This is a genomic window from Granulicella aggregans, from assembly GCF_014203275.1.
GTDB lineage: Bacteria > Acidobacteriota > Terriglobia > Terriglobales > Acidobacteriaceae > Edaphobacter.
Map to the genome: position 1 here is coordinate 461,373 of NZ_JACHIP010000005.1, position 230,686 is coordinate 692,058.

A 230,686-nucleotide genomic window follows, 5' to 3' on the forward strand; every position below is an offset into this window, starting at 1 on the left:
CCGAAGCCCTGGCCAAGGCCCGTGACGTTGACGACCGGCACAGTGAACAGGCCGGAGCTGGGTGCGATACCTTCCACACGCATCGCCGCGAACGACGCTTCGTTCAGCGTAGTGGAGTTGAAGGTGTGAGTCTCGTTGACCTGGATCGCGTACTGCGCATACTTGCTGGTCGTACCAAAGGCCCCGCGAGGATTGGTGCCGTTACTGCTCAGCGTGGTGCGGTAGTACGCACCGTAAAGACGCTCAGCCTTGAAGTTCTTATCGAGACGGACGCTGTATTGATTTCCGTTGCGGAATGCAGTGTCCGTGTAGTTGCCGTTATCGAGAATCGCCGTGCCGCAGGGCAGGAAGTTGCTGGCTGCCGTCCCGCAAGGCGTGGCGCTCGTCGTGGGGAAGACGCTGGCGGCGGTTGAAGCCACGGTTACATTGTTGACCTTCGTGACGGGATACGTTGTGAGAAGCAAAGTCCCAAGTGTGTTCGGGAAGTTGGTCTTCGCAAATGCCGTGAAAGCGGGATCTTCGAAGGTGATGTTCGAGCTGACAGCGGTGGAGGAACGTAGCGGCTCAATCGCGAAGAAGAAGAAGCCATCCTTGTGAGGAATAATCGGCCCACCGATGGTCGCCGAGATGTTATTGCTATGGAACGGCGTGTAAGTCTTCGAAAACTCCGTGCCGGCGAAGAAGCCCTGGTAGTTGAAATAGTCGCTGGCGTTGCCGTGATACCGGCTGCCACCGGACTTCGTGGTCATCGTCATCTGGATGGAGCTCGAGCGGCCATAGTCCACGTTGTAGGTGTTGGTCTGGATCGTCGTCTCTTGAATCGAATCGGGATTCGGTGTCATATTCAGCACACCCGGACGAATCGAGCTGCTGACGTCGAGACCGTCGACGATGTACATGTTCCCGACCGCGCCCATGCCGTTCGCACTGGCGTCCACCTGCGTCTCAGTAGAAAAGTTGTCGCGGCCTGATCCGGGGCTGCCATTGCTCGTTACACCGGTTCCGGTTACGCCCGGAGCAAGGGTCACCAGAGAGATCATGTTTCGCCCCGCGAGCGGCAGAGTCGAAAGAGTCTCCGTAGAAAGCGTTTCCTGCTGGCGCGTCTCGCCGATGTCCAGCACAGCGGCCTGCGTGTTCACGTCAACCTGCGTCGTCGATCCGCCAACCGTCAGCGTCACCGGCAGGTTGAGGTTCTGATTGGTTCCCAGAGTCAGGCTGATATGCGAGGGCGTAAATCCGCTAAGCGTGCTCTCCAGTTCATACGCCGAAGGCGCGAGGCTGACGAACTGGTAGACGCCTTCGCTGCTGCTGGTAGCAGTTCGCTTCTCTCCAGTCGACTTGTTGGTCAACACCAGGGAAGCATTCGCAACGACTGCCCCCGTCGGGTCGCTAACGACGCCGGAGATGTTTCCGCTGAATTGCGCTAGCCCCGTCTCCGGAAGCCCAAACAGGAGAAACGCGAATGAGCAAAGGACCAAAGATAGAAGACGTTTCGACATGAACTGACCTCGTAGAAGTTGATGGCTGCAGAGCCCGGAATCGCATACTTCAAGCTCCCGCGAGGCCGTCGCGGTGAGTGCATTTGAGTAAACGATTTCTCAGACCTGAGAACTCTAGGCATCGCCCTCTATCACAGTCAAGACGGATAGTACATCCGTACCATCTCCTATTTTCCAGTCCATCCACACCCGAAACTCTCGCTCTGCGAGTTTCCATATGGATCATCCGGGCAGATTCGTTATCCAATGGGATATGCACTCAACTGCCGATGCCTCGGCCCTTCCCGACACCTCAAGCGACGGTCACAAGTTCGTCTCGATCGACTTCGCGAATACTTACACGAAGCTCCCTGAACGCTTCTACTCGCGGACGACTGCAGCGCCGGTCGCCGCCCCTCGCCTGATCAAGATCAACGATAGGCTGGCGCTGCAACTAGGCCTCGATCCGGTTGCACTGGCAATCCCTGAGGGCATCGCGGTTCTCTCCGGCAATCGCGTGGCAACCGGATCAGAGCCGATCGCTCTCGCCTATGCAGGCCATCAGTTCGGACACTTCGTTCCGCAACTTGGCGACGGCCGTGCACTTCTTCTTGGAGAGGTGGTCGCTCAGGACGGCCAACGCTACGACATCCAGCTCAAAGGTTCCGGGCCGACCGCCTTCTCGCGCCGCGGCGACGGCAGGGCCGCTCTCGGCCCCGTCCTGCGGGAGTACATCCTCAGCGAGGCCATGGCGGCTCTAGGCGTGCCCACCACCCGCGCTCTCGCAGCCGTTACGACCGGCCAGAAGGTAGTTCGCGAGACAGTCCTGCCGGGAGCGATCTTCACGCGGGTTGCCGCAAGCCACTTGCGGGTCGGCACCTTTCAATACTTCGCGGCGCGGTCGGACATCGAAGGCACAAAGCTTCTCGCGGACTATGCGATCGCTCGCCATTACCCTGAAGCGCCCAAGACACCTCATCCCTACCGGGCATTCCTCGACGGCGTCATCTCACGCCAGGCGCAGCTGGTCGCGCAGTGGATGCTGGTGGGATTCATCCACGGCGTGATGAATACTGACAACACCTCGATCTCCGGCGAGACCATCGACTACGGTCCGTGCGCCTTCCTAGAAGCCTACGATCCAGCAAAAGTCTTCAGCTCGAGAGACCAGCAGGGCCGCTATGCGTATGGCAATCAGCCCGCCATGATGTTGTGGAACCTCACGCGGCTGGCGGAGACGCTCCTGCCCCTTCTCGCGACCGAAGCCGGAGGCGATGAAGCGGGGCTGGCTTCAGCCAAAGGATCGTTGGCTGCCTTCGAGGGGATTTTTAACAAGGCACTGCATGCGGGCCTGCGACGCAAGCTGGGCCTCTCCACGCATCGCGAAGGCGACGAAGCGCTCGCGGTCGATCTGCTCTCCCGCATGGCGGCCAATCGCGCCGACTTCGCGCTTACCTTCCGTACACTCTGCGATGCCGCGGCCAGTACAGAGGCGGATACTCGCGTCCGCGCTCTCTTCGCAGATCCAACAGCCTACGACGCATGGGCCTCAGCGTGGCGGCAACGTCTCGAGAGCGAACCTGCATCGGCCCACGAACGAGCAGCGGCGATGCGGACCGCCAACCCTTCCGTCATCCCGCGCAATCACCTCGTGCAGGCCGTGATCGACGCGGCCATTCAGCGCGAGGATTTTCAGCCGTTCGAAGAGATGCTCGACGCCGTCTCGCGCCCCTACGAGGACAGACCGGACCTGGAGCTCTACACCAGACCAGCCCGCCCCGAAGAATCCGTGATCGCTACTTTCTGCGGAACATAAGTCCTAAGTAAATTGCTCTAAGTGACTGGATTTACGCGATAATCGCAAGCAGGAGACCGGCCCCCGAATGACCACTCAATCCTCTTCTGCCTCCGTACTTGATTCGCCAACCGCAACGGTGCGCCCTCGCCGTCTGCTTTCGATCGACCTGCTGCGAGGGCTCACTCTCGCCTTCATGATTCTGGTCAACGACAACGGCGACGGTAACGGAGCTTACTGGGCCCTGAAGCACGCTGACTGGAACGGCTTCACGCCGACCGACCTGGTCTTCCCCACCTTCCTCTTTCTCGTCGGCATCTCAACCGTGCTTTCCACCGCAGGTAGGCTTGCTCGCGGCGAGAGCAAGCAGAGCCTCTTCCTGCATGTCCTGCGCAGATCGGTGATCCTCTTTCTTCTGGGGATGGTGGTCAACAACTTTCCCTTCTTCCACTTCGCGACCATGCGGTTCTATGGCGTTCTGCCCCGCATTGCGCTCTGTTATCTCATCGTTGCGACGTTTTACATCTACTTTCCGGGTTGGCGCAGCAAGGTTGCGGCTCTTGTGGCAGCCCTCATCGGCTACTGGATACTGATGCGCTTCGTGTCCGTGCCCGGCGTTGGCGTCCCCACCCACGGGATCCCTCTGCTCAGCCGCGACTCGAATCTTACGGCGTGGCTGGATCGGCAGATCTTCTCGCCCGGCCACCTGTACGAACACACCCGCGACCCTGAAGGCCTGCTGAGCACCTTGCCGGCACTGGGCACGATCCTTATGGGCCTGCTCACCGGGTTATGGCTGCAGACAAAGCACGAGCTCAGGACGAAGGCAAACTACATCCTGCTGGCGGGCTTCACGGCAGTCTCTCTCGGGCTGATGTGGAACATCGACTTCCCGATCAACAAGAAGCTCTGGACGAGTTCCTACGCGCTCTTCGCAGGCGGTCTCAGTATGATCCTGCTCGCGCTCTTTATCTGGATCTCAGATCTGCGGAAGCCTTCGCAGGAGCCCAGGAACTCCTTCGCCACGACGGCGCTGCTGGTCTTCGGTACCAACGCAATCTTCTCTTACGTCTTGTCAGAGGTACTCGCAACCATCTTCGGGATCATTCACCTTAGCAGCGGCCAGAACCTTCAGCAGACGCTCTACGGACTCTGCCATCGCTTCATCCCGGATGTCGCCTTCGCATCACTCATCTACAGCCTGGGATACGTCGCCCTATGCTGGCTCGTGGTGTATGTACTGCTCTATCGCAGACGCATCTTCCTCAAGATCTGAGCCGATTACTCGTCCTTGCCCGGGCGCGTCATCAGTTCGCGGATGGCGTCCTTGGGGTCCTTGTCGCGATTCAGGATCGCGTCCACCTGCTCGGTGATCGGCATATCAACGCCGTACCGCGCAGCCAGCCCCAAAGCGGCAGTCGTGCTGCGAATTCCTTCAGCCACCTTGCCGTTGAGCTCTCCAAGAATCGCATTGAGCTTGCGGCCCTTGCCTAGCTCGACACCGACGGTACGATTTCGCGAGAGTCCGCCTGTGCAGGTAAGCACTAGGTCACCTACGCCGGAGAGGCCCGCTAGCGTCTGCCTGCGGCCGCCGCAAGCCACGGATAGACGAGTGATCTCTGCGATGCCCCGCGTGATCAATGCAGCGGCGGAGTTGCTGCCCAACTCCAGACCGACGACTACGCCGGCAGCAAGCGCGATCACATTCTTCAACGCGCCGCCAAGTTCCACGCCCGCAACATCATCGTTCGTGTAGACACGCAGAGACGGACTGGCGAACTCGTGCTGGATCAGTTGCGCCAGAACGCCGTCACTGGCTGCCGCCACGATCGCCGTCGGCTGCCCCGTAGCAACCTCCTGCGCAAAGGATGGCCCACTCAACACACCGATGGGGTTGTTGGTCACCGAGGCCATCACCTGTGACATGCGCAGGAAACTCCCGTCCTCAATTCCCTTGCTGGCGCTGATCAGTACCTGATTGCGCGTCAACAAAGGCGCAATATGCGAGACGATGCCGCGCATATGCTGCGAAGGAGGCACGCACAGCAGAATGTCTGCCTCGAAGATCGCACCCGGCAGATCAGCGGTAATCTGCACATCCGCCGGCACCATCGCGTGCGGCAGATAAGTTACGTTCCGGCCGGTCTCGGTCATCGTCTCGGCGAGTGCCTCCGAGTGCGACCAGAGTACAAGTTCATGCCCTCCGCGTCGAGCGAGGGAGATCGTCAGTGCGGTGCCCCAGGCACCTGCCCCAAGAATTGCAATGCGGCTCAATTACCCGCCTTTCTGGAGCCAAATCGGCTCTCAGTTCCTGCCAAAAGACGGCGAATGTTTTGGTGATGCTTGCCAATGATCAGCGCCGTGATCAACAGAAATCCAGCGATCACGATTGCGCTGCGCTCCGGAACGAAGAAGTAAGCAAAGAACGGCAGAGTCGCTGCAGCAATGATCGAGGCAAGAGATACGAAGCGGGTCAGGACTACGACCACAATAAAGACGCTTAGAATGCATAAGGCGCTGGGCCATGTAAGCGCTAAAAAGACACCGAGCGCACTGGCCACTCCCTTGCCTCCGCGAAAGCCGAGCCACACCGGGTAAATGTGGCCAACGACCGCCGCCACGGCCGTCGCGACTGCGAGATCATAGTTTCCCGGGGCAAGCTTCTTCGCAATCAGTACCGCGCAGAACGCCTTGCCAAGGTCGAGCAGCAAAGTTGCGAAACCCAGCCCCTTCGCTCCGGAGCGAATTACATTCGTCGCACCGATATTCCCGCTGCCTGTCTTACGGATGTCCTGGTGATTGAAGGTCCGCACCAGCAGATACCCAAATGGGATGGAGCCCAGTAGATAAGCGACCGACAATGAGATGATCCAGCTATTCATTCCTCGTCTTTGTTACCAGTTTCGAGGTACGTCTAGCAAGCTGCATCGCTGTTTTCAGGGAGATCGCGCCTTCTGCCAACTGAACTTAAGAGCTCACTAGCAAAGGTTCATCAGGTCATCAAAAGACGCCTGAGAGGACTAAACTGCAGGCTCTGGAACTCCGACCGACGCCACGGTACTTCGGCGGCGATCGCTCTTCGCTGCGTAGAGCGCCTTGTCACATGCGCCGATCAGGTCTCCCCAGCTGGTCGTGGCACTGCCAGCCTGCGCACAGCCAAAGCTCGCGGAGATGCGCACCTCTTTCCCTTCAAAGGGAACCACGACCGCACGCAGGGCCTGATCGAGCGACCGCGCCGTCTCCCCCGCCACCTCTACAGAGGTTCGCGGCAGCAGCGCAATGAACTCGTCCCCGCCCATCCTGCCGATAAAGTCGCTATGCCGCAGCCCCAGTTCAAGGCAGCGCGCCACCGCGATCAACGTCGCATCGCCGCATGCGTGGCCGAAGGAGTCGTTGATTTGCTTGAAGTCATTCAAGTCGACCGCGATCGCCGAGGCAGGCGCATCCGGTGTCATAGCGCCGAGAACCTTCTCGGCCGCGCGATCCATTGCCCGCCGGTTCAAAAGCCCCGTGAGTGGATCGGTCAGCGCCTGCACCGCGAGGTTGCCCCGCAGCAGTGACGCCGTCATCCATACGTAAGACACGATCGCTCCACACTGGAGGGCGGTGTTGATCAGTACCATCCAGACCAGGCCGCCATGGACCTTGAGATAATCCTGGGGAACCGTCTGCGTGAGCACGGCGCTGATACGCCAGATATTCATCAGCCCAAGTCCGCCCAACATCAGTGCCATCGAAGCTGCCGCATGCGTGTCGCGGCGTTCCTTGCGTGCCACAAAGAAAGCTACGTGTGCCTGTTGCAGGCAAAGAATCACACTGTAAGCTAAGAGCCGCTTGTCCGTATCGGGATGAATCAACCCGTATTGCACCATCGTGACTATAGCGGCGGCGGCCAAAGCCAACTGAATGCGGATCTCGGTCAGCTTCGCTCCGAAGAACCGTGCCAGACAGATAAAGAGTGCGATGTAACCCGCCACCACAAACAGGTTGCCGCCGACAATCGAGAGCGCGTTGGGGATGTGGCCCCGCAACGCTATGAGCAGGGCACCTACAAACAACAGCGCGTTATAGATCGAAAACCAATGGATGCCCTGGATTCCTTTGTGCATCCGCCCATTCACAACTGTCAGCAGCGTGTAAACCGCCAGCAGAACTGTGTGTTCGACATGTAGGGAGTGAATGTCCATGGGCCTGACCTACTTCGAGTCGATTATATTGACCCGAAATAGGTCATGGCCCGGACAAAAGAGGCTCACGCATCCGCGACGCTACAACTTTGATGTAACAAGCTTGGCCTTCGTCAACCGGCGCGCCAGAGTATCAGAGGAAAAACCGGGATCGAGCTTACGGATTCACCCGAACCATGACCACTCCGTGGCTGGGGACCTGTGCAGTGTAGTTTGCCGCGAACTTGCCCACGTCCTTCTTCGTCCAGAGGTCGCGAACGTTGGCCTTCAGCGCGGAAGGATAGCCGATGTCGCCCCAGTCTGCCGAGATCGATGCCGTCGACGGGCCGCGGTTCAACAGGATCACGGCGCGTCCACCATCTGCCAGTTGCTTCGACCATACCTCAAGATCGCCGCTCTTCTTCACCCGATGCCCTTGAATGCCCAGCGTATCCTGGTCCACCGCAATCACTTCCTTGTTCAGCAGGATCTCTTTCGTGTCGGGAGACATGTTCGCGATATCGTTGCCTGCCAGCAGAGGAGCGGCCAGCAGCGCCCAGAGGCTGAAGTGGGAGCGATCTTCCTCCGAGCTCATCTTTCCATTGCCTACTTCCAGCATGTCGGGATCGTTCCAGTGCCCCGGCCCCGCATAGGAGTAGATCGGGTCAAGCAGGTCGATGATCTGAACCACGCCATTCCCGCCCCAGTCCTTCTTGCAGTCCCAGCAATCCTGGATGTCGCCGGTCGAACGCCACATATTCCCCACCGGGCCAGCCCACAGCCACGGCTTGTTCGATCCCCACTCGCACAGCGAAAATAGAATCGGGTGGCCCGTCTTCTTTGCCGCGTCGGCCAGGGCGTCGCGCATCAGCGTGTAGGAGGACTCGGCGCTCTGCCCCGGCAAGGTGCTGCACCAGTCTTCTTTCAGGTAGTCGACGCCCCACTTCGCATACTGCAGCGCGTCCTGGTACTCATGGCCGATACTACCCGGCCGCTTGGCGCAGGTAAGCGTGCCCGCGTCGCTGTAGAGCCCGAACTTCAGTCCCTTCGAGTGGACATAGTCCGCAAGCGCCTTGATGCCCGAGGGAAAGTGGGCCGAGTCGACGACGATGTTGCCGTCGGCATCGCGCGAGCTCTGCCAGCAGTCATCGAGGTTCACATACTGGTAGCCGGCTTCCTTCATGCCGTTGCTTGCGATCGTGTCCGCCGATTCGCGGACGACCTTTTCGTTCAGACCGTCGCAGGCGAACTTGTTCCAGCTATTCCAGCCCATCGGCGGAGTCTTCGCCAGGCCGTTGTCCAGGGCTCGCGCGGGTGAAGGCATGAAAGCGATTACAAACGCGGCAACAAAAAGAACGACTCGTGCAGCTTTCGATAGCAGGCAGAACACTCGCATGAAGACCCCAGATGAAAGATTGGCAGCTTGTTCTGATCGGAAGAGAGCTTCAATTCGCATCACTCGCAACACGACCAGAGGTCACCATACTAAGTTGTCAGGCACCCATTCGACAATCAGGTGGTTCTACCACTCCTCTTTATCGTTCTTCTGGACCACCTTGGGCTGCTTGCCCTGGCGTCCGCCCAGCAACCAGTCCAGCCGGGTCCGGACATCCTTGTCCCGCGCCTCACCCTCGATCCGGCCGATCACGACTCCATGATCGTCAAGAATCAGCGTAGCGGGTACCAGGACACCCAGGTCAAGCTCCTTCAAGCTGTCAGCAGTCGCGCCCTTCCAGACCGGAATCCTGAACGCTCGCTGGGCCACCACGCCTGGAATCTTCGGCTGGGTTTCCGTGTCGTCCAGCGCGATCGCAATGAAGGTCACGCCCTTGGCGCTGTACTCATCCGCCAGCTTCTGCAGCCGCGGCATCTCCTCGCGACAAGGGCCACACCACGTCGCCCAGAAGTTCACCACGGCAACATGGCCTTCCAATTCAGCAAGGCTGTGCGTCGAACCATCGAGCGCAACATACTTCGACTCCGGGAGCCCGCTTCCCGCGGCTGGCGCGACTCCAGGGACTGCGAGGGACAACACGGACGACAAGACAGCAGCAGCAAAGATTTTCATGGGGCGCGCTCGATCTCTTCCTGATGGATGGCAAAACTCTATCTGTCGCGGAACACCACTGGCATCCACCCAAAGGTGGATACGAATATCCGCCTTCATCCCGATGGCCAGGCTTCCATCGAGTCGCCTACGATCTGGCGATCATGAAAAATAGAGTTCTCCCCCTACTTCGAGGCCTTCCGCGTACCAACACGTTGCTGCTGACAATCCTCTGCGCTGGCGCGTCGACCAGCTTCGCGCACGCACAAGGATGCCTGGCCGCCCATACCAGCCAGCCCGTCATCTCCGCGCTGACGGACGACGGCCACGGCGGTTTCAATCGCAGCGGCCTCCACGGACTTACTGTCGAAGTCGACTGGCGATCCTACAGCTCCTTCCGCCACTTCAGCGGAGAAGTGGAGAATACGCAGCGCGCTGTCCTCAACACCCAGATCAAGAACCATCAGAACATCTACGAGATCAGTGCCTCCTATCAACTGACACCGCGCTGGTCCGTCAACGCCTTCGTTCCTGTCCTGCAGGGAACGCGTAATCAGAAGTATCCGCCGAATGGGATCTACGACATCGCTGGCATCGGCGATATGGTCGTCGGGGCGCAGGCATGGGTCTTCCGTCCCCCTACGGAAAACGGCGGCAACATCGCCTTCAGCGCTGGATTGAAGCTGCCCACCGGCCTCAACAACGGCACAGGAACCGGCGTCCTTAAGGGCGTGACACAGAAGTACACGGCGGACCAATCCCTCCAACCGGGCGATGGCACGTGGGGATTCACTCTCGGGACCCAGGCTTACAAGACGACCTACTTCCGCACCACCGCGTACTTCCAGGGCTCCTGGCTCTTCAATCCGGAAGATACCAACGGTGTTCCTACCTTCCGTTCGCAGCCGGGCGAAAACGTGATGTCCGCAACCGACCAGTACCTCTTCCGTGGAGGCCTCTCTCGCCACGTCCCCAAGGTTCGCGGCCTTGCAGCCAGCTTCGGAGGCCGCATGGAAGGCATCCCCGTCCGCGACGCCTTCGGCAAGAGTGATGGCTTCCGCCGGCCTGGGTACATCATCTCCATCGACCCGGGCATCCAGTATTCCTACCACCGTTCGATTCTCTCGGTGAACGGGCCATGGGCGATTCAACGCAACCGCCGTGCCTCGGTCACCGACCTCGCGCACGGGACACACGGCGATGCCGCCTTCGCCGACTACGCTCTCGTCGTCGGCCTCACGCACTCGTTCTAAAGCAGCCCCGAACGAAACAAAACTCCCCGCAAAGCTTTGACTTTGCGGGGAGTTTTACATAAAGATTACGTTCGAAGTACACACGACTTAATGTTCCACGTGGAACATTCGCCATGTTCCACGGCCTAGTTCACAGGATGGCACTCCACTGGAATTGCTGAAATGCCATTTTCCTGGCCTTTAAGCTCTTTTCGATGAATTAGCCCCGACCGCAAGCAGCTTCTCATAGCAGAAAAAGCGCAATCCTGGCCGAAACTCCAAACCGATCTCGCCGGACAGATCGTAGCCCAACTTCGGCATCAACCGCTGCATCACCTGATTGTGCGTATTCGTGTCTGCGCGAACCCGGTCGATTCCCTTCTCTTCAGCGACAACCTCAGCCTGCTGCATCAGCGCGATAGCTACGCCACGCCCCTGAAACGCCGGATCCACCGCAAGTCGATGCACAACAATCGCTGGAACCTCAATATCCCATCCAGCCTGTACATACTCCGGCGACTGCTCGGTAGTCAGCGCAACCACGCCCGCAAGGCAGCCATCGATCTCCGCGACCCACAGTTGCGACAACGCTATGTCCTGATCAAAAACCGCTGGATTAGGATACACATCGTCCCATTGCAGATTGCCGGAGGCACGCATCGGCGGCACCACTGCACGAACAATCTGCATGATCGCGGGAACGTCGCCGGTCTGGGCAAGCCGTATCCTCATTGCTCGTCCTTCTCACTCGCTTCGAGCGTCATCGTCATAAACACATCGGCGCGCGAGTAGTGCATATCTGGAAGGCTATCAGGCGGCACATGCTTGAATCCTAGCGATTCATAGAGATGAACCGCGTTCTTTAGCCTGCTACTGCTGCCCAGGAAGAGCGATGCCGCTCCCCGCTGGCGCGCCTGCGCAATCGTGTATTCGAGCAGCTTACGGCCGATGCCAAAACCGCGCATCTTCGGCGCAACCGCCATCTTCGATAGCTCATAAACGCCATCGTTCATGGGGATCAGAGCCACGCAGCCAACCACCTCATCATCAGCCCAGACGAAGTAGATCTGGCCGCCCTTCGCAAGGATCATGTTCTCCGGATCGCCCAGCGTGGCGATGTCCTTTTCTTCAAGCGCGAAGAATCGCGTGATCCACTCCTCGTTCAAGGTGCGAAAAGGGGTTGCGTCTTCGCCAGTCTTCAGCGGTCTTATCGTGATCTCCGGCGTTGCCGTCTGCACTGCTTCGAACTCGCTTATCGTCTGCATGGTGCTTACCTCGTAGACAAATCTTCTCCGATCTCAAACCTAACGTCCAATATCTTGTTCAGCACGATTATGATCTTTCAGATATGGATCAGGATATCGAGCTTCGCCACCTTCGCTACTTCGTAGCCGTCGCCGAAGAGCTTCACTTCGGGCGCGCAGCCGAGCGCCTGCATCTCTCGCAGCCGCCGCTCTCGCAACAGATTCGAAACCTCGAAGAGAGCCTTGGCTATCCGCTCTTCAAGCGGACATCACGCTCCGTCGCTCTAACGACAGCGGGCGATGCCTTTCTGCTGCGTGCCCGGAGAACGCTCCGCAATCTACAGCGCGACATCGACGACACCCGCAGCATTGGCCGGGGCGAGGTCGGTGCGCTCAACGTAGGCTTCGTCGGATCGGGCATGCTGGCCATGCTGCCCTCGATCTTCAAGACTTACCGCGAGGCGTACCCGAAGGTCCACCTGCGGTTGCACGAATCGTTCACCTCCCGGGTGGTGGAAGGCCTTGAAAATGGCTCGCTCGATGTAGGGATACTTCGTGACAGCGATGCCACGGAAGGCCTGCAGATCAAGACCATCCTGACCGAGCCTTATGTCGCGGTGCTTCCACGCAATCATCGCTGTGCGGCACAGAAGAGCATCTCGCCAGCGATGCTGCGCGACGAACCCTTCGTCCACTATCCGCGCAGCGCCGGGGCACGGGCCTTCGACAAGCCGCTGAAGATCTTCGAGGAGTATGGCTTTCAGCCGCGCATCGCGCAGGAGGCCTCGCACTGGCTGACGATTCTCCGCCTCATCGGCGCAGGCTTCGGCATCTCCGTCGCTCCGGCGTGCGTCCGCCAGATTGCCTCGCCGGAGGTCGTCTGCCTGCCGCTACGGGGCGTGAAGGAGACGAGTCAGATAGAGCTGGCCTGGCTCGTCGGAGAGTCGCGACCGATTGTTGAAGCCTTCGCCCAGATCGCGGCGGGCCAGACCGGATGATTGTAACCGCTGAGGTTACATAATCCGGAAGCGCTCCAGCATTAGCCGCTGAAAGCGTGGCTTCCAGATCAGCTCATAGGCAAGCTCTTTGCCCGGAAACATGGCGAGGGCTGCCTTCTTGGTGTCGGCGATCATCTGCGAGGCGTCATCGATGGTCAGGGATGCGTCCTGCGCGATGACCTGCATCACCATGCTCATCATCATCTGCATCCGGCGGATGAGCTTCTGTTCTTCCTGCTGCTCCGCTATCTGTTCCGGGGTCGGCAAGACGGCGCTCGCCACGATTGCTGCTTCAGGTGATCTCGATTCGTATGCCATGTCTATGTCTATCCTCCGGTCGTCATTTTGTGATGCCTGCCGTTAGATGGAGCTGTTCGCATTTCGATTCATACTGCCCTGCAAGCGTCCGCGCGCCTTCAAGGCCCTGACTCAATCTCACGAATTCCTCCGTCTCTCGTCAAGAGAAATTGAGTGAGGCCGAACCTATCTGTGCGATAGACGCGAGTGTGCGCCTCGGCCAGGCGTTCGATGACTTCCGGCCTTGGATGGCCAAACGTGTTGCCCTTGCCCACCGAGATCACCGCCATCTGCGGATGTGCGGCGGCAAAGAACTCCGGCGTGGTGGATGTCCTGCTGCCATGATGTCCTACTTTAAGGAGCGTCACGGGATGGACCTCCCCCGCAGTCAGCATCGCCCGCTCGCTCGGGGTTTCGGCGTCGCCCTCCAGAAGAACTGAGGCCTGACCGTAGTCCACACGCAAGACGAGCGAGTCATCGTTCACGGGGGCATGCGGGTTGCGATATGCGGGCGCTGGCGCCAGCACGCTGAACCCTATGCCGCCCAACATTCTTGCATCCCCTGCATGCAGATGAACGATCGCTATGCCCAGGTCACGTGCTTCGTGCAACAGCGCGTCGTACTCTCCCGAATCGGGATCGATGCCAACCCAAAGTTCATGCGGACGGAAGTTTCGCAGCACTGCGGCCATGCCGCCCATGTGGTCGCTGTGTGCATGCGTCAGAGCGACTACATCGAGATGGCGCAACCTCCGCGACCACAGGTAGGGCGAGACGACGTCTTCGCCCACGTCGAACTTGGTGTGGAGTGTGGCGTTTTCTGTGCGCCCGACCGGGCCTCCAGCATCGACCAGCATCGTTCTCCCTACGGGGCTGACGAGCAGCAGCGAGTCGCCCTGTCCGACGTCGATCGCGGTGACCTCGAGATCCTGCGACGTGAAGAGGACAGGCTCGGGCCAGAGCACCATGGCGGCAACCATCGGTAGTAGCACGCCAGCCAGCACCGCGCACCTCGGCGATCGTCGAACCAACCAGCAGAGCGTGAGCCAGCACGCTACAGCCAGAAAGAAGACCCAAGGCGAAGGGCCGGGGATGCGCCAGTCCGCAGCGTGCAAGCGGCTGATGTGGCCGATCACGCTTGTGATGGTGTGCAGCAGCAGAGCGGTGGCCGATGCGGGAATGACCGCGAGCCACGGGCTTACCAGCGAAGCCAAGAACGTCACCACGCCCATCGGCGCAAGGATGGCTACCAGCGGAATACTGAGCACATTCGCGGGAAGCGCGAAGATCGTAGCGCGATGGAAATAGGTTGCCATGGGCAAGACCATCACCATCTCCGCCACCACGCCGATCAATAGCAGTTCGAGCAGCCACAACGAACGCCGCACCAGCACACCAGGCGCACGTAGTCCCCAGTTGCCCAGAAGCGGCTCAAGGTGTTCTCCCCATATGCGCAGCCGGATGCGGAACTCCGCCAATCGCGGATGCATGCCCAGGTCGAGCCATAGGTGATCAAGATTCCGCGCAGCTCGTGCGTAGGGCAGAAAGCTCCACTCGCCCAGTGGAATTGCAATTCCGCCGATGGCGACGATCACGAGAAACGTCATCTGAAAGCTGGCCTCGAAGAGCGCCGACGGCGACAACACCAACACCGCCAAGGCCGCTGCTCCGAGCGAGTTCATCACGTTGCGGTCGCGGTTTAGAAGACGGGCGATAAGGAAGACGGAAGACATCAACAGCGCTCGTTGGACCGGAGCTCCGAAGCCCGTCAGCAGCGCGTAAAGCGCCGTGATCACGATGGTGCAGGCAGTGGCTGCTACACGCGGCAGACGTAACCTTCGGCATAGAAAGAACAGCGCTCCAGCCAGTAGTGCCACATGCATGCCTGAGACGACGAAGAGATGAAAGGAGCCGGTCCGTTCGAAGCCGAGACGCAGCACGTGCCTAAGCCGGTCGCGATCACCGAAGAGCATCGCGTTCAGCATGCCGGCGTCGTCGGCGCTCAGGCGAAGTGCTTTGGGCAACCCCACATTGGCGCCTGAGTCTACATAGGCCATCAGTCTGCTCGAAGCCCATCGCTGCGCGGCGTAGAGTCTGCAGCGCATGGTGCCCGCGCGGTGATCGTCACTGGCCGCCAGCATGCGCACGACTGGCAGCGTCGCGGTCGCGCCAATGCCCTGCGTTGCCAGGTAGTCCACATACTGCCACGCGCCCGGATCGCGATAGCGCTCCGGAGTGCGAAGACGCAGTGTCGCCTCAACGGCATCGCCACAGCGAAGAGATCTCGGCGCGGAATCGCCGGTGAGGGTGACACGGATACCGCCGTTTACGGGCACCATTTGCGAGAGGTCAGGAGTTATGTCTTCCACTTGATCGACTGCAAGATCGATCGCGAACACGGGGCGGTCGTCATGCTCCCCGGCCTCATCGGAAAATTGCGCGGGAAGCTCGCGGACACGGGCGATATGCGCACGCACCATTCGCTGCAGGCCATCGGCGTAGCGCACAAGCTCTGCCTGCGGCGAGGGCGCGGGCTGCATCTCTGCAGACCAGAAGCCGACGGTCAACCAAAGCGCCAAAGCGGGAAGCACCGCGATCCTTGCCCGCGCGCGAACTGCATACAGGGCGATGGCTGCCAGGATCAGCGTCCACGCCAACAACATCATGGCAGGTCGCCACGCTCCAGCAGGATGAGCCATGGCATCGCCGACACAGAACGCCAGAGCGGCGGCAAGCAGCGGCGCTCTACGAAAGCGGAGAGGCTCAATCGCGGGCCCTGAGCCCGGCCAGTGCGAAGGATCAGTCCTACCCTTCAGAAAACTCTTCAGAGAAGCTCCGTAGGAAAGCTGAAGATTTTGCCCGATGGCCCAGTTTGTTATCGCGTACTGGCGATCAATGTAGCAGCTTTTGCCCCGCGCTAGCGGCGGAGGACGGCGACGGTCTCCATGTGAAAGGTCTGCGGGAACATATCGACAAGATTGAGTTCGACCACCTTGTAGCCGTCGCCCGTCAGTTGCTTCAGGTCACGAGCCAGGGTGACGGGATCGCAAGATACGTAGACGATCTCCGGGCAACGCACCCGTGCCAACAGAGCACAGGCCTCGGCACCGACGCCAGCGCGTGGCGGGTCCATCACGATAAGGTCTGGGCGTTCGCGTTGGACCACTGCGGCCTGGAGGAAGTCGAGGGTCGTCATCGCCACCGCGCGATGCTTCTTACCCTTCAGAGCGGCGGCGAGATCGGTGGCTGCTGGCTCGCCTGCCTCGACGGCGACGACTTGCTCAAACGTTGCCGCCAAAGCGCGAGAGAAGAGGCCAACGCCAGCGTACAAATCCCAGACGAGCTTGCCTTTGCGTTCGCCTACAGCGAGGCGCAATAACTCCGCAACCACGTGACGATTCACCTGGAAAAACGCGCCACGGCTTACCCAGTGGCGGTCGTTGCCAACCTTGTAGATGATGCCTGCGGTGCCCCACTGTGGCCCCGGCTTCGCATGTTCCGCCCGGCGGCCTTGCGGTGAAGGGTTCTTCGGTAGCAGGGCCGCGCCCGCTCCCTCAAGTTGCGGAACGGCTTTCTGCAGCGCCCTGCAGAAAGCTCCAAATCCAGCCGCAGGTGGCCTTCGCGTAAACAAGACAAGCTGGAGCGCGGTTTCATCGTCATTGGTGAAGAACTCAAGCTCCACCGCCGCGGCAAGCCATCCCCAGATCGCTGCGTCTGTCTTTGCAAGTGCGACCACGGCTTCTGCAGCCTGCCACAGAAGCGGCGATGCAATGGGGCACATCATAATCGGAAGCATCGCGTCTCCGCCTGTCGCACCCGCGCGGTTATAGCCCACTCGCAGCTCGCCATCCACTTCGCCGACGCGTAGCCGGATGCGATTGCGATAGTGCCAGGGCTCGCCGGAGTGCGTTGCAATCTCCGGAAGCTCTGTTAGTCCCGCCACAGCAAAGGTCTCCAAGAGGATCGTCCGCTTGATCTGCAACTGCGCGGGATAGCTTGCGTGCTGATAGTGGCAGCCGCCGCACTCGCCAAAGTGAACGCATCCCGGCGCGACACGATCCTGCGATGCCTCAATCACCTTCGCAGGCGCGCCTGCTTCGATCTGCACCAGCTCGCCAGGAAGCACGAAGGGCAGCGTCTCGCCATTCTTCGCAACGCCAGCTCCGCCGTAGATCATCTTTTCGATGCGCAGTGTCTTCATCAATCGTGGCTCATATAAAAGAGGCTCAGCCTTGGCAGCTTGTACTGCTCCAATAGCCGCTTCTGCAGGAACTGCTGCTGCACCTGCTTAATCTGCACAGCCTGCATCTTGCCCTTGTAGGGAGCGAGCTCACGGGCGGCCTGCTCGCGCAGCGTCACGAGCTGCTCTTCCGAAGCTGCCGTCATGAGAGCGGCGAACAGTTTTTCTTCCAGCACCGTCAGTGTGCGATCGAGATCTTCCAACGACTGTGACTCTACCAGCGCAGTGCCGATCTCACGCAGTCGCGAGGCCACCTCCTGCCCTGTCTTATCCGCAGGCATGGGAAGCGCGACAGCCTCTATCTTTGCGGCATTCGCATTCAGATACCGCACCACGCGCTCGCCCTCAAAACCACTCTCCTGCGCGTCTTTTTGGATCGTCGTAGACGAGCCAATAGCCGCTTCCTTTGCCTGCTCGACGGCCTCCATCACCGCCTGCGCGCACCATGCCAGTCCGTTGACCTTGCGTGTCCGTGCGCCTGCCCGAGCGAGCTTCGCATTGTGCTTGTCGAAGGCGTTGTCGATCCCGCGCAGCACCGCTTCCAGCGGAACGCCTGCTTCGCGCCACGTCTCAATCAGCGCCCAGTCCAGCGTTGACAACATCAGCAAGGAGCCGCGCCGCTGCTGGAAGCGCTCCTCGATCTCGGTAAAGTAATTGAAGTAGTTCTGCATGAAGGCCCAAGCTACAGTCTACTGGGCCGAGCGAAGTCTACCGCTTCGCCTTCATATTTCGCAGATACACAATCCGAAGTCCTGTCAGCGTCAGCATGTCATCCACCGTCGAAATGTACTTCGAACCGCTTGCGATCAGCTTCGCTAACCCGCCCGTCGCGACCACCTTCGTCTCCGGGCCAAGTTCGGCGATCATGCGTTCCAGGATGCCGTCGACGAGGCCGATGTAGCCGTAGTAGAGGCCAATCTGCATGTTGTCGACTGTGTTCGTGCCGATCACCTTGGCTGGACGCTTGATGTCTACGCGCGGGAGACGTGCGGCACGCGCGAAGAGAGCGTCGGCCGAGATGCGAAGTCCCGGCGCGATGGCTCCGCCTAGAAACTCACCCTTCTTCGAGATCACGTCGAACGTCGTTGCTGTGCCCATGTCGACGACAATCGTTGGGCCGCCGAACTTGTCGAAAGCGGCCACGCAGTTCACGATTCGGTCTGCACCGACCTCTGACGGATTGTCGGTCAGGATGGGCAGGCCGGTCTTGATGCCCGGTTCAATGAAGATCGCCTTGACGTGGAAGTAGAGGTTGCAGACCTCTTTCAGGATCGGGTCGAGCGGAGGCACCACGCTCGAGACCACGATGCCATCGACCACTGACATCTCGAGCTTCGAGAGCGCGAAGAGGTTTGCCAGGATGACGCCGCACTCCGACGCCGTCTGGCTCGCGGGCGTAGTGATGCGCCAGTCCGCGACCAGCTTCGCCGGCTCGGCCGCAAGGTCGTAGAGACCGATCACCGTGTTTGAATTTCCCGCGTCGATTGCAAGCAGCATCGTGGTTCCCTACTCCGGCCGCACGCCGCCAGAGAGCACGGTGTGCCGTATCCCGTCGTCACCCTGCACGAGCAGAAAGCCCTTGCGGTCGAGGCCGACGGTCTCGCCAGTATAGCCGCCGTCTTCATCCACACGGACGCGCATTCCCTGCACCCAGGAGGACGCTGCCGCGAACCGCTCCAGCAGCGGTGTTCCGCGTGGAGTATCGTGCAGTTCCGCTTCAAGAAGCGTGATTTCGGCGTCGAGAGCCAGCAGGAGATTCGCCAACAACGCCTCGCGCGACGCCAGTGCTCGGCTCTCGATTCGCAGCGAAGTCGCCAGCGCAGCGAGCTCGGGCGGAAACGCATCATGATTGACATTGATGCCGATGCCGATGACCGCATAGCGCAGCCGCGCCGGGGTTCCCGGATGCGTGCCGGTCTCGACGAGGATGCCGCCGCATTTCTTCGTTCCGATCAGCAGATCGTTCGGCCAGCGGATATCGGCATGAACTGCGGTCGTCTCGATGATGGCCCGCTGCGCCGCAAGGCCCGTCGCCAGCGAGAGCCATAAGGCCTCCGCAAGCCCCATCTCCGGTCGCACGATCGCACTTACATAAAGCCCGTCCCCGGCGGCGGAGTGCCAGGAGTGGCCGCCTCGTCCTCTTCCCGCCGTCTGCTCGTCGGCGACATAGACGGTGCCGTCCACCGCTCCCGTGTTCGCCGCTTCCACGGCGCGAATGTTCGTCGAATCGATGGTCGCGAAGTGGGTGAGCTTGCCGCTGAAGCGCGTATTTGCAACCGCTCGGGTTACATGATTTAGGTCAAAAGGATTCATGGCTGGGTTGTGATTACAAAGTTAGAGCAGAGGTTCGTTTTCCCACCCATGCGATGAAACCGCATGGATGGGGCACCCGGAAACGCAGATTCCCTTCGGGAATGACAAACAAAAAACGCACAACGACTACGATTTTGCGCTAGAAGGTGGACTGATCGACGGTGATCCGCATGCTCAGGTCGACGGCGACCGCAGAGTGCGTCAGCGCGCCTACGGAGATGAAGTCGACCCCGGCGGCCGCGTACGCGGGCACAGTCTTGAGGTTCATGTTGCCCGAGGCCTCAATCGGGATCGCGGGCAGCGACGCGCGAATCTGCTTGACCGCCTTCTTCACTGCCGCCGGGGTCATGTTGTCCAGCAGGATCGACTCCGCGCCGCCTGCAATCGCTTCATCGAGCTCCTGCTGTGAGCGCACCTCGACCTGCACCATCTGGCCGGTCTTGCGGCCCTTGAGCGCGGCAGCCAGCGCCGTGGGCAGACCGCCGCCCAGCGAGATGTGATTGTTCTTGATCAGGATGCCATCCTGCAAATTCAGCCGATGGTTCACGCCACCGCCGCAGACCACCGCATACTTGTCTAAGATGCGCAGGCCGGGGATGGTCTTACGCGTGTCGAGGATCCGCGTCTTCGCTTTCGTTTTGGCGATCGCCTTCACATACTCGTCGGTGATCGTGGCGATGCCGCTCATGCGCTGCATCAGGTTCAGGATCACGCGCTCACACGAAAGAATAGCGGCCGCATTGTGGCGGATCACCGCCAACTGCTGCCCTTTCTTCACACGCACGCCGTCGAAGATCTCCGGATGCGAGATGACCTCGAACCGGCCCGGAGCGTTTGCTGACATCTTCGCGAAGGTCTCGAGAAAGACCGGAATGCACCCCAATCCGGAGACGATGCACGCCTGCTTCGCGATGATGGTGCCGGTCGCCCGAAGCCGGGGAGGAACCGTCAGTTCTGTGGTTACGTCGTTTGCCGCCTTGTCTTCTGCAAGTGCGCTTTCAATGATTGCGCGAACCCGTTTGCTGTTCCAATCCATACTCACAATCCTAAACCCGCTAGCCGTGTCGGAAGCATCTCACTCTTTGATATGCAATTCCATGAGGCCGAAGCATGACCCTGTCCCATCAGTTCGCCTACCTGATCCTGCTCGCCCTGCCCATCGCCTGCATCTCCTGGACCGTCACCCATGAGGAGGTCTTCCGCGAGCCGCGTGAGTGGTGCAAGGACCGCAGCCAGGCCTGCCGGAAGCTGGTCGAACGCAAGTTTTTCTATCTGTTTACCTGCGAATACTGCTTCAGCCACTACGTAACGGCACTGGTGCTCATCATCACGCGATTTACGCTGCTCTACGACGGCTGGCGCGGGTACGTTCTGGCCGAGTTCGCCCTTGTCTGGCTTGCAAACATTTACATGAGCTTCTTCAACCGGCTGCGGCTTGATATCAAGCACGAGAACGTAACGATTGCGGTCGAGCAGGAGCGAGCGCAGGAGGCCTCGCCCCTTGTCACGTCCGCCAGTGAGCTACTCCGGCGGTAGCGCGTCGAGAGCGGCCTTGGTCTTGTCGTAGAGCATGCGCGTCTCGGCGGACTGCTTGCGCAGGCCTTCCACAATGTGCGCCGGGGCCTTGGCCATGAAGGCATCGTTGGTTAGTTGCCGGTCGGCTGCTGCGATTCCCTTTTCGTACTTCGCCAGATCCTTCGTTAGACGCTCGCGTTCTGCGGGGACGTCGATCTGGCGTTCGTAGACGACGGCCACATCGAAGTTGCCCGTCGAGCGAGTGCCATCGCCGGTGAGCGCGGCTGCGGCAAGTTCAACGCCACTGACACGCGCCAGCTTCGCCAGCATGTCGGCGTTCGATTGCGCAAGAACTCCCACTTCCGCGGTCGCGTGGATGCGGATCGTGGTGGCTTCCTTTTCGGGAACACCCATCTCCTTGCGAAGACCACGCACGGCGACGATCAGCTCCTGAACGATCTCCATGGAGCGAACTGCAGCAGCGTCTTCCGGATAGTTCTCTGCCTGCGGGAAGCTCGTCAAAGCGATGGATTTCGCCGGCGGGGCGTCGTTGTACAGGGCATGCCATATTTCTTCGGTGATGAACGGCATGAACGGCGAAAGCAGACGCAGCGCGGACTCGAAGACGGAGGTGAAGGCTTGCAGCGACGCAAGCGCCTCGCCGTTGTTCGCGCCTGCTTCGAAGTTCAGGCGGAGCTTGATGATCTCGAGATACCAGTCGCAGAGTTCGCCCCAGAAGAACTGGTAGACCGCGCTCGCGGCTTCATCGAAACGATAGTCGGCGAGGGACTTGTTGACCTCTGCGGCGGTGGTGCCAAGGCGCGAGAGTATCCAGCGGGTTTCGAGAGGGAGCACGGGCTGGCCCACTCTAGCCGACGATACCGCCGTCGGATTTGTGGCGAGGTGCGCCAGATCAATTTCGACGCCGGCTTCCTTCGCCCGTTCGATGTTCATGAAGAGGAAGCGCGCTGCGTTCCAGATCTTGTTGGCGAAGGCGCGGTTGCCCTCGGTGCGTGCCTCGGAGAAGGCGATGTCCGTGCCCGGCGAGGCCATGCTTGCCAGCGTGAAACGCACTGCATCTGTGCCGAACTTCGTGATCACCTCGATTGGGTCGACGACATTGCCCTTGGTCTTCGACATCTTCTGGCGGTCGGCGTCGCGAACCAGCGCATGGATATAGACTTCGTGGAACGGCACCGCATCGGCCAGCGTTCTTGGCTGCAACGTACCGTCAGCCGCCAACATCGGCACATCCAGCATGAAGTGGCAGCTCAGCATGATCATCCGGGCTACCCAGAAGAAGAGAATGTCGAAACCAGTGACAAGAAGCTGCGTCGGATAGAACGCCGCCAGTTCAGGCGTCAACGCCGGAGCGCCCTGGTCTGGATCGGGATTCGGCCATCCGAAGACAGTAAACGGCAGCAGGCCTGATGAGAACCAAGTGTCGAGAACGTCGGTCTCCTGCGTGATCTCGCTTGAGCCGCAGTGTTCGCACATGGTCGGCGTGTCGCGGGCTACCGTGATCTTCGCGCAGATCGCGCAGTGCCACGCCGGGATGCGATGTCCCCACCATAGCTGCCGCGAGATGCACCAGTCGTAGATGTTCTTCATCCACTCGTCGTAGGTCTTGCGGTACTGGTCGGGCGTGAACTTGATGTGGCCCTGCTCGACCGCAGCGATGGCCTTTGCGGCGATGCTCTCGCCGCCTGCCGCCGGGGTTTTGTTCACCGCAACGAACCATTGCAGCGAGAGTCGCGGCTCGATCACATCCTTGGTGCGGTCGCAGAGACCGATGGAGTTGTTGTGGTCCTTCACGGCGACCAGTAAACCGAGCTCTTCGAGATCGGCAACGATCTTCTTCCGCGCTTCGTAGCGGTCAAGGCCGTGGTACGGCGAACCCGGCAGGTCGATGTGCGCGGTCGTGTCCAGAATGTTGATGTTCGGCAGCGAGTGCCTCTGCCCAATCGCGAAGTCGTTCGGGTCGTGCGCCGGGGTCACCTTCACCGCTCCGGTGCCGAACTCGGGCTTGGCCCAGTCGTCCGCGAGCACGGGAATCTCACGGCCCACCAGCGGGAGCTTCAGCATCTTACCGATCAAGGCGGTATAGCGCTCGTCGGTTGGGTTGACGGCCACGGCAACGTCGCCCAGCATCGTCTCGGGACGTGTCGTCGCAATGACGATCGAACCGCTACCATCTGCGAGCGGGTAGCGAATTTCGTAGAGCTTGCCTAGCTGCTCTTCATGCACCACTTCGAGGTCCGAGATCGCGGTCTGGCATCCCGGGCACCAGTTCACTATGTAGGCTCCGCGATAAATCAGGCCTTGCTCATAGAGGCGGACGAAGGCCTCCTTCACCGCGACCGAGAGCCGGTCATCCATGGTGAAGTACTCGCGGCTCCAGTCCACGGTCGAGCCGAGGCGCTTCATCTGGTCGAGAATCGCGCCGCCGTAGAGCTGCTTCCACTGCCACACGCGGGCCTCAAAGCCTTCGCGGCCAAGCGCTTGCCGGGTCGTGCCTTCGGCCTTCAACTGACGCTCCACCATCATTTGCGTGGCGATGCCGGCGTGATCGGTTCCTGGAACCCACAGTGCTATGTCGCCCAGCATACGGTGCCAGCGGGTCAGGATGTCCATCTCCGTCTGGTTCAGCATGTGGCCGATGTGCAGGCGTCCGGTGACGTTGGGCGGCGGGAGGAGCTGTGTGAACTTCCGGCCCTGTTCTTCCGTACCTGCTTCAGGCGTGGCTACGTCGAACAGGCGCTCGTTCACCCAGTAGTCGGCCCAGCGCTGTTCGATGACGGACGGGTCGTAGGCTTTTGGCAACGCTTCTTTTACTTCACTCTGCGATGGGGCGGTCTTGTCGGTACTCATGAGCTTTAAGCGTAGCAGGTCAACCGGGACAAATCCGATATCGTCGTTCGCCTGCGAGTTTGTGCAGGTTTTGCGACCGCCACTTTAATCAACGCGATGTAGACTTCTGGCTTAGTGAGGATTTCGGCCATGCACATCTTCTTTCGAACGGCTCTGCTTGGAATGGTCGCAGCGGCTCTCGGCACACAGACCGCCTCCGCCTCCAATGATCGCGTTTCCTTTGCAAAAAACATCACGGTCACCGAGGGCGATCCCGCCAACGATATCGTCTGCATCGCCTGTAGCGTCACGTTGCAGGGAGATGTCCACGGCGATATCGTCACCGTTCTCGGCGGCATCAAGGCTGAAGGCTCGCGGGCGATTTCGGGCGACGTGGTCGCGCTTGGCGGAGACGTCATCCTCCCCGCAAGCTCGACCTTGCAGGGCGATCTTGTGGTCATCGGCGGCGACCTTGACCTCGGTCCCGAGGCCAGCGTTCATGGCGACCGATCGGTATTCCCCGGACGCGCCTGGATCTTTTTGCCCTTTGCTCCATTGCTGATTCTTGTCGGAATCGTGTGGCTGGCCATCTGGCTGGTTCGCCGCAACCGGTATCGCTTTCCGATGTATCCCTACGGCAGAGGTCTCTAAGGAGGGCCCATGAGTAAAACAGAGTCGACGATGGTAAAGCTGGGCACGATTGCGCCGCCATTCGAGTTGCGCGACGTGATCAGTGGACGCGGAATGAGCCGTGACGACATCTTTGCCAGTGCCGGTGACGAAGCTCGTGGCCTGCTGGTCATGTTCATCTGCGTTCACTGCCCTTATGTAAAGCATGTAGAGGCGGAGTTGGCCAAGATCAGCGAGGACTACGAAGGCTTGATCGCTATGGTCGCGATTCAAAGCAACGACATCGTGGCCTATCCTGACGACGGTCCCGCTGGAATGATTGACCAGGCAGCAAGAGTCGGCTTTCGGTTCCCCTACCTGCTGGACGAGATGCAAGAGGTAGCGCGGGAATATGACGCTGCCTGTACTCCGGACTTCTTCCTGTTCGACGCGCGGATGCGCCTTGCTTACCGCGGACAACTGGATGGAAGCCGGCCTCGTCGTGGAGACTCTGGGAACGACGTGCCAGTAACGGGACAGGATCTGCGCGCCGCGATGGACGCCGTGATCGCCGGCAAGGCGCCAAATCCGGAACAACGGACGAGCCTGGGATGCAACATTAAATGGAAGAGCTAGAACTTGCCGGGCCGCAAAGTTTGCGGCCCGGCATCTCGCGCAGAGAACTATAGGGGCTTGTTGATGGCGGCGTCCGAGCCGTGCTGCTTCACCATCTTGTTGTAAAGCCCCAGAATGAGAAACGGCGCCGCCCATTGTCCAATGAACAGGGCCATATCTGTTTTCTTCTGAGCCTTGAACGACACCGAAACCGCCATCGAAGCAAGCGCCGCAGCCAGATATACGCTGGACGGAACCTGTGAGGTGAACTTTTCGATAGCTGCGGTAACTTGATCTTCCTGCGCTTCGCCGGGTGCTACACGATAGTCGGTCATTTATCTAATCTCCTAAGGCGGAAGTGCCGCCTGTAGGAAGAATGATGCCGATTTGACAACCGGTGCGGGCCGCTCCAGATGAATTCCTTGCAACTTTCATCCCGCGAAAGAAACCGCCCCGATACATCACCCTAGTACGTAGTGTGGAGCGCGCGCCCCGCGCCCTTCTCTTCCCGTACCAACTGGCCGTCGCGCATCGTGAGAATACGGTCGGCAATCTGGGCTGCCTCCGGATTGTGAGTAATCATCAAGACGGTCTGGTTGAGCTCCCGGCTCGCATCACGCAACATCTCCAGCACGGCGTCGGAGTTCTTCGTGTCCAGGTTGCCTGTGGGCTCATCGGCCAGCACAATAGACGGGCGTGTCACCAACGCCCGCGCGATCGCGACCCGCTGCTGCTCGCCGCCTGAGAGCTCGTTCGGACGATGGTCGAGGCGACCGGCAATCCCAAGTTTCTCAGAGAGGTGGGCCAGAAGCTCATGATCGAGCGGCTTCTTCGTCTCCGCGCCAAGGTTCGCGATGTCATGTGCGATTTCGATGTTGCCGAGCGCCGAAAGCGTCGGCAACAAGTTGAAGCGCTGGAAGATGAAGCCGATTCGCGCCCGGCGCATCTTCGTCCGTTCTGCGTCGGACAACTTCGCGAAGTCTGTACCCGCGATCGTCACGGAGCCAGACGTGGCATTAGTCAAGCCGCCCAGCACATAGAACAAGGTCGACTTGCCTGAACCAGACGGCCCGACGATGGCGACAAACTCGCCCGGTTCGATGGCGAAGTTGACACCGTGAAGAGCATTTACTTCCAGCTTGCCGGAACGATAGGTTTTGCCGAGGTTCTGAGCGACGATGATAGGAGTCATTAGCACTATCAAGTTTATCTGCTTGGCGGGCTTGGCGCGAATGAGGTTCGATGAAGATTGCAGTGTGGTTGTTTTTTGCCGTGGCCGGCTGGTGCGCCATCGGCCTATTGGGAACCGTGGTTTCGCTTGCGCGGAATCGGCGAGCTGAGGCGGTAAAAAATGTCGCATGGGTGACGACCGTCGCCGGCGTCTACCTCGTGGTGCTGCTCGCGGTCTCCGCATTCCAGAAGCAGCGCGTCGTCGCCATCGAGCAGAACCAGTGTTTCGGCTCCATGTGTTTCCGGGTCATTGGCGTCGATGAAGTCCCGGGCCTGGTCTCTGGCGCGACCGATCGGGTCGTCCGAGTCCGCATAGCCATCGCGAATCGTGGCCGTTCCGCAGCCGAAGAGCCAGCAATCCGTGCCTATCTGCTGGACTCGCGGGGACGCCGCTGGGTTACGTTGCCGGGCCTTACCGGAAACCGCCTGACCAGCCGGATCGCGGGCGAGTCGGAGATCGTCAGCCAACCGATGTTTCGTGTCGGGAGTGACGCCACCGGTCTTGGGCTGGTTCTGACACACGGTAGCTGGCAGTCGCGGAACCTCATCATCGGCGACTCCGACAGCGTGGCCCACAAGCCCACTATCGTCGCGTTGGGTAGATGAGTTTTGCGTGCCTTGGAGTGCTAGTGGGGAGCGAACTCCGATTCGGCTAGAGCCTGGGTGATGGAAGACAGCAATAGCTCAGTCTCCACGGGCTTCTGTAGAAAGAGCGCCGCTCCGGCCTCCTTCGAGCGCTCTTCATGGCTGGCGCGGTCGCGCGCGGACAACACGATTACGGGAATCTGAGCCTCTGAAGGCTCGCCCTGGAGCATATGCAGCACCGTGTAGCCATCGCCGCTCGGCATACCCAGATCCAGCAGGATCAGGTCCGGGCGATGTTTTCGCGCCTCCGCAACGACCGAAAGCCCGTCCCCCGCGCAGCTTACCTCGTAGTTGTTCGCTCGCAGGCGGATGAGCAAGGCCAGCCGCATACCCGGATCGTCATCGCCAATCAGGATTCTCTTCTTCGAGGAGTTCGCCGCTTCCATGCACACCATCCCCAGCCGGCCCGCCCGGTCGGCGCAGGCCGTGATCTTCGACATCTGCCTTCTACTTCGGCGCGAAGTCGGATCTACTGCTGAGGATCGTGAGGAAATGCGGCCCCTAGTAACGTGACGCGATCAGTCGGTCTGTACCGCCGCCAACGACGCCGCTCGCTCGGAGTGGCCGGAGTTCTCGGACGCTCTCGCTTCCGCGTAGGCAGCCGCGCCTAAAAGCGCGCAGGTATCGTCTAGGATGACGCGCACCGGAATCGCCTCCAGGATTGAAGACATGCGTCCCTTGTCGGTAAACGCCTGGATGAAGGCGCCTGCCTTGAGGGTCTTGAGGATCTTCGGCGCGATGCCGCCGCCGAGGTAGATGCCGCCGAGCGCCAGGACCTTCAGGGCAACATTCCCAGCTTCAGCGCCGTACGCCGAGGTGAAGATTCGCAAGGTCTGGAAGCAGATGTCGCTGGTTCCATTCTCCGCGCACTCGCCGATGACGGCGTTGGGATCTTCCGTCGCCAGCCGTTGAGCAAGCCACACCGGCTCTTCCAGCTTCAGGATGTCCTTGCAGAATCCGTAGACGTTCTTAATGCCGAGCCCCGAGACGACACGTTCAAAGCTGACCCTGCCATGCAATGTGCGACGAAGATGGTTCAGCAGAGCGATTTCGGTCTCATTTCGCGCCGCAAAGTCGCAGTGTCCTCCCTCGGACGGAATCGGGATGTGGCTCTTCTTGCCGTCGAAGATCAGCATCGCTTCGCCCAGGCCAGTTCCCGCCGCAATCAGGCCACGATGTCCTACTGCGGTTGGATCGCCCTCGTGGAGGGTGAAGATCTTGTCTGGTGCGAGCTCGGAGATGCCGTAGCCGTTGGCTTCGAGATCGTTGATGAGGAAGATGTGTTCGATCGAGAGCGACTTCGAGAGTTCGCGAACGTCGAGCTCCCACGGCAGGTTGGTCAGCTTCAACCTTCCGTCGCGCACCGGGCCGGGTAGGCCGAAGCAGGCCGCCTTCACCTGGCTCCGGTCTAACTCTGCGCCGTTTTCGCCCGATGACAGGAAGTTGTTCACAATGTCATCCAGGCACGCGAACTCGTGCGCCGAGTACTTTTTATCGCGAAGGGCCTTAAGCCGTCCGCCTTCGAAATCGTAGAGTGCCAGGTGGACCTTGGTGCCGCCTACGTCGCCAGCGAGAATCATCTAGGAAAGCTCCAGTGTGCCGACGAGCATTGAATTTGGACCTGCAACAGTCGGTGCAGGCAGCTTAGACGCTGAAGCTGTATCGAGCAAGAGAGAAAGCTTTCCGGATGCCGGGCGAATCAGCTGCGAGGGTGTGGTCTCGGGCTGGTAGGGTCCGAGCATGACCTGCGCGAGGATATCTGCCTTGGCAGCTCCCTCGATCAGGAAGGCCACCTCGCGACCGTGGTTGATCACCGGCTTAGTCAGCGTGATGCGCCAGGTATCCTTCTGCGGAACGTGGTTTGGGGTGACGATCAGACTGATCTCTTCGAGGGCAGCCGTATGCGGAAAGAGCGAGGCTGTGTGCCCGTCGTCGCCCATGCCCAAGAGGATAAGATCGAAGGTTGGTGTCTCTGCGCCCTCGAGTTTGAAGGTGTTGCGAATCTCTGACTCGTACCTGGCAGACGCCTCGGTCGGATCGAGTTCGCCCTCCATCCGGTGGATACGAGCTTCCGGCAGAGGAACATGGTCCAGCAGCGCCTGTTTGGTCATCAGGAAGTTGGAATCCTTGTCGGTGGGAGGGACGCAGCGCTCATCCACCCAGAAGAGCTCGAGCTTATCCCATGGGGTCTCAGCCGCAAACGGCTTCGCCGGGTCCGCGAGCAGCGTGAACATGCGCTTGGGCGTTGAGCCTCCGGAGATGGCGATCCGCGCTACACCGCGCGCGGCGACTGCAGACTTGGCATGCGCGGTAAACAATGCGGCGGCGGCCTCTGCGACGGCGTCGGCGGTGGGAGAGACGTAGTAGGTTACGGTTGCTGCGGGAGGCATCGCGGAGTCCTTTGAGATCTCTGGTAGTTCTTCGAAACTGCGTGCTTTGAAACCATGCGCCGCCGGAGAACATCCCCCGGCGGCCACAGCGATCATCGATACATCTCTAACTGCAAAACTACAGCTTGCGCCAGCTCCGGCCATCGGCTTCGATCAGCTTGTCCGAAGCTTCCGGGCCCCAGCTACCTGCCGCATAGTTCGGGAAGTCGACGTTGCCGTCCTTCGCCCACGCCTCAAGAATCGGCGTAAACAGAGCCCAGGTTGCTTCGACACCGTCGCGATGCGCGAACAAGGTTCCATCGCCGAGCATCGCGTCGAGAAGAAGACGCTCATAGCCGTTTGCCGAGGACTTGCCGAACGCCTCGGCGTAGCTGAAGTGCATGTCCACCTGCGCTACATTGGTCGTCGGTCCGGGAACCTTAGCTCCGAAGCGCAGCGAGATGCCTTCGTCGGGCTGAATGCGCATCGTGATGACATTCTGCTCGATCTTGTCGTCGCTCGAGTTCGACTTGAAGAGATGGGTTGGCGGCTGCTTGAAGACGATGCTGACCTCGGTCACGCGCTTGCCAAGCCGCTTGCCCGCACGGAGGTAGAACGGAACTCCCGCCCAGCGCCAGTTTTCGATCTCCAGCTTGATCGCTCCGAAGGTCTCGGTGTGCGACTCCGGATTGACGCGCTCTTCCTGGCGATAGCCGATCGCATCCTGTCCATCCACCTTGCCCGGACCATACTGGCCACGGACGGTGTTCTCGACGGGGATGCCCTCGATCGAGCGCCAGACCTTCAGCTTCTCGGTGCGAACGGCGTTTGCCTGGAACGAGTCCGGTGGCTCCATCGCTACGAACGAAAGAACTTCCATCACGTGGTTCTGGAGCACGTCGCGAACGAGGCCAGCCTTCTCATAGAACGGCCCGCGGCCCTCGATACCGATGCTTTCGGCCGCGGTAATCTCGACGTGGTCGATGTAGTTGCGGTTCCAGATGGGCTCGAAGATGCCGTTGCCGAAGCGGAAGACGAGGATGTTCTGCACCGTCTCCTTGCCTAGGTAGTGGTCGATGCGGAAGATCTGGTCTTCGGAGAGGACCGCGTTCACGTCGTCATTCAGCTTGCGCGCCGATTCGAGATCGGTGCCGAACGGCTTCTCGATGATGACGCGCACCCAGTGGGACTCGCCCTCGGCAGGCTTTGCCATGCCGCGCTTGCCGAGACGCTGGATGATGTCTGCGAAGAACTCCGGCGCAACGGCGAGGTAGAACAGGCGATTTCCCTTGGTCTTGAACTTTTCGTCCAGACCGGCGAGATAGGTCTTCAACTTCTCGAAGCCCTCGTCGTCGTCGAAGTTGGTGGCAAAGTACTGGACGCGATCGAGGAACGGCTTCAGCTTGGCCTCGTTCGCATCGACACCGCCGCCCTTCATGATGCCGTCCTGCATGTCGGGCCCAAAGGTTGCGGAGAGATCGCGGCGCGCGACGCCTACGACAGCGAAGTCCTCAGGCAGGAGGCCCGCCTGGTCAAGGTGATAGAGCGCCGGCAGAAGCTTGCGCTTGGTCAGGTCGCCGGAGGCACCGAAGATCACGACGATGCACGGCTCAGGGGTACGTTCGCCCTTCTTGGTGGCATCGAGTTGGGCAGGTGTAGTGGTCATGCTGTTGCTCCCTTGCTCTTTCTACTTTTCGAATGGCGAGCCATTCGTTTGAATCCCATGGATTCGGCTGGGGAGTCGCTCCCCAGCCGCTAAGTCAGATTATGCCTTTTTTACCGCGTGGCCGCCGAACGCATTGCGTTGAATCGAGATCATGCGGTCAGTGAAATTGTTGTCTTCGCGGCTGCGCAGACGGCGGATCAGCGATTCCGTGATCACGGGTGCTGAGACGTTTAGATCAATTGCCTCGAAGACCGTCCAACGGCCCTCGCCGGAGTCAGGAACAAACGCTGTGAGACCATCCAGCGTTGGATTCTTCTCGAGTGCATCTGCCGTCAGGTCAAGCAGCCACGACCGGACGACCGAGCCCTTCTGCCAGATCTTCGAGATCTGCACAAGGTCGAGGTTCAACGGCGTCTTCGCCTTCATGATCGAGAAGCCTTCGGCATACCCCTGCATCATCGCGTATTCAATGCCGTTGTGGACCATCTTGACGAAGTGTCCAGCGCCCGACGGGCCAACGTGGCCCCAGCCCTCCGCCTTGCCCGGTGCCAGCGTCTCGAAGATCGGAAAGAGCGGGTTGACCGCTTCCGGATCGCCGCCGACCATCATGCTGTAGCCTTCCTTCAGTCCCCAGATACCGCCCGAGGTTCCGCAGTCCACGAAGTGGAAGCCCTGCGGCTTCAGGGCCGCGTGCCGGCGCTGCGTGTCCTTGTAGTTCGAGTTGCCGCCATCGATGATGGTGTCGCCCTGCTGCATCAGCGGCAGAAGCCTGGCGATCGTCTGGTCGACCGGGTCGCCCTCGGGAACCATGATCCACACGGCGCGGGGAGCGCTCAGATTTTTTACCAGATCTTCGAGTGTGTCCACGCCCACCGAACCCAGCGACGTCAGCCTGGCGGTCGCTTCCTTGTTGAAGTCGAAGCCGACGACCTTATGGCCGCCCAGGCGGAGACGTTCCGCCATGTTGAATCCCATCTTGCCAAGTCCGATAAGTCCGATTTCCATTCTCTTCAACGTCCTTTCAATTAAACCGTGCTTCCAAAACAAGAAATGCTAGATATTCACTCCCAGCTGCGCCAGCGAAGAGCGAACCTGGGCCGGGGATTCGAACCGGATTCCCCGCATGCCGTGATACTCGGCGGCATCGATGTTTGCCTGCTTGTCGTCGATGAAGACGGCGGTCGAGGCGGGTTGGCCCGAGATGCTGATCGCAGCCCGGAAGATGTCGGGGTGCGGCTTCATCTCGTTTACATAGCCGGAGCAGATGAAGTAGTCGAATTGTTTGCGAAGCCCGAAGGCATCGAGGCGGTACTCGTTCAGTTCCGCGCTCTCGTTGTTCAGCGTTGCAAGTTTGTATTGGCCTGATGACTTCAGCGCAACGAGGATATCAAAGGATTCAGGATACTGGAATGAACTTTGATCGCATACTTTGGGCCAGATATCTGAAAAAGTGAAGTCGTACTTCGGAGACGAACCGTCTTTTGGTTTGAACAAGGTTCGGTCGAAGTACTCCTCTGCGCTGATACGGCCCCGCTCCCATACAAAGCTCTCGTAAGGATGCCGACGTTCAAACGCCGGAAGATCGACCCCCAGGGGAGACAGCACATTGACCCGTTGATACCGGTCCCAGCCGTTCGACAGAATGACGCCGCCGATGTCCCAGAAGATCGTCCGGATATCGTTCATTCCGCCTTCAATACCTTTCGCCGTGGCAAGTCATAGTCTCGGGTTTGGATGCAGGCGGTGGATGCTTCGATCTAAATATGCCGCCCTTGATCTGCCACGTTACAAAGCAAATGGGCGGAGCCGAAGCCCCGCCCATCCCTCTACTTCTTCAACAGCTTCTTGGCCAGTGCGACGATTGCTTCGACTGTAACGCCGTAGTGCTCCATCACGGTGGGTCCGGGAGCGGAGGCGCCGAACTTGTCGACTCCGATGATGCCTCCGTTGTGGCCGACATACTTCCACCAGCCCATCGTCGATCCCGCTTCCACGGCGATCTTCGGTGTGGCCTCGGGCATCAGGGCCGTCTTGTATGCTGCGTCCTGCTCCTCGTAGATCTTGAAGCTCGGCATCGAGATCACGGTTGCGCCGATTCCCTCAGCCTTGAGGACCTCTGCGGCCTTCATCACAAGCTCCACCTCGGAACCAGTGCCGATCAGGATGATGTCCTTGCCGGAGTCATCCAGCGCATACGCTCCGTGCTTCACGCCTTCGTGGATCTTGTACTTCTCGGCATCGAGAACCGGAAGGTCCTGACGTGAGAGCGCCATGAAGCTTGCGCTCTTACGCTCGAGCGCCAACTGCCAGCAGGCTGCCGTCTCGTTCGCATCCGCCGGACGGAAGTCCGTCAGCTGCGGGATGGCGCGCATGCTCATCAGGTGCTCAACCGGCTGGTGGGTCGGACCGTCAGCTCCAAGGCCGATCGAATCGTGAGTGAAGACATACAGCGAGTGGACCGACATGATGCCGCCCATGCGCAGCGCCGAACGGCAGTAGTCCGAGAAGGTGTAGAAGGTCGAGCCGAACGGAATCAGGCCACCGTGCGCCGCCATGCCGTTGACCGCAGCCATCATGCCAAACTCACGCACACCGAAGTAGACGTTCCGGCCAACCGGGTCGACATGGAAGCTGGGCGAATTCGCAAAGATCGTCTTGGTGGAGCTGGTGAGGTCGGCAGCGCCGCCAAACAGTTCCGGCACCACGCCGGCGATCGCGTTCATGACAATCTGGCCAGCGTTGCGGGTCGCGACTGGCTTGCCTACTGGGAATACCGGCAGCTTCGACTCCCAGCCCTTGGCCAGCGTGGCCGAGAAAGCGCGGTCGTACTCAGCAGCCTCGGCGGGATACGCCGTGGCATACGCCTTGAACTTCTCCGTCCACTCGTCGTGCAGCTTTTTGCCTTTGGGGACGATCTCGCCCCATTGCTTGGCCGCCGCTTCCGGAACGTAAAAGTCCTTGTCTTCAGGGAAGCCCAGCGTCCGCTTGGTCGCCTTGGTCGCCTCGGCTCCAAGCGCCTCGCCATGCACGCCCTTCGTGCCGGCCTTCGGGCTACCGTAGCCGATTACCGTGCGAACCTTGATCAGCGTGGGCTTCTTGGTCTCGCGCTGCGCTTCTTCAATTGCCTTCGAGATCGCCTCGAGATCGTTGCCATCCGTGACCGTGATGACCTGCCAGTGATACGCCTCGAAGCGCTTCACCACATCTTCGGTATACGAGAGGCTCGTCGGGCCATCGAGCGAGATCAGGTTGTCGTCATACAGCACGATCAGCTTGCCGAGTTCCAGCGTTCCGGCCAGCGATGCTGATTCGTGCGAGATGCCTTCCATCAGGTCGCCATCGCCGCATAGGACGTATGTGTGGTGATCAACCGGGGTGTGGTTCTCGTGGTTGTAGACCGCGGCAAGGTGCTTCTCCGCGATCGCGAGACCAACGGCCATCGCAAATCCCTGACCGAGGGGACCGGTGGTGACTTCAACGCCGGGCGTCTCGCCGATCTCCGGGTGCCCAGGGGTGTGTGATCCCCACTCGCGGAACTGCTGCAACTGCTCCATGGGCAGGTCGTAGCCTGCGAGATGCAGCATGCCGTACAGCAGCGCCGAAGCGTGGCCGTTCGAAAGAACGAAGCGGTCGCGGTCGCTCCACTTGGGGTCCTTCGGGTCGTGCTTCATGTACTTGTGGTACAGAAGGTACGCGATCGGGGCGCATCCGAGCGGAGCGCCGGGGTGGCCGTTCTTGGCCTTCTCCACGGCGTCGACGGCCAGAAAGCGTAGCGTGTTGATCGAAAGTTGGTCGATGTCTTGTGTCTGCAGGTCGCTCATTCGATTTCCTTTTCCAGTTAAGCGGGGCGGTGGGAACAGCTCCCGGTGGTGGTTTCTAACATCAGCGCTATCAGTGTACAGGTCGATCCTGCGAACGAAAATGGGTGGCCCTTCAATCTACATCTCTCGGGCTCATCGTCCCGTTTCGATCAAGCGGGAATCAGTTCGACCTCGTGGTTGCGTCCCAGCCAGCGGTCTTCTGCCGGCCAATAGAGGGTGAAGATGATCTTGCCGGCGTGCTCAGGAGTTGTCCCAATGTCCGCATACGATCCCGGATAGCCTACCGTCCGCGACTCAACCGTCGCCTGTGTTACCCAGTCGTCGAAGGTGTAGGTCACCCGGAAGCGCTTCGCGTCCATGATGCGCAACATCAGGCCCGAAACCATCTGCGTCACCTGGCGGGTGGTCTGGAAGACTTCGATCAGCGAGGTAAAGCTGCGCTCCTCCGCCGGCTTTGCGTAGCGATCCTCCACGGCGGAGATGGTGTCAAAGACTCGGCCGTCGCTCTTGGACCTGAGCAGCTTCACGTACTCGGAGTGCGCCCACACCAACGGCTGCGCCGCTCCTGCCGATCGGCCCAGAAAGAGGCCTTCGGAGGGCAGATCGGCGTGATCCCAGATCTGCTCCGGCAGCATGCCGCCCACTGAAGAGAACTTCTCGAAGGCGGTGATGAAGCTGTCCACGTCATTGCCTGCGGCGAGTTCATAATGGGCGCGTTCTCCGCCCAGCAGCGGCCACGCGCGGCCCTGACCCCAGTGCTCGAACGGGCCGCCATCTTTCCGCTGTCCGTAGCCGTCGTGGTTATAGCGCCGCCAGGAATCGCCATAAGGCGTCTCGATCTTCAGACAGCGATCGACGACCTTCAACGAGTCAATGATCAATGGGTCATCGGCGCGCCGAATTCCGTAGCGCACCAGCTCCAGGAAGCCGGCGTCGATCACCTCACGCGCCTCGAAGTCGTACTTCTCGTCCGGGGCGCGATTCGCGATGTGAATATAGCCGTCCTGCACCCAGTCGTTGTAGAAAGGCTCGCCTTTCGCCGGTGGACGTACCCGCATGTAGTGATACTTCACGTCCGGGTGGAGAACGCCCTCGGTTGTCGTCGTCCAGCGGTCGAGATTGCCTTCGATCCAGTCCGCATAGGTTTCGAGGAAGCTTGCAAGCTCAGGGGCCTGGTAGGCCCGGGCGATGTCCGCCGCACAGACCAGACCGGCGATCACCGCCGCCAATGTCGATGGCGAATACCCCGGATTTTCCTCCCAGCGCTCCTGCTGCGTCACCGGGGCGAAGCGGACGAGGAACGCTGCGGCATTTTCGACGAAGGGAAATACATCGAAGTTGCCGAGGCCGTTGAGCTTCCAGAGACGCCACGCCAGGATGATCGGGAATGCGACCTCATCGAGCTGGATGCCCGTCCAGTAAGGCGTTCCATCGATCCAGAAGTTCTGCGCGAAGCTGCCATCGGGCCGCTGCGTACAGGCAAGGTAGACAAGGGCCCTGCGCGCGGTGTCTGTACGTCCAATGGCCAGACACGCCGTCGCCGACTGCACCATATCGCGCGTCCACACCAGGTGGTACCCGCCGAGGTCGTCGTCGCTCTTCGACGCCCCCCATGGGATCGAGGCTGAGGCAATGAAGGCTCCGGGGTAGGTCTTGTCCTCATGCGACAGGATCACGTTCTGGCTGATCCTCATGAGTCGGCCGCCGTCGGTCGCCGCAAGCGAGAGTTTCTCGGGAACGCCCGAGCGATGCCATTGCTCGATGAACCGCTTGGCGTGGATGGCGTAAGGAGTCGAGAGCGTCTGCATCATGCCGGCCAAGGCCGCGTGATGACCGTCGCCGAGCGCGATTGCTACCGTGAACTCGCGATGCCGGGCCACGTCGATCTCGCCCATGACGGCGAGATTGCCGTTGAGTGCCTGCCCGAACTCCCAGTCCATCGTCATGTCGGTCGAGAGGTCCTGGAAGCCGTCGCTCGATCCCACATAACCGCACGAAGAGCGGGTAAAGCCGCAGTCCACGCCCAACGCCAGTGATGTTCCGCCCTTCCAGCACAGCAGCGCGCGCTGTCCGGCAACCTCGATCGAGCGCGCCGAGTTCCCTGCTCCGCCGCCGTTCAGGTGCGGGGCCAGAAGCGCATAGCACTTCAGCCGTGAAAGCACGGCCTCGTCGCCGGCAATCTTCACATTCATCAGCACGACGGGGTGATGCGGGTCGGAGATGAACTCTTTGGTGACCGTGTACCGGCCATTCAGATCGCTCGCCGTTACGCGAACGGCCGGGGCGTCGGGGTCGATGTAGCTGAAGTCGTACTCGAAGTCGCGCTTTTCTTCATGGAGAAATGTTGCTCCATCGGTGAAGAGGAGCTCCATGTCACGGGTCTGCGGACGGTCGATCGTCGGGTAGTAGACCTCATTCAGAGTCCCGTGCGATATGGTGAACCACACTCGGCTGGAGGCCGCATAGGCTGTGGCCACGGCATCTTTACGCGAAGAGGTCCAGCGTGGTTCAAGCCCTGGCGCTCCAAAAGCAGCACCATCATCGTCAAGCCAGCGGTACGAAGCAGATAGGTCGCTCATGTGTCTTGCTATTAGACCTCAAAACTGTTGGTTGGGGGCCTGTGGAGATGAATGCGGCGTAAACTTCCCGAAATGAGAGGATATCCATCCTCTTGCGCTATTATGCGAAAGCCGGACTTCAAGCTCGTTTCTCTCAACATGCGCGGGTCTCACTGCATCGTGGCATCCGGAACGTGCATCGAAGACAGCAACAGCCTTCTCTCTGCTCGGCTACCGCGGAGAATATTATCGCAAATGTTGCGGGGCGCAATTTATTTCACGAAAACACGCATTACCAGAGGAGATTGACCGTGGCCTACGAACTTCCACCACTCACCTACGATTACGCGGCGCTTGAACCCTACATCGACGAAGCGACCATGAAGCTCCACCACGACAAGCACCACCAGACCTACGTGACCAATCTGAACGGCGCGATCGAAAAGCACCCAGAGCTCGGCAAGCACACCCCTGAAGAGCTGATTAAGGACCTCGCGGCGATTCCCGAAGATGTTCGTCCTGTCGTTCGCAACAGTGGCGGCGGACACGTCAACCACACCATGTTCTGGGAGATCATGAAGCCGGGCGGCGGCGGAGAGCCCACCGGCGCCATCGCCGACCAGATCAAGGCCGACTTCGGCGACTTCGAGACGCTCAAGAAGACCTTCAACGAGACCACGGCCAAGCAGTTCGGCTCCGGCTGGGGCTTCATCATCTTCGTCGGCGGCAAGCTGCAGATCGTCACCAAGCCGAACCAGGACAACCCGATCTCTGACGGCCACTTCCCGATTCTGGGCAACGACGTCTGGGAGCACGCCTACTACCTGAAGTACCAGAACAAGCGTCCGGACTACCTCGCGGCATGGTGGAACACCGTGAACTGGGACGAGATCAACAAGCGCTTCGAGACGGCGAAGAAGTAGTCAATCTTCGTTTCGACACAAAAACGGCGGCCTCGCGATGCGGGCCGCCGTTTCTACGCTTCTGTTCAATCAATTCCCGAAGATCGCTTCGAAAGCATTCTCAAAATCTGCGATCAGGTCCTTTGGGGACTCCAGCCCGACCGAAAGACGGATCAGGCGGTCGGAGACACCGAGGCGCGCCCGCAGCTCCGGGGTGAGGTCGCAGTGCGAGGCCGTTGCGGGATTTGTGATCAGCGTTTCCACGCTGCCGAGGCTCTCGGCGCAGGTGCAGAGCTTCAACGCCTTCATGAAGAGCAGCGACTCCGCAGTCGTCGCGTTGAGTTCGAACGACAGCATCCCACCGAAGGCGGACTGCTGCTTCACCGCGAGCGCCTTCTGCGGGAAGGAGTCGAGACCGGGATAGTTCACGTGCGCGACGCGAGGGTGCTGCTCGAGCCAGAGGGCGATCTCGCCAGCGTGGGCGCAGTGCATGGCGAGTCGGGCAGGCAAAGTCTTAACGCCCTGGATGGTGAGCCAGGCATCGAACGGCGCTTGAATCGTTCCGATGGACTTGCGGACCAGGCGAAGGCGCTCCACCAGCTTCTCGTCATGCGTCGCCAGTGAGCCGCCGATGGTGGCGTTGTGACCGTCGATGTATTTGGTCGTCGACAGCATGGAGATGTCCGCGCCGAGGGCCAGGCAGTTCTGGATGAGAGGCGTGAGGAAGGTGTTGTCCACCGCGAGCTTCAGGTTCTCGTGGGCGTGCGCAATGTCAGCGAGGCCCTTCACATCGGATAGCCGCAACGTGGGATTGGCTGGGGTCTCGGCAAAGATGAGGCGCGTCTGGGGCCGGATCGCCGCTGCGACGGCGGGGAGATCAGCGGTATCGACGAACGTGTAGTCGATGCCGAAGTTTCCCAGCACCTGCTCGAAGAGCCGCGTCGTGCCGCCGTAGATCACTTCGGAGAGAAGTACATGGTCGCCAGCGCGCAACATGGCGAGGCAGAGGGTGCTGATCGCGGCCATGCCGGAGCGGAAGCAGAGCGCGGAGTTGGAGCCTTCAATGGCGGCGATCGACTGCTCGAGGGCGTTGACGGTGGGGTTGGCCCCGCGCGAGTAGCCGTAGCCCTTGGTCACACCGACACTCTCGTGGATGTAGGTCGCCGTCTGGTGAATGGGGAAAAGGATCGAGTTCGACTGGCTCTCGTAGCTGCGATTGGAGTGAATGACGAGAGTGGATGGCTGAAAATCAGGGCGGTCGGACACAGGGTTCTCCTTGCTTATGGCTGGGCGGAAAAAGACGCACGTCGCAGACGATTTCGGATAGCCCCAGACGGCCGCTCAGAGAAGGAGGCGTTCTGCCTGCCTTACTCCGGCTTGGTGCCGCCCGGGGCGCGCATGGCCATAAGGATTCGGGTGGTGCGGGAAAGATTTGTCATCAACAATCGGACTAGCGCTCCGTACTATAAGACTAATTTTACTACCGTCTTCTGAGGTCTCCGCTGGGCTCTTCCTCGACCTCAAGTATCCGTACAGAAACATTTGCTCTATTGGTCTCGGTATGGAATGATGGTCACGTTTCGAAACGATGAGGATAAGATGTCGACCACAAAAGCAACGCTGAAGTTTCTTGAAGACAAGTGGGACGAAGCGACCGCGGCAACGCTCGACGGCGCGGAACTTCTACGCTACCGCAGCAACCTGCTCGGCTCCGACCTGCGGATTACCAACTTCGGCGGAGGCAACACCAGCTCGAAGCTGGACGAGATCGACCCTGTCACGGGAGAGACGGTCAAGGTGCTTTGGGTGAAGGGTTCGGGTGGTGACCTGGGCAGCATCAAGCGCAGCGGGTTGGCGACGCTGTACCTGGACCGCCTGCTGGCTCTCGAGAAGCAGTACAGGGGCGTCGCGGAAGAAGATGCGATGGTCGCGCTGTATCCGCTGGTCACGTTCAACAACAATCCTACGGCTGCTTCGATCGACACTCCGCTGCATGGCTTTCTGCCCTTTGCGCACGTCGATCACCTTCATCCGGACTGGGGCATCGCGCTTGCGGCCTCCGCCAACGGCAAGCAGAAGATGGAAGAGTTCAACGCGGAGTTCTGCCACAAACTCGCATGGCTGCCGTGGCAGCGCCCGGGCTTCGAGTTGGGCATGATGCTGAGGCAGATTGTCGAGGAGACACCGGGATGCGACGGGGTTGTACTCGGCGGGCACGGACTCTTCACCTGGGGCGATACGCAGCGGGAGAGCTACCTCAGCACCATCACCATCATCGACCAGATCGGCCAGTTCATCGAGCGCCATGCCTTGACCGCAGGCCACAAGCACTTTGGCGGCGCGAAGTTCGAGTCACACAGCGAGCGCGAGAAGGTTGCCGCTGAAGTGATGCCTTACCTGCGTGGTGCTGTTTCGCGTAAGCAGCGCTGGATTGGCAGTTTCACCGACGCACAGAGCGTGCTTGATTTTGTGAACTCGCATAGCGCGGAGCAGCTGGCTCATCTTGGCACAAGCTGCCCGGACCACTTCATCCGCACCAAGATCCGGCCAATGTTTCTGAAGTGGGACCCGGCCACAGATCCGAAGGCGATCCCTGCGATCATCGAGAGCTCGCTTGAGACTTATCGCGCCGAATACTCGGCCTACTACGCGAAGCACGCGCTGCCGGACAGCCCGAAGCTGCGTGATGCGAGTCCCACTGTCGTCCTGTTGCCGGGCGTGGGCATGTTCACCTTCGGCAAGAATAAGACTGAGGCGCGGCTCACAGGGGAGTTCTACATCAATGCGATTGGCGTGATGCAGGGGGCGGGCGCTCTGGGCGCGGGCGTGAACTGCACGGACATTCCGCAGGCTGGCCCTGCAGCATCGGCGGACCAGTTCTCTGTCTATCAAAACTACGTAGCGCTACCGCCAAGCGAGGCATTTCGCATCGAGTACTGGGCGCTCGAAGAAGCGAAGATTCGCCGGCAGCCGCCGGAGAAGCAGCTTAGCCGCCAGGTTGCGCTGATCGTCGGCGGCGGCAGTGGTATCGGCGCACAGGTTGCGTTGATCGCTGCCGAACGCGGAGCCCACGTGATGATCGCCGACCGCGATGTAGAAGGCGCGAAACGTGTAGCCGAAGAGTGCAAGGCCATCGCTGGCAAGGAGGTCATCGGTCATACCTCGATCGACATCCGCGACCGTGTGGCGATCAAAGCCGCGCTTACCGCGACCATCAAGCAGTTCGGCGGTCTAGACATCCTCATCAATACGGCGGCGCTCTTCCCTTCCTCGCCTGATGGAGTGGTCAGCGATGCGCAGTGGGGAGTGACGCTTGAGGTCAACGTGACGGCCAACTACCTGCTGGTTGACGAAGCGAAGAAGTTCTTCGATGCAGAGGGTCTCGATGGCAGCATCGTGCTCACCAGCTCTGCCAATGCGGTCGTCGCGAAACGAGGCTCGGAGGCCTATGACGTATCGAAGGCAGCTTTGAGCCATCTCGTGCGCGAACTCGCCGTGAGCATGAGTCCGAAGGTACGCGTGAACGGTATCAGTCCGGCCACTGTAGTGAAGGAGTCGACGATGTTTCCGCGCGACCGCGTGAAGGCATCGCTCGCGAAGTACAACATCCCCTTCGAGGAATCGGGAACGGACGATGAGCTTCGCAATGCGCTGGCACTCTTCTATGCAAAGCGCACGCTGACGCACACGCCCATCGATCCCAAGGACTGCGCGGAGGCCATTATGTACCTCGCTGGTCCGCTGGCTCGTTGCACCACGGGCCATCTCATCCCGGTCGATGGCGGCCTGATCGAGGCCTATCTGCGATGAGCCCTGCGCCAACAGACAGGCGCGCTCTTGTAGCGGTCGATCTTGGCGCGGAGAGCTGCCGTGTCAGCCTGCTTCGCTGGTCTGATGGCAAAGCAGAGATTCAGCTTGTGCATCGATTCCTGAACGGTCCGATCGAACGCGAGACTGGGCTGCATTGGCCGCTCGCGAAGATCATCGATGGTGTCGAAGAGGGTCTGCGCAAGTGTGCGCCACTCGCGCCAGAGGGAGTGCGTTCCATTGCGATCGATGGCTGGGCGGTCGACTATGTCCGGCTCGATGAGAACGGGCAGGCGCTTGCCGAACCATTCTGCTATCGCGACGAACGTAACGTACGTGCCGAGGTGGAGTTGCACAAGCGCATCTCTGCGCTGCGTATGCGCGAGATCACCGGGATCGAGCAATTGCCGCTCAACACGCTCTACCAACTCTATGCGGACCGGTTGAGCGGTACACCAGAGGCTCGCTGGCTGAACCTGCCCGAGTACTTGCTGGCACGCTGGGGTGCAGAGCCTGTCGCCGAGTTTACGAACGCGACGCACACACAACTGGTTGATATGGATTCGCGCAACTGGAGCCGCGAGATTTTTCGCGAGGCTGGTCTCAACATCGAGCTCGCGGCAAAGATCGTTCCGCCAGGAACCTTGCTCGGCAAGCTACAGGGACCGTTGGCACAGCTACCTGTCTTTGCTGATACGGAACTGATCGCGCCAGCATGCCACGATACGGCATCTGCTATCGCCGGCATCCCCGCGGCCGGGGACGACTGGGCCTACATCAGTTCGGGGACATGGTCGCTCGTAGGCACGGTTACGAGCCTTCCCGTCGATGGCCCCAATGTTCGCGAAGACTCGTTCAGCAATCTTGGCGGAGTGGGCAACATGAACTGCTTCCACAAAAATGTGAACGGCATGTGGCTGATGAAGCAGTGTCAAAATGCGTGGGCGGCGCTAGGTCACGAGCCTTCTATCTCCGACCTGCTTCATGATGCGGAGCACGAGCCAGTGCCGCAGATGCTGCTCGACGTGGACGAGCCTGATCTGCTTCGCGTGGGCGAGATGCCGCAACGGATCAATCGCCAGCTTGTTGCCAAAGGCTCGCAGCCGCTCGATGAAGCACCCACCAACGCGCCTGCCTTCACGGCGCTGATCATGCACAGCCTCGCGCGCCGTTACGCCGAGACGCTCACACGGATCCAGAAACACACCGGCAAAGTGATCAGGCGCATCTACATCGTCGGCGGCGGCTCGCAGAATACGTTTCTCAACCGCCTTACGGCAGAGGCTACTGGCTTCGCCGTTCATCGCGGCTCGCCGGAGAGCTCGACGATTGGAAACTTCGCCGTGCAACTTGCAACGCTCGAGAGCGAGTTACCCGCATCATCGATGGAGTTCGCTCACGCTGTGCGCGAGTGGAGCCTGCATCTCAATCCGCCGTCTTAACCGTCAGCAAATCTGCACCGCATTCATCCCCAGCAAGCTCGCAACTTTCTTGAGCTTCGCTGCTCCATGGCCGGTGCCGATCGCGCAGTGATGCGCTGGACCATGGGAGTTCCACGTCTCCGCAAAACCGCGCGCGCCAAGGCTGAAGCGATATCGGCTGTTGGTGTTGCCGATCTGCAGGATCGGGCCCGGGACGCTCTCACCTTCAGCGATCAGCAGCATGAATCCGCGCTCACGGTCTTCCACGATTGATAACAGAGTGACCGGCCCATGCTTCACAGACATCTCGACCGACAGGCCTGAGCCGACCTTGCCGTGATAGACGCTGAGCGGACGAACCTTGATCTTGTCCTGAGCGATGCCGATATGACCCGGGCCATCGTGTCCCATGAGGACCACATCTTCGTTGAAGTCCATCGCGTAGTACTCCGTGAAGGATCCGCCCATACCGAGCAGGTCCATGATCTTCATCGCGATAACGTTCTTCACCTCATACTCCCCCGCGACAGGAATGCCTTTGCCCGTCAGCATCGAGGTGCCAAGGATGATGGAACTCATGGTCGATTCGTTTTCTGGAACTCCACTGCCCATGTAGTAGTAGGCCAGCAGGCCAAGGTCCTTCTCCGCGACCAGGCGATCGAGAGCGACGGAGGTGCGCGCCGACCGCGCTAACTCCTCGCCACTGCAGTCATCGCCGACGGTGAAGAATTCGCGGAAGGCATTGATCTTCCGTGCGACCGCACTGACGTCCACGTCATTCCGCAGGGCTGTAAGCTCATCCACTTCGATCATCTCTATGTGCAGATCAAAGCGGCCACTGACCTGTGCCAGGTCGGTCGCAATATCAAGCATGCCGCCATAGTAGTGGCCCATCAAGCCGAGGCGGCTGTGGGCGAGCGTATGTACGACCTCTGCTGCGCGCAACCAGTCATCGAGGTCACGCCAACACTGCGGATCGTCGTGCAGCATGCCCGTGACCTGGATAAAGGAGATCTCAAGACGGCGCAGCACGTTCGCAATCTCCGGTACCGGGCAGGAGCTGCAGTAGGCAAGCCAATCGCCGGTCATCGCGGTGCGGTCTTGCATTGCGTTGAAGCGGTCATAGTCGATGGCGGCAGCGGGCTGCAGGTTCAGCAGGACCACGGGAACCTTAGACCGTTTGATAAGAGGCAGTACCGTCGATGACAGAGCGTATGTCGTCACATAGACCAGAAGTATGTCGATGTCTTCGCGACGACATCGGTGTGATGCTTCGAGTGCTTTCTCTGGGCTGTCCACGAGGCCGAGGTTCACGATGATTCGTGATGTAGTGCTGATGAGTTGTTCGACCTCGCCGACGTAGCCGACCAGCCTCTGTTCAAGCCCCGCAAACTGGCTCCAGTAGGCCTCAAGCCCGATCCCAGCGAGGCCCACTCGAAGCTGTCGATACTCAGTGCGCATCCGTGCCTCCTTCTATTGTGTTGCTGAGGGTTCGAGCTCCTGCCGCGTCACATCTCGCGGCGAAGCTTGCTGCGCGAGGGTTTGTCCACGCAGGGCTTGGAAGCGAGCAAGAGCATCCTTCGCTTCCGCTGTATGGCCAAGCGTGCGCTGCACCTGTGAAAGCCGGTACCACGTCGCTTCATCGTCGGGATCATGCTGGCTTGCGCTGGTCAGATAAGGGAGTGCCTCGGCCGGTCGCTGCAGGGTCGCGAGCACGGTGCCCAGGCCAAGCTCCGCCTCTGGAAAATCCGGATACACCTTGAGCGCTGCAGCGAAGAAAGTTCGTGCGGGCTCTGCTTCTCCGGCGATGCGATGAAGTTCACCTAGTTCGTAGAGCGCGCTGGCGTTCTGGCGATCAATCTTCAACTCGGCCTGAAACTCATCCATCGCATGATCGAGATCGCCGGAGCGATGCGAGTCTCGCGCGCTGGCACGATACGCGCGACCGATGCGGTAATGTATGCCAGCGCGGTTCGGATCGATGGCGAGGATGGCGCGGTACTCGGCTATGGCGGCATCGTGCGCGCCCGCTGCCTCCTGGGCCTCGGCCTGGGCCTGGTGTCGCCAGGTAGAGTTGGGGGCGACCTCCACCAGCTTCTGCACGGTGAGGTACGCGAAGCTGCCGAAGATTCTTTCGTTGTGATACAGAATCTCAGGGTCGTTTGGGAACTGTTTCTGCAGCGCAAGCGCGACCTCAACCGCATCTGCTTCACGATGCACGCCCATGTAAGCACGTTCGAGCTCGAGGCCGCTGATGCGCTTGACCTGCGGATTGTCGGCTTCTTTATATGTCGCTTCCAATGCTGGCAACGCCTCTTCGAAGTGGCCAAGCTCCGTGAGGGACATCGCGATAAGGCCATCGAGGCCCGGCAGCGACGGCTTCAGGCGTCGCGCCTCGTTCAACTCCCGAAGAGCTTCGGGAAAGAACTTCTGTTGAAATTCAATCGCACCGAGCGAGGCATGAACCTCTGCAATTGTGGGGGCAAGTTTCGCGAGCTTCTCGTAGTCCGAGCGCGCCTCATCCATGCGACCCGCAAGCATGGCCTTCTGCGCAGTCGCGTAGAGGCGTTCGACCTCTGTTTGAGGCGTTGCCTGTGCGGTTTCGAAACTCGCAGTCAAGAAGGAGACGACGGCCAGAAATATCAAACGACGCGCGATACTCACCTTCACCATTCCTTCCATCAGGAAGCGCCGCCCGGCTCCTTCCGCAGGATCTGCACCGGCCCGATCAATCCCGACGGAACCAGTTTAGAGGAAGCCTTATAGGGATTGTGCGTGGTGAAGGTGTACTTTGTGGCGGCGTCAGGTTGGGCATCGCCGATCAACCGGTTCACCCATAGATTCGCGACACGGACCTCGATGGTGTTCTTACCAGGCTTCAGTGCCTTCGATACCTCGACACGGTATGGAGCCTTCCACAAGATGCCGAGCGACTCACCGTTCACCTTCACCTCGGCTAGACTCGCGACGTCGCCTAGATCGAGCCAAAGCCCTTCGCCGTGTTGGAACCACGTAGTCGGCGCTTCAATAGTCTTGATATAGGTGACGTGGCCGGAGAAGTAACGGATGCCTTTGTCGGAGCTTTCACTCAGCGAAGTCAATTCAGGCAACTCCGCCTGTGCGGGTGCGCCGCGGCCAGTCTCGAACTGTACACTCCACGGGCCGGAAACCGGAGCGAGAACTGCATTGTGCATTGGTGGCAGCTGTACGGATGTTTGATGCGACGGCTTGCGGAAGACGACGAAGGCCGTCTCGTAAGGCTCAAGCTGCAGCGGCACGGATGTGGTGCCGTTCGCAATCGTGTAGGAGGCGGCTTCGGACTTGCCCGTGTCCGCATGCCATATCTCCGCAGCGCGGCCGGTGACACGGAAGTTCGCGGTCACGCTCTGCTTGCGATCTCTGCGGTTGTCGACGTAGTAGATGTCGGTGTCAGCCACCTTGCGGTGAACGAACAAGACTTCGGAATCTGCATCCGGCATGGAGTAGCTGAAGTCCTGCGCGACGGATGCTGCCTTCAAGGCATCGACCACAGGCATGCCGTGAATCACGCGGCCCTTGCCGTAGGTTCCACTCGCGTTCCATATCTCGGACGCGATGGAGTGGAACTGCGCAGCATCGTCCGCGAGGCTCGGTGTACCGACTGGCTGCTCTCCGATAACAACTGCGCCGTCCTTCACCAACTGCTGGATCGAGCGAAGCACGGGCAGGGACATATGGCTGCTATAAGGATCGAGGACGAGCACTTGATAGCTCATGCCACTCTTCGTCGTCAGCGAGCCATCCTTTATTTTTAACTCGTGGATCAGTGCGTCGGCGTTGATGTAGTCGAAGGCATAGCCCTTTGGCACGTCAGGCGACTTCGCTCCGAAGATGGCAGTCAGGTTCGAATCCTCGCCGTAGAAGTAGACGATGTCCGCAACGAAGTGTCCCTGCTGCAACATCCATGAACCACGAGAGAGATAGGTCATCCACGGTTCTGCCTGCTCCGCCCAAATCTCGTTGCGGTTGAACCATTGGCCGAAGGGCCCGAGCGTCAATCCAGGCGCTTTGCCTACGAGCGGTTGATGGGCGGATTCATGAATGACGAAGCGGTTGAGACCGTTCGCGAGCTCCTTATCCGCAGTTGGCTTCAGCGTCGCCGGAGACCATCCCCACGGATTGCTTGCGGCCGTAAGCGATTCAGCGGCGACAAGATTCTGGCCATAGATATGAGCGACGGATGCCGACTCGCGCACATCGGCGTTGTAGCCGTACTGCTCCGCGTTCACGCCCGGCTGCTGCGTCCACGTAGCCGACATGGGAACATCGTCGGCTTTTTTCATCTCCATGCCATCGCCAATCGTGGCGCGACCTTCTTCATGCGACTCGCCATACTGCCCCATGCCGCGTTCATGCAGGATCGAGGCGATGGTACCGTAGTGGTTCTCTGCGAGCAGGTCGGCGATGGTCTTGCGAACGTCCCAGAGGAAGCGGTCGCTCTCCTCCGCGCTGCCGATGATTCGGCCAGCCATGACGGGCAGCCAGGGACGAGGGTCGTAGCCGCGTCGGCGCGTGAACTCTGCGACCATCTGATCGGTCCAGTTCTGCGTGCCTGCCTCCCAACTATCGGTGATGACATACTTCAAGCCGCGCTTGCCCATCATCCCGGCAGTCGCGTCTTTATAGTTGTCGAGATAGTGGTTGAAGTATTCGGTCACATCTTGTTTGCTCAGCTTGTCTACTTCCGGCCCCGTCGCTTCAGGCGGAGCGGGATGATTAGTGATGCCGGTGAGAGAATAGCCCATGCGCAAGACCGTCCAGTGGCCCGCAGGCGGTGTCCAATCGAGGGTTCCGTCGGGCTTCACCTTCGAGGTGAGATCAACGACGTCGGACTTCGCGATCGCGGATGTATCGTCAAGCGAGCTTGTCGCAAAGGCGTAGAGGTCTGGCGTTGCGGCGAAGGCGGCCTTCTCTTCGAATCGGTTGACGCGAGCATCGGTGTGGAGTTCCAGCTCTGCGATCTCATGCGTTGTGGGCGGTGGGGCCATCGCCACTCCCAATTCGCCCATATCAATCGGCAGCGTGGCGACTGCGGGCTTCTCTGTGAATACAAGCCGGAAGTAACGGGCAGACTTTGCAGGGAACGACATCGTATGCTGCACCGCGCCGAACGTCGGAAGGCGGACCACTGGGGTGAAGGTTGTGCCATCATCGCTCGACTCCAGCACCGGGCCATCGTTCGTCTCCGTGCCGAAGAGAGCGAGCGGATCGCGCGGGCCACCCGCTGCATACGTGACCGCTCGAATCGCCGTGAGCTTGCCGAAGTCGAACTGAATCCACGAATTCTGCCCCGGAGCCGCCATGGGAATGCCGGTGGAGTGATTGAGGTCGCCATCCCATAGAAGCTCCGCGTTCGTTACACTTCCCCCATTCCCGGTGACGATCGGCTTCATCTCGCTCATGGAGTGAGCATCAGCGGGCTCACGGAACGCGATCACTGCGACGTCAGAGGAATAGTCCACCGCCTTGGGCGAGTCTGCGCCTCCCATCATGCCCATCAGGTCCTGCTGAGCGAGATTACCGAAAGGGCCGGTCTCGGAAGGCACCGGCGGCAGTACGCCGTGAAATGCCGTGCCGCCTTCAATGTGGGTCTCGCTCCATACCAGCTTCTTCATCGCCTGCGCGGGCTTTACCCACGGGCCGCCGCTCTCACTCCAACCAGGCGAACCCGCGACAGCCATCTCAAAGCCTAGCGAGTCGCCCTTCTTGATCGCGTGGAGGAAGGCCTCCTTCCACTCTGGCGTCATGTAGATGAGGCGCTTGTCTACGACCTTCGGAGTGTTCAATGCAGCGTCGAAGTTCTGAAATCCGGCGATGCCGACGCGGTGCATCCACTCGAGATCGAGGTCGATGCCTTCGTTCGTGATATTGCCGTTCATCCAATGCCACCAGACGCGCGGGCGGGACGAGGCGGGCGGAGTTTGGAAACCCTGCTCGAGCGATGGCGTCGTTGCAGCCTGCTGCCCGAAACTCTTCGTTACTATACCGTTTGCGAGAACGGCTGCAAGTGCAAGCGTCGTTGTAAGCCGATGGATATTGGTCGATGTCGTCATTGTCTCTCGATGTGGTTTCTCGGTCTTCCGTTATTTTGTGGCGGCTGCAGATGTGGATGCTTGCGCGAGCTTCGCCTTGAAGCTGTAGTTTCCCGCGGCGAGTTCATAGACGCCGTCGCCCATCGCGTGAACCTTCGCGGACTGGCCAATCAACTCACCATTGAGCGTGAAGGCAGTCGCGTTCGTGCTGATTACTGGCAGTTGCGCCGTCGTGTTCGGAGGGATCGTGAGCTCCCACGCGACTTGATCTCCAGCGATCTTCCACGAAGACTTCACAGGCCCGTAGGGCGATTGATAGGTGAAGTCAAGATGACCGAGACGAGCGTCGAAGTTGGGATGAAGCGCTATGGTGTGGAAGCCCGCATCGTTGCTCACCGTGTCGATGCCTGCTGCATAGCGATACATCCATTCAGCGACGGCTCCGTAGGCATAGTGGTTGTAGGAGTTCATGCTAGGGTCGTTGCGCATCGTGTCGCCGTTCCAGCGCTCCCACGTTGTGGTTGCGCCATGATCGATGAGATAGCCCCAGGATGGATAATCCTTGTTTAAGAGCAAGCGGTAGGCAACATCGCTGTGGCCGGTGTCGGAGAGCACCTCCAACAGATACGGCGTTCCAAGGAATCCAGTGCCCAGAAGCCAGTGGTTCTCTTCGATCTTTTTGACCAGCTTCGCGGCCGCCGCTGAACGGAGTTCTTCCGGCATTAGACGCATGTGCAGCGCGAGGACATAGCCGGTCTGCGTCTCGATCACGCGATTCTTATCGGTTGAAACATCCGTGCCCGCCATCGTCGGCGGAGGAATGCTCGGATAAGCATCATTCGCGCCGACGAAGCCATCGCTGTGAATGTAGGCCTTCTGAAATGCGGTCTTGATCTTGGCAAACATCGCGGCATATTGCTCAGCCTCTGCGGTCCGCTTGGTCGCGAGGGCCATGTCGCGCATCATCGAGACGTCATAGGCCCAGTACGCTGTGGCTACCAGGTCTTCTGGCGTGGTGATCGTCGGGGTGAGCCAGTCGCCAAAGGCCGCGCCGAATCCGTTGCGCCACAGAAAATCCGGATTTCCCTTTTCGATGGCGGTGAGGTACTTCACCATGCCGTCCCAGTTTTCATCGATGATCTTCGGGTTGCCACTCTGAATCCATCCCGTCCAGGGAACGATCACGCCGGCATCGCTCCAAGCCGCGCCGTAACCGGGATTTGGCGTGCTCGTGCCCGGCGCAAAGATGCCATACATCGGCGAGCTTGCCTGGGTACCCTGGAGGTCAGAGGCATACTTTTGGCTGAAGGTGGTCAGATCCATGTTGAATGCGGCCGTGCGCCAGAAGACCTGTGCGTCAGCGCTCCATCCGAGGCGTTCATCGCGCTGCGGGCAATCTGTGGGTACGCCTACAAAATTTGACCGCTGTCCCCACAGCACATTGCTCCACAGCTTGTTGACCATGGTGTCGCCGGTTGCGAATTCTGTCGTGAACGGCGCGGCGGTATGGAGGACGGCGACTTTCACCGTGTCGAGCGTCGGCATCACATCGACGCCTGTGATCTCGAGATAGCGGAAGCCGTGATAAGTGAACTGCGGTTGCCACGTCTCGGGCTTGCCTGTGCCCGCAAGAATGAAGTGGTCCGTGGCCTTTGCGGTGCGAAGGTTCTCGGTGTACATCGTGCCGTCTTCGTTCAGCACCTCAGCAAAGCGCAGTCGAATATTCTGCCCGCGCTTGCCTGCGATCATGAGCTTCGGAACGGCGCTCATGTTCTGGCCGAAGTCGTAGATGTACACACCGGGCGCAGGATTGGTGATCGCTTTCGCCGTCATCACACTTTCTTCGCGAATGGGCTGAAAGTATTGCGAGACGATCTTCGGCTCATGCGGGTTGACTAGTGTTACCGACTTCCAGGTTGAGTCAGCGAAGCTGGCTGTGTCCCAGCCAGTCTTGAAGAGGCGTGCATCGTAGGTCTCGCCGTCGTAGATCTCGGCAAAGGCGGTCGGCGATGTCTCGGCCTTCCACAACTCATCCGTAGCGATCCATTCGACGGAGCCGTCCGTGTGCTCGACACGCAGTTGCGCCTTGATGGCGGGCTGCGTTGTGCCATAGTTATTGCCCTGCCGGAACCACATCAGCGGCGTGCTGTACCAGCCCGGCGCAAGGTACGCCGCAATCGCGTTCTTGCCTTGCTTTACCTGCTTCGTAACGTCGTAGACCTGGTAGGGAACGTGTTCGCGAAAGTCCATCCATCCCGGAGCGAGCACCTGGTCGCCGACGACTTCGCCGTTCAGATGAAATTTATAGGCCCCCATCGCAGTGGCATAGAGACGTGCCGAGGCGATTGGCTTGCGTTCATCAAATGTGCGACGAAGTGCTGACACCGGCCCTGCGGGCCAGGGGAGTCCTTGCGTTGTTGCACCGAACTGATCTGAATGCGGGGCGTAGGCTTCGGCCGGGGCCCATGTTGCATCGTTGAATTCGGCGGCGTACCAGTTCCCTTTCTGATCCAGGCTCGCCTTCCATCCGGGACTTGCCGATGAGAGTAGCTCCGTCGTTCCGTCTTTGTAGACGAGATAGAGGCACATGCTCATGGGCGTCTGTGTGTCTGCCGCTCCCATCGCCCTCGATGAGACGTTGAAATGTGTCACCTCAACCGCGACGACGTTCTTTCCGTCACTCAGGTCTGTCGTCACGTCCTGCATCTCGTAGGTGCCCCACGGTGTCTGCTTCCACTTGGGCAGCGTGCCCGCCACGCGCACCTGCTTGCCATTCACCCATGCGGCGGTAGCGTCCTCGCCTGTGGTGTAGAGATCGGCGCGAGCCACGGTCTTTGCCGGTGAGAATTGAAAACGGTACTCATGATGTGTGTCCCCGCTTGCGGAGTAGTTCGATACCTTCGCGTTAGTGATCCACGGAGCGCCCGAATTTCGGAGAGCATGAAGCTCATCCGGCTCATGGCCGATCCACATCGCCTTCCAGTTCGAGGCATCCATCAAGCCGGTCTCCCACCAGCTCGCATCGCTAACCGGATAAGGCTTGCCATCTTTATCCCAGACCTGCACGCGCCAGAAATAACGGTGAGAAGGCTGCAGCGCTGGGCCGCCGTAGGGTATACCCGCTGACTGCGATGACGCTATCTTGCCCGAGTCCCACACGTCTGCCTTACCGCTTGCCGACGTCGATACCGTGACTTCATAGGCCGTCTGCATCGCTCCCTGACGGCTATCGATAAGGCGCCACGACAAAACTGGTGCAGATGTATCAATCCCAAGTGGCTCGAGAAGCGAGTCGCAGCGCAGCCCGGCAGGCTTCGCTGCGTTGACTGCTGCCATGGCCGCGCTCGGAATTCCCCATGCGGAAGCGATGCAAATAACAGTCCCTACAAAACGACTTACTCTTACCGCAGATTCCATGTGTTCCTCTTGAACTTGTTGTATTGCTCAATTTCAGCGGTAGGTTACGACAGCGACTTCAAAAGGCTGCAGCTTTAGAGTGTGCCCTGTGACCTTCTCCGTAGACGCAGGCCCGTCGCCGGTTGAAGGTGCCACCAGCGTGACCGAAGCTCCGTCTGCATCGGCAGGCAATGCCGCATCTACCTCGCGATTCTTACGGTTCAAGATGAGCAACTTCTTCCCTGTTGCGGTCGCGAACGCCTGTACAGCATAGTCTCCGCTTGAGCTCGTCGTCTCGACGAGCTTGTCGCCTGGGCCAAAGTTATCCTTTAGCAGTTTCAGAACCCAATAGCGGGCATTCGGCTCACCGGTCTCGTAATTTATCTCGCTCACGCTTGGGAATTGCGAGCGATATCCAACTAGCTGCGACTCGCCAAGGACATCGATGCCCATCAGCGAGGTCTGCATATAGATGTAGGCGTACATGGAGCCCGCGAGATTCCAGTAGCCCGCTGGCTCCGGCTTCGCGACATAGCCCGGCGTGCTGATCTCCTTGCCATCCTCGGACAGAATTACACCAAGCTCGTTGAGGTCAGTCTTCACCGAAGGGTTGTAGCGCTTGCGGATCGTCTCGATATAGCGCGTGGTTGCGAGAAATCCGTTGGCCTGATCGAAGAAGGTGTACTGCCAGTTGTCGATCGTCTGGTCCGGTCCAGGGGTCGCATAAAAGTGATAGGTGATGAAGTCGATCGGGGTGCCGGGCTTATGGTGCGCCGGGTTCAGGAAGTATTCGACCATCTCCGGGCCGGAGCCAACGCTCGGCTGGGCCAGCGCCATGGCCATAAACTTGATGTCGGGATCGACCTTGCGCATGGCGGCCGTCACCGAGTCGTAGAAACGCGTGTACATCTCCGGCGACCAGTGATGCTCGAACTCGATCTCGTTCAGCACCTCCCAGTAGGCGACTTTGTAGTGATGACCGGACTCGTGCCGCTTGCCAAACTCGTCTGTGAATCCGCCCTTTGTGTACCACGCTAACAGTCGCGCAAAGTATTCCGAGACCTCCTTCATCGAAGGATCACGCAGCTCCGTGCCCTGCGTGTAGTTCCAGAAGACCTGGTTCGGATCGTCAGGGTAAGTGACCGGCTTATCGGTCTTCCACATCCATGCGGGAATCGTGCTGAAGTTCAGCACGACGCTATGGCCTTCGGTCGCCTTCATGAAGTCATCGAGGGTCGTATCTATGTGGGAGAAGTCCCAGGATGTCTTGCCGTCTGAAGGCGGGTCGAGTTCAGCGACCGCCTGGCGCGGATAGGGCAGCCACGGAACGTAGCGCACATAGTCCGCGCCGAGATCGTGGAGCGCCTTGAATGCGCCGTCATGAAGCTTTGCGCCACGGAGCAGCATCGGGTTCACGACCACTTGTAGAGTCGGCGTGGACTTCGAAGTGATGAGTGTCTGATTCCAGTCCACCTTCACTTCCTCGGAAGGTGCCTGCGCTCTCATCGTCCCCACACCCAACACCACAATTGCCGCGACGCTCGCGGCAAGAAGCTGCACTTTCGTTTGGATCATCTTGTACCTTCGCTCCTCTTCACAAGAAGAATCAGGGGGAGCCAGTATCACTCTCCCCCTGAGGTGGGAAACTGCTCGTTATTAGAACGTAAGCTTTGCGCCCAATTGCAGCACCCTTCCGGGTCTAGCTGAGACTACCTGCCCGAAGTTTGCGTTGGTAGCACTGCCCACATCGTTCACGTTTCGGTCGACTGCGCCGGTGCCTGGTCCTGATGCCGCAGCTGTAGGCGAACTTGGGTCGACACCGTATTGCGCATGGTTGAAGGTGTTGAACGTCTCCGCCCGGAGTTGGAAATTAATCCGGTCGTGCACGGCGAAGTTCTTGAGAAGGCCGATATCGAAGTTGTTGATGCCGGGGTCACGCAGAATGTTTCTACCGCTCGACCCGAAGACTCCAGCCAGCGGCTGCGAGAACGAACCGGTGTTGAACCACTTGTTCAGGCTCTTCGTGAATCCGCTGTTGGCTGGACCGTTGATGTTTGCCCGCTGATTATAGGCCGACAAAAGCCCATAGGTATCGTTGCCGAGCACGGAGAACGGAAAGCCCTTCTGGAAGGTTGCAATACTCGTCAGCTCCCAGCCGCCGATTGCTGCATCGGCAGCGCGATTGATCTTGTTCGCGTAGCGCTTGCCTTGTCCGAATGGCAGGTTGTAGACGAAGCTTGCAACAAATCGCTGGCCTACATCGAAGTCCGAACGCGCATAATCGCGCGAAGGGTTCCGATCGTCCAGGTGGCCTGCGAAACCGTTTGTTGCTCCGATTCCAGCCGCAGCCGACTTGTCGTCCATGCTCTTCGAGTAGGTGTATACCAGTACCGCTGCCAGGTCGCTCGAACGGCGCTCGAACTTGATGTTCCCAGCGTTGTAGTTGGAGTAGCCGGACCATCGGCTGTCCAGCGTTCCCGTAGTGTTCGTGAAGTTTGGCAGCGGCCGACGTACGGCCGGGTTGCAACTCGGGTCGTTGCCCTGACTTGAGTTGCACAGCGCGACGTTTGGAACCGGTAGCGGTTCGTTGATGTTGACGCGGTCCAAGAGGTGGGTTCCCTTGTTCCCGATGTAGTTCACTTCAAGCGTCGTATTCGGCGCGAGTTCGTGTTGTACCGACAGCGTGTACTGCTGAACGTAAGGATTGATGGGATTCTCCGAGATGATGACCGCGACAAACTGTCCTCCGTCTGTCGCCACGCTTACAGGGTGCAGAGCAGCGGTCGCAGGAAAGAGGTTGTCCGTACTCTTCGGCACACCTGGAGCGGTAACAGGGTTGATGTTTGTACGAACGACATAGGGATACAGGTCGCCCGAGTCGTCGATCTCGCGCGTCTCGGTCGAATCGAAGTACAGACCATAGCCACCGCGAACGACAGTCTTGTTATCGCCAAACGGACGGTAGGCAAATCCGATACGCGGAGCAAATGGCAGCTTCGCCGCATCCCGCGGATTATTCCGACCGCAATAACGATAGAACCCGTTGCCCGCCGGCGCAACGCCATCCGTTAGCAGCTTCGGATTCGCAAAGCAAAGGCCACCCTGTGCGTTTGCTTTATCGATCCAGAACAGCTTGTTGTCTGTTTCTGTAGGAATTGTGCGGAAGTCATACCGCAAGCCCAGGTTCAATGTGAGATTGCTTGTCACCTTCCAGTCGTCCTGCACATACGGTGCGAAGTACTTGAAGTGGAACTGATTCAGATTGCCTGGCGTCGACCCCGTGCTGAACGGTCCCGGCTGGAAGGTGCTTGCCCCCGAGTAGTAACCAAGCAGGAAGTCTGCCGTCGCATTGCCCGTGCCGCAATAGGCCGTCGTGCATGGGTTTGTTGCATTCTGTGTTGTTCCGTCGGAAGTGCCGCCGTTCGTCAGAATCGTGCCGCTGGCGAAGCTATAGGAACCAAGGAAGTTTGATGACAGGTCACGCTTCTGGATCCAGCTTCTGTAGTCAAAGCCAATGCTGAGCGTGTGCCGTCCGTGGATCGACGTGAACGAATCAGCGATCTCATACTGAGGAATATCGCTGGTCGTTGGATCGTTGCCCGGACTGCCCACGGATGCGGGTCCGCCGCCGATGGAGACGTTCGGATATCCGCGCGCATAGTCCGGAAGGTTGGTGAAGATTCCGGTTAGACCCAGCGCATCCACAGCAGAAGCCGGTGCCGGGCTTACTCCCTGGATCGACTTCGCTGAGAGGTTTCCATACCGGAAATTGTTTACGTTGTTCTGACCCAGGCTGATCGTATGGTTGATCTGCCAGCTCACCGAGTTTTCAGTAAATACATTCAATCCGAAGGGTACGGAAACCGTTCCCGCGCTGTTGTTCAGGTACTGCGCCCGCGTATACCGTCCGAAGACAGAACCATACTTCTTCAGGTTCTGATCAAGGCGGTAGGTCTGCTGGTCCGTGCTGTTGGCCAACACGGTACGAAGTACATATCCGTTCGTCACGCCGGGCTCATTTGGAGCCGGAAACAAGTTGGCCCCAAGGGTTACCTTCGCGATATTGGAGAACCTGGTCGCTGGAATCGAATCGTTCAAAAAGGGCAGACCGGTCGTGGGATCTATGGGCTGACAAGCGTTGCCAGCCTTCAAGGCCGCAGTACACGCGTCCGATCCATAGGCGGGTAGACCTGACCCCGCGAAATTACCGGTCAGTTGCGCGGGGTCTGGCACAAACTGATTTGTTGGGCTGGTTCCCGCCTTGATCCGCGCGCCTTCATAGTTCGCCAGGAAGAATGTCTTGTCGTGACCGTTGAAGATCTTCGGGATAAGCACGGGGCCGGACAGCACGAACCCAAACTGATTCTGGCGCAACACCGGCTTCAGTGCCTGAAAGTGGGTGCTGGCGTCGAAGGCGTCGTTCCGATTGAACTCGAAGAGAGATCCATGAAACTGGTTCGTACCGCTCTTGCTGACGATGTTCACCTGGTTCGCACTGAAGCCAAACTCCGCCGAGTAGGTCTCGCTCTGTACCTTGAACTCCTGGATTGCGTCCTGAGACAGGATCACCGCAGGCGTGCTCAACGCCGTGTCCGTGTTCACGATGCCGTCGAGCGTGTAGTTATTCGACTCTGGACGAGCTCCGCTGATGCTGATTGCATTGCCCTCACCGCCGCGCATCTGGCCCTGCTCGCCAACCGTCTGGACCGCGCCGGCACCGATGAAGAGCAGGTTGAGGAAGTTGCGGCCATTGAGCGGCAGCTGATTCACCTGCTTCTCGCTCACAAGCTGCGAGATTGCAGCGCTGTCGGTATCAAGCTGAGCGCCGCCCGATGCCTCGACAGTGACCGTCTCTATCGCTCCGCCCAATTTCAATGCCGCGTCGACACGTTCCTGCTGCGCGACGACCAGACCGACCGAGCTGACCTTGGAGCCAAATCCCGAAGCCTCGATCGTCACTTTGTACGAACCCGGCTGTAGTCCAGGGGCGGTGTATTCGCCATCCTGATTGGTGATCACGACGTGATCAATGCCTGTGGCCGTGTTTAGGATCGTCACCTTGGCGCCTGCGATCGAGGCGCCTCCGGAGTCCTCCACGTGGCCCAGGATTGTTCCCGTGGATGCCGCCTGGCCGAATGCGAGCATCGAACTCGCGATCAGAACGGCGAGTGTAAGGAAATTGCGAAGCTTCATAAAACCTCCGAAGAATTCGTACTTGAAACTGTTTCTCTTTGCTGTAGAGAAAACAGTGGGCTTCCATAAACCCGCGTCCGTTTAGCGCATGCAAACTGGCTCTTGAGTTTCGCCGGAAACAATACACAGGGCATACAGCACTGTCAACATAATGAAATTGATTGCGTATTGGAACGCTACTAAATCGAACCAGCAATTTGCCGGCAGTGCCGCGACACGGTTCGCCCCAGCGAATAGACCATTGTTTGTCATAGGTCAGACAGCAGGAAGGGCGAGACCAAAAGTCTCGCCCTTCCTGTCCGATCCGGCGCATTTTTTAGGTTCGTCCAGGGGCTTCACTAACTGAACGTGCTGCCATCGTTATCGCTATTCGGGCGGCAGATTTTCGCGCGTTACAAGGCGATGCGAGACGTAGTTGTACGGCGCGGCGGTCTGACCACGCAGCAGAGACAGGCCAAGGTGAATGAGTCGTTCGCCATAGGAGTTTGCCTCATGCGAGACAGAGCCGATGAAGGGCGAACTCGGCTTGCGAATCTCGTCCTCGGCCTCCGGAATGCAGTCTTGTCCGACAATCGCGACATGGCGCTCACGCTTCAGTTCGCGCACGGCATCGAGCGCTCCAAGGGCGCTCGTGTCTGTGGCGGCACCGATCAGGATATGTTTATCTTTTGAATGCCGCTGTAGGAATCCCGCCACCAGTTTGCGGCTGTGTTCGCGCATGCCACGCCCGTCGATCCGCACAAAGCACTCCACGGGAAGCTCCGGGATGCTCTCGCGCACGCCTTCAAACACGCCTGTGATCCTGCTCTGTACGAGCTGCCCCGCTTCGGCCAGGTCGAGACCAAGCACCCAGTCAGCGCGGCCGGACCACTTGTGCGCCGCATGCGCCGCCAGCGCTTCACCAGCTTCTACGCCCGCGCGGTAGTTATCCACGCCGAAGTACGTGGCGTGCGGGTGAGGGATATCCACAGCGATCAGCGGGATATTCGCTGCCGCGATCTTGTCCGCGATGATGGGCGCCACACTCTGCTCCACCTGAAATTCGATGATCAGGTCAACGCCCTTCTCAACAAACTGCTCGGCATTCTTGATTGCGGTCGGCCCGTGGTAGCTGTTGTCGAGAATCACCAGGTCTACGCCGCTGGCTGCGGCGGCGAGCTTTAGACTCGCCGTGACGGCGTTCGAAAACGGCATCTCCGTGCTCTGGCTGCCGAAGCCGAAGCGTACCTTGCGCGGCCGCGAGACGTGGCGATAGAGGCCGTCCTGAGACTGCGAAACGTATCCACGATGCACGAATGTCTTGAGGATGCGGTAGACCGTAGTCTTCGAGATCTTCGTCTTGCGGTAGATCGCCTCCAGCGATATCTGCTGGTTTTCCAGCTGCAGCAGTTCAAGTATGTCGAGGGCTTTAGAGAGTACCGGAATCAGATAAAGCCGCTTCGTTGTCTTTCGCATGTCCGCTCCCGTGCGTTTCAATACAGACATAGGCTACACGGAGTGAGCGCAATCGACATGTTGATCTCTGCGATACATCCTTATGCGTAGCTGCTGATACTCGCCGAGTTGCGGGCTCCACGTTCCTCCGTTATTCGTTCGATGTAGCCGCTCTGCGCGAGCGCATGGAGAGGATTTGCGGGAAGCTTCCGCGCTTCACGCCATTCGTTCACGATAGGGCGAACGTCCTGCCAGAATGCATCGCGGAAACACTCTTCTGCTTCCACTAGGCGACAGGTGTCCTGTAGTTCCGCTAGCTTTTCGTGATCGACGAGCGAGGCCTTGGCGAATAGTTCCTGAGCGGTGCAGACCGTCTGTACCATCGCCTCAACTTTGCCTTTCAGGTTGTGGCTCTGGTCGATCATGAATGCGATTGCGCTTCGGTCCTCGACGCGGACACTGAGAATTTCGTGAAATATCCGAAAGACCTGGTAGGGGTCAATTGAACCGATTGTGAGGTCATCATCGGCGTACTTCCTGTCGTTGAAGTGAAACCCGCCAAGGGCGTTCAGATGCAGCAGCCACGCCACGATCTGCTCAATGTTCGTTCCCTGAAGATGATGGCCGGTGTCGACCAGCACCTTGGCTTTCGGCCCCGCGCGACGCGCGAGTTCAAGCGCCATGCCCCAGTCCGCGATGTCGGTGTGATAGAAAGCGGGCTCAAAAGGTTTGTATTCGACCAGCATCCTCTGGTCGGGGCCAAGGGCTTCGTGCGTGCTTGCCAGCACTTCCTCCATCCACTCGATGCGGCGGCGAATGCTCTGTGTGCCGGGATAATTCGAGCCATCGGAGATCCAGAGCGAGACATCGCGCGAGTTAAGCGCCTGTCCAATCTCCACCGATGCAAGCAGGTGAGAGAGTGCTTTGCCGCGGATCTCGACGCTAGGGTTGCAGATGGACCCAAACTTGTATTCCTGATCCTGAAAGACGTTAGGGTTGATCGATCCCGACCGAATACCCGTTTTCTGCTCCAGTTGCTGAATCTTCGGGACGTCGGCTGTCCCATTCGGGAGGTCCCATAAGACATGCAGCGCAAGATTCGAAACTACGCCGGTCAGGGCATGGACCTGCGCAGCGTCGGCGAACTTCTCTTCAATCGAAGTCGCTGCGGCAGGCTGAGAGAATTTGCCGAAGCGCGTTCCTGTGTTGGCGAATCCCCATGACGGAATTTCGATGCGGAAATCATCCAGTGCCTTCCAGATCTTTTGCCGATGCTGCTCTGTCCGGCTTCCTTCCTCTAACGCCATCGCCCAACCTCCGAATTCCTAAAGAAGAAGAACCTACCTATTGGAATTTCATCTAGCCTCGTCTGTGCGACTCCTTTTGTCAAGGATTTGCATACGTCCACCCAAACGATATCTTCTTGAAGCCTTATTCGAGCAATAGAACCACGTCGAGGAACCGTGGGCCATGGACGCCTTTGATCCTTGTCATCTCAATATCCGCGGTCGCCGAGGGACCGGAGATGAACGTCGTTGCAAGATGCGCCGTTGGGTTCAGGCGTTCTATCGCTTCCGGCACTGTCGCCACAATCTTCGCAGCATCCACGATGCAGAGGTGATAGTCGGGCACCAATGTTGCGGCGCGACGCCCCTGCCCCGGAACGTTTTGCAGCACGATGGTCCCCGTCTCCGCGATGGCCAGGGTGCACTCGGTCAGGATCCCCTCACACTGGTTCAACTCCGCATGAGAGAGACCCGTGTCCTCGATGAAGTTGAAGCCCGGCGGCAGCAAAGACGATTGCAGGCCTGGCGGAATAACAATGCGCGAGACTTCCCGCGCCTTCAGCATCGCGGCCACTGCTGTCGCCGCATCCGAAGAGGATGCTTCGACCACTTGTGCGTCGTAGTCGTGCAACCGGTGTGTGAGCAAGTCCACCAGTTCCCTGTCAGAAGCCGTGGAGGATTGCCGATAATCCCGGGGAATCTCCTCCCATGAACTGGGAGATCCTGTTGAGGTCGCCCGGGCGATTCTTGCGAGGATCTCGCTGCGAGCGTCAGACATCGCTCCCTCCCTTGGTCTCCGCGCGCTTCTCCCACCACTCGCGGAAGCTCTCTTTCGGCATCGACTGCAGATCGCGCACCTGGGTCCATCCGCCCAGCAGACCGGGAAGCCAACTGATCCAGCCGTCACCCTGGCCATCCTTGCGAACCAGCGGGCGTTCGGCGATACGACCTAGCCGCTGCGCTGCTCGGAACCGGCGTTCGCTGCGGAAGATCGATGCGACCGTCTTCAGCGCGATCGCCTCCGGGTCGGCCCAGCTCTTCTCTTTCACGACCTTATTGCGGAGGTGAATCAACACCTCCGGAATATTGATCTTTACCGGGCACACCTCGTAGCAGGCGCCGCACAGCGACGACGCATAAGGCAGCGATTGCGCGTGTTCCATCTGCATCAACTGCGGCGTGAGGATTGCGCCGATCGGCCCTGCATACACCGATCCATACGCGTGGCCGCCGGTCTGACGATAGACCGGGCAGGCATTCTGGCAGGCTCCACAGCGAATGCAGTTGAGGGTCTGCCGGCCTTCAGCATCAGCAAGAATGCTGGTCCGCGCGTTGTCCATCAGGATTACGTGAAAGGCCTTTGGCCCGTCGCCCGGATGGACTCCCGTCCATATGCTGTTGTACGGATTCATGCGCTCGCCCGTGGCGGATCGCGGCAGCAGTTGCAGGAGGACGCCCAGGTCCTCGTAGCGCGGAATGACCTTGTCGATGCCCGCGATAGTGATCAGCGTGTCTGGCAGCGTGAGGCACATGCGGCCATTGCCCTCGCTCTCCACGACGCAGACTCCGCCGGTCTCCGCGATGAGGAAATTGGCTCCGCTGACTGCCGTCGGCACGGTAAGAAACTTCTCCCGGAGGAAGAGTCGCGCGGCGTCCGCGAGGTCCTGCGGGCTCGGCCCAAGGTCGGGAAGGTTCATCTCGCGGCGAAAGATCTCGCGGATCTGCTGGCGGTTCTTGTGCAGCGCGGGAACGACGATGTGTGATGGCTGGTCGTGACCTAGTTGGATGATCAACTCGGCAAGGTCCGTCTCGTAAGGGCGGATGCCTGCCGCTGCTAACGCAGGGTTGAGTTGAATCTCTTCGGTGGTCATCGACTTGATCTTGATGACTTCCTTGGCGCCCGCGGATTTGGCGAGTGAAACAACAATTTGGCGCGCCTCCGCCGCGTCGCGTGCCCAGTGAACAACGCCACCGGCAGCGGTGCAGTTGCGCTCAAACTGTTCGAGGTACTCGCGCAGATGCTGCATGGTGTGCTCGCGCAGACGCTTGCCGGACTCGCGCAGCTCCTGCCAGTCGGGCATTTCGTCGACCACGATGCGGCGCTTGTTCTGGATTACGTCCGTGGCGTGGCGGACGTTTTTGCGGAGTTGGGTATCGCCAAGAAGGTGACGCGCGGCCATGGGAAAGATCTCTGCCGTGCGCGGATCGAGAGGCTGCAGGCTCATGCGCGGCCCTCTTCCGTGCTTGCCAGAATCTCTGCAAGATGAATCGTGCGTACTCCTGTGCGCTGGCGATGCAGGGCTCCCTGGATGTGCATCAGGCAGCTGTTATCGCAGGCCGTGCAGGCCTCGGCTCCGGTGTTTAGAACAGCGGTCGTCTTCTCTGCAAGCATGGCGCTTGAGACCTCTGCGTTCTTGACGGCGAAGGTACCGCCGAAGCCGCAGCACTGCTCGACATTGGCGATGGGAACGAGATCGATGCCGCGCACAGCCTTCAGCAAACGCAGAGGGCCGTCGCCAAGGTTCAGGTTGCGGAGACCATGACAGCTTGCGTGGTAGGTCACGCGATGAGGGTAGTAGGCTCCGACATCGTCCAGCCCAAGGCGGCGTGTCAGCAGTTCTGAGAATTCGAAGATCTTCGGCAGCAGTTCAGCCACGTCGCGGATCAGATCCGGTCTGCCTATCTCCTCGGCCATCTTCGGGTAGTGGTCTTTCATCATCGCCACGCAGGAAGACGATGGAACGACGACCGCGTCCGCATCGCGAAACTGCGCAACGAAGCGTTCCAGCAGGGGCATGGCTTCCTTCTGGTATCCAGTGTTGTAGTGCATCTGGCCGCAGCAGGTCTGTCCGGCGGGAAAGACCACCGTATGCCCCAGCCGCTCCAGAACGCGGACGACCGCCTTGCCGGTATCCGGAAAGAGGGTGTCGTTATAACAGGTGATGAATAGCGAGATACGCAATCAGCCTCCGCTTGGGCGTCCGTTAGTTTCCGGTGCGCGATTCAATAGAGAGTATATTTCCCTTTCGCATTTCCGATCATGTAGGATGAGTGCGCTTCGCGGCATCCACTCTCTTTTGAGGCAATCATGGGTTCGAACCCGTTTCTCGGAGTCATCTATCACTGGATCGGCGGCTTCGCCTCTGCCACCAACTTTATTCCATTCCGCGGCATCAAGCGCTGGTCGTGGGAGATCTACTGGCTGATACAGGGCGTCGCTGCATGGCTGATCGCGCCAATCGTTCTCGCCGGGCTGCTGGTCCCGGACCTCTTCCAAGTTCTTCACACGGCCTATGCAACGAAACCCCATGCGATTTGGGTCGCTGTCCTCTTTGGCATGCTCTGGGGAGTTGGCGGCCTCACCTTCGGTCTTGCCATCCGCTACCTGGGGATTGCGCTCGGCTATGCAATCGCGCTCGGTCTATGCACCGCCTTCGGAACGCTGGTGCCACCGATCTACCACGGGCAGCTCAACACCATCGCCCATGAGCGCTCCGGCCAGATCATTCTTCTGGGCATTCTCATCTGTCTAATCGCCGTAGCCGTCAACGGCGCCGCCGGACTTTCCAAGGAGCGTGAGATTACCCCGGAAGAGAAAGCTGAATCCGGCGAGCGCGACTTCTCGTTTGTGAAAGGTGTGCTGATCGCCATTGGCGCTGGATTTATGAGTTCCTTCTTCGCCTTCGGCCTGGATGCCGGAGCGCCTATCGGGGCAATCGCCAAGGCGCACCTGATCGAGACGGGCAAGCCGGAGGTGTTTCAAAATCTGCCGGTCCTTGTCGTCGTTCTCTGGGGAGGGTTCGCTACGAATTTTGTCTGGTCGATGATCCTGATCTTCCGCAACCGTTCCTTTGCGCAGTTCACCGGAACGCCCGGCAGCAACCCGATGCGCGCGGTCGCAACCTCCGGAGACACGCTGATGGACTTTGATGCCAGTGACATCGCAGGTCTGTCCCGGCTTTCGAGTGCAACACTCGTTCGCAACTATCTCTTCGCCGCGCTCGCCGGGGTCATTTGGTACTTCCAGTTCTTCTTCTACTCCATGGGCCAGACGAAGATGGGCCGGTACGACTTCTCAAGTTGGACACTGCACATGGCGAGCATCATCATCTTCGCGACTCTGTGGGGTCTTGCGCTGAAGGAGTGGAAGGGTACCAGTCGGCGCACAAAGACGCTCGTCACCTGCGGCCTGATGCTGCTGATCGGATCGACGCTCGTCGTCGGCTATGGCAACTACCTGAAGGCGATGGAGACGACCATCCAAGCCTCTCGCTAAATCGCACATCATTTCCGTTACAAAGGAGTTGGATACGATGCACCCGAAGACACCAAAGACAACGGCCCGCAGGCTGTCACAGTCGCGAGTTGCGACCATCCTCGGCATCTCTTTCGCGCTCTCGCTGAACGCCATGGCCCAGACCGACAAGAACGCCCTGATGAAAGGGTTTGAGAATCCGCCGTCTTCAGCCCAGCCCCGCGTTTGGTGGCACTGGATGAATGGCAATATCACCAAGGAAGGTATCAAGCTGGACCTCGAATGGATGCATCGCTCTGGCATCGCGGGCTTTCAGAACTTCGATGCTGCGTTGGACACTCCGCAAGTCGTGGACAAGCGCCTCGCGTATATGACTCCAGAGTGGAAGGATGCTTTCAAGTATGCGACCACGCTTGCGGACAGCCTGGGGATGGAAGAGGCCATCGCGGGATCCCCTGGATGGAGTGAAACCGGCGGCCCGTGGGTGCCTCCATCGGAAGGGATGAAGAAGTATGTCTGGAGCGAGACCGCGATCGAAGGCGGCAAGCCCTTCAACGGCAAGCTTGCCCATCCGCCATCGAACACGGGCCCCTTCCAGAACATCGAAGGCGGCGATTCGATGGGTCCGGGGACCACTCTTCCGAAGTTTTATGCCGACGCAGTCGTCCTCGCCTATCGCAAGCCGAAGGCGGAGGCTGCGGCTCCTCCGCTCAATCCTAAGATCACTGCCAGCTCGGGATTACCAGATCTGAAGATGCTGAACGATGGCGATCTCGAGACAATGATGAAGCTGCCGATACCGGCCGCAGGAGAAGATGCGTGGATACAGTGGGAGTTCCCCACCGCGCAACGCATCCGCTCGCTGACGATCGTCACTGGTTCCATCAGCGAGATCGTCGGCGCCCTGACCGGGATTGGGAATCCGGAGAAGTCGCTACAGATAAGCGACGATGGTAAGACGTTCCGCGACGTCGCTTCCCTCGCCGACGGCGGGGCTAAGCAGCATACGATCGCTCTGCCGGACGTGCACGCGAAGTTTGTTCGCGTGGTCTTCAAACGTGGGCCCGCTCCAAAGATGCCCTTCTGGGCGGTTGGCATGGATCCAGCTTCCTTTGGAATTTCCACCAAGCCTAAGCCGCCAGAGTATGAGATCGCGGAACTGACGCTGCAAACAGGCGCCCGCGTCAACCGCTTCGAAGAGAAGGCCGCGTTTGTCACTATGCACGACCTTTATAAGTTGGCGACACCTGCGGTCGATGCAGATGCCACCATCGCAAAGGCTGATGTGATCGATCTGACCAGCAAGATGCAGCCGGACGGAACTCTGAACTGGACCCCGCCTGCTGGTGACTGGGTCGCTTTGCGTTTCGGCTACTCCCTGCTGGGAATCACCAACCATCCAGCAACGAAGGAGGCCACTGGCCTTGAAGTCGACAAGCTGAATCACGCGTACGTGAAGAAGTACATGGATGGCTATCTCGACAGCTACAAGGAGACGGTCGGCGCGGATTGGATGGGCAAGCGCGGTATTCGTTACGTCATCACCGATAGTTGGGAGGCGGGCTCGCAGAACTGGACCGACGATATGATCGCGCAGTTCAAGAAGTATCGCGGGTATGATCCTCTGCCCTGGATGCCTGTCCTCGCAGGTCGGGTCGTTGAAAGTGCTGCGGCCAGCGACCAGTTCCTATGGGACTTCCGCAAGACGATCGCGGACCTCATCTCCGACGAACACTACGGACAGGTGCAGGCATCGCTTAAGGAGCGCGGCATCGGGCACTACGGCGAGTCTCACGAAGCTGGGCGCGCCTTTGTCGCCGATGGCATGGAGGTCAAGAAGCTCGACGACATTCCTATGGCCGCCATGTGGACACAGTCTCCGGGCGTGAACCATGAACAGTTCGGGTTCAACGCGGACGATCGTGAGTCGGCTTCAGTCGCCCATATCTACGGCCAAAATCTGGTTGCTGCCGAGTCGATGACCGCAGGCGCCGCTCCGTGGGCATGGTCACCCGCGACGCTGAAGCCCACGGCAGACCAGGAGTTTCTCAACGGCATCAACCGCTTCGTCATTCATGAGTCTGCGCACCAGCCGCTAGTCGGCAAGGCACCTGGTCTGACGCTTGGCCCCTTCGGGCAATGGTTCAATCGCAACGAGACATGGGCGGAACAGGCTCGTCCGTGGATCGACTATCTCGCACGCACAAGCTACCTGCTGCAGCAGGGACACTTCGGCGCAGACATCATCTACTTCTATGGCGAGGATTCGAACCTTACTGCCATCTACGGCGACAAGGCACCGAACATACCCGCCGGCTATGGTTTCGACTACATCAACGCCGACGGCCTGATCCATGTGCTGAAGACTGCTAACGGCAAGATCACAACCGCCAGCGGCATGAGCTATAGCCTCCTTGCGCTCGATCCCTACAGCACACACATGTCACTGCCTGTGCTGCGCGCGATCCACAAGCTTGTTGAAGATGGGGCGACCCTCGCTGGCCCTATGCCAGCAGATGATCCCAGCCTTGGCGACGACCATGCGGAGTTCACGAAGCTCAACAGCGAGCTGTTCGGTGATGGCTCCGGCACACACAAGGTCGGCAAAGGCACGGTCTATGCGGGCCTGAGTCTTGATGATGTCTTTCATACGATGAATCTTAAACCTGATTTCGACTACACCAAGCCAGCACCCGACACGCGGCTGCTCTTCGTCCATCGCAAGCTGGCGGATGGCGATGTCTACTTCGTCGACAACCGCAGCGACAGCCCCGCAACCGTCGACGCCACCTTCCGCGTGGCAGGCAAAGCCCCGCAACTCTGGTACGCCGAGACGGGCAAAGGAGAGCCTGTTTCTTATACAAGCGCCGACGGCCATACCACGGTGCCGCTCAAGCTTGAAGCGTGGGGTACTGTCTTCGTGGTCTTCCGCGAGAGTGCAAAATCGCCGTCTCATACAGTCCCCAACATGCATGAGACAGAGCTCGCAACACTCGATGGAAGCTGGAATGTGAGCTTCCAGAGCGGCCGCGGCGCTCCTGCGACGGCAAGCCTCGACAAGCTCATCTCATGGCCAGAGAGTGCCGATGCCGGTATCAAGTACTTCGCCGGAACCGGCACTTATGTCCGAACGATCGATGCCTCGCCGGAGTGGTTCAAGAAAGGGGTCCAAGTCTGGCTCGATCTTGGCGACGTCAAGAACCTAGCCCAGGTGACGCTCAACAGCAGAGACCTTGCGGTGGTGTGGCACGCGCCGTATCGCGTCAACCTAACTGGCACTCTGAAGCCCGGCAAGAACGAGCTCATCATCAAGGTGACAAATGCATGGGTCAATCGGCTGATCGGAGATGAGCAGCCCGATGCGAAGGTGAAGTACACCTTCGCCGACGTGAAACCCTACAAAGCTGATTCACCTTTGTTGCCCTCGGGCCTGATTGGACCTGTGAAGCTCTACGCAGAGTCACACGAGTAGTAGTTTGGACAGGAAGCAGTCGCGGCGCATCGGCCGCGGCTGTTCGTCTTTAGCGACTGGATCGAGAAAGGTAGACATGGCACCGCGTGTCTTGATGGCCACGAAGATAAATCGCAGAGAGTTCCTCAAGTCCTCTGCGTACATCGGAGGTGTCCTAACCACCGGAGAGATCTTCGCGCCAACGCCTCCGCGTATACCGATCATCGATACGCACATTCATCTCTTCGATCCCACACGCCCCGGCGGCGTTCCGTGGCCAGAGCCATCCGATACCGTGCTCTACAAGCCTGCCTTGCCCGATCGCTACCAGAAGCTTGCGAACAGCTTCAAAGTTGTCGGGGCCATCGCTATCGAGGCCAGTCCCCTGCCAAAGGACAACGATTGGCTTCTCGCCACCGCGAAGAAGAATCCGCTGATGGTTGGGATTATTGGGGACCTTGTTCCGAGCTCGCCAGAGTTCGCGAGTGAGCTTGAACGGCTGCATGAAGATCCACTCTTTCTCGGCCTTCGTTATGGAAACCTTTGGAACCGCAACCTTGTAGATGACGTGAAGCGGGCCGGGTTCATGGATGGATTAAAGATGGTCTCGAAAGCAGGCGTCGTATTCGAGAGCGCCAATCCGAATCCAGCACTCGTCGCAACGCTTGCGGAGATTGCGAGCCGCATACCCGACCTCACCATCGTCGTCGACCATCTTCCCCATGCTGCATCGCCTGCTGATCCGGTAGCGAAGGCCGCTTACATCGACTCGCTCCGCAGGTTGGGCAACGCTCCGCGCGCCTTCATCAAGCTCTCCGAAATTCCCACTGAGAAGAATGGCACAGTTCCAACTAACGTTAGCTTCTATAAGGACACGCTCGACGAGCTATGGAACATCTTCGGCGAAGATAAGGTCCTCTTCGGCAGCGACTGGCCTAACAGCGATCACGTCCTTGCGTATCTTGAGACCGTCAGCATTCTCAAGGACTACGCCGCCGGCAAGAGCCACATTGCGCAGGAAAAACTGTTCTGGAGGAACTCAATCGATGCGTACCGATGGCATCCTCGCCTTCCGAGCCAGCCTCGCTAAATACACCGCAGCGTTGGCCGCGACCTGCCTGCTTGCGCTGACTTTAGGCGCCCAGCAGGCCCAGCTCAACATCGCGCAGATCGAGCAGCAGATCCTCTCGCCCCCAGATGATGCGAAGCCCATGGTGCGATGGTGGTGGTTCGGGCCCGCTGTCGAGAAGGCCGAGATACTACGCGAACTCCAGCAAATGAAGGCGGATAACTTCGGCGGCGTTGAACTGGCATTCGTCTATCCCGAGGTCGTAGACGACCCTGCTCGCGGCCTCAAGAACCTTCCGTTCCTCTCTTCCGCGATGCTCGATGCGGTCACCTACGCTCAGGCAGAAGGCCGCCGCCTTGGTCTGCGCGTCGATGTCACTCTTTGTAGCGGCTGGCCCTATGGTGGACCGGCCACGACTCTCGCTGAAGCCGCAGGGCGTCTTCGAGTCATCGCCCTTCCTCTTCCGCCCGAAGCCACTTCCCTTCCGAAGATGAAACTGAGCGATGGAGAGAGCATCGTCTCAACCTTTATCGCATCAGGCACGCCCGAGACCTGGAACGCCGCAACCGCGCAACCTGCCTCACTCTCAACGCCGACTCAAGCATCCGCACAACCTCGCGTGGCCTTGTTTTTTGTTGCGAGCCACACCTTGCAGCAAGTAAAACGTGCAGCCATAGGAGCCGAAGGATACGTGCTTGATCCCTTCAGCAAACAAGCGGTTGCCACGCATCTGAAGGCAGTCGGGGAGCCGCTCGTGAAAGCCTTCGGAGATACTCCACCGTACGCCATCTTCTCGGACTCGCTTGAAGCCTACGGTGCCGATTGGACACCTTCCTTGCCCGAGGAGTTTCGTAAGCGACGCGGCTATGATCTGCTATCTCATCTGCCCGAACTTGTAGCTGGTGGCTTGCCCGCTGCGGCGCAAGTGCGCCACGACTACGGTCGCACTCTTACCGAACTCGTCGACGAAAACTATCTGGTGCAGATCAACTCCTGGGCGCATAACCACCATACGAAGTTTCGCTCGCAGACATACGGCGAACCTGCCGTCTCTCTTGCAAGCCAGCGCCTTGTGGATCTGCCCGAAGGCGAGGGGCCGCAGTGGAGAGCGTTCTCTACCCTGCGGTGGGCGACCTCGGGCAATCATCTCTTCGGCAACAACATCACATCCGGCGAGAGCTTTACATGGCTGCATTCGCCGGTCTTTCGGGCCACGCCACTCGATATGAAGGCCGAGGCCGACATCGACTTCATCATGGGTGAGAATCAACTTATCTACCACGGCTGGCCTTACTCGGCACCGCAGGTCGGCGAGCCCGGATGGTCCCTCTACGCCGCAGCAGTCTTCAACGACCACAATCCCTGGCACCCGGTCATGCCGTACGTGAACAAGTACGTCCAGCGGCTCAGCTATCTATTACGACAGGGCACGCCCGCAAACCAGGTCGCGATCCTCATGCCAACTGACGACGCATGGGCAGGCTTCGCGCCGGGACACGTGTCGGTCTCGGGCGCGATGAACAAGCTCATCTATCCGGCACTAATCTCAGCTATTCTCTCCGCCGGGTATAACTTTGACTTCACCGATGCCGACACAATCAATCGTCTCGGCATCCATCACTCAGTGCTTGTGCTTCCTCCAACCGATCGCATCCCGCTTGAGACCCTCCGCAAGATCGCCGCATGGGTCAACGCAGGCGGGCACGTCATTGCGTTCGGGCACGCGCCCTTCATCGATGCTGACGGCACTACAACGCAGGAGTTAGTCAAGCTGTCGCAGCAGCTCTTCTCGGGCGCATCCCTCGTCGCCGATCCCGCCACACTTGAAGCCGCTCTGCATTATGCTGCAAGGCCTGACCTTCAACTCACGAACGCAGCTGATTCCGTGCAGGACGGCCTAGGCTTCATCCGCCGCGCTCTTCCTGATGGCGATATCTACTTCGTCGCGAATACATCGAATCACTCCATCCAAGCCCGTGCAGTTCTTTCCAGCAAATTCAAAGGCACCTCTCGCTGGGACCTCGATACCGGTCTTAGCAGCCGCGAAGATGTTCAACCGGACGGCTCAATCGATCTCGACCTTGCGCCGTACGAGTCGGCGCTCTATGTCATCAACGACAAGACTAAGCAGCAGCCTGCATCGCCATCCCCACGCAAAGATGCTCTCGATCTAAGCCGCGATTGGAAGGTCGTATTTACAAACTCCGGCCGCACGAAGCAAGAAGCGACGCTCTCAGACTGGAGCACAGATCCCACCACGGTTCATTACTCGGGCGAGGCCGTCTACAGCCGTGACTTCACATTTGTCTCCGCCCTAAACGGCCCGGTCTACCTCCAGATCGACGGCGGCTCAGCCCTCTCCGGGCCATCCGCCGACAGTCACGGCCCGCCGCCGCTCGGCCCTGATGGCCTTCCCAACGCGAAGATCACGCTTCCCGGCCCGGGTATGCACGCCACCTATGATCCGCCAGTCCGCGAGGCCGCGCTGGTCTCCATCAACGGCCACGACGCGGGAGCTCTTTGGCACCCGCCTTATCGCCTCGAAGTATCAGGGCTGCTGCGACCTGGAGCGAACCATATCGAGATCCACGTCTTCAACACCGCGTTGAATGCCTGGTCGGCACAACCTGCCCACGACTACGGCCCGCTCATCAGGCAATATGGTGACCGCTTCCAGATGCAAGACCTCGACCAGGTAAGACCCATTCCTTCGGGCCTGCTCGGCTCCATCCGTCTTATCTTCGGAGGCGGCCCAAGTCCAAACGAATAATTAATGGTTCGCCGGTTGACAGCGCCGGACAAGGTTGATATCAACATGAGTGCTCAGGAGAAGGCCAACATTCTGTTCCCATAGGAGATGTCAACCATGTTTTCACCAAAAGGCAAGTTTGGCTGGTATGAACTGATTACCACCGACACCAAGGCCGCCGGCAAGTTCTACTCCGACGTCGTCGGCTGGACCACGCACGAGATGCCAAGCACCGAGGGCGGGATGCAGTACACCACCTTCAACATCGGTGAAGTCGGCATCGCCGGTATGCTCAATATCCCCGGGCACACCGGATGGGTGGGCTATATCTCCGTGGACGACGTAGACGCCCACATCGAGAAGATTGTCGAAGCCGGTGGCAAGTTGTTAAGGCCAGCGACGGACGTCCCAGGAATGCTGCGTTTCGCCGTCATGGCGGACCCGCAGGGCGCCGCAATCGTCGTGTTCACGTCGAACCCGGGCATGCCGTCGCCGCAACGTCCCGAGGCTCCCACGCCCGGAACGATCGGCTGGCATGAACTCTACACGACCGATCTCGAAGCGGGCTTCGACTTCTACAACAAGCTCTTCGGATGGACCAAGCTCACCGACATGGACATGGGTCCCATGGGCATCTATCGCCTCTTTGACCAGGGCGACCATAAAGAGATGGGCGACGGCGGGATGATGACGAAAGGCCCGCACATCCCTGTCTCCTGTTGGGGCTTTTACTTCTGCGTGGAATCCATTGGCGCGGCCATAAAGCGTGTAGAAGCGGGTGGCGGGAAGGTGAGCAACGGCCCCATGCAAGTGCCTGGTGGTGGCTGGATCATCCAGGGATCGGATCCGCAGGGCGGCATGTTCTCGCTGGTCAGCAGCGTGGAGTAGCCGCAGAGACAGATTCCGCGAATTTTTGATTGAACATTGGCGTACACCTTCCCGGACCAGGAACACGATCATTCCTGGTCCGGTTCCGATCTTGGCCGGCGCATAATTCTCTTCGGGCATGGCTCTGGACCAGTACCGGCAGGGGCGGCGGTCCCCTTCGCTGGGTACTGAAGTAAGAACATGACCTATAGGCCTGCGGTCAACACGCTCTTTCAGCCAGAGTATCGTTTATACTTCTCGCATCTCACTCGTTTTGAAGGTCTTTCCGAACTAGTGAAAACGGTTCCGGGCAACTTCCGGCGGGTTGCGAAGCTATGGACGATGTTCTTTCGGGGAGCGACAAGTCACGGGTTCCGGAAGAAGCAGCGTCTCGCGATATGCAGGTAGCTCTCGACTCAAAAGCACCTGATAGTTCCCTGCCTCCGAATCGTCACGATCTTGCTGCGATGCTGGAGGACGCCGGCACCACAGTCTTGTCCTCCACGCCGTTGCGCGTCGACACTAATCCCCCGACAATCGCGGTACCACCGCCAACGGACAGCAGCGCAGCCACCATGGTGTCGGGTGCTGAAACCGTCTTCTCAACATCTCCGGTTCGCGCAACTGTTCCTCAAAAAAACCCGAACAACCCCTTCGCCAGTGGAATTCTGCTCGAAATCGGGACCACTCTGGGCGGCCGATATGAGATTCTCGAGCTTCTTGGTCAAGGCGGTATGGGAGCCGTTTATAAGGCAGCCGACCGAGAGGTCGACCGGATCGTCGCCGTAAAGGTCATCCGTCCCGAGATGGCCTCGAATCCTGAGATTCTGGCACGGTTCAAACAGGAGCTCGTGCTCTCGTCCAAGGTAACCGACCGCAACGTGATCAGAATCTATGACCTCGGCGAAGCCCAGGGCGTGAAGTTCATCACGATGGAGTACATGGAAGGTGACAATCTCCACAAGATCCTGAAGGAGCGCGGGAAACTTGAGGTCTCAGAGGCCGTCGAGATCATGGAACAGGTCGCCAGCGGTCTGGCCGCCGCCCATCGGGAAGGCATCATCCATCGCGATCTGAAGCCTGCCAACATCATGCGCGACAAGAGCGGGCGCGTAGTGGTGATGGACTTTGGGCTGGCCCGCACCTTCTCCGGCGATGGGATGACGCAGACCGGAATGATGCTGGGGACGATGGAATATATGTCTCCGGAGCAGGCGCAGGGCATGGAAGTAAAGGCCAGCTCCGACATCTTCACGGTCGGCCTGATCCTTTATGAGTTGCTGACCGGCATTACTCCGTTCCACGCCGAGACCGCGATAGCCAGCCTACTGATGCGCACACAGAAGCGTGCCGCGCCGCTGGTGGATGTAGACCGAAACATTCCCGGCACGCTGAGCAATATCGTTGCCAAGTGTCTTGAAAAAGAGCCTGCAAAGCGCTACCAGAGCGCGGACGATCTCGATGCGGATCTTCGTGTGTGGCAAGGGAAGAGCACTGTTGGCAGGACGATCTCCGCTCCTGCGGCGCGCCGCGATAGACGCATCCCGACGCTCCCATGGCTGCGCGCTGGTGTAGCGGGCGTGCTGATCGCTGCGATCGCTGGTGGAAGCGCCTGGTATTTCATCGGAAAGCGGAAGGCAGCCGGGACTTCGACGGCGCATGGCCCGGTCTCCGTCTTGATTGGCGACTTCGCGAATCACACCGGAGATTCAGTGTTGGATAACACGCTCGAACCGATGCTCGGTGTTGCGATGGAAGGCGCCAGCTTTATCAACGTATACAGCCGCGGAGATGCGCGGAAGTTTGCGAAAAAGCTTCCCAATCCGACCGACGTGCTCGACGAGCAGTCCTCGCGACTCGTCGCGATGAATCAGGGCGTCAACGCCATCATCACCGGCGACATCAGCCGGCGCGGCGAGCAGTATGACATCTCGGCTATTGCGCTCGACACAGTAAGCGGCAACGTGCTCGCCAAGGCGGACGTCACCGTTGCCGACAAGCAGCAGATTCTCAGCGAACTTCCCAAGCTGGCGATCCCGATTCGCCAGGCGCTGGGCGATACAACGCCCGCCTCGGTCCAGTTCGACAAGGTCAGTGGAGGCTTCACCGCCAAGTCGCTCGAAGCCGTCCACTACGACTCTCTCGGAGTGGAGCAGCAGTTCGCCGGCAAGTTCCAGGAAGCATTCAACTCTTTCAAGAAGTCTGCGGAGGAAGACCCGCAGTTCGCGCGGGCTTATACCGGTATGGCGGCAATGTCCCAGAATCTCGGTAGAACGGCCGATGCGGTGAAGTACATGGAGCTGGCCATGCAGAATAAAGACCGCATGACCGAGCGCGAACTCTATCGGAACCAGGGCCTCTACTACCTCACCACGGGCGAGTCGAAGAATTGCATCGATCAATACACGCAGCTTGTCACACGTTATCCCGCCGATCGCGTGGGCTGGAACAACCTTGCGAATTGCTACACGCAACTGCGCAACGCTCCAAAGGCACTGGAAGCGGCAAGGCACGCGGTTGAGATCGTCCCCAAAGGCGTAGGACAACGCTTGAACCTCGCCTTCATCGCGGCGTTCGCTGGCGACTTTTCGACCGGAGAAAAGGAGGCGCGCGCCGCGCTTGATATCAGTCCGACCTCCGCACAGGGACAATTAGTGCTCGCCGAAGCGCAGACCGGAAAGAGCCAGATCGACGCGGCGGCGAATAGCTACCGACAGCTCGAGAAGACTGGTGCGCCTGGCGCTTCGACCGCCGCCGATGGGCTAGCCGATCTCGCGGCCTACCAGGGCAATTATGCAGAGGCCGCTCGGATTCTTACCCAGGGCGCTGCAACCGATGCAGCCGCGAAAGACACGGACAGCGCCGCGAGGAAGTACGCGGCGCTTGCGAACATCGAGGAGTTGCAGGGACATCAGCCTGCTGCGCTTACCGACATGGCGAAGGCGTTGGCCGCCAGCCAGTCTCTGCAGATTCAGATGTTGGCAGGCACCCTATACGTGGAAGCGGGAGACCTGGCCAAAGCACAGAAGGCCGCGGCCAGCCTTGCTGCGCAGAAATCTACTGAACCGCAGGCTTACGGAAAGATCCTCCAAGGACTGATTGCCTTGAAAAGGAAGGACAGCAAGGCGGCGATTGCACAGATCATAGCCGCAAATGGCTTGCTGGACACATGGATCGGCCACTTTGAGCTAGGAAGAGCGTACCTGGAAGCGGGCGCATTTCAAGAGGCCAGCGCTGAGTTCGATCTATGCCTGAAGAGGCGAGGCGAAGCAATCGAACTGTTTGACGACAACGTGCCGACCTATGCCTACTTTCCGCAGGTGTACTACTACCAGGGACGCGCAAGGCAAGGCATGAAGAATGCTGCATACTCCGACTCTTATAAGAACTATCTCAGCACGCGCGGAGCGTCTTCAGACGATCCATTGGCTCTCGAAGTTCGCCGTCTCGTCGGCCAGTAAGAGAGCAGGCTTCTCACTCACCCGCCCATCTCGAATCCGGAAGTGCAGCGATGGTAAGAACGGAGTTATTGCGGTTTGATGGCGCTGTGGAGCGCGATCCCGCTATCGACGAATGGATGAAAGACCATGAAGGCGAGCTAGGAGACATCGCGCGACATTGGTTTGATGTGATGAGAAGTTGCGGTGACGAAGCCCGCGAGCTTCTCCATGATGGTTGCCCGGTCGCCTGCCTGGGAGATGCCGCCTTTGGCTATGTCAACGTGTTTACCTCGCACGTGAATGTCGGGTTTTTCCAAGGCGCGGCGCTGCCCGACCCATCCCGCCTGCTGCAGGGCGCTGGTAAATTCATGCGCCATGTGAAGTTGAGGCCTGGAACCATCACGAACTCTGGGGCGTTGAACGAGCTTATTGCTGCTGCGTACGCGGACGTAAAGTCTCACGTCGAACAGGGCTAGCTGAACGACCTAAGCCCCTGACCGGCGGCCGTCACCGCGAGAAACATCGCAGTGACGGCGAGTGGCCCTAGTTTCCGGTGCCTGACAGAGGAACGGTCTGGGTTCCCCCGCCGTTCTGGGCGTTATCGACGAAGGTCAGGTTTGCGCTGAACTTGCCCGTCACTGGTGGTGTGAATTTGACCGCAACCGTGCAACTTGCCCCGACAGCGAGCGAACTCCCGCAGTTACTTGTTTTCGTAAAGTACGTCGCGTTGGTGCCCGTGACGCTGATGCCGGTCAAGCTCAACAGAGTCGCTCCGGTGTTGGTCAACGTCGCGTTTAGTGTGCTGCTGGTTGCGTGCTTGATCGTCCCAAAGCTCAGGCTACTCGGAGTGACGGTCGCGACAGGATGGATGACAAGCGCGTTGAGTGCGACCGGCTGCGGGCTTCCCGGAGCGTTGCTCATGATCTGCAGTGTCGCGGTCTGGGGCGTGTAGTACGGCCCCGCGAGGAATGCAATCGTAACAAAGCAGGTCTTTCCAACACCCAATTGTCTCGGACAGAGACTGAGGGCGAGGAACTCACTGGAATCCCCTCCTCTCACGATCGACAGGAGCGGGTCGGTGATCGTAGCTGGAGCAGTCCCGGTGTTGGTCAAGGTGATGGTCTTCGCCGCGATGCTTCCCACGTAGAGCGTACCGAAGTCGATGCTCGATGCGGACACACTGAGCAATGGCCCAGCAGCAATCACCGTCTTCGTGATTGTCGGCGCTGCGGCGTAGGCCGCATTCCCTGGCTGGTTGGCGATCACCGAGCACGTTCCTGTGCTGTTGGTCATGGTGTAAACCGCGCCCAGATTGCTGCAAGCTCCAGCGCTGGTGAAAGCGACTGCTCCGCCACTGGTGGCTGTCGCCGCCACCGTGAAGCTGGTGTTGTAGAGCGCGCTTGCTGGAGGGTTGATGGTGAATGTAATCGTCTGGGGCTTCGGCTGCACGGTCAAGGTTCCGCTTACGTAGAGGAACGAGTAGTTGGTCGTGGCCAGGGTTCCGGTTGATACCGTGATCGGATAGCTTCCGGGAACGCTCGACGAAGTAGCCGTGGTCGACAATGCCGGCCCGCCGCTGATGACAGCCGCTGTATCGTTGCCGATAAAACCGCTGTAGCCGTAGGTCAGCGGTGGCAGCGCCTGTCCGTAGACGCTAGTGAGATTATTCGCCGTCACCTTCAGCACTGCCGGGAAGATGGTGAAGGACTGGGTCAAAGATGCCGCGCTATAGGTGCTGTTACCCGCTGCGGATGCGGTGATCGCGCACATGCCGATCCCACTGATCTTACCGCTCGTTGTGCATGGACCCGACGCCGTGAAGCTGACCGGCAGGCCGACAGAGGAGGTCGCGCTCAACGTAAACGAGCCGCCATACTGCGCATTCGGCAGCGTAGCGAAGTTGATCGTCTGCGACTTCACATTGGAGCCCTGCGCAAGAACCATGAACGTCCCCGATACAGAGTTCGCAGCGTTGAAGGAGGTTGTGCCTGGCTGTGCCGCAGTGACGGTGCAGCTGCCCGTACCGCTGAGAGCGATCGTAGCGGAAGAGACATTGCCGGTGATCGACTGGCTACCGACTGCGCACGACCCGGCTGCGCCGAAGACTACCTGAAGCCCGTTCGGAGCGCCGTTCGACATCGAGGTCGCGGTTACGGTTACGGTAGGTGGAGTAGTGATGACGACCGAACTTGGCAACGCGCCCAGAACGATCGTCTGATCGTTCTTCACAACTGCCGGGGCCGACTGCTGGCTCGCGCGTTGCGTTCCACCGGTATCCGGAACAAGCGTGGTGGTAATCGTGTAGACCACGGTGGTTGCAGTGAGGTCAGGGTTCGTGTCGGTAAACTCCGTCGCCGGAGGATTTCCGTTCACGCCGCTAACGCTGCCAATCACGATCGGCGTCGCTCCGTTCGAGCTGCGATAGATCGTGTAGGTCTGAACCACTCCGAAGGCCGGTGCCTTCCAGTTGATCCTGACGCCTGTGGGTGTCGCCGTCTGGGTAGGCGAAGTCGGCACACGAACGACCGAGTTAGCCGTCTCGTAGGTCAACTCGGTGTTCGCGGTCGGTCCCGCGCTCGCCGGTGTGATGCTGGGGACGCTGGCGAGCGAGATGCTCGAGGAGCCGCTACCGAGGTTAACACTGCCGCCATTCCCTAGGGTGACCACGCCACCGCTACCAAGCGTGACGTTGCCGCCACTGCCGAGGGTGATGGTACCGCCGCTACCAAGGGTGATGTTGCCGCCACTACCCAGCGTGACGTTTCCGCCGCTGCCAAGAGTGACATTGCCGCCGCTACCAAGGGTGATCGTTCCGCCGCTGCCAAGAGTTACATTGCCACCACTGCCAAGAGTGACATTGCCGCCGCTGCCTAGCGTAATCGTACCGCCGCTGCCAAGGGTGACATTGCCGCCGGCTGAGACAACGGTTGTGACGCCACCATCCGTGACCGTGCCGCCGCTACCAAGCGTCACATTGCCGCCGCTGCCGAAGACGAGGGTACCACCGCTGCCAAGTGTGATGTTGCCACCGCTGCCGAGGGTCACATTACCGCCACTGCCAAGCGTGACATTGCCACCGCTGCCGAGAGTGATTGTTCCGCCGCTGCCGAGAGTGACATTGCCACCACTGCCGAGGGTGACGTTGCCGCCACTTCCCAAAGTTACCGTGCCGCCAGCACCCAACGTTGCGCTTCCACCACTGCCAAGGGTGACATTCCCGCCGCTGCCAAGCGCGACATTGCCACCGCTGCCAAGCGTCACGGTTCCACCGCTGCCAAGCGTGACATTGCCGCCACTGCCGAGAGTTACGTTGCCACCACTGCCAAGGGTGATGGTTCCTCCGCTGCCAAGCGTCACGTTGCCCCCGCTACCAAGAGTGACGTTGCCGCCGCTGCCGAGAGTGATGGTTCCTCCACTGCCCAGCGTCACGTTGCCACCGCTACCAAGAGTGACATTGCCGCCACTGCCAAGAGCGATGGTGCCGCCACTGCCCAGCGTTACGTTGCCGCCGCTGCCAAGTGTGACATTTCCGCCGCTGCCAAGTGTGATCGTGCCGCCGCTACTGTCGATGGTGTAGCTGCCACCGGTCGAAGGAATGGTGACCGTACCGCCACCATTTCCGAGAGCGATGGTCCCGCCGCTGCCAAGCGTTACATTGCCGCCGCTGCCAAGCGTTACATTGCCGCCGCTGCCAAGCGTGATCGTGCCGCCGCTGCCAAGAGTGACGTTGCCGCCGCTACCCAGTGTCACATTGCCGCTGCTGCCCGGCGTGACCGTGCCGCCGCTGCCCAAAGTGACATTACCGCCACTGCCAAGAGTTACATTGCCGCCGCTACCAAGTGTGATCGTTCCGCCACTGCCCAGCGTCACATTGCCGCCGCTGCCCAGCGTCACGTTGCCACCGCTGCCAAGGGCTACAGTGCCACCGCTGCCAAGGGTCACGTTGCCACCTGAGCCGATGTTCAGCGGCGCTGCCGAAGAACCAAATGAGAGCAGAGTCGACAAGGACGCGAACTGGCCGCCGGTTGCGCCGACCTGGCGCAGGTCCATGTTGGTGAGATCGTTGAAACCGCGTTCCTTCGTCTGCAACACTCCGATGCCGTTAAGGTCCTGCCCGTTCGACCACGGAGGAGCGATCGGAGAGATCGGCGCATCGACGCGGTAGATCGAATCCCCCGTGAGCGCGGTACCGTCACAGTGGCGCGTCGCAGCGCTGCCCGGGGAACCGGGAGCATACGGAACGTACCAGGCCGAGGTAGAGAAGGTCGCCGCATTGTTGGAGAGGTCGGTAAGCTGAGGTACCGAACCCGCCGCGCTCTCGTTCAACGTGTTCAGTGTCTGGTTCGAGAATGCAATCGTTCCATCAGGCCCCACTCCATCCAACTGGAACAGGTAGTTCATGATGCTCTGATAGTTCGGCTTGCAATTGGCTTCGAACGTTGGAACGTAGCTGCTGCTCGTGTCGTAGTAGAGGCCGCCGTGGCTCAGGCCGAGCGTGTGGCCAATCTCATGGAAGAGCGTGCCGGCCACTACAGTGGCCTTCTTGCTCATGTCCTGATTCGGTGCCGTCAGCCAGAGACCAAGCGTCACAGCAGAGTCCGCGCCGCCGAGATCCGAGTAGCCGGAGATGCTGGTAATCGTTCCGGAGGTGAGACCAATCACCGGCTCAGGCAGGGTGGTGTTGGGGTAGCTCCAGTTCGGGACACCAGGAGTTGCCACCGTGATCGTCTTCGAATCGGCGCAGCTTGTGGTGTTATAGATCCCGTTGAGGCTGGGGTTCCCAAGTACACCGCCGAGCGTAATGCGCTTCGGGCAAGCGCTGATTCCGGTGCCTCTATCGGCAGTGACGATCGTCGTCACTCCATTCACCACGTTGATCGACGTAAGGGTTCCAAAGCGCGTGTTGTAAGCAGGGATCGCCAGTGAGTGCCCGAAGAGAACGTAGTGATAGCTGTCCTTCTGTCCGTAGGGGAAGCGCGTGGTGCAATCTCCGCCCGAGAGGCAAGAGGCTAGGTTGCGTGGATATAGCTTTGAGAACTCAAGGCTGTTCTTCCAGCCGATGACTCCCGGCTGGCTTGGGAACTGGCACAGCGTCGCGGGAGTGGTGGTCAGGTCATCCGTGCAAGTCGTCTCCGGCACGGCGTTTCCAACCTGGAGATGCAGCTGCACCCCGGACTGGGCGAACGCCTGCTGCACCATCACCAGAGGATCGTTGCCGCTGGCGTCAGGCGAGGGGAAGAGATTCTCCTGGGCCGGGTCGCACGAGCCGCTGGCGAGCACGGCACCGCACATGTAATCCATTTGGACGAACAGGTCCTTCTGGCCGTGCTTTGCTCCGGGCAAGCCCACCCACGTACTGGTCTTCACGTCGTAGTAACCCGGCTGCCCTGCGTGGAAGTCGCCCGCCGCCGGGCCTGCCTTCCAGGCGTCGAGAATTCCGTCATTGTCACTGTTCTTGACCGGCGTGCTCAGGATCACTGCAGCATAAGCTGCTGCGGGATTAAGAGGCGCACTGTACTGGTTCGACTGTCCCAGCGTGACCGTGTTGACGCTGTTGTTCCAAACTCCTCCGGAGGCAAAGAGGTTCGTATTCTTGCCCGTTCCGTTCGCTCCGCCCACCGCGTCATAGAATCCCTGGACAACCTGCGTAGCCCCGGCTGTGGGTAGCCCCGCACCGTCATAGATGACCACGGACTTCAGCGGGAAGTTCGGGGACAGGACGCGATAGACGAGCACCAGGCTCGCACCCTCGGTGAGCGGGTAGGTGCTTCCGCCGCTGTCGGGCAGAGAGACCGTATACGGACCCGAGACAGTGCGAATCCCATTTGCGCCGACCGGCAGGTAGATATTGACGCTGGCGCGATAGGAGCGAAGGGTCCCGGTAACGGCGCCGTCCGTATAGTTCGGAATGTCACTGCCGATCTGCTGGCCAACGATGGGATAGCCGTTGAAGGTTCCATTGGTGGAGGAGGCCGATGCGGTGTTTTCGAGCGACTCCCAGTAAAGGAATGCGTCGACGACGTCAGCTCCGTCAGGAATGCCGCCGGCCGCGCCTGGTATCGCGCGGGGAATCGTTATGACTCCGGTAGCGATTCCGTTGTGACCGGTTCCACGCAAAGTGACTCCGGCTGAGACGTAGTCGCCAGTCAGGAAGTAGTTGTTTTCGAGTAGTAGCGGGTTGGGCGACGGCTGTTGCGGAAGGCCGCTCGAGACGAGCAGGTTGACCGGGGACCCAATGGCGACCTGCGTCCCGGCTACTGGGTTCTCGCTGATGATGCTGCCTGCGGGCACGGTCTGGCTCGATGCGGTGGACACGCTTCCCATACCGAGACCTACGGCGTTTAGGGGTGCGGTCGCAGCTGCCTGCGCCTGCCCAACCACGTTGGGGACGGCCACGGTACCGGCGACTCCATTGTTCGCTCCGATACCGAAGATCGGGATGGTCTGCGTACCGGGAGTGGTGCCATTCAGGCTGTTATCAGTAAAGACAGCGCTGCCAGAGAAGAAGGTCGCGCTCTGCGGCGTGAAGCTGAAGCTCTCTCCACAGCTTCCGCCCGGAGCCAACGGAAGACTGGTTGAGCAATCGGGGCTTGAGTTCTGGGTAAAGCTGGTACCCAGATTGAACGCAAGCGAACCTGTCAGGGGCTGGTTGCCTACGTTCTGAACCGTAAAGGTTACAGGGCTGTCCGTGCTTGTGCTGCCAACGTTCGTCGTGGCGAAGCTGATCGCCGGTGGCTGCGACCGACTCAGTTCCGCCACCCGGTTCAGTCCATTCACCGCGATGAAGATGTCGCCCGCCCCATCTACCGCCAGGCCGGCAAGAACATTCAGACCGCTGGTGGGTATCGTGGTCTGCACCCCGCTGGGCGTAACCTCGAATACCACGTTCAGGATTTGGTCCGAAACGAAGACATCGCCCGCCGCGTCGACTGCCACTCCGTTGCCGGCGGCGAGTCCGCTTAGCGGTACGGTGCTCTGAATTCCCCCGGGTGTCACTTTCAGCACTCGCGCGTTTCCAGAGTCCAGGAAGAAGACATCTCCCGCGCCATCGACCGCCGGATAGTAAGGATGATTCACTCCGGTAGTGGGCACCGTGGTCTGCACGCCACTCGGCGACACCTCTACCACCCGGTTGTTGTTCAGGTCGGTAATGAACACGTTGCCCGATCCATCCACTTTCACGCCGGTTGGCGCAGAGAGTCCGGTGGTAGGCAGCGTAGTCTGAACGCCGGCGGGCGAAAGTACCACCACGCGATTGTTGCTCGTGTCCGCAAGGTAGATATTCCCCGCTCCATCCAGAGCCACATCGTAGAAACCAGCTGCGCCGAAACCGCTCACAGGCAACGTGGTCTGGACGCCCGAAGGCGTTAGCTTGACCGCTCCGGTGCCACCTGCGACATAGACATTGCCCGCTGCATCCACCGCGACGCCGGCCGCGCTGGAGGCCAACGCGCTCGAAGTCGTCTGCGCGGCGGGGCTGAACGCAATCACCGCTCCCTGGCCGACGCCATGGATCGAAGTCGAGGCCACCTGGTTGCTGTTGTTGTCGAAGATCTGCACAGCGCCCATGCGCAGCCCGGGTGCGAGCGGGGCGAAGTTGACGTTCACCGTGCAGGCGTTGCCACCGGTGACGGTACCGATGCAGGTGTTGCTGCTGCCGAGCGTGAAGTCGAGGCCGGTAAGGCCTTGCGTGACCACCCTGGTTGCGCCGATCGTCGTGGTCGTCGGCAGGTTGAATGTCACGGCCATCGTGGCGACGCATCCCTGCTGAGTGCTTCCGGCGGGGCAGACATTGATGTTGCCGAAGCTCGGATTGACGAAGCTCGCGGTAACATTTTCAACCTGAGTGACCAGTACGAAGCAAGTGGGACTGACTCCCGAACTGGCGCAGGCCCCACCCCAGCCCAGGAAGGTTGAAGTTGCGGACGGATTCGCCGTCAGCGTGACCAATGCGCTTGAGGGTAAGCTCGCGGTACACGTTCCCGTCGGAGTTCCATTTACTTCGCTGCAGTTGATCGCCCCGCTGAGATCGGTCACAGTACCTGATCCCGAGCCAATCTCCGAGACGGTAAATTGGAAGAAGCTCTGGACCGGCTTCGCACCGAAGCCGAGCAGGGAGACTGTCTGTGCTGCATTCGAGGAGTTCAGAGCGTTGTCGTAGAAGGTGGTCGCTCCGGCCTGCGGCTGGGTGTAGCTCTGCGGTGCAAACTGGATCGTCGTGTTACAGATCTGGCCTGGTGTCAGCGCGAAGCTTGCGGCGCAGTCGGCAGGCGAGCCTTGCCCAGCAACCTGCGAGTAAGCGACTCCGGAGACGACCAGACCTGAACCGGCGGCATCGAGCGGCTGGTTGCCAACGTTCTGCAGCGTGATCGACTGAGTGGTCGTGTTGCCCACAACAACGGTGCCGAAGCTCAAGGATGGCGGTTGGGAACGATTGATCTCCAGAACCTGGCCAGCATTGGTCTCCGGAATATAGAGATCGCCCGCTGCATCCACCGCCACGGCGACGGTAAAGATTCCGCTCAGCACGGGAGTCTGGCAACTGCTGCTGGTGCAGCCAGCCGGAACCTCCACAACGGTCACACTACCTTCATCCGCGACGAAGACATCTCCTGCCGCATCCACTGCCACGCCCACAGGTTGATTCCAACCCTGGCCGACCTTGATCTGGCAAGTGCTGTTCGTGCAACCGGCCGGCACTTCCACAACTTGCTTGAGCCCGAAGTCCGCGACGAACAGATCGCCAGCCGCATCCGTCGCCACGCCGACGGGATTTGCTCCGGCTGGGTTATACACAACGGTCTGACAGGCGGCGGTGGTGCAGCCAACCGGAACTTCAACCACCTGGCTTCCCGTGAAGTCACTGATAAACACGTTGCCGGGTCCATCCACGGCGACGCCCAGCTGGGCGGCCAGACCGACACCGACCGTCGTCTGGCACGAAGCCGTGGTGCAGCCCGCCGGGACCTCGACCACCTCATTCAAATTGTTGTCCGCGATGTAGACGTTCCCTGCTCCGTCGACGGCCATTCCCTGGGGATAGTTAAGGCCTACACCCACGGAGCTCACCGTGCCATTCGCAGCAACCTTCAGGACCTGGTGAGTCGCCGTATCCGAGATGAACACGTTCCCCACCGCGTCTACCGCCACGCCTTCGGGCTTGGTGAGCGGGTAAGTGGCAGTTGTGTTCAAGAGGCTCTGAGTGCCTGGCCCAATTGCCACGGCCGGCCCCTGGCCCACGCCGTAGACCGGAAAGCTCAGCGCGACACCAGACTGATTGGGGAAGTAGAGTTGCACCGCGCCCGTCCGTACTCCGGGAGCTGTCGGGGTGAAGGTGACGTTGACGACGCAGCTTCCGGTGCTGCCCACGCCCTGACAGGTGCTTCCACTGCCCAGCGTGAAGTCGAGACCTGAAGTGCCCTGGGTCAAGACAACTGGTGTTCCAAGCTGCTGGAACCCCGAAACGTTGACCGCGAACGAGATCGTCTCGTTGCACGGTGCTGGAGTCGTCGCCCCCGCTGGGCAGACGTTGACGTTGCCGAAGTTTCCCGAAGGCAGAAGCACCCATGTGTCGCCTAGAACGCCGTTGTTTTGCCCTCCAAACAGGAGCATCTGAGACGATGCCGCGTCATAGACCATGCTGTTTTCAACGTTGCGGGCGGACGGGCTGACGGAAGTGGGGTACAGAGTCCAGGTGCTGCCGTTCCACAGCCAGGTGTCATTCTGAAGATTACCGGAGGTGCCTTGTCCGCCGAACAGCACGACTTGGCCTATCGCTGGGTCATAATCCATGCTACTGCCCTGACGAATGCCGGGATTGTTCGCGGGAGACTGCCGGGTCCAATTCGTGCCGTTCCAAACCCAGGTGTCGCTAAGATCGCTCGAACCACCGAACCCACCGAACAGGACGACCTGGCTGGTTGCGGCGTCGTAGGCCATACTGGCGACGGCGCGCGCGGGCGGGATGCTTGTGGGTGACTGTTGGATCCAGTCGGTTCCGCTCCAAACCCAGGTGTCGTTCAGCTCGACACCCCCTGATGCGTCTAACCCCCCGAACATCAGCAACTGGCTCGTCGCCGTGTCGTAGGCCATAACCTGATTGATGCGCGCCGGCGGGACGGTCCCAGGGCTCGCCTGGGTCCAGTTCGTACCGTCCCATAGCCAAGTATCGGCGGTTCGGCTGTTGGCCGTCTCACCTCCGAACATCACCACCTGGCCGTGCACCGGGTCGTAGGCCATGGCAGCCCAGATACGCGCGGGCGGGACGGTCGCGGGATTTGCCTGGGTCCAGGTGGCACCGTTCCATAACCAGGTCTCGTTGAGAAGATCGCTGCCGTATCCCCCGAACATGACAACCTGGCCGTGCGCCGAGTCGTACGCCATCGCATTGTCGGTGCGACCAGAAGGACTGCTCGCAGGCGACTGTTGAGACCACCCTGGCATGAAGGTATACTGCGCCCGCGCCGCGACGCTAAAGGCGCCCAATAGGGCAACCGCTATCGCAAGCGAGAGAACGGTTCGAGTCCGAGCAAATCCGTCCCACAAACTTTCCAGAAGTATGTTCAAGCTCCGAACGGCGGGACGCGTAGAAGAAAGAAACTGCTCTGAGAAACGCGCGCTGCGCCACGAGACCGCGGAATGCTTGGTCATACTTGAAACTCCTGGGAGGGCAAATTAATAGGATCGAAAGACGGGGCCTGATCTCCCACTGGCAGCGACAATCACCCGGACGCGCCACGGCCTTCCACTCCACAGAGTCAATGACTCAGCTTCGTTTCGGAACGAGAGCGCCGACTTCCAGGCGATTCACCCTGCCGAAACGAACCGCGGTACGAGGCAGTTACGGGAGGAGGCTTTCAGAGGCGATATCGCTATAAACTATTGACGGCATTACGCCTTGTCAATGACGTTGGCCGGATTCGTCCCGAATTGACATCGTTAGTAACAGTACTTGCGCAATCGTTCGTAACCCACTTTCGACACAACGAGATAGAGGGGCGGCCACTGCTAACATCAGCAGGCCGCCGAAATTGCAATCCATCAAAATATGCCCGAATCAATTGCTACAGCAAACGCTTATCTAGAGGTCGTATTTCCTGACCGCCCCACAGAGATGGTTCCCATTACGGAACTTCCATTCTTCATTGGGCGAGGTCATGAAAATGGTAATCACCTCTCCATCGACGACATGCGCGTCTCCCGTAAGAGCGCGGTCATCGCCACCGGCGCGTCCGGGCTCGTCGTCGAGGACTACGGCCAACGCGAGGGTGTCTTCGTCAATGGCGAGCCGGTCAAGGTCCAGGCCCTCGTCCACGGAGACAGCATCCGCCTGGGAAGCGACGACGGATGCCAAATTATCTTTCGCTTGCCTCCAGAGACAGTCGCGCAGGAGGAAGCTGAGTCAAAGCTGCGAAGCATTCTTGGTTCGATGGGCGACAACTCCGCCGAGGAGCTGAACGGGCTGAAACTGCTGCTTGAGGCGACTTCGCTGATGCACTCGCAGCTCCCGTTGGAGTCGGTCCTCGCCGCGATGATCGATCACGCGATCGTCATCACCAGCGCGGATCGCGGTATGTTGCTGGAGCCGGATGCGGCGGGTGATCTGCAGGTGAAGATAGCCCGTGGGCGGGATGGCGAGGCTCTTGTACCTGAGGAGATGAATCCCAGCCGCTCAGTGCTCGGCAGCGCTATTGAGCTTGAAGCAGCCGTCGTCAACGAAGACCTGAACCTCGCCGAGATGAACCTGCAGAGTGCGCAGAGCGTCGTCATGCAGCTTCTGCGCTCTTCCGTCGTGATTCCCCTGTACGGCACACCCCGCCGCCAGGCCGACCATTCCATCGCGTTCACGCGACGAGACCTGCTGGGCGCTGTCTATCTCGATTCGAAGCGAACCGCCACCTTCTCCGCTCTGGATCGCCAGATTCTGGACGCTCTCGGCGCGCAGGCTGGGAGCATTCTGGAGAACGCTCGGCTGATCGAACGGGAACGCGAGCGCCAGCGGCTCGAACAGGAGTTGAGCATCGCGCGTGAGATTCAACAGGGCCTTCTCCCTCAGGGATTGCGGGACTACCCGCACCTCTCGATCGCCAGCCTCCATCATCCCTGTAACGAGGTAGGCGGAGACTATTACGACGTCTTTCCTATGCCCGACGGACGGCTTGCCTTCCTGATCGCGGATGTTGCCGGTAAGGGTCTTGGCGCCGCATTGGTCACCACCATGCTGGCGGGAGCTCTTTCGGGAATGACGCTGGGTGCAGATCCGGTGAAGGTCTTCAACCACATGAACCAGTTTCTCTGCGACCGCGCTGCGGTGGCTCGGTGCGTCACCATGTTCCTCGGGCTAATCGACGCTGATGGCGCTCTTGAGTTCGTGAGTGCCGGTCATCCTTCTCCACTCATGATGCGCGGAGGAACGGTAAGCGAACTCTACTCCACCGGTTCTCTTCCCCTCGGATTGCTTGAAGGAGAGTCGTATCTTTCGACCCGCATTCAGCTTGCCCCTGGAGACACTCTTCTGCTTTACACGGACGGTATCACGGAGGCCGAGGATAAAGACAGGCAACTGTTTCAGGATGAACGACTCAAACAGGTCTTCAGCCAACACCAGGATGCCTCGTTACAAGACCTGCAGGACGGCATCGTGCGTGCCATCGAGAAGTTCACCGGCGGCACTAGCCAGTCAGATGATGTCACGCTTCTTGTGGTCCGCTACAGCGACACGCGCGGGGGCTGAAGCCAGATCGCTTGAACAGACTGCACGCTTGCTAAAAGCGCAGAACGATGCCGGTGGCGATACGCAGGTTGTTCTGATGGTCGTTGCTTCCGTTGTCGAAGGTGGTAACGAGGTAGTTGGCCTCAACGAGGCGGATGGAGAGGCGACGGGTGGCGCGGAAGTCGACCCCACCTCCCACCAGCGATGCGAAGGCTGCGCCTGCGTTGCCGACATTCGAAGCTGAGCCATCCACGAGCGAGCCCGTTGAGTGAGCGACTCCTACGAGGACCTCGCCGAAGGGGCGCAGGCGCGAAGGAAATCGTGGAACAGAGTAGCGTAGGCCTGCGGTGAAGGTGCTCAGCGTGAGATCGAGGCCGGTGTTCGAGACCGCTCCTGCGCGGGCCACGCCGATGTCGCCAACGACCGAGAGATGCGCACGGTGGAGAGGCACGGCAATGCTCACATTGCCGCCATTAAGGTTGAAACAACCGCAGTCTCCGGCGGGAGCGTTGCTATGCAGGTAGTTGTAGCCGAGCGCGAGTTCAGGGCGCAGGCCATCCTGCGAGGCTGCCGTGGATTGAGCGTGAGCAGCGATTGAGACCGAGGCCACCACCGCGCATACAGAGAAGATGAGTCTTGCCAGGTTTGTCCGCATGGAGGTGTCCTTTTACTTCACGATGAGCTGAACTGTGGTGGATTGAGTGGTCTCACCGCTGGTTCCGGTGATGGTGATGTTGTAGGTCTTCGCCGTGGCTCCCGCGCCGAAGCCTCCGCCGCAACCCGTGAGAACCGTAGCAACGCCGATCGTGGCAAGTGCCATCAGGGCGAATCGGATCAAAGCGCTGCGTCTCTTACGCATCGCGATGAAGATCGCCATGAGCGGGAGGATAGCTATTGCCAACCTTCCTCCGGCCATGAAGCCAGCTTGCGAGACAGTTGAAGTTGCGGTCTGGATGGTCAGCACCGAGGTCGCGGAGCCGCTGCCTGGCGAGAGTGTCGCCGGGGTGAAGCTAGCCGTGAAACCTTGAGGGACGCCGCTCGCAGAGAGGGTCACGCTTCCCGGGAACGTGCCGTTCTGCGCGTTGACCGTAAGGCTGTACTGCGCGGAGCCGCCCGCCGCTATGGTCTGCGAGCCGTTGGCGGAGCTAACCGTAAAGGATGGTTCCGCAGAGCCAGTGCCGCTGAGAGTCACCGTCTGCGGGGAGCCACCTGCGTCATCCGCCACCGCGAGACTTGCCGTGAAGCTGCCCGTTCCGGAAGGGGTGAAGATCACAGAGGCAGAGCACGTTGCCTCTGCTGCAAGCGTCGTTCCGCAGGTATTCGTCTGTGTGAAGGTCGAAGCGTTCGTACCGGTGATGCTGATTCCGGTGATGGTGAGCGTCGCGGTTCCGGAGTTTGTCAGCGTGACCGTCTGCGCCGTGGATGCGGTGGTTGGAGAGGTCGATGGGAACGTGAGCGACGTGGGGCTGAAGGAGAGTTGAGGCGTTGGAGTCACAACCGCGTTCACCACGAAGTTGAGAGAGTTCGATGTACCGCCACCGGGAGTTGGGTTCGTCACCGTGACTGGGAACGTTCCTGCCGTGACTACATCGGTTGCCAGCAGAGCGGCTGTGAGCTGCGTGGCACTAACGAAGGCAGTGGTCTTCGCAACACCATTGAAGTTCACCACGGAGCCACTGATGAAGTTTGTACCCGCGATCGTAAGCGTCGTTGCACCCGCACCAGCAGTGACTGACGTTGGCTGCAAGGCAGTAACCGCGGGGGCGGAGTTGTTGACGGTCGCTGCGGTCACGGTGAAGTTGACCGAGTTCGAGACGCCACCGCCCGGCGCTGGATTCGTGACGGTGACCGGGAACGTCCCGGCTGTCGCTACATCGGTTGCGAGAAGCGCCGCCTTCACCTGTGTCGCACTCACGTAGGTGGTCGCCTTCGCGGTGCCATTGAAGTTCACGACAGAGCCGGTGACGAAGTTCGTGCCGGCGATCGTAAGCGTGGTCGCACCCGCACCAGCAGTAACAGACGTTGGCTGCAAGGCAGTGACGGTGGGGACCGGATTGTTCGTTTGTGCTGCCGTGACGGTGAAGTTGGCGGAGTTCGAGAGTCCACCACCGGGGGTTGGGCTCGTTACCGTGACCGGGAACGTCCCCGCAGTCGCAACATCCGCTGCAGGAATCGCGGCTGTGACCTGCGTGGCGCTCACGAACGTCGTTGTTCGAGCGGTACCGTTGAAGTTCACCACCGCGCCATTCACGAAGTTGCTTCCAGTCACCGTGAGCGTTGTAGTTCCCGATCCCGCCACCACGGTTGCAGGTAGAAGGCTGGTGATCGCTGGCACCGGGTTCGATACGAGCGGCGCATCTTGATTGATGGTGAAGGTCTGGCAGCCAGCAGTGATCGTCAGGACACGCGAAGCGTTAGAGGTGTTCCTGCCTACAGAGTAGAAGACCGCATCGGTCCCCGTTCCAGAGCTGTTCTGATTGATCGTAAGTTCGCTTGGATCATTGCTTGCTGCTGTCCACTTGCAGAAGTTGAAGGACGCCGTGATGGTAAAGAAGTCCGTAGTTCCAAGCGATGAAACGCTGCGCGGAGTGGGGCTGATGGCGAAGGTGCAGGTGAAGGCTGAGGCCTGGTTGGCGGTGAAGATGGAGTAGCCATCCGTCGTGCCGATGGTCAGTGTTGGGGAGATGGGTCCGGCGGCATTTACGGGTAACGAATAGTTGACCACGCCATTACCCGTGCCTGATGCTCCGGCTGTGACAGCAAGCTGGGCGGAGTTACTGGATGTCGCCGTCCACTTGCAGGATGGCGAGGAGGCGGTTACGGCAATCGCGCCGGTGCCACCAGAGACCGGGAACAGAGCGGAGTTGCTGTCGAGAGTGAAGTAGCATGTGGGACTCTGCTGGTTGACTGTCAGCGTCGATCCGCCGATGGCCACGGTGCCTGTCCGAGGAGCGCCATGGTTGGCCGCAACGATGTAGGGTGCGTTTCCACTGCCGACCAGGAGGCCGGAGTTCTTCGGGATAGTGATCCAGTCGGCATAGGGGGTGATGAAAGAAGCGCATGAGTCTCCGGTCGTCACCTTCGCCGTTCCTGTTCCGCCGGCCGCTGGGGATGTCACGGAGCTCGAATCGAGCGTGTTAGGACAGCTTGAGCCACCGTCCTGGGTGAAGGTTATGGTTGTGCCAGCGACGACAACGCTGCCGGTGCGCGAGGCCGTCCCTGTGTTTGCCGCAATATTGATATCAACGGTGCCGGAGCCGTCCGCGCTTGGGTTATCGAGGATGGATACCCAGGGCAAGGACGAGGTGGCGGTCCATGGGCAAGACGCGACGTTCGTGCTGACGCTGGCGGTCGGAGCGATAAGAACTGGCCCATCTGCGCCGATGTTGTCTCCGTCAAGCGATGAAAAGACGCTGTAGGTGCAGGATGCGGCGACGGTCAAGTTCAAAGAGGAGGGAAAGTTTGAACCTCCACCTTCTCCGGGGTCAGGATTGGTTACAGTCACGGCCGGGGTACTGGCGGAGGTCAGCAACGCGGCAGGAACAACCACCTGCAAGGCAGCGCAGATTTGAGGTTGAAAGGGGCCGCCGCAGACCTGGTTATCGAGGAAGCCTTTGACTGGGAGAGCAGTCCCATTGAAGCTGACCGTGCTGCTACTGAGGAGCTGCTCTCCATAGATCGTTAGTGCAAGGTCGCTACTGCCCACCAGAACTGCCGCCGGATCGAGGTGGTCGAGGAATGGGGAGGGATAGACAGCGCTTCCAGAGGTGGTCGCCGTATTGTTGGCGGGGTTGGGATCGACCTCGGTTGCGGCGACAGTCGCAGTATTTGCGACCGCGCCTGATGTGAGGGTCTGTACCGGAATGCTGACCACTGCAGTTGCGCCAGGAGCCATCGTGCCGAGATTGCAGGTGATCTTCTGCCCGCTGACAGTGCATGCGCCTAGCGTCGTCGTGATGGGCGACTGGCAGGAGGCGACGTTGCAATAGGCGCTGCTAACGGTGAGCCGCGAAGGCAGCGTGTCCGTGAAGACGACGTTGTGCGCGGTCGCCGCACCATTGTTCGTGACGGTGCCCGAGTAGGCATAGAAGCCCATGTCCGGACCGGCGACGAGAGCGTACGGCTGCGTCAGGGTCACGCTGACATCGGCCTGGGTGACATCAATCGGATCGCTGATGGTGGCGTTGCAGTTCGCGTCGGTGGTGACGGTCGCGGATCCGAGATAGGTCTGTCCTTGTCCATAGCCGGACGAATCGGCAGTTGGGCTTGAGAAGAATTCCAGGTTGAACTTAGTGCTGGCTGTGCTGTCGAAGCTGCCCAACAGCGTCAAAAGGTTCCCGGTCTTGGTTGCTGCCACGGCCTTCGAAAACTCTGAAGTGTTACCGTTCGGATCAGTCGCTGTCGCCGATACGAAGAGCGATCCCGTGCCAGCAGTCAGGACGGGGAAGTTTTGCAGATTATTGGCGCCGCTGTTTGGCGTGTTGCAGTGAGCGATCGTGGCTGGGCCCGAAGCATCAATGTCGATGCCTAGCGACTGGTTCCCGTAGATGGAGTTCTGGCTGATGCGGTTCCCGGTACCGGTGGTGACGCGAACTCCCGCGCCATCGTTGGCGTTGATGACGTTTGCGATCGTCTGATTGCCCGTGCCTATGCTGCCGTTTGGTGTGCCTGGATTAATGACGACGCCGCTGCCGGAGTTATAGGAAATCAGATTTGTCGATCCCGGCTCGGATCCGCCGATCATGTTGCTCGTCGCCGAGGCCGCGAGATTGATACCGGCACCTCCATTCGGAAGAGCTGTGGTTCCATCCGCCGTCGATCCAATGAAGTTTCCCTGGATGGTATTTCCGGCATAGGTCTGACTACCCGGAGGCAAGCTGACGCCGGAGATATTGATGCCATCGGAGGTATTGCCGGAGATGACATTCCCGGCACCGGGAACTAAGCCGCCGATCTGCGTGTTGCCAGCAGCGGTCTCTGTCGAACCAGTTGAGCCGGAGATAAAGCCCTGATTCACATTGGGTACGGCCTTGGTGCCGGTGACATCGGTGCCGATGTAGTTGCCCTGCACCGTGTTGAGGAAGGAGTTGTCATAGACCGAGACGCCAATCATGTTGCCGGAGATAATGTTTCGCGCCGCATTCACCGTGCCTCCGATCGTCATGCTGGAGACGCTGTGTTCGATAAAGACACCGTTGCCCTGACTCGAGAGAGCGACCGTACCGCTGACGTCCGTACCGATGTAGTTTCCCTGAACGTTCGAGTTCATGGCGGCTCCGCCGTTCGTCAGGTCGTTGATGTCAACATTCGTCAAGTTGCCCGCAATGAAGTTTGCCGCACCGGGCAGCGTGCCACCAATCGTTACAGTGGGGCCGTTCAGGCCAATGCCATCAAAGAAGTTCGAGCGGCTGGGGTCCAGCGTGCCCGGCACGATCGATTTACCCGTAGCATCGAGACCGATGAAGTTACCCTGCACCTGCGCCTCATAGGCGATGGAGAGGACAAGGACACCGCTGTTGCTGTTACCCGAGAAGATATTTCTTGCCTGCGGAGTCGTGCCTCCGATGATGTTTCCTGGCGCGGCCCCGAAGAGCGGCCCGTTGTCCGCGAAAACGCCGACGCGGTTTGGAGCGGCGACCTTGCCGGTAGCATCCGTGCCAAAGAAGTTACCTTCAATGAAATCGCCGACGCCGTTGGCCTCGATGCCATCAGCGCCCGATGCCACCGAACCGCTGCTTCCGCTGCTACTGTAGGCCGGGTTCGCCCAGCCGGTGAAGTCGAAACCGCGAAAGACGGAGCCGGTGTCGTCAAAGGGAACGAATCCGGAGCCGCCTCCAGTCGTCGCCTTACTGCCATCGATCCGGATGAGAATCTTTGCGTTGTCACCATTTGCGAGCGTGTTGGGGCTGGCTCCCGGCTGAGTGTAGCCGTCGATGGTGACGGTGGCGTTGATGGGCGGCAGAGCGAAGTAGTCGAGCGATCCGGGGACATTCTCAGACAGCGGCTGGATGAGAAAGGTTCCGGTCGCAGCGTCGTAACCCGGGTCTGTAGTCCGGATGTTGAAGTCGATCTCGTAGCTTCCGCCACCATTCGTTCCACTCAGCTGTTCAACGAGGTTCATAGCATAGCGAAGCGATCCAGCTGGAGCCGAGGTCTTCGGCGCATCGAGCGTGTTGGTGACGGTGAAGGTGTTCTCCGGCGGCACATCCTGCGGCATCAATACGGGAGAAACCTTACCCGCCTGAAGCATGACCAGTCCGTTGAGTCCATGACGGCCAAGGCGCATCGGCAGCAATGCGGCAGGGGCGCTATCCGCCTGCAGCGATGCGAGTAGTTGCATGGGGGCGCGTGCGGGTATGACAGAGCGGGCGGCCTGTGCTGTGAGCACGCTGGAGCGCTGAACAGAGGATGCAGTCGCCAGCACGTGCACCTGGTTGTTGCCGCTGTCGGGGGCGAGGATGTTCTCCTGCAGTGAACCGGCGACGCGGCCCGCGAGTAGCTGCGGAACACGCTGTGAGAAGCCGGAAGGCAGGTCAACGGTACTGCGCTCGGTCCAGGTTGTCGTGCCGGAGCGACCAGCCTTGCGAAGCACGGCGATCTTTGCGGCCACCCCGGGCGTGAGGGTCCCGCCGATTGTATGGGCTTCCGCGCTTTCTCCCACGCCTGATACCTGCATCGTCGGGACATAGTTCGGCTCGCTGGCCGCGGCATCGCTCAACAACTTTTGTGACAGCGGGCCTTCGAGGATGTGGACGCGTTGATCGCTGCCGAGGGCTGCAAGCGCAGGCCCGGTGCCGGTGAAATCGCCTGAAACTATAGCGCTGACGGTATAGGGTAGCGCCTGCTGCGTCAGCATTGCCGGAGCGACGGTTGAACGCTCCGAGGCCCCGGAAGAGAGACGACGGTCTCTGCCGTGGACGATGATGAGTTGATCGCCAGCGCCGATGGCGAGGCCGTTCATAGGGCCGCCATCGAATCTGCCCAGCGCGAGTGCGGTGGCGGAGTGTGGCAACTTGAAGATCTCTGGCTCAGCCTTGATCGCGCCTTTGGGCGACTCGTAGACAAGAGCTCGCGGGCCGGATGCGGTATCCACCGAGACGATGATATCGGCGAGTCCATCTGCGCGATTGACCTCACCGGCGATGAGCGCGAGGATGTTGCCGGAGATGTCGATACGCTTCGCTGAGAGCAACGTGCCGTGGCCGCTGCCCCTTAGGAAGTAGAGCGCGGTGCTTCCGCGTTGCGCCGTGACAATGTCGAGGTGGCCATCTGCGTCGAAGTCGCCGGTAACGACGAAGTCCGGCCTCTCCGGAAGCGTGAAGGAGCGGGCATCGGGGAAGAAAGGCCGGGGAGGGCCATTCAGTATCGCGGCACCATATGGCCAAAGGGCCTGGATGTTGCCGCGATGAATTGTGAGGCTGCCGCCCTTGCCCGAGGCGAAGCCGCTGACGAGATCGGGAACGCCATCTTCATCGAAGTCGGCGGAGGCCAGCGCGACGGGATCGCCATTCGAAGATGCTCCAAGGCCATTGCCCAGCAACTGGCCCTCGCAGAGGTTCAACGGAGTCGCCCCTCGCTGCTGGACGCGCGCCAGCGACTGGCCGCCGCTCCGAGAGGTAGCGCATCCGCCCGGCACGCGCCTCCGCACGGTCGCTTCCTGCTGGCCAAACGCGTTGGCCGTAAGGCAGAGCATTAGCGATGCGGCAATCGTCCAGATGAAGCCGGACAGCGATGCGGTCAGAGAGATGGAACGGTGGCCGGGTTTCGAAGACTGAGGTTCCGCGCAGTACACGTTAAGTGGCATGGAGCATTCCTTCCGGATAAGGCAACCTTGGGGGCACTTAGAATGCGTGAAACTCGGACAGAATGAATCACGCCCTCTTTGGCGGTCGCTGGGAAGGGCCTCGGCACGCGCCGGTAACCGAGCCGAGACGATCGGTGCTCCGAACCGGTTACTACAAGCCAAGCGCTTCACGACAAAGGGATTGATCGTCGAATTGACGCTCCCGTACATTCATTTCGTTACACTTACCGAACCAGCGTTGGTCGGGCTCAGGGGATTCCAGTTTTGGCGGAGATCACGTTACTGCTGCAGCGGTGGGAGGATGGGGAGCCGGCGGCGCTCGAAGAACTGATGCCGATGGTCTATCCGCATCTTCGCGAGGTGGCCGCCGCCTATGTCCGCCGCGAGCGGACACCCGATCTGCTGCAGGCAACGGCACTCGTCCACGAACTCTACATACGTCTGCTCAACCAGAAGAAGGCGAGTTGGAACGATCGCCGCCACTTCTACGCCTTCTCGGCGCGCATCATGCGGATGATCCTGATCGACCACGCGCGTAGCAACCTCACGGAGATGCGAGGCGGCAATGCTCCGCATCTCCCTCTGAGCGAAGACCTGCTGTGGGTGGATATCGGGAGCTCGGACCTGCTGGAGTTGAACCGGGCGCTCGATGAACTGCAGGCTGTTGATCCTGAAAAGGTAAAGCTGGTGGAGATCCGATACTTCCTGGGATGTACCGCCGAAGAGACAGCGGAGCTGACCGGAATCTCAAAGGCGACGGTGGATCGTGAACTCCGCTTCGTGAAGGCGTGGCTTTATCGAAGGCTCTACCCGGAGCGCAAGCCGCTCTATGTCCAAGTTGAGTCAGTTTAGGTTCATTTCACGCTGTCTTCGATAAGAGCCTCGTCCTTCAGGAGAATTCTCTTCGCAAGATCATGAACGAAGCGACGAAACATTTCAGACGTGTGCAGGAAGTCTTTGACGAAGTCATTGCACTTCCAGATGATCGTCGCGATACGCGGCTCGATGAACTGTGCGGTTCCGACACCGAGTTGCTGGCGGATGTGCGTTCTCTGCTCGCGGCCATGGTCGAAGAGATGGAGGCGAGCGGCTCCCTGCGGGAGTCCTCTGCGGCGCGTCCGCAGGATCTGGCGCAGAGGCGAATCGGACCTTATGAGATCGAGTCGCTGCTGGGCCGCGGCGGCATGGGAGCGGTCTACCTGGCGCACCGTGCCGATGGCCAATACAACAAGAAGGTCGCAATCAAGCTGATCGATCTACCGCTGGCCACAAATCTCTTTCGTGAACGCTTTCGCAACGAGCGACAGATACTGGCCGGCCTCGATCATCCTTCAATCGCACGGATGCTCGATGGCGGCGTAAGCCCGGACGGCGATCCGTACCTTGTGATGGAGTACGTGCAGGGCAAGCCGATTCATACATTTTGCACGTCGGCAGGTATTGGGCTGCGTGACCGGCTGAAGCTGTTTCAGGGTGTCTGCGAAGCTGTACAGTTTGCCCACCAGAACCTTGTGGTACATCGCGACCTCAAGCCGGACAACATCCTGGTGGACAGCGAGGGCAAGCCGCACCTGCTCGACTTCGGAACAGCGAAGCTGATCTCCGCTTCCGAAGCAGATGTGAAGAGCGCGTTTACCAGGGAGGGCTTTCTCTCGTTTACGCCGCAGTACGCCAGTCCGGAGCAGGTGCTGGGCAAGCCGATCACCACGGCGAGCGATACCTACTCTTTGGGCGTTCTTCTTTATGTGTTGCTGAGCAACACGCTTCCCTATGAGCTGAATGAGTTCTCCACGGACGAGATGATCCGCGTGATCTGCGAACAGGCTCCACGCCGGATCGCCGCAGCGCCAGAGTTCCATGCTCCACTCGGCGGCGACCTTGAGGCCATTGTTGCCAAGGCGCTTCGCAAGGAGCCCGAGACGCGCTATCGCACTGTGCAGGAGATGCAACTCGACGTTCAGGCTTATCTGGAAAGCCGGCCTGTCTCCGCGCGGCAGGGGACGATTCGTTACAAGGCCACGAAGCTGATTCGACGCAATCGGCTTAGCTTCTCCATTGCGGCGCTGCTTACTCTCAGCCTGATCGGCGGGTCCATCGCTATTGGGTGGCAGGCTCGCATCGCCAACCGCCAACGGCGCATCGCCGAGGCGAGGTCCACCGATCTCCGCGAGCTGAGCAAGAGTCTGCTATCCGAACTGGACGACGCGATCAAGCAGATTCCCGGGTCCACAAGCGCCCAGCAGCTTCTCGTTACGCGCGTGCTTGAGCACCTCGATCGCATGTCAAACGACGCGCGCGGCGATAGAATCGCGGAACTCGATCTGGCAGACGCCTACACGCAACTCGGCAAACTTCAGGGCGACGCCTATGAACAGAATCTTGGCGATAAGCCCGGTGCTGTAAAGAGCCTGGACAAAGCAGTCGCAATCGCAACTCCTCTAGCGAAGGCGAGCCCGCGCGATACAGTGGCGCTGACTACGCTCGCCCGAGCGCTGGACGCCCGTGGAGAAGTGCTGAGCCAGACCGACGACAACACAGGGGCAGCCGATAGCCTGCGTGCTTCAATCGACTCTTATAAACAGTTGATCGACCTCCCTGGAGTGACCCCGGATCTACTCTTTGAAGCTGCCGATGTCTACGACATACTAGGCGACCTTCTTGGCCAAGACACGGGCTTTGGTGATGCGGCGGGAGCCCTGGACAACTATCGGAAGACAATCGCGATCAATACTCGCGCCCTGGCAATCGATCCCAACTTCATGAAGGTCAAGCGTGGATTGGTAACGATGCAGATGAAGCTGGGCAATGTTCAACTGGAGACTGATCCCCAGGCAGCACTTCTCGACTTTCGCGGCGCACTGAGTGCGGATGATGCTCTGCCAAAGAAAGAGAAAGAGCGATTGAACATGCTGCGGCTGCATGCTTTATTGGTGCGAAAAGAGGGGGATGCGCTCTCCCAGCTAGGCAGGTATAAGGATGCCGTTCAGAATTTTGCGCGATCCCGAAAGGAGTATCAGGATCTAGCGGCTGCGGACCCGAAGGACTTCCGCGCGCTTGAAGACGTTCACCGCGAGTTGCGCGACGAAGCAGTCAGCTATGAAGATGCCAGCGATCCGCGGCTGGTCTCTACTCCTGCTGCGCGTCAACGCAGCCTTCTCGAGGAAGAGCGCGTCTTGGCTGAAGAAGAAACTTCTCTGAGGCGATTGCTTGCGATTGATCCTAAAGAGATCAGATTCAAGACGGCGCTGGATGCTGCTCAGGCAAATCTCGGCACTGTAAGGTATCGGCTGCACGGGCAGGAATCAGAGCAGAAGATGACTTCGGCCCTTGCAGATCTGAAGAAGGACGCAGTTGGAGATGGAGCTTCATCCATGATTCTCGACCTTGTCGTGACTACGTTCCTGCAAGCCGAACCGACCACGTTGCGTGATCCTTCATTCGCGTTAACTCAGGCCAAGCGTGGGGTGGAGCTGACACATCACAAAGCGCCAGGCTGGCTCTTATCGCTGGCTCAAGCGTATGCAGCAGCAGGAAAGAACCAGGAAGCGCGTTTCGCAGCCGAGGAAGGTCTCAATATGCTTCCTCCGCCCACCAACGATGAAGCGATCTCTCGAATGCGCAAATTGCTACAGCTGTATTCGGCTCCCAATTAGGTGGAGTCACCGCATCCGGAGCCACACGTTCGTCTTCGTGCGGTTCAATGCAAATTCATTTGACATACGGGGCCAATATGCTGAAGATGTTGATCGCTCTCCTGATAGGCGCTTCAGAGTCTTCAAAAGCCATACCTGGATGAGCTCCTGATTTGCCCCATTTCGCGCCATTCTGGCGTGCCTACTGCCTGACTCGGCCCCGTTTGAATCTTTAGAGCAAACCTTTGCGCGCGGATCGTCGAGCTTCGCATTGCGCGCGGATCGTCGAGCTTCGCATTGCACGCGGATCTGCGGCTACGCCCGCATGTGAGCATGCGGAATCTGTAACGCAAACATAGGGCCACGCACCACTGTTTCGCAGGAGGTAAGACCGTGGCGAATGTCGTTCTGGGTTTACAGGCAGGAATAGCTAGCGGTGCTGAGGCCACATTCGATGGGCAGCCGATGCAGCGCGGAACGCATCTTCGCTGGGGGTTCAGCCCCGAACTTGGCTTCCCTCCGGGTGGCTTCTGGCTCTGCCGCAAGGAGATTAAGGGCGTAACGCAACCATCTCCCACCTCCAGCCATGGCAACGAGAGCAGTTTGTCCGGTGCGATCAGCCACATCATGGGCGAGGCCTCGACGATGCTGAGCCGCGTCGCCGACTCGCTCGATCCCGCGAGCGCAACGCAGCCGAGCAACGAATGCAACCAGCAGCCTGCCGCTGTCTCCGCGACCGGTGTGAACCAGTGGGTGGCTACGCCACCACGCGCATGCGAGAGCGTCACCGTCGCCGGCTGTGCTGCGGATGGCTGCGAGGAAGTCATCATCGAGACGTTTTCGAAGGACGCCAACGGAGAGCTGCACGTCTCCAAGCGGCAGATTGTTCGCGTTGAGAGCGGAGGCTTCCGTGTCCGCATCGCCGCTCGCGAGATCTCCTGTGTCCGCGTAGTGGGAGCGGGCAGCGTAGACGAGTGTGGCTGCGAGGTATTGCCCCCCACTTGCTGCGACGGAGGCAAGGGCGGTGGCGGCAATGGAGGGGGTCAGGGGCCTCCCGGAAACGGCGGCGATCCCGGCTGGGGTGATCCGGGCCGGGATGGATGGCAGTGTTGGCGCGTTCCCTTCACGTTGCCGCTCACGCTTGCGAAGTGGCCTGCTCGTTATCACGGTGCGCCCAATCCGGCGACAACTCCGCCCAGCGTGGTCCAGAAGGACGATATCAAAGAGGCTCTTCGCCGCCTGGGAACGTTGCAGCTCTCCGAGGGGCTTTCGGCAACTCAACAACGGAAGGAACTGGAGACTCTTCGCGTCGAGCTGATTCGGCTGGTGCAGGGTTATCCTACGGTCCTCCAGGCGGACGTGCCGCTGAGTACCTCTCCGTCAGCCGCGAACGCTCCGAATCTCAACCTGAACCTGATCCAACAACTGCTCCTGCTCGCGCTCGATCCCTACTTCGCCCGTGTGCTCGGCCTATACTTCGTCGACGAAGACACTGCGCCCGGGGTCATCTATGAGTACCGCATCACCGGCTACTGGGGCCTGACAAGTGCTCAGTCGGATGTCGTCTATCCCGGGCTGGCGCAGGCAGCGCCGTTGGCGCGAGGCTTGGCCAACTTCGATGGAATGTCAATCCAAGCGCTTAACAACTCTTCGCTTTGGCGCTGGACCCGCGATGATGCCAACGGAAACTATCGGCCACTCACTGACCCTGCGGCACCGTTCCAGGTGAACTCCACGGTAAGCACTGCGCTTGCGGGATTCATCCCGGCTCAACAGCCGGCAGCTCTCCTTGCCGTGTTCTCGAAGCCTGTCTTGTTCGGCTTTCCGGCGCCTCCCCCTGAGGTCTCCATCAAGCTACCGCATGCCTATCCCCAGGTGGACATCCAGATAGCAGGGAGAGGTACGGTCTTTGCGTTCGCTGAGGGCGTACTGGTTGCGTCAACCAGCTTCAACAGCGCTCAGCTTCAAACTGCAACTGCCGTGGTTGCAAATCCCGACACTCCCATCGACGCCATCGGGATTACAGGTCTGGGCGGCGTTCTCTTCGGCCCCGAGATCGTCCTGGTGGGCAGCCTCCGTCTGCACCTTATCGCGCCCGACATGATCGGGACGCGCTTCGCGATCGCTCCTGCGACGCACCACCTGATCCCGCTCGCCGCTCCCGGCGATCCCATCGCCACCTTCCGCCATCGCCAGGCGGATGTCGATCCCGCAACGCTGACCTTAGTTCCGCACAGCCTCTTCGATGTCGAATGGCCCGCGCCTGATCTGCCGACCGTCACACCGCCCGGCAACCCGATCACCGACCCCGGTGCCCTGCCCCCGCCAACCTTGCCCATCGGCTTTGTCGCCGAGCGCGAGGACACCGGCAAACCATCCAGCATAGTCCGCATCGCCGAGCGCATCGTGGCCGCAGGCTCGCCGACGCCCGCTCACTCGAAGATTACGTCGAAGCGTCTCTACCGGCTCGCCGACAACGGCGTGGTCGATCCCATCACCGCCTATAGCTATCGCGTCGCCGGCTTCGACATCTTTGGAGCACTTGGCAAGTGGAGCCACCGCACCGCGGCGTTGCCGGTCGAGAAGATCGCCGCCGCGCCGACGCAACTCCGCATACTACAGTTCGATAACACTAGCGCCAACGGTGGCGCGCCCTCCGCCGATGGTTCAGCATGGGTCGGCGGCAGGCTCATCTTCAACGTGAACTGGTCTGGCGCTGCGTTTCTGATGTACCCGGATGTCGAGACCGCTCGCATCAACATCGAATTCCTTGATATCGCCACCGGCGTGCCCGCTGGCACACTGACAACCGCCGACATTACTCTGCCCGCGCGCAACGTTCAGGCGCTCACGGTGGCCTCGGTCGATGTCACACCGTCGGGCGATGGCTCGACGTGGACCGTCGATATTCAAACCACCCCCGCGTTGCCCGCGCTCGGCGTTCGCGATCCCGCGGCAGTGTTGATGCTGACGCTCGCAGATGGCACCAACGAGCGCTACGTCGTGCGGCCATCCAATCCGAACGATCCCAATCCTGGCCCCATCACTGCGCGAATCAAGGCCGGAGCGGCGGCGCGCATCGTTGCCACGCCAGCCGCATTCGTCAATCAGCCTGCCTATCTCGTCAGTGGATATGGCAAGCAGATGTCGTTGTCGGTGCCGATGAACATTCCCATCGACCAGCAGACGGCGCGGGCACGGCTCTCGGTCACCGGCTCCACAAAGAATCCGTTCGACGCAACGGAACAGATCATCGACCCAAACGGTATCAACCCGCCGCGCCCCGAGCCGCAGTCGGTCGCGTTGGCCTTTACCGGGCCGCAGCGGCTGGTGCCGCCCGCACCGCCCACCCCCGTACATGACGTGCATCACGTCTACTACGATCCGGCTGACTTTACCGGCAGCGCTGGCAAGACGCTGCCCTTCGACACCAGCGCGCCTACAGGAATCTCCGGCTACATCCTGGAGCGCGCAGCGGTGCGTTCGCTCATCCTTGCAGACTTGAAGCGGCGCGGTGGCAATGCTGTCGACAATAATCCGTCGATCGCGGGAAGGCCCGACCTCACTGCGTGGATCACAGAAGTCCCAGCATGGATAACAGCCTACAACGCGCTCAACGGGACCACCTTTACGACGGCGAACGTCCTGAACGATGCCGCAGCGCAACGCGCCTTCGTCGATCACTTCTACGGCGGTCTGCTCGATGATGAATTGCGCGCGCTTGCGGATGTGGATGCGAATCTTGCCGGCTTCGCGCGGGTAAATACGCAACCTGTCCCTCCGAAGTCGGCCATCTCGGATGCGGTCGACGGCACTGGTTTCGGTCGCAACCTGTACAAGCTGGCGGCGGTGAATGCCTCGGGCAGCGTCAGTGGAGTCACCGGCTCCATCGGGCCGTACTACACGCGCATTGTCACGCCACCGCGTCCGCCGGTTTTCTACAAGCTGCAAGCGACGCAGTCGGCGATCATCGCGGCATGGGCGCTCGACAGCAATCCGGATGTGGCAGCCTACATCATCTATCGCGCGGGCACCGCCGCATCCCTCACGGATCTTCGCTACTTCGGCGCTGATCCTACGCATCCCGTCGCGCCCTCCGCTCTTGCCGCAACGCAGTTCAACCCGAAGGTTGCGCAAGGTGTCTCGTTTGGGGCCGGACTTCTCGATCCACGCATCATCGGCCTCACGCCCGATCCCAGGCTCTGCGCGCGCGACTACGAAGACAGCGACGCAGGTGAGATCGCACTGCCCATCGGCCCTGCGCCCGACGCGATCAACGGCGTCTATCGCCTAGCGGAGTACGACGCGAAGCTCGATCCGCTGGCGCAGAAGGCGTTCAACTACTGGACGCCGCCCGCCAAAGGAGGCATCGCGCAGCTCATCATCGATACGCTGACGCAATCGCGCCTCACCGGCCTTCGCATCGGCCTCGGTCGCGGGGTTCCCGTCGTCGTCGTCGCAACGTTCGCAGGAAAGGTGAAGGTCTTCGGGCAAGTCCCGATACGCCGCGCGGCCTTTGTCGACGGGTTCACCAGCGGCGGCACGCCCGCCGATCCGAACGCGATCTCCGGCGCTCCATCGCTCAATCTCACCGGCCCCAACTTCTATTGCATCGTTGCCGTGGACATCTTTGGCAACCTCTCCACACCTTCGAAGGCCTTCTCCGCGCAGTTGCTTGCGTTGGCCTCCGGCTCATAAACCGCTCACGCTCTCCGAACAAAGCAGAACGAGAAACAGGAAGGAAGATGTCATGCCGACAGATCCAATTGCTCCAGTAATCAACGCGCTGAGCGTTCTGGTCACTCCCAATCCCGCGGCTGCGACGGGCGCTCCTTCGCAGTGGGAGTCACCGAATAACGCCTCGGACGCATCTCTCTTCGGTCCCATTCAGACATTGCTCACGCTCATCTTCGGAGCCTCGGCCGATATCAAGACGACGGGCCAGGCAATTCACAAGTCTCTGACAGACGTCTCGGGCGTGGTGCAAAGCATCGCCGACGGCCTTGCCAGCCTGCCCAGCGCGACCGACGCCATGAACGCGATGAACGCTTTGCAGCAAGGCCTTGCATTGGCCCAGACGCTCGCGCCCGGCGGCGCCAGCACGGTGCTCAGCTCAGGCAGCGCGCTCTTCACGCAGGTGCAAAATCTACTTTCAGCCACCAGCGATATCGGAGTCGCAGCCGCTGAGCTGGCTCAACTCTCGCAGCAGCTTCGCGAGTTGGCGAACCTCTTCCCTGCCTAGAGCGGAGGAGATCCAGAAGTAACGAGAACGCTTCGAGAGCAAGCTCATCGGAAGAAGGTCCAGGCATGTCGACTCTATCGCTACTACCGCTATCGCTGCTCGAGTCTGAAGGCGCCGCGATCCTGCAACAGGCCGCGGACGCCGCACTGGGGCCGGGCGTCCTCACCGTCACCAGCGACAGCAATGGCATCTCGACGGGGCTGAAGCTTTCGACTGGCCAGACCGTCAACATCGATGATGTGACCATCGGCTCCGGCGGCCTCTCGGGCAGGATCTTCGTCGATGGGCTCGATGCGAATCCGCTCTCGGCGACGCTCTTCGACGGCTTCACCATAGGGCTTACGGCCTTCGACGTTACCCTGGCCCATGGCGGCCTCGCGCAGAGCCACATCGGCGGCCGCTTCACCGTCCCCTTTTTTACCGATCCCAGCGGCAACCCCGAGACGGTCGATGTCGAGCTCGGCTTCAAGTCCGATGGCAGCTTCTCGCTCTCGCTGGCCGCCGTCGAAACCCAACAGAGCACCACGCCCGATGGCCTTGTCCAGTTGAAGTATGCGCTGCCCGGCGGCCTTGGTTCGGTGGAGCTTGACGTCGCCTCCTTCGAGCTCGACCGCGCTCCCGACGGAAGCTTCAAGATCGTCATCTCCGGCAGCCTCATCATGGAGACCGAGGGCCTGCAGTGGCCCACCTTCGAGCTTCGCGGGCTCGGCATCGACAGCAAGGGCCACGTCTCGCTCGATGGCGGCTGGATCGACCTGCCCAGCCAGTGCTCGCTCGATTTCTTCGGCTTCCACGTAGCTTTGCAGAAGCTTGGCATGGGCAGCGACGCCGATGGCAAGTGGATCGGCTTCAACGGCGACATCCACCTCGTCGAAGGTCTCTCGCTCGGCGGTTCGGTGCGTGGACTCAAGATCAACCTCACCACTGGTGCGCTCTCCTTCGACGGCGTCGGCATCTCGTTCTCCATCCCCGGCGTGCTGACCATCGACGGCGAGATCGATCACATCCACGTCGACGGCAGCTCGCAGCAGGACTTCAAGAACGCTGGCCTCCTACCGACCGTCTATGACGTAACCGACCCCAAGGGCGCGCCCGCAGGAACGGTGAAACATGTCGATCTCTTCGCCGGCATGGTGAAGGTAGTCATCGAAGCAGCGGGTAGCCTTGAGGTCGACGCAAACTTCATCGTCGGCAACTTTGGCGGCCAGTCCGTCTTCTTCCTCGATATCGACGCCGAGCTGCCGGTCGGCATACCGCTCTTCCTCGATATCTCTCTGTACGGCCTGCAAGGCCTCGTCGCCAGTGGTCTTCAACCTGAACCCGAGCCCGACCATACCTGGTGGGAGTGGTACAAGTATCCCGCCGGGCCGGACCTCTCGGCGACGCCCGACTACAGCGCCACCGACGCGAACAAGTGGCTTGTGCCGAAGGATGGAGCCTTTGCCATCGGCGCGGGCGCGACCATCGGTACCAGCGTCGACGATGGCTTCACCGTGTCCGCAGCGATCATGCTGATCCTGGAGTTGCCCGGGCCCATCATCTCGCTGATCGGTAAGGCCAACATCCTCTCGAAGCGGCTCGGCGGGGCATCCGAAGACGCGAACTTCGAAGCGATGGCTACCTTCGACGGCAACTCCGGAACCTTCGACCTCACTATCGACGCCCACTACGCAATCCCCATCGTGCTCGACATCGAAGCGACGGCTGAACTGTATGTCGATGCGAACCAGGGGGAGTGGTTCTTCGCGCTCGGACTGCCGCCGCACGACAAGCGCGTCAAGGCCCGCATCTTCGACCTATTCGAGACCGATGCATACTTCGTCGTCAGCAACTCTGGCCTGATTACCGGCACATGGACCGGCTATAAGAACTCGTGGAGCTTCGGGCCGCTCTCGGCGAGCATCGATGCCTACCTTGCAACGCTCGTCGCCATTCAATGGTCTCCGCTCCAGGTTTCGGGAGGCATCGAGCTTCACGGCGACATTCATCTCAGCGCCTTCGGCATCGGCATCGGCCTTACAGCGGATGCGCTGCTTGAAGGGTGCGCTCCAAACCCGTTCTGGATTCACGGCGAGATCTCCGTCGAGATCGATCTTCCCTGGCCGCTGCCCAGCCCCAGCGCGACCATCTCGCTCACGTGGGGAGGAGACGACGGCAGCATACCTCCCGCGCCGCTCGCGCTCAGCCACATCGATGTAACGCTCGTCGACCACACCGACGCGAACGACAAGCCGGCCACCGACCATTACGTGCTGCTCGCGCATCGTCCCGGCGGCCCGATGCCGGATCTTCCCGTGCAGTACGACATCCCGGGAACGGTCGCGAATCCTGACAAGCCAGGCATTCTCAACCTAACCGGCGACTCACTCACCAACTGGCAGAACCGCGTCACCGGAATCGCGCCGGAGAACATTCTTCCGGACCTCAATCCGAACGCTCCACAACCACCTGCAGGAAGCCCCGTTCCCATCGCCCCGGTCGTGCCGCAGGACGCACACTTCACCTTAAGCTTTGCCCACCCCGTCGTGGACGGCATCGGCTTCGTCAACCTGACTACGACGCTCCCCCCGGAGTTGGTCACGGTGCAGCCTCCTCCGCCGCCGGGTCTCGTCGCCAAAGACGATATGTCGAACATCGATCCGCAGCCACCTTCGGTGCAGTTCGAGATTCTGCATAAGCTGACTGAGGTATCGCTCTACGAGTACGACGGCAGCGCGTGGAACCTGGTCTGCCATGCAACACCGCTTCCCGCTCCCAGCGATCCTCCGCCGCCCGTCGGCCCAACGTTCATGAACGGTGTCTGGGTCGTCCCACCGCCGACCAAGCAAGACCCAAGACAGGTCCAGATACAGTTGAAGGTCTTCCCGTGGCAGTTATTGCCCGGTCAGGACCACTCCGCACAGTGGAGCAGCCAGACGGCGCAGAAGACCTTCGCCACCTCGTTCACCGATCAGGGCCTGCAGTTCAGCACCAGCGGCTTCGACGCTGTCACGATCGATGGCATCAACTTCGGCGGCATCGTTCCCGGTCTCTTCTTCGAGCCCGACTTCAAACACGCCTCTTATTCCGTCACCATTACCTTCCCGCAGGCGATGGTCGTCACCACCATCGTTGCGATGACTTACATGCGCGACGGCGAGTTCACCGATATCTTCTCCCCGAACTGCACGGGCGATGGCGCCGTACTTACGCCCCTTTCGAGCTTCCAAGATCCGACGACGCAGGCCTTTACCCTGAACTTCGACAGCGGCGGAAAACCGATCAGAGAGTTGACACTCTCCTCCGGATCGTTCCTGCTGCTCTACTCCCTCGAATACACCTCCGCCCCTGTGCCCATGGCGATCCTGCCCGATCCACAGTCGCTCTACGCGATCAAGTCCGTCACCCAGATCCAGGCCGGCCGCTTCAACGGCGGCGCGCCGGACTACCAGGACATCCAACCAGGAAATCCCATCGTGGAGTTCGCCTACTTTCAAACCGCAACCGGACCGGGGACCGCCGAGATTGGTAACGTCACACCGCCGGTGCCGCCGCTTCCCGCCGGCCCTTCGACGTATCCCGTACTTTCCACAAACTGCGGCGACGGACAGACCGCTGCCAGCTTCCCGCTCGCGGGCGCACTAGGCGACCTGACGACTTACACGCAATGGTCATGGCCGCTCGATGGCTCGCTCGCCGCCTACTACGGCTACGACCTCAACGTAGAGTTCGTTGAGAGCTACGTCAACGCGCTGTACACCGCCTTCTCGTCCGGCTCGGTCGCGAACTCACTGCACTTCCGTTGTACAGACCGCAATCACAACCACACCTTACTAGTGCCGCTGGCGATCCATGTGGCGTCGATCCCGCAACAGAGCGCCCTTGTCGCCGAAGCCTTCGCTCTGCCTCTTCCGCAGATCATCTCTCCACCTTCGACCACCGGGCGCGTCAACCTTACACGCGCTCAGGAGGCCGGATTGCAAAAGCGCTCCGCAGTCGCCCTGGACGTGACCAAAGCAAAGTTTCAGCCCGACGTGCTCCCTGACTCGGCGCGTACGACGATCAGCCCTGCTGTCTTGGCAGCTAAGTCGATAATTACCGCTCGCGGCGGCGACTCCGTGATCGCCACCATCAATCCGATCATCGCCGGAGAACTTCTGCATCTTGCCGAGGAGCAGGCCGCTGCAGCCGCCGCGACGCAGCTATGGTTCCGTCAGCTCTATCCGAAGACGCGCTACACGCTTGATGTAGTCGCCGGGCCGTTGCTCCGAGGCCGGGACAGAGGAGGATTGGCGGCGGTTCAAACCGGTGGCGCAGGATCGCTCGCAGCGGTGCTCACGGCGACCGACGCCATCAGCCTGCTAGCTGCGCTCAAGGCCTACTTCGCCTACGAAGACGCGCTAACCACGTTGGAGCGCGTGCAGTTCACCACCTCGCGATACAAGACCTTCACCGACCAGATGGCGAACGCAACCGGACAACTGGCAGGCGTGGCCACCGCGACTCCGCTGCGGCACTACGCGACCGGCATCAGCGCGCAGGACTGGATCAACACGTCGGCTGGCCTCGCGACTTACCAGACTGCGAAAGAGAACTATCTGATCGCTGTACGCAAGCTCAACGACCTCGTCGCCATCTTCAACCCACTAGCCGATAACCTACTTCCTATTCCTGGCCTCTCCGGCTCAGGAGCCGGAGACCTGGTCGTCGATCGCGCCGCTACCACCCAGACATGGAGGCTATTTCAGCAGGCATCGAGTGCGATCTTCGATGGCCTCATCGCAGCCCTCGGCCTGCCGCAACTCGCAAGCGGCCAGAAGCCTTCGGCAGTTCCCGATACCGAGATCAGCCTCATCACGAACACCAGTGGCAATACCATCGAAGCACTGCTGATCGAAAGCCCCGAGCCCTTGCCATGGCTGCGGATCTGGCAGTGGATCCACATGACTCCTGCCTCGCCGTTTGCCGGCGGCCTGCGCGAACTCTTCATCGCGTGGAACGTCGACGGAACCCGAGGCCTGATTGTGCCGACCGGTCAGCCGCATGGACTCTACTCGCTCGGCGTCGACTTCCAGGGCAACGTCGGCGCGCAGGCACCGTGTATCACCGTGGCTGGCGTGGCAGTTGCGGAGACCGCGACGCTCGGACCGGTATCACTCGGGCCGATACGTCGCAGGTTTCCTGTTCGGGGAGAAGTCCCTATCGAGAAGATAGGATAGCTTCCGGTTAACCCACATCACCAGCCGATGCCAAACGCCATGTGCTGCGTATGCGAAGACTGGATCGTAGAACTGAAGCCGCTTGCGTCATCGTAGGGGAATCCGTATGCGAGTCCCTCGACGCTATGGTTGTGCCAGAACTGCGCGTAATAGTTTGCGGGTGCGGCCAGGTAGAAGTCTGCTGGCACGGTCCACTGCGCCGGAGTTTCAACTACATGGCGATTGAACGCCGCGCAGAGTTGCACCTCGATAGCCAGCGTTCCTCCTGCCTGTGGACCACCCTTACCGTTGTTGCCGTCGTTATTGAACACGCCATCACAAGCGAGGATCTCAGGTGTAGTCGGCTTGCCAACGACGTAGTTGCCTCCCACATACGCTCCGTTGTTCAGATTCTTCTCGACGAACTGGAACTGCGTGGCGGTCGTGTTGCCCACAAACTCACGACTGCCATTGTTCAGCGAAAGAGTCAGGGTGTTCGTAGCAAAGTAACTCCATACCGAGTTCACATAGCTGTCGAAGTACGTGTCGTTTGCCCCGCCCGCCGCAAAGGTGTCCTTCGCGGGCGCGGGAATTCGCAGGTTCGATACCGGATTGAGATGGAAGGCAGCCGGTGTCTGCGCTGCATACTCCGCATCGATCGTTGCGACGGACTCAGTGATGCCTGTCTGTCCGTGGTTGGTCACAACCCCGGCGACATTGATCTCCGGTGTCGCGTCCCAGACATCCAGCAGCAGCGGCAAGCCGAACTGGTCGACCTGCGTTGTGTTGACGAAGATATTCGGTGTGCCGTCCGCGTTCAGACCGGTCGTGAACTCGTACCAGTCGTAGTGCGTCTTGATGTTCGGATCGGTAGCGTTCTGCGGGTTCGCCCCGGCATATCCGAGGGGCGCTCCTGCCGGAGCAGGCATGATCGGCATATACATCGGGGCGCCCAGTGAGATGTAGACGCGCCCCGAACTCAGCGCGGGCAGCTTCAGCAGCTTGCTCTGTGCCAGCGTGAACGAATACGCGGGGTAGCTCTTGCCGTCGGGCCCGGTCAGGTGGTTCGCTGCCGTGTTATCGGCAACACTCGCCGCATGAACTGTCCCATCTGCGCCCACCCACGAGAGTGCATTTCCGTTTGCGGGATTGTTGCCGAGCACCTCAACGAAGATCTCGCTGTCGGGGTACGCTCCATTCGTGTTGTTGTTCAGGTCCGTTCCGATTGCTCCCGGATAGGTGACCGTCGACGGATTGGCAGTGCTCACCGTCAGAACCGCCTTCGCCGAAGGTGCGGATGCGATGCCGCCACTTGAGGCGACTACAGTGAAAGCGGCTGCGTTGTCCGTTGCCGTCGTTCCAGGCGTGGTGTAGGTGGCGGCCGTTGCGCCAGTGATCGGCGTACCGTTCTTCGACCACTGATACGTCAACGGAACTGAGCCACCCGTAGCGGACGCGGTGAATGTGGCCGTCCTTCCGATGGTCGCGGTCTGGCTCACGGGCGACAAGGTGATCGTCGGCCCAGCTGCCGTGGTGACAGTTAGCGTGGCGGCGCTCGACACTATCGATCCGCCGCTGTTCTTGACGATAACGGCAAACTTGCTGCCGTTATCCGTGGCTAATGTTGACGGCGTCGTGTAAGTGGCGCCAGTTGCGCCAGAAATGGCAACGCCGTTCTTCGTCCACTGATATGTGAACGGTCCGGTGCCGCCCGCTGTGACCGAGAAGGTCGCACTCGTTCCCGCAGAGACGGTCACGCTCTTCGGCTGAGCGGAAATCGTCGGCGCGGCTGGAGTCGGAGGTGCAGTCGCCAGCGTGCCCAGGACCTGGATACCGTTGAACATCGGTTGATCCGCCGCGCCTCGCGTAAAGGCGATCACGATCTGGCCGTTGACCGCTGTCACGTTAGCGATGGACTTCACCACAGCGGTGAACCGGGCTTTGCCCGCCGCGGAGAAGATATCGAAGTTCTGCAGTCCTGCGACTGGAACTCCATTGATCGCTACGTTGAACTCCCTTGAACCCGCAGTCGTGAAGTACAGCTCCGCGAAGTGCAGCACCACGGTGTAGCTATTGCCCGAGACCAGGCCTCCAATGGTGAACGTCTGGTTGCCCTGGCAGGCGCTCTCATAGACCTTCTCCGGAGCGGCACTCGACGCAATCGCAGCCGGAATTGTGATGATCTGGCCGGGGTCGAACTCCGACCCGGTGGGACATATTGTGTCCGCCGCATAGCCTGCTATCGCCGTGGGACTGCCCGCATCGATAGCAATACCGGTGGCCACAGGCACGCTCGCCACCGTTCCACCTTGTATTTCGATGCCGTTGAACATCGGCTGATCGGCAACCCCTCTTGTGAAGGCGATCGTGATCTGGCCGTTCACTGCAACTATGTTCGCGATCGACTTCACTACTGCCGTAAATCTTGCGTTGCCGGCAGCAGCGAAGATATCGAAGTTTTGCAGCCCTGCGACTGGAGTTCCGTTGATAGCTATATCGAACTGCCTCGAGCCTGCGGTCGTGAAGTACAGCTCCGCAAAGTGCAGCACCACGGTGTAGCTGCTGCCTGAGACCAGCCCGCCGATAACATACGTCTGGTTGCCTTGGCAGGAGCTCTCATACACCTTCTCCGGCGCGGCGATCGACGCTATGCCGCTGGAAATCGTGATCGACTGGCTGGGATTGAACTCCCCACCATTGGCACACATCGCGTCTGCCGCAAAGCTCCCAACTGCTACGGGACTGCCGGCGTCGATGGCAACCACATCGTTGCTACCGCCGCCGCCCGTGCCACCACTTGCGCTTACGGTAAGCACGGCCACGCTGCTGGTCGTAGACAAACCGCTAGCGGTCACAATCACGCTGAACTGCGCTCCGTTGTCTGCCGCGACCGTAGCCGCCGTAGTGTAAGAGCTTGCCGTTGCCCCCGTGATCGCCACGCCGTTCCTCCGCCATTGATAGCTCAGCGTTCCAGTTCCTGTAGCCACGACACGTAAGGTCGCGCTCGTACCTGCAGTCACCGTCTGGCTAGAGGGCTGCGTGGTGATGACAGGCGCAGTCGCTCCGCCACCACCGGTATTGCCTCCCACAGTCAACTTCACCGCGCTGCTCGTGTTGCTTCGCTCGCCGTTCTGCACGATCACGCTGAAGGTCGAGCCGCTGTCTACCGTCGCGACCGGCTGCGTGATGTAAGTCGCGGAGGTCGCTCCGGGAATGATATTGCCGTTCTCCAGCCACTGGTAGCTTGGCGACGGCTTCCCTGTCGCAGCCACAGTGAACATCGCCGACTGCCCAACCGCAGCATTCGCAGCCAGCGGTTGAGTCTGGATCGCCGCGGCCTGCGCCGACGATGTGCCCATGGTGCAGAACGTCTCGCCCGGCCAGTTGTTCGTCACCTTCTCTTCCACACTGCCGTCGAATCCTACGATCGCAGTCTGGCTTGCGTTGTTTGGGTCGAGCGTCGAAGTCCAGGTATTCCATGCACCGGGGAAAGCCTTTGACGAATTATTGATGCCACTGATGTCGAGCGCCTCCGCCTGGGTTGGAAGCCTCATGCCGATGCTCGAGCAATACGCCGCAGCGTCGACTCCCGTGAACTGCGAACCGATGACCGGGTTGGTCTTGACCGTGCTCGTCCACGTAAGCCCAAGCAGGTTATCGACGATCAGCGCCGGGTTGCTGGCACTGACGCTATAGCGCTCTGTCGTCGCCCCAAGCTGAGGGATGTTGTAGACCTGGAACTCCCACATCGAGTACCCGTAGTTGCCGCCTCGCACCTTCCCAAACATGCGAACGTAGCGCGCCTGGACCGTGGGGAAGGTAAGCGTCTCCGTCCCGCCCGCGCCCGAGTTGTTGGTTGTGGCGACGCTCCACACCGGGTTCGTGGTGGGATCAGCGCTGGTGTACTGGATCTGGTACTGTGCCGCGTAGGCCGCCTCCCAGGTGATGACGACCGTGTTGGACGGCTGTACCGACCCGAGATCGACCTGCAGCCACGAAGGGTCGACGCCTGCGACCGCCGATGTTGGCGGCGCGCCCGCGGTAGCCGAGCCCCATCGGCTGTTGAGATTGCCATCCACGGCGTTCTCCGCACCCAGGCAACCTGCGCCGGTAAGCGGTGGGGCGGTGGTTGCATCGTTGCAAGCGTTCTGCGTGCTGCTTGCAGTAGCCAGCTTGCCGAGTGCGAGGTTGTTCCCCGGAGGAGCCAGCGTGACCTTCGCTGCTGCGCTTGTCGCCGGAACGTTCGCTGCATTGTTCACCGTCACGGTGTACATTCCAACATTGGCCGAGCTCATCGCCGGGATCACGTAGGCGATCGCATTCGAAAGCTGCGTGTCGGCCTCGAGGATCGTCGCCTGGCCACCCTGCGGCGTGAACTGCCACTGATATGTGTACGGAGCGGAACCGGCAACGGTCGCGATCAACTTCACCGGCTGGTTCGTTGCGGCAATCTGGCTCGTAGGCTGGGTAAGGAAGCTTACGGGCGTCGCGGCATTGACCGTAATCACTGCGTTCGAAGACTGCACCTTGTTCAGCGGATTGCTCACAATCACGTAGAACGTATGCGTTCCAGCCGCTGTAAGCACCGGCGTCGTGAAGCTGTTCTGCGGGCCATTCGCTACCTGCGCGTTGTCCTCGTACCACGCGTAGTTCAGGGTCGGAGAGCCCGAAGCAACTACAGTCAGCGTCGCCGTCTGTCCCACGACAGCACTCTGCCAGGCCGGTTGCGTGGTGATGGCCGCATTCGCTGCCGCAATCACGCTGAGCGTCACTGGATTGGAGGTAACCGCGCCAAATCCGCTCGCGCTGGTGACCGTCACCATGAACGTCTCGTTGTTGTTTCCCGTCGTCGTTGCGGGCGTGGTGTAGCTCGTCGAGGTTGCACCGGCGATGGCGGTCTTCCCCGCGTACCATTGGTAGTTCAATGATCCAGAACCGCTGGCCGCGACGGTAAAGGTCGCCGGAAAGCCAGCCGTCACGGACTGACTCACCGGAGGCACGATGATGGCCGGTGGCTGCGATTGCACTGGTGGTGCGGGTGCGACAGAAGTCAGCTGAACGCTTCCAGTTGTAAGACCGGGTGCGGTTGCCGTCACGGTGACCGTACCTGGCGTGAAGGTGCTGCGAAGTGCGATCTTCGTCAGGCCACCCTCGAAGTTCAGTTCAGGATCGCCCGGCGAGTGAAAGAATGCATACGGAACGCCGTTGATGACGTTGCTGTTCGCCTCTGAGAACGCGTCCTGGTAGTAGTTCGTGAACAAGGGACTCGCGACAACCTGCTCCGTACCACCCATATACTTTGCCGGCCCGGTCACCGAGAAGGTGACGTTGTCGGCGGCTGTTGGAACGATGTTGCCCTGCGCGTCTTCAACCTCGGCCACCACAAAGGCGGCATCCGATCCATTCGACGTCCATTCGAAGCTGGTGCCATCCGGCTTCACCAGCCCGGATACCGCTTTGAGTACAATCTTGTTCTCTGCGCCCGCGGTCGTTCGCGTGTCGGTCGCGCTTGTCACCACGTTGCCGCTGTTGTCGATGCACTCAGCCGTTACCGTGCCCGCGACCCAGTTCACCATCCAATGCACCTGGCCCGGCATCACCGTCGTGCTCTGCGTCAGGTCGTTCTCCGACTGCACCGTCCACGGGTTGGGCGTCTGGTCCGCAAGCGTCGCGCCGGTCAGAGGATCCTTGTTCACACCATTGATCAGCAGTCGAACCGCGGGGCAGTTGCTGAAGGCGTTCTCCTGGATCGGAGTTCCCTGCTTGTACTCGTACGCCCTGTTCCAATGGTGCGCCAAGGCAACCACCGGCTTGATAGAAAACGGAACCCAGTTTGCCTGGTAGATGTAATAAAGCAGCTTCGGGAAACGGTTCTGGTCGACCATCGAGTATCCGAGCGATCGAACATAGTTCGACCTGTCGACCTTCTGGCCGGTCGTCGGATCGATCCTGTTGTCGACGATGTTCTGATACTCGGACCAAAGGCTTACCTCGCCCGGAGTATCGGCGAAGTACCACTGCGCCATGCCATAGGCGTTGTTCACGCGGCCTTGACGCCAGTCGTTCAGATAGGGCGCGGCGAACGCGAGTTCGTTATCGTAGGCAAGGCCTCGGCCCGTGCCGATGTTGTCCCAATACTCCGCGCCAAACGCGGGCTTCGTGGGATTGCTGTTCTTGATTCCCGACTCACACCCCGCGCCATCGCACTCCTGCAGTCCGACAAATTCTGCATAGGCGGGAAGGTAGGCACGCGTGGCCTGCTGGCGCGGATTGATGTTGTCCCACTCCGCTTCAAGCGTATACAACGTGTTCACAAGGCCAATATTATTTCCGCCATTGTCTTCTTCCCAATCAAGGATCGAAGGATGGCTGCGGTCGCGGATGATCATGTCGCGATGGATCTCGGCCTTCAGCGTCGTATCGTCCGCCGAGGGATTGGTGAAGCTGCCTTCGCCATCGCCGCTCGGCTGGTCGACCATGACTCCGTACGCATCGGCCGCTTCCACAAACTCTTCGCTACTGGTCGAGTGCCCCGGCCTCCAAACGTTGCCGCCGCTCGCAGCGAACTGCGCCACGTCGCGCCAGACCTGCTCGTCCGGAACCGAGGAGCCGAGCGCGGGATAGTCATAGCGACTCGAGGCTCCCCATAGATACGTCGCATGGCCATTGAAGTACGGCAGGTTGTTGTCCCATGTAATCGTGCGAATTCCAAGCGGACTCTGCGCCGAGTCGACCACCGTCCCATTGACGCTGACGACGTGGAAGACCTTGTACATATAAGGCTTCCCGAAGGTCGAGTTGTTCGGATACCACAGCGTTGGGTTCGGCACCGTGATCTGCTGTTGAAACATCGCCTGCGCCGTCGCAGGGAAGCTGGCTGCAGTCATCGGAGCGACCGACTGCGTGATCGGCGGAGCCGTCACAACAACATCGCCCTTCGCATCGACAATCTGCGTCGTCAACGTCACCTGTTGCGTCGTCGCAGACTCATTCAGAACATTCGTCTGGACCTCCACGATCGCCGAAGCGGCAGTCGCCGTCGCATCGGCAGCGGGAACGATCGATACCGTCCCGACATACGTGCCCCAGGTCTTTTGGTTGGAGTAGACGTTGATCGGAATATGGACCTGGTTGGTCACGAACATCTTCACATCGCGAAACAACCCCGCCATGGCCTGGCCGAATCGGAAGGCGCCGGAGAAGTTGGGCTGCTCGAACCACGTGCTTCCTCGCGATACATCGATGGCGATCACGTTGTCCGTCGTCCCGTCAGCATGCAGATACGGTGTGAGGTCTACAGCCACGGGCACGAATCCGATCACGTGCGTCGCCTTCGCATTGACAGCGACCGCGCTGATGCCTTGCAGCAGAGTTCCGTTGACGTAGATCTGCACGCCGGTGTGCGAGCCTTCAATCTCCAGCATGAACTTGCGCGCGGCAAGCTTCGGATCGATCTTGAAGTGAAGCCGGTACCAGTTATCATTGCCGGTCAAAGATCCTTGACCGCCGCCAGAGGTCTGGTTAATGAATGTTCGAGGAATATTCGCGTCGTAGGGCAAGCCAACTTGCTGCCACTTGGCGCTCGAGTCGCTGCTCTCCGCAAAACCCTGGATCGAGTAAGCCGTTTCATTGGCTGTGTTCTCGAACCACCAGTTGCTTTGCGGCGCATTGGAGGTCGACGCGGCGTTCGCAATGTACTCCGGCACGCCTGCGGCCAGGTCGATCGTCATCCGCTGCGACAGCGGCAGCGAAGACTCCACCTGCTGCGCGGTGGCTTTCAGTGAACACATCAAGACGACGAGGAGCAGCAGCGCGCTGGCCACCTCAATCACGTTAAACCTGGGAAGGACCACTACGCTTCTGCGAAGTTCTCTCATCGCGATGCCTTTCAGAACAGCAGTTAAGGGAGGAGTAACTGAAGAGATCAGAGAAACAAGGCGATGAAGGAACAATCTCCCGCAATACTAGTGCAGCGAACCGGTTCGACTACGAACCAGCCCTATGCAACTTTCGCGTTATCGAACCACTCGGCTACAACTCGGGCGGAGGGGTTGGATCGCGCTGCGCCTTGTGAATCGGTTGCGGCTCCAGTGCGAAAACTCACTATGGCAATGACAAGTCACACCCTAACCGTGCTCCCAATCCATACGGAAGGTTTGTTACGGTATCAGGCAAAAATTACCCGATGATTTGTAGCTACGGCCCTTGTATTGTTTTGTTTACAACGACGTATGATACGGTGGCTCCACTGAAGAGATTACCGTTGGCGGTCAAACAAGTGACCATTGGCGGGGCTGTTCCACCTGCTGTCTTGAAAGCTTTGGAAGGGCGTGATATGTCGACAACGGCTCTAAGTACGATTGCCGAAGAGGAAGCCAGCGCGGGCCACCCTACGTGGGATAGCCCCGAAGAGGTTCAGAAACAGTTAGAACGCGTGGCGACCAGCGTTCACTTTCGCAACAGCAAGCGCTATCCGGCTCTCCTTCGATACCTCGTTCAACAGAGCCTGTTGGGAAAGATGGATGCGCTAAAGGAACGCACCCTCGGCATTGAGGTCTTCGGCAGACCCGCCGACTACGACACCAACGCCGACCCGGTGGTACGCATCACGGCCGGCGAGGTTCGCAAGCGCATCGCGCAGTACTATCAATCTCCCGATCATGGGCAGGAGCTTAGACTGGAGCTCCCTCTAGGTTCCTATGCGTTGCGCTTCGTGCCTCCGCACGTAACCACGCCCACGTTCACACAGCCAACGGTGAAGAATGACTTCGAACTCACACCAGAAGCGCATCTATTGGGCAGCCCGCTCCCTATCGTCGCACCGCTGATTCCAGAGAACATCGCCTCTCTGCAGCAGCCACAGATACCTCCTGCAAATGCGAAGGGCTTCCCTCTTCGTTCAAGGCGTATGCAAACGATCCTCGCACTGGGAACACTTGTGGCCCTCGCGCTATGTTCCGTCGCGCTCGTCGACGTCGTGAACTCGCGGAGACAGGAAGCCGGCATGACGTACTTCTGGGGGCCAATACTTCGCTCCAAAGGGCCGGCAATGATCGTCCTTGGAGTTCACTCGTTCGACATCCATGGGAACGACTTCTCCCCGACAAGCCTCGCGCAACTCCCGGAGGGGGGAGAGACAGCGCTCTCTACCATGATCCGCTCGAACATGGTTTCGGTGAGCGATGTCGTCAGCTATAGCGAAGTCGTGAGCGTGCTCGCAAAGCATTCCCTTCCGCTGCATACGCAGAGCGCCGCAGAGACCACGATCGAAGAGTTTCGCCGCGGGCCGATCGTCCTGATCGGAGGCTTCGACAACATGTGGACCATGCGGCTCACCTCTTCCCTTCGCTTCCGATTCGTCGCTCTCAGTAATTCGCTGCACGAGATTTAAGACATCCAGCATCCCGCCTCGCCATGGCAGTTCGATAACTCACAGAGCGCTCTATCCACCACCCGCGACTACGCGATCGTGGCAAGGTTCTTCGATCCTCAGATCGAACAGCTAGTCATCGTCATTGCCGGCATCGGTAAGAGCGGCACCGAAGCTGCGGCAGAGTTCGTAACCGACAAAGAAGCCCTGCGAACCTGGATCGAGGCGCTGCCAGAACGAGATCACGAGAATGTTGAGATCGTCTTATCCACAGATCTCATCGAGGGTAGACACGGTCCGCCCCACGTCATCGCAAGCGACAGTTGGTAGTACATCGGCAAGAGCATCTTCGTCCCTCGCGCTACGGCAGCGAGATACCGCCAAACACTCTTCGCGCAGTTAATCGCGCCTTCCAGGCTTGCGACAAATATCGGCCATAAACGCGAGATATCTAGCAAATTTATCTGGGACAGCGCGGTAGTACACGTTCAATCCATCCTTGCGGAATGCAATCAACCCGAGATCCGCGAGCACCTTCAGATGATGGGACACCGTCGGACCGGAGATGAGGTGCTTCGCGCATATCTCGCCGCAGAACAGTTCATCGCTTTGAGATATCTGCGTGTAGATCGCAAGGCGGTTTGGATCGCCGAGTGCCTTGCCGATACGTGCCGCTTCAACATCCGTCAACTTGCCCATATTCACTCAGACGCATTCGCAGCTAATTCGATGCTGCTCGACAATCTCTGAATCCTACTAATTCGATACTCATCTAAGTATACGCTGACCCTTCGTAGCGAATGCTGGAGAGACCGATATGTGGATCGTACGACTTGCGCTCAATAAACCTTACACCTTCATCGTAGCGTCCATCCTGATTGTTGTGCTCGGCCTCTCGTCGATTGCCACTACGCCGACGGACATCTTTCCGAACATCGATATTCCAGTGGTCACGGTCATCTGGTCCTACTCCGGCTTGCCCGCAAAGGAGATGGAGCAGCGCGTCACCACCTTCAGCGAGTTCGTCATGGCCGTCGTCAACGACGTTAAGTCCATCGACTCGCAGACCGTTAATGGCGCAAGCGTCATCAAGATCTCCTTCCAGCCGCAGGTTCGCATCGACGCCGCCATGTCGCAGGTCGGAGCAGCCGTCAACTCCATCCGCTTCCGCATGCCACCCGGTGTAAATCCCCCGTGGATCCTGCGTTTCAGCGCTTCGACCGTGCCTATCATCCAGCTCTCGCTATCAAGTGACACCCTCTCTGAATCCGAGATCTATGACTACGGTCTCTTCCGCGTTCGCCAGCAGTTGACTACCGTTCCCGGCACGCTTCTGCCCACGCCCTACGGCGGTGTCGCTCGTCAGATCATGGTCGACCTAGACCAGAACGCTCTGCTCGCAAAGGGCATCACTCCCATCGATGTCACTGCTGCGATCAATGCGCAAAACGTCACCCTTCCATCAGGAACAGCGAAGGTCGGCACCAGCGAGTACACCGTCAGCACAAACTCAAGTCCCACCGATGCGCTGATGTTGAACGATGTGCCCATCAAAACAGTCGATGGCAAGCTCGTCTACATGCGTGACGTTGCACATGTTCGCGATGGCTGGTCGGTTCAGCGGAATGTAGCCCGCGCCAACGGCAAGCCGGCCGCTCTGCTCACCATCATGAAGACCGGCTCCGTCTCGACACTAGACATCGTCAACCAGATCAAAAACGATGTCCTCCCAGGCTCACGTGCCGCCGCGCCCAAGGGTCTGAAGATTACTGAACTCTTCGACCAGTCCATCTTCGTCAAGGCATCCATCGTCGGCGTACTTCGCGAGGGCGTCATCGCCGCCAGCCTCACTGCACTGATGATCCTGCTCTTCCTCGGAAGCTGGCGCAGCACGCTCATCATTGCCATCTCGATCCCACTCTCGATCCTCAGCTCCATCATCGTCCTCAGCGCCCTGGGCGAGACGATGAACACCATGACGCTAGGCGGCCTAGCTCTCGCTATCGGCATCCTCGTGGACGATGCCACCGTCACCATCGAGAACATCCATCGGCACATGGGCAAGCAGCCGCTCAAAGAGGCCGTGCTCATTGGCGCATCCGAGATCGCAACGCCAACGCTCGTATCGACACTCACCATCTGCATCGTCTTCGTCTCGGTCGTCTTTCTTACTGGCCCTGCGAAGTTCCTCTTTACGCCCATGGCGCTCGCCGTCGTCTTCGCCATGCTCGCGTCGTATGTTCTTTCGAGGACTCTGGTCCCCGTGCTCGTGAACTTCATGCTAGGCGCTGAGCATAACTTCGAGGGCGAGACTGACTTCGAAGCCGGCGTGCCCGCAAGGCGCTCCTTCTTCGGCCGCATCAACGACCGCTTCAACGAAGGCTACTTCTGGGTGCAGGAGCGCTACACCCGCTCATTGCAGTACCTGCTCGCACACCGCAAGCCCGCGCTGATCGCGTCGCTCGCCATCATGTCCACCGCGTTCCTTCTGCTGCCGTTCGTTGGCCGTGACTTCTTCCCTGCCGTCGACGCCGGCCAGATCAAGCTGCACATCCGCGCCCAGCCCGGAACCCGCATCGAGAGCACCAAGGTCCTCTTCAGCCAGGTCGAAGACCAGATCCGCACCATCATTCCGCCCGATGAAGTTGAGCTCATCATGGACAACATTGGCCTCACACCCGAGACCTTCAACTACGCCTTCGGTGATGGCGCAACCATCAGCAGCGCCGACGGTGAAGTCCTCATCGCGCTGAACCCCAAGCACCACGGCCCGACCGAGAAGTACATGAAGCAGATGCGGTCGCAACTGCAGAAGCAGTTCCCCGACCTCACGTTTTTCTTCCAGCCCGCCGACATGGTCACGCAGATCCTGAACTTTGGTCTGCCTGCTCCCATCGACGTACAGATACAAGGCTACGATCCCGCCAACTACGAGATCGCCCGCCGTCTGCGCGAGCGCGTCGCCACCGTACCTGGTGCGGTCGATGTTCACATGCACCAGGTCGTCAACGCTCCGGACCTTCACCTTGATATCGATCGCGTCCGTGCCGCGCAATTCGGGCTAACGCAACAGGACGTAGCCAACAGCTTGTACATCTCGTTGAGTTCGAGCGCGGCAGTGCAGCCAAATTTCTGGCTCGACCCCAAGATGGGTATCACCTACACCGTGGCCGCGCAGACACCGCAGTACAACATCGACTCCATCAACGCTCTGCGCAACACGCCCATCCCCATCCACACGCTCACCAACCGGACGGAGATCCTCGGCAACATGGCGACGCTCTCCCCAGCCGTCATGCCTGTCGTCATCAATCACCACAACGGCGCGCCGGTCTTCGACATTTACGCCAACACGCAGGACGACGACCTCGGCTCAGTCGCCGCGAAGATCAATCGCATCGTTACCGAAGAACGCAAGAGCTTGCCTCCAGGCACGAAGATCGTCGTCCGCGGCCAGGTCGAAAGCATGAACGAAGCCTTCAACCGCCTCGGCCTCGGCCTCGCCTTCGCGGCGCTGCTGGTCTACCTGCTGATGGTCGTCAACTACCAGAGCTGGCTCGATCCCTTCATCATCATCTGCGCTCTTCCCGGAGCCTTCACCGGCATCGTATGGGCGCTCTTCCTTACCCAGACAACATTCAACGTGCCCAGCCTCATGGGCGCGATCATGTCCATCGGTGTGGCCACCGCGAACTCGATCCTCCTGGTCACCTTCGCCAACGAGCTTCGCGCCACCGGCGTCGCCCCACTTGAGGCTGCGGTCACCGCCGGATACACCCGCCTGCGCCCCATCATCATGACGGCGTTCGCCATGATCATCGGCATGCTGCCCATGGCGCTCGGCATTGGCGAAGGCGGCGAGCAGAACGCTCCACTCGCACGCGCGGTCATCGGTGGCCTCAGCGTCGCCACCTTCGCGACGCTCTTCTTTGTCCCCTTGATGTTCACCCTGATTCACGGCAGAGATGCCGCCACGCCACAGGAGGCCCTATGACACAGCAGACTGAAACCACTCCGACGCAGCAATCGAAGACTGCCTCCGGCACCATCGTCCGCATCGCTGGAGCAGCCGTGCTCATCATCGCTCTTGTAGCTGTCGGCACGCTGCCACGTCTTGCGCGGCAGAAGGAAGCCCTCGCTGCCATGCGCGAATCGCCCGTCACGCATCCCGTCGTCACCACGCTTCACGCAAAGACCGGCGAGCCCACATCGACGCTGCTTCTACCCGGCAACATCGAGCCTCTCTACACCGCCGCCGTCTACGCCCGCACCGAGGGCTACCTCGAACGCCGCACCGTGGACATCGGCTCCAAGGTAAAGGCCGGCGAGGTCCTCGCAGTGATCTCCTCACCAGAGGTCGATCAACAGCTTCTCCAGGCCCGCGCGACACTCGCTCAATCCGACGCGTCATTGCAACAGGCAAAGGCCGCGCTAGAGCAAGCTAAGGCCAACGCCGAACTAACCCGCCTTACCAAGGAGCGTGACCTTCCGCTCGGACAAGAGCACGCCATCTCCCAGCAGATCGTCGATGAAGCCGTTCAGGCCCACAATGCACGTACCGCCGATGTAACCGCGGCCGAAGCCAACATCACTGCGGCCCAGGCCAACGTCACCGCCAACCAAGCCAACGTTGCCCGTCTCCTCCAGATGCAAAGCTTCGAGCGCATCGTCGCTCCCTTCGATGGCATCATCACCGCCCGCAACGTCGAACGCGGCGACCTCGTCACCACCGGCAGCTCCGCAGTCGGCAAGCCGCTCTTCAACATCGCGCAAAGCGGCTCGCTGCGCATTCAGATCGATGTCCCGCAGTCCGACGCCGTCAACATCGCAGACGGCCAGAAGGCTGTTATTGATGTGAAAGAACGCCTCGGTCGCGAGTACACCGGCACTGTCATTCGCAGCGCCGGCTCGCTCGATAGCGCCGCTCGCACCATGCTCACCGAGGTCCAGCTCGACAACCGCGACGGCTCGCTCCTCCCCGGCATGTATGCGCAGGTAAAGTTCACGCTCGCCGAGCCGCGCACCGCGCTCATCATTCCCACCAGCTCGCTCGTCATCGACCACAGCGGCATGCACGTCGTCACCGTCGCAGCAGATCGCAAGCTCCACTTCGTCCCCGTCACCATCGGTCGCGACCTCGGAGTTCAGGTAGAGATTCTTCGCGGCGTCGGCGCTAACGACACCCTCGTAGCCAGCCCCAGCGATCTCCTTCACGACGGCCAGGAAGTAGAAGTTCGCTGATTGCAATTGCTGCCAGAACGCAATCGCTGCCAGTAAAGGAAGGTCTTCAAATGTCTGCAATCCACATCGCAAAACGCACCGGGCAAATCATCGGCGGAGCCATCCTCGGCGCGCTCGTCCTTCTGATCGTCGGCTGCAAGGCCGGCCCTGACTACAAGCGCCCCGTGCTCGACATCCCCGGCAGCTATCGCCAATCGCTTGCACCCAGCGTCACACCTGATGTCGCCGCCACATCGTCCGCGCCCTCCATCGCCGACGAGCAATGGCCCACAGTCTTTCAGGACACCACGTTGCAGAGCCTCATCAAACAGGCGCTCGCCAACAATCTCGACCTCCGCATCGCCGCCCAGCGCGTGCTCGAATCGCAAGCTCAGGTCGGCATCGCTCGTTCGCAGCAACTGCCCTCCGTCAACGCCGGCGCGAGCTATAGCGCACTCCAGCTTCCTGTCGGCCTTGCCGGAACCAAAGCCGACGGCACCCCCGGCAACTCCTTCGACCGCGGCGGCGGCCCCAGCGCCAACGCCTCGTGGAACCTCGACTTCTGGGGTCTATATCGCCGCCAGAGCGAAGCCGCCAGAGCCGAACTTCTCGCCAGCCACTGGGGTCAACGCGCCACCCGCGTCACCCTCATCCAGACTGTTGCCGAGTCCTACTTCAATCTCCGCAGCCTCGATGCCCAACTCGCCATCACCCAGAACACCATCAAGGCTCGCCAGGACTCCCTCAAACTAACCCAGACGCTCGAACAACACGGCGCAGGCTCGCTAGCCGACGTCCGCCAGGCCGAAGAACTTCTCCACGCCGCTCAAGCTAACCTCCCCGACCTACGACGTCAGATCGCCATCGAAGAGAACACCCTCAGTGTCCTGCTCGGCCACAACCCCGAAGCCATCGAGCGCGGACTCTCCGTCGACGAGCAACCCCATCCGGAACAGATCCCCGTCGGCGTCCCTTCAGAGCTCCTCGAGCGCCGTCCCGATGTCCAGCAGGCCGAAGCGAAGCTCATCGCCGCCAACGCCCGCATCGGCGTAGCCCGCGCGCAGTTCTTTCCGCAGATATCGCTCACCAGCCTCGGTGGCGCGGCCAGCAATCAGCTCAACGCCATCGCCACCACCGGCAACGCTTACTGGTACGCCGCCGGCTCGCTCTCGCAGCCCATCTTCGATGGCGGCCGCATTCGCAGCAATTACCATCTCTCGCAGGCCCAACAACAGGAGATGCTCCTCGAATACCGGAAGACCATTCTCAACTCCCTCAAGGATGCCTCGAACTCTCTCGTCTCTTACACAGAGACCCGCAAGCATCGCGAAGAGCAGGCCGAACAGGTCAAGTCGGCAGCCGACGCCGTCCGCCTTGCCCGCCTGCGTTACTCCGGCGGAAACACCAGCTATCTCGAAGTCCTCACCACCGACACCGACCTCTACTCCACGCAGCTCCTCCTTGCACAGGCGCAGCAACAGGAAGCCGCATCCCTCGTGCAGGTTTACGCCGCCCTTGGAGGAGGATGGAAGTAATCGTCATTACCCAACGAATACTATTCATCGGGTTCCACTCAACCCATAGAAACACGCGCGACTCATCGATTCATGACAGCCGATCTCCACCTATTCGCAAAGAGTTTTGGACCCGATGAATTATTGGACCGCCAGTACCTTGACGCTCTCGTGGGAGCTCTTGCTTTCGATGTAGCCAATAGACCCGGGGGTTCGCGCGACGTAGGCAACCACCGCGCTGTCCGAGTCTAGAGATCTGGGCATATTGGCTTGTCCCGAAAACACCAGGCTCCGCCAGGCTGCACGAAAGGCCGCGTCCGACTTGCCGAGATAAGTGGCGACAAACTCGTCCTGAACAGGGCCCGGGCGATGGAAGACCGGAACGACACGCGTGCCGTCTCTCAAGGTAGACGAGGTACCGGAGAAGACTTCTCGTAGATCTGCCTTCGAGGCGCTTGAAGACCTCACACTCGCGTTGGCGATCACGATCACTTGCGACAAGCCGTGCGTGCTGTGCAACAGAAACCCGGCTACAGCGAAAAGAAGCGTCCGGAATCCGTTCATGGGAGCATTCTCCTTTCGCCTAAAAGCTGACGCCAATCTTCAGGATGGTGAGGCGGGTGTCAGGTTTTAGGCCGCGCGGGTTGAGTTCTGTGTCGTAGACGATTGCGGTGCCGTCGATGAAATGTTGTTCCGCCTTCAAATACAGGTATTGATTGAAGTCATAGCGAGCGGCCAGCGCCCAGTCCTTGGAGAAGCGGGCCGGATTGCCCAGAAGGGCCGCATGATCTACTTGCTCGCTGAAATAGAGACCGGTGCCGAGTTTCTTCGTCACCTTGTAACTCCCCAGTACGTACCAGGCCCTCGTGTCCACACGAATGGTGATCGGCGATAACCCGGGAAACGCGTCCAGGATCACTGGGTGCACACGGGTGCACTCTGCCGCTGCTTCAAACTTGCCATGGCTATAACTGAGAAAGTAGTTCGGCAAGTTGAAGGCGCGGACCGTTTCCTTTCCGGTGAGCGCCGCGTTTATAAGGACCACCTTGCTCTGCCAGTCACTCTTCCAGGTATCCGCCGCACCCACCAGCAAGCCGGAGATGGGCGTCTTCCAACGAAGAGTCCCTCCGAAGTAGCCACCACGCAATCCTTCTGGCAAGTCCAATCCTAGCTCCCGGTAGATTACGAAGATTCCGTCGCTGGGCCCAATCTTTTGGCGGCCTCCCCAAGCACGGTACTCCAGCTTGCCGAGACCGTCCCCTACCTGCACATTGCCGTAGGCTACCCCTCCAACGTGAGAGAGAAAGGAGTTGCGACTGGAGACGGGATAGACGCTCGGCGGCAGCAAAGACCAGATGTAGGCCGGATCGATATCCTGAACTTCGTTGTAGAGGCTGGAGGGCGTCTTCACCTTGCCCGCGCGAACGCCGAAGTGTTGATTGACCCTGTAGTCAACCTGCGCCCAGTCCAGGCTGACACCGTTACTGTAGTTGCCAAAGAGGAAATAACGGACCTGCGCCCCGACGCGTATCTTTGCCGAGGGTATAGCGCCTATGTTGACGACGGCGTCGGTCCATCTCGGGCTGACATCACTGGAGTCGGTCGTGTAGATATTGTTCTGGGTGCTGTATAGGAAGCCTTGCGTCGCATACCCATGGAGTTGCACGTCGTATTTATCGAGCACCTGCGCAGGCGCGGAGAACGCGACGCTGAAGGCCAATGCAAGCGCGACCACAAGGAAGCTCTTCAACCGATCGTCTAATCTCACATTTCCTGTATCGGCGGTCATCGGAAACGCTTGAGGAACGAGTAGAGGACACTACGCGGCGAGCGCGAGAACCACCCTGTTTCGACCACCGTTCTTGGCGCTATACAAAGCTGTATCCGCCGCCTCCAGGGCCTCTTTCGGAGTGCTGGGCAGCGAACTCGTGACGGCCACGCCGAGACTGGCAGTCACGGGAATTTCCACTCCGTTGAAGTAGACCGGTTCGGCGGCTATTCTCAGCCTCACGCGTTCGGCGCAGCGCTCGACCTGGACCTCACTGCAGTCCGGAATTACGATCAGGAACTCTTCTCCGCCGTAGCGTCCGACGAAGTCATAGCTTCGCAGTGCCTCCTGTATCCGCCCCACGGCCTCCCTCAGAACTAAGTCGCCCGCAGGATGGCCGTGAGTGTCGTTAACTTTCTTGAAGTGATCGAGGTCCAGGATCACGACGCCCATCGAAGAATGGCTGCGGCTCGAACGTTCAAATTCCCGGCCCAGAATGTCGAGGATTGCGTTCCTATTCCAGACCCCGGTAAGACCGTCATGCGTCGCCTGGTACTGAAGCTTGTCATGAGCTTTCAACTGATCCGCCTGGAGAGTCAAGATTCGACGGCCAGTCCTCAGTCGAGCCCGAAGCTCATTCTTGTTGAACGGCTTGGAAAGGTAGTCATCTGCTCCTGCTTCCAGTCCGGCTACCAGGTCCGTGGTACCGTCTTTCGCCGTCACCAGCAGGACGTACTGGTAAGGCGAATGGTTTCGCGCCCGGAGCAATCGGCACACCTCCACTCCGTTCAGCTTAGGCATCATCCAGTCGAGGATCAGCAGATGGGGCGCGACCTCGCCTTGCAGCATCTCCCATGCTTGGCCTCCGTCGACGGCAATCATCACCTTGTATCCCCAGCTCTCCAGCCATGTTTGCAGGATCTTGCGGAACATGACATCGTCCTCGGCAATCAGGACAAGATTGCAAGCTTCCCCTGGCTGGTCCTGATTCAGGGAGACGAGTTCCCACTCCGCAGGTTCGCTCATCTCGCCTCCGCCGGCAGTTCAGAGGATGCTCGAATCGCTCCGAGAAGTTCGGAGACTCTGGCATCGAGCAAGTCGATCAGCTCCACCACCCCACCCCACTCCGGGAGAGCTCCCTTCTCTTCCAACTCTCGTGCCGCGCGCAATATCTCTGGAACCGCGAAATAACCGAGCTCCCCTTTCAAACTATGGGCCGTCTTCTCGATGGCTTTTGCATCACGTTCAACCATAGCTACCCGTAACTCCGCGAGATGCTTGGGTGCCTCCTCCATGAAGATCTCGATCACCTGGCGGAAGAGGTCCTCATCGCCGCCCAGGTTCTCGAGCACCTTATCTCGATCCCACGAAACGGCTGCCATCTCTGGAGCGCCCTGGCGCATTGACGATGCCAGTTCAGACGGGTCTGCAGTTCTGGCGGGGTTCCGCTGCCTGATCACCGTCGCTATCGCTAGTTCCAGCTTCGAGGCGTTGATAGGTTTCGACACATACTCATCCATGCCTGCCGCCAGGCACCGCTCACGGTCGCCCTTCATCGCATGGGCCGTCATGGCAATGACGGGAATGTGGTTCGAGGTGCCGCGCTCTTCCTGACGAATTCTTGACGTCGCCTCGATGCCATCCATCTCGGGCATCTGGATATCCATCAGCACGAGATCGAAGGTTCGAGTTGTCAGCAGAGAGAGCGCTTCTTTCCCATTGTTCGCGATTGCGAAGGTGTGGCCCATCTTGTGCAGGAGCCTGGTAGCTACGGCCTGGTTGACCTGATTGTCTTCGGCCAACAGGATGCGCAGCTCCACACCGCGTGACAAGCCTGCAGCGGTCCCGGAAGTTATGCTGCTGTCGGGACGATATCCGCAGGCTGCCATCAGCGCGGCGAGCAGCTCATTTCTTCGAGCGGGCTTATGAAGGTAGGAGACGATCCCGAGTTCGATGGAACGCTCCTTGTCCGTGGGACGCCCTCCGGAGGTGAGCATGATGACCGCAGTCGAGGCGATTGGCGGCATGCTTCGTATCTGCTCCGTCAACGTAAGCCCGTCCATCTCCGGCATATTCATGTCGGTCACCACAACCTGATAGGGCTTCCCGTTCTGACTAGCTGCCTGCATCGCCGCCAATGCTTCTTCGCCGCACTCAACGCATGCGGGTTCCGCGTTCCAATGGCGTAGAGTTCGCTGCAGGATCTTTCGATTGGTCTCGTTGTCATCGACGACCAGAATGCGAACGCCTTGAAGGATATCGACGGCTGTCTGTAACTCCTTGAAGTGGTGCGATGTACTCGGCGGCCCTAAACGTGCAGTGAAGCAGAACCTTGAACCGCGTCCGACTTCGCTCTCTACCCAGACGGTGCCTCCCATCATCGTGACGAGACGAGACGAGATTGTTAAGCCGAGACCCGTGCCGCCGTACTTGCGGGTCGTTGAGGTATCGGCCTGAGTGAACGGAGAGAAGATGGATTGCAGCTTCTCCGCCGGGATACCGATGCCGGTGTCCGCAATCGTGAAGCGCAGCAACTGCAGGGGCGAAGCCCCAGGATCGACCTCCACATGTAGGGCCACCTGTCCTCGACTCGTGAACTTGACGGCGTTGCTTACCAGGTTGAGGATGATCTGCCGCAGTCGTCCCGCGTCTCCGCAGACGACCTCGGGAACATCTGGGGCAATGTCGCAGAGCAGTTCAAGACCGTTTTCTTCGGCGCGAAGCGTGAATGGCTTCAGAGCCTCTTCCAGGCAGTTGTGCAGATTGAAATCGATAATCTCCAGATCGATCTTTCCGGCCTCGATCTTCGAGAAATCGAGTATGTCATTGATAACCGTAAGCAGAGAATCACCCGAGAACTTCACCGTCTCCAGGCAGTCTCTCTGGTCGTCGCTCAGTTCGGTGTCGAGCAACAGGTCGGTCATCCCGATGACCCCGTTGAGCGGCGTTCGAATCTCATGGCTCATGTTCGCGAGGAACTCGCTCTTGGATCGATTGGCAGCTTCGGCAGCCTGTTCCGCTCGCTGACGCTCAAGAATCTCCGCCTTCAGGTTGCTGGTACGCTGCTCGACCAGTTCGTGAAGCTCCTCCGCCCGGCGACGCAGTCGCTGGCTGTAAAGTCGTTGTCCCGCGACAGCAATCAGCATCGCAATCAGAACGCAGAGCCCGGAGAACCACCGGGTCTGGTAGAAGTGCGGGCGCAGATAGAAGTCGATCGTGTCGCCCTGCTCGTTCCACACGCCATCGTTATTGCATGCGATGACATGGAAGCGATATTGGCCTGGAGGCAACTTGGTGTAGTGCGCGGTTCGGCTAGTGCCCGCATCCACCCACTCCTGGTCATAGCCTTCCAGCTGGTATTTGAACCGGACCCGGGCTGGAACCAAGAAGCTTAACGCGGTGTAGTGAACGGCAACATTGTCTGGCCCGGGATCGACCTCGAACGGCACCTCCGCCGAATAGGTGCGGTTATTCACCTGAACGTCCTCGATGATCACCGGCGGAACCTCATGATTCTTCTCGTCCTTCCCGGGATCCAAAGACACCAGTCCTTTCGCTGTCGAGAACCATAAGCGCCCGTCCGGCGCACGCCACCCTCCCGGAGTTGTCGTCGGGGAGCTGGCCTCCCGTGAGACCATTCCGTCCGCGACTCCGTAGAGGCTGGTTGTGACCTGAGATACATGCCCATCTGCAAAGTCTTGGAGGTCCTGTTCACTCACCCGATAGATACCATCGGAGGTGCTGATCCAAAGGCTTCCGAGTCCATCCGGAAGTGCGGCTGTCGGATAGACATCGAAGAGCCCATCTTGCCGGGTGTAGTGCGTGACCTCCCCATCCCGCATCCGGAACCGGGTGATGCCCGGGGTACGGCCGCCAAGCCAGAGATTGCCACGGCCGTCAGGCGAGATTGAGGTGACGGCGAAGTCGATCTGAGGCTGGCGCGACCTCTCCACAGCTTCGCCGGACGTGAACTTGAAGAGTCCCTTCACCGTGCCAAACCAGAGTGTTCCAGAAGGATCCCGATAAATCGAAAACGTGAAGTTCCCCGGAGTCGACAACGGAGTCAACTGCCCCTGAAAGCGCCACGGACTCACGCGGTTGTTGTCATAACGAAGAACAACCGTTTCGTCGGTCGCGACAATCAGCCCTTCATCGTCCTCGTTGATCGCCGAGACAAAAGTATTTTCTAGTCGCGCCGGAGCGGGATAAAGCCTGAGAGTTCCCCCTTGGGACTGCAGCAGCCCCTTGGTGGTGGCTACCCAGACAGTCCCGTTCTTACTCTCGAACATCGCGTGACCATAGAAAGTCGATGCTTGCTCTGCCTGACTGAGAACCTCGACGGTGCCATTCATGAGGCGGGCCAGTCCCCCGTTTTCGCAGTAGATATAGATGCTGCCGTCCCTCGATCCAAGAATGGTTTGCGTCTCACCCGACGGCAGGTACTCCTTCGTACCAAAAGGTGTGAACTTTGCGTCGCGAAACCGATCCAGCCCATTCGCTGTGCCCACCCAGACGCTGCCTTCGCGGTCTTCCAGCAGGGACAAGACCTTGCCATCGTTCAACCCGTCCTCGGCTGCGTAAAACGACAGGTTGCTTCCCTGCGCGGAGACACGGAAGACCCCGGCGGCATCGGTTCCGACCCAGAGATTTCCGTTCCGGTCCTCGAGCAGAGCATTTACCTTTCCCAACGAATTCCCGAAGGCTGGTATCTCCAGCGATCTTCCGTCTTCTCCCAACCGGTAGAGCCCCAGGCTTGTTCCGAGCCATATCCGGTGCTGACGATCTTCGAGCAGGGCGCTCACCTTGAACGTCCCGTGACCGAGCTCGAGCGGGGTCACCTTGCCATCGCTATACGAATAAAGCCCTCGTTCGCCTCCGATCCAAAGCTTTCCCTTGTTATCGCGAAGAAACGCCCTGATCCACCCCACCTTGCTCTTCTCCAGACGGACCCCGCCGGGCCGAAGCAGGTAGACAAAGTCGTCCGAGCCGAGCAGGACTTCATTCGCCGTTGTTGGGAAGATGGTCGAAATATCGCCGTCTGGCAGCGGAGCGGGTGGCAACAGGTCGGTAAACTTCCGGTTCGCATAGATCTCGGTTCGCGAAGTCGTTCGAACGAGAAGATTGCCCTCAGCGTTGAGCGAAACAGCCTTGACTGGTTCCGTTCCCACCGCACCGTCCATCGGAACGAAGCTCACCCCATCGAAGCGAATCAGACTCGCCGCCGTTCTCAGCCACAGGTAGCCGTCGCCGGTTTGGACTACCTGGTAGATGGCCTCACCGGGGAAGTCACGGCGCGAGTTCCACGAGTCGTGTGCGTACTGGTCGATCTTCTTCGAAGGATCGAGTGCGAGAGAAGGTCTGCCAAAGCCCGCAATCACTATGAGCAGCCCCATGCGGGTGCACAGAGTGCGGCGGTCAGGAACCGCTCGACCAGCAATCTCCAACGTTCTCGTGTACAAGCCCACGATTACCTATCGGCATTTGTCGGCGAATCCCGAGTCTCGATTTTTATTGGATCATCGCACTTCGTAGACCATTCCCGCTATGCCATCTCCCAGCAGTTCCAGATCGATCCGTTGCCGATCTTCCCCCGGGTTGCTTAACGCGCAACGTCCACGACGAGTCTCCGGGGGATCGTAACTAGGGCGACGACACCGAACTTTTCACTGCGCAATTTCCACAATGCCTGCCACGCAACCCGGTTATGGAAATCAGATGACAGGATCCCGAAACGTTTCCATGAATGGATGGCAAAGGCATGTGGCAAAAACTCTATTGCGGTCGACGGCGCGCGAACATTTATGCAACGACGCCTCATCGTCGTTAGACCCATGGCTCACCGTTGCCAAATGACCAATCAGAGCGGTCGACGAAGACCATGTTGATCATGATGTCATCAGGGCGGACGGAGAGTTTGCTCTTCAATTCGTCGGCGATAAACCGGAAGAAGGCAAGCTTTGATTCCTTATTGTTCCCAACGGTGCTGGTCACCTGAATCAAGAGGAAGTCAGTCGATCTATCCCACCCGAGAAACTTGAGGTCGTAGATCAGATTGTCTGGTGTCTGTTCGTTGATGACGATGAAGCGATCACCATCGGGCGCCTTCAGGACATCGACAATTCCCTTATAAACGATGTCAGCCAAAGTGGCGCGGTACTCGGCGGTCTTACCCTTTAGTAAATCAATACGTGCAAACGGCATCGACGTCTCCTTGGAATGCGGATCAGGTGAGAGGGTTGAAACGAACGACTGCGCCTGAGAGAGCACAGTCACCGGTCGCGAGGAGAATTGCTCCTATAGAAGCGTGGGACAGCGGCTCTATCCAATCGAAGTCTTGGAGCGACTCAACAAACGCCATCATACAGTGTCGCTGTCCATTCAATAGTCTATGAAATCGACGCCGATGAATACGTTTCTCGTACGCGTCAGGAGATCCACTCGCGGTGGGATCCGTTAGACTTTTGCTATGCAATTTCTCACTTCTAAGCGAAGCGTATCGATGAACATGCTTGGAACAGCAGAACGCCTTCGAAGAATCCTAAGCCAATGGGTGCGTGTCACTCGCGATCAGACAGGGACGCCCACCACCGCTCAACTTGAGACGCTATGGCTCCTCGACAATGGTGGACCGGCAAGTATTGCCACTTTGGCGGATCGTCGCTCGGTGAAGCATCAGAGTATGCGTCTGGTCATCGAGCAGCTACTGATAGAGAAAACTGCCTTAAAGAAGACAGACCCTCAAGATCGGAGAAATCAGATCGTGAGCATTACAAGCAAGGGTCGCTCTCTCGTGCGGCAGGAGCAACGCACCCGCGCCCTCTGGATCGGGGGTCTCCTGCAAACCTGTACCACCGAGGAATTGGGCCACGTCATCGCGGCCATAGACACCCTCGAGCGACTCCTCGATAGAGCTCCAGCGAGGGCGCCTTCTACGCCAGCTTGAGGCTCGCGATCAACGATCCCAGGGTGTTGAGTCCCCAGTGTTCGACATATTGCCCATTGGCGAGCCTCACGATGTCAATTACATCGATAGCAATCGCTTTCCCGGTGGCGGCAGCCCCAAGCAATGTTGCTTCATGGACCCCGCTGATCGTCTTGCGAGTCGTGACCTTATCTCCCTCGGCAATCTGGTCATGAATGACAACACGGAGATCAGACAAGGCTGGCCTGAGGATGTTTTGAAAAGTGTGCCACATGCCATCAGGTCCGCTCGACATCCCTTTGGGAGCAGAGTGGTTGATGAATCCATCCGCCATCAACTCCCTGAAGACTTCCTCATTTCCTTCTTGTATGACCTGCAGATTGAACCGTCGGACGACTGCTTTATTCATTTCAAGAGACACAGAAATCTCCTTCGCACGTAGCTAATATACAGTGTGACTGTATATATCCTCAATGTTTGATGAATCGCTGGCCTCCCGGGCGGCTGCGAGGGTGGACGCCGAGCGATGGCTCATTTTGACGTGAGCTCCAGGAACGCCCCATAGAACGACAAGTTTGTGTTTGGCTGTCGTGCTTGCTCGATGAGTGCCCTGGCCTGCTCCCGCCTTCACTGCGGGCTTTACTGGCTGTCGGGACTGGCTAACGATTCTGCAGCTGGCCAAGCGTAGAGATATCCACTTCCGCGCACGCTGCGTATTCGTTCCGTTCCGTCCTTCTGTGGACCGAGCTTCCTGCGTAGATTGCTTATATGCAGGTCGATGCTCCGATCGAACGGTGAAAACTTTCGTTCAAGTACGCGCTCTACAAGCATCTCGCGAGTAAGGACTTTGCCGGCCGAATCGAGAAATTGCCGCAGCAAATCGAATTCAGCGGAGGTCAACCTGACATCGAGTCCATCTTTCTTTACGACTCGATTGCCCATATCCAACTCAAGATTGCCCGAAACAAGAACTGGTGGCCGGTGAGAAGTGCTCTCCTTCGACTGCCAGCCGGATCTACGCAGGATGGCCGAGATGCGCGCGACCAGCTCGCGAGGGCTGAAGGGTTTCGCCAAATAGTCATCCGCGCCAAGTTCCAAGCCAAAGATGCGGTCAAATTCATCGCCCCTCGCGGTCAGCATCAGAACCGGCGTCGTGATCTGCTTCCTGAGTTCGCGCAGAACATCGAATCCCTTCCGGTCCGGGAGCATGACGTCCAGCACGATGAGTTGGAAGTCGCCCGAGATTGCTGCCCTTTCACCCGCCATTCCTGAATGAACTGCAGTCGAGAGAAACCCTTCGTCGCCGAGATATTGGGCGATCAGCTGACAGAGCTCCCTGTCATCATCCACGATGAGGAGATGCGGCTTCGCCGCTAAAACTGGGACGGCCGATGTTCCATCTATACCTTGAGCCATGCCAATTGCCTCTGATAAATCATACTTGCCTGTAGCAGTAGGAACGGCCAAGCCGTACATCCTGACGCTAATCCTGAATGGTCTGCAATCGAGCGAGGTTCACACGGAGGGGCCGGAGCTCGCTCTAGACTGCTGAGAACGTATCCCGCTCGGATGGGCGTGAGGCCGGCTGGAGCGATCGTGGATGCGAGGAGATCTATCGTGATAGACAGGTTGGATGGAATGAGCCCATGCGGAAGGTGCGCTGAGCGTCAACAGATAAATGGCAATGAGTTGATGTTTCTTCATTGATATCTCCAAATGGGTGAACGGAGTTATGGACAATCGCTACTGCCAGGTGGCAGCCGGGCGTTCCTGTGAGCTATTGATGAACCGAGCAGAAACGGAGGTAAGCTCTCGAGCCGATAAGTCACCGCCTCCACATGAGCTTTACGGCGATGTCTCAGTGTGAAGGGGACACCAGGGCATCGCCGTAAAGAAGAGTCAGACGTATGTAAGGATTTGTATAGAAGCGGATCCGTAAATAAAGAGTAGGAATACCCGTGAGAAGACCTACTCCTTCCTTTTCCTTCCATGGGGAGGCAGGGAGACGAAGCAGCGCGTGCGACCTGCCTCTAACGGCCTACGCTCGATGTTTGGTCGGCGGACTTAGCTCAAGTAGTTGTGCTGGATCGAGAGGATCTGTTTCGTCTCGTGCCGTACCGAGATCGATAGGCAGTCGGATAGTGACTTCAAGCCCTGTAGGCCGGAGATTCGAAGCGGTAATCGTGCCGCCATGTAAACGAATTGCCTCAGCGGCAATCGTGAGACCGAGACCGTTCCCATCTGGACTTTGCCCTTCAACCTCGATTCGATAAAAGGGTTGAAAGATCGCGCTGAGGGCGGCCTCCGGGACCCCAGGACCATAGTCGCGTATGGTGAGAATTGCGAGCAGTTCCAACTTGTCCCTATCCAACACAACCTCGACGTTGGTTCCCGATTGAGTAAATCGGACTGCATTACGAATGACATTCTCACAAGCGCTTCGAAGGGCATGTGGATCGGCGTTCTTGATAGAGCATTCGGCTCTAGCGCTGAAACTGACCGACTTGTCTGACGCTTCGGTTTCAAAGTTGCAATCAGCGACCGTCCACTCGACGAGCTGGACAAGGTCAACATCTTCTCTCTCAGTAGACGAAAGTCCCGACTCCATACGAGAGAGCGCCAAGAGCTGACCAATCAAGAGATCAATTCTGGCGACATCGCGATCCAGATGCTCCAGCATATCGTTGGCGTCAACCGCGCAGCGTTCTCTCAGCATCGCGACCACCAGATTGATCCTGGCCAGTGGGGATCGCAACTCATGGGACACGGAGTTCAAAAGGCTCCGCTGCGCTTCGATCAACGATTCAAGCCGGTCGACCATGGAATCGAAGTCTTTCGCCAGAGCTGACAATTCATCGAAACGTTTCGCCACCCTGCCTGGCACACGTGCCTTCAGGTCTCCTTGCGCAACCTTTCGGGCCGTTGACTGGATGCTGTGGATGGGTGCCGCTATGTGGTACGCAAGGGCAAAGCAAAGTACCGTGACCAAAAGCATCAGCCCGACCGCATACGGAAGATTCCTTCCCCACAGAGCTTCGATCAGCGCGATCCGAACGGACTTCCTGAGATAAATAAGCAGGATGTACGGACGGCCTGAAGCAGAGACCAATTTGTATGCAGCGATATTGTTCCCGAGCATGACGAGTTGGTCGTTCCGTGCTGCGCGGGCGACACTAAGACCTTCATTGGTCAGGGAAGCGCCCAACACGTCTTTGTAGAATCCGTCGAGCAGGAAAATCCGGCGGTTCTGGTAACCATCGCGCTGAGAAAAACGATCAAACGCTTCAGCTCCACCTACTTCGTATGTCCGGACGGCCTCCGCCGCGAGGATGGGAGCAATCGTTGCATACATGCTCGGCGCGGATACCTGTCGAATGCCTTTCAGATCGTTTATGAGAAACACCGTCGCGAATATGCCCCACGCGGCAATCCAGAACCACAGGAAGATGGTGATGAAGAGTCGATACATGGGCACCCGTGCTTTCAGCCAACCCAGCCGATTATGACGATGGTGAAGCACGTGTCCTCCTCTCAACGACAACTAATCCCTGCTTTGATATATACGACAACGGACCGTCTGCGCGCGGACATGGCCCCGAGTCTATACAAATCCTTACAGATGTCTGTTCCTCCGAAGCACGTAGCAGCCACGGTGCTCGCACGCTGAGGCGTGGTTCATGCCAACGACTTCGCTGCCTACAAAACCTTACGAAGCGCCGACTTTTCTAAACAGGGCAATACCTTTAGGGCCAGTAGGGTCTACCTAGAGGGCGAGTGGAATGAAGACAAGCATGTGGGTTGTCGCATTGTCCGGCTTGGCGGTCGCGCTTTCGATGACACCCGCCAGTAGCAATTCTCAAGAAAGTTCCGTGGGTTAGACTCTATGCCGCTATCGATTCAAAGTTCCGTCACATGCTGCCTCAAAGCATCGCGAGTCGTGATCTCCCAAGCGACTCTCAGGCACCGACGGGCAAGGGCCAAGTGGCTTCGTCCACCAGTTGCTCTGGGTTCTGTTTCACTCCTGCTCTTTTCTGTGATCAGCGTTACGGTGCATGGTCAACAGAAGGTCGCAGAGTTGGATCTAGCAAGCAGTAGCTCGTTGCCGGATGCTCCGTTACCTCAATTCCCCGCGCAGAGCTCTACCGCTGCATCGTCCTCGGCGGAGGGCGCCGCCATTGTCTCCGGGGTCGTCCTCGATAGTAGTGGGGCCGCAATTCCCGGCGCGCACATCAGTCTGACCAGTCGGGACCGAACTCAATCGCTCCGGCTCACCTCGGGAGGCGCCGGCGAATTTATCTTCACTGGGCTTCCGGCTGGTCGCTACCTCATCATGGTCAATGCGAAAGGCTTCGCGCCGTTCACATCCACAGAGTTCGACCTGAGTTCCCGACAGGCATACGAAGTTCCGAACCTAACGCTCTCGGTTGGATCTACTGGAACAGAAGTTACGGTCCGCCCCATCGAAGAGATTGCTGCGGAACAGATTAAGGCAGAGGAGAAGCAACGTTTCCTCGCAGTCATTCCGAATTTTTATATAAGCTACATTCCCGATCCAGCTCCGATGACAATCAGGCAAAAATTCTCACTCGCAAGTCGAGATACCTTCGATCCCATCTCCTTGATCGGGGTCGGTCTCGTCGCCGGAATCGAACAGGCAAATGATAAATATCCCGGCTACGGGTACGGAGCAGCGGGTTACGGCAAGCGCTTTGCCGCTCAATTTGGCGACGGGCGGACCAGTGACTTTTTGAGCCACGCGGTCTTCCCGTCACTCTTTCATCAGGATCCCCGTTACTTCTACCAAGGGACCGGAACCGTTAAATCTCGCTTGATCCATGCGGCAAGCTTTGCGATCATCACTCGCAGCGACAGCGGAAAGCCTATGCCGAACTACTCTTATTTTCTGGGAGATATCGGATCGGGTGCCCTCTCGAATCTGTACTATCCACATGCAGACCGGGGTATGGGACTCGTCTTCACCAACGCCGCTATCGGGATTGCCGGAAAAGCTGGTGGAACTATTATTCGCGAGTTCTTCTCAAAACGGCTCACAACGAATGTGCCTCCGTCCGGAACACAGTAGACACACAACCATGCGCATTTTTTGGATCATATTCGCCATCGACCTAGAGAGCTTCGATCGGATAACTCCCTCGAAGAAGAGTGCGCACCATCTTCTCTTGACTTCCCTATCCGTTCGCTCCTTCGCAATCGCCGGAACATCGCCCTGTCTCATTTATCTTCAGGCCTACAAATCCTGACTGTCCGATGAGGATTCCTGACAGCGGAGGCGGTCTTGCGCTGTCAGGATATCCAAAGTGGAGGAGTCTATGAAGCGAAACATATTGCTACATCTAAACCAGATTGCCTGGACGATGTCGTTCCTTGCAATTCGCATTGCCATTCTTATGAGCTAGCCCCTCGGACCCCAGGAGTAATCACTCATCTGAAGCTATCACCGGATATGATCTCGAATCTGGTCACTAAGAGGGGTGCCGTCCGGACTAAAGCTCGACAGACCAGTATTTTGAATTCCCCGCATGAAGCGGTGGCTGGCGCTGGCGTGGTGGACGATCAAACTGATTCGAGAATTTGTGTAGGAGGCAAAATGAACAGATCTATCAGACGAGGTCTTCAGATTACAGCGGCGCTCGCAGCCGCGGTCCTCGTGTGTCTTTCAATCGTGGTCCCGTATCTCGCTTACCCTGGAACACCAAGTAAATCGAACTTCATGACCTTCGAAGGATATGTTGAGCTTCCGAAACATGGACTGCTCAACGTCCTTGACTACATGGCGCTAAGCGGAAAAACTCTCTTCGTTACAAGCGAGTCAACAGGGTCCCTATTCAAGATCGACTTGAATCCCGATCGCCTCTCAGTCAGTCCTGTGGCGGAGATGCCAGGTGCGGGCGCAGCTCATGGCATGGCGCTATTCCCCGATGCCAACGTTGCCTTCCTTACAAGGAGTGAAGAAAACATCGTGCAGGTATTCGATCCAAAGACTCTTGAACAATTTCAAAGTATTCCAGTTGCGGACGATGCGGATGCCATCCTCTATGTCCCGTCCGCGAGGCTTGTGTATGTAGCTAACGGCGGCCCAAAAATGGCAACCCTGATCGATCCCGAGAGGCGTGTGACAGTGGGGACAATTTCTCTTCCCGGCGAGCCCGAGTTTGTTGCGCAGGATCCTCAGACTGGGCTGCTCTATCAAAACCTTCAGGATTTGAACTCGCTAGCTGGCATCGATCTCGGTAGTCGAAGCATCGTGGGACGTTGGCCGCTCGATCCATGCGAGCGGCCAACCGGCATGGCGATTGACCCCTCTACGCGGCGTCTCTTTGCGGTTTGCGCGGGAAACGCTTTATTAGTAGTTTTCGATCTGGATCAGCATCGGGTTATTACCTCGCTCAAGATCGGAGGGGGACCGGATTCAGTCGCGTTCGATCCGATACTTCACCGAGTCTACTCAGCCGGAAAAGATGGAAAGCTGACGGTAATTCACCAGGACGGTCCCGATGCATACCGGGTGCTTGATGAAATAAGAACGCACTACGGCGCACATACCTTGGCGGTAGATCCCATTTCGCATAAGGTCTACGTAGGTTATGCGAGTCTCCTGGTTCGTCCACGGATTGCCGTCTTCTCCCCGACACGCGGAGAAGACAAACCGCAATGATAGGGTCCGTAGAAAGCTGCGATTCGGCCTTGATGGCTAATCTCTGTCGTGAACTGGACTAGTGTCGAAGGATCTCTCGCGTCGAAAGATCTTGTCTGGCCGTCGAGCGCCTATCTGTATCCTCGACCGGGATCACGGCGAGCTCTATCTCTGTTACGGACGTGTCAATTGAGTGGCGGCAGCAAGACTAACGGGCTTGTCGAGCACCTTGATATTGGATCGGTTTGCGTCCTGCTCGCGCGAGAGGTTCTTTAAGAGGAGAATACGTCCATCAATGTGAACGCTCATGTGCGATGTCTTCCAGTTGTCTCCTCGAACCTGAGTGCGCGTGAGCTCGACGTGACCTCCGCTGTTCAGCCGCCCGAGAATTCCGAAGCCGAAATCCACTTGCCGAGTAACTTTCGCGTCCACATTGCAGAGTCGGTTCTCCGGTTCTTTTACCGAAACGGTACCTGCCAGAACGGTCATCACTCTCTCTTCATAGGAAGATGGCACGAATGCGGGATTCGGCGTGAAGGCCACGCGAGTGCAACCATCCTGCTCTCCGTCAGGCATCAATATAAAGGCCTTCGGCAGCAACGCGAGAAGCTTGATAGCGTTCGTCTCGTCGCTCTCCTGAGCCAGGTTGGTCTTTCGAAATGCGTCAGGATCATTCAATATCTTCTGTATTCGCTGTTCTTCGGAGGCCCTTTGAGATTCGCTCAAAGGCTTGTCGTCGATAGCTATCAGCCTTCGCAAAACACCGTCTGGCGTCTCGACGACCGCTTCATCCCAGAGGTGACCTCCGGTTCGCGGAGATCGTTCCTTCGAGGAGTAAGAAAAAAGCGCCCTATGTTCGCGCGCAGTTCTCTCGTTGCCTGCCATCTTCATCAAGAGATCACTTTGAGCTGCCGCCTTACCAGTTATGAGCACCCCTCCAACTACGAGCGCAAACGCGCAGATGCCGAGTCTATTCACACTGCGTCCTCATGAGGCATGCCCTTGAAGGGGAGGGTTCTCTGCTGTCTCGCTTGGACTGCAAAGATCGACTTAAGGTCCTCGGGAGGGCGAAACCATTCAAGAGTTCAATCATTACAATCAGAATAATGAGGTTTCCTTAAGATCCGCTGAATCGAGCATCGTTTAGGAGGATATTCGAGTGACTATACCGAACATGGTTTGCATTCCGAAATGGGCTCAAGTTTGCAACCCCGTGCTATGAGAGTAGGGGCGTTGGTTTACGACTGGCAGCCGATCTTGAGAAGCACATCTACCTTCCCGAAACCGCAAAGTTAGCCTCTAAAGCCTACGCTCAGAGCTAGTGAGGCGCAGCGTCCATCAGAGAGGCGGCCAATGGGCGTGGCCCACCCCCTCTTGAACTCGGGGCATCGCCTTGGAATTCTCATTCCTCACAAACGCGCATCTCGAAACTTGAAGAACTGGCGGCCGTCCCACTGGGGTGACCACTGGGCGTTCACTCATCGTGCATGCCGGCGAACATGTCGAGGAACTCCTGATACTTGCCATCTCTCTCCGCAGTGCGCAGGGGTTTGACTCTCTGAACGAGAATTTCTCCCTTTTCGATGTCATTGCTTTCCAGTATCTGAATGACCTCGCTGGTGTAATCCTCGAGAGGCATGGCACGGGGATCGCTGGCCTGCTGCGGGCCGCCGAGTTCTGTTTGTACGTAAGGCGGCGCGAGCTCGAGAACTTCAACGCTGGTCTTCTTCAGTTGCACACGAATCGCGTCGAGCCAGTTGTGCATGAAAGCCTTGGTCGCACTGTATACGGGACCTGGTGGAAAGGGGACGAATGCAAGCCCTGAAGTCGTCACGATCAGAGTAGATTTTGGCTGTGCTCGCAACGTGGGGAGCAGCGCAGCCGACAATTGGACTACGCCGGTGATGTTGGTCTGAATCGTGCTGTACGCGCGCGTCAGGTCGATTGATTCGGCCGTATAGTCTTCCAAACCTGCGATACCTGCGTTGTTGACCAAGACATTCAACTCAGGAAACTGACGCTTCACAGACTCCGCGAACTTCGCAATGGCCACGGTGTCACTTAGGTCCACAGCAATACCGACCATTCCGGGATTGCGGCCTGTGACCTCGTCGAGCAGCGCCTGCCGTCTGCCAGCAATGATGACCCGATTTCCTTTGCTGTGCAGCGCTTCAGCAAGTGCGCGACCGATGCCGCTGGTGCCTCCAGTTACGAGGATTGTGTTGCCTGAAATGTTCATTGTTACTCCCTGCCGTACTAGATGCACCACAGCGCAGATCGGACTTCCCTTTTTGCGGTGGGCAGTCAGTTTCTAGAAAAACACATCTCGCAAACTGCCGCTGCTTCCGAGATGTGGAGTTCATTGCATCGAAGAGTCCTGCGGCCGTTTCCTACTTGACCGACTCTTGCGCGAACGCCTCGATCGTGGTCGGCCCGTGGAACTTCTCCGTTCCTGAGTTTCCGAAGCGTATCCAGCCCGAGTTGAAGCTCTTCACCATCTCCATGTAAAGCCCTGTCCGATCAGCCGGTGTCCCCATCGCTTCCAGAACGTTCTGCCAGGCAGCCTCAGGTAGTTGTACGGCCTTCACCTCACGACCCAGAGCCCTGCCGAACGCAGCCGCCGTTTCGTGCAAATCGGTTCCACCTTCAGGCCCATCTACCTCGATCACGCGCTCGCTCGTCCAGGTCTCTTGCAACACTTGGGCACCCGCCAAGCCAATGTCTCGCGTTGCGACCAGGGGGAATTTGCGATCAAGAGGAGCGTAGAAGAACGGCATCTCACCGGTCGCACGGATGTGGTCCAACGCTCCCAGCCAGTTTTCCATGAAACTGCCGGCGCGCAGATACGCCACTGGGATCGGCAGCGTACGCATCGCCTCTTCCATAAGGTGCGTCGAAGTGATCAAGCCCAACCCACTCCGTTGCTCCGAACCGATAGAAGAGAGAAACACCGCCTTGCCAGGATTTGCTTGCCCAAGCGCCTCACGGATCGCCGCAATTGTGCGCTTCTGGTCTGGCAATCCGGGAGCAGGAGCAAAGTCTGGCGGAATCATCGCGAACACACCCTCTGCGCCCGAGAACGCCTTTGCGAGGGTCGCCGGGTCGTCATAGGCTGATTGCACTAGTTGCACACCGCGATCGGCCCAGGCCTTCGCCTTCCCCGAATCGCGCACCACGCCCCGTACCGTTTTACCAACTGCAAGCAGATTCTCCGCCACTGCCCCGCCAACTTTACCCGTAATTCCCATCACTGTGAACATGCCGTCCACCTCCCATACAAGTAGATACTTACATATCGAGAAGGATGCAAGTTTTTACTTATATGATCTCTTTCTGCGAGAATCCTCCTGTGACCGTCTTTGATCCAAACCGCAAGCGCAACGCGCGTGGCGAGCAGCGCCAGCAGGCTCTCCTCCGCGCCGCTGCCGCCGCCTTTGGTCGTCTTGGTTATCACCAGACCACCACGAATGCAATTGCCACGGAAGCGTGTGTCTCTCCGGCTACTCTTTACCAGTTCTTCCCCAATAAAGAAGCCATCGCCAGCGAACTCGCCTCGATGTATGCCCGCGAAATGGCCGAGGCTGAACGCGCAATCGACTCCGACGGCGTGTTGAGCTTCGTAGAAGCCGTCGCTGAACTCATTGATGTTTGCATGAGTTTCAACCGGAAGCGTCCCGAGTTTCACACGCTAGTGGTCGACGCACCCCTCTCACCTTCCGCACGCGCAGACAAACAGACTCTTGGGCAGGTCTTCGTAGACTTCATCGCGGTCCGCCTCCGACGGGAGCGACCTGATCTTTCCCGCTTCGAAGCGGCCCACCATGGGCAGGTTGCTCTTATGATCTTCCGAGGTATCCTGGACGAGCTGACCGTCGCCTCGGCTCACGCACGTCCGCGCCTGGAGCTGGCGATGCGCAATGCCATCCTCCGTTACCTGATGCCTGTACTCACGGAATCGCCGCGCAAGTAAACAACGTCACTTCTTTATGTCCGCTGCGACGGGCGCTGTGGCCGGGGTATCTGCCTTTGTTGAGATTTGAGCGATATCGCTCGCTGGAGACGCGATTGAAAGAGCGACGATCGTGTCAACGGGAGCGTTCCCTGTCGGATTTTCAGCCAGAACGATATCGACACCGGCTACAGTCTGCGTGCATTGGGCGTGCTCTCCAGTAGGACTGCTGCAGGAGATAAGTTTCGCCTGAAGGGGTGGTAGCCTCAACCGCTTCTCGGGGCGATTGAGAATATGCAGATAGATCGTCTTGTCGTGATAGGTCGAGACGCCGTAGTCTCCCGGGAGATACGGGCCGCCGCGAGTTCCATAGATGCTATCTCCGTAATTGTGAAGCCAGCTGCCTACTTCTTTGAGGCGCTGCACCTGAAGTGGATCGATCTGACCGTCAGGCCTGGCGCCGACGTTAAGCAGAAAGTTTCCGTCTCGTCCAACCGCCCCAACCAGTAATCGGATGATGGAATCGAAGGACTTCACCTTTGCATCCGGCTGGTATCCCCAGGCACCTTCCGTGATTGTGGAACATAGCTCCCAGGGGTAGTGATTTTCGAAAGCACCCATTGCGCCGTCTCCCTCTCGAGAGCGGAAGTCCGCAGGGGCGTCCGTCCGATCGTTCACGATGACTGACGGTTGTAGACTTCGCAGACTGCTGAGCGCTTCCTCATCTTTCCACGAGAATGTGCCGGTGTAATTTTCATCCTTGGGGCGCGCGTGCCATCCACCTTTGAATTGAACGCCACCGAAGCCAAGCCAGTTTGCGCCACCGCCGTCGAACCACACGATGTCGAGTTTGCCGTAGTGAGAGGCCAGTTCGTTCAGTTGACGATGGTACTGATCCCGCATCTCAAGGGCATTTGCCTGATAGATGTCAGGAAAGAAGAAGCCGGGGTAGCGCCAGTCCAGCGGAGAATAGTAGAGCCCAACACGCAGCCCCGCCTTTCGGACCGCGGTCACATAGTCCACGACGATGTCTTTGTGAGCGGCTGATTTGACAGAAGTGAAGTTGCTCTTTGGATCATCGAACAGGGCAAACCCATCGTGGTGTCGACTCGTTAGAACCACATACTTCATCCCGGCGTTTTTGGCGGTTGCGGCCCACGCATCGGGATCGAACTTCTCCGGATGGAACTCGTCGGCAAGCTTGGCGTATTCGCCGTTGGGTATCTGTTCGTCCCACTGGATCCACTCGCCTCGCCCTGGGATTGCGTAGAGTCCCCAATGGATGAATAGCCCGAACTTCGCATCTCGCCACCACTGGATGCGGGAAGCCGCAGATGAATCGGCCACCAACGGCGCCCATTGCCCATTGGCATTTCCCTCAATCGTCGATGCAAGCACGAGCAGAAAGAGAATGTACCGTATCGACAACGCGAATCCGCGTCGAGTTGTTCGTTCAAAAGACTTTTTCATTTGGGAGCCTCGATGACGGGGGTGTGGTCAGCCTGCAGTGTCTGTGACAATTGTGTCTCCTTGCGAGCCTCGTCGACTCTCCCCTGCATGCGATAGGCCTGACCGAGGAGGCTATGGGTCATGTAGTTGCTCCCGTCCATGGCCCTTGCGCGCTCCAGATATCCGACGGCACTTGCGGATACGCCTTGCTTGAGAAAGGCTTTGCCGAGCAGGATATACGGGCCGGTAGAGTTTGGCTCAAGCAGAATAGCCCGTTCCAGATTCTTCTGTGCGGTCACATATTCTGCCTTGTGAATGTATGCGTCCCCGAGGCGCTCGTAGGTACTTCCCTCCAGCGGATTGCGATCTCTCTCCGCCGTAAATTCTGCGACCGCTTCGTCCAGGTGTTCGCCTGCCAGCGCCACTTCGCCGAGAAGAAGATGCGCGAGTGGGAGCGATGGATCGAGGGCGAGCGCCTTGGTCGCCTCGTCATGGGCGATAGGCACATACGATCGACGCAGAAGCATGCGGGCGGCGAGCAGATGAGCCGATGCGCTGTCGGGAGCGAAGCCATACTGTCTCGCAAAAGCATGGCGCGCGTCATCGTAACGGCGTGTGTCGATATAGCAGAGAGCAAGCACGTAGAAGGGATCGGTTTGCGTGGATGCACCGGAGTCGCTCGAGCGTTCCAGTAGCGGGATCGCCTCTGTGGGTCGTCCAAGCCGGAACAGAGTAAGGCCACGCAGCTTTACAGCTGTGGAGTCGTCCGGGTTGACTCTGAGCGCGACGGATAACGCCTGGTCCGCCTCGCTGTATCGACCCATTGCGTAGAGAGCTTCACCGCGCACAAGCGCTACTCCGAGGCTCGCAGTATTCTCTTTCAACTGATCGAGCACCGCCTCCGGATGGCCCATGTCGATCTGTTGTTCCATCTGTTTCACTAAAGCCTGATGGTTGTCCGCCTGCTGGGAGCCGGCGGATGACCATGAGGCGATGATGATGGTAAGAACCGCAGAGCCTCTGAGCATGCAATGCCTCAGGTCCCGCGAAGCGATCAGCATATGATTCAGCAAGACCCGACTCTCATTAATCAAGTTTGATCTTGAGTTCTGAGCCATCATATTCCACCGACTTGCCCCTAGCTTCGGACGAAATCTCGAACCCTTTTCCAGCGCCCGCAAGCAAAAGACGAAGGGAGATCGTCTTCGGCATTCCCAGATAGTGTCCCTTGCGCGAGCCTATGGTAACGGTGTGATCGGCCTCAGACCATGTCACGGGGATGGTGGAGAACTCTCCTTTTTCGTAGTTATAGTTGTTGCCCTCGTCGTTATAGAGGGTGAAGGTCCCATCGGCCCCGGGATAGATTCTCAGTTCAATGGGGCCATTCGGCTTCTCATCGGTATATTCTTCATCTGGGCCAAGCGGCAGTATCGAACCCGCACGGACGTATAGTGGAAGACGCTCGAGTGGCGCGGGTGCCTGGATGTATCTGCCACCTTCGATCTTCTCTCCAGACCAGAAGTCATACCAGGTACTGTCCTTTGGGAGATACACACGCCGCTCGGTAGCGCCCGCCTCGGTCACCGGATTCACCATGACCGCAGGGCCGAACATGAACTGGTCTGCGATGTCATGTGTAAGAGCGTCGCTGCGGAAGTCCATGACCAAAGGGCGCTGAATCGTATAGTCGTCGTGTGAGACCTTCCAGCCAAGAGAATAGATATACGGCATCATCCGGTAGCGCAATTTGTCGAATGCAATGAGAGATGGCTCGACCATAGGGTAGGTCCACATCTCATTGTTCGGGCGATGCCCATGCGAGCGGAAGACGGGGCAGAAGGTGCCGAACTGGAACCAGCGGAGGTAGAGTTCCTGGTACTCAGGGCTTGTGGTCTTGCCATCGAACTCTCCGGGCCAGTAGCCACCGATGTCAGTAGTCCAGTAAGGCAGACCGGTCAAGGCATAGTTCAAGCCCCCGGCAATCTGATGCCGCAACCCCCAGAAGCTGCTGTAGACATCGCCAGACCATACCGTGCCACCCACGCGCTGTGAGCCGAGGAAGGCAGAACGAGTGAGAAGGAAGACGCGCTTCTGGTCCGTCGTCTCGCGCCAGTGCTGCTGGATTCCCTCGTTATGAACGAGAGGATAGATGTTCGTGTACTCGGCACCATTGCCAATGGCGATACTTCTGTCCCGAAGGATGGAGTCGCCCATATGCGGCCAGAACTCCTCCGGCTCCGCGCTGTCCAGCCAGAACGAGTCCCATCCTTGCTTGAAGAGCTTCGAGGTCAGGGAGTTCCAATACACTTCGCGAGCCTCAGGATTTGAGGCATCGTAGACATTCGCATGAGGAACGAAGAGTCCCTTCGCGTCGAGCTTCTTGTAGGTCTCGGCTGCGGGATCGATCAAGCCCCAGGTGGAGATCATGGTGTGGACATGGTTGTCGTGCAGCTTGGCGACATCAGCGGGCACATCGTGATAGTTCTCATTGAAGTAGGGATCGCCCTCGGTCTTCCACCAGAACCAGTCCTGAACCATGGTGTCCATCGGAATATGTTCGCTGCGGTAGCGGCTGGCGATTGCGTTAATCTCATCCAGAGACTTGTAACGATCCTTGGATTGAATGAATCCATAAGACCAGCGCGGCAACATCGGAGCATGGCCCGTCAGGTTGCGGTACTCATGGATAATCTCGTCCATCTCCGGGCCGTAGACGATGTAGTAGTCAACACCCTGGCCCGCAAGCGAATCGAAGGATAGTTCCAGCGGAAACCGATTGTCGACATAGGTGAAGGATGCGGTGTTCCAGAGGATTCCATAGCCCTTTGAGGAGACGAGAAAAGGGATCGCGATATCGGTGTTGTTCTGCCCAATCTCGACCGTTGCCCCACGGTAGTTGAACATGCCCGATTGGTGCTGGCCGAGACCATAAAATGCCTCTGAGCTGTCCGGTCGAAAGCGATCGACGATGTGATAAGTCTGCTCGCCATTGAGAGTCTCGGGCGTGTAGGTCCGCGGCACGGCATCGCCTTCGTTTGTGAGATGAATGCCCTCGGCGGTGAGGAAGCTTAGATTCCCGCGCTCTTTGCTGAGGGTCGCGGTCAGCTTCGCGGTCTTCAATATGAATGTCTTTTCGTCCTGGGAGAAGTCAAAGTGAGCACCCTTGCAGGATTGATCCGCTGGCAGAAGCCAGGGTTGCGGATGTTGGGAGCTACCACCGTGGGGACGAGTGACGACATGGATGAGCGAGGGCGAGCAAACCGTCACTCGCATCGTCTCTTCGCCGATGGTCGCCTCAAGCCCGTTGGCCGATGCAGTAGCCGTGATCTGGGGTTGCGCGGGAAGTGATTGCCCGGGCATCTGGGCGGCGCAGGCGCTTGAATACAGAGCGGCTGACGAAAGTGCAATCGAGAAAGAGAACCTGAAAGAATTCACGAGATCCTTTGGAAGGTGGTAAAGCGTATCAAGTTTCAAGATAGAGGACGGAGGGCGCGGTTCTTTAGCAACGCGCCCTCGCGATCTCTAGAAGTTGATGCGAGCTGCGAACTGCAGCTGTCTCGGAGCGGCTCCCAGTGCCTCTCCAGTAATAACACCGGCGTTGCTCCCGACGCTGCAATCGATACAGCTGCTCGAGGGATTGCCGGGGTTGATGTGGTTCAGAGCGTTGAAGGCATCCATCCTAAACTGGCCGGTTACCCCCTCGTAGAGTCGTATGTTCTTGATCAGTGAGAGATCGAGGTTGAAGAAGTCTGGCCCAAAGTAACTGTTGCGCCCTACTGTGCCAAAGTTATCGAGCGCGGGCCGCTGGAAGGCTCCACTAGTTGAGCCATTGTTGCCAAAGGCAGCAACCGGGGTGAAGTAGGAGCGGGTATGAGTGCCGGGGTTGAACCCGGTCAGATTGAGTGGGAGCCGGCTGGAACCGATTTTGTTCGGCATACAGGGGCCAGCGGGAATATCGCTCCCGCATTCGCCATAGCTTGGGGTGAAGGGCAAGCCGCCAGAGTAGTTCAAAGAACTACCGAGCGAGAAGCCGCCGATGATGTAGTCCACGAATCCGGGCGCACGGGAACCAAACATCTTGTTCTTGCCGAAGGGTAGGTCATAGTTGCTGAAGATTGTAAGCTGCTGTTCGCGCAGATCGTCGTATCGGCCGTAGTTCACCTTCCGATCGATCTCCTGGTAGTCGCCTCCATAGTTGTGGGCGCGCTGCCAGGCGTAGTTGGCGGTCATTTGCAGGCCGTGGGAGAAGTGCTTGTCTATGGTGATTTGCAGGCCGTTATAGTGCGTGTCGAAGCCATCATGGTAATAGGTGAGATCCTGCGTCCATCCGCGCGATGCGAAGTAAGGCCGTAGCTGCGCAGTGTTGCGCGTTTGTCCTGCTCCTGGCCCAAAGCACAACGGCTGTGAAGCCCCCGCCTGCGCCGCCGTAAGGCAGGCCGCCGGTTCGTTCGGATTGCTCGTCTGGCCATCGCCCGCGAAGGTGTGCGAACCCTCCATTGTCCTTACCGTTGACGCTCTCCGGGAAGTAGATCTCCCAGCGAAGGCCGTAGTCGATCGTGAGATTTGGGCTGAGGCGCCATGTGTCCTTGACATAGAAGAAGTCCCGCTTCTGGAACTCCTTTGCACCGGTTGAGCTGCTGACATAACGTCCGAAGCTCGTGACGTCGCCAAGAAGAAAGGTCGCGAGGCCCAGACCTCCAGCTGTTGCAGCATTCACGTTCTCCGTATCACTCGTAGCGAACGTAAGTTCGCCGGCGCGGTTGCTGTCGCTGGGAACCCTAAGGTTGCGACCTTAGCGGAAGCTTCGTATGGCAGGGTACCGGAGTTCTGATACGTTCATCAGGCTGGACGTACGCCATTTTCTCGCAATCTGGCGCCCATGGTCTCGGTCAACCAGCGGTGAGCGTCGGACTGCATCTCCGGAGTGATGGCGTGTCCGGCTGGGTACTCACGGTAGGTTAACGGTGCTCCTACAGCGACGAGCAGTGCCTGCGTGGCGCGGCCATGATGGATCGGGAGCTTCTCATCGTCCGTGCCGTGCCCGACCCATAGAGCGGTCTTCGCCAGTTCATCCGCAGTCACAATCCCCGGCTGAAACTCCTTCGGAAAGCGTCCACTGAGCACGACTGCTCCCTGTACTTTTGCCGGTTCGGTGGCCGCCGCGACGGTTGCCATGATTGCCCCCTGGCTGAATCCCATCAGGTAGACGTCCTCGACATCGTGCTCGACGCGATATTGCGTGATGAAATCCAGAAGTGCAATGCGGGATGCTTCGGCTCCGGCTCCATCAATCATGGGGTCCCGATGCCGCAAACGAGACCTGAAACCAACCGTAGGCGTTCGTGCCAAGCGTCAGAGGGCCGCGAACGCTGATAACTCCTAGCCTTGGGTCGGCTCCGTTGCCCAGAGGAAGCATATTGCGTTCGTTACTGCCGACGCCATGGAGAAGCATCAAGACGGAACTTTTTTGCTGTACCGACCGCATCGGCTCATTGAGGGTCACATAGCTCAGTTCAGCCATTCCGGATCTCCGTTTTTCCTGCGACTGGATCTGTAATGACTAGAGCGACCGTTATACCCCATGGATCCGTGGCGCAAGGAGTGCCATTCGCGAGACGGGTGGATGTGTAGCCCGCCTCCCGCAGGCTCGCAAGAAGTTGCTCCCTCTCTCTTTCCGAAGGAAGTACCAATTCCCAAAACAGCAAGCGGGCATCTTCTGCTGATGATGGGGGTGAGCCCTCAGCCCAGATATTCAGGCCGATGTGGTGGTGGTATCCGCCGGCAGAAGCAAAGAGAGCGCCTGGGTAGCGCCAGGTCACAATGTCAAGTCCAAGAACCCCGTTGTAGAAGGCTGCGGCTTTGTCCAGGTCTCCGATGTACATATGGACGTGGCCCACCGTTGTGCCCGTCGGCGCTCCCTGCCAACTGTCCTCGGCAACCTGCGGCAGTTCTCCAAAACGTACGGGGTTCGTCGCGCTCACGATCTCCCGCCCCTCATACGTCCACGTCTCGCGCGGACGATCGGCATACACCTCTACACTCAGGCCGTCAGGATCGGTCAGATACAACGCTTCGCTGTAGAGGTGGTCTCCCGATCCAAAATCGATCTTCTGGGCTACCAGGTGCCGCACGAAGCTGCTTAGATCCTTTCTGGTCGGAAGCAGGAAAGCCGTGTGATAGAGCCCGAGACGAGAGCGGCGCGTAATCGGAGTAACCCCAGCGACCTCATCCAGTTCCAACAGCACTTCCTTGCTTCCCCGCGCTCCCAGTTGAGCGAAGCTCTGTCCGTGGTTCAGAATGGACAACCCGATGACACGCGAATAAAAGGTCAGCGACCGCCCGAGGTTCGACACAGCCAAGCGGACGCGCCCAACATGAGCGTCTGCCGGAAGACGATACTTCGGAGGGTGAATACCAATCTCGTTGGGGACAAAAGCGTTTTGAAACGTCGAGGGCATAGCGAATCTCCGTGTGACAACACCTATATGAGCGTTATCACACGCAGATGGATTCAGAGTGCTCGAAGATTTCCATCGCGGGCTGCCCCGAGCAATTCAACAGCTTTGCGGACATCGGATATTGAAAGTGCCGCCAGTTGTTCTGAATGAAGCTTCATGAGAGGTCCTTCTACGCTCGAAAGCAGCCTTTTGCCCGTCGGGGTAATCGTCGTCGCGACCTGACGCTTGTCCTCTCGATCCTTGGTTCGGACTACCAGCCCATCGCGCTCCATCCGGTCGAGCAACCGCGTCATGTCGGGCGCAGCCGTGATCATCCGTTCTGCAATCTCGTTGCGACCCAACCCTTCGGGGCCGCTTCCCTGCAGGATTCGCAGGACATTGTATTGAATCTGAGTGGTTCCGTAAGCCCGCAGGAATCGTTCTGTCGAACGAGAAAGCTCGGACGCCGTTCGCACGATGCTGACGTAAAGCTCCTGTTGGTCCGACACAAACGGCTTGCGTTGCTTGATTGATAAAGCTACCAAAGATCTCTTTGCGGAGGGCATATCTACAAACATATCGAATCAGGCGGATGTCGGCTTTGTGATCGTAAATATAAAGTGCCAAAGATAAATTTATGAGGACTGGATTCAATCGAGGCGTGATTGCCGTGCGCCCATATCTAGCCTCAGTTGTTGTTGGAAATAATCAAGCCTTACGGCCAGCCTCTAAATCGCACGCGAATTGAAACGGCTGGTCGGTAACACGAAAGTGTTGTCGTTGTCCGGTCCGAGAGGATGTAGCGCAGCCGATCGGAATCCAGCAGTATGGGAGCAGTTCGGAGGCGAGCCCAATGCCAACGGTAACTGTTCCGCAACTTCTTGATCGTTCAACCCTGCGAAGAATCACGCAACCGCCCGTTGGCCTGTCATCTTATCCCCTCAAGTCTGCCTCTTCCGCTCGCTCAAGCACCTCGCACAAAACCGCATATCTGACGCCAATTATGATGCGGCGTCTGCGGGAGTATGGCTCGATTGAATCTGTGGAGCGCGGCGACATGCTGTTCGAGCAGGGTGAAAGGATGGTCGACTTCTTCATTGTCCTCGAGGGCAAGTTGGAGCTCTTTGAACGCAAAGGGACGGCCTCACGCAAAGCTGAATCGACCCTGACGGGACGGCAGTTTTCAGGGGAGCTGGATCTCCTGAATGATCGACCAACGCTGCTGAACTGCCGGGCAATCAAGTCATGTAAGGTCCTGCGAATCCCCCGGGAATCATTGCGGCACATGATGCGCACCGAACTGGACGTCGCCGAGTTGATTCTCACCGAATGGATCTTGAGACGTGCCCGGCTTGTAAATAACCGGCAGGGCGGCATCATCGTGGTGGGCGACGGCAATGCGGCAGAGACGATGCGCATCGAGCGCTTCCTCACCGGCAATGGTCATCCGCATCAATTGATCGATGCCAACCTGAACCCGGGTGCGGAAGTGCTTCTTCAGGCGCTCGATGTCGAAAAGGGCCAGCTTCCGGTTGTGTTCTTCTCCGACGGTACGACCTTTCGCAAGCCGAGCAACACGCTTCTCGCCTCCAAGCTGGGTTTCGACTATGACCTCGGCGACGTCCCGGTCTGCGACCTTGCGGTTGTGGGTGGTGGCCCTGCCGGTCTTGCCGCGGCTGTCTACGGCGCTTCAGAGGGGCTGACGACCATCGTGATCGAGGGCACCGCGCCTGGCGGTCAGGCCGGAACAAGCTCCAGGATTGAAAACTACCTCGGCTTCCCGACCGGTGTTTCAGGGCAGGATCTGGCCCAGAATGCCACGGTACAGGCGCAGAAGTTCGGTGCCCGCTTCGCCATCTCCCGTGATGTCATCGATTTTGAGCAGACCGGCAATGGCTACCGCCTCATGCTGGAAGGCGGCAAGACAATCTTTACGCGCTCGATCGTGATCGCTACGGGCGCACGTTATCGCCGGTTGGATGTTCCCAACTACAAGAAGTTCGAATTTCAGGGTGTGCACTATGCCGCGACCGCGATGGAAGCAGCGAGATGCGTCGGGAAGGAAGTGGTGGTAGTGGGAGGTGGCAACTCGGCCGGACAGGCTGCGCTGCACCTTGCTCTGTCAGCGAACCATGTTCATCTGCTCATACGTGGAGAAGGCCTGAAGGCGACGATGTCTGACTATCTCATCCAGCGTATTGCCTCTTCCAGCCGCATCACACTGCACACGGAAAGCGAAGTCGTCTCTGTCGATGGAGACACGTATCTCCAGTCTGTGACATGGCGTAACCGGCAAACAGGTGTTCTTCAAACGAGCGCGGCGGAAAATATGTTCGTCATGATCGGTGCGCAGCCGAATACCGCTTGGTTGAATGGCAAGCTTGATCTCGACGCAAATGGATTTGTGGTGACAGGAGCAACTTCCGGTACCGAAGGCTCTGTCTTCCAAACCAGCCGTCCTGGAATCTACGCCGTGGGGGATGTGCGGTCGGGATCGGTCAAACGCGTCGCCAACGCCGTAGGCGAAGGATCTGTAGTTGTCTCCGAAATTCATCGCTATATTGCGATGCAGAAGCTATCCGAGACAAATGGCCACGCTTTGTCTGCATAAATACAGCCGCCATAAAAATGTTCGCAGAGATCTTAGCCGTCCAGGAAACCGCGCTTCATTGCGATCATCACCGCGTGAGTGCGGTCATTGGCATTGAGCTTCGACAAGATGCTCCTCATATGCCCTTTGACAGTGTCTTCGGAGATCTTGAGGCAATCGGCGACGATCTTGTTCGAGCAGCCTTCTCCAACCATGCGCAGCACCTCGATCTCCCGTGGAGACAGGGCATCCGACATCAGATGATTCGCCAACTCCGAGGCGATCTCCGGAGGAATGCGATTCTTGCCCGAGTGAACGATGCGAATGGTATCGATCAGGTCTTTGCGGAGCATGCTCTTGAGCAGATACCCCTTGGCGCCGGCCCTGAGCGCTCGCGAAGCCTGCACATCTCCCGCATAAGTTGTCAAGATAACGCAGCGTGCGTTTGGCCACTTCTCCAGAATGGCGGCGATCGCGTCGATACCGTTCATGCCCGGCATTTGGAGATCGATCAACATCACATCGGGCCGATGCTTGCTAAATGCTTCAATCGCTTCGTGGCCATTGGCCGCTTCACCGACGATCTCCATATCCGGCTGCTTTTGAATCAGGTTCGCAATACCTTCAAGAATCAGGGGATGGTCGTCTACCGTCAGAATCCGGATTTTGCCCGGACCGCCTGTTGTCGCGCTCATGATGGCTTATCCCTCGCTGCAATCTAGCTCAACTTGTCTCTTGTGCTGCTTATGACAAGCCTGCGTCGTCCGTAGAGCCTTGCGTCTACCGAATAGGCACCGGCCCCCAGCAGCGCGACAGCAACAAGTATAGCGACCGTTAGAGCACTCATCGCGGGTTCATTCGAATACTGGATCGATCCCAGCGAAACAAGAGCGGCAGATCCGGAAGCGATCGGCGTAAACAGGCCGACTGCGATCAGGAGCGCGGCGATGGCAGAGAGTGCCATAAGCACTGTTGCTCCCGGAGCGGGACAAAGCCATACACGCGTTACAAGCACTATCGCCATCGTTAGGCGCAGTACTACGAGCGCCAATCCAGCGCCTCGATTCGGAAACGTACCAAAAAGCCGTTGCATATTCCACATCCAGATGGAATGCTACCCAACCTGTTACAGAAACGTTGAACTGCTTTCGGACCGTCCGGCGGTAGTCATTTCGTGTAGTGCGGCAGCAGGTCAGGAGCCCTATACTGGTTCGGATCTCAACTGTAGCCGGATCTGGACTGCTTAGCTTCTACGGGAACAGACCCATGCACATCGGAAGGATTCAAGGACAAAAGCTACTTTGGATGGCATCTGCCCTCTTTGCGACATGGTTCGCGTGGGGCGGGTCGGCGTTCCTTTGCGCGCAGAATCTGACGCTCCGGCAGATGGACCATACCGCGTGGACCGCTCGGGACGGCGCTCCCATTGGAGTGAACAGTATTGCGGCTGCCCAGGATGGAACACTCTGGCTGGCAACTCGCGGCGGGCTCTATCGCTTCGACGGTCTTCATTTCACCGCTTATATACCTCCTGCCGGTGAACCATCACTCCCTTCCATCGAGATGAGGAGCGTCTACATGGCGCCTGATGGCGCTCTCTGGGTTGCTCCGTGGCTCAAGGGCTTGGTCCGAATCAAAGACGGGCATGTGCGTGTCTTCGACCAGAACGACGGGCTCTCGAGCGACACCGTGGCTCAGGTTTTGCAGGCACCAGACCGCGCCATGTGGGCGCTGAGCGGCGGCGTCCTCTACAAGCAGAAAGGCGATCTATGGCAGGAAGCGTTGCCACAGTCACAGCAGATCGGTGAGGTAGTACATTTTTTCTTCGACCGTGCCGGCACCTTGTGGATCGCGACCAGAAATCTCATCTACTTCGTTGCGAAGGGCACTTCTGTCCCGCAGAAGACGAGTGAAAAAGGCGGCAGTGTCTCGGATTTCATTGAGATGGCGGACGGCAGTTTGTGGATCAATGCGCTTCCACCGGCAGCGGTCATCCGGCGGCTGTCCGTGCCCGGCCATCCCAGCCCATTCCCTCTCAGCTATCCGGTTGAGGCCTCTGGAATCACGCTCGACCCCAAAGGGAATCTCTGGGTAGCGAGCAATCGCAACGGCGTACAACGTGTCGCATCCGATGTCATTCAGCTCCACGACAGAGGATCGATACGACCGAACAATCCCGGCGTGCAGAAGTTCGATACGGAGGCGGGACTTAGCGGCCTCGGTGTCTTCACAGTCTTCCACGATGCCAACGGCACAATCTGGGCGGGCACGACGCGCGGCCTGGACCGGTTTCGAATGCCCACCCTCACGAAGCTGCCAGACACGAGCATTGAGGGCGATGTAGGAATCACGGCATGCCCTAACGGTACGGTCTGGATGGGGAGTGGGGACTTCCTTATCTCTGTTACCGGAGAGGCCATTACCCACTACAAGAAAGGCGAGCTGTGGGGACTGTACTGCGACCGGAACAATACCGTCTGGTTCAACCGCGGAGGCGCGATCGTTCAGTTGCGCGATGGCAAGGAGCAGTCCATTCCGGTCCCGGATCCCAATCTGCCGTATTGCGTCGTGCAGTTGGCGGGAGATGCGGAGAACCTCTATGCGGACTGCGCGCTTAGCGGTTTATGGCGTCGTTCGAACAATCGATGGACCAGGATAGAAGCTCCAGGATTTCCCAAAGAATCTCCGATCGCGATCATGCAGGATGCTTCGGGGCGCGTATGGGCGGGCTTCACCGGCAACAGAGTCGGACTTGTCGACGGCGCTTCGACGAAGACCTATGCTGTCGACAGTCTTCCCGGCTTAGGAAATGTGCAAGCGATCCTGGTAACGAAGGATGCTGTTTTCGCTGGTGGTGTGCATGGACTCGCTGCCCTGCGCGACGACCGCTTTCAATCCCTGCTCACGGCTGACTCGGACACTGTGCAGGGCGTCTCCGGTCTCGTTGAAGCGCACAACGGAGATATATGGCTCAACGGAGCCCGCGGTGTGTTCCGAATCCCAGCCGGCGAGCTGACCAGGGCGCTCCACTCGGGCAGCTACCGCATGCAGTCCGAACGCTTCTCGGGAGACGGCCTCGTGGGGTTTGCCTATCAGGGTTATGAGTTGCCCAGCGCCGTCATCGCACCGAACGGTCGCATATGGATCGCCACTTCATCCACTGCGGTATATGTCGACCCGGAAAAAATAACTGCCGACACTGTCCCCGCGATCACTTCGATACAAGGCTTCACCGACAATGAATCCCCGCGATACGAAGCGTTTCCCAAGATCGATCCGGGCACACACACGCTGCGCATCCGCTACTTTGGCGCGCATCTCAACGCTCCAGAACGAGTGACCTATCGGTATCGGCTCGACGGCCAGGATCCGGGCTGGCAAGAGGTTGGACCGAGAACTGAAGCGGTGTATACGAACCTCAGGCCGGGTGCGTATACGTTTCACGTGGCTGCCTCGAATGGTGAAAATATCTGGAGTGAAGCCCCCTCGCCGCTGAAGTTTGAGGTGCTGCCAGCCTTCTATCAGCGCTGGTGGTTCCTGTCGCTCTGTATCGTTGCCCTCTTGTTGCTCATCGGAATAGCGTTCCGCATGCGGTTTGAATATGCGACGACACAGATGAAGCGTCGTCTTGAGGAGCGAGCGCAGGAACGGATGCGGATCGCTCGCGATCTCCACGACACATTACTGCAGGGAATCCAGGGTCTGATCCTCTGCTTTCACTCCGATATCGAAGAGGTGCCTGAAGATCTTCCAGCGCGCGGCATGCTGGAGAAGACACTAGACCGTGCGGAGGACGTGATCGCCGAAGGAAGGGAGCGTGTGCGATCACTGCGATCGGAAGAAAGCACAGCGGATGATCTGCCAACCGCGCTCGCGCAGGCAAGTGCCCTTGTGCCGTCCAAGGGCGCGGCTTCCATCGAGTTCCTGGTGGAAGGCGAGCCAAGGTCACTAAGAACCATCGTCTATGACGAGATCTACTCCATTGGCCGCGAAGCCATCTCGAACGCTCTGCGCCACGCAAACGCCACACGTATCGAAGTGGAGATCTCCTATGGTGCGATGCACCTCCGCCTGCGATGCCGCGATAACGGCACCGGCATGACTAAACAACAGTTGGAGGCGGGATCACCTGCGGGCCATTGGGGAATAACCGGGATGAAGGAACGGGCATCTCGGGTCGGCGCGAAGTTAGATATATGGAGTACAGCCGGAGCCGGCACAGAGGTGGAGGTTAACGTACCGGCTGCGACTGCCTACTTTGTGAATACGCCAAGAAAGCCTTGGACCATCGGCCTAGGTCCGCGTCAGTAATCGGATCTCCAAAGAGCATGTCGAGCATCGATCTCTTCGCCTATATAACTGGCTTTAGCTGCACGCGCGACAACGTCTATATTGAGTTCTAATTGGTGCCAAATTGCCGAGGCACTCATCAAGCGGCTTGACTACGTCCGAGAGGCCCACTTCCCTGGACTGGTTGGAAGTCATGCCCGGATTAGTATCGATAGACGCAGATAGCTCAAATCGCGTTAGGAGAGGGCCGCAGGATGCGAAAAGGGTTTACCAGAAGACCGAAAGCAGAGGAGCCCGCGGCGGCAAGCCACGACAAAAACTACATCACTCCTGGCGGGATTGAACGCCTGAAAGATGAGCGTCATTTCTTGCTTACCAAGGATCGCCCGGCCGTGGTGGAGGTGGTGGCGTGGGCCGCGGGCAATGGCGATCGCAGTGAGAACGCGGACTATCAGTACAGCAAGCGACGACTGCGGCAGATCGATGGCCGGGTTCGCTTCCTGACAAAGCGAATCGAAGCCGCAGAGGTAATCGATCCGGAAGCTCCGAGAACGGGGCAGCGGGCGACAAGGGCGTTCTTCGGAGCCACAGTGCGCTACGCGAATGCCGCGGGGGCAGAGCGAGTGGTAAGCATCGTTGGCACCGATGAAGTCAATCTCGACCGCAACCACATCAGTTGGGCCTCACCTTTGGGGCGAGCACTAATGAGAGCGGCAGAAGACGACGAAGTGGTTCTTCATGCGCCGGGAGGCACTGAAACCCTAACCGTGCTGGAAGTGCGGTACGAGCGCATCTCCGTAGAACTGTTCCGCGTACCACCTGGGTCCGCCGTCTCGACCGAGCGTCCGGAAAAAGTTGAGTCTTTCTAAACGCGTTTGTCGACACCGATGTGGCTATCATTTTGACAGACGTGCAGATCTATCTGTAAAAGGAAACAGCCGCGATGAAGGGCCAGCTGAATCCAGACTTCAGCGAAGAATCCCGGAGAGTGGAGGCTGCTTTGCATCGGGCAACTGCACCCCCAGAATCTTCGCGATTGTTGGCGCCACCTGGAGGTTTGAGACCGGTCCAAGCTGGACACCGGATCGAATTGCTGAACCCGATGCGACAAAAAGTGCTTGCATCTCCGGCATAGTGTTGACGTAGCCGTGCTGGCCTCGGACTGGGTTCGTTCGAATCAACGCACCACTTGTATCGTCACCGAACGCATAGTCCGGAGCTGCGGTCAGATACAGGAGCGGAGCCTGATCCGTGTCAGCTTCTGCTGGAATGCCCAGCTTACGGGCCTCATCGTTGGTATACACATGCGCGACGCCTTCAACCCCAGAAAAACAGCCCTTCAACTTTGGCAGCAGTTCTGCCCGACGATGGGGATCGCGGATATAGAGTGAGGCCGCTCCTCCCTCAGCCTTGATCCAAACCTCGCCTTTATAGCGTCCGTCCTGCTTCTTGAGCAGGCCTTGCTCGACAAGCGCAACATTGGGACTGATGGTGTGGGTGTAGGTTGCAAAACCGTGGTCGGAGAGGATGAAGAAGGTCGTGCGGTCCAGGTTGCCCGCCGTGCGCGCAGCTTCCACAATTCTTCGCAGGCATTGATCCGCAGAGGCATAAGCAGCGTAGGCGGCGGATGTAAGGGGACCGTACTGATGCTGAATGGAATCGGTCTGTAGTAGATGAAATAGAAGCAGATTTGGCGAGTGCCTTTCTATGATATCGACGGCTGCGTCCGTCCATATCTCATCACGCCACGCAGGAGTGCTCTTGTCACCAAAGTGTTCCAATTGTTCACGGGTAACGATGCCTTGAGCGATCAGCTCTTGGGGGATCTCATCCTTCATGTCAGGCTTTTCACCAAACTGCCAGCGAACTCCTTTGGCACCGTAGATGGCGACCCAATCCACTTGCCCGGTGGTCAGGCCCTTCTCCGCAGCGGCCTCATAGAGCGTGCGGGCGTGAACTAGCTTCGCCTTGTCTGTCCATGGTTCGATCTGCGGAGCTCCACCGTCTTCGGGCAGTACGACCAACCCGTTCGCCATGACAAAGTGATGGCTCGCATCCACTCCGGTGATCATGGCGGTGTGGTTTGGCCAGGTCACCGTGGGATTGATCGGTTGCATGCCAGTGGAGACAGCACCCGCTGCAGCGAGCGAGCGCAGTGTTGGCATGGGCAGGCGGGGATCTTCGAGAGCCCGGGCCGGGAAGCCGTCTATCGTAACGACGATCACGATTGGCTGGTGATTGTCGTTACTCGTTGTGTCTTGTGCAGCTATGTAAGAGCTTGCGGAGAGAAGCACAACGGATGAGAGAAAGAGGCGCGAGATGAACTGGATCAATGAGGTGTTGTCCTTGCTGGTCTGAAGATCGGGAATGACATTTTGAGCAGCTCGCAGGTGGAACCGCATCTTTGCGGTTCCACCTGCTGGCAATTAGAACAGCAGCTTGAGTCCAAACTGTATTTGTCTCGGGCTATTCGCCTGTGAGGTTATCTGTCCGAAAGACGCGTCAGTCACCTTGGTGTCAGGCGAACCGAATTGGACGTGGTTGAAGGCGTTGAACATCTCCGCCCGGAACTGCACCCTGAGCCGCTCGATCGCCTGGACTTCCTTGAAGAGGGAGAGGTCGGTGCTGTCGAGCCCGGGTGCTCGCAGATTGTTGTAGTAAGCCGGTCCGTTACCCAGGGTGAAGACTGCGGGCTGGCTGAAATCTGCCGTGTTGAAGTACTTGTTCAAGCGCTTGTGGATGTCGCCTGAAAGTGAGGCATTTTGGAAGTTGGTGTTGGCGTAGAGAGTTTGAAAGTTGAGGCTCGAAAGCGTGTTGCTCGCCGAGATCTGCAATGGCGTACCGCCTTGGAGAGTCGTGATGCCGTTGACCTGCCAGCCCCCGGCGATGAAGTCTTCCCAGTAAGACATATGGCTCCCGAAAGCGTGGCCCCGGCCGACAGGCAGCTCATAAATATAGCTGGCGACGAAGCGATTGCGAACATCCTGCGAGCTGACTGCGAAATCCGCCATGGGATTGAAGCTGTCCTGGTGAGTCGTTCCATTGTCGAAGTTTCGCGCCCAGACGTAGGAAGCCTGTACCTGCAGACCCTGATTGAAGCGTTTGTTGAGCCGGAGTTGAAGCGCATCATACTGAGTGTTTCCACCTGCGAGAAAAAGCGGAAGTACGCTTGAGTACTGAGGAAACTGCTTCAGCAGCTGGCCGCGAGAAGTGGTGGCGGCCGCCAGTGAGCCAGTTGTGATGGTCACAAAGAACGGGTTTGCGATGCTGTCATTGAGGTGCGATCCGAGGGCCAGGTCCGCGACAGGAAGCTGGTCGAAGTCTATGCCGCCCTCACGGCTCTGCTGCTGCTTGCGGGCACGGTTTGCAACATACGCGAGCTCGAAGGTCGTATCGCGGGTGATGGTCTGCTGGACGTCAAGGTCCCACTGTTCGGCATAGGGCGTAGGCGTGTTGCGGATAGCGCCTTCGATCTGTCCTCCAACACCGGTGAGCACACCTGCTGCCGCCCCCGGAGGCGCCTGGAAGCCAGTCGGGAATGGGTTATCGAGGGTGTTATAGGGGGTGATCCCGTCGAGCGAACTGACCCACGTGTTCTGGACTCGGAACCCGTAGGGCCCGACCGTTCCGGCTGCCGCCTGTGCGGAGGGACCGTAGACGATGGCCGCTCCTCCATGCACTACCGTCGTTGGAGTTGCGGCGTACGCAAAGCCAAACCGCGGTGCGACATTGTTGGTATCCATGTTGTACTGATGCCGGCTCTGACCATTGACTCCGACAAAGACCAGGCCGCCCCTGGTTCCGGCAAACTGATTGGAGAGAGGCGATGCGACGTTCGGGTCGAAGAAGTTCGTCCGGTTATAGCGCTCGGTGCGCGGTGTATCCAGGTCGTAGCGGACGCCGAGATTGAGCGTGAGCTTGTGAGTGATGCGCCAATCATCCTGCAGGAACTCTGCGAGGTAGTAGCTCTGCGAGGCGTCGTTCTTGTAGGCCTGGATGAGGTCGCCCGTGCCGATGCCGAGCAGCATCGACGCGATACCGCTCCCGGTGTTTGCGCTGGCAGTGTTCGGGTCTGGTCCCTGGGTGAAGTTTGTACCGAAGGAGAAGTTTCCGGAAGCGTCAGCGCTTTCGTGGTCGTTGACCCGGATAAGGCGGCCATCGAAGCCGATCTTGAAGGTGTGCGCTCCGCGAACGTAGGTGAGCGAAGAGAGCAGGCTGTACGTCATGAAGGCATTGTGGCGATTGCCGTTGTTTCCGAGACCGGTGTATCCGGCCGGCGAGAATACTGGGAAGGTCGGTGTGCCGCCGGCCTGGTCAAGAGTGTCGGGCAGGCCAAGCGTCGAGGCCTGGAATCCAAGGCTTGTGTTGGCATAGTTGTACAGCGTGCGTGAAAAGCCCAGACGGGTATCGATCAGAGCCTTTTCGTTGAGGGTCAGAGTGTGGCCGAATGTGAAGCCGCGCGCGTAGTCTTCTCCGTTGATGAGCCCTTCAGCGACCGCGTCTGCAGCGGGGAACAGAGGATTCGGTGCCGAGCCATAGTAGCGGTTCGAGTAGCGGCCGAAGATCTTCTGCTTCTGGTTGAGTACATGGTCGATGCGGACGTCCCACGCGGTGGTTTGCGTGATCGTGCTTCCGTTGGCGAAGTAGTTGTTCGCGTTCGTGATGGCGTTGCCGGTGACGTTCGGCAGCGGATAGTAGGCGATGGCCTTGCTCGCAACGCCGCTCATCAGGTTGGTGGGGATGATGTTGCCGGCAAATGCATCCCGGATATAGCCGCCCGAGGGATTCGCGCGGGTGGTGAAGGGGTTGTAGATCGTAATCAGCTTTCCATTCGCGCCGAAGGTCTCTGAGAAGTCTCCGCTACGCTGCGCCACAGTCGGGACGGTCGCGGTGACAGACTGAAATGCGTTCTGTCGCAGTAGCTCGGTTGAAAGAAGAAAGAAGGTCCTGTCGCGAAGAATCGGACCGGTCAGAACACCGCCGAACTGGTTGCGACGGAACGAAGGTAGCGGCTTCTTGTTCAAATTCGAGAAGTAATCGTTCGCATCAAGATCCGAGTTGCGGATGAACTCGAAGAGCGTCCCGTGGAACTGGTTCGCTCCTGACTTGAAGACGACGTTGACGATGCCACCGGCGGTGCGGCCATACTCTGCCGCGTAGTTCTGGGCCAGCACGCGATATTCGCCGATCGCATCGATCGAAGGAAATACGCCGATGCCGGAGTTGCCATTCACTGTCGGGAAACCCGCTGGACTGCCGTCGACCAGCACGTCGGTATAGCCCTGACGCGTGCCGTTGATCGAAAAACTGTTGGAGTTGTAATCATCGCCAGTCGAGCCTGCAAAGCCGGGAACAAGCGTCACCAACTGGTACGGGTTTCGGGCGTTCAAAGGCAGACGTCTCAGGGAAGTTCCATTTACCTCATCGCTTACCTGCGAAGACACCGTGTCGAGACCGGAGACATCGGCATCAACCGAGACAGTCTGCTGCACCTGGCCGACGTTGAGCACGGCATCCTGGCTGGCATGCTGATTCAGATCAAGCCGGATACCCTTCTGTTCATACCGGCTAAAGCCGGGAGACGAGACGGTCAACGTATAGGTTCCGGGCTGAAGGTTGAGCAGAGAGTACTCGCCCTTGCCGTTCGCGGTCGCCGCAGTATGGGCACCGGTTGCTGTGTTGGCCGCCTCTACGGTCGCGCCGCCAATAGCCGCGCCGCCTCCGTCATGCACGACACCCAGGAGACTCGCACCTGTGTCCTGGCCAAAGGCCGCATGGCAAAGCATGAGCAGAACGGCCAGTCCCGCATATTGAAGCCACTTAAAATTCATCGGATCCTCTTTCGCACTCGCCAAATTACACATCCAGCCAATTCAGTCTTTCGGGGACAGAACGTTGAAGCGATTCGTTCTCTCGTTGATGAAGCTAGCGGACGACATTCGGTGAAGTGCAGTGATTTCTCCGTGATTGCTCGCATGTTCATCCCGCGCGAAGCAAGGAAAGGGCAAAACCGGCTATGCGAAGATGCGGGACAACAAGGTGAAACGGAGGTGATTTACAGAGCTGTAATCGATGCAGCGGTAGGATTGACCCACCGAAGGATCTTGAACTGGTATGAGCAATGCATCCGTTGACCACCACCCGGAGCTGGAAGCTTCGTCCAGCACACTATGGGATGGTGACCCTCGGTATCTGCTTCTTCAGCGCATCCTTGCAGCGCCGGACTTTGTGCGTTCCCCGCAGCTCTCCAAGTTCCTTCTATACGTCTGCAATGCGACTTTCGAGGGGCGTGAGCAGAACCTGAGCGAGCAGCATATCGGCGTCGAAGTCTTCGGGCGTGAGCCCAACTACGACTCGGCTGCGGATACGATCGTCCGCTCCCATGCGCTCCGTCTGCGGCGCAGGCTCGAACAATACTTCCAGAGGGCCGGGCAGCAAGAGCCGATGCACCTCGTCATCCCTCGCGGTGGGTACGTTCCTTTATTCATCCCGAGGCTGGCTGCTCCGGATCAAGTCGCTCCTAACCCTGTCGCCAACCCCGACGGCATCCGACCCGAGATAGACGAGAGCCACGATGCGAACGGCGAGGAAGTTCCGAACTTCATCGCGATCGCCGAGCAATCGTCGAATTCTCGAGCGCTTGCAGAGAGCGAAGACCCTGCCGGGTCATCTTCACGCACTCTGCGCGGGTACCGAGTTGCGATCGCAAGTTTGGCCCTGATTTGCGTGGGTCTGGTTGGCGTAATGGCGATGCACCTGCGGACCCATCTCCCGGTAACGCGGCATCATCTTTTATGGAGCCGGCTATTCACGGAAGATGAGCCTACACAGATCGTTCTCGGCGATTCGGGCCTGGTTCTCTTTCACGCTGTTGCTCGCGAGTACGTGAGTCTTCATGACTATCTCAGCGGCGATGTCAGCAAGCAGATGCCCTCCATCGCCCATGTCGATCCCGACTTCGCGCAGTTCCTCTTACATCGCAGGTACACGTCGATGGTGGATGCCACAACGCTCACTCATCTGCTACGTCTGCCCGAGGCGGTGCCCGACCGGACATTGGTTCACTACAGCCGGGATATGCACCTCAACGACTTCAAGACAGGCAACGTCATCATGGTTGGCGCGCAGGAGGCCGTACCGTGGGTGGAACTTTTCGAAACGCATATGGACTTCCGCTTCAGCATTGAGAATGCGGATAAACACGCTTCCTTTATCAATCGGCACCCGATGCTTGGCGAGGCAACGGAGTATAGCTCAGTTTCGATTTCAACTAAGGGCAAGGTTTACTCGGTCGTGGCGTTTCTTCCAAATTTGAGCGGTACTGGAAATGTGTTGATCCTGGAAGGGCTATCTATGGCCGGTACAGAAGCAGCCGTGGACCTAGTTATGGACGATGATCGGTTAATCCCGATCTTAAACAAAGCTCGAAAACCAGATGGATCGATCTACCACTTCGAGATGTTGCTTGAGAGCGAAGGTCTGGGCGAGGGCGCCGGGCCAGCCCGGGTTGTGGCTATGCATACGCATGACTGACGCTCGCCCTGAGGGCACAACCTTCTCCTTCAACAGCAAACCAGCTAATTTCCCGGAGCGTGCCAGTCGCCAATGCGCCTTCGATCTGGTTGGGAACTTGGGTTGGCCTGTTAGCGGCAGTTGGGAAACGGACTTACCGTTCCTAAGGGTGGCGGCAAAGGCGAATCGCCCCTGCCACCTGTTGGCCCATGGGAACGGCGCGTCTGGCTAAACTAAGCCGGTCATATTCGGTTGACCATTCGAGGCAGTAATACCCCCATCGACCGGCAGATTCACTCCGTTCACGAACGCCGCATCTTCGCTTGCGAGAAATGCAATCACGCTCGCCACCTCTTCCGGCTTCGCGCCGCGCCCGATAGGAAGCCGGTCCTTGAATTTCGCGACGAGAGGTTCGTTATTTTCGAAGTCTGCCGTCATCTCGGTCGAGGTCAGGCTGGGATTGACGGCATTGATACGAACCCCCTGCGACCCTAACTCCAGCGCGAGCGCACGGGTCAGATTCGTGACCGCACCCTTCGCAGCATTGTAAATACTGCCGCCCCAATCACCGCCGAGCCCCGAGACCGAAGAGACATTCACGATGGAACCCTTCGTCATCAATAGATGAGGGAGAGCGGCTCGGATCGCAAAGTACACGCCGTCCACATCAATGCTCATCACCTTGCGCCACTGCTCCGTCGTGCTCTCCAGGATGGGGCCGAACGCGGCGACGCCGGCGTTGTTCACGAGAACATCGACGCGTCCGAACTTCGCCACCGTGTCCCCCACTAATTTCGCGACATAGGTTTCATCGGAGATATCTCCATCGTGCAGCAGCACCCGCTTGGCGTCGATGCCACTCGCTGTCTCTGCCAGCTTGTCCTTACGGCGCCCATTGAGAACCACCAGCGCTCCCTCGGCGAGGAAGCGCTTCGCCGTTGCAGCTCCGATGCCTGAACCGGCGCCCGTCACAATCACTACTTTTCCTTCAAACCGATTCATGGTGTCTCCTATTGTTTGCTGCTAGCTCCTCTACCAGCCCCCGTTGGCGTCAATGATCTGACCCGTGGTGCATCCGTTGCCCGCAAGCACCAAGGAAATCGACGCAATCTACTCGACTTTGCCGAATCGCCCAGACGAAATGAGACTAGGCTTGATCCGGTCGTTCTCCCTCAACATGTCCGTTTCAGTCAGGGCCGGGGCGTCTCATTAATGGTAATACCTTCTTTTGTAAGAAGCATGGCGCGTCCATGCATCATGCCAATCAATCTCGGCTTGCAGCCATCTCAAAAATGATCTCTCCACCCGATACGAGGTCGAAATAGCTGATCTTGTACCCATTGACGCTGCGGCCGTTGAGGAGAATCTGTGTCACATATTTTCTCCCTTCTCCGGCACCTTTGGCGGCGATATGCAACCGCTTCCCAGTGGGAAGAAGTACGGTAACATCGTCAAACCTGGGCGAGCCGAACCAATACTCGGGAACTCCAGGAGTTACCTGGTAAAAGCCGAGAGCGCTAAGGACATACCATGCGCTCATCTGCCCGGCATCGTCGTTTCCAGCGAGACCATCGGGTGCATCTTTGTACTCGCTGTCCATTAGGGCGCGAACGTGCTGCTGTGTCTTTCCTGACGCTCCAGATGCGTCATACAGGTATGCGATGTGATGGCTTGGCTCGTTGCCATGATCGTAGAAGCCGCCGTCGAAGAGGCGGTCGAGCTTTGCGGTAAATGCCTTGTCGCCGCCTTCTGACTCGATGAGGCCCGGGACATCTTGGGGAACAAAGAAGGTGTACTGCCACGGCAAACCTTCGGTTATCCATGATTGCTTGCTTGCGGGATCGGATGGCGTGGTCCAGGTTCCATCCTTGTATCGGCCTCGGGCAAAACCCGTCGTCGGATTAAGAACTTTGCGCCAGTTCTGTCCGCGCCGCTGAAAGAGCCTCGCATCGTCCATCTTTCCTAATGCAGCGGCCAACGTGCCGATCATGGCATCGTCGTAGGCATACTCCAGTGTGCGCGAGATTTGCTCATCCTTGTGGAACGCTTCGGGGATGTGGTCTTCGAGTGGGATGTATCCAAGTTTCAGATAGGAGTCCAAGCCTCGTCGCCCCTTGCCATCTTTGCCCTCTTCCGGAGAAGGAACCGACACAGCATTCTTTCGTATGAGAGAGTAGGCCGCATCGATGTCGAAACCACGCAGCCCTTTCTTGTAGGCGTCGATGATGGTGACCGAGGAGTGGTCGCCAACCATCTCTGAGGTGTAGCTATTCCAGGCCGGGAAGATGGGAAGATAGCCTCCCTGTTGACCTTTGAGAATCAACGATCGAACCATATCGACCTCCCGATCGGGATCGAGAATAGTCAGCATCGGGTGCTGAGCGCGGAAGGTGTCCCACATGGAGAAGTCATCGTAATAGACGAAACCTCCCGCGTGTTCGACCTCGCCCTTTCCCGCGAAACGAGGGTAGCTGCCATCAACATCGCTGAAGGTTCGCGGGTGCAACAGAGCATGATAGAGCGCGGTATAGAAGACGTCCCTCGCCGGGATGTCATCCTTCACTTCGATCCGGGACAACTCACTCTCCCATGCAGCCTTGGCCCTCGCCTCGACCGCATCGAAGTTCCAATCGGCGATCTCGGCGCGCAGGTTCTTGCGAGCCTCATCTACGCTGACGAAGGACGTGCCGATGCGCACCACGATCGTCTCGCCAGCCCGCATCGCCGGAAAGCGAACATACGTGCCGAAGCCGGGGCGAGTACTTACGGTGGGGAGACTCGCGGCCGCCTTTGCCGCTCCACCAGTTGTAGTCGCAACCTTCGCGACCGGCAACACACCGAGAGGCAGACCATCACCGTGCTGCTCCGCAATGCCCTTGCGAATATTAACTCCCGACCAGGCCCCCTCTGCCGTAAAGCTACGGCTGAATTCGACCACGAAGTAGCTGCTGAAGCCCGCAAGCTTCCCACTTCCGGCGTACTCTCGCCTCACCGGAACTTCGCCCGTTACCTCCTGCGCCTTGTGGTCTACACGAACCCAGCCGTCGCCACCGCGAGCGTTGTTCTCAATCACAATGGAGCCGTCGCCCTCATGCTGCGCTGTGAACCGCATCATTCCCGATCGTGTTGTTCCCGTGATCTCAGCAAGGACACCCGCATCCGCAAGATCCACCTTGTAGGAATAGGGCGTCGCACGTTCGCTGGCGCGAGCGAAATGGGACGCTCGATCAACTGCCGAGGTCTTCAGCGCTCCCAGCGAGGGCATGAGCGTTACGCTGCCGTAGTCAGGCACGCAGCTGCCGCTAAGAAAGTGAGAGCCGCGAAACCCCTGAATCATCGTGTCCGCAAAGTAGTACGGCGCTACGCATTTGATCTCCCCGGCGCGCGTCTGTGGAGTCCAGTGGGTCATCGCGAAGGGAACGCCTGTCGCTGGATAGGTCTGGCCCTCGTTCGCCGTGCCTACCAAGGGGTGGACGTAATCCACCGCACGGCTCTGTCCAAACAAAGAGGACGTCGGAGTGAGTGCAACGAGTAAGAGAAAGATACAAACTTTCATCGACACGCCTTTAGGAAGGAAGCGGTAAGGACAAGCAGGCTACTTCGAGAGGCGCAGGATCACAGAACCATGCCGGGGAATGGTGAAATGTGTCGAGTCGTCGATAGGGCCAAGTTCCTTCGCCGCCCACACATCCCGCGCACTCCAGCCCCTGAACGCGCCTGCCTGTTCCAGATGTAGCGAGATGCCGCGCAGGTAGCAGCGTTGTTCGCCAAAGTTGAAGATTGCAAGAGCACTTCCACCATCGGCTAGAGGACGAGCCCATATCTCGATCGGGCCTTCGGCGTAGATACGATCCGCCTGCTTCCCAAGCGTGTCCTGATCGATTGCGAGTATCTCGCGATTCGTCAAGATGGCCTTGATATCGGGCGTAAGTTGCGAGAGATTGTTCCCTGCCAGCAGAGGCGCGGCCAGCATCGCCCACATGCCCATGTGCGTGTGATTCTCATCGAGGGTGAGCTTGCCGTTACCCACCTCGAGCATGTCCGGATCGTTCCAATGACCGGGAGCGGCGTAGCGAGCGAGACCTGCTTGCTCGCGGCCTATGAGCGAGATGCGATCGAAGGTGGGTGTGATGTCGCCCGTCGTGCGCCAGAGATTGGCGCCTACCTCCGGCCCCCACTGCCACACGGAATCGAAGCCGTATTGGCAGAGGCTATACACGATAGGCCGACCAGTCTTGAGGAGCGCCTGGTGCATTTTCTCGTAGGCGTCACGCATCATCTTGTACTGGAGGTGCATGGCCTCCGGGCTATCGCCCGGATGTTCCTTGCGCATTACACCGTTGTGAAAACTGCACAGATCGTACTTGAGATAGTCGATGCCCCAAGAGGCGTAGAGCTGGGCATCCTGCTCTTCGTGCCCGAGGCTGCCTTCAAATCGCGCGCATGTCTTGGGTCCGGGGGAGCTATAGATGCCGAGCTTCAGCCCCTTGCTATGCACGTAGTCCGAGAGCGCCTTCATGTCTGGGAACTTGTCGTTGCTGTGCAAATTGCCCGCTTCGTCGCGGGTGCCCTGCCAGGCGTCATCGATGTTGACGTAGACGTAGCCGGCATCGCGCATGCCTGAGGAGACCAGCAGGTCCGCAGCCTGACGAACATCCTTGTCCGTCACCTTTTCGGCGAACCAGTTCCAGGAGTTCCACCCCATGGGTGGCGTCGCCGCAAGTTTGACTTGTGCTGACGCGAAGGACGACAGGAGAGCGAGCGCGAGAAGTGCTGCCATTCGTGAAGGCATAATTTTCCTAGCGAATCAATGTGGCGGGTAGACCGGGGCGAGCCGATTTCCCTTTGAAGTTTTCGAGCTTGAGCCCGGTCACATGCTCAGCTTCGAGCGCGTAGCTGAAGTAGTCGGCATGATGAACGCCCCAACTGGCGCTGCAGTTTCGAAGCACCGCGCCCTGCACGTTACGTAGAAAGAAGGCAGGCGTATCGTGCTTCTCCAAGCCTCCGGGTTCGTGCATGGGATCATCGGCCCGCGTGGGCCTGTTGTCGAACATGCCGCCCGGATATTGTGTCCAACGATCGATCTCCACCGAGCAATCTTCCAGCAGCACGTTCTTCACAGGCTGTTCCGGATTAGCGTCGATGCGGAAGCTATTCTCGGCAACACCGCGCACGTTCTTGAAACGCACGTTGCTCAACGACCCCGTCTTCCCGTCCTTGATCCTGGGCCACACCGTTACTGATGCAGCTTCTCCCCAGCCCCACCAACGGGCCGCGTGATGTTGTGCCAGGAAGTCGATGTCGCGAAACTCTACGTTCTCGATGTTGCCTGGCTGGCGATGCGTGATCGTCGGTCCGCGACCGCCGGAGACGATGCGGCAGCGCTCGAAGAGAATCTTCGAGATATCGCCGAAGGTCTCCGTCCCAATCTTCAGGCCGCTGTCCCGGCAGACGACCGAGCAGTCGCTCACCGTGATGTTATGTGAGACCCCATAGTCTTCGTCGCCCGTCTGCTGGCTGGTCTTGATGACGATGCCGTCATCCGCGCAGACCAGGTCGCAGTTTTTGATCTCCATGTCACGGCAGCGGTCGGGATCCATGCCATCGCAGTTCGGTACATCGAGATAGTTGCGAACGCGAACCCCGTCGACCAGTACGTGCTCACAGCCAAGTGTGTGCAGGCCCCACTCCGGCGAGTGCCCGAATGATATTCCGGAGATCTCAAGCCCCTTGCAGCCAATCAGATGAAACATCCTCGGCCTGAAAGGAAGGGGCTCCCAGCGTTCATGAACCGGCGAGTAGTTGCCCATGAACTTCATGCCTTGTCCATCGACATGTCCAGTGCCCGTTATAGACAGATTGATTGCGCTGTCCGCATTGATGACACCCCTGTTCTTCTTAAACCCGTAGTGCGCGGCCTCAGGACTGGCAAGTAGGACCGCATCGTCAGCGAGATGAAAATTGACGTTGCTCTTCAGCATCAACGCTCCAATCAAAAAACGCTTGCCGCCGGGCACAACGACGCGGCCGCCGCCTGCCGCCGATATCTGGTCGATGGCCTGCTGAATAGCTGGGCTATCGAGCGTTACGCCGTCACCGATCGCTCCCAGAGAGAGCACGTTGATCTCGCGCGCAGGCGTTGATTGCGCGAACGAAGGTAGCCAGTTGAGTCCGGCGATCGAGAGAGAACTGAAGAGGAAGGATCTGCGCGTTGCCATGGTTATCCTGACGTTCGAAAGATGGGCTACGGTGTCAGCTCTAGAAGAATGCAGCTGTGCGCGGGGAGTGTCACATTGATCGAGTCCGAGCGCCCGCGATCTTCATTCGACCATAGCTCCCTGCTCTTATAACTGATAGCTGGCAAGTTGTAGAAGCTGTAGGTGCGCTTGATCGTCTTATCCCTATCGTTCAGGTTGAAGAGAGCAAGATAGCGAACATCGCCTTTGCCTGCAGCCGTCCACGCAACCGTGTCTCCTTCGCGAGCCACCTGGCGTTGATCGCGCGCGTACTGGTTCACATCGAGGACATCGCGGTTGGTGAGGAGACTTGTTGTCCAATCATCGAGCTTCGTAAGGTTGGCCCCAATAATCAACGGCGAACGCATTACTGCCCACAGCGTGAACATTGTTTTTTGCTCGTCTCGCGTTAAGCGCGTCTGGCGAGCCTCTCCGTCACCAGGCTGTGGGCCAAGATAACCAATGGGAAGCATGTCGGCATCGGGCCATGCACCGTCATGAGCGTAGGGTGTCCACGCGGCAGCAAGCTCGAACTGATCATGCACACTGCGCGGCGCATGCCTGGCATTCTTCCAGTAGTCCCAGAGGTCATCGGAGATGCGCCACGTCTGCGCATAGGGAGTCAACTCTTGTGCGATCCCCGGCGAAACGGGGCCAGGTGAAAGGCTGAGAACGATAGATCGGCCAGTCTTTACGATGGCGTTGTGGATCATCCGAATCTCGGAGGGCCGGTACGGGTGGTCAGAGATGCAGTCGACCTTGATGAAGTCCACTCCCCAACCTGCGTACTGGGCCATCAGAGAGTCGTACCATGCCTGTCCGGCCGGCGTATTTCGAACACCCCAATTCGTCGGGTCCCATGGGCAGGGATCGCTGGCGTCAGCGACATCGCTCGCATGGAATTGGCTATTCGCAACGGGCGTGTTTTGCTTTAATGCCTCGCGCGGAATACCGCGAACAATGTGGATACCGAACTTCAGTCCCTGTGAGTGTACGTAGTCCCCAATTACGCGGAACCCCTGATTCTTGTCGTCGACGATGGCGGAAGGAAAGCGCTCTGGGACAGGGTTATATCGGCCATTCGCATCGATCTCGTAGGCGACCTTGTCGGGCGTCTTCAGGTCGAGAGGATTCTTAAGGAACCAACCTTCGTCGATAACAGCGTACTGCCAGCCGTAAGGCTTCAGCGTCCTAGCCATCACGTCCACGTTATCGCGAAACTGTGGTTCGGTGATGGTCAAGCCATAGGCGTCCCAGCTATTCCAGCCTAGAGGCGGATGAGGGGCAAGATCTGCCGGAGCCTGTGCGGCAGACGAGAGGAGCGACCCCAGAGACAAGGTAGATAAAAGAACGAGCCAAAGACGCAACAAGATCTCCTCGTAATGCAATACCAGGGGAAGAAAAACCCAGCGTGCATGGATTCGCGCACGCTGGGTATTGGGAAAGAGTTAGAAGGTGATCTTCGCGGCGATCTGGAGCAGGCGAGCGTCGTTGGCCGTAGCAGTGATGCGTCCAAAGGTCGAGCTCGAACTGATCGCCGTGTTGGGGTTGGCATAGTTGGGATGATTGAGCACGTTGAAAGCCTCTCCACGAAGTTCAAGCTGCGCGCGCTCGTAGATCGGGAAGTGCTTGCTGATGGCTGCATCGACATTGGCGAAGCCAGGGCCTCGCGCCTGCAGTGGAGCTTCGTTCCCGAAGGTACCGAGAGGCTGCAGAGCGTATGCGGCAGAGTTGATCCACAGCGGCTTCACTCCAGTAGCGGGGAAGAGGTTCTTGGAGTAGAGCTTCTGTCCCGCAACGATGTTCGGCCGGTCCTGACCAATCGCGGTAAGCGAGCGGTCCGTGCCATCGGTCACGGTGTAGGGCATGCCTGTGCGATAGGTGATCAACGGGCTGAGTTGCCACGCACCCAGAGCGTAGTTCAAAGCATGCTGGCGGAGCTTCGGTGAGGTTGCCACACCCGAGATCGTGAGGTTATGCGTCGTGTCGAAGTTGCAATTACCGTACTCTGCTGAATGGTTGTTAGGGTTCTGGGCAGGAGGCGTGTTGTCGCCCGTATAGTTCATGTTCGAGAGGCAGTGCGACCAGGTGTAGTTCGCCAACACGGAGAAGTTGTTCGCGAAGCGGTGATTGACCGTCGCGATCACGCCGTTGAAGTTGGCCATGCCGTAGTCCGATGTACCGCTGAACGCACCATAGCGAGTTCCCGCCGTCGTGTTGTTGGCGATCGCCGCGCGGTAAAGGATATAGCGTTGCGACGTGTTGTTCGTCGTCGCCGCCGCACCCGTTGGCGTCGCTGCCGGCGTCGCGTAGTTATATGGCTGGAAGCCCCATAGATGAATTGTGCTTGTGCCGATGTAGCTCAACGAGGCAAGCCAGTTCGCAGAGACTTGATTCTGATAGCTGAAGTTGTACTGGTGCATATACGTTCTGCGAAGGTCGCTCGGGTAGTACCCGGTTGAAACGTTCTTTGCGGGAAACGCAGCAGTGCTAGGGGCTGGATACTGGGTCGGGTAAGGATTCCCGCCAGTGATCTTCTTCCATGGATCATCGAACGACTTCACCGTATCCGTCTCATTCGTGGAGTTATCCACGGTGAAGGCCTGGGCAGAGGCATTCGGGGAGTTTCCTGGGAAGCCCGAATCATAGTAGAGCTCAGGGGCCTCGAAGGTCAGCGTGTAGGAACCACGGATGCTTGACTTCCCGTTGCCCTGAGGATCGAAGGCGAAGCCAAAACGGGGGGAAAAATTAGTGTAGCGGGAGTTGACGAAGCCGGGCTTCACGCCCTTGTCTCCGTAGAAGACGATTCCGGCAGGGGCATTCGTGTATATGCTCGAAACCGTGTTCGAAGCGAAGGCCGTTGGGCTGAACTCGCCACCGATGTTGTTCTTCTCGTACTCCGGGAACCATGGCTCCCAACGAAGACCTGCGTTAATGGTCAGGTTCTTCGTCGCGTGCCAGGTGTCCTGCGCATAGTAGCCGAAGTAGTTATAGCGGAGATGCGCCGCCGCACCTGGGCCGTAAGCCTGGGAGAAGGTGTTGGGCGCGCCCAGAAGAAGGTCTGCCAGACCAAGACCAGAGTACGAAGCATTGAAGGTGAATTGGCCGTTTTCGGTATTGATACCGCCAAGGTTTAGCTCTTCGTGGATGTAGTCGAAGCCGAGCTGCAGGAAGTGGCTTCCTTTCTGGATCGAGACATCGTCCGCCACCTGGTAGTGGTTCGTGACGTAGTGGGTCGGGGCACAGCTTCCGCAAGAGGCCGTAAAGGCTCCGCTGACGTTCAGATAGATATAGTTGGGAACCGACGAAAAGACATTCGAGCCGAGTGTTGCGGGAGAGATGAGGTCTCCCGGTGCCCCACGGGCGATCGCGAGGCGAGTGACCGTTCCACGCAGGGCGTTGGAGATGTTCGGCGAGATGACGTAGTTGTCTCCAAGCGTAAGGTACTTACCGCGGTCCTTAAGGCCAGGATTGATGGCGTTAAGCAGATTTCCGTTGAAGAGCGACTTCTGGTAGTAGTTCGTCAGGAAGTAGCGCGCGAAGACGCTGTGGCGGGAGTTCAGGTTGTAGTCCAGCCGGCCGATCCACTGGTTCTCATCCTGCGGTGCTGGTACGGCATATGAAACAAGGCCAGCCGCGTTCTGTGTCTGGGCGACCGGCAGGTATTTCGTCAGAGCCACAGCCGCCGGACTGAATAGAGCCGGGTCAATCGTCGCCGTGCAGGCTGTCGCGTTGTAGTTGAAACCCGCCGAGGCAAGCAACGTTGGGCAGGTGTTCGAAGCGCTTTGGCTCCGCTGATACTGGAGATAGGGCGTGAAGTTGCCGGCGAGCATGTCAGTCGTCGGCACAAAAGACGACGTCGTAGCCGGCGCGATGCGCAATGCCGTGCGCTGATAACCGCCAAAGAAGAACAGCTTGTCGTGGAGGATCGGCCCACCGAAGTATCCGCCAAACTGGTTGCGTTTCAGGTCCGTGTAGCCGTTGATACGGTTGTTCGCGTTCGCGTAGCTGTTGCGGAGGAACTCGAAGACGCCACCATGCCACTGGTTGCTGCCGGACTTCGTGACGATGTTGACCGCCGCGCTGGGATGTACGCCATATTGAGCGGACATGCCGGTCGTCTGAACGCTGAACTCCTGCAGCACGTCCGGGAAAGGAAAAGGCATATTCACGTTCGAGAACGAGTCGTTGTGATCGCCGCCATCCAGCAGGTAGTTGATCTGGTTGCCCTGACCGCCGGCCACCGCGATGTTCAGGGCTCCGCCGATCGCGCTCGTCCCGGTGCTACCGTAGCTTTTGGTGCTGGTCATGTTGCCGTTGACCGTCGGGGCCGACGCTCCAGAGAGAAGCACAAGGTTAGCCGCGTTGCGGCCGTTGAGCGGCAGATCCACAACGCGGCTCTGGTCGACAACGGTCGAGATGGAGGCATCGTCGCTTTGGACCTGGCTCGCCGTTGCGTCCACCGTGACGGTGGTGTCCGTCGAACCGACTGTCAGCGGAGCATCCACCTCGGCGTCGTTCGAAACCTCGAGAACGACGCCGGTCCGGCTATACGTCTGAAAGCCCGGGGCGGTCACCTTCACCGTATAGGCACCCACGGGCAGATTGGCGAGGACGTAGTCCCCGGTGGCGGAGGTGACTGCGGTGGCCGTCGCTCCCGAAGCGGTCTGGGTGGCAACCACGGACGCGCCGGGTACGACGGCTCCGGTGTTGTCGGTAATCGTTCCGTGCATCTTGGCCGACGAAACAGCTTGGGCAAAGAGCGCCGACGATGGCAGGAAGGCCGTCGAAATTGCAATTGCGGCACCGGTGCATGTCGTAAAGACTTTTTGCCGCGCCGGCCGGATCAAGTTGTGTAAATCAATGTTCATTTGTTGCCTCCGAAGTGTTTCGCGAGGGATACGTTTACTCGTATCTCTCAATCTCACAAGACCATCGCAAACCGGCCCAATCCTTGCTGCCTTCCCCTCGTGCCCTCTTGGCGCAAAGCTCGGGAAAGATTCATTGATGATGCGCATGAACAAGTTCTTCCAGCCCCCGAAGCTTCCGGGCCTGCGATAACGGGTTGCAAGTGAATTTACGGTAAGGGGGCGCATCCCTTACGCCAAAATGGCGGCCTTTACCGCCATGCCTGAGGCAAATAAAGCCAGTTAACAGCTCAAGTCTTCACCGTGAGACAGGCGGTTTTCTGGGCTTTCCCGCCAGAATGCTATACTTTTCTCGCTGAGCCGGATGCAAACGACAGAAATCAATCCGCCTGAAATCTTGTTTCATCCATCCAAAATGGAATGGGATAGGCTACTAGGCCGGGTGCTTGAGAGCACCCCGTTCCGCCGCTCAGCCCGGCTCCGCGACTTTCTTATCTACGTCGGGAACGAAGCGATCCTGCACGGTACTGACGATCTTCACGAGCAACAGATCGGCACGGCGGTCTTCGGACGCTCGCCCTCCTACGACACCTCGCAGGACAATATTGTCCGCGTAAATGCGATGGAGTTGCGGAAGCGAATCGACCTGTACTTCGCAAACGAAGGCCAGAACGAACCCGTCATCTTCGAAATCCCTCGCGGAAGCTACAGCCCAATCTTCCGCTTGCGGCGTGACGATGCCAGGGAAGTTTCACCCGATAGAGAATTCGCTATCGACGATCACCCGGTCGCAACTCCCCTTCCAATGGGAGAGACTCTTTCGCCAGAAGTGCCGGCAGTCACTCCTTCGAAATTGTCGTTAGTTGCCCGGGCGCTTCAGAGCCCCATCTCGGGAATTCTTGCCGCCATCATCGTCTGTCTGTCAGTCTGGCTGATCGCCGAAATCAGGATCAACGAGAAGACTCAAGTCCAACTCCACAAATGGCAGAGCGCTCCAGCCCTTCGCGCCTTCTGGGGTAATTTCTTCGGAAGGAATCTTCCACCAGAGATCGTCCTTGCAGACTCGTCTTTCGGCTTGGCCCAGGATGTCCTTCACAAGAAGCTCTCTCTGGCGGAGTATCTGGACTACACCTACAGAGCGGCGCAATCCCCTGAAACCCTGACCAATGATGCGCGTGAACAGGAGCGCAAAGATCTCTCCGCTGTCTTCAATCACAGCTCCGGAAGCATAGGAGACTTTCGTGTTGCGCGCCGGATTACAGAGCTGGAGACCGGCGACGACGGCACCCGCCTCCTGTTTGCCAGAGAATACGCTGGCCATCGGCTGCGTTGGAACAACACCATCTTCGTCGGCAGCAGCAGGTCCAATCCCTGGGTAGAACTCTTCGAAGATCGAATCGCGTACCACTTCAAAGAATCCGCAGACTCGACTCCGTCTTTCGTCACCGTCGATAGCCCGGTTGGAAATGAGCAGGCCCAGTACCCTATCTCCTCAGACTCTGGCACCAGAACGGCTTACTGCGTGATCGTATTCCTGCCGAATCCGACAAACACCGGGAGCACCCTGATCCTCTCCGGAACAGATTCGCAGGCGACCGAGGCAGGTGGAGACTTCCTGACCAGCGAGGAAAATCTGGAGAAGCTACAGGCTCTGTTCCAACAAAAAACATTCCCTTACTTCCAGATCCTGCTGCGCATTTCGCGCTCCAACGGAACTCCGCTCGGTTCTGAAATCATCTCCTATCGAATCGTAAAGAGTAGTGGCCATCAGCATTAATGTTTGCCAGGATGATCAGTGAATTTCCGTAACCGTCGTGGTTCCCTTCTTTATGTCCAGTGCCCAGGGCCTTGGCGAAGGCAAATGGATCTCACCGTTCCCAATCTGCAGAGGCATCCAGATGTATCGGCTGTCCGGCAGGTTCTTCGGATTCCACCGGTCGCCTACATAAATCACGCTCGTCGCTTCCCTTCCCTCGATCTTGATCAACATGCTTGATTGGGAGTCGTATGTATTCGCACTAGGAGGTGCAATGTCCTTGAACTCCGTCCACGGGCCATTGAGACTCTTCGCGGTTGCGTAGACGTTCGGATTCGGGGCCCAACCTGTCAGGTGAGATCCGATCACGTAATAGAGCCCCTTGTAGTGCACCAATGCCCCGCCCTCGAGTGGGGCTTGCACGAAGCTGACTAGCTTCTCCACGTTCATGGAATCATCTGAGAGCTTCGCGATGAAGAAGCCTTTGGTTGGTCGCGACTCAAAAATCAGGTAGGCGCTCCCATCATCATCGACGAACTGGCCAATATCGCGACTCTCCTCGTTCAACGGACGGAAGCTACGGACATAGGTGTAATTTCCATCGACCGTGTCGCTCACGGCTACCGCCACCCTCGCGACCTTATAGCCCGGCCCGTCAAGATGCATATACATCACAAATTTATGGGTCTTCTTGTTGAAAAAGACTTTCGGTCGTTCGAGTATCCAAGTGCCCAAATGCTCCGGGTCACTTTGCTTCAGCACCTGATTACGAAATTTCCAATGCACTAGATCGCGTGAAGAATAGCAGGCAACATATCGCTTGTCGGGATCATTGGAGGGTGTGCGGTCTTCGCCAAACCAATAGTAAGTGGCCTCGACTTTTATTATCCCTCCCCCATGTGCCTCAATCGGCAGTCCACGCTCATCTAGCCATACGCCACCGGGACGAACCAGGTCGTCCTGGGCCACTGCCGGACCCGATAGGGCGGCGTACATCAGGCCGATGCCTATCGCGACCGCGACCGCACGAGCAATAGGACTCCTACGCGCACTCCGCTGGATCGAATACACCGCAATCCCTGCGCCATGCGCCGCCCCTTGCGCAGCACGAGCCTGCCCATCGACCATTCCTCGTAAACTCGCGACCTGCTCATCAGCAAAGATCACATCTATCTCCATAGCGTTTGTTGCGAGTATGCCCGCAAGATTGACGACCTACCAATAATAAGTTGCAACTACATCAGCCTTGTCCGGCGATTTATTGATGACAGTCGTATTCAGTACGATCTCTTCTTTTCCCAACCTTTTGGCGAGCATCAGCAAATCAATCGCCTCCGAGTTCGTCAGAAACTCGCCGGCAGCGCGGATGACCGCTTGGGCGATCTTCACCACCACAACTAGGATGTAATCCCCGCGCCGTGCGACCGTCAACTGAATTCCGACGACTTCACATCCTATGGTCAACTCTGACGAAGGACCGCTACCGCAACGGGCAGCCTCGATGACGGCATCTTGCGTCTTACGCTCTGAGAACGCTTGTTGCTTGATGACGGGCCACACGGGATATCCGGAGAAGGACACCATTTTCGGATCCCGTAACTCGATCAGACCGAATCTTCTCTCCGAAGAACCATTTCTTCACCAAGCATTTTTGTTAAGGTGTTCCGCACTCTCAATTAGTTGTAGCGACCGTCCCTGGGGGACTGCAATCGAGATGGACAATCGACGAGGTTTGCATGATCAATGATCTTTGGTACAAGAATGCGGTAATTTACTGTGTCTCGGTGTCGACGTATCTGGACACGAACGGCGATGGCATCGGCGACTTTCAGGGGCTTATGCGGCGGCTCGACTACCTGCAGGGACTCGGCGTGACGGCTCTTTGGCTGATGCCCTTTCAACCTTCACCGGGCCGCGACGATGGCTACGATGTAGCAGACTACTACGGCGTCGATCCTCGCTATGGAACACTAGGCGACTTTGTCGAGTTCACCCACGGATGCAAGCAGCGCGGCATGCGGGTTTTGATCGACCTTGTGGTGAATCACACCTCAGATCAGCACCCGTGGTTTCAGGCAGCCCGCAGCAATCCAAATTCAAAGTATCGCGACTGGTACGTCTGGTCGAAGAAGAAGCCAAAGAACGCCGAGAAAGGAATCGTCTTTCCCGGCGTGCAGCGTTCGACATGGGACAAAGATGCCGTGGCCGGCGAATATTACTTTCATCGGTTTTACGAATTTCAGCCAGATCTCAATACCGCAAACCCGGAGGTCCAGGCCGAGATCCTGAAGATCATGGGTTTCTGGCTGCAGCTTGGCGTATCCGGCTTCCGCATGGATGCCGTGCCGTTCGTCATCGCAAGCAAAGGTGCCGATGTGGGTGAGAAGCCCGTGGAGCAGTACGATATGCTCCGTGAATTCAGCCAGTTCCTCACCTGGCGCGAAGGGGAGGCGATCATCCTCGCCGAGGCGAATGTGCTGCCCGGAACGGACATGAAGTATTTCGGCGAAGCGGGCGAGCGACTTCAGATGATGTTCAACTTCGATGTCAACCAGCATCTCTTCTATGCCTTGGCGAGTGCCGACGCCGGACCGCTGGTGGAGGCCATGAAAGACACCAAGCCAAGACCGGCCACCGCACAGTGGGGACAGTTCCTGCGCAATCATGATGAGCTGGACCTTGGCAGACTTGAAGAGAAGCAGAGACAAGCTGTCTTTGCCGCATTTGGACCCCAGCCGGAGATGCAGCTCTACGGGCGCGGGATACGGCGAAGACTGGCGCCTATGCTCGGCGGCGACCGACGACGTCTGGAACTGGCCTACAGCCTGATGCTGACACTTCCCGGAACGCCTGTCATTCGTTATGGCGACGAGATTGGCATGGGAGACGACCTGCGTCTTCCCGAACGTAACTGCGCCCGTACGCCAATGCAGTGGTCCACCGAGCCGAACGCCGGGTTCACGAAGAGCGAGCACCCCATTCTTCCAGTAATCGACCACGGACCGTATGGCTTTGAACATGTGAACGCAGCCGATCAACGGCGAGATCCAAACTCGTTGTTGAACTGGATGGAGCGCATGATCCGGATGCGCAAGGAGGTGCCGGAGATCGGGTGGGGCGACTTCCGCTTCGTGAGTACGGGGACAAAGACGGTACTCGCCATGGAATACGAGTGGCGCAACAACGCGGTCTTATGCCTGCACAATCTCGAAGGCGCGCCACGAGAGATACGGTTGACCTTGAAACACGATGGCGAAGGCTGTGTGCTGGTAAATCTGCTATCGGGCGACCATAGCGAACCGAATAAAAAAGGCAGACATACGATCCTGATGGAAGCCTATGGATACCGCTGGTTCCGCGTCTGCGGACTGGACTATCTGTTGAAGCGTGATGAAGTTTGACCTAAAGATGTAGACGCACTCCGAACGATCTCATCTAAGCCCAAAGAGGGAGGCTGATATGAAAGTTCTGATGGTCGGTGCGAATGGCAGGTTCGCGGGTATGGTCTTGCCGGAACTCAAGAGACGTGGCGCGATAGTGCGAGCGCTGATTCGCTCGCAGGAGTTCTAATCCGACGCGGAAGCGTGGTGCCGATGAATTGGCTATCGGCGATCTGAGCGACGAACCTAGCCTGCGTAAAGCTGCCGAGGGCGCGGATGGCGTGTTCCACATGTCAAAAGCTCTGGGCAGAAAGATAGAAGCCGGAGAGATTAACTTTGACGAGTGGGCTCGAGCAGCGAAGATACCGGATGGTCCCGTGAAGGATGGCATGCGGATCATATGCACAGGACCGTTCTCCATGTTTGGCGGGCGAGGATTACAACAGCGCTTTGCATGAGCAACATATGTGTCCCGGCTCTCGCATGCGGGTTGGCATGAACGCTCCCAGCCCATAGGCGAATAGTAGGCGATACGAAACGAAAGTCATGCAGAGACAAGAGCGGTGCTTTGTGAATGAAGCGGCAGTCTCCTATGGTCGATTTCGAGGGTCCGAGATTGCACCAGGCTGGCCGCATTGCACTGTCGAGTGGCCTGTTCAGATCTGCTGCTATCACACCGATTTATATAGCAAGCGTTGTCGTCAACAGGCAACATTTCAGCGCGTCATGTCGTCATACGTAATATTCGAGCAGTGGCTGGGAGCGAACATGATCGCGGTATACGGGGTTTGCTGCAAAGTCTGCGACGAGTTCATTAGTCTGGGGCAGACCGAAAAGAGCAAATGTCTTTCCACTTACCGTCTTACGCCAGTTGACCCCATACTCTGCCCCCACTGTGGCACTTTCTACGTCTATGAGGAATGGGAACTGATTGATGTCCGCAGGACACCTCTCTCGGACATCTTGAGTTCGGGTTTCGATTCCGTTTTCTCGCAAACACGAAGTTGAGTTTCGTTTCGGCTCCGGTCAACCACTATACCGTCGGGGTTTGAGCATGCATCAACGGCTTTAGACATCCTCGAGATCTCTGGGATGACAGAGTGTGATCTCTCTGTGTCATCTGTGATGTTCGCGAGGACGGAGCCTTGAGGGAATGGGAGCAGCCTCCCTTGACGCGCATCCATGGTCAGTCTGATCATCACCAGGTTCGATTCGGTGCTAAGGAAAACGCAGACTCGCGGGAACTTCGGCTCTATATGTCGGGAACCCTAGCGCGTGCGTCCCAAAGGGACACACCGATTGAAAGCAGTTGTGTACACATTCGCTCGGACATTAATGTGAGTTGATCAACCTCGGTCTCATTCGCCTTCGTGTCGGGGTTATCCTTAGTATTGGCGATGTTTGTCTCTCATCTTCTGACCATTCCGATAACCACCGTGTTTTCCGTCATCGATTTCGGTGGCGTATTTGCAGGTGCTCTTGGGGGTGCCTTCGCTGCGAGAGAGAACAAGCGCTACCAATACGACTTTGTCGGCGTGATGGGGCTCGCGCTCATCTCTGCACTCGGCGGAGGCGTCGCTCGCGATGTATTGCTCAACCACGGCCCTCCTCTTGCCCTAGTTGACACACGCTACCTATTGGTCGCAATGGTAGGCGGAGCTCTTGGGCTGACGGTCTCGCACAAACGCGCGTGGCTCCGACGCGCGCTCGTCGGTGTCGATGCGTTAGCGTTGGGGCTATTTGCCGTCGCTGGCTCAGCGCGTGCGCTCGCCGCAGGTCTCAGCTTCCTTCCTGCCCTGCTGCTCGGCGTCACGACCGCGGTGGGCGGGGGCTCTCTCAGAGACGTCTTCAGCGGACGTACGCCGCAGGTCTTTGAGCGCGGCGAACCCTACGCGATCGTCGCCGCTGCTGCAAGCGTCGTGTTTCTCACAGCGGAGCACTGGCTGGGTCTCGGTACCGCTGCCACTGCCCTAGCAGTCGCGTCCAGCTTCATCCTGCGACTCGCTACCATGCGGTTTCGCTGGAAGACCCACTTGGCCCGCTAGTCGACCCTAGGCGCGTGATTGCTTCATCTGTAACGAGTCGCCACTTCCCCTTGCCCTGCGGTCGTGGCCATACCGTTGTTTCCACTCCCCGCGAAGCTCCTCGAGCTCGGAATAGACTTAGCGAAATCAACGGAATGAGGCGACATCAGATCTGACAGATTCTTACCCGCAATTTCTGATAGGTAGTCGCGGTGGTGCGAACCCAATATCATTTGCGTGTTCAGTATCTAAATCGTTTCCTTCATGCTTCACGTTGCTGGCGCTACAAAAGAGTGGCCAAATGGCGGCACAGAAAGCCCAGTGACCACGCCCCTTATCCGTCATCTCTCCAGCCACGCCTTCGGCGCACGCATCGTCCGTGGCTCGACGCGGTCGGAACATCATTGCTGTTCAGCAGAAGATGATGCGCCACACGGATATCCGTACGACGATAGGATACGGGGACGTGGTCACGGATGAGATGTTAGTGGCCGGCGAGAAAGTCGCTCAAATTGCGTCTCACTCAAACGGAGCGCAAGGCTCGCTAACTTATTGATTCTATGGCTCCTGAGGTAGGACTCGAACCTACAACCCTTCGGTTAACAGGGCAGGTGTAGCGCCCGGAGTGCCTTTGTTTTCTTAGGCATAAGTCGGAGTCGAGAGACGTTTTTGGAGTGCTTTCGGCACGCAATTTGACGGAGTTTTTGACGGAGTTTTTCACCGAGCAGAGCATTCGCAAAATATCCGAATGCTCTGTTTCCCTCACCCCGTTTTCTGGAAACCTGGTCGTGGACAGAACGGACCTGAATTTTTCAATTCGTATAGCGTCGGAAGCCGAGCAGTGAACAGCCTCTAAAAGGCAATCTTCGAGCGGCAACTTGCCGCGTTGCGTTGAGAGCACCTCCAATGAATAGGTCGGACAAGCATTGCCATATGAGTTTGGAACCTCGACCGCTGCCGCTATCTTCGTCCATGGGTTCTAAGTATTACTTGTGACGCACGCGCTGCTCGAAGTCGATCTAAGGAACTTCATTCATCGAGATGCTTGCGATGTGTTATCTGACAACGCCTTGGAGGGACACGGGGAGAACTCATCGTAAGATTCAAATCCTAGATCTAGCGCTTCGGTTCTTCCTGCAGGCGATAGCGATCGGCGTTTTGCTGTTTCCGCCGATTCTCGCTGCGTGCTTCCATCAGCCTTGCTGTCAGGGCTGGGATTTTGGCGGTTTCGCCTGATCGCCGGCGCGCCATGATTTCTTGATAGAGAGCATCCTGGTCGCTTGGATTAAGCGCAAGAGCCAGCTCTGCCTGCTGAATGGCGAGCGCCGGCTGGTTTGATCGAACGTAGAGTACCGCAAGCAGATCACGTGCGGCCTGGTACTTTGGATCGAGGGTTACGGCCCGCTTGGCCGCGGCTATCGCTGCCGCAAGCTGTCTGCCGTTCTTCTCATCCTCGGCGTGAGATAGCTGCTCAGCGAGGAGATACTGGAGCAGCGGATCGTCTTCGCGCTGCTTCGCTTGCGCTTCGAAAAGTGCTAGCGACTCTGCGCTCTGATGCTGTTGGCTTTGCATGATCCCTACCGCATCGACTGCGAAAGATAGCGTCGGATCCAGCCGGTGCCCCTCATCAAAGTCCGCTATGGCTAGATCGCTTCTGGAGAGCTGGACCTCAAGTACCCCACGCGCCACGTAAAGTTGAGCCGCCTTGGGATGGCGTTTGAGACCGGCGTCAAGGATATCGATGCCAACCTGAAATGATTGATGAACAAAGGCGATTGTGGCAAAGTCGAGGTAGTTGTCGATGTCGTCGGGCGACTTCAAGATGGCCTCGCGCAAAAGAGTCACGGCCTCGGGGGTTTCGCCCTCTGCCTCGTGGATCTTTGAAGCGAGCGCGAGCGCGGGTACTCGTTGGGACTCAGTCAGCAGGGGTGCCAGGGTCGCCAGCGCCTCCCTGCCGGCATTGGTCTTCCATTGCAGGAGGGCTGTGTTGTAGCGGATCGTCTGGTCGGGATTCGAGATGAGGAGCTGCTGATATATGGTGAGCGCATTCTTGAGGTCGCCAGTGTTGGCGAGACACGCTCCATATCCTTGCAGGACATCTGGGCGGCTCGGAAAAAGTGCGCTACTTGCCTGATAGTGGCTGAGTGCATCGGAGCACTTTCCCTGAGCTCGAAGGAATGTAGCGAACATAGCTTGCGCTGTGGTGTCTTGGGGCTGTTCGGCGAGGATGCGTTTAAGCAGAGTAACAGTGCCTGCGGCTCCTTGCGCGTACTCGATCTGCGCTGCCCCCTCGAGAGCAGGTAAATACGCTGGGCAATAGAGCAGGGCTTTCTGGAAATTCTGAAGGGCGAGTTCAGGCTGGTGCAAGCCAGTATGGGAAATTGCTTCCAACGAGAGGAGACTGCAGTCGTGCGGAGCGGTCTTCAGAAGTCTTTCGGCTGCGATGAGAGCGCTCTGATTGTCCCCCTTTTTCAGTAACTCTGTAACCTCAGTACGATTCCGGGCTGTTCCTTGGGCCCCTGCTACCGACAGGTCCAGGGCAAGAAATGCCAAAGCTGTCGCTAGAAGAAGGAAGTATCGCAAGACCAAGATCGTCCGGGAGCACGGTGCTGACCTCTGCTGCCTCAATGAATACGATGACACTTTGCTCTCCAGCGCTCTTGTGCGGCCCTTTTTCCGACTCCCTAAAATTATCAAAAGTTGATTCGCGCGCCGAGCAGCATGTTCCGAGCAGGATAAGTACTTCCGCTTTGGCCGAGAGCTCCGTCCTGCACGTTGCTGTCAACGCCCTGGTAGTTGACTCGATTGAAGAGGTTGAAGGTGTCGAGCCGAAGCTCGAGATTGAAACGTTCCTTGATCGAGGTGACTTTCTTTATCGTGAAGTCGTAGTCAGCATAGCCTGGATTGCGGAACTGGTTAGGACGTTCGTTGCCAAGGGTACCGATGGCTGGAAGCACAAAATCGCCACACGGAAGAACGGCGCCTGGGCAAGCACCCAAAACTCCAAGCCCTGTATGGTAAGCGTTACGGTTGTGGCTCTGCTTGTAGGAAGTCACACTTGGGAAGTCGTTATTGTCGCCATCTGCGTTATAGTCGCCGCTGCCGGGCGCAAATCGCAGGTTGTCGGCTGTTGCCGGGAGATTTATGTTGATCAACTGCGCCTGAAAGGCCGCACCATTCGAGACCGTAAACGGAGTTCCGGTCTGGAGGACAGTGATTCCCGCTAGGGTCCACCCGCCAAGAGCACGGCGGCCAAGGGCATTGCCAAACTGTCCGCCTGGGAGCTCATACGAAGCCCCGACCGAGAGACGGTGCCGGACGTCATAAGGTGAGTTGGCATAGAACTGGTTCGTCGGAGATGCAACGGGATAGTTCTGCCAATCATCAAGCGAGTGGCCCCAGGTATACGAGGCAGTAAGAAAGCCGCGCCGGGTAAATCGGCCACGTGCGGATGCAATGAGGCCGCTGTAGTTCGCAACCGAGGTGTTGTAGGAGTAGTTGATATTGCCGAAACTAGAGTTAAGCCGGGTCTGGACCCCAGAACAAGAGCTGGAGGCCTGCGTTGCATCTGTCGCGGGTGTGATCTTGCAATTGATGTGCTGTATCAAGTCTCCGTTGAAGATATTTACATCGTTTCCGTATGAGGTATTGTTCGTGTTGCCGCCTGCGGAGATCAGATTGCTTGAGTGAGAACCGGCATAGCCAAGACTTATAACGAATCCTGGCGTCAGTTGACGATCGAACGCAAGATTGAAGTTGACGGTGTAGGGGCTCTTTAAATCAGAGGCAACGCCCGCTACGCCGATCTGTGCTCCGGCAATACCGCCTTTAGCGTCGAGCGGCTGGCCTTGAAATGCTGGATAGGGAAAGCCGAAGGGATAAGTGTTTTGTGTGCCGAAGCCAAAGATGGGCGCGGCAGTAGAGCCATCGTTACGGAATGTCGGCCGAGCAAAGCCGGGAGGGTTTCCGCTTAGACCATTCTCGGAGTTTCCAAGAGTGAAGTAATCGTGGAAGAGGCCAACTCCGCCGTGAATAAGGAGCTTGCTATCGTCGGCGGGCGAGAAGGCAAACCCTCCGCGCGGGCTGAAGACGTAGTTCAGGTCTTTGGGGAAGACGTGACTCTGCGGCGTCATGACGGCATTGGCAACCTGCTCAGCAAAGCTGGCCCCACTGCCAAGATGGAGATTCGATAGGCCGGTACCCGCTAGAGAGGGGTAAGCGTTGCCGAAGTTGTCGTAACGCAAACCGTAATTCACGGTGAGTCGTTTTGAAACCTTCCAGGTGTCTTCGACGAAGGCCCCGCCCGTCGTCTGCGCGTAGCCGTAGTTGTTGGCCTTTGGCTTGCCTGTGAGTGGATCGTAAGAGAGGCCACCCTCAGTGAAGGGTTGGTCATTGATTAGGTCTATGAGACTGTTGAACTGGAAGGTGGGCTGTGCAAAGGCTGCTGCGAAGAGGGCGATGTCATCGCCATGGAAGCCCTCGTATCCTGCCTTGATCGCGTGGGAGCCGTGGACATACGTAAGGACATCACGCCAGTGATAGCTGTGCTGGATGAAGTCGCCAAGAGCAAATCCGGCTCCAAAATTAGTGCCAATCCCGGTAACGTTGACCACAGGCACAGTGAAGTCACCTGTCGCTGGAGAGAAACCTTCAATGCGGTTGTAGCCCATATAAGCTTCGTTGATCAGGCTGTTCGAGAATGTGTGGGTCTCGCTTCCTTGAATCGAGAAGATAAAGTACTTACTTGTTGTAGTAAAGTCCGGGCGAGGTGAGGGTCCACCGCTGTTGATCGTATCGCGGTAGAAGAGGCCATATACCCGGTCTTTCTTGAAGTACTTATCCAGGCGAACGTTATATTGCTTGGAGTTGTTAAACGAACTGGAATTGAAGTTTCCGTTGTCGATTACTGGGGTGCTGCAAGGGATATTATCGGTGGCAGGCGTGCCGCAGGCAGCCCCGAAGGCTTGAGCGGCGGTGCTCTGGACGCTGGTAAAGGTCAGGCCGGTTGGCTGATACTTGTTCAGGAGTTGGACCTCCGGGCTATTGGGCCGGACCGCGGTGGCGAAAGCCACAAAGGCGGGATCCTCATATGTGCGGTTGGAGGTTCCGTTCGAGGCGAGTGAAAGGTAGGGCTCGTAGCCGGCGAAGAAAAAGAATTGATGGTGCGGGAAGACTGGGCCGCCAACGCCGAAAGAGAGATTGTTGGTGTGATACGGGGCGACGCGAGTTCCCGCCGCTGGGCCATACTCGCCGCGTGCGGCAAGCCCTTGATAGGTGTAGTACTCGCTTGCAAATCCGTGAATGCTGTCAGTTCCCGACTTGGTCGTGAGAACCGTCTGAATCGAGCTCGCACGTCCGTAATCGACTGTGTAGGTGTTCGTCTGAACGGCAGCTTCCTGGACGGTGTCGGCGTTTGGGGTGAGATTGACAACCCCAGGACGGATGCTTGAGGTGACATCCAGACCATCGACGATGTATTGATTGGAGTTGGCGCCGCGCCCATTCGCGCTCGCGTCGACGGAATTCTCCGGATTGAAATTGGTGGCAGTACCCGAACCGAGACCCGTGACGCCTGGGGCGAGGGTGATGAGCGCAAGAGGATTACGGGCGGCAAGCGGCAATTGCTCGAATGCGGAGGTGTTTAAGGTGAGTTGATTGCGGCTGTCAGATGTGTCGAGCAACGGCTGTTGGGCGGAGACCTCCACCTGTGCCGAGACAGCCCCCACGGATAGGATGATCGGGACGTCTCGCGTTTCTGCAGTGCTGAGGGTAAAGGCGGTTTTCGTGGGTGAGAAGCCGCTAGCGGAGACGACGATAGCATAATTTCCAGGGGAAAGGCTGGAAAAGCGGTAAACCCCGGCGCTATTGACTGCGGCTGTCTGGCCTACTTTATTGTCGACATTGGTTAGAGTGACAGTCGCTGAAGATACTGTCGCACCCGTATTGTCCTGGACCGAGCCCTGAACAGCGCTGTTGAACTGGGCGGATGCGGAGATGACCCCAATTAGAAAGATTGCGATGAGCACAAGAGCAGGACGGCGCGGATTGACGATTGTTTTAGCAACTTGATTCATAGGGCCTCGTGAAAAGGTGTCGCATAGCACTTGTTTTCTGTAAGCGGTTACAGCGTTTGTCCATCTTTGACTTGTCGCAAGCGCTCAAGATCTTTTGCTGGATATCTTAACTACGTATTCGGAGCCGCGAGAAACATAGCAAGCTGTTTATTCGATCCACAAGTTCCATTGGGCTTAGCCGCAACTAGTACAAATGGACTATCCATCGCCATTGAGCGCACTGAAGCTTAGAAGAGGTAGAGTTTGACGATGGTTCTTTTGAGGGCTCAAAGTTTATCTGGAGCGGGGCTGCTCGCGTTTGCCTCGCTTTTGTGCGTCTTAGGATGCCGCTCGAATGAGCCGGCGAGTATCGCCGTGGTTCCTCGGACCTCGGGAACGATTCTTTGGGAACCTGAGAATGTGGGCGCCCAAGCAGCAGCAGCTGAGCTTGGAGAGCGTATCTACTGGAATGCCTCGACGAGAGAAGATGATATCAACGGCCAGATCGCCCTCGTGGATCGAATTCGGTTGGGGAGCCACCGTGGCCTGGTGCTTGCGCCGGACCACTCCTTGGCCTTAATTACGCCTGTGCGCCGTGCCTTGGCCAACGGCCTTCCTATCGTCATCGTAGGCTCTCCGCTACCCATTCCCGCGGGCGATAATCTTACCTATGTCTTGAATGACGAGCAGGAGGGCGGTCGGCTAGCTGCCGTGCGTGTGGCTGAACTAGTTCATGGCCAAGGACAGATTGCACTTATTGGAGTCAACCCAGATATTGCGGGAGTCGTTCTGCGAGCCAACAGCCTGGAGCTGAACCTGACGGCCCTCTATCCAAAAGTACACATTGTTGTTCGCAGAATGGGGACGTTCAACTTCGAGCATGAACAAGAAGGTGCAGAGGAGGTCCTCAAAGAGAATCCAGATCTGGATGTCATTGTAGCACTCACATCGACCTCGACTCGCGGAGCGATTTCAAGCATTGAGAGCGAACACCCGAGTCGGCTGGTCAGAGTCATAGGATTCGACCCCGATACTATAGCGTTCGACAATGCGAGTCTTGATTCAGTCATAGTGCAGAATACTCGGAAGATGGGGGATCAAGCTGTTCGTCTGATCCATGCTCGACTCGGCGGCCAACGCTTCGCGGCGAGTGTAATGCTCCAACCTATACTCGTTACGCGGCAGAATTTTCGTGACCCGGTTTTGCGGGAGATGCTCTACACGAGATGGCGACCAGGGGCGGCTGATCTGAAGCGGAGTGAAGCACCTTGATAGCAAGCAGCTCAGCCCGCAGACGAAGATGGTTGCTGCTCCTCAGCGTTACTTCAGTTGCATTGCTCCTGTGGGGGGCGGCGGCATACCTTCGCAGCTCCAGCCGTGGATTACCCTATCGTGACTCCTTCAAAGACGGGACCGCGGATGAGTGGAAGGCCTTTGGCGGGACTTGGGAACTTGCAAATGGATCGATGCGGAACGACTCGGACGAACGGGGAGCCAAGCTACTGACCGGCTCGTACAAGTGGTCGGACTATTCGATTGAAGCGGACGTGATGTTGCTGGGTCTAGGGGGCGACGCAGGTCTCATGCTGCGGTCCAGCGACGAAGAACAGGGCGTGGATGCCTACAGAGGCTACTATGCTGGTCTTCGCACACTGGATAATTCGCTCATGATTGGGCGAGCCGGATACGGTTGGGAAGAGGTCATGGATAAGTTCGACCTGGATCAACAAGGAGTGCGGGCCGCGCGATGGTACCACTTGAAGCTGCTTGGTTATGGATGCCAGTTCGCCGTGACAGCGACTCTGCTCCCAGAAGAGGGTAGAGGAACAACCATCGCCATCACCGATGAAGACTGTATTCACGAAGGGAGGGCAGGTCTTCGGTCGTACGCCTCTGGCGGTGTGTGGCGCAACGTTACCATTCATCCGGCCTCGCGGGCCGATCTTGCAGAGATGCTTGCCGCGGCGAGACACGAGGTCAAGCTGGGCGCAAAGCGTCTAAAAAGCGCTCAGAGCCCGTGGGATTTGTATGCATCTTTTCCAGCTACTGGACCACAGCCGCTTTTTACAGGTCCTAAGGCCCAATTGATCAACACGCTTCGCCTTCCACCGTCGACAGCAGCGCTTACGGCAACAATTCGGGGGACTGTGGTGCTTGCGTCGCCGGCCCTCTTTGTGCAGGACGCGACGGGGGGTATCTCGGTACAGCAACTGAAGGCACAGGATTTGAAGGTGGGGGACGAAGTGCAGGTATCGGGCACGGTGCACGCCAAAGCCTTCAGCCCGACATTGGAGCGGGCAACGGTGCAAGTGCTATGGGAAAACACACCCATGCCCCCTGTGTCGTTAACGGCGTCACAGGTCGCAACAGGAGAATTCGATGCCACCTTTATCGAAGTGGAGGGGCGGCTGACGGGTAAGAAGCGCGGACCTGACGACAGCCTCGTCTTCGATCTCGACTCGGGACCACAGTCCTTTCAGGCAGTGATGAACCGGGGACGGGGTGACACTTTGTTCAGCACGCTAAAACCAGGAAGCATTTTGCGCTTGCGGGGAGTCGCTGTTTCAGACGGTGCTTATACGCAAAATCTGGTCCCGTTCGCATTGCTGTTGCGCTCGAGCGACGACGCCCTCGTTCTGGCCGGGCCACCTTGGTGGAACGCGCGTCATGCGTTTGTTGCTGCGGTGGCGCTGCTCTTGATGGCCATGGTCGCCAACTTCTTCTACCACCGGGCCGAGAGCTGGCGTTTGCGCGCTGTACTCGACGAGCGAGAACGCATGGCCTATGAGATGCACGACACCCTTTCCCAAAGCTTCGCGGGCATCGGCTTTCAGTTGAAAGCGATTCGCGAGGGGATGCCGGAAAACTATCCGCAGCTTCAGCAACAGTTGGACCTCGCCAGCGACCTTGTACGGCACAGCCACGAGGAGACGCGGCGAAGTATCGCTGTGCTGCGCCCAGAACAACTCGGGCCTGATGGACTTCTCAGGTCACTCAGAGAGTGTGCTGATCGTCTGGTGGAGGGCGGTTCGGTGGAGATTCAAGCGACCTCCTCTGGGGAGCCGGTTAAACTGCCTTTGCGCGTCGCCGACGCAATATACCACATCGGGCTGGAGGCGCTTGCGAACGCGGTACGTCATGGCCATCCAACCAGGCTTGATATCAGGCTTGCCTTCGAAAAGGATCTGGTGCAGCTGCGGGTTCTAGATGACGGAGGCGGGTTCCTTGGCAGAGAGGACTCTCCAGGTTTAGGAATTCGAAGCATGCGAAAACGAGCTTCCAACATCGGAGCGACGCTTGAGATTTCGAGCCTCTTGGGCGAAGGAACAGAAGTTTGGATTTCGTCCGATCTAAACATCCGAGAAGCATCTGGGTTCGGGCCTGGTTTTTCCCCAAAAAATATGTGGAGGCGGATACGTCATGTTGCAGGTACCAGAAGGCCAGATCCGAATTCTTATCGTTGATGACCACCTAGTTGTCCGGGCTGGCCTTGCAAGCATGCTAGGTACTCAAGCGGAGCTGGATCTGATCGGCTCTGTGCCAAGCGGCGAAGAGGCGCTCAAGGTAATCGAGGAGCGTGAACCGCACGTTCTGTTACTCGACCTGCGCATGCCAGGCATGAGCGGCGTGGACACGCTTCACGCTTTGAAGGCCGCAGGCAAAACTATCCGCGTCATCATCCTCACCAACTACGAAACCGACGAGGACATCTACCGCGCAGTGCAGGCTGGAGCGCAGGGATATCTGCTCAAAGATACGTCCCTGCGAGAGATGCTAGAGGCGATTCGAGCGGTGCACGCCGGCAAGCGTTACATCCCTCGACATATTGCGTCGAAACTTGCTGAGCGCATGGTGCGAACCGATCTAACCGCACGCGAGCTGGAGATTCTAAAGCTGCTGTCTAGGGGGCCTACCAATAAGCAGATCGGGCATGCCTTAGGAATAAGTGCCAACACTGTTCGGAACCATGTTTTGAAGATCATTGAGAAGCTCGAGGTTTCGGACCGTACGGAGGCGGCGACCACAGCAATTCAGCGAGGGCTGATTACGAGTGGCGAGTGAGCTTTGCTCGCCACGTGCTCGCGTGTCGCAGGTTTGGCCGGTGGGTCATGTGATCTATAGACCGAGTGGGGCAGATAAGAAGAAACTGTTGAAGCTGAAAGCTTGGCATCGGGCGCGTGGTTTTAGCTGCCGGGCGGTCAAGCCGAATCTATTGGGCCGGAGAAAACATGACCTTGCTGGAACGTCGTGACCTACTTAAACTCCTTGCCGGTGCAGCGGCCGGTGTCGCCTTTCAGGAGAAGGCGGCGTACGCAATGGAAACACGAGCCGTCGCCAAAGACCCAAACGAAACCAAGAGTTCCAAGGGCCCGGGGATGGAGGCGCCTCGGAACGTACGCAAGGCAAGTAAGAACCGCACACCGCTGGCACCGAACGCCTTCGACATGCTTCCGCTAGGATCGGTCCGGCCTGCCGGCTGGTTGCGCAGACAATTGGAGATTCAAGCCACGGGGCTCGGGGGGCATCTCGATGAGACCTGGGATGATGTTGGAAGCAACAGCGGATGGTTGGGTGGGACGGGAGAATCCTGGGAACGTGGGCCGTATTTCCTGGACGGCCTAATACCGCTGGCGTACCTGCTGGACGATGACCGCCTGAAGGCGAAAGCTCAGCGCTATATCGATTGGACTTTGACCCATCAACTGCCGAACGGAATGATTGGGCCGGCTTCTAACGACGACTGGTGGCCGCGAATGGTTATGTTGAAGGCGCTGATTCAGTATGAGGAAGCGACCGGTGACCCCCGAGTCATCCCTGTCCTGATGCGCTACTTCGCGCACCAGCTCGAGGCTCTTCCTGGACGGCCTCTGCGCGACTGGGGCAAGTTTCGCTGGCAAGACAATGCTCTGGCGGTGATCTGGCTCTATAACCGGAACGGCGATCCAAAGCTGATTGAATTGGCGCGACTGCTCCATAAACAGGGCTTTGACTGGCAGACAGACTTTGCGGACTTCAAGCACACACAACGCATCACGCCGGAGATGATCAAGTCCAAGGGGGACGACGGTCTCGGCGATTTTGCTCTCTCAACCCATGGGGTCAACAACGGACAAGCGCTGAAGGCTGCGCCGGTTTGGTCTGTCGTCTCTGGTCAGGAGACGGACCGCCGGGGGTTAGAGCAGATGCTATCTGCCCTTGACACATACCATGGCCTGCCAAACGGAATGTTCTCCTGCGACGAACACTTCGCGGGCAGGGATCCCTCGCAGGGTTCAGAGTTATGCACTGTAGTAGAAACGATGTTTTCACTGGAACAATCGCTAGCTATCCTGGGAGACGCATCGTTGGGTGATCGGCTGGAGCAGATTGCTTTCAACGCGCTGCCGGGCACGTTTACCGATGATATGTGGGCCCATCAATATAATCAGGAGCCGAACCAGGTTGAGGTAAGCCTGCACCAGAAGCCATGGACCACGGACGGTCCTGAGTCCAACTTGTACGGCCTGGAGCCCAACTTCGGTTGCTGTGCGGCAAACTTCCATCAAGGCTGGCCGAAGTTCGCGGCGAGTCTTTGGATGGCATCGCAGGATGGCGGACTGGTAGCCGCAGCTTACTCTCCGTGCGTTGTGCACACGGTGCTCGGCGATACTCCAGTCGAGATGGTAGAGGAGACGGAGTATCCCTTTCGCGGATCGATTCGGATTACCGTGAATCCGGAGACGCAGATCAAGTTCCCTCTTCGGTTGCGCATACCCACCTGGGCGAAGGAAGCCAAGATTACAGTCAACGGTCAGTCGCACCAACCGCCGGCACAAGCGGGATTCGCAAAGATCGATCGCGTGTGGAAGGCTGGGGATGCGGTTGAGGTGGTGTTTCCGATGGAGCCACGAGTCAAGCGTGGAGGATTCCGAAACTCCGTCTCTGTGGAGCGGGGGCCATTGGTCTTCTCGTATCCCATTGGGGAAGACTGGGTAAAGCTGCGCACCCGTGGCATGACGGCTGATTGGCAAGTTTTCCCCACATCGCAGTGGAACTACGCGTTGGCGATGAACGGAACTAATGCGCATGGCTTGGTTGTTGAAGAACATCCCGTGGGCGGTACGCCCTTCGCGCTAAACGGAACGCCGGTGAAGCTGCAGGTCACCGCTCGCAAGATGTCAACCTGGCGCGCGGTGGACGGTGTGGCCGATCCTGTACCGGAAAGCCCTGTCACTAGCGATGAGACAGAGGAGACGATTACGCTGGTCCCTTACGGAGCAGCAAAGCTGAGAATTACTGCTTTTCCGCACCTTAAGAGTTGACTCGAAGTGTCCAAGACACCGTGGACGGCCTGGACTTCAATCACGCTCTTCGTCTCCACGATCGACACGGGCTTTCGATCAGACGGGTAAACCAAACATTCTTCAAGCTCTCAAAGCGCGATTTCGTCGTTAACGTTATTAGGCTATTTTGCATGAGCTGACCTCCGATAGGGACCGAGGAGTATACATTTGAAAGCGCCAAGCCCGGCTGGCGTGACTTGAGGGGAATACGTTTGATCCGAAGAGAAATGCTTCCACTGTTTGGCTCGCTGCTCCTGACCGTATTCTCAGCTTGCGCCCAGACGACTCTTACGATCGCCACCGTCAACAATGGTGACATGATCGTCATGCAGCGTCTTGCGAAGCAGTTTGAGCAGCAGCATCCTGAGATTCGCCTCGACTGGGTAATTCTGGAAGAGAAGATTCTTCGTGAGAAGACGACGACCGACGCTGCCGCCCACGGTGGCCAATTCGACATTGTCACGATCGGCCCGTTGGAAGCGCCGATCTGGGGTCGGCGTGGCTGGCTGTTACCGCTCGAAGACAAGCTGTCCTCTAGCTACGATCTCAATGACCTGCTGAGGCCGATGCGCGATGGAGCCTCTGACTCGGGTCACCTTTATGCCTTGCCGTTTTACGGCGAGAGTTCCATGACCTACTATCGCAAAGATCTCTTTCGGCGCGCCGGTTTGACGATGCCATTGCAGCCGACGTATGACGATATCTCGCGCTTCGCTCAAAAGCTAAATGACCCTGCGCACGATCTGTCCGGCATCTGTCTTCGGGGCAAACCCGGATGGGGTGAGAATATGGGTTACATCTCCACTGTCGCTAATACATTCGGGGGGCGGTGGTTTGACGAGTCATGGCGACCTCAATTCGACTCACCCGAGTGGCACGCTGCCGTCAGTTATTACGTCGACCTGCTGCAGAAGTATGGGCCGCCGGGTAGCAGCTCGAACGGTTTCAACGAGTCTCTTACCCTCTTCGAAAACGGTCGCTGTGCGATGTGGATTGATGCGACTGTAGCGGCCGGTTCGCTCTCCAATGCCAAACAATCCAAGGTTGCTTCCACTGTAGGCTATGCGTCCGCGCCGATCGCCACAACCCCGCGTGGCTCGCAATGGCTTTGGTTTTGGGCGCTTGGTATACCCTCGTCCTCAAAGCATCCCGAAGCGGCTCTGAAGTTCATCGAGTGGGCTACCTCAAAGGAGTACATTCAACTGGTTGCCCAAACGAATGGCTGGGAGACAGTCCCGCCCGGCACGCGGGAATCGACATATAAGCAATTACAGTATCTTGATGCAGCACCATTTGCCGGGCTCACCTATCGCTCTATCATGGCTGCCGACCCACTGCACCCAACTGAGAAGCCTGTTCCATACACCGGAGTTCAATGCATCGTCATCCCTTCGTTTCCCACGATCGGCAACCAGGTCGGCCAACTCATCGCAGCCGCCCTCGTCGGTAATATGTCTGTCGATGAGGCGCTTCACAAAGCCCAACTTGCGACGGAACGGGTAGAGCGCCGCGCCGGACTTCTCCATCAATGACAGCCTCATCCATTCAACCCGAAAACGATGTGTCCTGGCGAGATACTGTTGCGCAGTCAGCGCTGAGACTGCCGGCGATCGTCTCCTTGTTCATCTGGTCGATCGTGCCGCTCCTCATGACGATCTGGTTCTCGTTCCGTCGTTACAACCTGATGGAACCTGAGAGGACCGGTTTCGACGGTGTCGGCAACTATCGGTATCTCCTTAGCGATCCCAGCCTGACATCGGCCATTGGCAACACTGTCCTGCTGGTCTGCTCAGTCCTCGTTATCACCATCGGTCTCGGCACGCTGCTGGCTGTCCTCTACGATCAGGAGTTTTTCGGACGCGGCATCGCCCGCGTTCTTGTGCTAGCACCGTTCTTCATCATGCCGACCGTGAGCGCACTTCTGTGGAAGAACATGATGATGCACCCTGATTATGGGTTTCTCGCTTTTCTAATGCGATCCGTGGGATTGAAGCCGGTTGACTGGTTTGCCGTCGCCCCACTCACTTCCATCATCATCATTGTCTCCTGGCAGTGGCTTCCCTTCGCTGTCCTCACCCTGCTTACCGCCGTGCAGTCACTTGATTCTGAACGAAAGGAGGCGGCACGGATGGATGGGGCAAATGCGTTCAACATCTTCCGATACATCCTGCTGCCACATCTCGAGCGCGCAATCTCCGCCACGGTCATGATCGAAACGATCTTCCTGCTTGGCATCTTCGCTGAGATCTACGTGACCACCTCGGGCGGCCCGGGCTTCGCGTCCACCAATCTCTCTTTCCTTATCTATCGCTATGCTTTGCTTGAATACGACATAGGTGGAGCCTCTGTCGCAGGCCTTGTCGCAATCGTTCTCGCCAACATCCTCGCCTTCTTCCTCATGCGTTCGTTCGCAAGAAACCTGGACGTCTAGCCATGTCTTCAAAGAAACTCCGCCGAAAGCTTCTGATGACCGCGCTTGGCTGGGCTGTGGCCCTCGTTATTTCGTTCCCGGCCCTTTGGCTGGTGCTTACCAGCTTCAAGACTGAGACAGAAGCAATTTCGCGCATCCCTCATATCCTGTTTCGTGCGACGCTGGAGAATTATGTCGCCGTCCAGGAGCGAACCACTTACTTTCACTTCGCCGGCAACAGCGTGATTGTGGCTATCGGCTCAACGATTCTCGCTCTCGCCCTGGCTATTCCGTGCGCGTACGCGATGGCCTTCATGCCGACCAAACGTACCCGCGATACGCTACTCTGGATGCTCTCAACGAAGATGATGCCCTCCGTCGGGGTGCTTGTCCCGATCTACCTTATTTTCCGCGAGATGAACCTGCTCGACACGCGCACGGGACTGCTCCTCATCAACGCACTTCTGAACCTGCCTATCATCGTGTGGATGCTTTACACCTTCTTCAAAGAAGTACCCCGCGAAGTGCTTGAAGCCGCACGCATGGATGGCGCGAGTCCGCTCCGCGAGCTCTACGATCTGCTGCTTCCTCTCGCCATGCCTGGCATTGTTTCAACCAGTCTCCTCGCAATCATCCTCGCCTGGAACGAAGCCTTCTGGAGTCTTACCCTTACTGCTGCAAAAGCCGCCCCACTGACAGCATTCGTCGCTTCTTTTTCAAGCCCCGAAGGGCTCTTCTACTCAAAGCTTTCGGCTGCGTCGACCATGGCCATTGCGCCGATTGTTATTCTTGGTTGGCTGAGCCAAAAACAACTTGTTCGCGGCCTTACTTTTGGTGCGGTGAAGTAAGGTAACGAACAGCAGACAGTTACGAACAGGACGCACGATGGCAACCGTAAAGCTGGTCGAAATTCGAAAAGCATTCGATGCCACTGAGATCATCAAGGGTGTCGATCTCACGATCCATGATCGCGAACTTACCGTTTTTGTCGGTCCTTCCGGTTGCGGCAAGTCGACACTGCTGCGACTCATCGCCGGCCTCGAAGAGATTACCTCCGGTGATCTTTTTATCGATGGCCAACGTGTCAATGATGTTCCTCCCGCGCGTCGCGGCCTGGCCCTTGTATTTCAAAGCTATGCACTCTATCCCCACATGAACGTCGAAGAGAACATGTCGTTCTCTCTTAAGATCGCGGGCGTGGACAGGGATGAACGCAAGAGAATTGTTCTTGACGCCGCGCGCATCCTGAACCTCGAGACGTATCTCGATCGCAAGCCCAAGGAGCTCTCCGGTGGGCAGCGCCAGCGCGTCGCGATCGGACGCGCCATCGTTCGCAATCCACGCGTCTTTTTGTTCGACGAGCCTTTGTCCAATCTTGATGCCGCTCTGCGCGTCCGTATGCGCCTTGAACTCACCAAGCTTCATCATCAGCTAGGCGCCACCATGATCTATGTCACGCATGACCAGGTCGAAGCGATGACCATGGCCGATCGCATCGTTGTTCTGCGAGCCGGCGTGGTAGAACAGGTCGGCACACCGATGGACTTATATCACCACCCCCGCAACCTCTTCGTAGCCGGATTTATAGGTTCGCCGCGGATGAACTTTCTTGAAGCGACTGTTCAGCAGATCGGGCCGACCGGGGCGGTGCTCGATCTCGGACAGGCAGGAGAACTCCACGTACCGTCCTTCGAACATGCCCCGCAAGGCAAGAAGCTGACCATTGGTATACGTCCTGAGCACCTTACGCTTGCCACACCAGCTCAGAGCAGCCTTTCCGCGCAGGTGCAGGTTGTCGAACACCTGGGCAGCGAAAGTTACGTTTATGTTCAAGCCATTTCCGGCGAATCGCTTGTTCTGCGAGTGAATGGTGAAACCACCGTGCGGCCAGACCAGGAAGTTCATCTCAACCTCAACCCATCGTTCCTCCACTTCTTCGACGCAAATGGCGATGCGATCCCGGCCAAGCGCCTGAGTTAACTAGACCCATGAGACCTAAAACTTCCATGCCCCAAACATCTATCAAGCTGACCTCCACGAAACTTGGACTTCTGAACCCCGAGGTCCAGATTCCCACCTATGACCGCCGCCAAGTTAACCCCCACACGGTGCACATCGGCGTAGGAAGCTTTCACCGAGCTCACCAAGCGCTCTATCTCGACGAACTGCTGGCTCTTCCAGATACAGAACGTTGGGGCGAGTGCGGACTCGGGGTTCTCCCAAGCGACGCCCGCATGCGCGATGCGCTCCAGGGTCAGAACCATCTCTATACGCTCGCAGAACGCAGTGCCGACAAACAATCCGCTCGTGTCATTGGCTCGATTGTGGATTACATCTACGCGCCGGAAGCAAATGAAGCGGCGGTCGAAAAGATGGCCAATCCCGAGACCCGCATCGTCTCGCTCACCATTACCGAGGGGGGTTATTTTATCGATGAAGGCACGGGCAATTTCCTCGTCCAACACCCGAGCATTCAGCACGATCTCGAACATTCAGACGCGCCCTCATCATCGATCGGACTTATCGCGGAAGCCCTTGACCGTCGACGCACACGCGGCGTTGCCCCATTCACTGTCATGTCTTGCGACAATCTTCAGGGTAATGGTCATGTCATCAGCAAGGTTCTACGCGCCTACGCCGGGCTGCGCAAACCTTCGCTCGAAACCTGGATAGAAGCAAATGTCGCTTTCCCCAACAGTATGGTCGATCGCATAACCCCGGCAACAACGCGCGCGGATATCGCGTGGCTGGCTACGCGCTTCGGCATCGACGACGCCTGGCCGGTGGTCACTGAGCCGTTCCTCCAATGGGTCATTGAAGACACCTTCTCGAACGGCCGGCCCCAGTGGGAGCGAGTTGGAGCACAGTTCACTACCGACGTCGCCTCCTACGAGATCATGAAGATGCGCCTCCTCAATGGCAGTCATCTCGCCATGGCCTATCTTGGTGCGCTCGCGGGCTTTACATACGTGCAGGACATCATGGCAGATCAGCTGTTTGTCACCTTCATAGAGCGTTTTATGGAAGAGGTCACCCCCGTAGTTCCGATCATCCCAAACACCTCCGTCCCGGAGTACAAGAAATCTTTGATCGAACGTTTTTCGAACCCGACGATCAACGACCAGGTCACGCGCATCTGCTCAGAAGGATCCGCAAAGATTCCAAAATGGCTTCTCCCCTCCATACAGGAGTTACTGGATCGCAATCTGAGTGTCGACCTGCTAAGCCTGGTCGTGGCAAGCTGGATCTTCTATCTCGGTAAGGGTGTAGACGAAGCTGGAAAGACCTTGGATATCATCGACGCCCGCGCCGCTGAGCTCACTGCCATCGCATCGTCCGCAGAGGAAGATCCTTCTCTGATGCTGGGGATTAGTTCTATCTTTGGTGACCGGCTCTTTACAAATGCGATATTCCAGGAGAAGACCGCAGGTGCATTGCACCTACTTGCCACGGTGGGCGTCGCTGCATCGATGAAACAGTACTTGAAGCGCAATTGAGCGTTGCAAGTTCCTTGCGTGAGGAAGCGCCTATTCCACCACCGTCGGCTCCATCGACCCGACTCGTATCGTGGTCGGGTACCTCAATGGCTCAACAGTCTTGGCTAAGGATGCTCCTCTCAATTTCCAACACCTTCGCTTCCTGATTGTTAGTGAAGACGAGACCCTCGTCGACGATGACGTCAGCACGAAACAAAGCACTTTCAACAGGCTTGACCGGAGTTGGGATGTCGTCACCATAGCGCCAACGACGGATCGTCTCGTTCAGTTCACGCACGCGTGCATTCGTTCGTGCCAGGTAGCAGAAGCTGGCGGAATCGGCTTCGACCTCAGCCGAGGTGAACGCCTTCTTCATCCAACGCTGCACGGCTTCAGCTGGCGGGAAGATACAGTGCTTGTCCTGATTGGAGGACGGCACGCACCAGGAACAATCCGCCTCGCCGCCCTCGCTGGCGCGGATGATAAGGGCCGCGGCCAGAATTGAGTTCCCTGCCCGCCTGCCCCATGAGCGTGGTCAGGTGTGACCGGTTCTGGATCGCAAATGTTTCGCTTGAGAGCGCCGGGCACGCCAGTGGCGCGGCCGGGATGCGGTACCTTGCGGTTGCCGAAGAGGGCGTTCCGTCCAAGGAAGTAGCGAACGTGGTCGGTCGCCGCCTCAACCTTCCGGTCGTGGCGAAGTCGCCCGATGAGGCTGCAGATGGCCGAAAGAATGTAAAGCGAGGGGCCAATCTGTCAGGGTCCAGAGGTGGGAGAGTGGGTAAGATCTGTGAAGTATTCCTTTGCTCGACCATCCTTGATTCGCGGGTCGCGGTCCGTTCCGATGTACTCAGCGAGAAAGTCAAGAAGCCCTTCCACTTTTGGCGTGAGACGCGATGAACCTGAAAAAAGCGCGCACAATGTGATTGGTTCCGGCTTCCACTGCGGAAGAATCGGGACAAGCCTACTTCGATTGTTCGGGTGCTTTGCCATCCACAGCGGCAGGACAGTAATGCCCAGTCCGTCCAAAGCGAACGCTAGATTGATGCCTGGGTCACTTGTCACGACGTGAAACGCAATATTTGGACTGAACTGTTTCGATCCGCGGGACAGCTTCCAAACTCCGGACCCCGCACACTGATGGACGGTGAGTTCGTCGGGTTTGGTAGGACTGCCGGCCGCATTCACGTATGCCGGACTCGCGAAGAGGCCGCGCGCAGTCCCGGGGTAATACCGGACTCGCCGCACGGAATCCTTCGGTGCCTTAAGTTTAAAGAAGACGTCCACATCTTCACTTGGTTCCTGATCCCAGCCGAACGAATAGGGCTCAATTTCCATTTTCAAAGACGGAAAACGGGTGACGAAATCATTAAGCAACGGCGCGAGAATTTCGCGGGCCATCGTCACCGGGCACGCGATCTTGATTGTGCCACTTGGATCGGAGCGGCGGGCCTCTAAGAACTCCCCACCATCGGTAAGGGTGCGCAAAGCACGTCGACAGGAGAGAAGATACTCCCTGCCCGCGTCCGTTAAAACCAATCCTTTTGGCCCCCTTTGTGCAAGAAGAACGCCTAAGTGTCTTTCGAGACGCGTGAGGGACCTGCTCACCGTCGACGCCGGCTGATTCAGCGTCTTCCCAGCAGCACTCAGCGTTCCTGCTTGCGCGGCAATGACAAAAGTCCGGACGTCGTTGAGGTCAACGTGTTGCGTCATGATGTGCCCCGACAAGTGCTGATATAAGTGGCGCTTCTTTCCTGAGGGGGTCACAGGCCCTAGGAGTCTATACGTGCGGCGCAGCAGTTTTCTGTATCAAAGAGAACACGTTGACATTATCGGTCTTCCCTTGCGCCAGCGCAAAGCCCCTTTGCGTGCATCAGAGCTCCCGGTGCTCCACGTTAGGCATCTGTTTTATAGACGACAAGCAACGGGATCCTGCCATGGTCCAAGAGTGCGATTTCACGAGAACGAGCACCAATCGGATGTGGTCATCCAGGAAAGGCGAAGAAGACATGAAAGTTCTAGTTACCGGAGCAACGGGAAATGTGGGTTCTGTGGTGGTTGCGGAGCTCTTGAAGCGCGGTGCAGAAGTCCGTGCGTTGATTCGCAAACCCGACGCCGCTCAAAAGCTGCCACCAAACGTTGAGGTGGCCATCGGCGATTTGCTTGATCCCGTTTTGACAGAAGAAGCGATGAAAGGAGTCGACAAGCTCTTCCTGTTGAATGCTGTCGTCGCGGATGAGTTGACGCAGGCATTGATCGCATATGGCATCGCGAAACGGATTGGCTTGAAGCATGTGACCTATCTATCTGTTTTCAAAGTGCAGGAGTTCCGCGACGTACCTCACTTTGCTTCTAAGCTTGCCGTCGAGGGTGCTTTGCGCGAGTTCGGTGTGCCGTACACCATTCTGCGTCCCGGTTATTACATGCAGAACGATATTGGCTTGAAAGACGCTCTGACTGGACCAGGCCTCTACCTAATGCCGCTAGGCACCGCCGGTATCGCCGCAGCAGACATGAGGGACATCGCGGAAGCTGCTGCGATCTCGCTCACAGAAGAGGGTCATGAAGAACAGACCTACGACATCGTGGCTTCGTCGCTTATCAGTGGCCCGGGAAACGCCGCATTATGGAGCCAACTGCTCGGCAAAGAGGTCAAGTACACGGGGCACGATTTCGACCAGTGGGAAAAGGGCATGCGCGCACGGATGCCTAGTTGGAGTGCTTTCGATCTCCGCATGATGCTCCAAGGCTATTTCGACCGAGGGTTCGCCTCTACCGAGACAGAAGTTGCGCGTCTGACGAAACTTCTTGGTCATACGCCGCGCAGCTACGAGGCATTCGCGGCTGAGACCGCAGAGACGTGGAAGTCATAACCCGAAGCAGCGGATGGAGTCGCACAACTCCATATCTGGAAGGAATGACGCATGCGTTTTCCTTCCAACGCTTCACTGTAGGCGGATAAGCGTGCACTGGAGGAGATCGGCGCCTTCCTATGGCAGCCGTTCCATTTCTCAAATTGATTTCCATGCAAGATGAGCGAGGTTGATGATGCAACAGGGACGAGTTGTGGTGGTCACGGGAGCTGGCGGAGGCATCGGCAGCAGGATAGTCGATCGATTTCTAGCCAACGGGGATCGCCTGATCGGTCTGGATAAGGCAGAAACCTCATTGAAAGAACTTGCCGCCACCCGAAAGGCAGGAGATCAGCTTTCGACATCATGCGTAGATGTGACGGACGCGGATGCTGTCGCTGCCTTCGCGAGGCATGTGCAGCAGACCTATGGGCACGTTGACGTACTCGTCAACTGCGCGGGTTTCTATCCCGTCGTGCCATTTGAGCAGATGACGCTGACGCAGTGGCAAGAAGTCATCGCAATCAATTTGACCGGAGCCTTCCAGATGACGCACGCGCTACTACCGCTAATGAAGGGCCAGGGTTGGGGACGGATTGTAAACATCGGTTCCGCGTCGGTGTTCGAGGGCGTTGTCGGGCAAACGCACTATGTGGCTGCGAAGGGCGGCATTGTGGGGTTGACACGTTCACTCGCGATGGAAATAGGCGACTACGGTATCACCGTCAACATCGTCGCTCCCGGGCTCACCGTGACCGAACCCGTACGCCGCAGCCTGCCCGAGAAGCTGGTCAACGCACAGAAGGAACTCAGGGCCATCAAGCGGGATGAGCAGCCCCAGGATTTGGCAGGGCCCGTCTTTCTTCTGTGCTCGCCGGATGCGGATTTCATCTCCGGCCAAACGCTTGTAGTGGACGGCGGGAAGATCAAGCACTGACAAGGTCAAAGTTTGAAGGAGAACGCACTATGCTAGCCAATCACAATCCGCTTAAAGTGCTCGCCGTAGGGGCGGCAGGTCCGTCCGCAAGCCTCGTGGTACCGGAGTTGCTCAAACGGAATGTCTCCGTTCGTGCCTTTGTTCATAAGCAACAGGATGGGCCCATAGTACGGAAGCTCGACGTCACCGACATTGTAGTGGGCGAGCTCTCCGACGCCACAGCTGTAGCCAAGGCGGTGGAAGGGATTGACGCCGTCTTCTATATCGCCCCAGCTGCTCTTGAGAACGAAGCTGAAGTCGGCAAGCAATTTGTTACGGCTGCGAAGCGGGCAGGCGTGCGGCGCGTTGTGTTTTCGTCCGTGATTCACCCAGTCCTGAGCGAACTCGTCAACCATGCCGACAAGGCGCCGGTGGAAGAGGCTCTTCTCGACTCTGGCATGGAGTACGTGTTCCTGCAGCCCGCGATGTTCTTCCAGAACTTCGTCGCAGCCTGGGCGAAGATGAAGGAGAGTGGCGTGTACGGCGAACCATGGTCCTCCGAAACCCGCTTTACGCGTGTCGACTACCGCGACGTTGCCGAAGTAGCGGCGATCGCGTTGACCGAGGACCGTCTTCTATATGGCACGTTTGAATTATGTGCCGAAGGCAATCTCAATCGGCATGATCTGGCTGCTTTGATGGGCGAAGTTGCTGGGAAGCAGGTGAAACCAATCAAGATAGATCTTCCTTCGGAAGCGAATACGCCAGCGAAGCTCACGCGCATGTTCGATTGGTACGACAAGCATGCTCTGCTCGGTAACAGCACAACACTTAGGGCGATCCTCGGGCGCGAACCTCGCACCTTGCGATCTTTCTTCGAAGAACTTAACGCACGGGCATGACCAACGAGAGTCCTTATCACCTTCATCCAAGGAGCTATCAATGTTCGACACACCGAAGCAGAAATTCGAGATGCGCGGACAGTTCACGCCCGAAAATTCCGCTCTTGTCCTCGTCGATTACCAGGTTGGCACCTTGCAGTTGATCCGATCTTCAAGTTCAGACGTGTCACTGCGGAATGCAGTCATGCTGGCAACGGCTGCAACCAAGCTCAAGATGCCGATCGTGATGACATCGAGTCAGGAGGATCACATCCAAGGGCCAATCTCGCCAGAACTCGAGAGGGCGGCGCCTGACGCATACAACCACCGCGTAAAGAGAGTCGGCATCGTGAATGCCTGGGCCGATCCGAACTTCAGCGGAGCGATCGAGGCAACCGGGCGCAAGAACCTCATTATGGGAGGCGTTACGACGGACATCTGCCTCGTGTTCCCAAGCATCAGTGCCGTCCAGCTCGGCTATAACGTCCAAGCGATTCTCGATGCCTCCGGTAGCTCGTGGGGAATTCAGGAAGAAGTGACTCGCCAGGCATGCAACAAGCAGGCGTCGTGCTGACCACGACCAACACAGCGATTGCTGAATTAGTGCAGGACTGGGCTTCACCTGCGGGCAGCGAGTTGATCAAGTTACTCGTCGGCTCAGCGCCAATGATGCAACCGGCAGCCTAGGAGATTAAAAATGACTCAGACTGGCGCGCTCAAAATGGCATCGTTTCGTAGCGAAACTGCAGTGGTCAACGGAATTCGTCTGCATTACTGGTTAGGAGGCAACCCGCATGGAAAACCTGTGCTGCTCTGGCATGGATTCCTAGGCACCGCTTATAGCTGGTACAAGGTTATGCCTCTTCTCGCGGACGCAGGCTATTCGGTTCTAGTGCCGGACATGCGCGGGTATGGTGATTCGGACAAACCATCGGGAACCAAGGGGTATGATGCCCGAGCCCTTGCGGAAGACTTTCGTACGCTCGTCAAGCAGATTGAGTTCGGTAACGGGCAGAAGCTGCTCCTGGCCGCGCACGACATGGGTGCGCATCCCGCCCTGTTGTGGACCGCAGACTATCCTGACGAAATCGCTGGCCTCGTTTACATGGAAGTCCCCACCATGCTCGAAGAATTTTTGTCAAAAGTGATTGTGTATACGCCCGAGGCGATGGCGAAGGGATCCATGTGGTGGTGGGTTCTGCCGCTCGCGCCTGGTGTACCGGAGCGACTCATTGTCGGCCATGAGCGTCAGTTTCTGACATGGTTCTATAAAGGTGCCACAGCAGATCCGGCGTCCATCACCGAAGCATCCATCACGGAAACACTTCGCACGTTTGCCGGCACAGAAGGTGTACTTGGCGCGCTCGGCGTCTACCGCGCCGCGTTCACCACAATCGAGCAAACGACGCCTCTAAAGAAGAAGAAGGTGGAAATACCAGTCCTTGCCATTGGCGGCGAAAAAGCACTTGGAGCTAAGGTCGCACAGATGGTTGAAGCCGTCGCGAAGAATGTGACTTCCAAAGTCATTCCCTCCTGCGGTCACTTTATCCCGGAAGAACAGCCTGCCGAGTTCATGCGTCTCTTCCAGGAGTTCGCCAGAAAGGTCGACTGACCATGGCAGGCCTTACCCGGCGTTCTGCCCTCGTGCTTGCCGCAATGGCCTTCGGAGAATTTTCGTTTTCCACTCTGTGGGCTTCAGCAGCTTTCGGTAGTCCATCCCTTCCATCGGAGCCTCAAGACTCAAAAAGGAGAACCATTATGTCCGAATCCACCCCGCAGTACCCGCCTCTTCCACCCGACAATTTGCAACGCACCCTCACGCTCGCACGTCCGGACACCGACCAGACATTACCTCACATCGGCCTCGTAGGCGACACCTATACCATTACTGTTTCCGGCGACGAGACCAACGGCCGCTTCTGCGTTATCGATATGCACATTCCGCCGGGCGGCGGCCCAGCACCGCACCGCCATGACTTTGAGGAAACCTTCATTCTGCTCGAAGGCGAAATGGAGGCGACGTTCCGAGGCAAGAAGTCACTCGTGCGTGCCGGCGATACCATCAACATCCCTGCCAACGCACCACACCAATTCCACAACTCTTCGTCGAAACCCGTCCGCCTACTTTGTATCTGCTCGCCCGCCGGACAAGAAAAGTTCTTCCAAGAAGTGGGTATACCCGTCGCGACTCGCACCGCCGCTCCTCCCAAGCTCGACAAGGAACAGCAGGAGCAGTTCATGGAGAAGGCGAAGGCGCTAGCCCCCAAGTACCACACCGAGTTATTGAAAGAGGCCTATTAATGAGACCCTCCGCGCCATCGCAAGTTCGAGATTCCCGATGGCATAGTTCAAAATAGAGTCGCATTCAAATGGTCGAAAGCGAAGCTTTTCCGTCGCCCAACTGCCAGTGCGTGGCTGCGATCATTCTCGGCCACGACTGAAGCACGGTTGAGACATTCTGGGCCAATCCATGCAACTGGGGTGCGGGTTGTTTCGGACCTTCATTTCGAAGATGAATCATCATGGGACGCTCCGCCTTCATTGTTGTGCTTGCCCGGCCAGGATGACAACCTGCGCCCGGTAAGAGATTGTGAGTGGTTAGCCCAGGGCCGCCGGTTTCAGTACCTCTCCACACCACCGGTGAAAGCTGGTCGGGGTCCTGTTCTCGGGCATGCGTGCTTCGACGTTGTCCATGCCATTGTCCTTCGCGACCAGCATGTCTAGGAGGCCCTGCGCGAAAACCTCGTTCGCTCCGTGTTGGATGAGTTGTGCTTTATAGGCGTCCCTAGGCACCTGCTGAAAACGGACGTGCTTGCCGAGCACACCCGACATGATGGCTGCCATGTCGTTGAAGGAAAGACCCTGCGGCCCAAGCACAGCACAGCCGCCCTGGCCCGTCCAGGTCCGATCCAACAGGAACCGTGCACCCATCGCACCAATATCCTTTGTCGCTACCTGAGGTGTCTTCAGGTCCGGATGGCTCGGCGAGAAGAACATCCCCTGCTGCTTGATGGTCTGCACGTTGTTAAGCATGTTTTCCATCAGCGCCGGGCACCACAGGGCGCGGTAGTCCACTCCGCTCCTCTCAATCTCTTCATCCTTCGCGAGCGATGCCGTAATCGACCCTGTCTTCTTCGCCAGATCCGTACCTCTTCCCAGCACCGACACATCGACAATTCGTTTCACGCCCTGGCTCTTCATTGCCGCGAGCGTCGGTAGGGTGAAGCGGAGGTAATACTCCGTATCGTTGTTATCGGTGAATGAGGGAGGAACAACCAGGAAAACGCTCTCCGCACCTTCCAGTGCCTGCCGCATGACGGCTTCATCGTCCAACGAGCCGGTCACCACCTGGACCCTGTTGCGTACCTCTGGCGCCAGCCTTGCAGGGTATCGCGCGACTACCCGGACAGCCTCACCCGCAGCAAGCAGGTGCGGGATCACTTGCGATCCAATTTTTCCGGTCGGTGTTGTGACAACAATCATATTTCCCTCACGTTCATACAGTCTCTTGCCTTAGGTTCTGAAGTTATTTTCAAAATCAACATTCTGCAACGGGGCTATCGTTCAGATCCATACCCGATCGCATCACCAGGCCAGTTCGCCACTCGTCTCTAGAAACTTACCGGTCGGTGGAGCGTCGAGCAGCGCGAGGCGCACGATCTCCGCGGCCCCTTCTTCCACGGTCTGCGGACCGCTATGCCCGTTCAGATCCGTTGCCGTATAGCCAGGGTTGACAGAATTTACGCAGATGTTAGCATCGCGGAATTCATAGGCGAGTTGGACGGTTAACATATTCAGCGCAGCTTTGGAGGCACAGTAGGCCAATACCTTTACCGGAAAGTACTTCCAGTCGGGATCGGTTTGCTGACTAATACAGCCAAGTTCGCTAGAAACGATGTGCGCAGCAGTCGATGATGTCTCCGCTTGGTCACTCCTCGCCATAGCCCTCACCCTGCAATGCGGTGGCGCCAAGCGAGGTAGACTGCATGCCGCGTTCTTGGAGAATGCGTGCGAGAACCGGGAACGCGGTGATGCTCATCGAGATGCCGAGGAACAGGGTAAACGGCAGACCGCCGATGCCCGCGGGGGCGAAGCGGATGCGGAGCGAGTGGGCGACGAGCGCTGCTGGCCAAACGCCAGAACGGCAAGCCTCTGTCCTACGAACTGCTCGCGGTAGTCGTCGCCATCGTCCTCGCATCCGCTGGAGCGACAGATGCCATCGGCGTCCACCCCCTGTTCGGAGCCTTCCTCGCTGGCGTCTGCTTTCCCCGTGTCAAGCTCTGGCAGACCGAGGCCCACACCCGCCTCGACGAAGACTTCCCAGCCTCAATGGCTGCGACGGTTTGACGCGTCTTGAATATCAAGCATGCCAAATCCTGCTGAGTCATTGAGTGTTCCATCCGCATCTCGCGAATGGTGTTGTGTATACAGTGTGGCGCTGCGGGGCCGGCGTGCATAAACCTTCGCTTACGCAGCACCGCCGCAGATGCCTTTTGTGGCTTTCTTATCTCGGTGGAAGCCATTCATCTCCGGAGAGGTGCAGATCCAGGAGCGGCTCCCCTAGAGAGCTGGACACCAGTGATGATGAACCATACGGCGTGGGTGAGGACAATGGCAGTCATGCCGTGGACGTCGAGACGAACGTGGCCGGCAAGGATCAGAGCGATCAGCAGAATAGGGACAACGCAGCCATATAGGGCGATTCGATGACCGAGGCCTCCGTTGCGAAGAGAGGAAACAGACCATAGGACGACAGCGACGGACGTGGCAATGGAATAAATCCGGGAAAAGGTCTGATTGAACTGAAAGACGGAGACCGTGATGAGATCCCACTGCACCGCATTTACGGGTGTATCGGCGGCCTTATGTAGAAGGATGGTGGGAACGATGAATCCGCTTACCGCACCGGCGATGAAGATCGACAGAGCTGCAAAGGCGAAGGTAATAAGGCCAGCGAGAGCGAGGCGATCTGGTGTAGCGGAGTCATGGCGGTTTTCGTGAGAGGCCAGATGTCGCATAAGGCCAATGGCACCGAGGGAAAGGATGATAACGCTGGCAAGCGCAATCGTATGTGCTACAGCAGAGGCGAGAGCAAGATGTTCAGCCTGTTGCGAGGTGAGGGGACCTGAGCCGTGAGGATGGATGGCCATGGTTAGGATGTTGCCAACAGACCCAAGGATTAGGGCCAGTCCGGACTTACGATCATCAGTCATGTGACGTACTATAGAGCGCGACTCATCTGATCGGACGGCCTTTTCCGGCGTTGATGAAGATACCGAACAAAGGAGTGTGGGATGTCCGAAAACAGGGTCAACGGAAGCCCGGTAACCAGTCAGCCAAAGGTCGTGCGGACAACTGCGAAGCTGGATCGTCGGGTGCTTCGGACTCGGGATACGCTGGGCGATGCCCTAGTGGAGTTGATGCAAGAAAAACCGTTCGATGGGATTACGGTGCAGGAGGTTCTTGACCGGGCGGGCGTAGCCAGGTCAACCTTTTATAAGCATTATCGCGATAAAGACGATCTGTTTCTAAGCGACGTAGAGGACTTCTTCGCATCCGCCTCCACCATGCTGACACGGACTAAAGCGGATCTGCGACGACTTGCGCCGATAAGAGAGCTGTTTGCCCACATAGCAGGTGCACGGGAGTTTTACGTGTCGCTGGCAGCATCAGGAATGCTAGACGAAGCGAAGGGGCTGGGACGGGGTTTCTTCGCACGGTCAATTGAAGAAAGACTTAGATTGGCCGGAGTTCAATTAACACAGGCCGAGATGAGTCCGACGGCCCATGCGCTTTCCGGGAGCATGTTTGCCCTGCTGGATTGGTGGGCCGATCACGGAATGAAAATGGAACCGGAAGGTATGGACCGGCTCTTTCATGCCAGGGCATGGGCTGGAATTAGCAGCACTCCTTCTGAATCGTAGGTAAGAGGGCAAATAATGAAGGGCCGTTTATCACCCTCGGACTTCAGACACAATGGCTCAAGCATTGTGTTGGCTACGTCACCCACGACACCTCCGGTTGTCAGGGGGTGATTGCTGGAAACACCGTTCGTCGAGACCAAGCGAGTTCTGATTTTAGAGCCCTAGTCTCGCGAGCCGACTCGTCGCCAGGCTAGTCGGAGCACAGGGTAAGAACTGCTCTGCCCGATCTTTTGTACCGCGGAGTGTTAGTGTAGCGCAGCTTCTTTTGAGATCAAGTAGCCGCCGTCGAGGGTGTGGGGAAGTGGGAAGCGCACTTTGCTTTCCACTTCTCCATACCCTGTTTTAGTTCCGCCCTGCCACGACTCTGGTGCTGGCGGCCGATAGCCCAAGGAGGAGTGTGGCCGGATGGTGTTGTAGTGGATCCTCCAGCGCTCTGCCAGGATCCTGATCTCCTTCATCGAGTAGAAGATCTCGCCGTTGAGGAACTCGTCACGCAGCTTCGAGTTGAAGCTCTCACAGTAGCCGTTCTCCCACGGGCTGCCTGGCTCGATGTAGAGTGTCTTGGCACCTGTATTTGCAAGCCATTTGCGCAGATCGCGGGCTACGAACTCAGGACCGTAGCACCACACGAAGCACTCGGAAGGAAGGGTTGGAGGAAGGCAGCGAACCGGATCGAGGGAGCGTAGCGACCGAGATCCGATTCGCTGGGCCATGGCTGGCCGTAGGTCTCCTAAGCTGAACGTATACCCACTTTCACTTCAGGAGAGAACCAGCCATGTCCCTTGTCCAGCCTACTCGACCGTCCACCGTTCTGGTAGCGATCGATATCGCTAAGCTCCGTCATGATGTCCTGATCGAAGCTCCGGGATGGAAAAGCCGCAAGCGCTTGATCCTACCCAACACCGCAGCCGAGTTCCGACTGTTTGCCGACTTTCTTCATGGCCTAAAGCACCCGGTGCGCATCGTCTTCGAGGCCACTGGGAACTACCACCGGCCACTGGCGCACTTCCTGCAGGCTGAGGGTTTCCACCTGGAGCTGATCGCTTCGCTTGCTGTGGCGCGGACCCGCGAAGCCATGCATAACTCCTGGGACAAGAACGACCCGAAGGACGCCCAGGTCCTGCTCCATCTGCTCAAGACCGGCGTAACTCAACACTTCCATGATCCGCTCGTGAACCAGATCCATGACTTTCAAGAGCTGTCGCTCACCTATGCGCAGATCTCGCTGGAGAAGACGCGTACCCAGCACCGGCTCTTGACCCATTACCTGCCGCTCTACTTTCCTGAGATAGAGCGGTATTACCATGCCACGCGTTCTGAGTGGCTTCTCGCGTTCCTTCAGGTCTTCCCAACGCCTGCCCTGATTACACGTCTCTCGATGGAAGACTTCGTCCAGCAAGCGTGGACGGTTGTCGGACGCAAGGTAAGTAAACAGCGGCTGCTTGAGGATATCTATCGCACGGCACAGTCGTCGATCGGGATACCAGTTGCGGAGAACTCAGAAGCAGTGGCGATGTTCCGAGTAGTGCTTGGGGAGATGATTCGCCTCTGTCAGCTGCGCGATCAGTTGGAAGAACGGGCTGCATGCCACATGAAGGACAACGCCGACTTCAGGCGTCTCCAACAGATGCCAGGCATCGGTCCTATCCTGGCGCTCACCATCCTGGCCGAAGCCGGCGACCTGCGCCGCTTCAACCACCATCGGCAGTTCCTCAAGTTCTGTGGCCTCGATCTCTCGACTCAGCAGTCGGGCCAGTTTCGAGGAGCGACCAAGCTGTCGAAGTACGGCAACGCACGGCATCGCTGCGCCTTCTGGATGGCTGCCACCGTGGCTGTGAGGTTGCGCGAGAACAGCTTCCGAGACAAGTTCGAACGATATCTCCGGCGTGATCCTGCCAGTGCAGACCGCAAGCGTATGGCGTATGTCGCCGTTGCCGCCAAGATGGCTCGCGTGGCCCATGGGATCATTAAGACCGGTACCGACTTCCGCTGCTTCTATGAGGCAGCGGCACCAAGTGGAAGAGCCGCTTCACCTGGGCCGTCGAGGCCGTAAGGACCTCGTAGATAATGATCCGGCCTTCCACTTGGTTGAGATTTCATTTTGAGTACAGTGGAGACTGCGCTCTTCGGCAGATCTCGTGTCGCTATGGTCGAACGCTCAGCCCTTGCTCGTGGAAGCCACTTGGAGGTACAGTCGTCGTCAAGTACATCCCATACGGGATGCTAAGGGATCTTCTCTTCTCTCCAGCTTTTCCTTCCTGTGTTAGTACGTTGTCTGAGCGTATATGCTGCGGGACACCCTTGATCACCATCACGTCGGCCAGAGCCTCGATCACCTTCGCGCTCGACCAGCGACGCTCCGGACGTACAAGCAAGCTTTCTCTGGTGTGTTCGTCGATCAGGTTCAGCATCCGGACCGTCCTTCCGTCGTACGTCCTGGCGCTCACGAAGTCGTAGCTCCAGACATGATTCGCATGCTCGGGCCGCAGCCGCACACACGAGCCATCGTTGAGCCATAAACGGCCTCTTGGCTTCTGCTTCTGTGGAACCTTCAGCCCCTCGCGACGCCAGATTCTCTCAACCCGGTCCTTACCAACATGCCAGCCTGCGTGACGTAGCAGAGCTGTGATCCGGCGATATCCATAGCGACCATACCGATTGGCTAAGGTCACGATGGCCTGGGTGAGAGCATCTTCATCCTCTCGCTGTGTCGGCCGGTAGCGCTGCGTGCCGCGTGGCTGCTTCACCACAAGGCACGCATGCCGCTCGCTCAGCCCATGCACCTGTCGCGCATGGTTCACCGCACAGCGACGCCGCTCAGGGCTTAGAAATTTCCCTCTGCGATTTCCTTCAGCACCAACTTCTCCAGGCTAAGGTTGGCCACGATGCGCTTCAGCTTCGCGTTCTCCTGTTCCAACTCCTTCAGCCGTCGCGCCTGGTCTACCTGCAGCCCGCCATACTCCTTACGCCAACGGTAGTACGTCTGGTCCGTGATCCCGGCTTCCTTGCACGCCAGCGACGTCGTCTTTCCGTTCGCAACAGCCACTTCAATCTGACGCAATAGGTTCACCACCTGCTCAGGACTATGCTTCTTGCCTCGTGCCATAGAACGCTCCTTTGATCCCAGTTTGTATCAAGTCCACTGGTACAAAAGAAGCCGGGCACTGCAGGTGGACGAAACGTACGTGAGAGTTGGAGGCCAGTGGAAGTACCTGTTCCGTGCTGTTGACAAGCATGGCCGGCTGATTGACTTCCTCTCAAGCGATGACAAGCTATGTGGCACAGTCGAAGATCGACGCTCTCCCCATTACTGCCTAGTCGGCCGATATCGGGCCTCAACGTCGTCAGACGTACCTATGCGTAGAGTTTGAGCGGGGCGCAAGTGATGAGACTGTGGATTGTACAGGTGGATAAACTTGCTGAATCGAGCCTCTCCGTCAACCTTTCGGATGGCTCGACGGTGGAAGTGACGCTCGACGATCTCCTATGGATTCGGTCCCAGAGCGAAGACGATGCTCAAGCCGAGTTGAATTCGTCAAAATGGGATTAGCACGGCTGAATGAAGACCGCGGAGCGATAGCTCTTTGTTTCCTGCGTATCGATCGTTCATTGAAACGACGTTATGGGCAATCACCCCCTGACAACCGGAGTTGTCGGGGATGATTGTTGGCACCGGTGGCAACACTTTTGGGCTTAACCCGACTCGCAACGGGCTTCGTCGGACTTGGGTTCAGTCCACCGATCTTCCGACGGCAGGTAGATGGGCTCCTGGGGTGCTGATTGCGTATGCCGTACACAACTCGCAGACAGAGACGCGACCAAACCCCTGCAGAGGCTCGTACATAATGAGATCCCTAGGCTGATCCAGAGGCATTGTCGGCTCAATCCATCGGTGCCTGCATGACAGCAATGGCAGGAGCCTCTCATAAAGGCGCACTGCTGCGGCCTCCTCACCATCGCTGTCGATACGCTCGACGAGGTTTAGGAACGCCAAAGGCGATAGATCGGCTATGACGAGTTCGGGACTGACGTTGAAGAGGATGTCCTGATATGTGATCGTCTCCGAGAAGCCGAAAGCCTTCTTCGACAGGGATTGAAGCTTGGTGAGGTCGCGTCGACGTGCCCGAAACGTCCCTAACGATCTGGGCACATGCGCATGGACTCGTAACCCCCTATCTCAGCGGACGAATCTTGCTCTCTCGACGTCAGTTCACACAGTTATTTTTGCGTTCCATGGACCGGCTGCTGCAAGGCCTCACTTGAAAGAGCATTTGCGATTTCGACTTGGACTTTGTTGAAACAAACGTTTCAGAGAGTACAAGCGCAACACCATGTGCCTTTGTGAAGTTACTCATGCATTTGCCGGGACAGCTCAGGGAAGGGTGAGGCGTACAATTTCAGTTGACGCGTCGGCGAGTTCGCCTGCTCGCACACGAGGCCTTTGATGCTTTCTAAAGTCCATCCATCTTTAGGCATGGACTACTTTGTAGTCTCCCGTCGCCGCGCCTTGGCTTGGGCATCGCTGCTCGCTTCGGGGTTGATAACCAATTTGGCGGCGGGGGCTCCGATCAAGATGCTACAAGCTAGGGGAATTGGAAGTGATCGAGTCAAGCCGTCAGGCGGGGGCCGTGGTGACGGTCGGACTACGCAGCAAGTCGCAGCTAACTCTAGCGCTGTCACCGACGTCATCCTGCGCGAGCGCTTGGCCCGGGAGACCCACAACCCAGCGGATGAGGCAGCTTGCTTTCATCCCGATGCAGTCGTAGAAGTCTCCTGGTTCAAGGGCAGTGCCGCCAAATTTATCGAGGCGGGGAAAAACAACCCCGACACGGAAACCGTCCATTTCGATTCGATGAGCCCCGGCGCCGTCTGGCTCAAGAACGATCGTGCGATTTCCGACACGGCCTGCGCGGTCCATACCTTCTCGCTATTGGACGGGATCGAGGTCAGCACGACGAGCTATACGCGCTTGTTGTGGCGGGTCCAGCGGTCTGAGGGACAGTGGCTCATTCGTAGTCTTCGCGGCATTTACATTCGCGATACGCTGATCCCGCGCGATCCTACCAAGGTGCCGAAATTAGACGAAGAGAAGCTTCGCGGTTTCCGCCCCTCCTATCGTTTCCTTAGTTACATCCTCACCGCGAACGGAGCCCCTGCCCACAACGATCTTCCAGGCGTCGATCAACCTGAGGTGGTCGCCGCGCTAAGGGCAGCCGAACGCGAATGGCTGGAACAGGGCTAGGAGCGGATTGCTCATTTGTCCATGAGAGACATTGGCTATTGGCCAAGCCAATCAAACGCCGCTTTGTAAAGAGCATGGACTCGCTCCGGCTGATCGCCGCCGTAGAGATCGGGAGTCATGGAATGGTCACCCAGACTGATGTCGTAAGCCACAAATCGGTGAGGTGCTCTGAACGCGGCAACCTTTTGGTTATCCTCATCCAAAATGGTGCTACGCGTTGTCGGGTTCAATGTGTCGCGCTCGTAAATGGCGTTCATGAATAAGATTTTCCAGCCCGTCTCACGTCTCTCCAGCTGATAGAGCAACCGCGAAAAAGAGACGCCAGAGCAGTCGTCTTTCCATTCGCGATCGCGACCTCGATCTGCCGCAACAGATCTACCACCTGCTCAGGCTGGTACTCTTCCCTCGTCCCATATGCTCTCTTTATCCAGTGTCTCTCTTCTCCACTGGCACGCTTCAAGCCGGGCACTCCATACCGGAATCGTAACCTGTCCGAGTTGCGATCGGCCAGGGCAGATCGAATACAAGTGATCGATCAAGTGCCTCGGAAGAAGCCGAACTCGGCCCATTCATAGCATGAACCATCACTGGCAGCCTCTCTTTTGCCAGTTGCTCCGAGATGCCCTCATCCAAACCGCCCGATTGTTGGACATGTCCCACAGTTGAAATGTGGCACCCGACAGCCGAGAGAGCTGGCTGGCGTTATCGGCGTTTGTCAGGATCTATACGAAATTGTCGGTCTGGCAAAGGAAATTCAAGGAATCCTGATCGCGACTTTGCCGAAGTGTCCTCCCTCGGCGACATGCGCATAGGCAGCTTGCGCCTGATCCATGGCAAACGTAGTATCCAAAATCGGTTTGATCTTGTGGTTGGTCATCGCCTTAGCTGCATCGGTCAAATCCGCTACAGGACCTGTGTTGTTACCCTGCAGTCGAATGCGCTTCTCCATCACGGAACCCACACTGAATGAAACGTCCATCCCGCTCAGGAAGCCGATAATGAAGATTGTCCCAGTCGAGAGCCGCAGCCTGAATCGACTGGAGAAAGGTTGCTGTGCCGCCCGTCTCAAGCACAAGATCAGCGCCCCGTCCTTCTGTTAGACGAAATACCTCGTCCGCCCATTGGGGAATGGATCGGTAATTGATGGTTTCGTCGGCGCCCAGTGCACGTGCGCGCTCAAGTTTCTCGTCAGAAGACGACGTAACGATGACACGTGATCCGTGAGCCTTGGCAAACTGTAGCGCAAAAAGCGAGACTCCTCCGGTGGCCGAGCAATAGAGCTGTTTTGTGCGGACCCAGGGCAGCGCTTCGCACAGCGCGCCAAGCTGTGGTTGCCGCTATCGGTATAGTGGCAGCTTCAGCATCCGATAGATGCGCCGGTGTAAGAACCAGGGAGTGCGCGGGAACTGTCACATACTCGGCAAGACTGCCGGGAAGATCGATGCCGCGGCGCGGTCCGCCTCCAACGGCGGGCATCCTGCCGTCCTGCCAGTTGGGGATGAAGTGCGGAATGACCCGTGCTCCAACCTTCCAGTTTGTCACCGCCGTACCGAGAGCCGCGATTTCGCCCGCTCCGTCAGTAACGGGGATGATCGGGAACTCGCAGAGCGGATACTTACCAGTGGCAACCGCGATATCGAGGAAGTTTAGGGAATCGGCTCTGAGACGAATCAGTACGTCACCCGGCCCGGAAGTGGGATCGGGGTATGTACTGGAACGTAGTGCATCTATTCGTGGCGCAGTTAACTCGATAACTTTCATGGTTTCTCCCAATCCATCATTTGATGGGCAGCGGAATCTACACGATCCTTTTCCACGTCAGCATGCGGATCAGTCCGCATATGTCACTTAGCGGAAGTTTGTATTGCGTCCTGACCATATCCCGCTCAATGAAAGCTTCTGCATCATCGCAGGCTGGGGTGATTGGCGTTTCTCGTTGACTGACCATCAATATCGACGAAGAGGGATGTTCCTCTGTGCTGAGGCAGCCCTAATCTGATCGAGCTACTTGGTCAAGGCCTCCAAATCTTGTGCCTGTGCCTGCTGGATCATCTCGAATGAGAGTCCACCGACCATCATCTCCTCTCAAGGTCGATATGCATGGCCGCGAGTAAGACGTGCGCGGCATAACCTGGGCTGGATCCTGTGGAGGCGGGGACTGCATCTACGATGAAGTGCTCTAGCGTAGTCTTCATTCACTTGTAATGATCCGAATGGAGGACGCCCGGACCCAGCTATATCGATGAGGCAGATACGTTCGCTCCGCAGATCCTCGAAATCCGTCAACAGAAGCTCTGCCTCGGAACGGTGAGCTGCTTGGTGAAACAAGGCGGCATCCGGGGCGTGGGCATGACGATCATTACGCAACGGCCGGGGGCGCAAAGGGTCAGGCACCACAATGCAGTGCCTGCCCCAGCCGGCGAACCAATTCCTCAAGTCTCGTTACTTCGGTAGCACGTCAAAACGGCTCTGCGGAGCGCTTCGTATAGTCTGCATCGGAGTCTTGAGATGCGCTTCCGCCATCTTGTCCGGCATCCGCGCGATCCACTGGTTCAGCGAAACGTCAGAGTAAAGAGGGGTCTTGAACATCTCCAGAAACACCAGATCCTCGGTACCCGTGTTCTCGATGCAGTGCCCTGCCATCGTCGGAACGTAGCCCACATCATTGGGATGGAAATCCATTGTCCTCGCTTTCGCTCCGGTGGTCACCACCGTCATGCGGCCCTTGCCTTTTATCCAGTATTGCCATTCACTTACGGTCGGGTGCCAGTGCATCTCGCGGATTCCACCCGGTTTGATCGTCACCATGGCAGCGGCAATTCCTTTCGCCACAGGAAAGTTGCTTGAATCGACGACCCGGGTTTCGCCTCCATCCGTCTTCTGGGTAGGGGTCATGGCCGCCATTTTGAATGGTGTATTTGGTCTCAGTCGCGAGATTCTTGCCCAAGAAGCGCCGATCATCCTCAAGCGGACCTGGCAGGGGGGCCTCAAAGATGTAGAGTTCCGTTGGCGGAAGCTGATCGAAAGTTTTTCGGTCCCAGCCGGTATTCTTCTTCACGATTTCGGGAGGGGTATGGACAAGAAACTCCGAAAGCAGGAAGGTGTCGTCCTCTGAAAATGCGCCTTCGTTGAATACGAGCAAGAACTCACAGCCATCGTCTCCAAGACCTTGGATCGAATGCGGATAACCTGCCGGGAAATACCACAAGTCTCCCGCTTCCACATCGTCGATGGCCATCTTGCCATCCGGCTGCATGATCGACACGCGCGCCTTGCCCGTCAGCATAATGGCCCATTCATCGGCTGTATGCCAGTGCAGCTCACGGAAGGATCCTGCGGTCAAACGCATGTTAACGCCGGCAATCTCCTTCGAGGACGGCAGTTCGCGTTGCGTCACCTGGTGGGTCCAGCCGCCGGCCTGAATACGCTTGGGTACCAGGTCGAAAGAAAACCAGATCGGCCCGGGATTGCCATGATCGGTAAATGGAGGCGTGTTGGAGTTGGGGTTCTCCGCCTGCAAGGACTTGTTCTCCGGCCCTGGATCCGTATTGTTCTGTTGCTGCAAACCAGCCTGCTTCTCCTGCCGGGTCTGCGCCATCGCGGTCGCGGACGCAAATCCGGCACTCGCAAGCGCAGCAGCACCCATAAAGCGCCTACGCGAAAGAGGACCTTCAACCTTCTCAGCAGAGTGAAGTGTTTTTACTTCTGTCGGTATCTCTGTCATGGTGGTCTCCTGGTAGTCCGCAGTCTGCGAACATACTCACACACTTCATTAGAAGCGGATTGGGAGATAACACTTACTGTATCTTTGAGTCTCTGTAATCTGTTTAATGAATATCCACTCTATGGTTTGGGCTGGCCAACTTGCTTTGCTATGGCAATCAAGCGCTTCACCAGAGGCGTCTGCCGATCGGCCAGCACCGCAACACCAATCTCAGACTGAATCTTTTGTCGCGACAGTACCTTAACAGCCAAAATACGTCGATTGCGCCGCGTAACGCCTTCAGGCAGAATAGCGACCCCTAATCCGGCCGCGACAAGTGCAATGGCTGTGTCCATCTCGCCTGTCTCTTGCACTACATTTGGCGTGAACCCGGCAGCGCGGCAAATACTGGTCCAGCGTTGGTAAAACGCGGGTGCCCAACGTTCGCCATAGGCAATAAAAGGCTCTCCCATGAGATCTTCAAGGCCCCAGTCCTTCTTCTTCGTGAGGGGATTAATCTTCGATAGGACCATTGCAAACGGCTCACGGTGCACAAGCGAGACACTGAGGTCAGCCTCCGTCACCGGCAGCCGCACAAAGCCGGCATCAATCACGCCGCTTCGAAGTCCTTCCACCTGTTGCACGGTGGGAACGTTTTTGAGCTCAAGACTTACCCCTGGGTATTGCTTCTTGAAGGCGAGGACCACCGCCGGAACGAGTCCGGGCGTCGCAGAAGCGACAAAGCCGATGCGCAGATTACCTATATCCCCCATTGAAGTGCGCCGAACACGTAACTCCATCTCCGCAAGCTGTTGCATGAGCGCATCCGCATCCACCTGAAAGACAGAACCGGCCGGCGTAAGAGTAACCCTTCGCCGATTGCGCATGAAGAGGCTCACACCTAGATGCGCCTCAAGGCCCTTAATCTGCGTGCTCAGGGCGGGCTGCGAGAGATGCAATGTCCGAGCCGCACGACTGAAGTTAAGTGCCTTCGCAACAGCAAGGAACGACCTAATGTGTTTAATTTCCAAGATCTTTCCTCCATGAGCGAGCGATAATTGCAACGGAGACACATTCACTGCCAACCCGTTGCGCAGTCGGGAATCCGCAATCATGAGTCATCTACAGTTCGAATCACTGTCATAGTGATTCACAATGATTGCAAGGGTCCTGGAACAGTCTCTAATGGCATCATAGCGGTCAGTGCAGCTCCGTTCTCCACGCACAACCATCAAGGATGAATATGGAAGCCTCAAAAAACTGGTCAGGGATTGTTACCTACGGATTTATCGGCTTTCTTCTTGCCTTTCCGTGCATCGCGGGGGCTGCATACGTCTACATGCGGTACGGCCGTCCACCCGTGGCCACTGCCGACAAGCCTTTCCCGGATGAAAAGACACTCGTCCACATTCCTCTCAACGCCCGTATTGATCGAGAACTCGTCAAAGCGCCATTCTCTCCAACTGCGAGCGACTTGACATCGGGAGCCGTGGTCTATGTCGCGCACTGTGCTGTATGTCACGGGACTCCGAACCATGACAGCTCCTTTGGAAAGTGGGAGTATCCTACGTCTCCGCAACTTTGGACCAAACATCCCAATGGTGTGGTCGGCGTGAGCGATGATGCTCCGAACGTTTCCTATTGGAAGGTCGACAATGGTATACGACTGACCGGCATGCCTTCCTTTCAGTACATCCTTACAACGGACCAAATGTGGCAGGTGTCGTTCCTCATTGCCCAGGCGGATCGACCGGTGTCTCCGGCGATAACCTCGATCTTTGCTACTGCCAACGAGCACCATGGCAGCGAAAGCGCGTCCGGAGCTCCATAAAGCTAGGGAAGCTTTTGCGCAGACGTAGACTAACGCGCCTTCCATTTAGGCCGTTGCTGGCATAAGACAAAGGAAGCTCAAAAGGCATGAACATGATGGCAGTGACACACGTTCTCTTCGCTGTTTTTCTCTCTTTTGCGTTGAACAATGCGGCGTCGGCCCAGGTTGCTGTAGGTCCCTCCCAGTTACCTGGTCCGACATCTCCGCAATTGGAGGTTGATCAGGTGTCCGATATCCTCGGTCTAACAGCAAACGTGCGGAGATTGCAGACGCTCCAGGCCTCAGAGGGATGTGGATTCGTCATAGCCTCTCCCGAGGAACTGACCCTTCATCAACAGCTGCTGGAGTCGGTGCAAGCCGCAAGTCTGGATCTCGATGGCGTCATGGGCACAATCGCCAATGAACGTGGAAAGCTCGGGAACCTCCAAACGTCGCTCAAAGCGAGTCGAGACAAGACCGTCGCAAGACTCAATGCAACCGCGCTGATCACTGGATCGGGTGTCGGGGCACTCGTAAGCGCGACCCAGTTTACGACGGTAGGAAGCAGGACAAACAACATTGGCGATGGCATTGGCATTGGGTCAGGTGCTGCGTCCACACTCCTGGCTTACTTGGCTGTTCGCAAGCAGCATGGTCCTGAGGGAACGGTTCAGGATGTTCCCAATATGCTTGCTCCTCTTTTTGGCCAAGCGCCCGTACTCAACACGAATTATCCTGACATCGTTCTGCAATACCTACAGAGTGTGCCTCCAGGTGAAACGATGGAGCGCGGAACACGGCTTGAACAGCTCAAGGCTGAGTGGGGGGAGGCGGGTCGTTTGGATTCGTCAGACACCGCAAAAAAGCAGAAGAAGGTCATTGTTCTAACCGCGAGCGGAGAGAAGGACGTGAAAATCACCATAGACGACCTGACCGACCGAATCGCCATGCTTGGAGATGTCAGCGGCCGTATAGCCCTGATGAAGCGAGACCTCGCCTTCCTCATGCGCTCTTATACGGCCAAGACAACCTGTTCGGCGCACTAGCGCACAACTCGAAGTAGGTTCGCGCTGCATCGACGCGAGGGCCGCCAGAGGTTCGGCGATCGAGCCTCCGGCCGACGCAAACAATAAGCCGACGCGAAGGTTAGCGAGGGTAGCGCACTCAAGCTTCAGGTTGCGGAGATTGTCCTCTCCACCCAACCGCGTCAGCCTCAAGTTATCTTCCTGCAGCTGCGCCATCTGGCGTGCCTGGTCGACTTCCAACCCGGCGTATTTTGCCTTCCAACGGTAAAAGGTCTGTTCGCTAATCCCTGCCTTCCGGATCACCCGGCACAGGAACACCCACTTCGGCTCGCTTCAAAATCCCACCCATCTACTCCACAGAAAAACGCTTCTTCCTCATCCAAAATCCTCTTCCCTTTCAGGTCAGGTTTTGGTCGAAGACTAAATTCCGATTGGTCCAAGAACACCGAGGCCGATCACTCAAGTCGCGCCATCGGATGCTCCTCTCGGCACAAGTTTTATCGGTTCGTAACTGGTACAGAAAAAGCCGGCACTCTTGAGCAGCATTTCTAATTTGTTGCTGATGACCCGCGGATCGGTCTTAATCGATGCCAGGCTGCTTCTTTGTCATTGCAAAACCACCCATGGTGTGGGCGATAAATCATAGCGAATCTCGGACGAACTGCGCCGCACGCACCGCAAGTTGCAGTTCTTGTGCGGGCCTCTCGTCTAAACATACAGTTAAGATTCTGCCAAAGTTGACGCATTTCAGCTCCTATTGATCAATCCTCATGATTGACCATCTTTCGCATCGCATCGACTGCACAAGGGCATGAGCTAAGATCATCGTGCTCCAAACAAATGCGACCTCATTCCGACGTCGCGCCCTCGATGTATCGGTAGTGCCAGTCAATGCAGCTAATGATAGATGTAAGCTAGCCATACTTCCTCGATGCACTCTCCATCATCGACCCCTCGATGATAGTCTCGATGCCTCGTGGCAATAGCGGTGCGTATGTTCCTCATGAGTGGCTTGGTTGATCGTCAACTAGCCATCGGAGATCGCGTGCAGGTGTAACACTCAAAATTGTTCTCCTTTCGAAAGTTTTGTTGCTTCGTCATTCTGGTGCGGTGGTCTTGACAGTTGCCACTTCGTCGATCAATGGGGGAATGCACTCAAATGGATATTGAATGATTCAAACCCTTACTGCACGTTCAGGGTGAAAGTGAATGATTTCACAATATTGCCGGCACCGCTCGTCGGTATGGTTGTGGTGCCATCAGGTGTCCCGTTCAAGGTGACTGTCACGTTAGTGCTTCCTTTACCCAGTCCAGACGGCAACTTCGAAGCGGTCATCGAAACCCAGATCATCGACGGAAAACCCGGGCCTCCGCGTATCAAAGCGAGCTGCGTTTGGTAGCTTGATTCGAAAATCTGTTGCCACGTACGCGTCGAACGATGAGAGCGGCAATCTTGAATGGATTGAAGAAGAAGTTGGATGGCATGCGTGTTCCAGATACCATCGGCTTCAGGGAGGTCAGGAAAGCGAATGAACGGTGAAGAACTCGAGGCACAGCCACGAAGCACGCTTACCTTCCCGTCCACCGGAACCGAGAAACCCAGTTATCGGTGGATGAGAAAAAGGGACAGGTCACCACATCGAAAGCAAGGGGTGAACGCTGGCACGAAGGCCGAAGGTCTGCTTCATGGCAAAAATGCACGGTCTTCATTGCTTCAGGCGGCGTGTACACCGAAGGCCCCCCGATCCGCGACGCGACATCGGAACCATATATCTGCGTCTGATTTTAAAAAGTCATCGGAATCGAAGACGTGACGGTCGTTGCGGCTGGGGGAACAAGGTTGTTGACCTAGTAGAAAATCCGTAAGCTGAGTTTCTGCAGACGAGTTAGCTCGCAGCCGCCTCTGCGGCAATGGCATAACTCCCTACTCATTCACCTATACGCAGACGCTGTGAGGCAAGTCCCCGAGTGTGGAATTTCAGTTGAACATCAGACTACAATATTGTTTGAAGCTCCGAATACAATCACCCGGGCGCAACCCCAGTGAAGACACCTACGGCTTTGTAAGCTCAAGGCTATAGAGATTTCCGGTTCCCACCCGGGGTTGAACCAGGGGTTCCCCACGTGCCGTTATTCCGCCAAAGAAGTAATTTGCAACGTCTCCATTATGTAAGTTCCCAAGGTCAGCGACAATTTGAGTCCCTCCGCTTGGAACTTCCACTCTCAGGATTGGCTGTCTGTCTGCTAAAAAAGCATGCACATAGATTGCTTTGCTATCAGCGCTCCAGATTGGGTCAGCGGCACTCGTGGATACCAGGCGCTGCCAATGCTGGTGAGTAACGTCGTAAAGCATGACGTTCTTTTGGTCTAGAGTGAGCGACACGATCCATAAGCCATCGGGGGACCAGCGCGGGCTGAAAAGGTCTTCAGAGCTGGGGATCTCCTCTACTCGATGCGTGGAGAGATTGATGATTTGGATGGTACGAGAACCGTTCTCTTTGCCCATCAAATCTGGCTCTCGACCAAACACCAGGCTTC

The 230,686-nt window shown here is 58.4% G+C and carries 150 protein-coding genes and 5 pseudogenes (2 of these 155 only partly in view); 62 read left to right on the forward strand and 93 right to left on the reverse strand.

The features are described 5' to 3' along the window. On the reverse strand, window positions 1–1,499 hold the 5' end (the start) of the coding sequence (locus HDF16_RS19125; RefSeq protein WP_184220282.1) for a TonB-dependent receptor. 1,744 nt of this gene lie to the left of the window's left edge; only the first 1,499 of its 3,243 coding nucleotides appear in the window; the start codon lies at window positions 1,497–1,499; its stop codon lies off the left edge, out of view. A gap of 253 nt (window positions 1,500–1,752) precedes the next feature. Here HDF16_RS19125 and HDF16_RS19130 point away from each other — a divergent pair, with 253 nt between their 5' ends. Further along, window positions 1,753–3,294, forward strand: a complete 1,542-nt coding sequence (locus HDF16_RS19130) for a protein adenylyltransferase SelO (RefSeq protein ID WP_184220285.1) — start codon at window positions 1,753–1,755, stop codon at window positions 3,292–3,294. Between the two features lie 67 nt (window positions 3,295–3,361). Further along, on the forward strand, window positions 3,362–4,549 hold the full coding sequence (locus tag HDF16_RS19135) for an acyltransferase family protein (protein WP_184220288.1): 1,188 nt from the start codon (window positions 3,362–3,364) through the stop codon (window positions 4,547–4,549). A gap of 5 nt (window positions 4,550–4,554) precedes the next feature. On the opposite strand, the gene HDF16_RS19140 is transcribed toward HDF16_RS19135, so the two are convergent. From HDF16_RS19140 to HDF16_RS19160, 5 genes are all read right to left on the reverse strand, one after another. After that, the gene (locus tag HDF16_RS19140; protein ID WP_184220291.1) at window positions 4,555–5,547 is read right to left on the reverse strand and encodes an NAD(P)H-dependent glycerol-3-phosphate dehydrogenase; all 993 of its coding nucleotides are present in this window, start codon (window positions 5,545–5,547) and stop codon (window positions 4,555–4,557) included. Next, on the reverse strand, window positions 5,544–6,155 hold the full coding sequence (gene plsY / locus HDF16_RS19145; protein ID WP_184220294.1) for a glycerol-3-phosphate 1-O-acyltransferase PlsY: 612 nt from the start codon (window positions 6,153–6,155) through the stop codon (window positions 5,544–5,546). The genes HDF16_RS19140 and plsY overlap by 4 nt, the downstream gene beginning before the upstream one ends. 138 nt (window positions 6,156–6,293) lie before the next feature. Next, window positions 6,294–7,460: a GGDEF domain-containing protein gene (locus HDF16_RS19150; RefSeq protein ID WP_184220297.1), complete on the reverse strand. Its 1,167-nt coding sequence runs from the start codon at window positions 7,458–7,460 to the stop codon at window positions 6,294–6,296. Between the two features lie 157 nt (window positions 7,461–7,617). Next, the gene (locus tag HDF16_RS19155) at window positions 7,618–8,763 is read right to left on the reverse strand and encodes an alpha-galactosidase (RefSeq protein ID WP_184220299.1); all 1,146 of its coding nucleotides are present in this window, start codon (window positions 8,761–8,763) and stop codon (window positions 7,618–7,620) included. A gap of 198 nt (window positions 8,764–8,961) precedes the next feature. Next, window positions 8,962–9,507, reverse strand: coding sequence for a TlpA family protein disulfide reductase (locus HDF16_RS19160; protein ID WP_184220300.1), 546 nt, complete (start codon window positions 9,505–9,507; stop codon window positions 8,962–8,964). 143 nt (window positions 9,508–9,650) lie between these two features. Between HDF16_RS19160 and HDF16_RS19165 the strand changes: the two genes are divergently transcribed. After that, the gene (locus HDF16_RS19165; RefSeq protein ID WP_184220302.1) at window positions 9,651–10,739 is read left to right on the forward strand and encodes a hypothetical protein; all 1,089 of its coding nucleotides are present in this window, start codon (window positions 9,651–9,653) and stop codon (window positions 10,737–10,739) included. A 180-nt stretch (window positions 10,740–10,919) separates the two neighbouring features. Here HDF16_RS19165 and HDF16_RS19170 read toward each other — a convergent pair whose 3' ends face one another. Beyond that, window positions 10,920–11,450, reverse strand: coding sequence for a GNAT family N-acetyltransferase (locus HDF16_RS19170; RefSeq protein WP_184220304.1), 531 nt, complete (start codon window positions 11,448–11,450; stop codon window positions 10,920–10,922). After that, the gene (locus HDF16_RS19175; RefSeq protein WP_184220307.1) at window positions 11,447–11,983 is read right to left on the reverse strand and encodes a GNAT family N-acetyltransferase; all 537 of its coding nucleotides are present in this window, start codon (window positions 11,981–11,983) and stop codon (window positions 11,447–11,449) included. The genes HDF16_RS19170 and HDF16_RS19175 overlap by 4 nt, the downstream gene beginning before the upstream one ends. A gap of 83 nt (window positions 11,984–12,066) precedes the next feature. Here HDF16_RS19175 and HDF16_RS19180 point away from each other — a divergent pair, with 83 nt between their 5' ends. Further along, window positions 12,067–12,960, forward strand: a complete 894-nt coding sequence (locus HDF16_RS19180) for a LysR substrate-binding domain-containing protein (protein WP_184220310.1) — start codon at window positions 12,067–12,069, stop codon at window positions 12,958–12,960. A gap of 15 nt (window positions 12,961–12,975) precedes the next feature. Here the strand turns inward: HDF16_RS19180 and HDF16_RS19185 are convergent, their stop codons facing one another. The 7 genes from HDF16_RS19185 to nadC form a co-directional block, all read right to left on the reverse strand. After that, the gene (locus tag HDF16_RS19185; RefSeq protein WP_246409300.1) at window positions 12,976–13,278 is read right to left on the reverse strand and encodes a hypothetical protein; all 303 of its coding nucleotides are present in this window, start codon (window positions 13,276–13,278) and stop codon (window positions 12,976–12,978) included. Between the two features lie 98 nt (window positions 13,279–13,376). Continuing rightward, window positions 13,377–15,923, reverse strand: a complete 2,547-nt coding sequence (locus HDF16_RS19190) for a ComEC/Rec2 family competence protein (protein ID WP_246409301.1) — start codon at window positions 15,921–15,923, stop codon at window positions 13,377–13,379. A gap of 251 nt (window positions 15,924–16,174) precedes the next feature. Further along, window positions 16,175–17,458 (reverse strand): class I SAM-dependent RNA methyltransferase, encoded by a 1,284-nt coding sequence (locus tag HDF16_RS19195; RefSeq protein ID WP_184220316.1) that lies wholly within the window; start codon window positions 17,456–17,458, stop codon window positions 16,175–16,177. After that, the gene (locus tag HDF16_RS19200; RefSeq protein WP_184220319.1) at window positions 17,458–18,168 is read right to left on the reverse strand and encodes a hypothetical protein; all 711 of its coding nucleotides are present in this window, start codon (window positions 18,166–18,168) and stop codon (window positions 17,458–17,460) included. Before HDF16_RS19200 ends, HDF16_RS19195 begins: the two co-directional genes overlap by 1 nt. Window positions 18,169–18,205: 37 nt before the next feature. Next, on the reverse strand, window positions 18,206–18,994 hold the full coding sequence (locus tag HDF16_RS19205) for a type III pantothenate kinase (protein ID WP_184220322.1): 789 nt from the start codon (window positions 18,992–18,994) through the stop codon (window positions 18,206–18,208). Between the two features lie 9 nt (window positions 18,995–19,003). Then, window positions 19,004–19,810, reverse strand: a complete 807-nt coding sequence (locus HDF16_RS19210) for a biotin--[acetyl-CoA-carboxylase] ligase (protein ID WP_184220325.1) — start codon at window positions 19,808–19,810, stop codon at window positions 19,004–19,006. Window positions 19,811–19,949: 139 nt separating this feature from the next. Continuing rightward, entirely contained in the window at window positions 19,950–20,846 is an 897-nt protein-coding gene (nadC, locus tag HDF16_RS19215) for a carboxylating nicotinate-nucleotide diphosphorylase (protein WP_184220329.1), read from the reverse strand. 74 nt (window positions 20,847–20,920) lie between these two features. On the opposite strand from nadC, the gene HDF16_RS19220 reads away from it, so the two are divergent. Further along, window positions 20,921–21,346: a hypothetical protein gene (locus tag HDF16_RS19220; protein ID WP_184220332.1), complete on the forward strand. Its 426-nt coding sequence runs from the start codon at window positions 20,921–20,923 to the stop codon at window positions 21,344–21,346. On the opposite strand, the gene HDF16_RS19225 is transcribed toward HDF16_RS19220, so the two are convergent. Continuing rightward, window positions 21,332–24,196 (reverse strand): valine--tRNA ligase, encoded by a 2,865-nt coding sequence (locus HDF16_RS19225; protein WP_184220335.1) that lies wholly within the window; start codon window positions 24,194–24,196, stop codon window positions 21,332–21,334. The two genes, HDF16_RS19220 and HDF16_RS19225, sit on opposite strands and share 15 nt — an antisense overlap. Window positions 24,197–24,325: 129 nt before the next feature. Here HDF16_RS19225 and HDF16_RS19230 point away from each other — a divergent pair, with 129 nt between their 5' ends. After that, window positions 24,326–24,826, forward strand: coding sequence for a hypothetical protein (locus tag HDF16_RS19230; protein WP_184220338.1), 501 nt, complete (start codon window positions 24,326–24,328; stop codon window positions 24,824–24,826). A gap of 9 nt (window positions 24,827–24,835) precedes the next feature. Then, window positions 24,836–25,420, forward strand: a complete 585-nt coding sequence (locus HDF16_RS19235) for a thioredoxin family protein (RefSeq protein WP_184220341.1) — start codon at window positions 24,836–24,838, stop codon at window positions 25,418–25,420. Between the two features lie 47 nt (window positions 25,421–25,467). Here the strand turns inward: HDF16_RS19235 and HDF16_RS19240 are convergent, their stop codons facing one another. Beyond that, window positions 25,468–25,734 (reverse strand): hypothetical protein, encoded by a 267-nt coding sequence (locus tag HDF16_RS19240; RefSeq protein WP_184220345.1) that lies wholly within the window; start codon window positions 25,732–25,734, stop codon window positions 25,468–25,470. Between the two features lie 131 nt (window positions 25,735–25,865). After that, a complete protein-coding gene (locus tag HDF16_RS19245; RefSeq protein WP_184220348.1) occupies window positions 25,866–26,591 on the reverse strand; it encodes an ABC transporter ATP-binding protein in 726 nt (241 codons plus the stop codon). Window positions 26,592–26,641: 50 nt separating this feature from the next. On the opposite strand from HDF16_RS19245, the gene HDF16_RS19250 reads away from it, so the two are divergent. Next, window positions 26,642–27,235 carry a hypothetical protein gene (locus HDF16_RS19250; RefSeq protein ID WP_184220351.1) on the forward strand — a complete coding sequence of 198 codons (594 nt, stop codon included), beginning with the start codon at window positions 26,642–26,644 and terminating at the stop codon, window positions 27,233–27,235. Between the two features lie 20 nt (window positions 27,236–27,255). Here the strand turns inward: HDF16_RS19250 and HDF16_RS19255 are convergent, their stop codons facing one another. The 8 genes from HDF16_RS19255 to HDF16_RS19290 all read right to left on the reverse strand — a co-directional run bounded on the left by HDF16_RS19255 (window position 27,256) and on the right by HDF16_RS19290 (window position 37,709). Next, window positions 27,256–27,714: a response regulator gene (locus HDF16_RS19255; RefSeq protein WP_184220353.1), complete on the reverse strand. Its 459-nt coding sequence runs from the start codon at window positions 27,712–27,714 to the stop codon at window positions 27,256–27,258. A 78-nt stretch (window positions 27,715–27,792) separates the two neighbouring features. Further along, complete coding sequence (glk, locus tag HDF16_RS19260) at window positions 27,793–28,854, reverse strand: glucokinase (RefSeq protein ID WP_184220356.1); 1,062 nt, start codon at window positions 28,852–28,854, stop codon at window positions 27,793–27,795. Further along, window positions 28,855–29,760 carry a 6-phosphogluconolactonase gene (gene pgl, locus HDF16_RS19265; RefSeq protein WP_348641359.1) on the reverse strand — a complete coding sequence of 302 codons (906 nt, stop codon included), beginning with the start codon at window positions 29,758–29,760 and terminating at the stop codon, window positions 28,855–28,857. Between the two features lie 22 nt (window positions 29,761–29,782). After that, entirely contained in the window at window positions 29,783–31,309 is a 1,527-nt protein-coding gene (zwf, locus tag HDF16_RS19270; RefSeq protein ID WP_184220359.1) for a glucose-6-phosphate dehydrogenase, read from the reverse strand. A gap of 99 nt (window positions 31,310–31,408) precedes the next feature. Next, a complete protein-coding gene (gnd, locus tag HDF16_RS19275; protein ID WP_432432257.1) occupies window positions 31,409–32,335 on the reverse strand; it encodes a phosphogluconate dehydrogenase (NAD(+)-dependent, decarboxylating) in 927 nt (308 codons plus the stop codon). Window positions 32,336–32,362: 27 nt separating this feature from the next. Next, entirely contained in the window at window positions 32,363–32,995 is a 633-nt protein-coding gene (locus HDF16_RS19280) for an HAD-IA family hydrolase (protein WP_184220365.1), read from the reverse strand. 140 nt (window positions 32,996–33,135) lie between these two features. Beyond that, complete coding sequence (gene tkt, locus HDF16_RS19285; RefSeq protein WP_184220369.1) at window positions 33,136–35,130, reverse strand: transketolase; 1,995 nt, start codon at window positions 35,128–35,130, stop codon at window positions 33,136–33,138. A gap of 149 nt (window positions 35,131–35,279) precedes the next feature. Further along, window positions 35,280–37,709, reverse strand: coding sequence for a glycoside hydrolase family 15 protein (locus HDF16_RS19290; RefSeq protein WP_184220371.1), 2,430 nt, complete (start codon window positions 37,707–37,709; stop codon window positions 35,280–35,282). A gap of 290 nt (window positions 37,710–37,999) precedes the next feature. Between HDF16_RS19290 and HDF16_RS19295 the strand changes: the two genes are divergently transcribed. Beyond that, window positions 38,000–38,611 carry a Fe-Mn family superoxide dismutase gene (locus tag HDF16_RS19295; RefSeq protein WP_184220374.1) on the forward strand — a complete coding sequence of 204 codons (612 nt, stop codon included), beginning with the start codon at window positions 38,000–38,002 and terminating at the stop codon, window positions 38,609–38,611. 69 nt (window positions 38,612–38,680) lie between these two features. Here HDF16_RS19295 and HDF16_RS19300 read toward each other — a convergent pair whose 3' ends face one another. Next, window positions 38,681–39,856 (reverse strand): aminotransferase class I/II-fold pyridoxal phosphate-dependent enzyme, encoded by a 1,176-nt coding sequence (locus HDF16_RS19300; protein ID WP_184220377.1) that lies wholly within the window; start codon window positions 39,854–39,856, stop codon window positions 38,681–38,683. Window positions 39,857–40,189: 333 nt separating this feature from the next. On the opposite strand from HDF16_RS19300, the gene HDF16_RS19305 reads away from it, so the two are divergent. Together HDF16_RS19305 and HDF16_RS19310 are read left to right on the forward strand one after the other, a co-directional pair. Further along, the gene (locus HDF16_RS19305) at window positions 40,190–42,400 is read left to right on the forward strand and encodes a bifunctional rhamnulose-1-phosphate aldolase/short-chain dehydrogenase (protein WP_184220380.1); all 2,211 of its coding nucleotides are present in this window, start codon (window positions 40,190–40,192) and stop codon (window positions 42,398–42,400) included. Next, a complete protein-coding gene (locus tag HDF16_RS19310; protein WP_184220385.1) occupies window positions 42,397–43,839 on the forward strand; it encodes a rhamnulokinase in 1,443 nt (480 codons plus the stop codon). Before HDF16_RS19305 ends, HDF16_RS19310 begins: the two co-directional genes overlap by 4 nt. A gap of 3 nt (window positions 43,840–43,842) precedes the next feature. Here HDF16_RS19310 and HDF16_RS19315 read toward each other — a convergent pair whose 3' ends face one another. The 11 genes from HDF16_RS19315 to HDF16_RS19365 all read right to left on the reverse strand — a co-directional run bounded on the left by HDF16_RS19315 (window position 43,843) and on the right by HDF16_RS19365 (window position 64,160). Further along, on the reverse strand, window positions 43,843–45,279 hold the full coding sequence (locus HDF16_RS19315; RefSeq protein ID WP_184220388.1) for an arabinose isomerase: 1,437 nt from the start codon (window positions 45,277–45,279) through the stop codon (window positions 43,843–43,845). Between the two features lie 12 nt (window positions 45,280–45,291). After that, window positions 45,292–46,482, reverse strand: coding sequence for a tetratricopeptide repeat protein (locus HDF16_RS19320; RefSeq protein ID WP_184220391.1), 1,191 nt, complete (start codon window positions 46,480–46,482; stop codon window positions 45,292–45,294). Between the two features lie 17 nt (window positions 46,483–46,499). Beyond that, window positions 46,500–49,910 (reverse strand): glycosyl hydrolase, encoded by a 3,411-nt coding sequence (locus tag HDF16_RS19325; RefSeq protein ID WP_184220394.1) that lies wholly within the window; start codon window positions 49,908–49,910, stop codon window positions 46,500–46,502. A 30-nt stretch (window positions 49,911–49,940) separates the two neighbouring features. Next, entirely contained in the window at window positions 49,941–53,225 is a 3,285-nt protein-coding gene (locus tag HDF16_RS19330) for an alpha-L-rhamnosidase (protein ID WP_184220397.1), read from the reverse strand. A 114-nt stretch (window positions 53,226–53,339) separates the two neighbouring features. Further along, window positions 53,340–54,860 carry a glycosyl hydrolase family 39 gene (locus HDF16_RS19335; protein WP_221312897.1) on the reverse strand — a complete coding sequence of 507 codons (1,521 nt, stop codon included), beginning with the start codon at window positions 54,858–54,860 and terminating at the stop codon, window positions 53,340–53,342. A gap of 81 nt (window positions 54,861–54,941) precedes the next feature. Further along, complete coding sequence (locus HDF16_RS19340) at window positions 54,942–58,478, reverse strand: TonB-dependent receptor (protein ID WP_184220400.1); 3,537 nt, start codon at window positions 58,476–58,478, stop codon at window positions 54,942–54,944. Window positions 58,479–58,844: 366 nt separating this feature from the next. Beyond that, a complete protein-coding gene (locus HDF16_RS19345; RefSeq protein ID WP_184220402.1) occupies window positions 58,845–59,933 on the reverse strand; it encodes a substrate-binding domain-containing protein in 1,089 nt (362 codons plus the stop codon). 80 nt (window positions 59,934–60,013) lie between these two features. Next, window positions 60,014–61,219, reverse strand: coding sequence for a TIM barrel protein (locus HDF16_RS19350; RefSeq protein WP_184220405.1), 1,206 nt, complete (start codon window positions 61,217–61,219; stop codon window positions 60,014–60,016). Window positions 61,220–61,343: 124 nt separating this feature from the next. Next, window positions 61,344–61,976, reverse strand: a complete 633-nt coding sequence (locus tag HDF16_RS19355; RefSeq protein ID WP_184220408.1) for a LutC/YkgG family protein — start codon at window positions 61,974–61,976, stop codon at window positions 61,344–61,346. Then, window positions 61,969–63,423, reverse strand: coding sequence for a LutB/LldF family L-lactate oxidation iron-sulfur protein (locus HDF16_RS19360; protein WP_184220411.1), 1,455 nt, complete (start codon window positions 63,421–63,423; stop codon window positions 61,969–61,971). The genes HDF16_RS19355 and HDF16_RS19360 overlap by 8 nt, the downstream gene beginning before the upstream one ends. Continuing rightward, window positions 63,420–64,160, reverse strand: coding sequence for a (Fe-S)-binding protein (locus HDF16_RS19365; protein WP_184220414.1), 741 nt, complete (start codon window positions 64,158–64,160; stop codon window positions 63,420–63,422). Before HDF16_RS19365 ends, HDF16_RS19360 begins: the two co-directional genes overlap by 4 nt. Window positions 64,161–64,286: 126 nt before the next feature. Here HDF16_RS19365 and HDF16_RS19370 point away from each other — a divergent pair, with 126 nt between their 5' ends. From HDF16_RS19370 to HDF16_RS19400, 7 genes are all read left to right on the forward strand, one after another. Beyond that, window positions 64,287–65,474 (forward strand): L-rhamnose/proton symporter RhaT, encoded by a 1,188-nt coding sequence (locus tag HDF16_RS19370; protein ID WP_184220417.1) that lies wholly within the window; start codon window positions 64,287–64,289, stop codon window positions 65,472–65,474. A 37-nt stretch (window positions 65,475–65,511) separates the two neighbouring features. Beyond that, complete coding sequence (locus HDF16_RS19375) at window positions 65,512–68,925, forward strand: glycosyl hydrolase (protein WP_184220420.1); 3,414 nt, start codon at window positions 65,512–65,514, stop codon at window positions 68,923–68,925. A gap of 76 nt (window positions 68,926–69,001) precedes the next feature. Beyond that, on the forward strand, window positions 69,002–69,994 hold the full coding sequence (locus tag HDF16_RS19380; protein WP_246409303.1) for an amidohydrolase family protein: 993 nt from the start codon (window positions 69,002–69,004) through the stop codon (window positions 69,992–69,994). Next, window positions 69,951–72,743, forward strand: a complete 2,793-nt coding sequence (locus HDF16_RS19385; protein ID WP_184220423.1) for a glycosyl hydrolase — start codon at window positions 69,951–69,953, stop codon at window positions 72,741–72,743. The genes HDF16_RS19380 and HDF16_RS19385 overlap by 44 nt, the downstream gene beginning before the upstream one ends. Window positions 72,744–72,839: 96 nt before the next feature. Next, window positions 72,840–73,610: a VOC family protein gene (locus HDF16_RS19390; protein WP_184220426.1), complete on the forward strand. Its 771-nt coding sequence runs from the start codon at window positions 72,840–72,842 to the stop codon at window positions 73,608–73,610. 314 nt (window positions 73,611–73,924) lie between these two features. After that, window positions 73,925–77,050, forward strand: coding sequence for a serine/threonine-protein kinase (locus HDF16_RS19395; protein WP_184220429.1), 3,126 nt, complete (start codon window positions 73,925–73,927; stop codon window positions 77,048–77,050). Between the two features lie 50 nt (window positions 77,051–77,100). Further along, the gene (locus HDF16_RS19400; protein ID WP_184220432.1) at window positions 77,101–77,505 is read left to right on the forward strand and encodes a DUF1801 domain-containing protein; all 405 of its coding nucleotides are present in this window, start codon (window positions 77,101–77,103) and stop codon (window positions 77,503–77,505) included. A 67-nt stretch (window positions 77,506–77,572) separates the two neighbouring features. On the opposite strand, the gene HDF16_RS19405 is transcribed toward HDF16_RS19400, so the two are convergent. Further along, window positions 77,573–87,679 (reverse strand): choice-of-anchor D domain-containing protein, encoded by a 10,107-nt coding sequence (locus HDF16_RS19405; RefSeq protein WP_184220435.1) that lies wholly within the window; start codon window positions 87,677–87,679, stop codon window positions 77,573–77,575. 397 nt (window positions 87,680–88,076) lie between these two features. On the opposite strand from HDF16_RS19405, the gene HDF16_RS19410 reads away from it, so the two are divergent. Continuing rightward, window positions 88,077–89,762, forward strand: a complete 1,686-nt coding sequence (locus tag HDF16_RS19410; RefSeq protein WP_184220438.1) for a SpoIIE family protein phosphatase — start codon at window positions 88,077–88,079, stop codon at window positions 89,760–89,762. A gap of 31 nt (window positions 89,763–89,793) precedes the next feature. On the opposite strand, the gene HDF16_RS19415 is transcribed toward HDF16_RS19410, so the two are convergent. Together HDF16_RS19415 and HDF16_RS19420 are read right to left on the reverse strand one after the other, a co-directional pair. After that, entirely contained in the window at window positions 89,794–90,396 is a 603-nt protein-coding gene (locus tag HDF16_RS19415) for an outer membrane protein (protein WP_184220441.1), read from the reverse strand. 12 nt (window positions 90,397–90,408) lie between these two features. After that, window positions 90,409–97,545: a choice-of-anchor D domain-containing protein gene (locus HDF16_RS19420; RefSeq protein ID WP_184220444.1), complete on the reverse strand. Its 7,137-nt coding sequence runs from the start codon at window positions 97,543–97,545 to the stop codon at window positions 90,409–90,411. A gap of 264 nt (window positions 97,546–97,809) precedes the next feature. Here HDF16_RS19420 and HDF16_RS19425 point away from each other — a divergent pair, with 264 nt between their 5' ends. From HDF16_RS19425 to HDF16_RS19445, 5 genes are all read left to right on the forward strand, one after another. Then, window positions 97,810–98,397 (forward strand): ECF-type sigma factor, encoded by a 588-nt coding sequence (locus tag HDF16_RS19425; protein WP_184220447.1) that lies wholly within the window; start codon window positions 97,810–97,812, stop codon window positions 98,395–98,397. 62 nt (window positions 98,398–98,459) lie between these two features. Then, complete coding sequence (locus tag HDF16_RS19430) at window positions 98,460–101,198, forward strand: serine/threonine-protein kinase (protein WP_184220450.1); 2,739 nt, start codon at window positions 98,460–98,462, stop codon at window positions 101,196–101,198. A 372-nt stretch (window positions 101,199–101,570) separates the two neighbouring features. Further along, window positions 101,571–105,875, forward strand: a complete 4,305-nt coding sequence (locus HDF16_RS19435; protein WP_184220453.1) for a hypothetical protein — start codon at window positions 101,571–101,573, stop codon at window positions 105,873–105,875. A 52-nt stretch (window positions 105,876–105,927) separates the two neighbouring features. Continuing rightward, a complete protein-coding gene (locus HDF16_RS19440; protein WP_184220456.1) occupies window positions 105,928–106,419 on the forward strand; it encodes a hypothetical protein in 492 nt (163 codons plus the stop codon). Between the two features lie 65 nt (window positions 106,420–106,484). Next, window positions 106,485–111,617, forward strand: coding sequence for a hypothetical protein (locus HDF16_RS19445; protein WP_184220459.1), 5,133 nt, complete (start codon window positions 106,485–106,487; stop codon window positions 111,615–111,617). Between the two features lie 17 nt (window positions 111,618–111,634). On the opposite strand, the gene HDF16_RS19450 is transcribed toward HDF16_RS19445, so the two are convergent. Continuing rightward, window positions 111,635–119,473 carry a beta-1,3-glucanase family protein gene (locus HDF16_RS19450; RefSeq protein WP_184220462.1) on the reverse strand — a complete coding sequence of 2,613 codons (7,839 nt, stop codon included), beginning with the start codon at window positions 119,471–119,473 and terminating at the stop codon, window positions 111,635–111,637. Between the two features lie 458 nt (window positions 119,474–119,931). Here HDF16_RS19450 and HDF16_RS19455 point away from each other — a divergent pair, with 458 nt between their 5' ends. After that, complete coding sequence (locus HDF16_RS19455; protein ID WP_184220465.1) at window positions 119,932–120,987, forward strand: hypothetical protein; 1,056 nt, start codon at window positions 119,932–119,934, stop codon at window positions 120,985–120,987. 78 nt (window positions 120,988–121,065) lie between these two features. Beyond that, a complete protein-coding gene (locus HDF16_RS19460) occupies window positions 121,066–121,296 on the forward strand; it encodes a hypothetical protein (RefSeq protein ID WP_184220468.1) in 231 nt (76 codons plus the stop codon). Window positions 121,297–121,365: 69 nt separating this feature from the next. On the opposite strand, the gene HDF16_RS19465 is transcribed toward HDF16_RS19460, so the two are convergent. Further along, window positions 121,366–121,665: an ArsR/SmtB family transcription factor gene (locus HDF16_RS19465; protein WP_184220471.1), complete on the reverse strand. Its 300-nt coding sequence runs from the start codon at window positions 121,663–121,665 to the stop codon at window positions 121,366–121,368. A 118-nt stretch (window positions 121,666–121,783) separates the two neighbouring features. Here HDF16_RS19465 and HDF16_RS19470 point away from each other — a divergent pair, with 118 nt between their 5' ends. Genes HDF16_RS19470 through HDF16_RS19480 form a run of 3 tightly spaced genes read left to right on the forward strand, consistent with a single transcriptional unit; the run spans window position 121,784 to window position 127,721 of the window. Further along, a complete protein-coding gene (locus HDF16_RS19470) occupies window positions 121,784–124,960 on the forward strand; it encodes an efflux RND transporter permease subunit (protein WP_184220474.1) in 3,177 nt (1,058 codons plus the stop codon). Next, window positions 124,957–126,207 (forward strand): efflux RND transporter periplasmic adaptor subunit, encoded by a 1,251-nt coding sequence (locus HDF16_RS19475; protein WP_184220477.1) that lies wholly within the window; start codon window positions 124,957–124,959, stop codon window positions 126,205–126,207. The genes HDF16_RS19470 and HDF16_RS19475 overlap by 4 nt, the downstream gene beginning before the upstream one ends. A 50-nt stretch (window positions 126,208–126,257) precedes the next feature. Continuing rightward, complete coding sequence (locus HDF16_RS19480; RefSeq protein WP_184220480.1) at window positions 126,258–127,721, forward strand: efflux transporter outer membrane subunit; 1,464 nt, start codon at window positions 126,258–126,260, stop codon at window positions 127,719–127,721. 120 nt (window positions 127,722–127,841) lie between these two features. Here HDF16_RS19480 and HDF16_RS19485 read toward each other — a convergent pair whose 3' ends face one another. From HDF16_RS19485 to HDF16_RS19520, 8 genes are all read right to left on the reverse strand, one after another. Next, the gene (locus tag HDF16_RS19485; RefSeq protein ID WP_184220482.1) at window positions 127,842–128,264 is read right to left on the reverse strand and encodes a hypothetical protein; all 423 of its coding nucleotides are present in this window, start codon (window positions 128,262–128,264) and stop codon (window positions 127,842–127,844) included. Between the two features lie 19 nt (window positions 128,265–128,283). After that, complete coding sequence (locus HDF16_RS19490; protein ID WP_184220485.1) at window positions 128,284–129,468, reverse strand: hypothetical protein; 1,185 nt, start codon at window positions 129,466–129,468, stop codon at window positions 128,284–128,286. A 51-nt stretch (window positions 129,469–129,519) separates the two neighbouring features. After that, a complete protein-coding gene (locus HDF16_RS19495) occupies window positions 129,520–130,494 on the reverse strand; it encodes a GGDEF domain-containing protein (protein WP_184220488.1) in 975 nt (324 codons plus the stop codon). Beyond that, window positions 130,491–134,912: a hybrid sensor histidine kinase/response regulator gene (locus tag HDF16_RS19500; protein ID WP_184220491.1), complete on the reverse strand. Its 4,422-nt coding sequence runs from the start codon at window positions 134,910–134,912 to the stop codon at window positions 130,491–130,493. The genes HDF16_RS19495 and HDF16_RS19500 overlap by 4 nt, the downstream gene beginning before the upstream one ends. Window positions 134,913–135,291: 379 nt before the next feature. After that, on the reverse strand, window positions 135,292–135,669 hold the full coding sequence (locus HDF16_RS19505) for a tautomerase family protein (protein WP_184220494.1): 378 nt from the start codon (window positions 135,667–135,669) through the stop codon (window positions 135,292–135,294). 728 nt (window positions 135,670–136,397) lie between these two features. Beyond that, window positions 136,398–136,811, reverse strand: coding sequence for an ester cyclase (locus HDF16_RS19510; RefSeq protein WP_221312899.1), 414 nt, complete (start codon window positions 136,809–136,811; stop codon window positions 136,398–136,400). 218 nt (window positions 136,812–137,029) lie between these two features. Beyond that, window positions 137,030–137,806 carry a response regulator transcription factor gene (locus tag HDF16_RS19515; RefSeq protein ID WP_184220497.1) on the reverse strand — a complete coding sequence of 259 codons (777 nt, stop codon included), beginning with the start codon at window positions 137,804–137,806 and terminating at the stop codon, window positions 137,030–137,032. A 622-nt stretch (window positions 137,807–138,428) separates the two neighbouring features. Then, window positions 138,429–139,859, reverse strand: a complete 1,431-nt coding sequence (locus HDF16_RS19520) for an ATP-binding protein (protein WP_221312901.1) — start codon at window positions 139,857–139,859, stop codon at window positions 138,429–138,431. A 606-nt stretch (window positions 139,860–140,465) separates the two neighbouring features. On the opposite strand from HDF16_RS19520, the gene HDF16_RS19525 reads away from it, so the two are divergent. Both HDF16_RS19525 and HDF16_RS19530 read left to right on the forward strand, forming a co-directional pair. Beyond that, window positions 140,466–141,473, forward strand: coding sequence for a carboxypeptidase-like regulatory domain-containing protein (locus HDF16_RS19525; protein WP_184220503.1), 1,008 nt, complete (start codon window positions 140,466–140,468; stop codon window positions 141,471–141,473). Window positions 141,474–141,854: 381 nt separating this feature from the next. Then, on the forward strand, window positions 141,855–143,066 hold the full coding sequence (locus tag HDF16_RS19530) for a YncE family protein (RefSeq protein WP_221312903.1): 1,212 nt from the start codon (window positions 141,855–141,857) through the stop codon (window positions 143,064–143,066). 153 nt (window positions 143,067–143,219) lie between these two features. Here the strand turns inward: HDF16_RS19530 and HDF16_RS19535 are convergent, their stop codons facing one another. From HDF16_RS19535 to HDF16_RS19545, 3 genes are all read right to left on the reverse strand, one after another. Then, window positions 143,220–144,023, reverse strand: coding sequence for a hypothetical protein (locus HDF16_RS19535; protein WP_184220509.1), 804 nt, complete (start codon window positions 144,021–144,023; stop codon window positions 143,220–143,222). A gap of 496 nt (window positions 144,024–144,519) precedes the next feature. Continuing rightward, window positions 144,520–145,284 carry an SDR family oxidoreductase gene (locus HDF16_RS19540; protein ID WP_184220512.1) on the reverse strand — a complete coding sequence of 255 codons (765 nt, stop codon included), beginning with the start codon at window positions 145,282–145,284 and terminating at the stop codon, window positions 144,520–144,522. A 151-nt stretch (window positions 145,285–145,435) separates the two neighbouring features. Then, window positions 145,436–146,305: an NmrA family NAD(P)-binding protein gene (locus HDF16_RS19545; protein ID WP_184220515.1), complete on the reverse strand. Its 870-nt coding sequence runs from the start codon at window positions 146,303–146,305 to the stop codon at window positions 145,436–145,438. 44 nt (window positions 146,306–146,349) lie between these two features. Between HDF16_RS19545 and HDF16_RS19550 the strand changes: the two genes are divergently transcribed. Beyond that, window positions 146,350–147,015, forward strand: a complete 666-nt coding sequence (locus tag HDF16_RS19550; RefSeq protein WP_246409305.1) for a TetR/AcrR family transcriptional regulator — start codon at window positions 146,350–146,352, stop codon at window positions 147,013–147,015. A gap of 6 nt (window positions 147,016–147,021) precedes the next feature. On the opposite strand, the gene HDF16_RS19555 is transcribed toward HDF16_RS19550, so the two are convergent. The 8 genes from HDF16_RS19555 to HDF16_RS19590 form a co-directional block, all read right to left on the reverse strand. Next, entirely contained in the window at window positions 147,022–148,464 is a 1,443-nt protein-coding gene (locus HDF16_RS19555; RefSeq protein ID WP_184220517.1) for an alpha-L-fucosidase, read from the reverse strand. Further along, complete coding sequence (locus HDF16_RS19560) at window positions 148,461–149,471, reverse strand: tetratricopeptide repeat protein (RefSeq protein WP_246409310.1); 1,011 nt, start codon at window positions 149,469–149,471, stop codon at window positions 148,461–148,463. Before HDF16_RS19560 ends, HDF16_RS19555 begins: the two co-directional genes overlap by 4 nt. A gap of 58 nt (window positions 149,472–149,529) precedes the next feature. Then, the gene (locus tag HDF16_RS19565; protein WP_184220520.1) at window positions 149,530–151,878 is read right to left on the reverse strand and encodes a TIM-barrel domain-containing protein; all 2,349 of its coding nucleotides are present in this window, start codon (window positions 151,876–151,878) and stop codon (window positions 149,530–149,532) included. 87 nt (window positions 151,879–151,965) lie between these two features. Next, on the reverse strand, window positions 151,966–152,940 hold the full coding sequence (locus tag HDF16_RS19570) for a hypothetical protein (RefSeq protein ID WP_184220523.1): 975 nt from the start codon (window positions 152,938–152,940) through the stop codon (window positions 151,966–151,968). A gap of 342 nt (window positions 152,941–153,282) precedes the next feature. Then, window positions 153,283–153,738 (reverse strand): alpha/beta hydrolase, encoded by a 456-nt coding sequence (locus HDF16_RS19575; protein WP_184220526.1) that lies wholly within the window; start codon window positions 153,736–153,738, stop codon window positions 153,283–153,285. Further along, on the reverse strand, window positions 153,731–153,964 hold the full coding sequence (locus tag HDF16_RS19580; RefSeq protein ID WP_184220529.1) for a hypothetical protein: 234 nt from the start codon (window positions 153,962–153,964) through the stop codon (window positions 153,731–153,733). Before HDF16_RS19580 ends, HDF16_RS19575 begins: the two co-directional genes overlap by 8 nt. Next, window positions 153,957–154,901, reverse strand: a complete 945-nt coding sequence (locus tag HDF16_RS19585; RefSeq protein WP_184220532.1) for a VOC family protein — start codon at window positions 154,899–154,901, stop codon at window positions 153,957–153,959. Before HDF16_RS19585 ends, HDF16_RS19580 begins: the two co-directional genes overlap by 8 nt. 53 nt (window positions 154,902–154,954) lie before the next feature. Beyond that, a complete protein-coding gene (locus HDF16_RS19590) occupies window positions 154,955–155,425 on the reverse strand; it encodes a MarR family winged helix-turn-helix transcriptional regulator (protein WP_184220535.1) in 471 nt (156 codons plus the stop codon). Window positions 155,426–155,883: 458 nt separating this feature from the next. On the opposite strand from HDF16_RS19590, the gene HDF16_RS19595 reads away from it, so the two are divergent. Beyond that, a complete protein-coding gene (locus tag HDF16_RS19595; RefSeq protein WP_184220538.1) occupies window positions 155,884–157,491 on the forward strand; it encodes an FAD-dependent oxidoreductase in 1,608 nt (535 codons plus the stop codon). A 32-nt stretch (window positions 157,492–157,523) separates the two neighbouring features. On the opposite strand, the gene HDF16_RS19600 is transcribed toward HDF16_RS19595, so the two are convergent. Both HDF16_RS19600 and HDF16_RS19605 read right to left on the reverse strand, forming a co-directional pair. Next, window positions 157,524–158,165, reverse strand: a complete 642-nt coding sequence (locus HDF16_RS19600; protein ID WP_184220541.1) for a response regulator transcription factor — start codon at window positions 158,163–158,165, stop codon at window positions 157,524–157,526. A 23-nt stretch (window positions 158,166–158,188) separates the two neighbouring features. Then, window positions 158,189–158,434 carry a hypothetical protein gene (locus HDF16_RS19605; protein ID WP_184220544.1) on the reverse strand — a complete coding sequence of 82 codons (246 nt, stop codon included), beginning with the start codon at window positions 158,432–158,434 and terminating at the stop codon, window positions 158,189–158,191. A gap of 341 nt (window positions 158,435–158,775) precedes the next feature. On the opposite strand from HDF16_RS19605, the gene HDF16_RS19610 reads away from it, so the two are divergent. Further along, entirely contained in the window at window positions 158,776–161,781 is a 3,006-nt protein-coding gene (locus tag HDF16_RS19610; protein WP_184220546.1) for a sensor histidine kinase, read from the forward strand. Between the two features lie 233 nt (window positions 161,782–162,014). Beyond that, window positions 162,015–162,629, forward strand: coding sequence for a transcription elongation factor GreB (gene greB / locus HDF16_RS19615; RefSeq protein WP_184220549.1), 615 nt, complete (start codon window positions 162,015–162,017; stop codon window positions 162,627–162,629). A 99-nt stretch (window positions 162,630–162,728) separates the two neighbouring features. On the opposite strand, the gene HDF16_RS19620 is transcribed toward greB, so the two are convergent. Together HDF16_RS19620 and HDF16_RS19625 are read right to left on the reverse strand one after the other, a co-directional pair. After that, the gene (locus HDF16_RS19620; RefSeq protein ID WP_184220552.1) at window positions 162,729–164,162 is read right to left on the reverse strand and encodes an alkaline phosphatase family protein; all 1,434 of its coding nucleotides are present in this window, start codon (window positions 164,160–164,162) and stop codon (window positions 162,729–162,731) included. Window positions 164,163–164,186: 24 nt separating this feature from the next. After that, window positions 164,187–167,591 (reverse strand): TonB-dependent receptor, encoded by a 3,405-nt coding sequence (locus tag HDF16_RS19625; protein WP_184220554.1) that lies wholly within the window; start codon window positions 167,589–167,591, stop codon window positions 164,187–164,189. A 283-nt stretch (window positions 167,592–167,874) separates the two neighbouring features. Here HDF16_RS19625 and HDF16_RS19630 point away from each other — a divergent pair, with 283 nt between their 5' ends. Continuing rightward, window positions 167,875–169,293, forward strand: coding sequence for a hypothetical protein (locus tag HDF16_RS19630; RefSeq protein ID WP_184220557.1), 1,419 nt, complete (start codon window positions 167,875–167,877; stop codon window positions 169,291–169,293). 207 nt (window positions 169,294–169,500) lie between these two features. On the opposite strand, the gene HDF16_RS19635 is transcribed toward HDF16_RS19630, so the two are convergent. The 6 genes from HDF16_RS19635 to HDF16_RS19660 form a co-directional block, all read right to left on the reverse strand. Further along, window positions 169,501–170,274 (reverse strand): SDR family NAD(P)-dependent oxidoreductase, encoded by a 774-nt coding sequence (locus HDF16_RS19635; RefSeq protein ID WP_184220560.1) that lies wholly within the window; start codon window positions 170,272–170,274, stop codon window positions 169,501–169,503. 262 nt (window positions 170,275–170,536) lie between these two features. Beyond that, a complete protein-coding gene (locus HDF16_RS19640) occupies window positions 170,537–172,828 on the reverse strand; it encodes a GH92 family glycosyl hydrolase (RefSeq protein WP_184220563.1) in 2,292 nt (763 codons plus the stop codon). A 39-nt stretch (window positions 172,829–172,867) separates the two neighbouring features. Beyond that, window positions 172,868–174,064: a glycoside hydrolase family 27 protein gene (locus tag HDF16_RS19645; RefSeq protein ID WP_184220567.1), complete on the reverse strand. Its 1,197-nt coding sequence runs from the start codon at window positions 174,062–174,064 to the stop codon at window positions 172,868–172,870. A 7-nt stretch (window positions 174,065–174,071) separates the two neighbouring features. Beyond that, window positions 174,072–175,490 carry a glycoside hydrolase family 28 protein gene (locus tag HDF16_RS19650; protein ID WP_184220570.1) on the reverse strand — a complete coding sequence of 473 codons (1,419 nt, stop codon included), beginning with the start codon at window positions 175,488–175,490 and terminating at the stop codon, window positions 174,072–174,074. Window positions 175,491–175,516: 26 nt separating this feature from the next. Continuing rightward, window positions 175,517–176,875 carry a glycoside hydrolase family 27 protein gene (locus tag HDF16_RS19655; protein ID WP_246409314.1) on the reverse strand — a complete coding sequence of 453 codons (1,359 nt, stop codon included), beginning with the start codon at window positions 176,873–176,875 and terminating at the stop codon, window positions 175,517–175,519. 81 nt (window positions 176,876–176,956) lie between these two features. Beyond that, a complete protein-coding gene (locus tag HDF16_RS19660) occupies window positions 176,957–180,379 on the reverse strand; it encodes a TonB-dependent receptor (RefSeq protein ID WP_184220573.1) in 3,423 nt (1,140 codons plus the stop codon). A gap of 439 nt (window positions 180,380–180,818) precedes the next feature. Between HDF16_RS19660 and HDF16_RS19665 the strand changes: the two genes are divergently transcribed. Continuing rightward, the gene (locus HDF16_RS19665; protein ID WP_184220577.1) at window positions 180,819–182,153 is read left to right on the forward strand and encodes a hypothetical protein; all 1,335 of its coding nucleotides are present in this window, start codon (window positions 180,819–180,821) and stop codon (window positions 182,151–182,153) included. Between the two features lie 15 nt (window positions 182,154–182,168). Here HDF16_RS19665 and HDF16_RS19670 read toward each other — a convergent pair whose 3' ends face one another. Next, window positions 182,169–183,299: a family 43 glycosylhydrolase gene (locus HDF16_RS19670; protein WP_348641360.1), complete on the reverse strand. Its 1,131-nt coding sequence runs from the start codon at window positions 183,297–183,299 to the stop codon at window positions 182,169–182,171. A gap of 48 nt (window positions 183,300–183,347) precedes the next feature. Beyond that, window positions 183,348–183,716, reverse strand: a complete 369-nt coding sequence (locus tag HDF16_RS19675; protein ID WP_184220579.1) for a hypothetical protein — start codon at window positions 183,714–183,716, stop codon at window positions 183,348–183,350. Between the two features lie 152 nt (window positions 183,717–183,868). Here HDF16_RS19675 and HDF16_RS19680 point away from each other — a divergent pair, with 152 nt between their 5' ends. Then, window positions 183,869–185,533, forward strand: a complete 1,665-nt coding sequence (locus tag HDF16_RS19680; protein WP_184220582.1) for an alpha-amylase family protein — start codon at window positions 183,869–183,871, stop codon at window positions 185,531–185,533. Window positions 185,534–186,909: 1,376 nt separating this feature from the next. After that, window positions 186,910–187,557 (forward strand): trimeric intracellular cation channel family protein, encoded by a 648-nt coding sequence (locus HDF16_RS19685; RefSeq protein ID WP_184220585.1) that lies wholly within the window; start codon window positions 186,910–186,912, stop codon window positions 187,555–187,557. Between the two features lie 1,095 nt (window positions 187,558–188,652). On the opposite strand, the gene HDF16_RS19690 is transcribed toward HDF16_RS19685, so the two are convergent. Continuing rightward, a complete protein-coding gene (locus HDF16_RS19690) occupies window positions 188,653–189,927 on the reverse strand; it encodes a tetratricopeptide repeat protein (RefSeq protein WP_221312906.1) in 1,275 nt (424 codons plus the stop codon). Window positions 189,928–190,229: 302 nt separating this feature from the next. Next, window positions 190,230–193,610 (reverse strand): TonB-dependent receptor, encoded by a 3,381-nt coding sequence (locus HDF16_RS19695; RefSeq protein ID WP_184220592.1) that lies wholly within the window; start codon window positions 193,608–193,610, stop codon window positions 190,230–190,232. A 354-nt stretch (window positions 193,611–193,964) separates the two neighbouring features. On the opposite strand from HDF16_RS19695, the gene HDF16_RS19700 reads away from it, so the two are divergent. The 10 genes and pseudogenes from HDF16_RS19700 to HDF16_RS19740 all read left to right on the forward strand — a co-directional run bounded on the left by HDF16_RS19700 (window position 193,965) and on the right by HDF16_RS19740 (window position 205,819). Then, window positions 193,965–194,861 carry a substrate-binding domain-containing protein gene (locus tag HDF16_RS19700; RefSeq protein WP_221312908.1) on the forward strand — a complete coding sequence of 299 codons (897 nt, stop codon included), beginning with the start codon at window positions 193,965–193,967 and terminating at the stop codon, window positions 194,859–194,861. A gap of 62 nt (window positions 194,862–194,923) precedes the next feature. Continuing rightward, window positions 194,924–195,301 (forward strand): annotated as a pseudogene (locus HDF16_RS31915) (family 16 glycoside hydrolase); the annotation flags it as partial. Between the two features lie 372 nt (window positions 195,302–195,673). Further along, window positions 195,674–197,053: a histidine kinase gene (locus HDF16_RS30760; RefSeq protein WP_246409321.1), complete on the forward strand. Its 1,380-nt coding sequence runs from the start codon at window positions 195,674–195,676 to the stop codon at window positions 197,051–197,053. Next, on the forward strand, window positions 197,010–197,651 hold the full coding sequence (locus tag HDF16_RS19710; protein WP_184220601.1) for a response regulator: 642 nt from the start codon (window positions 197,010–197,012) through the stop codon (window positions 197,649–197,651). The genes HDF16_RS30760 and HDF16_RS19710 overlap by 44 nt, the downstream gene beginning before the upstream one ends. A 167-nt stretch (window positions 197,652–197,818) precedes the next feature. Beyond that, entirely contained in the window at window positions 197,819–199,891 is a 2,073-nt protein-coding gene (locus HDF16_RS19715; protein ID WP_246409322.1) for a beta-L-arabinofuranosidase domain-containing protein, read from the forward strand. Window positions 199,892–200,139: 248 nt separating this feature from the next. Further along, window positions 200,140–201,444: an ABC transporter substrate-binding protein gene (locus tag HDF16_RS19720; protein ID WP_184220604.1), complete on the forward strand. Its 1,305-nt coding sequence runs from the start codon at window positions 200,140–200,142 to the stop codon at window positions 201,442–201,444. Continuing rightward, window positions 201,441–202,343 (forward strand): carbohydrate ABC transporter permease, encoded by a 903-nt coding sequence (locus HDF16_RS19725; protein ID WP_184220607.1) that lies wholly within the window; start codon window positions 201,441–201,443, stop codon window positions 202,341–202,343. Before HDF16_RS19720 ends, HDF16_RS19725 begins: the two co-directional genes overlap by 4 nt. Before the next feature lie 2 nt (window positions 202,344–202,345). Beyond that, window positions 202,346–203,170: a carbohydrate ABC transporter permease gene (locus HDF16_RS19730; RefSeq protein ID WP_184220610.1), complete on the forward strand. Its 825-nt coding sequence runs from the start codon at window positions 202,346–202,348 to the stop codon at window positions 203,168–203,170. Between the two features lie 37 nt (window positions 203,171–203,207). Continuing rightward, window positions 203,208–204,302: an ABC transporter ATP-binding protein gene (locus HDF16_RS19735; protein ID WP_184220613.1), complete on the forward strand. Its 1,095-nt coding sequence runs from the start codon at window positions 203,208–203,210 to the stop codon at window positions 204,300–204,302. A gap of 26 nt (window positions 204,303–204,328) precedes the next feature. Continuing rightward, on the forward strand, window positions 204,329–205,819 hold the full coding sequence (locus HDF16_RS19740; protein WP_184220616.1) for a mannitol dehydrogenase family protein: 1,491 nt from the start codon (window positions 204,329–204,331) through the stop codon (window positions 205,817–205,819). Window positions 205,820–205,910: 91 nt separating this feature from the next. Here HDF16_RS19740 and HDF16_RS19745 read toward each other — a convergent pair whose 3' ends face one another. Both HDF16_RS19745 and HDF16_RS19750 read right to left on the reverse strand, forming a co-directional pair. Further along, window positions 205,911–206,237, reverse strand: coding sequence for a hypothetical protein (locus HDF16_RS19745; protein ID WP_184220619.1), 327 nt, complete (start codon window positions 206,235–206,237; stop codon window positions 205,911–205,913). Between the two features lie 314 nt (window positions 206,238–206,551). Further along, entirely contained in the window at window positions 206,552–207,508 is a 957-nt protein-coding gene (locus tag HDF16_RS19750) for a LysR family transcriptional regulator (protein ID WP_184220621.1), read from the reverse strand. A gap of 296 nt (window positions 207,509–207,804) precedes the next feature. Between HDF16_RS19750 and HDF16_RS19755 the strand changes: the two genes are divergently transcribed. From HDF16_RS19755 to HDF16_RS19780, 6 genes are all read left to right on the forward strand, one after another. Beyond that, window positions 207,805–208,668: an SDR family oxidoreductase gene (locus HDF16_RS19755; RefSeq protein WP_184220624.1), complete on the forward strand. Its 864-nt coding sequence runs from the start codon at window positions 207,805–207,807 to the stop codon at window positions 208,666–208,668. Window positions 208,669–208,840: 172 nt separating this feature from the next. Beyond that, a complete protein-coding gene (locus tag HDF16_RS19760) occupies window positions 208,841–209,584 on the forward strand; it encodes an SDR family NAD(P)-dependent oxidoreductase (RefSeq protein ID WP_184220627.1) in 744 nt (247 codons plus the stop codon). Window positions 209,585–209,613: 29 nt separating this feature from the next. Continuing rightward, a complete protein-coding gene (locus HDF16_RS19765; protein ID WP_184220630.1) occupies window positions 209,614–210,465 on the forward strand; it encodes an NmrA family NAD(P)-binding protein in 852 nt (283 codons plus the stop codon). A gap of 40 nt (window positions 210,466–210,505) precedes the next feature. Then, window positions 210,506–211,018 (forward strand): isochorismatase family protein, encoded by a 513-nt coding sequence (locus HDF16_RS19770; RefSeq protein WP_221312909.1) that lies wholly within the window; start codon window positions 210,506–210,508, stop codon window positions 211,016–211,018. Between the two features lie 123 nt (window positions 211,019–211,141). Continuing rightward, entirely contained in the window at window positions 211,142–212,056 is a 915-nt protein-coding gene (locus HDF16_RS19775; protein ID WP_184220633.1) for an alpha/beta fold hydrolase, read from the forward strand. Between the two features lie 146 nt (window positions 212,057–212,202). Continuing rightward, window positions 212,203–212,745: a cupin domain-containing protein gene (locus HDF16_RS19780; protein WP_184220636.1), complete on the forward strand. Its 543-nt coding sequence runs from the start codon at window positions 212,203–212,205 to the stop codon at window positions 212,743–212,745. A gap of 297 nt (window positions 212,746–213,042) precedes the next feature. Here HDF16_RS19780 and HDF16_RS19785 read toward each other — a convergent pair whose 3' ends face one another. The 3 genes from HDF16_RS19785 to HDF16_RS19800 all read right to left on the reverse strand — a co-directional run bounded on the left by HDF16_RS19785 (window position 213,043) and on the right by HDF16_RS19800 (window position 215,657). Then, on the reverse strand, window positions 213,043–213,927 hold the full coding sequence (locus HDF16_RS19785) for an NmrA family NAD(P)-binding protein (RefSeq protein ID WP_184220639.1): 885 nt from the start codon (window positions 213,925–213,927) through the stop codon (window positions 213,043–213,045). A gap of 102 nt (window positions 213,928–214,029) precedes the next feature. Further along, window positions 214,030–214,386, reverse strand: a complete 357-nt coding sequence (locus HDF16_RS19790) for an SDR family NAD(P)-dependent oxidoreductase (protein ID WP_184220643.1) — start codon at window positions 214,384–214,386, stop codon at window positions 214,030–214,032. Window positions 214,387–214,967: 581 nt separating this feature from the next. Beyond that, complete coding sequence (locus tag HDF16_RS19800; protein ID WP_184220647.1) at window positions 214,968–215,657, reverse strand: hypothetical protein; 690 nt, start codon at window positions 215,655–215,657, stop codon at window positions 214,968–214,970. Window positions 215,658–215,738: 81 nt separating this feature from the next. Between HDF16_RS19800 and HDF16_RS19805 the strand changes: the two genes are divergently transcribed. Then, window positions 215,739–216,368 (forward strand): TetR/AcrR family transcriptional regulator, encoded by a 630-nt coding sequence (locus HDF16_RS19805; protein ID WP_184220650.1) that lies wholly within the window; start codon window positions 215,739–215,741, stop codon window positions 216,366–216,368. 245 nt (window positions 216,369–216,613) lie between these two features. Here the strand turns inward: HDF16_RS19805 and HDF16_RS19810 are convergent. Further along, window positions 216,614–216,985: pseudogene (locus HDF16_RS19810) on the reverse strand (integrase core domain-containing protein); the annotation flags it as partial. Window positions 216,986–217,143: 158 nt separating this feature from the next. On the opposite strand from HDF16_RS19810, the gene HDF16_RS19815 reads away from it, so the two are divergent. Then, on the forward strand, window positions 217,144–218,421 hold the full coding sequence (locus tag HDF16_RS19815) for an IS110 family transposase (protein ID WP_184220653.1): 1,278 nt from the start codon (window positions 217,144–217,146) through the stop codon (window positions 218,419–218,421). 217 nt (window positions 218,422–218,638) lie between these two features. Here the strand turns inward: HDF16_RS19815 and HDF16_RS19820 are convergent. Continuing rightward, a pseudogene (locus HDF16_RS19820) lies at window positions 218,639–219,474 on the reverse strand (IS3 family transposase); the annotation flags it as partial. 55 nt (window positions 219,475–219,529) lie between these two features. Between HDF16_RS19820 and HDF16_RS30765 the strand changes: the two are divergent. Next, window positions 219,530–219,625, forward strand: a pseudogene (locus tag HDF16_RS30765) (DDE-type integrase/transposase/recombinase); the annotation flags it as partial. 128 nt (window positions 219,626–219,753) lie between these two features. Then, window positions 219,754–219,918, forward strand: a complete 165-nt coding sequence (locus tag HDF16_RS19830) for a hypothetical protein (RefSeq protein ID WP_184220656.1) — start codon at window positions 219,754–219,756, stop codon at window positions 219,916–219,918. 180 nt (window positions 219,919–220,098) lie between these two features. Here the strand turns inward: HDF16_RS19830 and HDF16_RS19835 are convergent, their stop codons facing one another. Then, the gene (locus HDF16_RS19835) at window positions 220,099–220,518 is read right to left on the reverse strand and encodes a hypothetical protein (protein ID WP_184220659.1); all 420 of its coding nucleotides are present in this window, start codon (window positions 220,516–220,518) and stop codon (window positions 220,099–220,101) included. A gap of 294 nt (window positions 220,519–220,812) precedes the next feature. Here HDF16_RS19835 and HDF16_RS19840 point away from each other — a divergent pair, with 294 nt between their 5' ends. Next, window positions 220,813–221,610 carry a nuclear transport factor 2 family protein gene (locus HDF16_RS19840; RefSeq protein ID WP_221312914.1) on the forward strand — a complete coding sequence of 266 codons (798 nt, stop codon included), beginning with the start codon at window positions 220,813–220,815 and terminating at the stop codon, window positions 221,608–221,610. Window positions 221,611–221,645: 35 nt separating this feature from the next. Here HDF16_RS19840 and HDF16_RS19845 read toward each other — a convergent pair whose 3' ends face one another. The 7 genes from HDF16_RS19845 to HDF16_RS19860 all read right to left on the reverse strand — a co-directional run bounded on the left by HDF16_RS19845 (window position 221,646) and on the right by HDF16_RS19860 (window position 226,428). Continuing rightward, window positions 221,646–221,867 (reverse strand): hypothetical protein, encoded by a 222-nt coding sequence (locus HDF16_RS19845; protein WP_184220664.1) that lies wholly within the window; start codon window positions 221,865–221,867, stop codon window positions 221,646–221,648. A gap of 497 nt (window positions 221,868–222,364) precedes the next feature. Next, window positions 222,365–222,637 carry a zinc-binding dehydrogenase gene (locus tag HDF16_RS30265; RefSeq protein WP_432432258.1) on the reverse strand — a complete coding sequence of 91 codons (273 nt, stop codon included), beginning with the start codon at window positions 222,635–222,637 and terminating at the stop codon, window positions 222,365–222,367. Then, window positions 222,531–222,914, reverse strand: a complete 384-nt coding sequence (locus HDF16_RS31920; protein WP_432432259.1) for a zinc-binding dehydrogenase — start codon at window positions 222,912–222,914, stop codon at window positions 222,531–222,533. Before HDF16_RS31920 ends, HDF16_RS30265 begins: the two co-directional genes overlap by 107 nt. Further along, a complete protein-coding gene (locus HDF16_RS30270) occupies window positions 222,799–223,371 on the reverse strand; it encodes an alcohol dehydrogenase catalytic domain-containing protein (protein ID WP_221312917.1) in 573 nt (190 codons plus the stop codon). Before HDF16_RS30270 ends, HDF16_RS31920 begins: the two co-directional genes overlap by 116 nt. A 681-nt stretch (window positions 223,372–224,052) precedes the next feature. Further along, the gene (locus HDF16_RS30770; RefSeq protein ID WP_348641361.1) at window positions 224,053–224,442 is read right to left on the reverse strand and encodes a cupin domain-containing protein; all 390 of its coding nucleotides are present in this window, start codon (window positions 224,440–224,442) and stop codon (window positions 224,053–224,055) included. Continuing rightward, window positions 224,360–225,334, reverse strand: a complete 975-nt coding sequence (locus tag HDF16_RS30775) for a cupin domain-containing protein (RefSeq protein WP_348641362.1) — start codon at window positions 225,332–225,334, stop codon at window positions 224,360–224,362. The genes HDF16_RS30770 and HDF16_RS30775 overlap by 83 nt, the downstream gene beginning before the upstream one ends. A gap of 119 nt (window positions 225,335–225,453) precedes the next feature. After that, on the reverse strand, window positions 225,454–226,428 hold the full coding sequence (locus HDF16_RS19860; protein ID WP_184220667.1) for a LysR family transcriptional regulator: 975 nt from the start codon (window positions 226,426–226,428) through the stop codon (window positions 225,454–225,456). Window positions 226,429–226,556: 128 nt separating this feature from the next. Between HDF16_RS19860 and HDF16_RS19865 the strand changes: the two genes are divergently transcribed. Continuing rightward, a complete protein-coding gene (locus HDF16_RS19865; RefSeq protein ID WP_184220670.1) occupies window positions 226,557–227,144 on the forward strand; it encodes a c-type cytochrome in 588 nt (195 codons plus the stop codon). Window positions 227,145–227,230: 86 nt separating this feature from the next. Next, window positions 227,231–228,169 (forward strand): hypothetical protein, encoded by a 939-nt coding sequence (locus tag HDF16_RS30780; RefSeq protein ID WP_246409326.1) that lies wholly within the window; start codon window positions 227,231–227,233, stop codon window positions 228,167–228,169. 168 nt (window positions 228,170–228,337) lie between these two features. Here HDF16_RS30780 and HDF16_RS31925 read toward each other — a convergent pair. Beyond that, window positions 228,338–228,466, reverse strand: a pseudogene (locus tag HDF16_RS31925) (transposase); the annotation flags it as partial. Window positions 228,467–230,201: 1,735 nt separating this feature from the next. Next, window positions 230,202–230,686, reverse strand: the 3' end of a protein-coding gene (locus tag HDF16_RS19880) for a winged helix-turn-helix domain-containing protein (protein ID WP_348641363.1). It continues 1,837 nt past the right edge of the window; 485 of the gene's 2,322 nt are visible here — the last part of the coding sequence; the start codon falls outside the window, past its right edge — the gene reads right to left on this strand; its stop codon occupies window positions 230,202–230,204.

What these genes read in the sequence shown, in the direction of transcription:
- HDF16_RS19185 (WP_246409300.1), bottom strand. Translation starts at nt 13,278, where the DNA reads ATGGCATACGAATCGAGATCACCTGAAGCAGCAATCGTGGCGAGCGCC.
- HDF16_RS19315 (WP_184220388.1), bottom strand. Translation starts at nt 45,279, where the DNA reads ATGCGCACTGAGTATCGACAGCTTCGAGTGGGCCTCGCTGGGATCGGG.
- HDF16_RS19190 (WP_246409301.1), bottom strand. Translation starts at nt 15,923, where the DNA reads ATGATGTTGTTGGCGTGGACGCTGATCCTGGCAGCCATCGCCCTGTAT.
- HDF16_RS19445 (WP_184220459.1), top strand. Translation starts at nt 106,485, where the DNA reads ATGTCGACTCTATCGCTACTACCGCTATCGCTGCTCGAGTCTGAAGGC.
- HDF16_RS19760 (WP_184220627.1), top strand. Translation starts at nt 208,841, where the DNA reads ATGATGCAACAGGGACGAGTTGTGGTGGTCACGGGAGCTGGCGGAGGC.
- HDF16_RS19370 (WP_184220417.1), top strand. Translation starts at nt 64,287, where the DNA reads ATGGGTTCGAACCCGTTTCTCGGAGTCATCTATCACTGGATCGGCGGC.
- HDF16_RS19640 (WP_184220563.1), bottom strand. Translation starts at nt 172,828, where the DNA reads ATGAAAGTTTGTATCTTTCTCTTACTCGTTGCACTCACTCCGACGTCC.
- HDF16_RS19495 (WP_184220488.1), bottom strand. Translation starts at nt 130,494, where the DNA reads ATGAGCGAACCTGCGGAGTGGGAACTCGTCTCCCTGAATCAGGACCAG.
- HDF16_RS19130 (WP_184220285.1), top strand. Translation starts at nt 1,753, where the DNA reads ATGCACTCAACTGCCGATGCCTCGGCCCTTCCCGACACCTCAAGCGAC.
- HDF16_RS19360 (WP_184220411.1), bottom strand. Translation starts at nt 63,423, where the DNA reads ATGAGCCTGCAGCCTCTCGATCCGCGCACGGCAGAGATCTTTCCCATG.
- HDF16_RS19465 (WP_184220471.1), bottom strand. Translation starts at nt 121,665, where the DNA reads ATGGGCAAGTTGACGGATGTTGAAGCGGCACGTATCGGCAAGGCACTC.
- HDF16_RS19830 (WP_184220656.1), top strand. Translation starts at nt 219,754, where the DNA reads ATGAGACTGTGGATTGTACAGGTGGATAAACTTGCTGAATCGAGCCTC.
- HDF16_RS19195 (WP_184220316.1), bottom strand. Translation starts at nt 17,458, where the DNA reads ATGAAGACACTGCGCATCGAAAAGATGATCTACGGCGGAGCTGGCGTT.
- HDF16_RS19845 (WP_184220664.1), bottom strand. Translation starts at nt 221,867, where the DNA reads ATGAACGCCATTTACGAGCGCGACACATTGAACCCGACAACGCGTAGC.
- HDF16_RS19685 (WP_184220585.1), top strand. Translation starts at nt 186,910, where the DNA reads ATGTTTGTCTCTCATCTTCTGACCATTCCGATAACCACCGTGTTTTCC.
- HDF16_RS19770 (WP_221312909.1), top strand. Translation starts at nt 210,506, where the DNA reads ATGTTCGACACACCGAAGCAGAAATTCGAGATGCGCGGACAGTTCACG.
- HDF16_RS30775 (WP_348641362.1), bottom strand. Translation starts at nt 225,334, where the DNA reads ATGACAGAGATACCGACAGAAGTAAAAACACTTCACTCTGCTGAGAAG.
- HDF16_RS19485 (WP_184220482.1), bottom strand. Translation starts at nt 128,264, where the DNA reads ATGAACGGATTCCGGACGCTTCTTTTCGCTGTAGCCGGGTTTCTGTTG.
- HDF16_RS19635 (WP_184220560.1), bottom strand. Translation starts at nt 170,274, where the DNA reads ATGAATCGGTTTGAAGGAAAAGTAGTGATTGTGACGGGCGCCGGTTCA.
- HDF16_RS30780 (WP_246409326.1), top strand. Translation starts at nt 227,231, where the DNA reads ATGAACATGATGGCAGTGACACACGTTCTCTTCGCTGTTTTTCTCTCT.
- HDF16_RS19800 (WP_184220647.1), bottom strand. Translation starts at nt 215,657, where the DNA reads ATGACTGATGATCGTAAGTCCGGACTGGCCCTAATCCTTGGGTCTGTT.
- HDF16_RS19155 (WP_184220299.1), bottom strand. Translation starts at nt 8,763, where the DNA reads ATGCCTTCACCCGCGCGAGCCCTGGACAACGGCCTGGCGAAGACTCCG.
- HDF16_RS19405 (WP_184220435.1), bottom strand. Translation starts at nt 87,679, where the DNA reads ATGACCAAGCATTCCGCGGTCTCGTGGCGCAGCGCGCGTTTCTCAGAG.
- HDF16_RS19740 (WP_184220616.1), top strand. Translation starts at nt 204,329, where the DNA reads ATGCCCCAAACATCTATCAAGCTGACCTCCACGAAACTTGGACTTCTG.
- HDF16_RS19530 (WP_221312903.1), top strand. Translation starts at nt 141,855, where the DNA reads ATGATCTCGAATCTGGTCACTAAGAGGGGTGCCGTCCGGACTAAAGCT.
- glk (WP_184220356.1), bottom strand. Translation starts at nt 28,854, where the DNA reads ATGATTCTCGCTGGCGACGTAGGCGGCACCAAGGTCCACCTGGCACTC.
- HDF16_RS19520 (WP_221312901.1), bottom strand. Translation starts at nt 139,859, where the DNA reads ATGTATCGACTCTTCATCACCATCTTCCTGTGGTTCTGGATTGCCGCG.
- HDF16_RS19455 (WP_184220465.1), top strand. Translation starts at nt 119,932, where the DNA reads ATGTCGACAACGGCTCTAAGTACGATTGCCGAAGAGGAAGCCAGCGCG.
- HDF16_RS19240 (WP_184220345.1), bottom strand. Translation starts at nt 25,734, where the DNA reads ATGACCGACTATCGTGTAGCACCCGGCGAAGCGCAGGAAGATCAAGTT.
- HDF16_RS19200 (WP_184220319.1), bottom strand. Translation starts at nt 18,168, where the DNA reads ATGCAGAACTACTTCAATTACTTTACCGAGATCGAGGAGCGCTTCCAG.
- HDF16_RS19505 (WP_184220494.1), bottom strand. Translation starts at nt 135,669, where the DNA reads ATGCCGTTTGCACGTATTGATTTACTAAAGGGTAAGACCGCCGAGTAC.
- HDF16_RS19865 (WP_184220670.1), top strand. Translation starts at nt 226,557, where the DNA reads ATGGAAGCCTCAAAAAACTGGTCAGGGATTGTTACCTACGGATTTATC.
- HDF16_RS19715 (WP_246409322.1), top strand. Translation starts at nt 197,819, where the DNA reads ATGACCTTGCTGGAACGTCGTGACCTACTTAAACTCCTTGCCGGTGCA.
- HDF16_RS19340 (WP_184220400.1), bottom strand. Translation starts at nt 58,478, where the DNA reads ATGAAGCTTCGCAATTTCCTTACACTCGCCGTTCTGATCGCGAGTTCG.
- HDF16_RS19440 (WP_184220456.1), top strand. Translation starts at nt 105,928, where the DNA reads ATGCCGACAGATCCAATTGCTCCAGTAATCAACGCGCTGAGCGTTCTG.
- HDF16_RS19805 (WP_184220650.1), top strand. Translation starts at nt 215,739, where the DNA reads ATGTCCGAAAACAGGGTCAACGGAAGCCCGGTAACCAGTCAGCCAAAG.
- HDF16_RS19310 (WP_184220385.1), top strand. Translation starts at nt 42,397, where the DNA reads ATGAGCCCTGCGCCAACAGACAGGCGCGCTCTTGTAGCGGTCGATCTT.
- HDF16_RS19575 (WP_184220526.1), bottom strand. Translation starts at nt 153,738, where the DNA reads ATGATTGATGGAGCCGGAGCCGAAGCATCCCGCATTGCACTTCTGGAT.
- HDF16_RS19475 (WP_184220477.1), top strand. Translation starts at nt 124,957, where the DNA reads ATGACACAGCAGACTGAAACCACTCCGACGCAGCAATCGAAGACTGCC.
- HDF16_RS19480 (WP_184220480.1), top strand. Translation starts at nt 126,258, where the DNA reads ATGTCTGCAATCCACATCGCAAAACGCACCGGGCAAATCATCGGCGGA.
- HDF16_RS19180 (WP_184220310.1), top strand. Translation starts at nt 12,067, where the DNA reads ATGGATCAGGATATCGAGCTTCGCCACCTTCGCTACTTCGTAGCCGTC.
- HDF16_RS19225 (WP_184220335.1), bottom strand. Translation starts at nt 24,196, where the DNA reads ATGAGTACCGACAAGACCGCCCCATCGCAGAGTGAAGTAAAAGAAGCG.
- HDF16_RS19380 (WP_246409303.1), top strand. Translation starts at nt 69,002, where the DNA reads ATGGCACCGCGTGTCTTGATGGCCACGAAGATAAATCGCAGAGAGTTC.
- HDF16_RS19165 (WP_184220302.1), top strand. Translation starts at nt 9,651, where the DNA reads ATGAAAAATAGAGTTCTCCCCCTACTTCGAGGCCTTCCGCGTACCAAC.
- HDF16_RS19415 (WP_184220441.1), bottom strand. Translation starts at nt 90,396, where the DNA reads ATGCGGACAAACCTGGCAAGACTCATCTTCTCTGTATGCGCGGTGGTG.
- HDF16_RS19675 (WP_184220579.1), bottom strand. Translation starts at nt 183,716, where the DNA reads ATGGTGTCCTTCTCCGGATATCCCGTGTGGCCCGTCATCAAGCAACAA.
- HDF16_RS19840 (WP_221312914.1), top strand. Translation starts at nt 220,813, where the DNA reads ATGCTTTCTAAAGTCCATCCATCTTTAGGCATGGACTACTTTGTAGTC.
- HDF16_RS19550 (WP_246409305.1), top strand. Translation starts at nt 146,350, where the DNA reads ATGCAAGTTTTTACTTATATGATCTCTTTCTGCGAGAATCCTCCTGTG.
- HDF16_RS19335 (WP_221312897.1), bottom strand. Translation starts at nt 54,860, where the DNA reads ATGATCCAAACGAAAGTGCAGCTTCTTGCCGCGAGCGTCGCGGCAATT.
- HDF16_RS19600 (WP_184220541.1), bottom strand. Translation starts at nt 158,165, where the DNA reads ATGAGCGCGACAACAGGCGGTCCGGGCAAAATCCGGATTCTGACGGTA.
- HDF16_RS19595 (WP_184220538.1), top strand. Translation starts at nt 155,884, where the DNA reads ATGATGCGGCGTCTGCGGGAGTATGGCTCGATTGAATCTGTGGAGCGC.
- HDF16_RS19410 (WP_184220438.1), top strand. Translation starts at nt 88,077, where the DNA reads ATGCCCGAATCAATTGCTACAGCAAACGCTTATCTAGAGGTCGTATTT.
- HDF16_RS19205 (WP_184220322.1), bottom strand. Translation starts at nt 18,994, where the DNA reads ATGCTGCTTGCAATCGACGCGGGAAATTCAAACACGGTGATCGGTCTC.
- HDF16_RS19345 (WP_184220402.1), bottom strand. Translation starts at nt 59,933, where the DNA reads ATGCGAAAGACAACGAAGCGGCTTTATCTGATTCCGGTACTCTCTAAA.
- HDF16_RS19235 (WP_184220341.1), top strand. Translation starts at nt 24,836, where the DNA reads ATGAGTAAAACAGAGTCGACGATGGTAAAGCTGGGCACGATTGCGCCG.
- HDF16_RS19755 (WP_184220624.1), top strand. Translation starts at nt 207,805, where the DNA reads ATGAAAGTTCTAGTTACCGGAGCAACGGGAAATGTGGGTTCTGTGGTG.
- HDF16_RS19680 (WP_184220582.1), top strand. Translation starts at nt 183,869, where the DNA reads ATGATCAATGATCTTTGGTACAAGAATGCGGTAATTTACTGTGTCTCG.
- HDF16_RS19750 (WP_184220621.1), bottom strand. Translation starts at nt 207,508, where the DNA reads ATGACGCAACACGTTGACCTCAACGACGTCCGGACTTTTGTCATTGCC.
- HDF16_RS19780 (WP_184220636.1), top strand. Translation starts at nt 212,203, where the DNA reads ATGTCCGAATCCACCCCGCAGTACCCGCCTCTTCCACCCGACAATTTG.
- HDF16_RS19775 (WP_184220633.1), top strand. Translation starts at nt 211,142, where the DNA reads ATGACTCAGACTGGCGCGCTCAAAATGGCATCGTTTCGTAGCGAAACT.
- HDF16_RS19245 (WP_184220348.1), bottom strand. Translation starts at nt 26,591, where the DNA reads ATGACTCCTATCATCGTCGCTCAGAACCTCGGCAAAACCTATCGTTCC.
- HDF16_RS19620 (WP_184220552.1), bottom strand. Translation starts at nt 164,162, where the DNA reads ATGCGGTTCCACCTGCGAGCTGCTCAAAATGTCATTCCCGATCTTCAG.
- HDF16_RS19585 (WP_184220532.1), bottom strand. Translation starts at nt 154,901, where the DNA reads ATGCCCTCGACGTTTCAAAACGCTTTTGTCCCCAACGAGATTGGTATT.
- HDF16_RS19580 (WP_184220529.1), bottom strand. Translation starts at nt 153,964, where the DNA reads ATGGCTGAACTGAGCTATGTGACCCTCAATGAGCCGATGCGGTCGGTA.
- HDF16_RS19720 (WP_184220604.1), top strand. Translation starts at nt 200,140, where the DNA reads ATGCTTCCACTGTTTGGCTCGCTGCTCCTGACCGTATTCTCAGCTTGC.
- HDF16_RS19860 (WP_184220667.1), bottom strand. Translation starts at nt 226,428, where the DNA reads ATGATTGCGGATTCCCGACTGCGCAACGGGTTGGCAGTGAATGTGTCT.
- HDF16_RS19170 (WP_184220304.1), bottom strand. Translation starts at nt 11,450, where the DNA reads ATGAGGATACGGCTTGCCCAGACCGGCGACGTTCCCGCGATCATGCAG.
- HDF16_RS19220 (WP_184220332.1), top strand. Translation starts at nt 20,921, where the DNA reads ATGACCCTGTCCCATCAGTTCGCCTACCTGATCCTGCTCGCCCTGCCC.
- HDF16_RS19450 (WP_184220462.1), bottom strand. Translation starts at nt 119,473, where the DNA reads ATGAGAGAACTTCGCAGAAGCGTAGTGGTCCTTCCCAGGTTTAACGTG.
- greB (WP_184220549.1), top strand. Translation starts at nt 162,015, where the DNA reads ATGCGAAAAGGGTTTACCAGAAGACCGAAAGCAGAGGAGCCCGCGGCG.
- HDF16_RS19660 (WP_184220573.1), bottom strand. Translation starts at nt 180,379, where the DNA reads ATGAACATTGATTTACACAACTTGATCCGGCCGGCGCGGCAAAAAGTC.
- tkt (WP_184220369.1), bottom strand. Translation starts at nt 35,130, where the DNA reads ATGAGCGACCTGCAGACACAAGACATCGACCAACTTTCGATCAACACG.
- HDF16_RS19420 (WP_184220444.1), bottom strand. Translation starts at nt 97,545, where the DNA reads ATGCCACTTAACGTGTACTGCGCGGAACCTCAGTCTTCGAAACCCGGC.
- HDF16_RS19175 (WP_184220307.1), bottom strand. Translation starts at nt 11,983, where the DNA reads ATGCAGACGATAAGCGAGTTCGAAGCAGTGCAGACGGCAACGCCGGAG.
- plsY (WP_184220294.1), bottom strand. Translation starts at nt 6,155, where the DNA reads ATGAATAGCTGGATCATCTCATTGTCGGTCGCTTATCTACTGGGCTCC.
- HDF16_RS19735 (WP_184220613.1), top strand. Translation starts at nt 203,208, where the DNA reads ATGGCAACCGTAAAGCTGGTCGAAATTCGAAAAGCATTCGATGCCACT.
- HDF16_RS19355 (WP_184220408.1), bottom strand. Translation starts at nt 61,976, where the DNA reads ATGTCTGACGCTCGCAGCGAGATCCTCGCAAGAATCGCCCGGGCGACC.
- HDF16_RS19515 (WP_184220497.1), bottom strand. Translation starts at nt 137,806, where the DNA reads ATGGCTCAAGGTATAGATGGAACATCGGCCGTCCCAGTTTTAGCGGCG.
- HDF16_RS19555 (WP_184220517.1), bottom strand. Translation starts at nt 148,464, where the DNA reads ATGAAAAAGTCTTTTGAACGAACAACTCGACGCGGATTCGCGTTGTCG.
- HDF16_RS19765 (WP_184220630.1), top strand. Translation starts at nt 209,614, where the DNA reads ATGCTAGCCAATCACAATCCGCTTAAAGTGCTCGCCGTAGGGGCGGCA.
- HDF16_RS19730 (WP_184220610.1), top strand. Translation starts at nt 202,346, where the DNA reads ATGTCTTCAAAGAAACTCCGCCGAAAGCTTCTGATGACCGCGCTTGGC.
- HDF16_RS19725 (WP_184220607.1), top strand. Translation starts at nt 201,441, where the DNA reads ATGACAGCCTCATCCATTCAACCCGAAAACGATGTGTCCTGGCGAGAT.
- HDF16_RS19710 (WP_184220601.1), top strand. Translation starts at nt 197,010, where the DNA reads ATGTTGCAGGTACCAGAAGGCCAGATCCGAATTCTTATCGTTGATGAC.
- HDF16_RS19630 (WP_184220557.1), top strand. Translation starts at nt 167,875, where the DNA reads ATGAGCAATGCATCCGTTGACCACCACCCGGAGCTGGAAGCTTCGTCC.
- HDF16_RS19610 (WP_184220546.1), top strand. Translation starts at nt 158,776, where the DNA reads ATGGCATCTGCCCTCTTTGCGACATGGTTCGCGTGGGGCGGGTCGGCG.
- HDF16_RS19395 (WP_184220429.1), top strand. Translation starts at nt 73,925, where the DNA reads ATGGACGATGTTCTTTCGGGGAGCGACAAGTCACGGGTTCCGGAAGAA.
- HDF16_RS19540 (WP_184220512.1), bottom strand. Translation starts at nt 145,284, where the DNA reads ATGAACATTTCAGGCAACACAATCCTCGTAACTGGAGGCACCAGCGGC.
- HDF16_RS19330 (WP_184220397.1), bottom strand. Translation starts at nt 53,225, where the DNA reads ATGGCAGCAGTCAACGCAGCGAAGCCTGCCGGGCTGCGCTGCGACTCG.
- HDF16_RS19135 (WP_184220288.1), top strand. Translation starts at nt 3,362, where the DNA reads ATGACCACTCAATCCTCTTCTGCCTCCGTACTTGATTCGCCAACCGCA.
- HDF16_RS19400 (WP_184220432.1), top strand. Translation starts at nt 77,101, where the DNA reads ATGGTAAGAACGGAGTTATTGCGGTTTGATGGCGCTGTGGAGCGCGAT.
- HDF16_RS19695 (WP_184220592.1), bottom strand. Translation starts at nt 193,610, where the DNA reads ATGAATCAAGTTGCTAAAACAATCGTCAATCCGCGCCGTCCTGCTCTT.
- HDF16_RS19645 (WP_184220567.1), bottom strand. Translation starts at nt 174,064, where the DNA reads ATGCCTTCACGAATGGCAGCACTTCTCGCGCTCGCTCTCCTGTCGTCC.
- HDF16_RS19650 (WP_184220570.1), bottom strand. Translation starts at nt 175,490, where the DNA reads ATGGCAACGCGCAGATCCTTCCTCTTCAGTTCTCTCTCGATCGCCGGA.
- HDF16_RS19385 (WP_184220423.1), top strand. Translation starts at nt 69,951, where the DNA reads ATGCGTACCGATGGCATCCTCGCCTTCCGAGCCAGCCTCGCTAAATAC.
- HDF16_RS19785 (WP_184220639.1), bottom strand. Translation starts at nt 213,927, where the DNA reads ATGATTGTTGTCACAACACCGACCGGAAAAATTGGATCGCAAGTGATC.
- HDF16_RS19815 (WP_184220653.1), top strand. Translation starts at nt 217,144, where the DNA reads ATGTCCCTTGTCCAGCCTACTCGACCGTCCACCGTTCTGGTAGCGATC.
- HDF16_RS19230 (WP_184220338.1), top strand. Translation starts at nt 24,326, where the DNA reads ATGCACATCTTCTTTCGAACGGCTCTGCTTGGAATGGTCGCAGCGGCT.
- zwf (WP_184220359.1), bottom strand. Translation starts at nt 31,309, where the DNA reads ATGACCACTACACCTGCCCAACTCGATGCCACCAAGAAGGGCGAACGT.
- nadC (WP_184220329.1), bottom strand. Translation starts at nt 20,846, where the DNA reads ATGGATTGGAACAGCAAACGGGTTCGCGCAATCATTGAAAGCGCACTT.
- HDF16_RS19470 (WP_184220474.1), top strand. Translation starts at nt 121,784, where the DNA reads ATGTGGATCGTACGACTTGCGCTCAATAAACCTTACACCTTCATCGTA.
- HDF16_RS19545 (WP_184220515.1), bottom strand. Translation starts at nt 146,305, where the DNA reads ATGTTCACAGTGATGGGAATTACGGGTAAAGTTGGCGGGGCAGTGGCG.
- HDF16_RS19305 (WP_184220380.1), top strand. Translation starts at nt 40,190, where the DNA reads ATGTCGACCACAAAAGCAACGCTGAAGTTTCTTGAAGACAAGTGGGAC.
- pgl (WP_348641359.1), bottom strand. Translation starts at nt 29,760, where the DNA reads ATGATCGCTGTGGCCGCCGGGGGATGTTCTCCGGCGGCGCATGGTTTC.
- HDF16_RS30270 (WP_221312917.1), bottom strand. Translation starts at nt 223,371, where the DNA reads ATGAAAGTTATCGAGTTAACTGCGCCACGAATAGATGCACTACGTTCC.
- HDF16_RS19210 (WP_184220325.1), bottom strand. Translation starts at nt 19,810, where the DNA reads ATGAATCCTTTTGACCTAAATCATGTAACCCGAGCGGTTGCAAATACG.
- HDF16_RS19605 (WP_184220544.1), bottom strand. Translation starts at nt 158,434, where the DNA reads ATGGCACTCTCTGCCATCGCCGCGCTCCTGATCGCAGTCGGCCTGTTT.
- HDF16_RS19290 (WP_184220371.1), bottom strand. Translation starts at nt 37,709, where the DNA reads ATGAGCGACCTATCTGCTTCGTACCGCTGGCTTGACGATGATGGTGCT.
- HDF16_RS19430 (WP_184220450.1), top strand. Translation starts at nt 98,460, where the DNA reads ATGAACGAAGCGACGAAACATTTCAGACGTGTGCAGGAAGTCTTTGAC.
- HDF16_RS19150 (WP_184220297.1), bottom strand. Translation starts at nt 7,460, where the DNA reads ATGGACATTCACTCCCTACATGTCGAACACACAGTTCTGCTGGCGGTT.
- HDF16_RS19160 (WP_184220300.1), bottom strand. Translation starts at nt 9,507, where the DNA reads ATGAAAATCTTTGCTGCTGCTGTCTTGTCGTCCGTGTTGTCCCTCGCA.
- HDF16_RS19560 (WP_246409310.1), bottom strand. Translation starts at nt 149,471, where the DNA reads ATGCTCAGAGGCTCTGCGGTTCTTACCATCATCATCGCCTCATGGTCA.
- HDF16_RS19390 (WP_184220426.1), top strand. Translation starts at nt 72,840, where the DNA reads ATGTTTTCACCAAAAGGCAAGTTTGGCTGGTATGAACTGATTACCACC.
- HDF16_RS19570 (WP_184220523.1), bottom strand. Translation starts at nt 152,940, where the DNA reads ATGGAGGGTTCGCACACCTTCGCGGGCGATGGCCAGACGAGCAATCCG.
- HDF16_RS19325 (WP_184220394.1), bottom strand. Translation starts at nt 49,910, where the DNA reads ATGACGACATCGACCAATATCCATCGGCTTACAACGACGCTTGCACTT.
- HDF16_RS19280 (WP_184220365.1), bottom strand. Translation starts at nt 32,995, where the DNA reads ATGAACGATATCCGGACGATCTTCTGGGACATCGGCGGCGTCATTCTG.
- HDF16_RS19375 (WP_184220420.1), top strand. Translation starts at nt 65,512, where the DNA reads ATGCACCCGAAGACACCAAAGACAACGGCCCGCAGGCTGTCACAGTCG.
- HDF16_RS19350 (WP_184220405.1), bottom strand. Translation starts at nt 61,219, where the DNA reads ATGGCGTTAGAGGAAGGAAGCCGGACAGAGCAGCATCGGCAAAAGATC.
- HDF16_RS19255 (WP_184220353.1), bottom strand. Translation starts at nt 27,714, where the DNA reads ATGTCGAAGATCACGGCCTGCGCCGACCGGGCGGGCCGGCTGGGGATG.
- HDF16_RS19250 (WP_184220351.1), top strand. Translation starts at nt 26,642, where the DNA reads ATGAAGATTGCAGTGTGGTTGTTTTTTGCCGTGGCCGGCTGGTGCGCC.
- HDF16_RS19625 (WP_184220554.1), bottom strand. Translation starts at nt 167,591, where the DNA reads ATGAATTTTAAGTGGCTTCAATATGCGGGACTGGCCGTTCTGCTCATG.
- HDF16_RS19790 (WP_184220643.1), bottom strand. Translation starts at nt 214,386, where the DNA reads ATGGCGAGGAGTGACCAAGCGGAGACATCATCGACTGCTGCGCACATC.